This window comes from Herbidospora solisilvae (assembly GCF_009901565.1).
GTDB lineage: Bacteria > Actinomycetota > Actinomycetes > Streptosporangiales > Streptosporangiaceae > Herbidospora > Herbidospora solisilvae.
Genome location: NZ_WXEW01000010.1, coordinates 172,040 through 397,804 on the forward strand (window position 1 = coordinate 172,040; position 225,765 = coordinate 397,804).

Genomic DNA, 225,765 nt, shown 5'->3' on the forward strand with positions numbered 1-225,765 from the left:
ACCAGCATCCGGTTTCCACCGGATGAATCCTCACGGTGTCAAGTCAGGACCGGTCCGCCGCGTGCCCGCCCAGACGACGGCGGTGACCACGACCAGCAGGACGCAGGGGAGCAGCATGATCGCCGACCCGGCCCCCGCCGACCGGTCGGCCCCCGCGAGCGGGTCGGCGTGCGTGACGAGCATGAACAGGTAGACCAGGGTGTTGTTGGCGGCGTGCACGACCACGGAGGTCTCCAGGCCGAGCGCCGAACACGGCGGGCCGGAACACCGACAGCACCGAGCTGAGGGACGCGCCCCGCACCCCGTACAACCACCGCTGGAGGAGCATGCTCCACGGGATCAGCAGCGCGATCGAGACGAGGTTGGCGGCGTGGTAGGCCGGGGTGAACTCGGCGCCGCCCGAGACCGGGTTGGCGCGGCCCGTCGACTCATCGACCGCCGAGCCGATAAGGCTGATCACGCCGCCGAAGCCGAACAGCCCGACGAGCAGCAGCACGAGGGCCAGCACGCCACGCCCGACCCGGCGCCGCTCGCCGGTGAGCACGAGTCACCGAAGTTCTCCCTCGGGATGGGGCACCACGGCCTCAAGGACGAACCGATCCACGTCACGGTGGGCGGACACCCGCCCCCCGAGCCCCCCGATCCGATCGGCCATCGCCCGAAGCCCCGTCCCGGCGCCGACGGACCGCACAGCCGATCTCGGATCCGCTTCCCCGGCCGCTTCAGCGGTGGCCCGTGCGGGCCGATTCCGCGGGTGGTCGCGTGGCTGGTCGTGCGGCCGGCTTCGCGGCTGTTGGTGTGGATCTCTTCGTGGCCGATTCTGTGGTGGCGCAGCCGCCCGGTTGCGAGGGTGAGCGCGGCCCGGTCGTCGTGGGCGCACTGGAGCTCCCACAGGATTCGCAACATCCACGCCCCCGACCAGCAGGCCCACAGGGTGACGCTGACGACGGCCGCCCCGACGACCAGGAGCGGGAGGTCCGCCACCGCCGCCGGCGGGACGGCCGACAGCAGGATCGCCCCGTTCAGATGAAGGGTGCGCCGCGCGTCGAGGACGGGCACGAAACCTCGCCGCCGCCGACCCCACCGCCGCCGCGATCACCACGCCTCGCACCGCGGCCGTGATCGTGACCGACGCCACCACGAGCGCGACCGGCACCAGCGCCCACGGCACCACCCAGCCGGGCGGCCGCCGCCGGGCCCGGCCGCCGAGGACGTCAAAGCTCCACCGGCTGACCAGGACGTTCCCGATGACGAGGGCGATCGTCAGCGCGGCGACCACGAGGAACCCGGACGGCGAGGTAGGTGGACCAGCGGGCGTAGGACTCGAACCGCCGGGCGCTGACGACCGGCTCGCGGCCCGGCCCGGTGTCAGCCGTCGGTGCCCCGGTCGCGCCGCCGCAGGTAACGCTCGAACTCCGCCGCGATCGCGTCGCCGCTCGCCTCGGGCAGGTCGGCGGCGTCCTTGCGCTCCTCCAGCTCCTTGACGTATTCGGCGACCTCGGAGTCCTGGGCGGCCAGCTCGTCGACGCCGGTCTCCCAGGCGCGGGCCTCTTCCGGCAGCTCGCCGTAGGGCATCGGGATGTCGAGGAGGTCTTCGACCCGGCGCAGCAGGGCCAGGGTCGCCTTCGGGTTGGGCGGCTGGGCGACGTAGTGGGGCACCGAGGCCCACAGGGAGATCGTCTGCAGGCCCGCGTGGCCGAGGGTGTGCTGGAGCACGCCGATGATGCCGGTCGGGCCTTCGTACTTGGTCAGTTCGAGGTTGAGAACCCGGGCGAGGCCGGGGTCGCTGACCGAGCCCACGATGGGCACCGGCCGGGTGTGGGGGGAGTCGTTCAGCAGAGCGCCCAGGAGGAGGGCCAGTTCGATGCCGAGTTCGTGGCAGAGCCCGACGATCTCCTGGCAGAACGTGCGCCAGCGCATGTTGGGCTCGATGCCGCGCAGCAGCACGACGTCACGCTTGGCCCCCGGGGGGCGGGCCACCAGCAGGCGGGTGGTGGGCCAGGTGATCGACCGGGTCAGGCCCTCGCCCATTTCCACGATGGGGCGGGTCACCTGGAAGTCGTAATAGTCTTCCGGGTCGAGCTCCACCAGCGGGGTGGCCTTCCACTCGGCCTCCAGGTGGGCGAGCACCGCGCTCGACGCCTCACCCGCATCGTTCCAGCCTTCGAACGCGGCGATCAGCACCGGGTCGACGAGCTCAGGGAGCCCTTCGAGCTCGATCAAGCCGCCTCCTCACATAGTCGTGGGCCCAGCCTAGTTGTAGTGCGCCCCCGAGCGTTATCCGTGGCCACCGATAAGCTGAGGGCCGACACCCCGACTGCTCCCCGAGGCCGATAATCCAATGTCCGAACATCTGCACGCCGTTCTCTTCGACATGGACGGCCTGCTGGTCGACACCGAGAAGCTGTGGGGCCTCGTCGAGGCCGAGGTCGTCGAACGGCTCGGCGGAGAGTGGGGCCCGGACCATCAGGAGCGCCTGGTCGGCGGATCGTGGGACACCACGGTCGCCTACATGCTCGGCCTGACGGGGGCCGACGTCGCCCCCGAGGTGGTGGGCCGCTGGTTGCTCGACGGCATGCTGACCCGGCTGGAGTCCGGCGTCGAGCCGCTGCCCGGCGCCCTCGAACTGCTCACCGAGGTCAAGGCCGGGGGCGTGCGCACCGCCCTGGTCACCGCCTCGCTCCGGCCGATGGCCGACGCCGTGCTGGCCTCGATCGGCCGCCACCACTTCGACGTGATCGTCACCGCCGACGACGTGACCCGCACCAAGCCCGACCCGGAGCCCTACGAGCTGGCCCTGCGCCTCCTCGGCGCCGACCCGCGCCACACCGTGGTCTGTGAAGACTCGCCCAACGGCGTGGCCGCCGCCACCGCCGCGGGCTGCCACGTCATCGCGGTGCCCAACCTGGTGCCCATCGAGGCGGCCCCCCGGCGCACGATCGTCGAGTCCCTCCTCGACGTCGACCTGCCGTTGATCAGATCGCTCGTCTCGGCCTGACCGGAAATATCGCTTTATGCGGGAATGTCGCCGGTTGTTCGGCGCAATAAGCCCGCAAAGAAAAATCATGCTGCGTTTGTGGTCCGGGCGGCCGGAAATCAGGGTGGGCGGAATCGTCCATTCCCACCCCGGTGGGATTTCCGGCAGAGGTGCACACATTGCGAACGATTCACGGCATGGCGCAGGCATTCACGAGAAACGGCTGCACGGCCGTCGGTGTTTCCCTATTCGGATTTCTGGCCGCCGCCGCGCCCGCGCACGCCGACACGCCGCGGCCGAAGCCGACGTGGACGGACATCACCGACGGCGACGCCCTGTCCCTGAAGACCGCGGCCCTGGCCAGGAAGAACGCCGCCGTGTCGAAGAAGGGCGACACCATCGCGAAGAAGAGCCGGGCCGCCCACCCCAGACCGGTGCGCCCGAAGGCCGAGCCGTCGCTTGACTCCGCCGCCGTCGAGGTCACGTCCCTGGCCGAGCCCCTCGTCTTCACCGTGACGACCCGCAAGGGCGTCCCCTATCTGCACGATCCGCGCGAGGTCCCCGGCTGGCACAACCTGCGCCGGGTGTCGGGCAGCCGCGGCGGTCGTGTCACCCACATCTCCGTGGCCCAGGATTCCCGGCTGAATTACCTTCCGGATCCCACCACGACGACCGCCTTGCGGGTCACCGTGCAAACGCGCGACGGGATCTTCTTCACCGTGTGCCGTCTGGGGAACCTGGCCAATCTCAATGTGCCGCTGCCGACGGCCGGCGCCCTGCCGTGCACGCCATGGGCGACGCTTCCCGCCGTCTGACGAAAGCCACCCGGAATTCACCAGGAGTCATCATGCGTTTCCAGCGATTCGCCGCGTGCGCGATCGTGTTCACCGGTCTGGCCGCGACGGGTGCGGTCGCACCCGCCGCCGCCACGCCCGCCGACCCCTACTCGCCGGAGAAGTGGGGTGTCATCGGCCGCAACTCCGCGGGGAACGCCAGTGCGTTCCTCCGCCTGGGCCCGTGGGGACGCGACACCCCCACCGATCCGGCGGCCACCCAGACGCCGCCCTATGGAATCGGCAGTCTCGGCTTCATCGTCGGCGGCGACGCCGACCACATCCAGTTCGGCAACGAGACCGATTTCGCCGGTACGCGGCTCGCGGACATCGACGTCCTCCGCTACTGGATCTTCACCGCGGCCGACGAGGACGTGTTCCCGACGATCAATCCGCCCACCCTCAACCTGGAGGTCGACCCGAACCTGGGCACGGCCGACTACACGAGCCTGGTCTACCTGCCCGGCGAGTCGACGAGCCCCTCGGCCCCCGCTGTGCGGGCCGCCGGACGCTGGCAGCGGTACGACGCGAGCGCCGTCAACAGCAAGTGGTACCTGACCAGGCCGGTCCCCGGCGTGATGGGCTGCACCCAGGCCTCGCCGTGCAGCTTCGCCCTGCTGAAGGCCCAGCTGCCCGACGCGGCGATCTCCTTCGGCGTGGCCTTCAACAAGGGCAGCCAGGACGGCCCCTTCTTCGGCGCCGTCGACGGCCTCCAGATCAACGACGCGCTCTACGACTTCGAACCCCTCGGCGTTCGCAGGTACCAGCCCGTTCTCTGACGCGTCAGGCGGCCAGCAGGGGCGCCAGGTCGGCCCGGTTGTTCACACCCAGCTTCGTGTAGACCCGGCACAGGTGGTTGGCGACGGTACGCGGCGACAGCACCAGCCAGTCGGCGATCTCGCGGTTGGTCAGGTTCCAGGAGGCCAGCCGGGCCACCTCGGCCTCCCGGGCGCTCAGCCCCTCGACGCGGGGCGTGGCCCCGCCGAGCAGCGCCAGCCCGTCGCGCACGCCCAGCGTCGTGGCCCGCTCGCGCACGACGTGGGCGTGCAGCGGGCAGGCCAGCCGGACCCGCGGGGGAGAGGTGTCCCGCACCACGGCGACCAGGCCGCGGCGCTCCAGCCCGGCGACGGCGGCGTGGTCGGCCAGGTCGAGTAACACGTCCAGGTCGACCGGCTCGGTCAGGGCGACCAGCTCGATCGCCGTGGTCTCGGCCGGGGTCAGCCCGGCCAGCTCGGCCTCCAGGAGCCGACGCAGCCGGGGCGGCATGGTCAGCTCGCCGTCCCACCGCCAGACGCCGCCTGTCAGGGTCATGCCGGTGCCCGGCAGCAGTTCCGTGATCAAACGCGGGTTGCCGCCGGTGGTGTGGTGGAAGCGGCGTACCGTCGCGATGTCGGCGGGGCCGCCCAGCGCGGCGGCCAGCAGGCGGCCGGTCTCGCGGACCGTCATCGGGTCGAGGTCGATCCGGGTCAGCGCGCCGTCGCGCCACAGGGCCGCGACCGGCTCCGGCAGCACCGCCCCCGTCCTGGCCGTGACGACCGGCGTGGTTCCGTGGTGCTCGGCCAGGTGCGCGACCAGGGCGGCCGAGCTGGGGTCCAGCAGATGGGCGTCGTCGACCGCCAGCACCGGCGGAACCGCCCGGAGGGCCCCGGCCGCCCAGACCACCGGGTTGACCGGGATGTGTCCCGGGTCGGGCAGCAGGTGGGCGAAGGCCCCGAACGGCACGTCGGCCGCGCGGGCCCGGACAAGAAGAAAGGAGAAGGGCGCCAGCGCCTCGGCGAGCAGCCGGCTCCGCCCCGATCCGGCCGGGCCCGCCACCAGCACCCCGCCCCCGTCGCGGGCCGCCGCCCTGATCTGATCACGTTCGGCCGTACGCCCCATGAATGGCCACATGCCTCCGACGGTAGGAAAAGGCCGGTCCGGGCGGATCAGAGTGAACCCCACGGTCCCCCAGGGGTAACCCGGGGGAGTGCCTAGGGGTCGCGCCCTCCTCAGGGAGGAGCCCACGCCGGAGACCCACGTGACAGGATGGAAATCAGGCCGATTGTGAATTTTCCTGATCAAGCGCGAGACGCGGACGGCCGCAGCTCGTGCTGTAACCGAGGGGGCCGGCATGACCTTCGCCGATATCGCGTGGTTGCCGTTGTGCGCGGGGCTGACCGCCGTTGGAGTGGTGCTCGCGTTCCTCGCGTTCCGGCGCCGGGGGGCGGCCGCGGGGCTGCGCGCCACCGCGTGGGCGCTGCTGCCGCTGGCGGCCTATCTGACCGGGGTGCTGGAGACGCTCTGGAACATGGTCGCCTCGATCGTGACCTTCGTGACCCGGCTGGTGCTGTCGCCCACAGTGTGGGCGGGGGTTGCGCTGGCGGGGCTTTCGGTGGTCTTGTTCCTCGTGTCGGGGGTCATGCGGGGCCGCACCCTCCGGATGGGGCGCAGGTCCCGGAACGAGAGGAAGGGCTCCGAGCCCGCTCCGGCCGCCCAGCCGGGCCGGCCGGCGGACGTGACCAAGCCGATGGCCCGTCCCGTCGAGTCGAAGAACGATGACTTCTCCGACATCGAGGACATCTTGAAGAAGCGTGGCATCAGCTGAGCCCGACTCGGGAAATCTCGCATGGCGAGACTCAAGTTACCGGCCAGTGCAATGTCACAGATCCGCGACAGAACCGGAAAGGGACCGCGACATTCTCTTCAAGATCAACACGAATGAGTTTCGCGTGAATCACAGTTGGGCCACATAGCGCCTACTGGGTCTTGTTTACGCAGATCAGCACATAGATTCTGCCTCCGAGACCCGCTCACCATGTGGGTCTGGATCCACATGGGAGCGCTCCGGACGTGTCGTGCTCCCGTCGGCACAACGTCGTCTGGAACCCAGGGGGCCCAACGCATGACCGCACCACTTGACGTCTCCGGCGATGAGCTGAAAGCCACGCCGGAGTCCGTTGCCGAGGGAGCGGGCGCGAAGGCGATCCAGGGGCGGTCGCTCGGACAGATCGCCTGGATGCGCCTGAAGCGGGACAAGGTAGCCCTCACCGGTGCCGGTGTCATCGTCTTCCTGATCCTGGTCGCCGTCTTCGCGCCATTGATCGTGAGCTGGTTCGGCCATCCGCCCAACCAGTTCAACCAAGACCAGATCGACACGCTCACGATGATCCCCAAGGGCGGCTCCGGCATCAGCTGGGACTACCTGTTCGGGGTCGAACCCGTCAACGGCCGCGACCTGTTCAGCCGCGTCGTGTACGGCGCCCGGATCTCCCTGCTGATCGCCGGCCTCGCCACCCTCCTCTCGGTCCTCATCGGGACCGTCATGGGCATCATCGCCGGCTACTTCGGCGGCTGGGTCGACATGATCATCAGCCGGCTCATGGACATCTTCCTCGCCTTCCCCGTCCTGGTCTTCGCCATGGCGCTGGTGGGCGTGCTCGGCCAGTTCGAGACCCAGTTGCAAGTGAAGGGCGACACCCTCCGCATCCTGCTGCTGATCTTCGTCATCGGCTTCTTCAACTGGGGTTACATCGCCCGCATCATCCGCGGACAGACGCTGTCACTGCGGGAACGCGAGTTCGTCGACGCGGCGCGGAGCCTGGGCGCGCGGGGGCCGTACATCCTGTTCAGAGAGATCCTGCCGAACCTGATCGCGCCGATCCTGATCTACGCCACGCTGCTGATCCCGACCAACGTGCTGTTCGAGGCGGCGCTGTCGTTCCTGGGGGTCGGCATCCAGCCGCCCACCGCGACCTGGGGCGGCATGCTCGCGGCGGCCACGAAGTACTACACCGTGCCGCACTTCATGTTCTTCCCCGGTATGGCGATCTTCATCACCGTGCTGGCCTTCAACCTCTTCGGCGACGGCCTGCGCGACGCGCTCGACCCCAAGTCGGGTCGCTGAGCTTCCACCCTGTCTCCCCGGCTCCTACCAACAAGGGGTTTACGAATGAAGAAGAAAGCACTGGTCGTCTCGGCCGCCGGTGCCGTTCTCGCCCTGGCCCTGTCGGCCTGTGGCGGCGGCGGCACGCCGGCGAACGAGGGCGGTGGCACCTCGGCGCCGGCCGCGTCGGCGGGTGGCGCGGCGGGCTTCAACGCCGGTCTTGAGAACGTGACCAACCCTTCCGACGCGAAGGGCGGCACCCTCAAGATGGCCGTCACCGAGGACTGGGACTCCATCGACCCCGGTGACACCTACTACGGCATGTCGTGGAACCTGCTGCGCATCTACGGCCGCCCGCTGGTGACCTACAACCCGGCGCCGGGCGCCAAGGGCCGCGAGCTCGTGCCCGACCTGGCCGAGAGCCTGGGTGAGAGCAGCGACGACGGCAAGACCTGGACGTACAAGCTGCGCGCCGGTGTGAAGTTCGAGGACGGCACCCCGATCACGTCCAAGGACGTGAAGTACGCGGTGCTCCGTCAGCTCGACAAGGAGACCTTCGTCAACGGCCCGACGTACTTCAACGACTGGCTGGACCTGCCGAAGGACTTCAAGTCGGTCTACAAGACGCCCGACGTCAACACCGACTCGGCGATCGAGACCCCCGACGACCAGACGATCGTCTTCCACCTGAACAAGCCCTACTCCGGCTTCGACAACTTCGCCGCGCTCCCGGCCACCGTGCCGGTCCCGCAGGCCAAGGACACCGGCATCAAGTACCGCGACCACGTCGTGGCCTCCGGTCCGTACATGTTCGAGACCGTCGAGCAGGGCAGCCGGTACGTGCTGGTCCGCAACCCCCACTGGGACCCGGCGACCGACCCGGTCCGCAAGGCGCTCCCGGACAAGTACGAGATCAGCCTCGGCGTCGAGGCCAACGACCTCGACAACCGGATCATCGCCGGCGACCTGCACGTCGACATCGCGGGCACCGGCGTCCAGCCGGCCGCCCTCGGCTCCATCCAGAGCGACCCGGCCCTGCGCGAGCGCGCCGACAACCCGGTCTCGGCCCGCACCTGGTACATCTCGATCCTCAACGACAACCCGCCGCTCGACAACATCGAGTGCCGCAAGGCGGTCATCTACGCCGCCGACCGCGTCGGCCTGCAGAACGCCTACGGCGGCCAGCTCGCGGGTGACATCGCCACCTCGCTGATGCCCTCCAACATCGGCGGCTGGAAGAAGCTCGACCTCTACCCGACCGCCAACGGCGACGAGGCCAAGGCCAAGGAGGCCCTCACGGCCTGCGGCCAGCCCAACGGCTTCGAGACCACGATGACCTTCCGCTCCGACCGTCCGAAGGAGCAGGCGGCCGCCGAGTCGATGCAGCAGGCGCTCGCCAAGGTCGGCATCAAGCTGACCCTGAAGGGCTTCCCGACCTCGGAGTACTTCACCGCCTACGCGGGCAAGCCGGAGTACACCAAGGCCAACGGCATCGGCCTGGCCACCAACGGCTGGGGCGCCGACTGGAACGACGGCTTCGGCTTCCTGTCCCAGATCGTCGACAGCCGCACCATCCGCGCGGCCGGCAACTACAACCTGTCGGTGAAGGACCCGGCCATCGACGCGCTCGTCGACAAGGCCTTCGCCACCGCCGACACGGCCGGCCGTGACGCGGTCTGGGGCGAGATCGACCAGAAGGTCATGGAGGGCGCCTACGTCCTCCCGGCCGTCTACGCCAAGGGTCTGCTGCTCCGGGGCAAGGGCGTGACGAACCAGTTCGTCACCGGCGCCTTCGACATGTACGACTACCTGGCGCTCGGCGTCCAGCAGTAGCAAACCGGCCTTAGGTTCGGCAGGCAGGGGGCCGGTCCCACCGGATCGGCCCCCTATCGCCGAGGGGGGACAGTGGTCACCTACATCATCAGGCGCCTGATCGGCGCCCTGGCCATGCTGTTCATCGTCAGCGCGGTCACATTCTCGATCTTCTTCGTGGTGCCCCGCCTGGCGGGGGTCACGCCCGACGACATCGCCAACCGCTATGTCGGCCGGGCCGCCACCGCCGAGACGGTCCAGGCCGTCGCGCAGAAGCTCGGGCTGCACGACCCCGTCGTCGTCCAGTACGGCCGATGGGTGAAGGGCGTCTTCGTCGGTTCCGAGTACGACTACGGCACCGGTGTCGAGCAGTGCCCCGCCCCCTGCCTCGGGTACTCCTTCGTCACCAAGCAACCGGTCTGGCCCGACCTGGTCGACCGGCTCCCCGTGACGCTCTCGCTCGCCGCGGGCGCCTCGGTCATCTGGCTCGTGATCGGCGTCTCGGTCGGCGTGCTGTCCGCGCTGAAGAGACGCTCCGTCTTCGACCGGGGAGCGATGATCATCGCCTTGGCGGGCGTGTCGCTGCCCCCGTTCTTCACGGGTCTGGTGGCGCTCTCGCTGCTCTCGTACGGTCTGGGCATCACCGCCCCAGGAGGCGCGTACACCCCCTTGACGGAGAATCCGGGGATGTGGGCGTACAACCTGATCCTGCCCTGGCTCACCCTGGCGTTCCTGAACGCCGCGGCCTACGCCCGCCTCACCCGGGCCGGCATGCTCGACACGATGGGTGAGGACTACATCCGCACCGCCAGAGCGAAGGGCCTCAAGGAGAGCAAGGTCATCGGCAAGCACGGCCTGCGCGCCGCGCTGACCCCGATCGTCACGATCTTCGGTCTCGACGTCGGCATCCTGGTCGGCGGCGCGATCCTGACCGAGAACGCCTTCTCCCTCCAGGGCCTCGGCAAGTACGCCACGACGGCCATCGCCGCCAACGACCTGCCCAAGATCATGGGCTTCACCATGCTGGCCGCGTTCTTCATCGTCGTGGCCAACCTGATCGTCGACCTGCTCTACGCGGTCGTGGACCCGAGGGTGCGGCTGTCATGACCTTCCTCCAGCTCAACGACCTGAAGGTCCACTTCCCGACCGACGACGGCCTGGTCAAATCGGTCGACGGCCTGTCGTTCCAGCTCGAACGCGGCAAGACGCTGGGCATCGTGGGCGAGTCGGGCTCCGGCAAGAGCGTCACCTCGCTCAGCATCCTGGGCCTGCACAAGGGCGGCCGGGCCAAGATCTCCGGTGAGATCTGGCTCGACGGCGAGGAACTCGTCTCGGCCTCGCAGGAGCACGTGCGCTCGCTGCGCGGCAAGAAGATGGCGATGATCTTCCAGGACCCGCTGTCGGCGATGCACCCCTACTACACGGTGGGCGACCAGATCATCGAGGCCTACCGGATCCACAACGACGTGTCGAAGAAGGTCGCCAAGAAGCACGCGATCGACATGCTCGGCCGGGTCGGCATCCCGCAGCCCGACCGCCGCGTCGACAGCTACCCGCACGAGTTCTCCGGCGGCATGCGCCAGCGCGCGATGATCGCCATGGCCCTGTCGTGCGACCCCGAGCTGCTGATCGCCGACGAGCCGACCACCGCGCTCGACGTGACCGTGCAGGCGCAGATCCTCGACCTGATGCGCGACCTGCAGCGCGACTTCAACGCCGCGCTGATCATCATCACCCACGACCTGGGCGTGGTCGCCGAACTGTCCGACGACATCCTGGTGATGTACGGCGGCAAGTGCATCGAGTACGGCTCCGCCGACGACATCTTCGAACGGCCCGAGCACCCCTACACCTGGGGTCTACTGGGGTCCATGCCCCGCCTCGACCGCGAGGTGACCGAGCGGCTGCTGCCGATCAAGGGCAGCCCGCCCTCGCTCATCAACGTGCCGTCCGGCTGCGCCTTCCACCCCCGCTGCGCCTTCGAGCCGCGTACCGGCGGCAAGGGCAGCACGGTCGTGCCCGATCTGGTCGAGACCGAGGGAGGCCACCTGGTGCGCTGCCACCTCTCCCGTGAGGAGCGGCGGGACATCTGGGCCACCGAGATCAAGCCGAAGCTGGAGTCCTGATGACCGAAACCATCCTGTCCGTCGAGGGACTGGAGAAGCACTTCCCGGTCACCAAGGGCCTGTTCAAGAGCCAGGTCGGCGCGGTCAAGGCGGTCGACGGCATCAGCTTCGACGTGCGCAAGGGCGAGACGCTGGGCCTGGTGGGCGAGTCGGGCTGCGGCAAGACCACCACCGGCCGCCTGATCACCCGGCTGATCGAGCCGACCGGCGGCAAGATCACCTTCGAGGGTCACGACATCACGCACATGAAGCAGGGCAAGCTCCGCCCGCTCCGGCGTGACATGCAGATGATCTTCCAGGACCCGTACAGCAGCCTGAACCCCCGGCACACCGTCGGGGCCATCGTGGGCGCGCCGTTCCGGATCCAGGGCATCGAGACCGAGCAGGGCACGAAGAAGGCCGTCCAGGACATCCTGGAACTGGTCGGGCTGAACCCCGAACACTACAACCGCTACCCGCACGAGTTCTCCGGCGGCCAGCGGCAGCGTATCGGCATCGCCCGCACTCTCGCCCTGAAGCCCAAGCTGATCATCGCCGACGAGCCGGTCTCGGCGCTCGACGTGTCGATCCAGGCCCAGGTCGTCAACCTGCTGGAAGACCTGCAGAACGAGCTCGACCTGACCTACGTGGTGATCGCCCACGACCTGTCGGTCGTGCGGCACATCTCCGACCGGGTCGCGGTCATGTACCTCGGCAAGATCGTCGAGGTGGGCGAGCGGGCCGGCCTCTACGGCTCGCCGATGCACCCCTACACCAACGCCCTGCTGTCGGCGGTCCCGATCCCCGACCCGAAGCAGCGCGAGGGCCGCGAGCGCATCCGCCTCACCGGCGACGTGCCCTCGCCGCTCAACCCCCCGCCGGCCTGCCGCTTCCACACGCGCTGCTGGAAGGCCCAGGAGATCTGCAAGACCCAGGAACCGCCCCTGGCGGAGCTCGCCCCGGGCCACGCGGTCGCCTGCCACTTCCCGGAGAACGCCCCGTCGAAGACGGAGACCCCGGCCACGGTGGCCTAGCCTCGTCCCTTCCGGGCCGCCCGCTCACCGAGTGGGCGGCCCGCGGTATGCACTCGGACGATATGCGCGGATTTACCTTGAAGCAGGTCAAGGGCTCGCTATCGGACGAAAAGTCTGGAAACATCCGATCATCTAGCTTGGTAAGTGATCGGAAGTCGTAAATGAGTCGAATCGGGTTAAGGGCGGCACTCGAACTGGTGCGCGCCCCGGCCACCCTGTCCGTCCCCGGCGACACCATGGCGGGCGCCGCGCTCGCCGGGCGCAGCGGAACCCCCGGCCTGGCCGCCGCCTCGGTGCTGCTCTACTGGGCCGGGATGGCCCTGAACGACTGGGCCGACCGTGACATCGACGCGGTCGAGCGGCCCGAGCGGCCCATCCCCTCGGGGCGCATCTCGGCCAACCAGGCCCTCGGCATCGCCGCCGGGCTCACCGGGGCCGGGATCGCCGCGGCCACGCTCGCGGGCGGGAAGAAGGGCTTCGCCATCTCCGCGCTGCTGGCGGGGGCGGTGTGGGCGTACGACATGGGCCTGAAGCACACCCCGGCCGGTCCCGCCTCGATGGCGGCCTGCCGCACGCTCGACGTGATGCTGGGCGCCGGCCGCGCCACGCCGATGGCCTTCGCCGTCGGGGCGCACACCTACGGCATCAGCATCCTCGGCCGCGCGGAGGTGTCCGGGGCGAGCCCGGCCACCGTCCGCGGAGCCCTCGCCTGTACGGCCGCCGCCACCGGTCTCGCGGCCGTCTCGGTGGCCCGGGGCGCGGGCTCGGCGGCCGACAAGGCCACCGCGGCCGCCCTCATCGCCGGGTACGCCGCCAGCGGCGGCAAGGCGACGCTGGCGCTGCGCGGCAAGCCCGACCCCGAGCAGGTGCGCCAGGCGGTCCGGGCCTCGATCATGGGCTTCGTGCCGCTCCAGTCGGCGGCCGTGGCCGGGGGCGGCAAGACGCTCTCCGGGCTCGGCCTGCTGGCCGCGCTCCCGGTGGGCCGCTGGCTCTCGTCGAAGATGTCGACGGCATGAACTTCGGCTACTGCTCCAACGGGTTCCGCGACCACTCCCTCGACGACGCGCTCAGTGTGCTCGCCGACCTGGGCTACACCGGCGTCGCGCTCACCCTCGACCACGGCCACCTCGGCCCCGACCCCACGTTCGACGAGGTCAGCCGGGTGGCGACCAGACTCGGCCGCCTCGGGCTGAGCGTCGTCGTGGAGACCGGTGGCCGCTACACCCTCGACCGGTTCCGCAAGCACTACCCGACGCTGCTGCACGAGGACGCACGGGCGCGGGTGGCGTACACGAAGAGGGCCATCGAGGTCGCCGCCGACCTCGGGGCGCCGGTCGTCCACCTCTGGAGCGGCATCCGCCCCGACGAGGTGCCCGACGACCTGGCGTGGGACCGGCTGACCGCGCACTGCGAGACCCTGCTGGCCGACGCCGAGGAGCACGACGTGGTGCTCGGGTTCGAACCCGAGCCCGGCATGCTCGTCGACGACCTGGCCTCCTACGAGCGGCTGCGCAAGCGGCTGGGGGAGCCCGACCGGTTCGGGCTGACCCTCGACATCGGGCACTGCCAGTGCCTGGAACCCTGGCCGGTCGCCGAGTGCGTCCGGCGGGCGTCGCCCTACCTGGTGCACGTCCAGATCGAGGACATGCGGCGAGATGTCCACGAACATCTGGAGTTCGGCGACGGAGAGATCGAGTTCGCGCCCGTCATGGCGGAGTTGCGCGGATTCGACGGGATGATCGCGGTCGAGCTGGCCCGGCACAGCCACGCCGCCCCGGCGGTCGCCCAGAGATCCATCGAATTCCTGCGACGTCATTCCTGAGGACATAACCATGCTCGTTATCAACGTGGTCGGGCTCACCCCGCGCCTGCTCGCCCACATGCCCAACGTGTCGAAACTGGGCAACGCCGCCGCGCTCACGCCGGTGCTGCCTGCGGTGACCTGCTCGGTGCAGGCCTCCATCGTGACCGGCGCGATGCCCCGCGACCACGGCATCGTCGGCAACGGATGGTACTTCCGCGACCTCGGCGAGGTCTTCCTGTGGCGCCAGCACAACGCCCTCATCCAGGGCGAGCAGATCTGGGACGTCACCCGCGACCTCAAGACCGCCAACGTCTGCTGGTGGTACGCCATGGGCACCAACTCCGACTTCGTGGTGACCCCCCGCCCGATCTACCACGCCGACGGCGCCAAGTCGCCCGACGCCTACGTGCGCCCCCCGGAGTGGCACGACAAGCTGGTGAACGACCTGGGCGAGTTCCCCCTGTTCACCTACTGGGGCCCGAACGCCGGCATCACCTCATCGAACTGGATCGTGGGCGCCACCCGCAAGATCATCAACGAGGAGAAGCCCGACCTCACGATGGTCTACATCCCGCACCTCGACTACGACCTGCAGCGCTTCGGCCCCGACTCCCAGCAGGCCGTCGACGCCGCCAAGGCCGTCGACCAGGCGCTGGTGCCGCTGCTCGACCAGAACCCGGTCATCCTGTCGGAGTACGGCATCACCAACGCCTCCAAGGCCGTCGACATCAACCGCGCCCTGCGCCGCGAAGGCCTCCTGGAGGTCTACACCCAGGTCGGCATGGAGTATCTCGACCCGTGGACCAGCCGCGCCTTCGCGGTCTCCGACCACCAGATCTCGCACGTCTACGTGCGCGACTCCGCCGACATCCCGCGCGTCCGCGACCTGATCGCCGGCCTCGACGGCGTCGACGAGGTCCTCGACCAGGCCGGCAAGGAGAAGTACGGCCTCGACCACGAACGCGCCGGGGAACTGGTCGCCGTGGCCGAGCCCGACGCCTGGTTCACCTACTACTACTGGCTCGACGACGACCGCGCCCCCGACTTCGCCAAGCTGGTCGAGATCCACCGCAAGCCCGGCTACGACCCCGCCGAGCTGTTCATGACCAGCAAGGCCATCGCCGCCAAGGCGTTGCTGCGCAAGAAGATGGGCTTCCGCTACGAGATGTCGGTCGTGCCCCTCGACCCGAAGCAGGTGTCGGGCAGCCACGGTCGTCTCCCGGACTCCCCGGAGGACGGCCCGGTGCTGATCGGCCCGTGGGACGGCGACAAGTACCACGCGACCGAGGTGAAGGACCTGCTGCTCAAGGAACTGCGAAAGTCCTGACGGCCACCGCCGACGGGTCGCCGCGACCGCCTGCCCGGTCGCGCGGCCCGATTCGGGGAAACCCGGTCAGGGGTGCGCCCCGGGGGTGATCAGCCCCGTCTCGTAGGCCAGCACGACCGCCTGCACCCGGTCGCGCAGCCCCAGCTTCGTCAGCACGTTGCCCACGTGGGTCTTCACGGTCGTCTCGCTGACCACCAGCTCACGCGCGATCTCGGCGTTGGACAGGCCCTTGGCGATCAGCTTGAGGACCTCCAGCTCCCGCTCGGTCAGCCGGGCCAGCCGCGTCGGCGAGGCCTGCTGCTGCGCCGACGGCAGGCGGGTGGAGAACTTGTCGAGCAGCCGCCGGGTCACGCTGGGCGCCACGATCGCGTCGCCGCTGGCCACCACCCGGATCGCCTGCACCAGCTCGGCGGGCGGCACGTCCTTCAGCAGGAACCCGCTCGCCCCGGCCCGCAGCGCCTCCACGATGTACTCGTCGAGGTCGAAGGTGGTCAGCACCAGCACCCGGGGCACGTGGGCCGAGGGCGCGGCGTCGCGGACGATCCGGCGGGTCGCCTCGATGCCGTCCATGCCGGGCATCCGGATGTCCATGAGGACCACGTCGGGCAGCAGCGCCCGTGACTGGTCCATCGCGGTCGACCCGTCGCCCGCCTCGCCGACCACGGTCACGTCGGTCTCGGCCTCCAGGATGAACCTGAACCCCGTGCGCAGCAGCGGCTGGTCGTCGACCAACAACACCCTGATCGGCATTTATCTGTCCTTGAGGGGAAAGCGGGCCCGGACCTCGAATCCGCCCCCCGGACGCGGGCCGATCCGCAGAACTCCACCATAGAGGGCAACTCGCTCCTTGATGCCCACCAGACCGTGCCCCTTGCCGCCGTTCTCGCGTTTCAGCACGAGCCCGCGGCCGTCGTCCTCGACGTGCACCATCAGCTCACTCGGCTCGTGGCGGACGGTCACCCACGCGCGGGCGGCCGGCCCGGCGTGCCGCAGGCTGTTGGTCAGCGCCTCCTGGACCAGCCGGTAGGCGGCCAGGTCGACGCCCGGGGGAAGCTGCCGCGTCTCGCCCTCCAGCCACAGCTGCGTGGTCAGCCCCGCCTCGCGCATCTGGTCGACGAGGCCGGGCAGGTCGTCCATGCCGGGCTGCGGGCCGCGCTCGGCCGGCCCGTCGGTGCGCAGCACGCCGACGATGTTGCGCATCTCGGCCATCGCCGTGCGTCCCATCTCCTCGATGGAGACCAGCGCGTCGCGGGCCACCGCGGGGTCCTTCTCCAGCATCGTGCGCGCGGCGGCGGCCTGCACCGTCATCACCGACACGTGGTGGGCGACGACGTCGTGGAGCTCCCGGGCGATGCGCGACCGCTCCTCGGCGCGGGCCGCCCGGGTGTCGGCCTCACGGGCTCGTTCGAGCCGGTCGGCCCGGTCGACCAGCTCACCGAGATAGGCCCGCCGGAGCCGGATCGTGCGTCCGACCACCCACACCAGCGCGGTCACCACCACGACGACCGCGTGGTCGGCCCACCCGAGCTCATGGGTGTCGGGCAGCGCCCCGGCGAGGTAGCCGGCCATGACCACCACCGCCGCCAGCACGCTCAGCGCCAGCCCCCGCAGCGTCGCGACGGTGTAGAGCAGGATGACGGCCGCGAAGTCGGCCAGCCCGGGGTGGTAGCCCATCCCGTTGAGCACCAGCGCGGGCACGGTGGTCGCCAGCAGGAGCAGGAACGGCCACCGCCGCCGGAACACCAGCGGCAGCGTGCACGAGACGACCAGCAGCAGGCTGAACCAGTCGGCCGGCCGCGTCCCGAAGGCCGACGGCGGCTCCCAGCCGCCGCTGCCCGGCCCGGTCGACAGGACGAAGAGCAGCGAGGACGCGGTCACCACGACCGCGAGGACTGAGTCGCTGATCAGCTGCCGACGGGGGGAGGTGCGCACGCAATCAATTTAGGCGTCCTCCGGCCCGCGGACCTCATCCGTGAGGACGAGCCCGCCGCTCAGAGCTCGTCGGTCGCCGCGCGGGCCGTCAGCCGCCGCGTCGGCCGGGGCCTCTCCTCGGGTACGGGTGGGGGAGTGCCCCCGAACTCGGGGCAGAGCGCCTGGTGGTCGCACCAGCCGCACAACCGGGACGGCCGGTGGTGCCACTCGCGGGTCGTCAGCGACCGCTCGATCGCCTGCCACAATGCCTCGACCTTGCGCTCGGTCGCCCGCAGGTCGGCCTCGTCGGGCTGGTAGCGCAGCACCTCGCCCTGGCCGCTCAGGTACATGAGCTGGAGCAGCCGGGGGATCTCGCCGCGCTGCCGCCACAACACCAGGGCGTAGAACTTCATCTGGAACAGCGCCTTGGCCTCGAAGTGCGGCCCGGGGGCGGCGCCGGTCTTGTAGTCGACCACCCGGATCTCCCCGGTCGGCGCGACGTCGAGCCGGTCGACGTAACCCCGCAGCATCAGGCCGCTGTCGAGCACCGCCTCGACGTAGAGCTCCCGCTCGGCCGGTTCGAGCACCGTCGGGTCTTCGAGCACGAAGTAGCGCTCGACCATGCCGCGCGCCTGCTCCAGCCACTCGTCGCGCTCGGCGTCGGTCGCGAACAGCCCCTCGTAGGCGGGCTCCTCCTCCAGCAGCCGCCGCCACTGCGGTTCGAGCAGGTCGCGGGCGGCCGCGACGGTGCGCGCCCCGGGCGGCAGGTCGTAGAGGCGTTCGAGCACGGCGTGGACGAGCGTGCCCCGCACGGCCGCCGCCGAGGGTTTCTCGGGCAGCTGGTCGATCACCCTGAACCGGTAGAGCAACGGGCAGGTCATGAAGTCACCGGCACGGGAGGGGGACAACGCGCCGATGACGGCGCGCTCCTCGGTCAGGGTCATGCCCAGACGATAGGCCATGGCCCCGACACTTCCGGGCCCCGCGCGGCTTCCCGCCAGCCTCCGGGCCGGGGGACGGCGCGTAGGATCCATGCCAAGGAAGGGGAACCAGACCGTTATGAGCACACCGTCCCCAGGGCTGCGGATGGGCCGCCCGTTCGGGATCCCGGTCTACGTGTCGCCGACGTGGCTGATCGTCGCCGCGTTCATCACGATCACGTACGAACCGGTGGCCGCCGGGCAACTGCCGGATTTCTCATCGTTCGTGCACTACTCAGTCGCCCTGCTCTTCGCGGTGCTGCTCTACATATCGGTGCTCGTCCACGAACTGGCCCACTGCGTGGTCGCCAAGGCCTATGGTCTCCCGGTCAAGCGCATCACCCTCTATCTGCTGGGCGGGGTCTCGGAGATCGAGCAGGAGCCCGACACCCCCGGCAAGGAGTTCCTGATCTCCTTCGCCGGTCCCGTCGCCTCGCTCGGCCTCGCCGGCGTCTTCTACGGCGTCGAGCAGTTCCTCCAAGAGGGCACCATCCCCCACGTCCTGCTCTACATCCTGTGGATCTCGAACCTGATCGTCGGCGTCTTCAACCTGCTGCCCGGCCTGCCGCTCGACGGCGGCCGGATGCTCAGGGCCGGGGTGTGGCGGTTCACCCGCAACGCCAACTCCGGCACCGTCGCCGCCGCCTGGGTCGGCCGGGGCGTCGCCGTGATCGTGGTGCTCTACCAGCTCGTGCTGCCGCTGATGGCCGGGCAGGAGCCCGACTTCACCGCCATCGTGTGGTCGATGATCCTGGCGTCGTTCATCTGGATGGGCGCGACGCAGTCGCTGCGCGTCGCCAAGGTCCGGTCCCGGCTGCCTCAGGTCCGGGCCCGCGCACTGGCCCGGCGGGCCCTTCCGGTCGCCTCCGACGTGCCGCTCGCCGAGGCCCTGCGGCGGGCCCGTGAGGGCGGCGCGGGGGCGCTGGTGATCGTCGACCACGAGGGGCGTCCGACCGGGATCGTGAACGAGGCCGCCGTCAACGCGACCCCCGAGCCGCGCCGCCCGTGGATCACCGTCGGGTCGCTGGCACGTTCCCTCGAACCGGCGCTGGTCCTGGGCGCCGACCTGGAGGGGGAGTCGTTGATCGACGCGATGCGCGACCACCCCGCGGGCGAGTATCTGCTCGTCGAACGGGGCGGCGAAATCTACGGCGTGCTCGCCACCGCCGACGTCAACCGGGTCTTCACCGGCGTCTGACCAGATCGGGAGGGATCACCCCCACTCGTCATCTGGCGCGCGCACCACTAATGTTCTGGTCAAACGATCAGAAGTTAGGTATGGCCGGAGGAGAGTTCTGTGACGGAGCAGGGCGCGGGGGTGGTCCGTCCGCTTCCGGGTGACGGTGTGGTCGCTCACCTGAACGGGCTGGCGCTGGTGTGCGGGCCGGGCTCGGCGCAGGTGGAGGAGTTGCTCGACGCGGTGCGGGAGACCGCCGAGAACGGCGGCGACGGACGGACCCTGGTCCGCAAGGTCGCGCAGGTTCTGGCGCGCTCCATGAACGACGACCCGCCGACGATCGCGGCCGCCGGTCCCACCGGCGGCGGCGTGGCGGTGCTGGTGTCGGGCGCGGCCTCGGCCCACCTTTTCGGCGCCCCCGACGGCGACTTCGTGGTCTCGGGGCAGGACGCCCTCACCTGGGCCGACCGCCTGGTGGCGGGCCCCGTGGGCCGGGTCGAGCTGCGCCTGCCGGGCTCGGGCCCGTCCAGCCCCTACTCGCGCCTCGACGGCGGTGTGGTCGCGGGCGGCGGCGCCGAGATCGACTACACGGCGACCGGCCACACGATGCACCGGCCCCACCCGATCCCGCAGCCCTCCCCGCCGCCCCAGCCGGGTCACCCCTACGCCTCACAGCCCTCGGGCCCGCAGCAGCCGATGATCCCCCACCAGCCGCCGCCCCCGCCGGGCGTGCCGCCGTACGGCCAGCCGTCCTACGACCCGCCGGCGCCCTACGACCCGCCGCCCGTGGGCGGCCCGATGCAGCCTCCGCCGCACCCCGGACCGGGCCCGTTCGGCCCGCCGCCCGGCCTGCCGATGGGCCCGCCGCCGATGGGCGCCCCGCAGCCGCCGGTGGCCGAGCCGCTGCCGCCCCAGCACGACGAGCGCCGCCACGACAGCGGCCACTTCGAGCCCCAGCCTCAGCCGCAGCCCGAACCGCCCGCCGACGACCCGAGCGACTCCACCCAGATGGACGCCGCCCCGGAGCGCCTCGGTCCCATGGTCCACGGCGTCGACTGCAAGAACGACCACTTCAACGACCCGCGCGCGCCCTACTGCGCGGTCTGCGGCGTGCCCCTGTCGACCCGTGACCTCGTGCCCTACAAGGGCCCGCGTCCGGCGCTCGGCGTCCTGCTCCTCGACGACGGCATGGCGCTGACCCTCGACAGCGACTACATCCTCGGCCGCGACCCCGAGCGCGCCCCCGAGGTCCAGTCGGGCGACGCCCGCCCGGCCAGGGTCACCAGCCCCGACGGCTCGGTCTCCCGCCGCCACCTGAGGGTCACCCTGGAGAACTGGGACGTGAACCTGATCGACCTCGGCTCGGTCAACGGCACCCAGATCCAGCCCCCGGGCGACCCGAACTTCTACGACATCCCCCCGAACGAGTCGGTCACGATCATGCCCGGCACGACGGTCCGGGTGGGCGTCTCCCGCACGATGCGCTTCGAGCCCCACCGCAGCGCCTGAGGCCCACGGAACCCCGGCCGGCCGCCGGGGTTCCGTCTTCTCAGGGCAGGCGGAGCCGGTCGAGTTCGGCGAGCATGATCTCCTCGATCCTCGACGCCCGGTCGGGATAGAGCAGGCGGTGCAGGCTCAGCCCGTCCACGAGGGCGAGCAGGCGCTCCGCCGTGTCGTCGAGCCCCTCGTCGGCGATCTCCCCGGCGTCGGCGGCGCTCTGCAGCAGGGTCCGCAGCAGCAGGTGGAGGTCGGCCGCCTCCTCTCGCTGCGTGCGCAGCAGCTCCGGAGAGGTCAGGCTGCGGGCCCAGAAGCCGATCTCCAGGCCGGTCTCCTGCACGCGCTCCTCGTCCATGGGCAGGTTGTCGAGGAGGAGTTCCCGCAGCGCCGCAAGGCCCGTCAGGCCGGTCAGCTTCTCGGCCAGGCGCTCGGTGATCCGGCGGTGGCTGGACCGCAGGGCCGACAGGAGGATCTCGTCCTTGTCGGCGAAGTAGTGGGTCAGGACGCCGTTGGAGTAGCCGGCCTCCTTCGCGATCGCTCGCGTGGTCGCGGCATCGATTCCCGCACGCAGGATGATGCGCCGGGCCGCGGCGACGACCTCTTCCCTGCGCTCGTCGTGGTTCACGATCTTCGGCATGGTGGCATTTTAGTCGGGCGCCCGTCTATCATCCAGGCCATGTCGGTTGTCACGCTCGGCGTCCACATCGTGGACGTGCTCGCCCGGCCCGTCGAGTCGATCCCGGCCGGCCAGGACACCCATCTGGTCGAGCAGGTGCGCATCACCGCAGCCGGGGCCGCCGCCGGGACGGCGGTCGTGCTGGCGAGACTCGGCCTCCCCGTCACCTCGCTGGGGGCCGTCGGCGACGACGAGCTCGGCGACTTCCTCCTCATGGTCATGAACCGGCACGGCGTCGACGTCTCCAAGGTGACGCGCAAGCCGGGGGAGCAGACCGCCGCCTCGATCCTGCCGATCAGGCCCGACGGCGGGCGGCCCTCGTTCCACGTCCCGGGCGCCAACCTGGGGCTCTCACCGGCCGACGTCGACGTCGAGGCCATCAGGGGCGCGAAGGTCCTCCACCTGGGCGGCATGGACGCCACCTGGGGCCTCCACGACCCCGCCTTCCACGCCCTGCTCGACGAGGTGCGGGGCCGGGGCACGCAGGTCACCCTCGACCTGCTGTCGAACATGCCCGACCTGATGCCCGCCGCCAAGACCTTCCTGCCCCACGTCGACCACTTCCTGCCCAACGAGGAGCAGGCCCTCATGATGACCGGCGCCCCGACGGTCGAGGAGGCCGCCAAGAGCCTTCTCGGTGAGGGCCCGCGAACCGTGGTCATCACCCTCGGCGGCGAGGGCAGCCTCGTCGCCACGGCCGACGGGCTCACCCGGGTACCCGCCGAAGACGTCCAGGTGATCGACACCACCGGTTGCGGCGACGCCTACTGCGCCGGGTTCGCCGCCGGGCTGCTCACCGGCCGTCCGGTGCTCGAATCGGCCCGTCTCGGCACCGCCGTCGCCGCCCGCGTGGCCGGCGGCCTGGGTTCCGACGCGAACCTCGACGGCGCCGCCGCCCTGCTGTCCTGAGAGGAAGATTCCCCCCATGTCCCTGGACGCCGATCTGCGCGCCCGAGCCGCCAAGGTCATCCCCGGCGGCATGTATGGTCACCTCAACGCCGCCCTCCACGGCGACACCTATCCCCAGTTCTTCGTCAGGGGCGAGGGCGCCCGCCAGTGGGACGCCGACGGGAGGGAGTACGTCGACCTGATGTGCTCCTGGGGTCCCATGATCGTCGGCCACCGCAACCCCCGCGTGGAGGAGGCCGCCGCCCGCCTGCAGGCCCAGGGCGACTGCCTCAATGGTCCCGGCCCGATCATGGTCGAGCTGGCCGAGCTGCTCGTCGACCTCATCCCGGCCGCCGAGTGGGCCATGTTCTCCAAGAACGGCACCGACGCCACCACCCAGGCCCTGATGGTCGCCCGCGCCGCCACCGGCCGCACGAAGGTCCTGATCGCCCACGGCGCTTACCACGGCGCCGACCCGTGGTGCACTCCCGGCCTCTCGGGCGTCACGCCCAACCAGCGCGCCGACACCGTCGAGTTCGCCTACAACGACCTCCAGGACGCCGAGCGCGCCGCCGCCGAGGCCGGCGACGACGTCGCGGCCATCCTGGTGACCCCCTTCAAGCACGACTCCTTCGAAGACCAGGCGCTCGCCGAGGCCGGCTTCGCCCGCGGGGTCAGGGCGCTGGCCGACCGCCTGGGCGCGGCCCTGGTGATCGACGAGGTCCGGGCCGGCTTCCGGCTCGACCTGAGGGGCACCTGGGAGCCCTTCGGTGTACGTCCCGACCTGTCGGCCTGGTCCAAGGCCATGGGCAACGGCCACGCGATCGCCGCCGTCACCGGCGCCGACGCGCTCAAGAACGCGGCCCAGACCCTCTATTCGACCGGTTCGTTCTGGTTCTCCTCGGCCGCCATGGGCGCGGCCAAGGCCACGATCGAGATCCTCCGGGAGTCCGACGGGCCGGCGCTGATCGAACGCGCGGGGGCGAGGCTGCGTACCGGACTGTATGAGCAGGCCAAGAGCCACGGCTTCACGATCAACCAGACGGGCCCGGTGCAGATCCCGTGGCTCTCGTTCGACGGCGACGCCACTTTGGAGCGGGGGGTCTTCTGGGCGGCTGCCTGCCTGGCCGAGGGCGTCTACGTGCACCCCTGGCACAACTGGTTCCTGTCGACCGCCCACACCGACGCCGAGATCGACCGGGCATTGGAGGGCACCGACGCCGCGTTCGCCGCGACCGCCCGGCGCTTCAGCGGAGTCTGAGCCACTCCACGTTGTCGGTCCAGGTCCCGTCGGGGCCGGGCAGATACTCCTTCTGCGTCTGACCCCGGGTGAACCCGGCCCGTTCCAGCACCGCCTGGGAGGCCAGGTTCCCCGGGTTGGTGCCGGAGATCAGCCGCCGCAGGCCCGCCTGCGTGAACGCCCATTCGGCCAGCAGGTTCACCGCCCGGGTGACGAAGCCCCGGCCCCGGAAGTCGGGGTGCAGGCTGTAGCCGACCATGGCCTCCCGCATGGGCGGGGTCAGGTGCGAGAGCTGGATGTCCCCGGCGAAGGCCCCCGTCTCCGCGTCGCGGATGGCCATCTCGGCCTGGACGCCGGTCAGCCAGCGATATCCGGCCCCGGTGCACCGGTAGAGCGTCTCGGCGAACGGCGGCGCCTCCGGCGGCACGCGATACTTCACCACGTCGGGCAGCGACGCCAGCGCCTGGTAGGCCGGCGCGTCGGCGGTCGTCAGCATGGTGATCGCGACGACGCCGTCGGTCAGGCCGCCCTCGGGCAGGAACGGCAGGAACGGCCTGATCGGCTCGCCCGAGTCGCCGGGCAGCCGGCCGAACAGGGCCATGTCGGCCCTGCCTCCACCGGCGAGCGGCCCGCCGCCGCGCTGAAGCCCCTCGTGGCGGAACCCGGCCGCCAGCGCGACCTTCTGCGAGCCCACGTTCGCCATCTCGGCGACCAGGTGCACCCGGGGCACCCCCTGCTCGAAGGCCCACGTGGTGACGGCCCGCAGGGCCGCGGAGGCCACGCCCTTGTTGCGGGCCCACGGGGCCACCCAATAGCCCACCTCGACGTTGCCGAACCGGTCGGGCAGGTGCAGCCCGATCGCCCCGTTCAGCTCGCCGGTCTCGGCGTCGGTCACGGAGAACTCGGCGCCGCCCGTCCTCCACCGCTCCTCGGCGATCTCCATGAGCCAGTGGCGGGCGTCCGCCTCGGTGTACGGGCTGGGCAGGGTCGGGATGAAGCGCTGGGTCTGGGGGTCGGAGCAGGCGCGCGCGACGGCCGGGATGTCGGCCTCGACGGCCGGCCGAAGAATGATCGGTCCGGCTGAGATGGATTCGCGGGGGTACATGGCCCCTTGCTACCAGTCGTCCGAGTCAGGGGACAATCGTTTTGCCATTAGCCTTGCCGCCATGGGTTTTCGCAGGCACGGCCCGTTCCAGGCCGGAGATCAGGTTCAGCTCACCGATCCGAAGAACAAGCGCCACACCGTGACGCTCAAAGAGGACGGTGTCTTCCACACCCACAAGGGGTGGATCGCCCACGCCGACCTGATCGGGCAGCCTGAGGGGTCCGTGGTGCGCTCGTCGGGCGGCATCCAGTATCTGGCGTTCCGCCACCTGCTGTCCGACTACACGCTGTCGATGCCGCGCGGCGCGGCGGTGATCTACCCGAAGGACTCGGCGCAGATCGTCGCCATGGCCGACGTCTTCCCCGGCGCCAAGGTCGTGGAGGCCGGAGTCGGCTCCGGTGCGCTGTCCTGCTTCCTGCTGCGCGCCGTCGGCGCCGAGGGCTCCTTGACCTCGTACGAACGGCGTGCCGACTTCGCCGAGGTCGCGACCAAGAACGTGGAGAAGTTCTTCGGCGGCGAGCTCAAGCAGTGGCGTCTGGTGGTCGGCGACTTCAACGAGGCGCTCGACGAGACCGACGTCGACCGGATCATCCTCGACATGCTCGCCCCGTGGGAGTGCGTCGACGCCGCGAGTAGAGCCCTGACCCCCGGCGGCGTGATCTGCTGTTACGTGGCCACCACGACCCAGATGTCAAGAACCGTCGAGACACTTCGCGATCACGGGAGTTTCACGGAGCCCCACGCGTGGGAGACCCTGATTCGCGACTGGCATGTCGAAGGTCTCGCCGTCCGTCCCGACCACCGCATGGTCGGGCACACCGGCTTCCTCGTCACCGCCCGCCGCATGGCGGACGGCGTCACGCCCCCGCCCAGGCGCCGTCGCCCGGCAAAGGGGGCGTATGGGGAGGGTACGGAAGACCAGTGACGATTTAGCGGCGAAACGGGAAACTTGAGTGACAGCGGGAACAAACACCCTGTTCCATGTGCTCATCGAGATAAACCCTCCGAAAAGGCATCAACCATCAAACACTCCACGTAACTAGACGAACACCAGTGGGCTACGTTTTTCAAGGCCGTCAGATTGGTAGGGACTTGAGTAGTCTTTCCTCTACTGGGAAGGAGGTGACGGGGCGTGGCAGCTCGCGATGACGCAGAGGCTCGGGCCGCGCAGCGCGAACGGGAGGTCGCCGACCTCACAACACAGGTCTCCTTCCTTCAGGAGGAGATCACCGCGTTGCGCCGGAAGCTGGCGGAATCCCCCCGCCAGGCACGGGTGCTGGAGGAGCGTCTCCACGACGTTCAAGCTCAGGTGGTCGCCCTCACAGGCCAGAACGAACGGCTCGTGGCCACCCTCAAGGAGGCCAGAGACCAGATCGTCGCCCTCAAGGAGGAGGTCGACCGGCTGGCGCAACCGCCATCCGGCTTCGGCGTTTTCCTGGAGGCCAGAGAAGACGGCACGATCGAGGTGTTCACCGGCGGGCGCAAGCTCCGGGTGAACGTCAGCCCCGCCGTCGACGTCGACTCGCTGAAGCGCGGCCAGGAGGTCATGCTCAACGAGGCGTTGAACGTCGTCGAAGCCCTCGGCTTCGAAGACGTGGGCGAGATCGTGATGTTGAAGGAGCTGCTCGAAGACGGGCAGCGCGCGCTCGTGATATCGCACGCCGACGAAGAGCGCGTCGTGAAGCTCGCCGAGTCGCTGCTCAGCCAGCCGATAAGGTCGGGCGACTCACTCCTGCTCGAACCGCGTTCGGGTTACGTCTACGAGCGCATTCCCAAGTCGGAGGTCGAGGAGCTCGTCCTCGAAGAGGTGCCCGACATCTCTTACGACGAGATCGGCGGCCTGCGCGGACAGATCGAGCAGATCAGGGACGCCATCGAGCTTCCCTACCTGCACGCCGACCTGTTCCGGGAGCACAAGCTCCGTCCGCCGAAGGGTGTGCTGCTCTACGGCCCTCCCGGTTGCGGCAAGACGCTCATCGCCAAGGCGGTCGCCAACTCCCTGGCCAAGCAGGTCGCGGAGAAGACCGGCCAGTCGGGCAAGAGCTTCTTCCTCAACATCAAGGGCCCGGAGCTCCTGAACAAGTACGTCGGCGAGACCGAGCGGCACATCCGCCTGGTCTTCCAGCGGGCGCGTGAGAAGGCGTCCGAGGGCACCCCGGTGATCGTGTTCTTCGACGAGATGGACTCGATCTTCCGCACACGTGGCTCGGGTGTGTCGTCCGACGTCGAGAACACCATCGTCCCTCAGTTGCTGTCGGAGATCGACGGCGTCGAGGGCCTGGAGAACGTCATCGTCATCGGCGCCTCCAACCGCGAAGACATGATCGACCCGGCGATCCTGCGGCCCGGCCGCCTCGACGTGAAGATCAAGATCGAGCGGCCCGACGCCGAGGCGGCGAAGGACATCTTCTCGAAGTACCTGATCTCCGACCTCCCGCTCCACCCCGACGACCTCGCGGAGCACGGCAGCAGCCGTGAGTCCACGATCGCCGAGATGATCCAGCGGGTCGTCGAGCGCATGTACAACGAGATCGAGGAGAACCGCTTCCTCGAGGTGACCTACGCCAACGGTGACAAGGAAGTCCTCTACTTCAAGGACTTCAACTCCGGCGCGATGATCCAGAACATCGTCGACCGGGGCAAGAAGATGGCGATCAAGCAGTTCCTGGAGACGGGCCAGAAGGGCCTGCGCATCCAGCACCTGATGGCCGCCTGCGTCGACGAGTTCCGGGAGAACGAAGACCTCCCGAACACCACCAACCCCGACGACTGGGCCCGCATCTCCGGCAAGAAGGGCGAGCGGATCGTCTACATCCGCACCCTCGTGCAGGGCAAGCAGGGCACGGAGGCCGGCAGGTCAATAGACACGGTGGCCAACACGGGACAGTACCTGTAGGGAATTACGAAAACGGCACGTCCTCCCGTTACGGGAGACGTGCCGTTTTCGTTTGTGCCGCCGTGATTGTCCGTGAGACGTTGTAGCGTTGCCCGTTGTGCGGTATTGGTGCGGAAATAAACAGGGCGGACTGAAGTGACCGGCGGGGCGTGGAACGGGGACCAGCCCCGACGATCCGATCCGGGACGCGGCGGCGCGTGGCCGGGACAGCCCCAGCGGCCGGGCGACGCCCGAGTATGGCCCCACGCGCCCGAACCGCTACAGAACGCCCCTGAGTGGCCTACGGGCGTGCCTCAGGGAACGCAGACGCCTTCTTTGGACGGGTGGGGTGCGCCTCAGCCGGGACACGGGCTTGGCGGGCCTGGGCCGGGTGCGGCTCCCGCCCAGGGGATGACGTGGCCGCACGGGCCCGAGGGCCTGGCCGGAGATGCACGGGTGAGCGCGCCTCCGCCGGTCGAGGGGCGATCCGGTCCGGGAACGTGGGCCGGGGGCGCGGAGGCGCCGGTGACCGGGCAGTGGCTCGGGTTGGGCGCCGACTCTTCCGTGGCGGCGCCCGAGCGGGAGGCGCCCGCCGGGCGTGGTGGCCGGCGGGGCCGGGGTGCGCCGCCGCCCGCCGTGCCGGGGGCCGTGCCGGCGACCGGGCTCGCGCCGCCCGTGCGGCAGCCTCGGCTGGTGGAGCTCGACCTGTTGCGGTTCGTCGCCGCGTTCACGGTCATGGCGTTCCACTACATGGCGGCGTCGCGGTCGTTGTGGGACGAGTCGCCCGTCGTGCTGTTCGAGCCGGTCAAGTACGTCACGACGCTCGGCATCCTCGGGGTCGAGCTGTTCTTCCTCATCAGCGGATTCGTCATCCTGATGAGCGCCTGGGGCCACAGCCTGCGCCGTTTCGCGGTGTCACGGTTCGCGCGGCTCTACCCCGCCTACTGGTTCACCGTGATCGCCCTGTACGTGCTCTACACGTACACGAGCGTCGAGTACTTCAAACCCAACCTGGACACCGTCGGCTACGTGATCAATCTCACGATGCTGCAGGAGGCGTTCGGCGTCATCCCGGCCGGGGGAGTGTTCTGGTCGCTCTGGGTGGAGCTGAAGTTCTACTTCCTGATCTCCATCGTGGTGATCACGGGAGTGAACCTGCGGCGGGCCATGGGGTTCATGTGGGTGTGGCTGGCCGCCGCGATCTTCGCCGAGTGGTTGCAGAACGACCTGGTCACCGAGATCGTCATGCCCCGGCAGGCGCCCTACTTCATCGCCGGGATGGCGTTCTACCTGATCTACCGCGAGGGCTCCACCGTCACCCGGTGGGGGTTCGTCCTGGTCGGCTACGCCTGCTCCCTGTACGTGGCCCTGGAGCGCATCCAGAGCCGGATCGACCTCGTGGGGATCAAGAACTTCCCGGCGCCGCCGCCGGCCGTCATCGCTTGGATCACGGTCATCTACGTGCTCATGGCGGCCGTCGCCCTCGGGTGGCTGCGCTGGGTGCGGTGGCGGGCGCTGACGACGGTGGGGGCCCTCACCTACCCGCTCTACCTGGTACATCAGAACGTCTCGGCGGTATTTATCCCGGGATTCCGGGAATCTATGAATCCGTGGGTGCTCGCCGGGGGCACGATGCTGGCATCGATTCTTCTGTCGTATGCTGTATACCGGCTTGTTGATCGCCCAGGTCAGCGGTTGCTGCGCCGTCTGATGGGCAGGAGCCCAATGGAACAACGCCAGGCATCGGTGCCGTAACTGTCTGGTGGCCGGGCATAGTGAAGGGGCTAGGCTCGGGATATAAACGGCGGAACGACAGGCCATGGGGTGCGCATGACAGTCCGGCGGGTGATGGGCATCGAGACCGAGTACGGAATTTCCGTGCCCGGTCAACCAGGTGCGAATGCGATGGTGACCTCGTCACAGGTCGTCAACGCATACCTGGCGGCCTCGGCCGCGCGCGCCCGCCGCGCCCGGTGGGATTTCGAGGAGGAGAACCCCCTCCGCGACGCCCGGGGTTTCGACCTCGCCCGTGAGGCGGCCGACTCCAGCCAGCTCACCGACGAGGACCTCGGCCTCGCCAACGTCATCCTCACCAACGGCGCCCGGCTCTACGTCGACCACGCCCACCCCGAATACTCCACGCCCGAGTGCACCAACCCCCGGGCCGCGGTCATCTGGGACAAGGCGGGTGAGCGCGTCATGCACGACGCGGCCGTCCGGGCCTCGGGCATGCCGGGCAACGCGCCCATCCAGCTCTACAAGAACAACACCGACTCCAAGGGCGCCAGCTACGGCTGCCACGAGAACTACCTGATGCGCCGGGCGACCCCGTTCGCCGACATCGTGCGCCACCTGACCCCCTTCTTCGTCTCCCGCCAGGTCTTCGCGGGGGCGGGCAAGGTCGGCATCGGGCAGGACTCGCGCGGCGACGGCTACCAGATCTCCCAGCGGGCCGACTTCTTCGAGGTCGAGGTCGGTCTTGAGACGACGCTCAAGCGGCCGATCATCAACACCCGCGACGAGCCCCACGCCGACCCGGAGAAGTACCGCCGGCTCCACGTGATCATCGGCGACGCGAACATGTCCGAGATCTCGACCTACCTCAAGCTCGGCACCACCTCGCTCGTCCTGGCGATGATCGAAGACGGCTTCCTGACGGTCGACCTGTCGGTCGAGTCGCCGGTCGCCGCGCTGCGCGCCATCTCCCACGACCCGTCCTGCAAGCACGTCGTGACGCTGCGGTCGGGCCGGAAGATGACGGCGGTGCAGCTTCAGATGGAATACCTGGAGCAGGCCCGCAAATACGTCGAAGACCGCTACGGCTCCAACGCCGACGAGATGACCAAAGACGTGCTCAACCGGTGGGAGTCGGTGCTGACCCGGCTCGCCGAAGACCCGATGCAGCTCTCGCGGGAGCTCGACTGGGTGGCCAAGCTGGAGCTCCTCGAGGGCTACCGCACCCGCGACAAGCTTCCCTGGTCGCACCCCCGGCTGCAGCTCGTCGACCTCCAGTACGCCGACATCCGGCCCGAGCGCGGGCTCTACAACCGGCTCGTCGAGCGCGGCCGGATGCAGCGCCTGGTTACGGAAGACGACGTGGAGCGTGCTATCGAAACGCCGCCCACCGACACCCGCGCCTACTTCCGAGGCCGCTGCCTGCGGCAGTACAGCGAGTCGGTGGCGGCGGCGTCGTGGGACTCGGTGATATTCGACATCCCTGGCCGCGAGTCGCTGCAGCGTGTGCCGACGCTGGAGCCGCTGCGCGGAACCAAGGCCCACGTGGGCGACCTGCTCGACCGCTGCCGCACGGCGGCCGAACTGGTCGCGGCCCTGACGGGCGACTCGTGAGCTGAGGCCACGTCCAGGCGACGCCGACATTTCCAGAAAGCCCGGGGCCATTCGGCCCCGGGCTTTCTCGCGTCCGGCTTGGGCATGCGGGGCTGGGGGTGCCTGGCTGTGCTGAGGGCTGGCGTGTGGCTGCGCTGCGAGGTTGGGGGCGCGTGGCTGAGGTGGGCTTGTGAATGCGTCGGCGGTAACCGTTGCCTGGCGGGCGGGGAGGTGGCCACAAGCGGCGCAGCTCTCGCTCGTGGCCGCTCGATGGGTCTCGTTGGAGGCCGGCCTCTGTTCCATCATGATGATCTACTTTGTAAGGGGGTCGGGATCATGCCGCCTTGACGGGTTTTGGCATATCGGGGTACGTTCGCCGGGAATTGTGGCGGCGTGAGGGAAACCGGTGAGAGTCCGGTACGGTCGCGCCACTGTGATCCATCGCCGATGGAGAGTCAGGTCACCACCCGCCACGTTGATCTACGACAGGGACGCGCAATCCCGGAGGAGGATCGTGGCGTGAGCCAGATGTCCAGCTCCCCAGTCATTCCCGTTCGCACCTTACTGCCCTGGTCGGCGGCGGTGCCCGTACTGCTGATCGTCGCCTATCTGGTGACGATGGACTCGGCGGGGCTGCTCGCGCAGACCGGTGACTTCCTGCATGAGCTCATGCACGACGGTCGTCATCTGCTCGGCGTGCCCTGCCACTGATGATCAAGGACTTCTTCCTCCGGGGCCTCGGCGCCGGAGCCGTCGCCGGGCTGCTCGCGGGACTCTTCGGGTTCCTCGTCGGGGAGCCCTACATCGACCAGGCCATCGCGATCGAGGAGGCCGCCGCCGGTGCGGGGCACTCGCACGCCGACGAACTGGTCAGTCGCGGGGGGCAGGCCTTCGGGTTGTTCCTCGCCACCACCCTCTACGGGCTCGTCATCGGCGGGCAGTTCGCGCTCGTCTACGCCTTCGTCAGAGGCAGGTTCGGGCCCGCGAACGAGCAGACGCTGGCCGTCACGCTGGCGGCCGGGGGGTTCCTGGCCGTCGTGCTCGTCCCGTTCCTCAAGTATCCGGGCAATCCGCCCGCCGTCGGCGACCCGGACACCATCGGGCAGCGGACCGTGCTCTACCTGGTCATGCTCGCCATTGGGCTGCTGGCCCTCGGCGCGGGGGCGGTGATCCACCGGCGGTTCGGGTGGGTCGCGGCCGTCCCGGCCTTCCTGGTGATCGTCGGGGTCGCGTACGCGGTGCTGCCGGGCGTCCAGGAGGTGCCGGCCGGGTTCCCGGCGGTGTTGTTGTGGAACTTCCGGGTGTCGTCGCTGGGCCTGCAGGCCGTGCTCTGGGGCGTGCTCGGATCGGTGTTCGCCCTGTTGTCCGCCCGGCAGCGGGTGCGGGTCTGACCGCGGGCGGGGACGGCGGCCACGCGACCGGCCGCCGCTCCCGCACCGGTTCCACCCTCGCCATGCACGGAGGCGGAGAACCAGAGCCGGCCGGCTCGTGGCGGCTACGGCAACGAGCGGTCATCCGGCGGGCAACCCCTCAGAAGGCCAAGCGAGCGAGTGGTCCAGCGCCACTGATCGAGCAGGAGGCGCTTCGTGAAGGCCGTGCGGGTGACGTTGGTGGCGCATCCCCTGACCGCGAGCCAGCGGGACGGGGCGTTTCCGCCGGCGGACGAGCCTGCCGAGGTCGTCTCGTTCAGCGCGCCGGCCGGGGCCACCCGGGTCGTGCGCGGGCCCGAGGCGCGGTGTGATCTGGTTCCCGGGGCCGAGGTCGTGCCCGAGTTGCGGGATCTCGACGTGGGGAGCTGGGCCGGCATGCGACTGGCCGACGTCGATCCCGCGGAGCTGGCCCAATGGGTCGGGGATCCCGAGGCCGCGCCGCACGGGGGCGAGTCGGTGAACGAACTCCTCGTCAGGGTGCGGGGGTGGCTGGGGCGGCTCGACGGCGGGGCGGTGCTCGCCCTCACCCATCCGGCCGTGGTCCGGGCCGCCGTGTCCGTGGCGACGGGGGCGAACTATCGGCGGGTGGACGTGCCGCCGCTCGGGCGGGCGTCGTTCACCGGCGCGGGTGGCCGGTGGAATCTGCGGTTGCAGTGAAAGGAAGTCGGGAGTGACCTATCCGTTCAGCGCGGTCGTCGGGATGGACGACCTCAAACTGGCGCTCGTCCTGAACGCCGTGTCGCCGCAGGTGGGCGGGGTGCTCGTGCGCGGGGAGAAGGGCACGGCGAAGTCGACGATCGTGCGGGCGCTGGCCGAACTCCTCCCCGCCGTCGACGTCGTGCCGGGGTGCCGGTTCGCCTGTGACCCGGCGGCGCCGTACGGCCGATGCCCCGACGGACCCCACGACGGCGGGAGGGAGACGCGCCGGGCCCGGCTCGTCGAACTGCCCGTCGGCGCGTCGGAGGATCGGCTCGCCGGGTCGCTCGACCTGGAGAAGGCCCTCGCGCACGGGGTCGCGGCCTTCGAGCCGGGGCTGCTGGCCGCGGCGCATCGCGGGGTGCTCTACGTCGACGAGGTCAACCTGCTGCACGACCACCTGGTCGACCTGCTGCTCGACGCCGCCGCGCTCGGCACCTGCTACGTCGAGCGCGAGGGCGTGTCGGTGCGGCACGCCGCGCGTTTCCTGCTGGCCGGGACGATGAACCCCGAGGAGGGGGAGCTGCGACCGCAGCTGCTGGACCGGTTCGGGCTGACGGTCGAGGTCCGGGCGTCGCGTGATCCCGGGGAGCGGGCCGAGGTGATCCGCCGCCGGATGGCCTACGAGCGCGATCCCGACGGGTTCGCCGCCGACTGGGCCGCCCGCGAGGGGGAACTCGCGGCGCGGATCGCCGAGGCGCGCGAGCGGGTGGAGTCGGTACGTCTGCCCGACGCCGCCCTCAAGCAGATCGCGACCGTGTGCGCGGGCTTCGAGGTCGACGGGATGCGCGCCGACCTGGTCACCGCCCACGCGGCGGTCGCACACGCGGCCTGGGCCGGCCGGGACAGGGTCACCACGCGGGACGTCCGGGAAGCGGCCCGCCTCGCCCTGCCCCACCGCCGGCGGCGCGACCCCTTCGACGCACCCGGCCTGGACGAGAACAAGCTGGACGAACTCCTCGACCAGTTCCCGGACGACCCCGACGACACGGACCCGCCCAACGGTCCACAGGGCGAACCAGAAGACAGCACGAACGAGGGCGATCAGCAGCCGCAGGGCGAGACGACGGACCAGCGCCGAGCCGACCAGCCCGAGCCGAACCCGGCGGAACAGAGCCAAGCCCATCAAAGGCGGGCAAACGAAAACTCAGCCGATCAAGGCCTGAACGATCAAGGTCAAGACGAGCCGGGCCAAGCGCGACAGGATCAAACAGACCCGACCCAGGCCGACGCGTTCCAGGTCGCGGGCACCCCCTACAAGGCCCGCCTCTTCTCCGTCCCCGGCGTCGGCGGCGGCGCTCCCGGCCGTCGGTCCCGGGGCCGGTCCGCCAAGGGCCGCACCGTGGGCTCCCGCACCCCGAAGGCCAAGGTCACCCATGTCCACCTGATGGCCACCCTCCGCGCCGCCGCCCGCCGCGGCTGGCGGCAGGGCCCGGTGCGCGCCGCCGACCTGAGGGAGGCCGTCAGGGAAGGCAGGGAGGGCAACCTCGTCCTGTTCGTCGTCGACGCCAGCGGCTCCATGGGCGCCCGCAGGCGCATGGGCGAGGTCAAGACCGCCGTCCTGAGCCTGCTGCTGGATGCCTACCAGCGCCGCGACAAGATCGGCCTGATCACCTTCCGGGGCGACTCCGCCGAACTGGTGCTCCCGCCCACGTCCTCGGTGGAGGCGGGCGCGGCCCGGATGCGCCTGCTGAAGACGGGGGGCCGCACCCCGATCGCCGCCGGTCTGGTCAAGGCCGCCGAGGTCCTGGCGGTGGAGCGGCTCAGGGACCCGGCGCGGCGGCCGCTCGTGGTCGTCGTCACCGACGGCCGGGCCACCTCCGGGGACGCCGACCGTGCCGCCGCCCTCCTCACGGACACCGCCTGCGTCGTCGTCGACTGCGAGTCGGGGCCGGTCCGCCTGGGGCTGGCCGCCCGGCTGGCGGTCCGGCTGGCCGCGCCGGTCGTGGACCTGTCCGATGTCGCCCACGTCATGAAAGCCGCGTGAGATGCCGCAAGGTCAGCCGGAGAACGTCCCGAACGACGGCCTCACCACCCGCCAGCGCCGGACCCGGCCGCTGGTCATCGTGCACACCGGGCCGGGCAAGGGGAAGTCGACCGCCGCCTTCGGTCTGGCGCTGCGCGCCTGGAACCAGGGGTGGCCCATCGGGGTCTTCCAGTTCGTCAAGTCCGCCAAGTGGCGGGTGGGCGAGGAGGCCGCGTTGAAGGCGCTGGGCGAGATCGGGCCGCCGGTCGCCTGGCACAAGATGGGCGACGGCTGGTCGTGGATCCGCAAGTCCGACGACGACCACGCCGCCAACGCCCGTGAGGGCTGGGCGCAGATCAAGCGGGATCTCGCCGCCGAGACGTACCGGCTGCTGGTGCTGGACGAGTTCACGTACCCCATCAAATGGGGGTGGATCCCGGTCGAGGACGTCATCACGACCCTGCGCGACCGGCCGGGGTCGCAACACGTCGTCATCACCGGCCGGGACGCCCACCCCGACCTGGTCGCCTTCGCCGACCTCGTCACCGAGATGACCAAGGTCCGTCACCCGATGGACGCCGGGCAGAAGGGCCAGAGGGGCATCGAATGGTAGCCCGGCTGGTCGTCGCGGCGCCGTCGTCGGGAGCGGGCAAGACGACGATCGCGACCGGCCTGATGGCCGCCCTGGTCCAGGCCGGCCTGACCGTCTCGCCGCACAAGGCGGGACCCGACTACATCGATCCGGGCTACCACGCCCTGGCGACCGGACGGCCCGGCCGCAACCTCGACCCATTCCTGACCGGCGAGGATCTGGTCGCGCCGCTCTTCCTCCACGGCGCGCGCGACGCCGACATCGCGATCGTCGAAGGCGTCATGGGCCTGTTCGACGGGCTGCCCGACGGCTACGCCTCCACCGCCCACGTGGCGCGGCTGATCGACGCCCCGGTGGTCCTGGTCGTCGACGCGACCGGGCAGGGGCAGTCGGTCGCCGCGCTGGTGCACGGCTTCGCCGGGTTCGACACGCGGGTGCGGATCGGCGGCGTGATCCTCAACCGGGTCGGGTCCGACCGCCACGAGGAGGTGTGCCGGGCCGCGCTCGACCACAGCGGCGTGCCGGTCCTCGGCGTCATCAGGCGCACGCCGGGCATCGAGACCCCGTCGCGCCACCTCGGCCTGATCCCCGTCGCCGAACGCCGCCGCGAGGCCGTGGAGGCGGTGGCGCGCCTGGGCGACCTGGTCAGGGAGGGTTGCGATCTGAAGGCGCTGGTCCGGCTAGCCCACACCGCCCCCGCGTCGGCCGGAGAAGCGTGGAGTCCCGAGGCGGCCCTTGCGGGCTGTTCGGGCGATGCCGCCCAGAACGCCGCGAAGACGGGCGAGCACCGTGCGGAGCACCGCACGACGACGAAGGTCGCCGTCGCCGGGGGGCCCGCGTTCACCTTCGGCTACGCCGAGCAGACGGAACTCCTCGAAGCGGCGGGCGCGGAGGTCGTGCCCTTCGACCCGCTGCGCGACGAACGACTGCCCGAGGGCGCCGGCGGCCTGATCCTCCCCGGCGGCTTCCCCGAGATGCACGTCCACGACCTGGCCGCCAACGAGCCGCTCAAGCGGGAGATCGCCGCGTTCGGCGGCCCGATCCTGGCCGAGTGCGGCGGCCTGCTCTACCTGGCCCGCGAGCTCGACGGCCACCCCATGGTCGGCCGGATCGACGCCAAGGCGGAGATGTCGCCCAGGCTCACCCTCGGCTACCGCGACGCCGTCGTCACCCGCGACACGATCATCGGCCGAGCCGGGGAACGCGTCCGGGGGCACGAGTTCCACCGGACCGTCACCGATCTGCCCGGTGAGCGGGTCTACCGCTGGCGCGGCGGCGCCGACGGGTACGCTGCCGGGCGGATCCTGGCGTCCTACCTGCACCTTCACTGGGCGGGCACGCCGGAGGCAGCGACCCGTTTCGTCAAGGAGTGCGGATGAGCTTCGAGGAGTTCTGGACCGAGCGGCACCTGTGCACGCTCACGACCCTGCGGGCCGACGGCACGCCCCACGTGGTGCCCGTCGGGGTGACCCTCGACGGCGACACCGCCCGGGTCATCACCAGCGCGACCTCGCAGAAGGTGCGCAACGTCCGGAACGGCGGGAACCACGTGGCGGTCTGCCAGGTCGACGGGGCCCGCTGGTCGACCCTGGAGGGCGTCGCGACCGTCAACGACGACCCCGGGGCGGTCGCGCACGCGGTGCGGCTCTACACGGCCCGCTACCGCGCGCCGAGGCCCAATCCGCTGCGGGTCGTCATCGAGATCAAGATCACTCGTGAGCTGGGGAACGTGCGGCGTGACTGACGTGGTGGTCGTCGGCGTCGGGGCCGACGGCTGGGCGGGCCTGGGGGAACCGGCCCGGGAGGCCGTCGCGAAGGCGGAGGTCGTGGCCGGCTCCGCACGCCAGCTCGCGCTGCTCCCCGAGGTGCCGGGGGAGCTGCGGCCCTGGCCGTCCCCGCTGCTGCCGGCCCTGCGGGAGCTGCTCGGCAGCGGCCGGCGGGTCTGCGTGCTGGCCAGCGGCGACCCCATGCACTTCGGCATCGGCGCGACCATCGCCCGTCTGGGCGTGCCCGGCGTGCGGGTGATCCCGCATCCGTCGTCGGTGTCGCTGGCGTGCGCGCGGCTCGGCTGGCCCGTCGAGTCGGTCACGGTCGTCAGCATGGTCGGCCGCCCGCTCGCCGCCGTCTTCGCGCCCGGCCGCCGCTTCATCGTGCTCAGCGAGGGGAGCGGCTCTCCCGCCGCCGTGGCCCGCGCCCTCGAAGCCGGGGGGTACGACCAGAGCGCGCTCACCGTCCTGGAACGACTCGGCGGGCCGGGGGAGCGGGTCGGCCCCCTCCGCGACGACGTCGACCCGCTGAACGTGGTGGCGGTGGAGTGCCGGTCGGCCGACCCGCTGCCGATCGTGCCCGGCCTGCCCGACGACGCCTACGACCACGACGGCCAGCTCACCAAACGTGAGGTCAGGGCCGTGGTCATGGCCTTCCTGCGGCCGAACGGCCTGTTGTGGGACGTCGGCGGCGGCGCGGGCAGCGTCGCGATCGAGTGGATGCGCGCCGACCGCGCCTGCCGCGCGGTGAGCGTCGAACGCGACCCCGTCAGGGCGGCCCGCATCGCGGGGAACGCCGCGCGGCTGGGCGTACCGGACCTGAAGGTCGTCACCGGGGCGGCCCCGCACGCCCTCGCCGGGCTCGACCCGCCCGACGCCGTCTTCATCGGCGGCGGCCTGACCGCCGAGGGCGTCCCGGAGACGTGCTGGCGGGCGCTCGGGCCCGGCGGCCGCCTGGTGGCGACGGCCGTCACCGTGGAGTCGGAGGCCGTCCTGGCGGCCTGGCACCGTGAGCACGGCGGCGACCTCACCCGCCTGTCGGTCAGCCGGGCCGCGCCGGTCGGCGGGTTCACCGGCTGGCGTCCCGCAATGCCGGTGACGATCTGGTCAGCGAGAAAGGACCTCACGTGATCCGCTTCGTCGGCGCCGGACCCGGCGCGGCCGACCTCATCACCGTGCGCGGGCAGCGGGTGATCGAGACCTCCCCGGTCTGCCTGTACGCCGGTTCGCTCGTCCCCGCCGAACTGCTGGACCGGTGCCCACCGGGGGCCAGGATCGTGGACACGGCGAACCTGAACCTCGGGCAGATCCTGGCCGAGATGACCCGCGCCCACGAGCAGGGCCTCGACGTGGCCCGGCTGCACTCGGGCGACCCGTCGGTCTTCAGCGCCATGGCCGAGCAGATGCGGCGGCTCGACGCGGCCGGTGTGCCCTACGAGGTGGTGCCAGGAGTCCCGGCCTTCGCCGCCGCCGCGGCGTCGCTCAGACGAGAGCTGACGGTCCCCGGGGTGGCCCAGACGATCATCCTGACGCGGACCTCCGAGCGTGCCACCCCCATGCCGCCGGGGGAGGACCTCACCACGCTCGGCCGGTCGAGGGCGACGATGGTGCTCCACCTGGCCGTCCAGCGCATCGAGCCGGTGACGGCGGAACTGGCCGGCAGCTACGGCTCCGACTGCCCGGTGGCCGTGATCGCCTACGCCTCCCGCGCTGATGAAGTCATCATCAGGGGGACGCTGGGCGATATTTCGGACATGGTGCGTGCGGCAGGCGTGAAGCGAACGGCGGTCATCATCGTCGGCCGGGTCCTGACGGCGGCTCAGTTCCCCGACAGCCACCTGTACTCGGTGGCACGCGCCCGTTAGTCCGCATCAAGGCCGCGCCGGGCAACATTTCCGAAATGTCGCCCTACGCCACTCCATCGACCCAGTCGGCCGCCTCGGCCACCGTCTCGACGTAGGGCACCTCCGGGGGGACCGGCGGGCGGCGCACCATCACGACCGGGACGCCCAGCTCGCGGGCGGCCCGCAGTTTGGCGCGGGTCAGCTCGCCGCCGCTGTCCTTGGTCACCAGGGTGTCGATCCGGTGCTCGCGCATGAGGGCCAGCTCGCCGTCGAGGGTGTAGGGCCCCCGCGAGAGCACGACCTCCATCGACACCGGGTCGTCGGGCGGGTCGACCGACCGCGCCAGGAACCACACCCCGGGAACGCCGTCGAAGACCGGCAGGCTCCGGCGCCCGGTGGTCAGGAACACCCGCTTCCCGGGCAGCGACCGGGCCGCCTCCTCCAGCGAGGAGACCCACCGCCAGTCGTCGCCGGGCTCCTGCGTCCAGCCCGGCCGCCGCAGCCCCAGCAGCGGGATGCCCGTCATGCCCGCCGCCTCGGCCGCCGCCTCGGACATCCGCGCCGCGAACGGATGGGTCGCGTCGACGACCACGTCGACCGGATGCTCCCAGAGCCAGCGGGCCAGTCCGAGCGACCCGCCGAACCCCCCGATGACGACCGCCCCCACGGGCAGCCGGGGCGCCTTGACCCGGCCCGCCAGCGAGGTCACCACGACGTGTTCGGGGTGCAGCCGGGCCGCCAGTTCGCGGGCCTCGGCCGTGCCCCCGAGGATGAAGACGCGTTTCATGCCGGATAGCGGCGCGGCGTGAACACCACGTCGCCGGCCACGCGTGTGGTCGAGGAACCGATGATGAGCAGGCAGCGCATGTCCACCTCCGCCGGGTCGAGGTCGCCGAGGGTCGTCACCACGATTGTCTCCTGAGGCGTGCCCACCGCGCGCCCGACGACGACGGGCGTGTGCGCCGGGCGGTGTTCGAGCAGCAGGTCGCGGGCCACCCCGACCTGCCAGGTGCGGGTCTTGGACGCCGGATTGTAGATCGCCAGGACCAGGTCGGCGGCGGCCGCGGCGGAGATCCGCCGCGCGACAACGTCCCATGGCTTGAGCTGGTCGGACAGGGAGATCACGCAGTAGTCGTGGCCGAGCGGCGCGCCGACCCGGGCGGCCACCGCGTGCGCGGCCGTCAGCCCCGGCACGACCCTGACCGGCACGCCCGTGAACCGCTCCTGGGTGGCGGCCTCCAGCACGGCCGAGGCCATCGCGAACACGCCCGGGTCGCCCGACGACACCACCGCGACCCGCGATCCGGCCAGGGCCAGCGAGAGGGCGTGCTCGGCCCGTTCGGCCTCGACCCGGTTGTCGGTGGCGTGCCGCTTCTGGCGCGGGTTCGGCGGGACGCGGTCGAGGTAGGGGCCGTAGCCGACGAGCTCGTCGGCGGTCGCCAGGGCGTCCTGGGCCTCGGGGGTCAGCCAGGGGCGTCCGGCCGGGCCGAGGCCGACCACGGCCACCTCGCCGGGGCCCTCGTGACGCGGGTGCTCGGGCAGCGGGAGCGGGGCGCCGACCGGGGAGGGCAACAGCGCGAGGGAGAAGTAGGGCACCGAGTCGGGGTCGACGTCGCGCAGCGGCGCCAGGCGCTGGGCGCCGGTGGTGGCGCGCTCGACGTACCAGGCGTCGTCGAGGCGGCCCGCCTCCTCCAGGGCGGCGCGGACCTTGGTGAACGTCCGGCCCAGCTTCATGATCGCGACCGGGCCGGCGCCGATCCGGGCCGCCAGCTCCTCGGGCGGAAGGGTGCCCGGCAGCACCGTCAGCGTCTCGTCGCGCTCGACCAGGGGGCGGCCCAGTGCCGCCGCCGCGCCGCTGATCGAGGTCACGCCCGGGACGACCTCGGTCGGGTAGCGGCCCGCCAGGCGTTTGTGCATGTGCATGTACGACCCGTAGAACAGCGGGTCGCCCTCGCACAGCACCACCACGTCGCGGCCCGCGTCGAGGTGGACGGCCAGGCGGGCGGCGCAGGCGGCGTAGAACTCGTCGAGGGCGCCCTGGTAGCCGCCCGGGTGGTCGGTCGTCTCCGTGGTCACCGGGTACACCAGGGCCTCTTCGATCTGGCCCTCGCGCAGGTAGGGGGCGGCGACCGAGCGGGCGATGCTGCGGCCGTGCCGGGCGCTGTGGTAGGCGATCACCCCCGCCTCGCCGAGCAGCCGGGCCGCCTTCACGGTCACCAGTTCGGGGTCGCCGGGGCCGAGGCCCACGCCATAGAGCGTTCCGGTCATCATTCCTCGTCACTGGCGAGGGCGTTCAGGGCCGCCGCCGTCATCGCGCTGCCGCCTCGGCGGCCGCGTACCACCAGAAACTCCAGGTCGGACGCCGCCAGGGCGTCCTTCGACTCGGCCGCGCCGATGAAGCCCACGGGGATGCCGACCACCGCCGCCGGGGCGGGCGCCCCCTCGGCCACCATCTCCAGCAGCCGGAACAGGGCCGTCGGCGCGTTGCCGACCGCGACCACCGCGCCGCCGAGACGGTCGCGCCAGAGCTCCAGCGCCGCCGCGCTGCGGGTGGTGCCCAGGTCCGCCGCCAGGGCGGGCACCCGCGGGTCGGCGAGGGTGCAGATCACCTCGTTCGCGGCCGGGAGCCGCCTGCGGGTGACCCCCGCCGCGACCATGTTGGCGTCGCAGAGGATGGGCGCGCCCGCCTCCAGCGCCGTGCGGGCCGCCGCGACGACCCCGCCGGACCAGGCCATGTCGCCCGGCAGGTCGACCATGCCGCAGGCGTGGATCATGCGGACCGCGACCCGCGCCACGTCGGGCGGGAGGGCCGACAGGTCGGCCTCGGCGCGGATGGTGGCGAAGGACCGGCGGTAGATCTCCGCCCCGTCCTTGATGTAGGTCACGGTGTGCTCCGCTGGTAGCCGGACGGGGTGGCGATCATGTCCACGACCTCGCCCCGGGGCCGGCCGCACCGCCGCGCGCAGCCGGACCAGTGGACGGGCACGCCGATGGGCGTCGCGTCGCGCTGGACGTCGCTCAGCGACTTCGCGCAGCCCGGCCGGCCGGTGCAGGCGGTGACGTGGAGCCGGGGATCGTGGGGGTCGGTGACGAGCCCGTCGGGCAACCGGGCGCCCTTGGGGACCAGGACGGTGCGCCACGGGGTGACGCGCAACCATTCGGTCTCGGCCAGGACGTCCGCCTGCCGCGTGGTCAACCGGCCCAGGGGGACCAGCACGCCGGTCGTGTCGCCGAAGTCGCCGACGTATCCGCTGGTCCGGGGCGTGGGGAGGGTCGCAGGGACGCCGGGGAAGGCGCCGTCGGGGATGCGCCAGGCGCCGTCGGAGACCTTCAGGAAGTTCTGTGCCACTGTGACCGCCTCGTGGACGGCCTCGGCGGGCGGGAGCCGTAACCGGAGATCGGTTGTCCCCGCGACGACGGCGAAGCGGTCGCCGCGGGACATCAGCAGCACGTCGGCGCCCAGCCCCGCCACGTCGCCCGAGCCGTCGTCGACCGCGAACAGGAACCGGCCCGACAACCCGGCCAGCTCCGGCGCCGCGCAGACCGCCTCGTCTAGCGCCCGGACCAGCCCGCGGAAGGCGGCCGAACCGTTCAGCGGCGAGGCCACGATGTTGCGCACCCGCTCGTGCGACGGCGAGGGCAGCAGCCCCGCCGCCGCGACCGCCTCGGCGAAGGCCGCCGGGTCCCGCACGCCTCTGACCTGGATGTTCGCCCGTGACGTCAGCTCCAGCACGCCCCCTCCGGAGGCCGCGAGCACGCCGAGCTGGCCCCCCGTCAGGTCGCCCCCGGGCAGCCGGACCCGGGCCAGCGGCCCGTCGGCGGCGGGGTGGACCTGCAGCGCGCCGGGGCAGGCGTCGCGCGAGGATTGTCCGGTAATGGCCACGTCGAGGATGGTAAAGCCCACCGTGGGTCTTGCAAGCCGGGGGAGTCCCGTAGTCTCATCGGGCGACGGCACAAACGAGGAAGCCGGTGTGAATCCGGCGCGGTCCCGCCACTGTCACCGGGGAGCGAACCCCACCGACGGCCACTGTCACAGGGAAGGCCGGGGTGAGCCCTGATCCGGGAGCCAGGAGACTCGGCCGTCACCTGGACAGACGACCCGGGGCGCGGACCCCGAGGGAGGGCCTCGCCATGATCGTTTTGCTGTCGACCTCGGACACCGACCTGCTGAGCGCCCGCGCGAGCGGCGCCCCCTACCGCCTGGCGAACCCCTCCCGGACCCCCGACCCGGCCGCGTTACTCGACGGCGCCGACGTGGTCGTGGTGCGCCTGCTGGGCGGCCGGCGGGCCTACGAAGAGGGCCTGGACGCCGTGCTGGCCAGCGGCAAGCCCGTCGTGGTGCTGGGCGGCGAGCAGGCCCCTGACGCCGAGCTGATGGAACTCTCCACCGTGCCCAGCGGGGTGTGCGCGGAGGCCCACGCCTACCTGGCCCACGGCGGCCCGTCGAACCTGGCCGAGCTGCACCACTTCCTCAGCGACACCCTGCTCCTGACCGGCAACGGCTTCGCCCCGCCGGCGGCGCTGCCCTCCTGGGGCCTCGGCGACGCCATCGACGGCGAGGGGCCGGTCGTGGGCATCCTCTACTACCGCGCCCACCACGTCGCCGGAAACACCGCCTTCATCCGGACCCTGTCCGAAGCCATCCGGGACAAGGGCGCCCGCCCGCTCCCGGTCTTCTGCGCCTCCCTGCGCACCGCCGAGCCCGGCCTGATCGAGACCCTGCGGCAGTGCGACGCCCTGATCGTCACCGTCCTGGCCGCGGGCGGCACCCGTCCCGCCACCGCGCAGGCGGGCGGCGAGGACGAGGCCTGGGACGTCGGCGCCCTCGCCGACCTCGACATCCCGATCCTCCAGGGCCTGTGCCTCACCACCGACCGGGCCACCTGGGAGGCCGCCGACGACGGGCTGTCCCCGCTCGACGCCGCCTCGCAGATCGCCATCCCCGAGTTCGACGGCCGCATCATCACGGTCCCGTTCTCGTTCAAGGAGATCGACCCCGACGGGCTCACCGTCTACGCCGCCGACCCCGAGCGCGCCGCGCGGGTGGCCGGCGTGGCGGTCCGGCACGCCCGCCTGCGCCACATCCCCGTCGGCGAGCGCCGGGTGGCGATCATGTTGTCGGCCTACCCGACCAAGCACTCCCGCATCGGCAACGCCGTCGGCCTCGACACCCCGCGCAGCGTCGTCAGGCTGCTGAAGGCCATGGGCGAGGCCGGATACTCGATCGGCGACTTCCCGGGCGTGGCCGCCCAGGACGGCGACGCCCTCATCCACGCCCTGATCGCCGCCGGTGGCCAGGACCCCGACTGGCTCACCGACGAGCAGCTCGTCGGCAACCCGGTCCGCATCCACAAGGACGACTACCGGGCCCACTTCGACACCCTCCCGGCCGACCTCCGCGAGGCGATGGAACACCACTGGGGCCCGCCCCCGGGCGAGTTGTTCGTCGACGGCGACGACATCGTCCTGGCCGCCCTCCAGGACGGCAACCTCGTCGTCATGGTCCAGCCGCCGCGCGGCTTCGGCGAGAACCCCATCGCCATCTACCACGACCCCGATCTGCCGCCGAGCCACCACTTCCTGGCCGCCTACCACTGGCTCTCGTCCCGGTACGACGCCGTCGTGCACGTCGGCAAACACGGCAACCTCGAATGGCTGCCCGGCAAGTCGGCCGGCCTGTCGGCCGCCTGCGGCCCCGACGCCGCGCTGGGCGACCTCCCGCTGGTATACCCCTTCCTCGTGAACGACCCGGGCGAGGGCACCCAGGCCAAACGCCGCGCCCACGCCACCCTGGTCGACCACCTGGTCCCGCCGATGGCCCGCGCCGACACCTACGGCGACATGGCCCGGCTGGAGCAGCTCCTCGACGAGCACGCCTCCATCGCCGCCATGGACCCGGCCAAGCTCCCCGCGATCCGCGCCCAGATCTGGACGCTCATCCAGGCCGCCCGCCTCGACCACGACCTCGGCCTCGACGACCGCCCCCACGACGCCGAGTTCGACGACTTCCTGCTGCACGTCGACGGCTGGTTGTGCGAGGTCAAGGACGTCCAGATCCGCGACGGCCTGCACGTCCTGGGCCAGGTCCCCTCCGGGGAAGCGAGGGTCGACCTGGTGCTGGCGATCCTGCGCGCCCGCCAGATGTGGGCCGGAGACCAGGCCCTCCCCGGCCTGCGCGAGGCCCTGGGCCTGACCGAGAACGGCGACGCCCGGACCGACGTCGACGTCGCCGAGGCCAAGGCCCGCGAGCTGGTCGTCGCGATGGAGGCGGCCGGCTGGGACCCCGCCGCGGTCACCGCCGAGGGCGCCGTCGGCGACATCCTGCGCTTCGCCGCGACCGAGATCGTCCCCCGCCTGAACGGCACCGCCGACGAGATCACCAACGTCCTGCACGCCCTGGACGGCGGCTACGTCCCCGCCGGCCCCAGCGGTTCGCCGCTGCGCGGCCTGGTCAACGTGCTGCCGACCGGCCGCAACTTCTACTCCGTCGACCCCAAGGCGGTGCCCAGCCGCCTGGCCTGGGAGACCGGCCAGGCGATGGCCGACTCGCTCGTCGAGCGCTACCGGGCCGACACGGGGGAGTGGCCCCGCTCGGTCGGCCTGTCGATCTGGGGCACCAGCGCCATGCGCACCTCCGGTGACGACGTCGCCGAGGTCCTCGCCCTGCTGGGCGTGCGCCCGGTCTGGGACGACGCCTCCCGCCGCGTCACCGGCCTGGAGGTCGTCCCGGCCGGGGAACTGGGCCGCCCTCGCGTGGACGTCACCGTCCGCATCAGCGGCTTCTTCCGCGACGCCTTCCCCCACGTGGTGGCGCTCATGGACGACGCGGTCAAGCTGGTGGCCGACCTGGACGAGGCGGACAACTACGTCCGCGACCACGTCAGGGCAGACGGCTCGACGCTGCGCGTCTTCGGCTCGGCCCCCGGCGCCTACGGAGCCGGTCTGCTGCCGCTGATCGACAGCCGCACCTGGCGCGACGACCGCGACCTCGCCGAGGTCTACGCCGTGTGGGGCGGCTTCGCCTACGGCCGGGGCGTGGACGGCGTGCCGGCGCGGGAGGCGATGGAGGCGGCGTACAGGAGGATCAACGTCGCGGCCAAGAACGTCGACACCCGCGAGCACGACATCGCCGACTCCGACGACTACTTCCAGTACCACGGCGGCATGATCGCCACCGTCCGCGCCCTCACCGGACGCGACCCGAAGGCCTACATCGGCGACTCGACCCGGCCCGACGCGGTCCGCACCCGCAGCCTCACCGAGGAGACCAGCCGCGTCTTCCGCGCCCGGGTGGTCAACCCGCGCTGGCTGGCCGCCATGCGCCGCCACGGATACAAGGGCGCCTTCGAACTGGCCGCCACCGTCGACTACCTGTTCGGCTACGACGCCACCACCGGCGTGGTCGCCGACTGGATGTACGACAAGATCGCCGCCACCTACGTCCTCGACGAGGAGAACCGCACCTTCCTCAGCGAGTCGAACCCCTGGGCCCTGCACGGCATCGCCGAGCGCCTGCTGGAGGCGGCCGGACGCGGCATGTGGGCCGAGCCCGACCCCGAGATCATCGCCGCGCTCCGGCAGGCCTTCCTGGAGGCCGAGGGCGACCTGGAAGCTACATCGTGAAGGCGTCGGGCGGCAGGTAGTCGGCCCGCCGCCCCGGCGTCGCCGCCGCGATGCCCTCACGGTGTAACAGGCCCGCCAGCAGCAACGACACGTCCTTGCCGGGCAGCCGGTCGCGGGCCCGCCGCCGCAGCAGCCCGTCGAGCACGGGCACGAGCGGCCCCGCCTTCGAGGGCGGGTCGGGGTCGCGGGTGGTGGCCAGGCCGAGCACCGACATGGCCGTGCCGAGGAAGGGCGGCCGCCCCTCGACGGCGGTGTAGATGGTCGCGCCCAGCGACCAAAGGTCGGCCGCCGGGGTGGCCGGGCCGCCGCTCATGCGTTCGGGCGCGATGAAGTCGACCGTGCGGGTGACCGGGACGGTCGTCGGCGCCGCCGCCTCGTGTTCGAGGGCCGCGATGCCGAAGTCGGTCAGCACCACCCGGTCGCCGGTCAGCAGCACGTTGGCCGGCTTGATGTCGCCGTGGACGACCCCGGCGTCGTGAGCGTGCCGGACGCCGGCGAGGAGCTGGTAGCCGATCCACGCCGACCAGTGGACCGGCAGCGAGCCCAGGTGCTCGATGGTCTGCTGGAGGGTCAGCCCTTCGAGGAATTCGGTCACGATGTAGAGGCGGCCGTTCTCCTCCAGCAGGTCGTGGACCGTGATGATGGCCGGGTGGCTGAGCCGGGCCGCCGACCGGGCCTCGTTGAGCGCCTTGCGGCGGGCCAGCTCCATGTCGGGACGGTCGGTGCGGTAGGGCGGCTGGACTTCCTTGATCGCGACGTCGCGCTTCAGCAGCAGGTCGTGGGCCTGCCACATGATGCCCGAGCCGTCACGGCGGATCGGGATGGTGAGCTGGTAGCGGCCACCCAGCAGCGTCTGCTTCGCGCGCTCGGGTTTCACCGGCGGATCCGGCGTGGCCGATGTGGAGCTCCCATGGTGAGCCTGCGCCGTGTGCTTACCGATCTGAACCAACCACCTGTCTGACCCGAATCCAAGCTCCCCATGCGCTCAATATTCTGGTGGGCCGACGGCGGTTTCGCTCCGTATCCGGGAGATCTAGAGCAACCCGATTCCCAAGATGATCGTACCGGCCGCCAGCGACGCCCCGCCCAGCCCGGTGAGCCAGATCAGGCGGTTGGGGCGGGTGTCCTTCGGCCGTACGACCGACAGGAAGAACCCCAGCGGCATCAGGACCGGCGCGGCCACGATGAGCCACTGCGCCAGCGACCGGAATCCGGGGGAGAGGTCGGCCTGGTCGAGGTAGATCAGGGCCACGAGCGAGAAGAGCACGAGCACCCCGGCGTGGGCGTGTCCGGCACGCCACAGTCCCCGTCTGACTGGATTGTCCAGATAACCGGGTATACGTCCGAGTATGTGAGCGAGCAGACTGGCCCCACCGAAGGCGACGCCGGACACGGTGATCAGCAGGATCCCGGCGGTGGTAAGGGTGGAGGGAGACATTCGAAGGCACCCCGATCTGATTGGATAGTAGCGCTGTCCGATGATTATTGGATAGCGGAACTATCTGGTCAACCCGTTTGAAGATCGCATGGCGATTCAGGCGAGTTGTCGGTCGGTTCGGGGAAGATATGAAGCAGACACGTCCCCCGAGTGGAGGTATCACCGATGGCGAGCAGGGACACCGGCGGTCAGAAGCAGACGGGCAGGCAGGAGACCGAGACCGAGCAGGTCGAGGAGCAGTCGGGAAGCGACGTCCAGGAGCGCCACGAGAAGCTCAGCGACGACGTCGACTCGATCCTCGACGAGATCGACGAGGTCCTCGAGGAGAACGCCGAGGAGTTCGTCCGGTCCTACGTGCAGAAGGGTGGCGAGTAAAGGGGCCAACGCCCACCTCGCCCACGTCCCTCGTCGCGGCCGCGGAACCCTCCGCCGGCCGCGACGAGTCGTTTGCGGGGAAAATTTCCGATCATGAACCCGGTTCGCGGTGAGCTGATCGGGAAGAGTGCAACCAGCGCTGTCACATGAGTAGGGTCGGCGTAAACAACACGACCTAGGAGGGAGTCGCGTGGCATCTCAGCAGGCCTGGATGAACAACCTCTTCACCAATACGGGTTCCTCGTCCTTCACCGAGTTCCTGCGTGGCTACGCCCCGGAGATGCTCCCGGGCAACCGCGACGCGCTGCCCGCCCCCGTCGGTGAGCAGATCCCCCACGCGACCACGATCGTGGCGGTCACCTGCGCCGGCGGCGTGGTGATGGCCGGCGACCGGCGCGCCACCTCGGGAAACATGATCTCCAACCGGGACATGGAGAAGGTCTTCCGGACCGACGAATACTCCTGCATGGGCATCGCGGGCACCGCCTCGACCGGCATCGAGATGGCCCGCCTCTACCAGGTCGAGCTGGAGCACTACGAGAAGCTCGAAGGCCGCTCCCTGTCGACCGAGGGCAAGGCCAACCGGCTGGCGACCTTCGTCCGCCAGAACCTCGGCGCCGCCATGCAGGGCCTCGTCGTGGTCCCGATCTTCGCGGCCTACGACGAGAAGATCGACGGCGGCCGGATCTTCGGCTACGACGTCGGCGGCGGCCCCTACGAGCACCACCTCTACCACTCGATCGGCTCTGGTTCGATCTTCGCCCGCGGCTCGCTGAAGAAGCTCTACCGCGAGAACGCCTCACCCGACGAGGTCGTCCTCACGGTCCTGCAGGCGCTCTACGACGCGGCCGACGACGACTCCGCGACGGGCGGTCCCGACGTCACCCGAAGGATCTGGCCGGTCGTGGCGGTCATCACCGCCGACGGCTACCGCCGCCTGCCCGAAGAGGAGGTCTCCGCCGCGGTCGAGACCATCCTGTCGGGCCGGATGATCGATCCCGACGGGCCGACCGCGCCGCTGCGCTAGAAAGGAACCCCACAGGTGTCCATGCCGTTCCCTTACGCGTCGCCTGAACAGATCATGCGCGACCGCGCGGAATACGCGCGGAAGGGCATCGCCCGAGGCCGCAGCGTGGTCGTGGTCCAGTACGCCGACGGCATCCTGCTGGTCGCCCCGAACCCGTCCAAGGCGCTCCACAAGATCAGCGAGATCTACGACCGCATCGGCTTCGCCGCCGTCGGCCGCTACAACGAGTTCGAGACCCTCCGCCAGGCCGGCATCCGCTACGCCGACGTCAACGGCTACAACTACAACCGCAACGACGTCACCGCCCGCGCGCTCGCCAACGTCTACGCCAGCCAGCTCGGCATGATCTTCACCGACTCGATCAAGGCCCTCGAGGTCGAGATCGTCGTCGCCGAGGTCGGCGAGACCTCCGACCAGGACCAGATCTACCGCCTCACCTTCGACGGCTCGGTCTTCGACGAGCAGGGCATGGCCGTCATCGGCGGCCAGTCCGACACGGTGGCGACCCGCCTGAAGGAGCGCTACCGCCCGGGCGCCCCCCTGGCCGACGCCCTCGACGCCGCCCTGAGCGCGCTGACCGAACCGGGCGGCGAACGCCCGTCGGCCGCCCAGCTCGAGGTCGCCGTCCTCGACCGCAACCGCGAACACCGCAAGTTCCTGCGCCTCAGCGGCCCCCGCCTGGAGCGCCTCATCACACCGCCCCCGCCCGAGACCCCGCCCGCCCCCGCGACCCCCGAAGGCGGCCCCAAGCCCCCGCCCACGGCCCCCGAGGGCGACATCGACACGGGCTCCGAACCGCCGCTGTAGTCCAACCGAAGACGCTTCAACGGGGCGGCCCCGCCGACGTCGGCGGGGCCGCCCCGTTTCCATCGCACGCCCGCGGAAGACGAGGAGCCGTCCCGATGGAAGCGGCCGGACCGATGACCAACGAGGAACTCGCCGCGATCGAGGAGCTGGCCGACGCCGCGACCCCCGGGCCCTGGCACGTGCGCGACCTCGACGACACGTACGCGATGTGCCTGGTCGCCGTCGCCACCACCCCCGGCACCGGGCGCGGCGAACGCCGGCCCGGCTTCGACCATCACGAGATCGTGGCCTGCACCCTCATTCAGGAGCCCCGCTACGCCGACGTCGCCGACGGACGCTGGGACGAGAACGCCCGGTTCATCGCCGAGGCCCGGCAGCACGTGCCCCGGCTGATCGCCGAGGTCCGGCGGCTGCGCGGTCTCCTCGCCGAAGCAGGTCATGGTCACGCGGAGCCCGCCGCATCACCGGTCGGCGGTCACACTGCCGCTCAGGTGAAGCCGGAGGTCTGATCATCGGGTGGTCCGGGCCGGTCGGGTGGCCGGCCAGGCGGAGCCGCAACGGAAAGAGGCTCTTCACCACGGACGGCGGGGTCGATTTTTTCGGTTTCCCCCATACCTCCCAACTTGCACGGACTTAACACGGGTTTCGCTAGGCTGCTGCGCGCTATGACGATCACATTCCGGCGGGCCCTGCTGGCCCTGGCCGTCCTCCCGATTGCCGCCTGTTCCTCTCCGGCCGAGACGGCGGCCCCCGCTCCCACGGTCACCGCCACCGCCACCGTCACCGAGACGGTGACGCCGCCCGCGCCGCAGCCGACGGAGACCGTCGCCGAGCCGACGGAGAGCGCCGCGCCGGCCCGGACGCCCCAGGTGAGCGCCGACGTCGACAAGGAGGACCCGATCTCGGCCCGGATCCCGAAGATCAAGTCGGCCAAGTTCCAGTACGACGAGGGGCACGACTTCAACCAGATGTCCCCGAGCGCCGACGGCGTGCTGCGCGGCCGGATCGTCTCCCTCGACGGAGATGAGGCCCGTTACGTGCCGGTCCGCTACGCGGGCGGGGACTTCGTCGGGCCCGAGGGCGGGATGACCTACGCCGCCCCGATCGCCCCTGACGTGGTGTTCCTCAGCGCGGTCGGCTGCAAGGGAGACGACCAGACGATCAACTCCGCCGCCCTCGGCACCGAGAAGTGCCCGCGCGAGCGTCTGCTGGAGCTCGCCGCCCAGGGTGAGCCCACCTCGCTGATCACCGTGAAGAGTGGCCAGATCGTGAAGGTCGTCGAGATCTATTACTGAGGTTCGCGGGGAATGTAGACGACCATGAGTTTCCTACCGCACACGACGGATCTGGGAATAGGGTGAGGTGATGGATCGTCGCATCTTCGGGCTGGAGAACGAGTACGGCGTCACCTGCACGTTCCGGGGTCAGCGCAGACTGTCCCCCGACGAGGTGGCCCGCTACCTGTTCCGGCGAGTGGTGTCCTGGGGCCGATCGAGCAACGTCTTCCTCCGCAACGGCGCCCGTCTCTACCTCGACGTCGGCAGCCATCCTGAGTACGCCACCCCTGAATGCGACAACGTCGTGGAGCTGGTCACCCATGACAAGGCGGGCGAGCGCATTCTCGAAGGCCTGCTCGTCGACGCCGAGAAGCGCCTCCGCGAGGAGGGCATCGCAGGCGACATCTACCTCTTCAAGAACAACACCGACTCGGCCGGCAACTCCTACGGCTGCCACGAGAACTACCTCGTCGGCCGCCACGGCGAGTTCGGCCGCCTGGCCGACGTCCTGATCCCCTACCTGGTCACCCGGCAGATCATCTGCGGGGCCGGCAAGGTGCTGCAGACCCCGCGCGGCGCCGTCTACTGCGTCTCCCAGCGCGCCGAGCACATCTGGGAGGGCGTGTCGTCGGCGACGACGCGGAGCCGTCCCATCATCAACACCCGCGACGAACCCCACGCCGACGCCGAGCGCTTCCGCCGGCTCCACGTCATCGTGGGCGACTCCAACATGAGCGAGACGACCATGCTGCTCAAGGTCGGCGCCACCGACCTGGTGCTGCGCATGATCGAGGCGGGCGTGGTGATGCGCGACCTGTCGCTGGAGAACCCGATCAGGGCGATCCGCGAGGTCTCCCACGACATGACCGGCCGCCGCCGGGTGCGGCTGGCCAACGGCCGCGAGGCCTCCTCACTGGAGATCCAGCAGGAATACCTCGGCAAGGCGAAGGACTTCGTCGACCGCCGCGGCGGCGACGAGACCAGCAAGCGGGTCCTCGAACTCTGGGAGCGCACCCTGCGCGCCGTGGAGACCGGCGACCTCGACCTGGTCTCGCGGGAGATCGACTGGGTCACCAAATACCAGCTGATTGAACGTTACAGAAAGAAGTACGACCTCCCGCTCTCCTCACCCCGGGTGGCCCAGCTCGATCTGGCCTACCACGACGTGCACCGCAAGCGCGGGCTGTTCTACCTGCTGCAGAAGCGGGGGTCGGTCGAGCGGGTCGCGTCCGACATCAAGATCTTCGAGGCGAAGTCGGTTCCGCCGCAGACCACGCGGGCCCGGCTGCGCGGCGAGTTCATCCGCAAGGCCCAGGAGAAGCGGCGCGACTTCACCGTCGACTGGGTGCACCTGAAGCTCAACGACCAGGCCCAGCGGACCGTCCTGTGCAAAGACCCATTCCGAAGTGTTGACGAACGGGTCGACAAGCTGATCGCCGGAATGTGATCTCCTTACGACGGGCTGACGGCGGGTTCGGGTAGTGTGACCCGGACCCGCTGTCATATTCCTGAGGACTTTCACATGCGCCGCCGCACGGCCATAACCGCCGCCGCACTTCCTTTGCTGCTGTCCGCCGTCGCGTGCGGCACCGCGCAGAAGACGGCCACCGGAGCCAGCCCTTCCGCCGCCGCCACGAGCGCCGCGCCCAGCGCCGCCGCCTCGTCCGGCGCCGCCGCGGCCGCCCCGGTCGGCCCCGCCGCCGACCCGAAGGACATCAAGGTCTCCGGCGCCCTGGGCAAGAAGCCCAGCGTCACCTTCCCGAAGGGGGGTCCGGCGCTGGTCTCGTCCACCCGGGTCATCTCCGAGGGCAGCGGCACCGCCGCGGCCGAGGGTGACACGCTGGTCGCCAAGGTGAGCGTCTGGACGTGGGACGGCAAGGAGAACAAGGCCACCGGCTCCGCCTACGACACCGGCCAGGCCGAGTTCGTGCCGATCAGCCAGCAGCAGATGCCCAAGGCGCTCTACGAGGGCCTGCTGGGCAGCAAGCCCGGCGGCCGCGTGCTCGTCGTGGTCGGCAAGGACTCGATCGACCCCGCCGTGGTCGAGCAGGCCAAGAGCCAGGGCACCGACTTCACCACCAGCTCGCAGGTGCTGGTCATCGACGTCGTGTCGGCGACCGCCAAGGCCGCCAAGGGCAAGGCCAGCGACCCCGGCATCGAGGGTGTCAAGCTTGTCAACCCGGGTGGCGACACGGCCCCGACGCTGACCACCACGACCACCGCGCAGCCGCCGAAGGACCTGACGGTCAAGACCGTCATCCAGGGCGACGGCCCGAAGGTGACCGAGAACCAGACGGTGATGGTCCACTACACCGGCAAGATCTGGGGCACCGACAAGCAGTTCGACAGCTCCTGGGAGCGCAAGCAGCCGACCTCGTTCGCGCTCAACCAGGTCGTGCCCGGCTGGAAGCAGGGCCTGACCGGCGTCAACGTCGGCAGCCGCGTCCTGATCACCATCCCGCCGGCCCTCGGCTACGGCGAGGCCGGCCAGCCCGACGCCGGCATCAAGGGCACCGACACCCTGGTGTTCGTCGTCGACGTGCTCGGCGCTCTGTAAAGCAGGTAGAAGATGGACGACCTCGCGGCGGTCGCGGCCCTCAACGATCCCGTCCGCCGTGAGCTCTACCGATACGTCACCTCGAAAGGCCGCCCGGTCGGGCGCAACGAGGCCGCGGAGGCGGCCGGCGTCGCGCGCCCCCTGGCGGCCTTTCATCTTGACAAGCTTGTCGAGGCGGGCCTCCTGGAGGCCGGTTTCGCCCGCCTGACCGACCGGACGGGCCCGGGCAGCGGCCGTCCCGCGAAGGTCTACCAGCGCGCGCCGGGGGAGCACGTCGTGAGCGTGCCGCCGCGCGACTACCGCACCCTGGCGCTCGTCCTGGCCGAGGTGGTCGACCTGCTGGGCGGCGACGAGGTGGCCGAGAAGGCCGCCCACCGCATCGGCGCCCGCCTCGGCGCCGAGAGCGCCGCCGCCTCGCTTTCCGGCCTCCTCGCCGAACGGGGCTACGAGCCCTACGACGACGACGGCGTGCTGCGCCTGCGCAACTGCCCCTTCCACGTGCTCGCCCAGGAGCAGCCGCTGCTGGTGTGCTCGATGAACCTCTCCCTCTGCCAGGGCCTGCTCGAAGGCCGGGGCGAGCCCGGCGCTCCTCGGCTCGATCCCCGTCCGGGGGAGTGCTGCGTCGTCTTCCCCCAAGAGAACTCTAAAACAAATAAAAGTTGACATAGAAGACCCGGCTTTGCGACGGTGAGGTCATGCATCTGGCCCAGTTCAACGTCGCCCACATGCGCGCGCCCGTCGACGACCCCCTTCTGGCCGAGTTCGTCGCCGCCCTCGAACCCGTGAACACGCTGGCCGACGCCGCCCCGGGCTTCGTGTGGCGCGCCATCGCCAACGAGGACGACCCCGAAGAGACCATCACCCACGAGTTCGGCGACCACCTGCTGATCAACTACTCGATCTGGGAGTCCCGCGAGTCGTTGTGGAACTTCGTCTACCGCTCACCCCACCTGGCCGTCCTCCAGCGGCGGCGCGAGTGGTTCCACCGCGTGGCCGAGCCCTACACGGTGATGTGGTGGGTGGAGGAGGGCGACATCCCCTCGCTCAAGGAGGCGTGGCACCGCCTGACCCTGCTGCGGGAGAAGGGCCCGACCCCCGACGCCTTCACCTTCAAAGAGTTCTACGACCCCGACGGCGATAGGGGATAGTTTCGCCCGCCGGGTGTCTCTCGCGCCGTCCGGGGTCTTTTCTCCCGCTCCGTTACGGCTCCGCCCGCCCGGCACCGACCGCCGTCTCCGGCCCGCGCCGTGACCGGCGCCGACCCGCCGCGCCCGGTCCACCCCGCCACGGCACATGCGGAAACCATGAGTCGGGGAGCCGACGTGCCGGCGATCGGGAACAGGGGCCCTGATCGCCGGGGCCTCCGGTCAGGCGGGCAGGAGGGTGGCGGCGTGGCGGCCGGCCGCCGCCGAGGTCAGGAAGTAGGCCAGGTCCTCGTCGAGTTTGCGGCCCATGGTCGACAGACCGACGGGGGAGGCCTTGAGGGCGTCGTACAGGCCGTCGACCTGGACTCTCACCAGGTTGTGGCGCTCTCCCAAGGGCGCGGCCTGGCGCTCGACCCGGGCGCCGAACGCGCCGCCCAGCTCCGGCACGACGACGTCGGCGCGGGTCAGGGCGACGCGGCCGTAGGCGGTGAGGCTGTGGTGGGAGACGCCGATGTGGCGCTCGCGGAGGTCGCCCTCGCTGACGCGCAGGGCGGCCACCGGGCGGCCGTTCAGCACCCCGGCCGCGTTGACCGCCTCGCCCGACGAGACACCCGAGAAGCCCCACTTCGTTCCGGTGCCGAGGTTCCCCGGGCCCTGGGCCACGACGGTCACGTCGGCGCCGAGGACGTGGCGGGCGGCCAGCAACCCCGTGTGGGTCGTCACCGCCTCCAGGTCGCCGCCGAACGACTGGCCGACCGTGACAACGCCTGTCAACCAGCCGATCTCGCGCAACTTCGCGCACGCCATCGAGAACCACGCCGGGAGCGCGCCGCCGTCGAGCATCACGTAGGCCACCCGGGCCGCCGGGCGCTCCAGATAGAGGCCGCACAGGATCGCGGGCAGCGCGGAGTGCAGGTCGGCGACCACGACGGGCATCCCGTCGAGGGAGTCGGCCTCCCGCAGAAGGCCGTGGTGCGGGGAGTCCTGCTCGTCGGCGCCCAGGACCGTGGCCTGCAAGGGGGTGTAGCGGGCCTTGACCAGATGCCCCGGCCCGGCGGGATCTTGTGGCAAACGGTCGGGAACCGCCACCACCATGGCGTAACCTCCCGTACCGAGGCCCATGGCGAGGGCGGTCGTGTTCAGCAGCACCGTGTCGCCGGGCTCGGGGCGGCCCACCAGTGGCGGATAGGCCAGCGCCCGGCATCGGGAGCCGTCGTCGACGGCGACCTCGATCTCGAGCGCGCCGGGCCATTCGCGCCTGATCTCACGGACCTCGCCCCTGCGCCATCTGATCACCGGAAAAGGGTAGCGTTCGAGTCAGGAAGGAGGGCCGATGTCGCGGCGGAAGACGGAACGGTTGCTGAATCTGGTGATCTGCCTGCTGTCGACCCGGCGTCCGCTGAGTGCGGAACAGATCCGCTTCGCGGTGCCCGGGTACGACCCGGTCAACGACGAGGCCTTCCAGCGGATGTTCGAGCGGGACAAGAACGAGCTCCGCGAGATCGGCATCCCGATCGAGGTCCAGAAGGACCCGTGGGAGGACGACCCCGGCTATCGCATCGTCAAGCAGTCCTACGAACTGCCCGAGATCACGCTGGAGCCCGACGAGGCCGCCGTGCTCGGCCTGGCCGCGCAGGTCTGGCAGCGGGCCAGCCTCGCCGAGGCGGCCGGGGGCGCGATGCTCAAGCTCAAGGCCGGCGGGGTCGAGACCGACCTGGCAGAAGGCCCCCTGGAACTGCGGGTCGACACCCGCGACGCCGCCTTCACGCCGCTGTGGGAAGCCGTCCGCGACCGCCGCGCCGTCACCTTCCACTACCGCTCGGCGGGCAGCGAGACGGTGCTGAAGCGCGTGGTCGAGCCGTGGGGCGTGCTCTCGCGCCGCGGCCGCTGGTACGTCGTCGGCCACGACCGCACCCGGAACGGCACCCGCGTCTTCCGGCTCAGCCGGATCGCCGGCGACGTCACGCCCACCGGGCGGCCGGGATCGGTCGAGGTGCCCGAGGGCGCCGACCTGCGGGCGCTGGTGGCGTACGCGGGAGACGACCCGGGCCCCGAGCGGACCGCAACGGTGCGCGTCCGCCCCGGCACCTGCCAGGGCCTGCGCCACCTCGCCCGCGAGGTGCGGCCCGGCGCCGACTGGGACGAGGCCGACATCGTCTTCACCGACCCCGAGAGGCTCGCGGGCTGGCTGGCCAGCCTCGGTCCCGACGCGGTGATCGACGGTCCGCCCGACGCCCGTGAGGCCGTGATCCGCCGTCTGAAGGGCGCCCTCCATTGAACGACCGGCTTCCGCGGCTGCTCGCCCTCGTGCCCTACCTGATGTCCCACCCGGGCGCCTCGGTGCCCGAGGTCGCCAAGGTCTTCGGGCTCAACGAGAAGCAGCTCATCGACGACCTCCAGCTCGTCTGGATGTGCGGCCTGCCCGGCCACACCCCCGGCGACCTGATCGACGTCTCCTGGGACGGCGGCGAGATCCTCATCGACAACGCCGACACCATCGCCCGGCCGCTGAAGCTCGGCGTCGACGAGGCCAGCGCGCTCCTGGTGGCCCTCCGCATGCTCGGCGAGCTGCCCGAGTTCGCCGGCGGCGAGGTCCTGGGCCGGGTCGTGGCCAAGCTGGAGCAGGCCGCCGGCGACGGCGCCGCCGCCGTCAGCACCCAGGTCACCGTCGAGGTCGAGGCCGCCCCGGGCGCGCTGGCGACCGTCACCGACGCCGCCCGGCGCAAGCGCCGCCTCTCGCTCGTCTACTACACCCCCGGCCGCGACGAGGTCACCCCCCGCGAGGTCGACCCGCTGCGGGTGGTGCTGGTCGACGGGCGCCACTACCTGGAGGGCTGGTGCTACCGGGCCGAGGCGATGCGGATGTTCCGCGTCGACCGGATCCAGGAGGTCGCCGTCCTCGACGTGGCCGCCGACCCGCCCGCCGAGGCTGAGCCGATGGACGTCACCCAGGGCGTCTTCCGCCCCTCCGACACCGACGAGCTGGTCGAGCTGGAGGTCACCCCGTCGGGGCGGTGGATCTCCGAGTACTACCCGGTCGAAGAGGTCGAGGAGCTCGGCGAGGGCCGCCAGCGGGTGGCCCTGCGCGCCCGCGACCAGGGCTGGCTGGTACGCCTGGCCCTGCGGCTGGGCGACTCCGGCCGGGTCGTCCGCCCCGAGAGCCTGGCCGAACGGGTCGCCGAGACGGCCAAACGCACCCTGGCCAACTACGAGGGCAGCCTGTAGGCCCCTCATGGGGGTAGCCGGAACCGGGTCGGCGGTGAAGGAATCATGTCGGCAGGGTGACGCTGTTTTCGGCTGAAGAAGAGGGATTTTCGTGATCTGGTTATTGGTCGGCCTGGGCGCGGCAGGGCTGCTCCTCGTGGGGTTTCTGGCCGTCCGGGTCTTCGTTGCGGCCCGGGGACTGGGGGCCGAAATCGAGCGGGCCAAGAGCCGAATGGACCCGATTCGTCCCCCTGAAGGGTGATGAGCACTGCGATCGCAGCGTACGATCGGGCAAGGACGTGCATCACCCGCCCCTTAAGGACGTGTCATGGGAAGCCTGGGACCCACTGAGCTGATCATCATCGGGCTCATCGTCATTCTGCTGTTCGGCGCCAAGAAGCTCCCCGACACGGCTCGTGCCCTGGGCCAGTCGCTGCGCCTGTTCAAGAAGGAGACGCAGAAGCTCCGCGAAGACGACGACGACAAGGCCACCGTGGTGCAGGCCGAGACCGTGACGCCGCAGCCGGCCCCGGCGCCGCCGGCGCAGATCCCGCCCGCCACGCCGACACCCTCGGTCGAAGACCGGCTCCGCCAGCTCGAAGAGGAGAACGCGAAGCTCCGCGCCACCTCGCAGCCGGCCGCGCAGCCGTCCGACAAGAAGAACTGACCCCCGCCGCACCTTCTTTCGAGACAGGATCATGGGATGGCCCTGTTGAAGAGGTCGTCGACGCCGAAGCCCTCGGCCGCGGCGGACGATCCCGATGGGCGCATGTCGCTCATGGACCACCTCCGCGAGCTGCGCAACCGCCTGTTCAAGATGATCATCGGCGTGGTGCTCGCGACGATCGTGGGTCTGGTCTTCTTCGACCCGATCTGGGATTTCATGACCGGGCCGTTCTGCCGGCTGCCCGACGCCTACCGGCTCGGCGGCGGCACCGAGTGCAGCCTCGTGGTCAACAGCGTCACCGGGGGCCTCTTCATCAACCTGAAGGTGGCCTTCATCTTCGGCGTCGTGGTGGCCTCGCCCCTGTGGATCTACCAGATCTGGGCGTTCGTGACGCCCGGTCTCTACCGGAACGAGAAGCGCTACAGCTACACCTTCCTCGGCCTGGCGCTGCCGCTGTTCCTGGCCGGCGCGACCCTCGCCTACCTGACGATGGACAAGGGCCTGTCGCTGCTGCTGGGGTTCGTGCCCGACAACTCCGTGCCGCTCATCGACGTGAACGACTACCTCACGTTCCTGATGATGATGCTGCTGATCTTCGGCGTGTCGTTCCTGCTGCCGCTGCTGCTGGTCTTCCTGAACCTGATCGGCGTGGTCCGCTACGAGGTCGTGGCCAAGCACCAGCGCATGGTGGTCTTCGGGTTCTTCGTCTTCTCGGCCGTCGCGACTCCGAGCCAGGATCCGTTCACGATGCTCGCGCTCGCGCTGCCGATGATCGCCCTGTTCTTCGTGGCCGAGGCGTTCATGTACTTCCACGACAAACGTGCCGACGCCGCCGCGGCCCTCAAGGCCCGGCAGATCGAAGAGGAGCTCGACGGAACCCCGGCCGAGTGAGCCGGCCCGTCGTCCTGGTGAACCCGGCCGCCCGAGGCGGCCGGGCGGCCCGCCGCCTCGGCCCGGTCCTGGCGCGGCTGCGTGACCCCGAGGTGATCACGGGCGCGTCGGCGGGCGACACGCTCGAACGGGCCCGCGCCGCCGTGCGGCGACGGCCGCCGGTCGTGGTCGCGTGCGGGGGCGACGGCCTGGTGCACCTGGCGGTGCAGGCGGTGGCCGGCACGGGCGTCCCGCTGGCGATCGTCCCCATGGGCACCGGCAACGACATCGCCGCCGACCTCGGCGTGCCGCGTGACCCGTTGGCCGCCGCCGACCTGGTCACCAGGGGAGTGCCCCGCGTCATCGACGCCGCCACCGTGGGCGACCGCTGGTTCGCCGGGGTGCTGGCCTGCGGGTTCGACTCCCGCGTCAACGAGCGCGCCAACGCGATGACCGGCCCGGCCCGCTACGTCACCGCCGTGCTCCGGGAACTGCGGGAGTTCCGGCCGATCCCCTTCCGGGTCACCCTCGACCACCACCCCGCCGTGGAGGTCGACGCGATGCTGGTGGCCGTGGGGAACACCCGGTCGTACGGGAACGGGATGAAGATCTGCCCGACCGCCCGGCCCGACGACGGACTGCTCGACGTGGTGATCCTCAAGGCGCTGCCGACGGCCGCCTTCCTGCGGGCCTTTCCCAAGGTCTTCCTGGGCACCCATGGCAGTCATCCGGCCGTGGAGATCCATCGTGCCGCTTCCGTGACCCTGGAGGCACCCGGCGTGATCGCCTACGCCGACGGGGAACGCGCCGGACCGACCCCGCTGACCTGCACGGCCCGTGCCGGTGCGCTGACGGTGATGACACGGCCGTAACAGGAATATCGGTAGGGTTGACGGCATGAGCACGCCTGCGGAACGCTACGCCGCCTTCCGTGACCAGCAGACCGAGTCGGGCCCGGCGCTCACCTCGTTCCGCGGGTTGTACGACTTCGAGCTCGACGAGTTCCAGCTCGACGCCTGCCAGGCGCTGGAGGCCGGAGACGGCGTGCTGGTGGCGGCCCCCACGGGGTCCGGAAAGACCGTGGTCGGCGAGTTCGCCGTCCACCTGGCCCTGGAGCAGGGCCGCAAGTGCTTCTACACGACGCCCATCAAGGCGCTGTCGAACCAGAAGTTCAACGACCTGGTGCGGCGCTACGGCGCCGCCAACGTGGGTCTGCTGACCGGCGACAACAGCGTCAACGGCGACGCCCCGATCGTCATCATGACGACCGAGGTGCTGCGCAACATGCTCTACGCGGGCTCCCAAACCCTCAGCGGGCTCGGCTACGTGGTCATGGACGAGGTCCACTACCTCGCCGACCGGTTCCGTGGCGCCGTCTGGGAAGAGGTGATCATCCACCTGCCCGAGTCGGTGCGCGTGGTCGCCCTGTCGGCCACGGTCTCCAACGCCGAGGAGTTCGGCGAGTGGCTGGGGGCGGTCCGGGGCGACACGACGGTGATCGTCGACGAGCACCGCCCGGTCCCGCTGTGGCAGCACATGCTGGTCGGCAACCGCCTCTACGACCTGTTCGCCAGCGAAGACGGCGCGACCCGCATCAACGCCAACCTGATGCGCATCTCCCGCGACGAGCAGCGCCTCAACCAGGCGCGCGGCAAACGCGGCTACAACCGCCCCCGGCGCACCCCCCACGACCGCGCCCAGGTGATCGAGCGTCTCGACTCCGAGGGCCTGCTGCCGGCGATCACGTTCATCTTCTCCCGCGCGGGCTGCGACGCCGCCGTCAAGCAGTGCCTCTACGCGGGCCTGCGGCTCACCACCGACGAGGAGCGCCACGAGATCCGGCAGCTGGTCGACGAGCGCACCGCCCACCTGCCCGACGAAGACCTCGCGGTGCTGGGCTACCTCGACTTCCGCGACTGCCTGGAGCGCGGCCTGGCCGCCCACCACGCGGGCATGCTCCCGGCCTTCAAGGAGGTCGTCGAGGAGCTGTTCACCAAGGGCCTGGTCAAGGCCGTCTTCGCGACCGAGACTTTGGCCCTGGGCATCAACATGCCGGCCCGCTCGGTCGTCATCGAGAAGCTCGACAAGTGGAACGGCGAGACCCACGCCGACCTGACCCCGGGCGAATACACCCAGCTCACCGGCCGGGCCGGCCGCCGCGGCATCGACGTCGAGGGCCACGCGGTGGTCGTCTACCAGCCCGGCATGGACCCGATCGGCGTCGCGGGCCTGGCCAGCACCCGCACCTACCCGCTGCGGTCGAGCTTCCGGCCCTCCTACAACATGGCCGTGAACCTGGTGGGCCAGGTCGGCCGCGAGCGGGCGCGGGCCCTGCTGGAAGACTCCTTCGCCCAGTTCCAGGCCGACCGCGCTGTCGTCGGGCTGGCCCGCCAGCTGCGCAAGCACGAAGACGCGCTGCGGGGCTACAAGGAGGCGATGACCTGCCACCTGGGCGACTTCCCCGAATACGCCGCGCTGCGGCGGGCGCTGTCCGACCGTGAGGCCGAGTTGTCCAAGCAGCGCGGCGCGGCCCGGCGGGCACAGGCGGTGCAGAGCCTGGAGGTGCTGAAGGTCGGCGACGTGATCCGCATCCCGGGCGGGCGCCGGGCCGGGCTGGCCGTCGTCCTCGACCCGGGGGTGAGCGTGCGCGGCGAGGGCCCGTCGCTGCTGGTGCTGACGGTCGGCAAACAGGTCAAGAAGCTGACCCCGGCCGACTTCCCGGTGCCGGTCGAGCCGGTCGAGCGCATCCGGGTGCCGCGCAACTTCAACGCCCGCAGCCCCAAGGAGCGGGCCAACCTGGTCGCCACCATGCACGCCAAGCTGGGCGACGTCGACCTGGGCAAGCCGGTGCGCGCCCGCGACCACGCGGCCGAGGACGACGAGATCCTGCGGCTGCGCCGCGAGCTGCGCCAGCATCCCTGCCACGGCTGCGACGAGCGCGAAGACCACGCCCGCTGGGCCGAGCGCTACTACAAGCTGCTGCGCGAGACCGAGGGCCTGCGCCGCCGCGTCGAAGGCCGCTCCCACGTCATCGCCCGCACCTTCGACCGGGTCTGCGGCATCCTCGACGAGCTCGGCTACCTCGACGGCGAGACCGTCACCGACGAGGGCCGCCGCCTCGCCAAGCTCTACACCGAGCTCGACCTGCTGACCGCCGAGTGCCTGCGCGGCGGCATCTGGGAGAAGCTCGACCCCGCCGAACTGGCCGCCTGCGTCTCGTCCCTGGTCTACGAGTCACGCCAGACCGACGACAACCGCAGCCCCCGCGTCCCGGCCGGGGCCGCGAAAGAGGCCCTGGCGTCGATGGTGAAGTTGTGGGCCGACCTGGAGGCCGTCGAGCAGGACCACGACCTGTCGTTCACCCGCGAGCCCGACATGAGCTTCGCGTGGGCGGCCTGGCGCTGGGCCAAGGGGCACACCCTCGACGCGGTGCTGACCGACAACGACCTGGCGGCGGGTGACTTCGTCCGGTGGATCAAGCAGCTGCTCGACCTGCTGGGCCAGTTGCGCGACGCGGCGCCCAAGGGCAGCAAGGTGCGCGAGACCTCGGGGAAGGCGATCGACGCCATGCGGCGCGGGGTGGTGGCCTACTCGTCGCTGACGTGATCGGGGCGAACTGACCGCCCGGTCAGGCGCGGGTAGTGGTTCGTTCGCCCACCGTATCCCCATGGGGAGATTCCGGGTGTTACACGGCGGAAATCCGCTATGTAACACCCCACGCCCCTGGAGGTCCGGATGTTCGCTCTCCTCGCCGCTGTCCTGTTCCTCGTCGCCCTCGTCTTCGCGATCGGCGGCTACGCCGTCGGCGCGGTCCTGACCGTGACCACGCTGACCATCGCCGGCGCCGTGTTCCTGGCCCTGCACCTGGGCGGCTACGGCACCACGTGGAGCCTCAAGAAGTGACCTGACTTTGTAAAGGGCCGCTCCGTGATCGCGCGGGGCGGCCCTTCGCGTATTCCCGGCGCATTTTCCGGCCGCGAACCGGACGCTGACGCATTCGGTTACAATCACTTTGGCCGACGCCAATTGAGCACATTAGCGGTACGACATCTCCGGACGATTGAGGAGTGTAATCCCCGATGAGCGCAACGGCCCCATCCGCATTGCTGCGCGTGTCCGGTCTGCACAAATCCTATTCCCGCCTGCCGGTGCTGCACGACGTCGGCTTCTCGATCGGCTCCGGTGAGGCGGTGGCCGTGGTCGGGGCGAACGGGTCGGGGAAGACGACCCTGCTGCGGTGCGTCGCCGGGGTGGAAGACGCCGACGAGGGGCTGGTGGAGTTCGACGGCGTGCCGCTGCGCGAGTCCGACCCCGCGGTCCGGGCGGCGATGGCCTGCCTGCTCGACGACGTCGACTACTTCCCCGACATGTCGGTCGTCGACCACCTGGCCCTCTACGCCTGGGCCCACGGCGCCGACGACCCCGACGCCCTGGTGGCGGCCACGCTGCGCGACCTCGACCTCGAAGGGGCCGCCGACCAACTGCCGATCACCCTGTCCAGCGGCCAGCGCCACCGGCTCGGGCTGGCCTCCTGCCTGGTCAGGCCGCGTCGGCTGCTGCTGCTCGACGAACCCGAGCAGCGTCTCGACGTGAAGGGGCGGGCCTGGCTCGCCGACCGGCTCCAGAAGGAGAAGGCGGCGGGTGTGGCCGTGCTGTTCACCTCCCACGACCGTGACCTGATCGACGCGGTCGCCGACCGCACGATCGAGGTGGCCGGATGACGGTCATCGGGGTCCGGGCGCTGCCGGGGGCCGCCGAGCTCCGCCACCGCAGGCGGGCCCGCCGCCCGCGCCGCCCCCTGGGCTTCCTGCTCTCGATGCTCATCGAGCGCCTCATCTACCTGGGCGTTCTGGGCGGGCTCGTGGTCGAGGTCACCCAGGCCGGGGTGGCGCGCATCGAGGCCGGCGGCGGCGTGCCCGACCTGGTGCGCACGTCCGTCACCCAGCTCACGGCGGCGGTCCTGGCCCTGGCCTGCCTGGTGCTGCTGGCCAAGGCGCTGCTGGCGTTCGGCCCGCTCTACGCCGGGTCGCCGGCCCGCACGTGGCTGCTCAGCACCCCCGTCGACCGGGGCGCCCTGCTGCGCGGGCATCTGGCGGCGGCGGTGACGGCGGGCGCGGCGGTGTGCGCGGTCATCGGGTTCGTCTTCCTGGCGGTGACCCGGTTGTCGGTGCCGGTCGTCGCGTGGGTGGTCTGCTGGGCGGCGGCCGGAGTGGTGCTGACCTGCCTGTGCGTGCTGGCGCAGGCGGGGGAGCGGCCGGTCGCGGCCGTCCAGCGGTGGCTGAGCGGGGCGGCCTACACGCTGGTCGGGGTCGCGGTGGCGGTGCTCGCGCTGCGCCCCGACCTGACGCTGACCGGGCTGGAGTCGGCGGGGCCGGTTCCGTTCACCGTGGCGGCGGCCGTCGCGCTGGCGGCGGCGGTGGCCGCGGCCGAGTGGGCGCGGCGCAGCCTCGGGGCGATGACACGCGGGAAGGTGTCGTCCGGGGCCGAACTGGCCACCGCGACGCACGTGTCGGTGCTCTCCCTCGACGTGACGATGTTCTGGTCCATCGTGCTCGAACGGCGGGCGCGGGCGGTGGCGCGGGTGCGTCCGGCGGCGATTCGCGGAAATCGATTCACCGCATTGGTGAAAAGCGATCTGGCCCGAATCCGGCGCATGCCGACGGGATTCTTCATGTGGGCGGCGCTGATTTCCGTTCCTTATGGCGCCTATGTCGTCGGGCTCGACGCATTTCTGCCCGCGCTGCACACCGTGACGGCATTCGCGGCCGTCGACAGATTGGCGGCCGGATTGCGCGTCGTTTCGCGTTCTCCGTCTATTCGGCGGGCGCTGGGCGGCTCCGATCTGATGCTGACGCTCACGTTCCTGACCGTCCCGGCCGCCGGGGCGGTGGTCTGGTCGGCCGTCACCTGGGCGCTGGTTCCGGGGTTGTCGCTGCTGACGGCGGCGGTGTCGGCGGCGGGCGCGCTGGCGGTGACCTACCGGGTGGCGACCCGGCCGCCGCTCGACTACTCCAGCCCTCTGGTGGACGTCGGGCTGTTCGGCCCGACGCCCCTCGGGCTGATCCTGCAACTGGTGCGCGGCCCGGCGCTGCTGGCCGGGCTGGCCCTCCTGCAGACCGTGATCGCCGGGTGACTAGCAACAGGCGTACGAGCACGAGAGCACTTCGGTGCACGTCGTGAACGTCAGCAGCACGATCGGCACGCCGCCGGCGCGTTTGCGCATGTTCTGGGCCAGCAGCACGAGCCGCTGGCGTTCGGTGGAGTAGCCGCCGATCTCGCCGTTGAAGAACGACATCATGCGGTCGACGGTCTTCTCAAGGTCGGGCTCCTCGCCCTTGACGAAGGCCGCGCCGGAGCCGACGAAGTCGTCGATGCCGGGCACCGTCGCCCACGACCGCTGGAGCTCCACGAGCAGGGCGGTCACGTCGTACGGCGGCTTCGGCTGCTCAGCGTCGTCCACGGAGGCCTCCTCGGGGGTGCGGCAGATGCAGGGGTGACACGATCGCGGGGTCGTCGCGGCGCAGGGCGGCCAGCGCGACCCCGGCGGCGCCGAGCATGAGGCCGTGGCCGCGGGGCCAGGCCAGGTCGTCGTGGTGGGCGGCCAGGGCGCGGCGGGTCATCTCGCGGGCGAGGCCGGCGTCGCCGTCCTCGGCGTGTTCGGCCGGGGCGAGGGAGAGGATCTCGGCGATGCCGGCCGCGCCGTGGCACAGGCACATGTCGTAGACGAGGGCGGGATGGCTCGTGGCGGCCCGGCGGGCGGCGGCGAACCCGATCCGGGCCTCGCGGGGGTCCAGCCGGCCTCGGGTGAGGGCGATGCCGGGCGCGCCGTAACACCAGTCGTAGCGGTTGATGTCGGGTTCGAGGGTCAGGTCGCCGCCGGGGCCGCGCTCGTGGGCGGTGCGGGCGTCGCGCCAGTTGCCGTCGTGGAACCACGTGCGTTCGTAGGCGACCGCCCGCTCGGCGGCTGCCAGGAAGGCGGCCTCGCCGGTCGCCTCGGCGAGTTCGGCCAACGCGAGCGCGCATCCGGCCGCGCCGTGGGCGTACCCGACGAAGCCGGGGGCCCACGACAGGGCGCCGCCGGTGTCCTCGCCCCTGCCGATCAGCGCGGCGCCCAGGTCGGCGGCGTGGCCGAGGCCGGTCGGGTTGCCGAGGTCGTGGGCGGTCAGGACGGCCAGCAGCGCCCCGGCCGTCCCGTCGATCACGTCGGCGGGCACATCGCCGGTCAGCGCGTCGCGGGCGGCGGCGTCCACGAGGGCGAAACCGCGCTCGACCAGTTCGCCGTCGCCGATGGCGCGTCCGGCCAGGGCCACCGCGAGGCCGGTGCCCGAGGTGCCGCTGTAGAGGCCGGGGCCGGGCAGGTCGGCGGCGGTGGCGAGGGCCTGCCGGGCCGCCTTGGCGGCGAGGCGGGTGAAGGCGGGGTCGCCGAGCTGGGAGAGGAACAGGGCCATCCCGGCGGTGCCGTCGTAGACGTCGGCGCTCATCGGGACCCATCCGGCCCGGCCGCCGATGTCGGGGTGGGGTTTGAGCCAGGTGCAGCGGTCGCCGTGGACCAGGGCGTCGGCGGCCATCCGCCGGGCGAGCCGTTCGGCCTCGCCGGTCAGGCCGCCGGGGGCGACCGGTCCGGGCGCGGGGGCGGCGCCCGTGAGCCCGTCGAGGAGGCGGGCGACCTCGGGGGTGGCGTGGGGGGTGGTCAGGGACCGTCCCGCCTTCTCGAACGCCTCGGCGACGTGGGCGAGCTGGACGTCCCGGTCGGCGGTGCCCTCGGCGTGCGCCCGCATGAGGCCTTCGGCGATGCGCTCGCAGACGAACATGCCGTAGCTCTCGCCGCCGCCCGGGTCCTCGGCGACGCCCAGGCCGAGCCCGGCCCGAAGGGTCAGCGCCGGGACGTACGGGCGCATCATCGGCAGCAGCCGCCGGTGGAGGTCGCGCAGGGCCGGCCAGACGCGGGCGAGGTCGTCGTGGCCGATGTAGAGCACGGCGCTGTCGGCCCGTTCGGGCCAGTCGGCGTCGGCGTGCACGACCTTGAAGTGGAAGGGCAGGTCGCCGACGATCCGGGTGAGGGGCTCGATGAGGGCGACCGCGCCGGCGGCGGCCAGGTTCCAGTAGAGGCGCACCAGGCGCTGTCCGTCGGCGGAGGGTTGCCCGTGAGGGCTGCGGAAGAGCACGAACCCCGGAGACTTGGTCACCGAGACGCCGGGGATGTGCACCTCGACGTGCTCGGCCGGGCCGGGGAGGCTGAGCCTGACCCGGACCCCTTCCAGATCGACCAGCGGTTCGGCGTCGCCGGTGATCAGGGGCAGCCGTCTCCGGGTGGGGGCGACGTGGGCGCCGGCGTACACGGCGGCGTTGACGAACCGGGCCGACCGGGTCGAGGGGAGGCCCTCCATGATCGACTCGCGGAAGGCGGCCACCTCGCGGCGCGGCCGGCCGAACAGGTAGCAGCCCCGGTAGAGCAGGCGGCTGACGAAGGAGCCGGCCGCCTCCCGCATCATGGCGTCGTCGGGCAGGGGCCGGATCGTGTCGACGACCTCGCCGAACCAGGCCAGGTCGTAGGTCGCGGAGACGGTCACCGCGGCCAGCGCGGCGGCGACGGTCTCCCGGTTGTCATCGGTCGCCATCGTCGATCGCCAATCCGAAGAAGGTCCGGGCGGCCACGCCGGGGGTGGTGTGGAAGTTCGCCGCCATCTGCAGGAGTTGCCGGGAGGTCGCCAGCGGCACGCTGCGCTGGTGGGTCTGCTCGACGGCGAACTGCACCAGCCGCGCGCCGCACCAGCGCATCAGGTCGGTGAGGCCGGCCTTGGCGAGGTCGAGCTCGCCGGCGTAGGTGACGACGTAGCTGCCGAGGAAGGCGTGCGCGAACCCGCGGATCTCGCGCAGCCCTTCGGCCGCCGCCGCGTTCGCGGTCACCTGCCCCTCCATGGGCACCCACGCGTCGGGGTCGGTGAGCCACCACACGATGCGTTCGGTGAGCAGCCCGGCGATGTCCCAGCGGCGGTCGCCGGGCCCGCCCATCTCCCAGTCGATGAAGACCGGCTCGCCCGAGGGCCGGATGAGGATGTTGTCGCCGCGCAGGTCGCCGTGTCCCATCGCGTCGGCGGTCCACTGGTCGTGTACGCCGTCCAGCAGCTCCGACAGCGCCGGGCTGGACTGGATGGTGCGGACCACCTCCAGCGAGGCGGGGCTGTGGAACTCGATGGAGTCGAGCGTGGGGTGCCCGCAGCGCAGGATGGGCGGCGGCTGCTGCACCGGCAGGCCGCCGTCGCCGTCGACGGTGTGGAGACGGGCCAGGGCGGCGCCGATCCCGACCGCCGTCGCCGGCCGCCGGGCGGGGTCGGCGATGTGGGCGTCGCGGGGGGCCTGCCCGTCGACGAACTCGGTGACCAGCAGGCCGGTGTGGTCGTCGAAGGCGGAGAAACGCGGCAGGTAGGGCGCGAAGGAGGAGCCCCGCAGCACACGGTAGACCTCCGCCTCGCGGTCGAGCGTCTCCTGGGTCTCGGCCGAGGTGCCCTGTTTGACCACCCAGCCGGCGTCGGCGAGCCGCACGATCAGGCAGCGGCAGCGGCGTGATTCGTCCACGACCGTCAGCCGGGGGTCCAGCACCTGTTCCGGGTCCAGCACGCCGTGCGCGGCGAGGACGCGGACGGCGGTCACCTCGTCGAGCACGGGCCGGCCGGCGGTGAAGACCGACTTCTCGGCGGTGAGCCGGTCGGCCCGCACGACGACGTCGGGGGAATCGGCGTTCACTGGATCTCCGATCGGTCAGCAGCATCCCATCGAGCAACTGAACGCGGCCGTGCAGCCCGCGATGCTCACCGTGATCGTGATGAATCCGCACCGCTCCTCGGCGGTCTGCGCGAGTTCGATGATGCGCCTGCGGTGCTCGGCGTTGCCGTAGCCGTCGCCGTGCAGGACCCGTGTCATCGCCTCGATCGCGTCGTCGAGTTCGAGGTCGCCCTTGATGAATCCGAGCGCGGCGGCCCGGTAATCGGCGGCGCCGTCGATGCTCTTCAGTTCGAGATTGATCTGCTCAAGAATGTCGTAGCCCTCGGGCACCGAATTTCCTTCGACGTTTTCGGGCATGCTCGGGAATCCGCCCAGGAAATCCCAGGCGGATTCCGGCGTACCGATTGCTGTTTGAGCCTGTCATCTACGTTCACTCGCAGAATTGCGCCGCCGACACGAAAGGGCGGTCTTTCTTCTGTGCGACTCGCGGCGCCGGGCCGAGGAGAAGGGCCCGTGATCACGGTGGAAAGGCGGATCTCGCACAGGTGGAGCGGGTGGAGCGTCGGGTCAGCAGCAGAAGCCGGAGCAGCTGAAGGCGGCCGTGCAGGCGGTGAGAGTGGCCAGGACGGACGCCCAGCCGCACTTCGCCTCGATGGTCTGGCCGAGCTGGATCATGCGTTCGCGGTCGGCCTCGTCACGGCAGATCTCGCCGCGGAGGAACGGGGCCATCGCCTCGAGCGCCTGCTCGACGTCGATGTCGCCCTTGAGGAATCCGTTGGTCGCGGCGCTGAACTCCGCGAATCCCGAAATTCCCATCAGGGCGTCGTTGACGTCCTTCATGACCTGCGGATCGGCTGTCTTCTCCTCTACTGCGGGTAGCGTCGCTGTAACAGATGTCATACCTGACTCACCTTCCTATTAGGGGTGGGCTAGAGGCAGAACACCACATCTGTCCGGAACATGTCAACGAAGAAGTAAGTCCGTTTCTGCCAGTTTCTGTGTTATCAATAATGGATCGGGGGCCACGGAGAACGCGAGATTACGGACGTACATATCGTCCGTCACGGCTGCCCGGAAACGATCGTCTCTCGACTCGCCGAGGTCGCCCGTGGAAACGCCCAACCTGACCAGAGACCAGGCCCGCCTGCGGGCGGAGCTGATCGCCGTGGAGTCCTACCACGTCGCCCTCGACCTGACCGGCGACGACGGCTTCACCTCGGTGACCACCGTGCGCTTCGCCTGCCGGCGGCCGGGCGAGGCCACGTGGATCGACCTGGTGGCCCGGTCGGCCGACGAGGCGGTCCTCAACGGACACCCGCTCGACCTGCGCCGGTACGACCCGTGTGAGGGCGTCGTGCTGCCCGATCCGGCCGCCCGCAACGAGCTGACCGTGCGGGCGCGCTGCGCCTACGGCGGCACCGGCCAGGGCCTGCACCGCTTCACCGACCCCGCCGACGGCGCGGTCTACCTGTACACGCACTTCCAGCCGGCCGACGCCAAACGGGTCTTCGCCTGCTTCGACCAGCCCGACCTCAAGGCGCCGTTCACGGTGACCGTGACCGCCCCCGCGTCGTGGACGGTCCGGACCAACAGCCCGGTACGCCACGTCGAACCGGCCGGCGACGGGACGCGCCGCCATCACTTCGCCCCCACGCCGCCGCTGCCCACCTACCTCGTGGCGGTCGTGGCCGGGCCGTGGGCCCAGTGGCATGCCGACGAGGACGGCGAGATCCCGCTGGCCCTCTACTGCCGGGCCTCCCTGGCCTCCCACATGGACGCCGACCGCCTGTTCGCCCAGACGCGGCGGGGGCTGGCCTACTACCGCGACACCTTCGGCGTCCCCTACCCCTTCGCCAAGTACGACCAGTGCTTCGTCCCGGAGTTCAACGCCGGGGCCATGGAGAACGCCGCCTGCGTCACCTACCAGGAGGACATGATCTTCCGCGGCCACGTCACCGCCCACGAGCTGCGGGCCCGTGAGGAGACCGTGCTCCACGAGATGGCCCACATGTGGTTCGGCGACCTCGTCACCATGAGGTGGTGGGACGACCTGTGGCTCAACGAGGCGTTCGCGACGTACATGAGCGTGCTGGCCCAGGCCGAGGCGACCGGGCACACCCAGGCCTGGACGACCTTCGCCAACATCCAGAAGGCGTGGGCCTACCAGCAGGACCAGCTCCCCACCACCCATCCGGTCGTGGCCGACGTCCAGGACGTCGAGATGGCGGGCGTGCACTTCGACGGCATCACCTACGCCAAGGGGGCGAGCCTGCTGCGGCAGCTGGCCGCCCACGTGGGCGCAGACGACTTCTTCACCGGCCTGCGGGGCTACTTCGCCGCCCACGCGTGGGGCAACGCGACGCTGCGCGACCTGCTGGCGGCGCTGGAGAAGGCGTCCGGACGCGACCTGTCCCGCTGGAGCGGCCAATGGCTGGAGACGACCGGCCTCGCCACCCTGCGCCCGGTCTGGTCGGCCGACGCCGACGGCCGTTTCACCGCCTTCGCCGTCGAGCAGTCGGCCGACGTGCTCCGTGACCACCGCGTGGCGGTCGGCGTCTACGCCGACGACGGCCACGGGCGGCTGGTGCGCGTCCACCGGCAGGAGATCGACGTCAGCGGCGCCCGCACCGACGTGCCCGAGCTGATCGGCCGCCACCGGGGCGACCTCGTGCTGGTCAACGACGACGACCTCGGCTACTGCAAGATCCGCCTCGACCCCGCCTCACGGGCTGCCCTGTCGCGCCGCATCGGCGACCTGGCCGACCCGCTCGCGCGGGCGCTGGCCTGGTCGGCGGTCTGGGAGACGACCCGGGACGCCGAGTTCCGCGCCCGCGACTACGTGGCCCTGATCCACCGCGGCCTGGCCGCCGAGACCGACACCGGCGTGCTGCGGCGGCTGCTCCAGCAGGCGCACGCCGCGCTCGACACCTACGCCGACCCGGACTGGTCACCCGGCGGCTGGCGCGCGCACGCCACCTGGCTGATCGAGCAGGCGGAGGCCGCCGAACCGGGATCCGACCGCCACCACGTGCTGATCAACGCGCTTCTGGTCGGCGTCCTGGACGAGGACCACCTGACGCGCGTCCGCCGCCTGCTGGAGGACCCCGTCGACCCGCTGACGCGCTGGCGCGTCGTCCAGGCGCTGGTCGCTCACGGCGTCGCCGGAGACGCCGAGATCGACGCCGAACTCGCCCGGGGCCCGGCCTTCCTCGGCCCCTCTCAGGCCGAACGGGCCCGCGCCCTGCGCCCCGGCCGCAAGGAGGAGGCGTGGCGGCGGGCCATGCACGACGAGAGCCTCCCGGCCGCCACCGTCGAGGCGGTGATCGGCGGTTTCGCCCACCCGGCCCAGAAGCACCTGCTGCGGCCGTACGCCGCCCGCTACCTGGAGGAGATCGGCGACGTGTGGCGGCGGCGGGGCGAGCGCGCCCAGGGCCCGGCGATGGTGCTGTTCCCCTCGTGGGCCGTCGACCAGGCCACGGTCGACGCCGTCGGGGAGTGGCTCACCCGGACCGCCCCGCCCCCGGCCCTGGCCCGGCTGGTGGGCGAGGGCCGGGCCCGGCTGGCACGGGCGCTGGCCGCCCGTGCCTTCGACCGTTCGTCATGACCCGCCGAGCCAGCGGCACGCGGCCTCCTCCAGCCCGGCCGTGTCGTCGGGAGCGGTGCCCGCCCAGGCCACGTACCCGTCGGGACGGACCAGCACCGGCGTGTCCGACTCCAGGTGGACCAGCCGCCCGGCCCGCGCCGCCGTGGCGCCGGCCAGGTGGGCCGGGCCGGTGAGGACGGCCCGGCCGCTCCGCAGGGCCTCGGCGACGCGGCCGTCCGGGTCGGGCACGCTGCGGCCCACCAGCGGATGGTCGCCGGGCAGGTCGTACTTCTGGAGCACCCCCGACAACTTCTTCGCCATGTAGGTCGCGCCGCCCGGGGTGGCGACGAGATCGCCGACGATGCGGCGCAGCGACTCGGTGAGCGGGTCGAGCCGCATCAGCGCGATCTGCGCCCGCGTCCAGTCGAGCACCCACGCCCCGACCGGGTGCCGTTCCCGCGTGTAGGTGTCGAGCAGCCCGGCCGGCGCCCACCCCCGCACCGTGGCGGCGAGCTTCCAGCCCAGGTTCAGCGCGTCGCCGAGCCCCAGGTTGAGCCCCTGCCCGCCGAACGGGGAGTGGACGTGGGCGGCGTCGCCGGCGAGCACGACCCGGCCCCGCACGTAGGTGCTCGCCTGCCGCGCGTGGTCGGTGAATCGGGTCGCCGACCGCACCGAGGTGATCGTGACATCGGTCTTCGACACCCGCCGGACGCTGTCCTGCAGCTCCGCGTGGGTGACGGGCGCGTGCCGGTCGGGCGGCGCGCCGTCCATCTCGACGGTGAGGATGCGGCCGGGCAGCGGCGTGTAGACGTAGATGCCGTTCTCGGTGCGGTTCCAGCCCGGGTTCAGCACCTCCGGGTCGGCGAACTCCACCACGGCCTGGTGCCCGGTGATCTCGGGGTCGGTGCCGGGGAAGTCGAACCCCGCGCCCCGCCGGACCGCGCTGCGCCCGCCGTCGGCGCCCACCAGCCACGCGCACCGCCACCGTTCGCCCGAATCGAGCTCGACGTCGACCCCCTCGCCGTCGTCGGCGAACTTCACCATCTCGGCGCCCTGCCGCAGCTCGGCCCCCAGCGCGGCGGCCCGTTCGGCGAGGATCGCCTCCAGGGCCTGCTGGCTGACCGGCATCATGTCCCGCGACCACGCCGCGCCGAAGTCGGGATCGGCGTAGTCGACCAGCGCACGCGGGACGGTGATCCCGGCGAAGTGCCCCGCGATGTCGGACGACATGGGCACCCGGCCCAGGTCCATCCGCCGGGGGAGGGCGGCCAGCAGCTCGCTCGCGTGCCGCCGCTGCGCGTCGAGCAGCGCGGGCAGCAGCCCCCGCCGCTGGAACGCCTCGACCGAGGGGATGTGCAACCCGATCGCCTTGATGGTCGGATCGACGTCGGTACGCCGCTCGACCACCGCCACCCGCACCCCGGCCAGCGCCAGCTCGCACGCGGCCATCAACCCCACGGGGCCGCCGCCGACCACCACGACGTCGTGGTCCACCGGCTCAGCCATGGAGTTCCAGCACGATCCGGGTGCCCGCCTGCTCGACCGCCGCCACCTTCAGCCCCGCCTCGGCCGCCAGCGCCGCGAGGTCGTCGGGGGAGCGGTCGGGGTTGTCCATGACGGCCTCGAACCACAACGTCATCCCCGTGTCGACGTGGCGCAGCCGCTCGGTCAGGCTCACCTCCGAGACCAGGATCCGGCCGGTGCCGCCCGCGGCGAGCGCGCAGTTGCGCAGCAGCCGGACCGCGGTCTCGTCGTCCCAGTCGGCCAGCACCGCCGACAGGACGTACACGTCGGCGCCCGCCGGAAGGGGCTGGAAGAAGTCCTGGGCGAGGGCGGCGGCCCGGCCGTCGAGCCCGGCCGCGGCGAACCGCTGCGCGGCGGCCCCGGCGAAACTCGGCAGGTCGATCAGCGTGGCCGACAGGTCCGGATGTCTGGTGAGCAGGGCCTCGACGAGGGCGCCGGTGTTCCCGCCGACGTCGACGACCGTCCGGGCCCGCGCGAGCACGGGGTGGTCGAGCAGGACGTCGATGTCGAACCCCGGCGGAAGCGCGAGCTGGGCCTTGAGATCGTCGGGGGTGCCCGGCGCCCGGTCGACGTGGGTCCACAGGTCGGTGCCGTACATGCCGTGGTAGACCGACCGGCCGGTGCGCACCTTGTGGAGCAGGTGGACGGCCGACAACTCGGTCCGGCCGAGCACCGTGTCGAGGTCGAGCTGGTCGAACGGCCCCATCGGCGCCTCGCCCCGGCGTAACAGCCGGCCCAGGTCGGTCAGGCCGTACCGCCCCTCGGCGGCGCGCAGGAGGCCGAGGTGGACGAGGTGGTCGAGCAGTTTGCGGAGCGGCCGGGGGACGGCGCCGGTGCGGGCGGCGAGGTCGTCGGCGGTGAGGTCGCCGGCGTCCAGGTGGTCGGCGAGGCGGAGGGTGACCGCGGTCCGGACGCTCATCGGGGTGACCAGGTCGGCCAGTGCCATGATCCGGGCGTGACCTGCGAGATCAGGTGTCAATCGAGCCTCCCGTACTGTCAGTGGTACGCGATGCTTTCCTGACCCGAGACGATATCAGCCGATAAATCCGGGAGTAAGGATCTTCATCCGGGTTCAGTCGGCCGCGGGCACCCATGCGAAGCGGATCTCCCGCGTCGCCGTGTCGGCCCGGAGCAGGCGGGCCGGAATCCGGTGGCCCAGCGGCAGGTCGGCCCCGTCGCAGCGGGCGATCACGGCCGGGTCGGCGAGCTGGATCTGGCCGCTCTTGCCGTTCTCGGCCACGTCGACGACGACCGCCTCGAAGGTCTCGCCGATCCGGTCGCGGAGCAGGAACGCCTCGACCAGGTCGACGCAGGCCCGGTCGACCCCCGACGATCGGCGGGTGGCCACGGCCATCTCGCGGGGCAGCGCCGCCAGCACCTCGCTGATCTCCTCGGGCACCGGTTCGCCGCTCGCCACGGCCAGGCAGACCTCGGTGGCGTAACGGTCGACCAGCCGCCGCAGGGGAGCGGTCACGTGGGCGTAGGGGGCGGCGACGGCGGCGTGCAGGGCGTCGGGGGGCGGCTCGCCGTCGAAGGCGACGTAGGCGGCGCCGCGCAGCAGGACCGTCGACTCGTGGAGGAAGGCGGCGTGGCCGGGGATCTTGGGGTCGAGGCCGTGGACGACCTCGCCGTACCCGGCCCCCTCGGGCCAGGGCACCCCGAGCGCCAGCGCCATCCGCCGCACCTTGCCGACGTCGGCCGGCCCTGCGGCGGGCAGCACCCGCAGCACCCCCACCTCGGCGTCGAGCATCAGCTGCGCCGCGCACATCCCGGTGAGCAGGGAGATCTGCGCGTTCCACTCCTCGCACGGCTGCGGCGAACGGAACTCCACCCGGTAGCCGTCACCCGACCGGACGACCTCCTGGTCGGGCGTCGGCAGCGTCACCCCGCCCCGGGCCCGCTCGATCTCCATGCGCAGCGGCCCGACCTCGGCCAGCAGCCGCAGCGTGCCGTCGGCGCGGCCGGTGTCGACGAGGGTCTGCACGTAGTCGTAGTCGAGCCGCTCCCGGCTGCGCACCAGCGCGGGCTGGACGTCGAACCCGACGACCTCGCCCTCGGCGTCGAGGTCGATGCACCACAGGGCGACCGGCCGGATCTCGCCGGGCAGCAGGCTGGCCGCGCCCTCCGACAACACCGGCGGGTGGAGGGGCACCCGCCCGTCGGGCAGGTAGACGGTCTCGCCCCGCCGCCGGGCCTCCAGGTCGATCGCGCCGCCGGGACGGACGAAGGAGCCCACGTCGGCGATGGCGTACCAGACGCGGTAGCCGCCGCCCTGGCGTTCCTCCAGGCAGAGAGCCTGGTCGAGGTCCATCGAGCCGGGCGGGTCGATGGTCAGGAACGGCAGGTCGGTGCGGTCGTCGCCGACGAAGCGCCGCGCGGCGGTGGCCGTGGCCTCTTCGAGGACCGCCGGGGGGAACTCGTCTGGCAGGTCGAACTCCCGGCGGACCCGGTCGAATCCCTCGCTCAGCCGCGGTGTCCCGGCCTCCGGTATCCGGATTTTTCGGTGTGGCACGCCCCTCAACGTAGCGGCTCAGCTCTTCCCGAGCACCGCGAGCAGCCGGTTGAGCGGGCTGTCGAGCCCGTAGCGGTCGGCCAGCGCGATGAGCGCCTCGGGGTCGTGGGGCTTGGCCGGGACCTCGAACGACCCCCGGGGGATCGGCACGTCGTGGGCCACCTTCACCACGGCGGGCGCGACCGCGAGGTAGTCGCGGGCGGCCTCCAGCTTGTTGCGCGCCCCGGCCGGGAAGCCCTCGTCGCCGACGGCGGCGAGCAGCGCGTCGAGGGAGCCGAACCGGGTGATCAGCGAGGCGGCCGTCTTCTCGCCGATCCCGGCCACGCCGGGCAGCCCGTCGGAGGGGTCGCCCCGCAGCGTCGCGAAGTCGGCGTAGGCGCGGCCGGGGATGCCGTACTTGGCGGTGACCCAGGCCTCGTCGACCGTCTGCAGGTTCCGAATTCCCCTTACTGTGTAAAGGACCCGGCGCCGTTTCTCGTCGTCGACGAGCTGGAACAGGTCGCGGTCGCCGGTGACGATCTCGACCGGCTGCGTGGCGGCCGTCGCGAGGGTGCCGATGACGTCGTCGGCCTCGTACCCCTCGACGCCGAAGGAGGCGATGCCCACGGCGGCGAGCACCTTCTCGATGACCGGCACCTGCGGGGCCAGCGTGTCGGGGATCTCCTCCTCGTCGCCCGAGGCCACCCGGTGGGCCTTGTACGAGGGGATCGCCGCCACCCGGAACGCGGGCCGCCAGTCGGCGTCCATCGCCGCGACCAGATGGGTGGGGGAGTGGGTCTTCACCAGCGTGGCGATCATGTCGATCAGGCCCCGGACGGCGTTGACGGGCATGCCGTCAGGGGCGGTCATCGACTCCGGTACGCCGTAGAAGGCGCGGAAGTAGAGCGACGGGGTGTCGAGAAGCATCAGCACCCGTCTATGCTCCCAGCACCCCCACCGCGAGCAGGCACGTGTCGTCGCGCGGATTCGGTCCGCCGACGGTCTTCAGCATCGCGTCGACCCCGTCGGGCAGGTCGGCCACGGTCAGCGAACCGGCCGCCGCCAGCACCTGGGCCTGGCCCTCGTCGATGTCGCGGTCGCGCCGCTCGATCAGCCCGTCGGTGAACATCACCAGCACGTCGCCGGGCCGCAGCTGCACCTTGGCCACGCCGTAGGCGGGCTTGCGGGTGGCGCCGAGCAGCACGCCCGGCGGGGCGACCATCGGCCGGGCGATGCCGCCGCGCACCAGCACGGGCACCGGGTGGCCCGCGCCGGCCCAGGTGAACCGCAGCGTATTGGGGTCGAACAGGCCGACCACGGCGGTGGCGGTGGTGTCGTCGAGCCGGGTCATGGTGAGCGTGTTGAGCCAGCCGAGCATCGCGCCGGGGCCCTGGCCGGTCATCGCCAGGGCGGCCAGGCCGTGGCGGAGCTGGGCCATGTGGGCGATCGCCGGGACGCCGTGGCCGGACACGTCGCCGACGGCGAGCAGAATGCGCCCGTCGGGCAGCCCGCTGGCCTCCCACCAGTCGCCGCCGAGCACGTTGAGCAGTTGCTCGGGCTCACCCGTGACCTGCCGGTGGTGGCTGCCGACCGGGCGTTCCTCCATCGGCACGCAGCGCACGGCGATCCGGGCGCTGGGCAGGACCAGGTCGGCGCCGGGATCGGGCATGATCGCGTCGCGCAGCAGGTAGGTGAGCTGCTGTTGCTCCGCGAGCCGCGCCTCGGTGCGGTCGAGCCGCTCTCGCATCGAGGTCACCATGTCGGCCGCGGTGTGGGCCCCGGCCAGGGACGGTTCCTCGACGGAGGTGAGGGGCGGCTGCTCGCCACCGGCGGTGCCGGTCATGGTGAGGCTCGCTCTCGGGAAACGCATGGTCCAAAGAAATGAGAAGGGACGGATGGGGGACGAGCCGTGAACGGCCCTGTGCGGAGCGTAGCATTGGTCTAGACAACTCGCCGTGGTTTTTCGCCGATCCACGCCACTTCTAGTATGGCGCTGTGACAACGGAGTCCCTTGACGTGTTTTCGGCCGACCGCCTCGACCTGGTGCGATCGGCGACCGCGGCCTCCGGGGTGGGCGCGCTGCTGCTGACCCCCGGCCCCGATCTGCGCTACGTGTCCGGTTACGACGCCCACGCGCTCGAACGGCTGACCTGCCTGGTCGTGCCGGGCGACGGCGGCGACCCCTTCATGATGGTGCCGCGCCTGGAGCTGCCCGCCGCGCAGAGCTCCCCGGCCGGCCGCCTGGGCGTGGAGTTCGTGCCCTGGGACGAGACCGACGACCCCTACGCGGTCGTCGCCCGCCGGCTGGGCGAGGTCGGCAGCGTCGCGCTGGCCGACCGCATGTGGGCGATGCAGTCGTTGCGGTTCCGCGACGCGCTGCCGGGGGCCGAGCAGCGGCTCGCCTCCTCGGTGCTGCGCGACCTGCGGATGCGCAAGTCGGCCGCCGAGGCGGCGGCGCTGGCCGAGGCCGGGGCGGCGATCGACGCCGTCCACGCGCTGGTGCCCTCGCTGCTGAAGGCCGGCCGCACCGAGCGCGAGGTCGGCCGCGACATCGCCGACGCGATCCTGAGCGCGGGCCACGTCACGATCGACTTCGTCATCGTCGCCTCGGGCCCCAACGGCGCCTCGCCCCACCACGACGTGTCCGACCGGGTGATCCGGGCCGGCGAGCCGGTGGTGGTCGACATCGGCGGCACGATGGCCAGCGGCTACTGCTCCGACTCCACCCGCAACTACTGCGTTGGCGAGCCCCCGGCCGACTACGCCCGCTACTTCGAGGTGCTGCGCGCGGCCCAGGACGCCGCCTGCGCGGCCGTCCGTCCCGGCGTCACCTGCGAGTCGATCGACGCGGCGGCCCGCGAGGTGATCGCGGAGGCCGGTTACGGCGACCTGTTCGTCCACCGGACCGGCCACGGCATCGGGCTGGAGTCCCACGAGGACCCCTACATCGTGGCGGGCAACGACGAGGTGCTCGCGCCCGGCATGGCGTTCTCGGTGGAGCCCGGCATCTACCTGCCGGGCGCCCACGGCGCCCGCATCGAGGACATCGTCGTCTGCACCGACGACGGGGTCTCCCGGCTGAACAACACGACGCGGGATCTGGTGATCGTCTGATTGCCGTACCGTTTGCGGGATGGAGGAGATCGACAGGCGGATTGTCGCGTTGCTGGCGGCCGACGGGCGGATGAGTTTCACCGATCTGGCCAAGGAGACCGGGCTCTCGGTGTCGGCGGTCCATCAACGGGTGCGGCGGCTGGAGAAACGCGGCGTGATCAAGGGATACGCCGCGCTGGTCGACTTCGACGAGGTCGGGCTGCCGCTGACCGCCTTCGTGTCGATCAAGCCGATCGACCCGGCCGCCGCCGACGACGCGCCCGACCGGCTGCGCCATCTGGCCGCCATCGAGTCGTGCCACAGCGTGGCCGGTGACGAGAGCTACATCCTCAAGGTCCGGGTCGGCTCGCCGCTCGACCTCGAGGAGCTGCTCAACCAGATCCGGGCCGCCGCCAACGTGTCGACCCGGACCACGGTCGTGCTCTCCACCCCGTTCGACTACCGGCCTCCCGCCGTCTAGAACGCGGTCTAGAACGCCGTCTCGAAGGCCGTCCTGACCCGGTCGTAGGCCTCGGGGGCCGCGCCGAGGGCGTCCAGGCCCTTGAAGGCCGCGCCGACGATCGGGGGGACGTCGGCGACGACGAGCTTGGCGTGCGGGGCCTGGGCGGCGTACCGCTCCTCGACCAGCGTGGTCAGCAGCGGGTCGCGGGCGGTCAGCACGCCGCCGCCGAGCACCACCTCACACGGCACGTCGAGCAGGCCGATGCGGCGCATGGCGACCACGCCGAGCACGGCGACCTCGTCGGCCAGCCGGACCACCACCGAGCGGGCGACCGGGTCGCCGCCGCGCGCGGTCTCCAGCAGCGGGGCGACCAGGTCGTGCAGGCGCTCGTAGGGGAGTTCGCCGAAGTGCAGGGCGATCACCACCTCCTCGACCGTCGCGGCGCCGAAGACGCGGCAGACCGTCGCGGCCAGCTCGCTCGCGGGTCCCCGGCCGTCCTCGGCCCTGGCCGCGTGCCACAACGCCTCCTCGGCCAGGCCTCCGCCGCCGCCCCAGTCGCCGGAGATGCGGCCGAGGGCGGGGAAGCGGGCCACCCGGCCGTCGGGGGCGACCGCCACCGCGTTGATCCCGGCGCCGCACACCACCGCCGCGCCCCACGGGCCGCTCGCGCCCGCCCGGAGCAGGGCGAAGGTGTCGTTGCCGACGACGATCTGCGGGGCGAAGCGGCGGCGGGCCATCTCGTCGCGCAGCCGGACCTCCTCGATGGGCAGGTCGGCTCCGGCGACGTAGGCGAAGACGTGGTCGGCGCGCGGGCCGGGCCCGCCGAGGGCGTTCTCGATCACGTCGACCGCCGGGACGACGCCGCTGCTCTGCGGGGTGAACGGGCCGCCCCGCCAGGTGCCGAGCACGGCGCCGTCCTCGCCGACCAGCACGATGTCGGTCTTGCTGTTGCCGCCGTCGATCGCCAGGATGGTCCGCATCAAACGGCCCAGGGCAGGTGCGCGCGGTTGGCCGCGATCAGCCGGGTCGCCAGGCCCGTCGCCAGGTCGGCCTGGCCGACGAGCGGGTGGGCGAGCAGCGCGTCCCGCACGCGGCGTTCCCCGCCGTTCCTGGCCGCGTCCAGGGCCAGTTCCTCGTACGCCGACACGTTCGCGATCAGCCCCCGGTAGAGCGGCTCGACGGCGGGCACCGGCAGCGGCGCGGCGCCGGACGCGCCGATCACGGCGGGCACCTCGATGACCGCCTCGGGCGGCAGGAACGGCAGCGTGCCGCCGTTGCGGGCGTTCACCACCTGCACGTCGCCCCGGTCGCCGGCCAGCGAGGCGATCAGCGCGACCGCGGCCTCGGAGTAGTAGGCGCCGCCCCGCTTGCCGAGCAGGTCGGGCTTGGTGTCGCTGGCGGGGTCGGCGTAGATGCCGAGCAGGGTCTGTTCCATCGCGGCCACCTCGGCCGCCCGCGACGGCTTGACCCGCTGCTCCTCGACCACGTTGTCGTGCTCGTAGAAGTAGCGCAGGTAGTAGGACGGCACGACGCCCAGGTCGCGCAAAATCCACTCGGGCAGCCCGACCTCGGCCGCGATCGAGGACGCGTGCTCCTCCAGCAGCGCGGGCAGCACCTCCCGCCCGTCGACGGTCACCGACCGCTCCCACGTCAGGTGGTTCAGCCCGACGTGGCCGAGCCCGATCGACTGCCACGGCACGCCGAGGAGCGCGGCGAAGCGGCGCTGCATGCCGATGGCCACGTTGCACAGGCCGATGGCCCGGTGGCCCTCGTCGAGCAGGGCCCGCGTCACGATGCCGACCGGGTTGGTGAAGTCGACGATCCACGCGCCGGGCGCGCGGCGGCGCACCTCCTCGGCGATCTCCAGCACCACCGGAACGGTCCGCAGCGCCTTGGCCAGGCCGCCCGCGCCGGTGGTCTCCTGGCCGACGCAGCCGCACTCCAGCGGCAGCGTCTCGTCGACGTCGCGCGCCGCCTGGCCGCCCACGCGCAGCTGCAGGAGCACCGCGCCGGCCCCCTCGACGCCCGGCCCGACCGACGCGTGCTCGGTCACCGCGGCCGGGTGCCCGGCGCGGGCCAGCATGCGGCGGGTCATCCCGGCGACCAGGGACAACCGGTGGGCGTCCGGGTCGACAAGGGCGATCTCACTCAGCGGCAGCTCCTCGCGCAGCCGCGCGAAGCCGTCGATCAGCTCTGGTGTGTACGTCGAGCCGCCCCCGACAACGGCGAGTTTCACTCATCCTCCTTGTAGTTTCGATCCGAAGACCTCGTCCCGGACCACGTCGAGCCCCAGGTGCAGCGCCCCGGCCAGCACAGGGTTGCCCTCGACGGCCGACAGCCGCAGCGGCGGCCGGGGCAGCGTGAGGGCGTGCAGTTCGCGTTCGGTCAGCGCCCGCAGCGTCTCGCCGCCGGCCAGCGGCATCCCGCCGGCCAGCACGATGACCTCGGGGTCGAGCACGCTGGTGATGGCGGCCAGCCCCATGGCGAGCCGCCGGGCGATCTCCCGCAGCCCCTCGGCCGCCTCCCCGGCCCGCTTGCCGCCCTCCTCGGCGACCCGTACGGCACGCTCCACGGCCTCGGCCGCGGACGTTCCACGGATGCCGCGCGCCCGCAGCAGCCGCAGCACCGCCTGGCCTCCGGCCAGCGCCTGGAAACCGTGGTCGACCCGCTTGCCGACGTCACGCGCGGTCGGCGCGCCGACGGCCGGCATGTAGCCCACCTCGCCCGCGCCGCCGGTGGCGCCCCGGTGCAGCCGGTCGCCCAGCACGATCGCCGAGCCGATGCCCGAGTCGACCCACAGCAGCACGAAGTCGCGGTGCCCGCCGTGGGCGCGTTCGGCCAGCGCGACGAGGTTGACGTCGTTCTCCACGTCGACGGGCGTGCCGACGCCGCCGGACAGGGTCGGGACGAGGTCGGGGATGTGCCAGCCCGGGATGTGGGCGGCGTACCCGAGGCGGCCCGTGGACGGGTCGACGGCGCCCTGGATGCCGATCACCACGCGGTTGACCGGGTAGGGCCAGGCCTCGGCCAGGGCGGTGCGCACCCGCTCCACCACGTCGCCCCCGGCCCGGCCGGGCGTCGGGAGCACGGACGTGCCGACGACCGTGCCGGTCAGGTCGGCCACGGCGACCTCGATCCGGTCGCGGGTCACGTCGAGGGCCGCGACGTGGGCCGCCCCGGCGTTGATGCGGTAGAGCTCGGCGGTCCGGCCCGGCAAGCCCTCGCGGATGCCGTCGAGCACCACCAGACCGGCCTCCTGCAGGCGCAGCAGCAGCTGGGAGGCGGTCGGCTTGGACAGGCCCGTCAGGGCGCCCAGTTCGGGCCGGGTCAGCGGACCCCGGTCGAGGAGGACCCGCAACGCCGCGCGGTCGTTGATGGCCCGCAGCAGGCTGGGGGTTCCGGGAGTCGGCTGGCTCACTTTGGAGAAAGTAAAGAAACCTTCCAAACGAGTCAAGGGGCCGACACCGCATCGTGACCGGCAGGCTCGGGGGGACGCGTAGAATCTATCGGCCTATGCCACAGTCATCCGCGCCCGAGCTGACCCGTGAACGCGACTACGTCGCCGGCCTCTACGACCGGCTCGACCAGTTGCGGGTGCGCACCCGCGCGCAGCTCGACGGCGTGCTCGCCCAGGGCGCGTTCGGCACCCACCAGAACCGGTCGGAACGCGACAACTTCGCCGTCATGTACTCCCAGCGCCTGGCCCGGTTGTGGGCCGTCGAGCGCGGGCTCTGCTTCGGCCGGCTCGACCTCGCCCCCGGAGCTGAGGAGACGCGTTTCTACATCGGCCGCATCGGGCTGACCGACGACGAGCAGCACCGGCTGCTGATCGACTGGCGGGCCCCGGTCGCCCAGCCGTTCTACCGCGCCACCCCGGCCGCGCCGATGGGCGTGACCCGCCGCCGCCACCTGCACATCAAGGGCCGCGAGGTCGTCTCGGTCGACGACGACCTGCTCGACCTCGACGGGCTCAGCGCCGACGACCGCGCCACCCTCAACGGCGAGGCCGCCCTGCTGGCCGCGCTGTCGGAGACCCGGACCGGCCGCATGCGCGACATCGTGGCCACCATCCAGGCCGAGCAGGACCGCATCATCCGGGGCGACCTGTCGGGCGTGCTGGTCGTGCAGGGCGGGCCCGGCACCGGCAAGACCGTGGTCGCGCTGCACCGGGCGGCCTACCTGCTCTACACGTACAGGGAGCGGCTCGAACGCCGCGGGGTGCTCATCGTCGGACCGAACCTCACGTTCCTGCGCTACATCGAGCAGGTCCTGCCGTCGCTGGGCGAGACCGACGTGCTGCTGTCGACCGTGGGGGAGCTGTTCCCCGGCGTGACCGCCACCCGGCCCGAACCGGCGGCCGCGGCGGCGCTCAAGGGCGGGCTGCGGATGGCCGACGTGCTGGCCCGCGCCATCGCCGACCGGCAGCGCATGCCGGCCAAGCCGGTCGACATCAGGCTCGACCGCTACACGCTGCGGCTCGACCGGCAGAGCTTCGAGGCGGCCCGCAACCGGGCGGCCAAGTCGCGCCGCCCGCACAACCAGGCCCGCTCGGTCTTCGTGCGCCACCTGCTGAACACGCTGACCAAGCAGGCCGCCCGCCACCTGGGCCGCGGCGTGTTGTCCGACGAGGACTTCGCCGACCTGCGGGAGGACCTGCGCACCGAGGAGCCGGTGAAGGCCGCGCTCAACCGGCTGTGGCCCTACCTGACGCCCCAGCAGCTCCTCATCGGCCTGTTCACCTCGGCCGACCGCATGACCGCCGCCGGGTTCACCCCGGCCGAGGCCGCGCTGCTGCTGCGCGAGCCGCCGCGCAAGGGCGAGCGCTGGTGGAGCGAGGCCGACGTGCCGCTGCTCGACGAGGCCGCCGAACTGCTCGGCGACATCGACGAGGGCGTGCTGCGGGCCGCCCGCCGCGCCGAGGAGGAGCGCGAGCAGCAGCTCGCCTACGCCCGCGAGGTCCTGGAGATGACCGGCCTGGCCGACATCATGGACGCCGAGCGCTTCGCCGAGCGGCAGCAGGAAGAAGAGGGATATCTCACAACGGCCGAGCGCGCCGCCCGCGACCGCACCTGGGCCTTCGGCCACGTGATCGTCGACGAGGCCCAGGAGCTCTCGGCGATGGCCTGGCGCACGCTGATGCGCCGCTGCCCGTCGCGGTCGATGACGATCGTGGGCGACATCGCCCAGACCGGCTCGGCGGCCGGGGCGCCGAGCTGGAAGAGCGTGCTCGACCCCTACGTCCAGGGCCGCTGGCGCGAGTCGCGGCTGACCGTCAACTACCGCACCCCGGCCGAGCTGATGGCCGTCGCGGCCGACGTGCTCACCCTCGTCGACCCCTCGCTGAAGGCGCCGGAATCGGTCCGCGAGAGCGGTGAGAAGCCCACCGCGGTGCAGACCGACGACCTGGTCGGAGACCTGCCGGAGATCATCGAGCGGCAGAAGGTGGCCGACGGCCGGCTGGTCGTGATCGTCCCCGACGGCCTCGACGTGGGCCTGTCCCGGATGACCGGCCCCGAGGCGCTCGACGCCGAGGTGGCGGTGCTGTCGGTGACCGAGGCCAAGGGCCTGGAGTTCGACGCCGTCGTGGTGGTCGAGCCGGCCCGGATCCTGGCCGAGTCGCCGCGCGGCGCGAGCGACCTTTACGTGGCCCTGACCAGGGCGACCCGGCGGCTTTGCGTGGTCCACACCGGCCCGTTGCCCGAGGTGCTGGCCGGCCTCCGATAGCGGCGCTTGTACCATCCTGTCCCACCTGCGAAAACTTGGCGTTCCCGCTGCTGGGGAGCTGGTTGACATCTGCGCTCAGGTCGGTAGTTTGCTGCGGAGTCCAGCACGGGACTGACCGGTTGGCCGTCTTCAGACATCGTCGGATTCCGCGTCCGTGACGGAGCGTCGCCCCACATTCGGGACGCTCCGTAGCTCAGCCAGGCGCGGCGCCGGCGCTTTTGTCGGGCCGGGGCACCACAACCGGGTGGGGGGTTGGACCCGGGAGGGGTCCCGGCGCCCAGTAGACAACGGAACTCCGCGCCCGCCGCCGACGGGACGGAACCGGTCCGAAGGGCGCTCAGGGCTCCGAACCGTCTCGTGAGATGGGCCTGGGCACGTGGCACCCGTGCCCTGTGCGTAGCCGGATGGTCCTTGAGTTCTCCTGTGGCCACAGGAGAACTCAAGGACCATTGCTGTGAGTTCCCTGGGATGTTCCAGTGCCTGTTTTGGGGCCTGCCGTCCGGCGCGGTACCGTTCCGACCAGCCCTTCATTCGGTCTGGTCAAAGGAGACGCGTGCTCGCAACGGCGACCCCGCGGTCGACCGCCCCGGCGTTCGCCCCGCCCGTGTGGGCCCGCGCCGGTCTCGCCGTCGCCGGCGGCCTGCTGATCTTCCTGGCCTTCCCGCCGCTCGGCTGGTGGTTCTGCGCGCCCATCGGCGTCGCCCCCGTGGTCCTCTCCGTGTACGGGGTCCGCCCCCGCCGCGCCCTGTGGCTCGGGTTCCTGGGCGGGCTGGCGTTCCTGTTCCCCGCCATGGCGTGGGTGCGGCCCATCGGCGACGACGCCTGGGTGGCCCTGGTCGCCATTGAGAGCGCTTTCTGGGCCGCCCAGGGCCTGCTGGTGGCCCTGGTGGTCCGGTTGCGCCTGTGGCCCCTCTGGGCGGCGTGCCTGTGGGTGCTCCAGGAGTGGGCCCGCAGCACCTTCCCGATGGGCGGCTTCCCGTGGGCCCGCCTGGTCTTCAGCCAGGGCACCGCGCCCTACCTGAAGTACGCCTCCCTCTTCGGCGCCCCGTCTGTAAGTTTCACCGTCGCCCTGACCGGTTGCCTGCTCGCCTACCTGGCCGTTCACCTGTTCACCCGCGACTACCGCGAGCGCGTGGTCGCGTTGACGGCGGCCGGGGTGGTAGCCCTACCGGTGGTGGGGATGCTCGTCCCCCTCCACGGCGACGAGGGCAAGACGGTGAACATCGGGGTGGTCCAGGGCAGTGTGCCCCGCAGCGACAAGCTGGGGTTCCACGGAGGCGAGCCCGCCGTCGTGCTGAAGAACCACGCCGACGAGACCCACCGGCTGGCCGAGGCCGTCCGGGCCGGGAAGTACCCCAGGCCCGACGTGGTGGTCTGGCCCGAGAACTCCACCGACATCGACCCCTTCCGCGACCCCGCCGCCTACGCGATCATCGACGCCGCGGTGAAGGACGTCGGCGTGCCGGTCCTCGTGGGGGCCGTGGTGATCCTCGGGGACGACGCCCGGGCCACCCGCAGCATCGTGTGGGACCCGGTCACCGGGCCGGGCGTCTACTACGACAAGCAGAAGCTGGTGCCGTTCGGGGAGTTCACCCCGTACAAGGACCTGGTCCTGGCCTTGTTCGAACGGGCCGGCCTGGTCGGGCGGCAGTCCGTCCCCGGTGAGAAGCCGGGCGACCTGAAGGCCGGCCCGGTCACCCTCGGCGCGGTGAGCTGCTACGAGGTCGCCTTCGACACGATCGTCAACGGCACCGTCCGCGCGGGCGGCTCGCCGCTGGTGGTGCAGACCAACAACGCCACCTACGAGCAGTCGAACCTGCCGCCCCAGCAGCTCGCCATGTCGCGCATCCGGGCGGTGGAGCACAACCGCGCGGTCATCCCGGTCGCGACGACGGGCGTCTCGGCCCACGTCGCCCCCGACGGGCGCATCCTGTGGGAGACACCCGAACTGGTGGCGGCGAGCGCCGTGGTGACCGCGCAGGTGCGCACGCGTGACACCCTGGCGACCCGGGTAGGTGTTCTGCCCGAGATCATTTTGATGGTGGCGGGATCGGGCGCGGCCGTCGTCGCGGCGGTCGCCGCGCGGCGGGCCCGGCGGGACTTCGAAGATCACTAGGAGGAGCCGATGGACCGGATGCTTGGGCGCGTGCTCGTGATCGTTCCCACCTACAACGAGCGTGACAACCTGCCGCGCATCGTCGAGCGGCTCCGCTCGGCGCTGCCCGACGTCGACCTGCTGGTCGCCGACGACAACAGCCCCGACGGCACCGGCAAGATCGCCGACGAGCTGGCCGAGCGCGACGACCACGTCCACGTCCTCCACCGGCCCGGCAAGCAGGGCCTGGGCGCCGCCTACATCGCCGGCTTCCAGTGGGGCCTCGAACGCGGCTACGACGTGCTCGTGGAGATCGACGCCGACGGGTCCCACCAGCCCGAGGAGCTGCACAAGCTGCTCGCCGCGGTCGAGGCCGGGGCCGACCTGGCGATCGGGTCGCGGTGGGTGCCGGGCGGGAAGGTCATCAACTGGCCGACCTCGCGGGAGTTCCTGTCGCGGGGCGCCAACACGTACACGCGGATCATGCTCGGCATGCCGGTCCGCGACGCGACCGCGGGCTTCCGCGCCTACCGGGCCACCACCCTGCGCAAGATCGGCATCGAGGGCGTGCAGTCCCAGGGCTACTGCTTCCAGGTCGACCTGACCCTGCGCACGGTCCGCGAAGGGCTGCGCATCACCGAGGTGCCGATCACCTTCGTCGACCGGGCCGTCGGGCAGAGCAAGATGAGCCGCGACGTCATGACCGAGGCGTTGTGGCGCATCAGCGTGTGGGGCGTGACCGGGATCCCCGAGCGGTTTCGCCGTCGGCGTTAACGGGAACCCGTCCCGCGCGCGCAGGCGTTCCAACCCTCGTAGGCTCGCGTGTGGAGGTGTGGCGGATGCTGCGAATCGGGCTGTTCCTGGCGTTTCTCGTGGTACCGGTGCTGGAGATCTGGCTGCTGATCCAGATCGGTGAGGTCATCGGCGGCTGGACCACGGTCGCGCTGCTGATCGCCGACAGCCTGCTCGGCGGCTGGCTGGTGCGGCGCGAGGGCCGCCGGGCCTGGGCCGCGCTGCAGAAGGCGATCGAGTCGGGCCGCATGCCCGACAGGGAACTCGCCGACGGCGCCCTGATCGTGGCGGGCGGCGCGCTGCTGCTCACCCCCGGCTTCATCACCGACGTCTTCGGCTTCGCCATGATCCTGCCCTTCACCCGCCCGTTCGCCCGACGGCTGGCGACCTGGTTCCTGGGCCGCCGGGTCAAGTCGATGGCCGCCCGGTCCCCCTACGCCCCCTTCATCTCCGCCATGCCCCGCCACGACTCCCACCACGACCAGCCCCGGCCGAGGGAGAACGTGGTGCGCGGCGAGGTCGTCGACGACTGAATGACCTGGCGTTCCCTGTACGAGTCCCTCCACGACTCACCCGAGGTCCTGTGGCCGTGGCTCGCCGAGCATCCCGACCTGGTGGCCGAGATTCGGGAGCTGGGCCGGCCGGGCGCCCATCGGACCCGGCCGGGACACGACCCCCTGCAGCGGCTCTACGCCCTGGGACGCGTCCTCGACCTGCTCATCGCCGACCACCCCGAGGCCTATCCCGCGTTCTGCGCCGCCCTGGGCGCCGACCGCGTCGACCGCAAGGCCTTCCACCCGTTCTTCCACGAGGTCGCCGAGGTCCGGCAGGCCCCTGACTCGAGCGAACCGCCGTCGATCGTCGCGGAACGCTGGCCCGGCTTCATGGTCGGGACGCTGCTGCTGGCCCGCGCCGGAGTGGTCGTCACCGCCGGGGAGCGGCACCTGGTCGCCGGGGTCGCCGACCGGTCGGCCGTCTACTGGACCCATTACCGCCGCCACCGGCCCGCCTGCGACCTCTCCCACGGCTGGGGGCACAACTCGCAGTGGCGGACCGACGCGCGCCGCGACTACTGGGCCGAGGGCCGGTTCCACTACAACGTCGACGGGACCGAACGGCCCGCCGATCAGGCGGAGGTCGAGCTCGTCCGCCATCGGTGCGGCACCGTGACCGATCCGGGCGACGACCTGTTTCCCTACGACCTGCGGCACGTCGAACCGGCCATGCTGGAGACATGAAGATCGTCGTACTGTCCGACACGCACGCCCCCCGGTTCTGGAAGGCGTGCCCGCCGCGTGTGGCCGGGCATCTGCGGGGCGCCGACCTGATTCTGCACGCCGGTGACGTGTGCGTCGGCGGGGTCCTGGACGAGCTGGCCGCCTACGCGCCCGTCCACGCCGTCAAGGGCAACAACGACGGGCCCGACGTCCACGCACCCGAGACGCTGGAGCTGGACCTCGGCGGGCTGCGTGTGGCGATGATCCACGACAGCGGGCCGGCCAAGGGGCGGCTGGCCCGGATGCGGGCCCGGTTCCCCGACGCCGACCTGGTCGTGTTCGGCCACTCCCACATTCCCCTGGACGAGTCCTCCGGCGGGTTCCGCATCTTCAACCCCGGCTCGCCCACCGACAAGCGACGCCAGCCCCACGGCACCCTCGGGCTGCTGCGCGTCGAGGACGGAACCCTGGTGGAGGCGGCGATCGTCGCCGTGACCTGACCCGCGTCCGGTCTTCCGGCACCTACGATGTCGCAGGTGACCGCCTACGACGACGACCTGTTCGAGCACCTCGACACCTCGGCCCTGCCGCCGCGGCAGCAGCGGATGCTGGCCGTGATCCACGACTGGGTGGTCCGCCACGGATATCCGCCGAGCACCCGGGAGATCGGCGACGCGGTCGGCCTGCGTTCGGCGTCCGCCGTGTCGCGGCACCTGCGGAGCCTGGAGGAGCTGGGGTTCCTGCGCCGGGGCACGGCGATGAGCCGGCCGATGGACGTGCGGGCGTTCCTGCGCGGACCGGCGGCGCGACCGGCCGCCGACCTGGTCAGCGTGCCCGTCGTGGGCGACATCGCCGCCGGTGTGCCCATCCCGGCCGAGCAGTACGTCGACGACGCGCTGACCCTGCCGCGCGACCTGACCGGCCGGGGCACCGTCTTCGGGCTGCGGGTGCGGGGCGACTCGATGGTCGACGCCGCCATCTGCGACGGCGACATCGTCGTGGTGCGGCAGCAGCCCGAGGCCCACTCGGGGCAGATCGTCGCCGCGATGATCGACGGCGAGGCGACCGTCAAGGTGTTCCGGCGGCGCGGCGGGCACGTCGTGCTCGAACCGCGCAACCCCGCCTACGCCGACATCGACGGCGACGACGCCGTGGTGCTGGGCATCGTCGTGTCGGTGTTGCGGAGCGTCTGAGAAAAATCTCCGCGCCCGATGTCGAGAACGCGGCGGCGGCTCCGTCCCCGGTTCACCAAAGACGAAGGAGTACCACCGTGACGATCACACGCATGGACAACGTCGCCATCGTCGTCGAGGACCTGGAGGCCGCCGTCGCGTTCTTCGTGGAGCTCGGCATGGACGTGGAGGGGCGGGCGCGCATCGAAGGGGGGTTCGCCGACCGTACCGTCGGGCTTGAGGGCGTGAGCAGCGACATCGCGATGATGCGGACCCCTGACGGCCACGGGCGGCTGGAGCTGACGAAGTACCACGCCCCCGCGGCGGTCGGCCCCGATCCGGGCACCGTGCCGCCCAACACCCGGGGCCTGCACCGCGTCATGTTCGCCGTCGAGGGCATCGACGACGTCGTGGCCCGGCTGGGCAGGCACGGCGCCACGCTCGTCGGCGACGTGGTGCGCTACGAGGACAGCTACCGGCTCTGCTACCTCCGGGGGCCCGAGGGGATCATCGTCGCCCTGGCCGAGCGGCTCGGCTGACCGGGAAGGAGAGGAAAGATGGCCAAGTATCTGCTGCTGAAGCACTACCGGGGCGCGCCCGCGCCGGTCAACGACGTGTCGATGGACCAGTGGACGCCCGAGGAGGTCGCCGCCCACGTCCGTTACATGGCCGACTTCGCCGCCCGGCTGGAGGGCACCGGCGAGTTCGTCGACAGCCAGGGCATCGCACCCGAGGGGGCGTTCGTCCGCTACGACGGCGAGGGGCGGCCGCCGGTCGTCGACGGCCCGTTCGCCGAGACCAAAGACCTCATCGCCGGGTGGATGGTGATCGACGTCGAGTCGCGCGAACGCGCCTACGAACTGGCCGCCGAACTGTCCGCCGCCCCCGGCGCGGGCGGCCGGCCGATCCACGAGTGGCTGGAGGTGCGGCCGTTCCTGACCATCCACTCGACGGTGTTCGATTGAACGAGTCGCTGCTGAGGGAGCTGGTGCCCGCGGTGATCGGGGTGCTCGTCCGCCGCGGGGCCGACTTCGCGGCGGCCGAGGACGCCGTCCAGGACGCCCTGGTCGAGGCCGTGCGCGCGCCGCAGGAGGTGCGCGACCCCAAGGGGTGGCTGATCACGGTGGCGTGGCGCAAGTTCCTCGACGCCGCCCGCGCCGAGACCTCCCGGCGCGACCGGGAGCTGCGCGCCGAGAGCGAACCGGAGCCCGGCCCGGCCGAGTCGGCCGACGACACGCTGCGGCTGTACTTCCTGTGCGCGCACCCCTCGCTGACCCCGTCGTCGGCCGTCGCGCTGACGCTGCGCGCGGTCGGCGGGCTGACCACCCGGCAGATCGCGCAGGCCTACCTCGTGCCCGAGTCGACCATGGCGCAGCGCATCAGCCGGGCCAAACGCACCGTGGCCGGCGTGCGGTTCACCCGGCCCGGCGACGTCGCCACGGTGCTGCGGGTGCTCTACCTGGTCTTCAACGAGGGCTACTCCGGCGACGTCGACTTGGCCGCCGAGGCGATCCGGCTCACCCGCCAGCTCGCCGCCATGACGAAGGACGAGGAGGTCGCCGGGCTGCTCGCGCTCATGCTGCTGCACCACGCCCGCCGCCCGGCCCGCACCACCCCCGACGGCCGGCTGGTGCCGCTGGCCGAGCAGGACCGCGGCCGGTGGGACACCCGCATGATCGCCGAAGGCGTCGACATCCTCCAGGCGGCCCTGGCCCGCGACCGCCTCGGCGAGTTCCAGGCCCAGGCCGCCATCGCCGCCCTGCACGCCGACGCCCCGACGGCCGCCGAGACCGACTGGGTGCAGATCGTCGAGTGGTACGACGAACTGGTGCGCCTCACCGGCAACCCGGTGGCCCGCCTCAACCGCGCCGTCGCGGTCGGCGAGGCCGACGGCGCGCGGGCCGGCCTGGCCGCCCTGGCCGAGCTCGACCCCGGCCTGCCCCGCCACACCGCCGCCGCGGCCTACCTGCACGAACGCGCCGGCGACCCCGCCACCGCCGCCCGCCTGTACGCCGAAGCCGCCCGCAAGGCACCCAGCCTGCCCGAACGCGACCACCTCACCCGCCAGGCCGCCCGCCTCAACGCCCGCCCGCGCGAATGATCAAGGAGTTCGGCGGCGTCGGTAGGGTGGGCACCGATTTTCCGGACGATTCGTGAGGAACCGCACCATGGAACTCTTCCGCCACGGCCCCGCCGGGTCCGAGCGCCCCGCCGTCCGCGAGGAGGGCCGCGCCTACGACCTGACGCCGCTCACCGCCGACATCGACGGCCCCTTCCTGGCCGACGACGGCATCGAGCGCACCGCCGCCGCGCTGGCCGCCGGAGAGCTGCCCGAGATCGACACCACCGGACGGCGGATCGGCCCGCCCATCGCGCGCCCGCCGGCCGTGGTGTGCATCGGCATGAACTACGCCGCCCACGCCGCGGAGTCGGGCGCGGCGCCGCCGCCCTACCCGATCGTCTTCCTCAAGCATCCGGGCTGCGTCGTCGGCCCGGACGACGACGTGATCCTGCCGCCGAACTCGGCCAAGACCGACTGGGAGGTCGAGCTGGCCGTCGTCATGAAGGGCACCCCGCGCTACCTGAACGACCCCTCCGAGGCGCTCGGCTATGTCGCCGGGTACGCCCTGTCGAACGACCTGTCGGAGCGGGCCTTCCAGCTGGAGGAGTCGGGCGGCCAGTGGTCGAAGGGCAAGTGCGCCGAGACCTTCAACCCGCTCGGGCCGGTGCTGCGGCCCGCCTCCGAGATCGACCCGACCGCGCTGCGGTTGCGGTCGTGGGTCAACGGCGAGGTCCGGCAGGACTCCAGCACCGCCGACATGGTGTTCTCCGTCGCCGAGATCATCCACCACCTGAGCCACTACATGCTGCTGATGCCGGGCGACGTGATCAGCACCGGCACCCCCGAGGGCGTGGCGCTGTCGGGCCGGTTCCCCTACCTGAAGGTCGGCGACGTCGTCACGATGGAGATCGACGGCCTCGGACGCCAGGAGCAGGTGATCGTCGCCTGCTGAGTCGCCTGCCGAGTCGTCGCGCCGGGCCGCCGACGACGGCGGCCCGGCGGGTGGCGGTCAGCACACGATGAAGACGCTCTTCCAGCCGACCGGCGTGATCTGCTCGGCGTTGCGGTTGCTGTCGAGCGTGAAGTGGGCCACGCCCTGGGCGTTCGGCTGGTTGTACATCCGGCCGCTCTGGCCGGTGCCGTACCACTTGTAGGAGCCGCCGAAGGGGATGTTGTTGATGCCGCACGCGCTGAGGGCGACGCTCCGGCCCGAGAAGCCGGGGCCCTCGTAGGCGACGTACACCGAGGCGTGGGCCATCCCGGCGGTGCCGGCGATGACGGCGGCGAGCGCGGAGGTGAGGAGGATCCTCTTCACGGGTGTCCTTCCGTTGAGTGACATTGCGTGATCATCGTGGAACGGTCCGCGTCGCTGATCGAGTGCGCCGCGCGTACGGTGACCACATCAAGATCGTCTTTTTGGACGGTGCGGGCGGTGCACGGCCGACCCCCTGAACTACGGTGCGGGGAGTACCGCACGACACCTCTCGGCGCCGATGAGCGGGGCCGGGGCCGGTCCGTAGAGTCCGGCTCCATGATCTCCTCATTCGCGCCGCTGGCGCTCGTGTTGTCGTCGGTCCTCGCGACGGGCGGGCCGGCGCAGACCCCCGCCCCCCGGCCCCACGACTACCTCGGCACCTGGAACTACGACCAGCCCGACCGCGCCACCATGCGCAACGTCGCCGTCGTCGGGGCCACCCCGCCGATCCACGTCCCGCAGATCGGCGACATCGTCTTCACCCGCACCGGCGACGGGGTCACCGGCCGCACCGACCAGGGCTGCACCTGGACGTTCGCGGTCCGGCCCGCCTCCCTGGAGCTCGACCCGCCGACGCAGAACTGCTTCAACCGGGTCATCGGCTCGGCGTACACGATCACGAGGTGGTCGGTCACCGTGTCGGGCGGCCGCGAGCGCGAGACCATCGAGGCCGTCAGCCACCAGCCCACCGGCGACTACTCCTTCCGCCTCGACGACGGCCGCCGGACCAGGGCGAGGGCGGGCGCGGCGGCGCGGTTCGCGGGCGCGTGGCGGTACGACCCGGCCGACCCGGCGACCCGGGTGAACATCGTCACCACCCGCTACACCGCGCCGGACCGGGTGGTGCAGGCGCCGCGGCAGGGGGTCGTCACGTTCACCCGGCGGCGGGACGTCCTGACGGCCCGCACCGGCGACGGCTGCGCGTGGCGGCTGACCGCGCGCGGCAACACCGCCAAACTCGACCCGGCCGGCCAGACCTGCGGCGGCACCACGCTCTCGTTCTGGACCGTCGCGAGCGACGGCCGCCGCCAGGCGTCGGTCCAGGCGGGCACCGGCCCCGACGGCGGGGCGTTCCTGCTCAGCGTCGGCGCGCTGACCAGGGGGTGAAGGGCGCGTAGCAGGATGGGGCCATGACCTCAGCCCGCGCCTTCTGGGAACAGCACACCTGCCTGCCCCTCACCCTCGACGCCGACGTGGCCGACCTGCTGCGCTACCGCCGCCCCGGCGGGGCCTACGTGTCGGTCAACGTCGGCTACGCGCCGCACTCCCGGGACGACGCGCTGTCCTACATCGGCCACTTCACCCGGGCGATCGAGGCCCACCCCGACCTGGAGCTGGCCACGACCGTCGGGGAGATCGACGCGGCGGTGCCCGGCGACCGGATCGTGGTGGCCTTCGACCTGGAGGACTCCGCGCCGCTGGCCGGGGACCTCGACATGGTGGAGGTCTTCTACGGCCTGGGGGTGAAGTCGCTGCTGCCGAGCTACAACAACGGCAACGCCGCCGGGGGCGGCTGCCTCGACGCCGTCGACTCCGGGCTGACCGCCTACGGGCGCGACCTGGTGCGGCGGATGAACGAGGTCGGCATGCTGGTCGACGGGTCGCACTGCGGCACCCGTACCGGACTGGACCTGTCGGAGGTCTCCGAGCAGCCGATGATCTATTCCCATTCGGCCATGCGCGGGGTCTGGGACCACGCCCGCAACATCACCGACGAGCAGGCCCGCGCGTGCGCCGCGACCGGGGGCGTCATCGGCATCCCGGGCGTGGGCATCTTCCTCGGGCCCAACACCGCCACCCTCGACGCCTTCGTCGCCCACATCGACTACGCCGTCGAGCTGGTGGGGCCCGAGCACGTCGGCATCGGCAGCGACTACTCCTTCGACGCCGACACCATCATGGAGGACCTGGCGGCCAACCCCGAGCTGTTCCCCGAGGAGTACACCCGCTGGGGGACGATCCGGTTCGTCGAACCGGAGACGACGCTGCTCATCGAGCGGGAGCTGGTCGGGCGCGGCTATCCGGAGGAGACGGTGCGCGGCATCCTGGGCGGCAACTTCCGGCGGGTGGCCGCCCAGGTCTGGAAATAGCGTGTTGTCCGATCGCACAATCGCCGACCGTTCGGGTTGTGCGATCGGCTGAGTACGGCGGCCGATCGGCGATCTAGCCTCGGCACATGACGACGCCGGAACGCTGGCTGGACGAGCATCTCGCCCGGATCCTGGCCGAACGCGGAGTGCCGGGCGCCTCGGTCGCCGTGCTGACCGAGGGCCGGGTGGTCACCGCCGCCGCCGGGGTGCTGAGCACCGCCACCGGCGTCGAGGCGACCCCCGACGCGGTCTTCCAGATCGGGTCGATCACCAAGTTGTGGACGAGCGCGCTGGTGCTGCAGCTCGTCGACGACGGCCTGGTCGATCTGGACGCCCCGGTGCGCGGTTACCTGCCTGGGTTCCAGACGGGCGACCCGGCGATCACCGTCCGCCAGCTGCTCTGCCACGTCGCCGGGTTCGAGGGCGACGTCTTCACCGACACCGGAAGGGGCGACGACGCCGTCGAGCGCTACGTCGCCGCCATCCGGGACATCCCGCAGCTGTTCCCGCCCGGCGAGGTGTTCTCGTACAACAACGCCGGGTTCGTCGTCCTCGGCCGCCTGGTCGAGGTCATGCGCGGCGAGCCGTTCGACCGGGTGCTGGTCGACCGGCTCGCCGCGCCCCTCGGGCTCACCCACGTCGCGCCGAGCCCCTACGAGGCGATCCTGCACCGGGCCGCCGTCGGGCACCTGCCCGGCGAGGGCGGCGGCCCGGTGCCGACGCCGACCTGGGCGCTGGCCCGGTCGAACGCGCCCGCCGGGTCGATGCTCGCGATGACCGCCCGCGACCTGGTCGGCTTCGCCGCCATGCACCTGGCCGACGGCGCGGGGCTGCTCAAGCCCGGCACGGTGGCGGCCATGTGGCGGCCGCAGGTGAGGCTGCCCCGGCTCGGCACCATGCCCGGCGCCTGGGGGCTGGGCTGGGAGCTGGAGGAGTGGGACGGGCGGGCCGTGGTCGGCCACGACGGCGGGACCATCGGCCAGGCCGCCTTCCTGCGGATCGTGCCCGACCGGAACGTCGCGGTGGCGCTGCTGACCAACGGCGGCGACGTGCTGGGCGCGTACGCCGACGTCGTCGGCCACCTGCTGAAGGAGCTGGCCGGCGTCACGTTGCCGGACCGCCCGACGCCCCCGGCCGAGCCGGAGCCGATCGACCCGGCGCCCTACCTGGGCCGCTACTCCGACACGATCTACGACATCACCGTCAGCCAGGACGCCGAGGGCGTGATCTGGCTCGACCGGGTGCCCAAGGACGTCATCGCGGAGATCGGCGAGAAGCCCCTGCGGACCCGGCTGGTGCACCTGGAGGGCGACTCGCTGATCGCGGTGGAGCCGATCCGCGGCGTCCATCCCGTCTTCGCCTTCGTCGGACGCGACGAATCGGGGCTCGCGAAGCACATCCACTACGGCCGTGCCGTCTCGAGAAAAGGAACGCCATGACGCGCATGAGGGCACTCGCGGCACTCGCCCTGACGGGTTCGGTCACCCTGGCCGCCTGCGGCGGCGAAGCACCCGACGGCACACCGGGCCAGGCCGCCGGGACCGGCGGCGCCGCCTACGCCGCCGGCAAGACCTTCACCCTGAACCTCGCCGCCGACCCGGGCGCCCTCGACCCGCAGGGGGCGGCGGGCAGCTCCCTGTTCGCCCTGACCCAGTACGCCTACGACAGCCTGGTCGCCGTCGCCGAGGACGGCACCGTCCAGCCCCAGCTGGCCGGTTCGTGGACCGCCGACGGCACCACCCTCACCTTCGACCTCAAGAGCGGCGTCACCTGCGCCGACGGCGCGCCGTTCACCGCCCAGACGGTGGTCGACAACATCGCCTACGTGACCGACCCGGACAACAAGAGCCCGTTCCTCGGCGTGTTCGTCCCGGCCGGGACGACCGCCTCCGCCTCCGGATCCAAGGTCACCGTCAAGCTCCCCGCGCCCGCGCCGTTCGCGCTGAACGCGTTCGCGAACCTGCCGATGGTGTGCGACGCCGGGATGAAGAACCGGGGGAGCCTCAAGGCCGCCACCAACGGCACCGGGCCGTACACGCTCACCGAGGCGGTGCCCTCCGACCACTACACCTACCAGCTCCGCGAGGGCTACACCTGGGGCCCCGGCGGCGCGACCACGGCCGAGCCGGGCATGCCGGCCAAGGTCGTCGTCAAGATCGTCGCCAACGAGACCACCGCCGCCAACCAGCTGCTCGCCGGGACCGCCAACGCCGTCCAGATCACCGGCGCCGACGCCGCCCGGCTCACCGGGGCGGGCCTGAAGTCGGTCGGCACGCAGGCGCTGATCGGCGAGCAGTGGTACAACCACGCCGACGGGCACGTCACCGCCGACCCGGCCGTGCGGATGGCGCTGACCCGGGCGGTCGACCTCAAGCAGCTCCAGGTCGCCATCACCTCCGGCAAGGGCGCCCCCGCCACCCAGCTCGCCGTCCTGGAACCGACCGGCTGCACCGGCGACGCCGTGACCGGCAGCGTGCCCTCCTTCGACGCCGCCGCCGCGGGGGCCGCCCTGGAGGCGGCCGGATGGGTGAAGGGCGCCGACGGCGTCCGCGCCAAGGGCGGGGAGCGGCTGACGGTCACCCTGCTGTACGACGGCGCGCTCGGCAGCGCGGGCAGCGGCGCGGCCGAACTGGCCGTGGCGGCCTGGAAGGCGGTCGGCGTCGAGGCCAAGGCCGTCCAGCAGAACCAGACCCAGCTCACCGGCGCGGTCTTCGGCACCGGCGCCTGGGACGTCGCCTGGGTGCCGCTCAACGTCAGCACCCCCGACCAGGTCATGCCGTTCGTGTCCGGCCCGGCCGCGCCCAAGGGCACCAACTTCGCCGCCATCGACAACGCCGACTACCTCGCCGCCGCCACCCGCGCGATGGCCGCGACCGGCAGCGAGGGCTGCGCCGACTGGTTCGCCGCCGAGCAGGCGCTCTACAAGGCCGCCGACATGGTGCCCTTCGCCAACAACGTCATCCCGACCTTCCTCAAGGGCGCGGAGCTCTCCATCGTGGGCAGCATCGTCCCGACCAGCATCCGGATGCTCGGCTGACCATGAAGAAGCCGGCAGCGGGAAGGTGGCCGCGCTTCGCGCTCCGGCGCGCGGCGCGGCTGCTGGTGTCGCTCTGGGTGCTGGTGACCGCCTCGTTCCTGATGATCCACCTGGTGCCCGGCGACCCGGTGCGCGCGGCGCTCGGCCCGACCGCGCCCGCCGACCTGGTGCTCGCCCACGAGGAGGAGCTCGGCCTGCTCGACCCGCTCTGGCAGCAGTACGCGAGCTTCCTCGGCCGCCTCGTCCGGGGCGACCTGGGCGTCTCGATCGCCAGCCGGCTCTCGGTCGGGGAGACGATCGCCCAGCAGCTGCCCGCCACGGCCGAGCTCGCCGTGCTGGCCTTCCTGCTGTCGGTGGCGGTCGCGGTGCCCGTCGGCGTGGGGATGGCGGTGCTCACCCGCCGGGGGCGCGGCCGGCGCGCGGAGCTCGCGTTCACCGGCACGAACGTCGTGGTGAGCGCGATCCCCGACTTCCTGCTCGGCGTCGGGCTGGTCTACCTGCTGGCCGTGCAGACGCACGTGTTCCCGGTGGCCGGACGCGCCGGGCCCGACTCCTACGTGCTGCCGGTGCTGGCCCTGGCGATCGGCCCGGCGGCGGTGCTGTCGCGCATCGTCCGGGTGGAGATGCTCGCGGTGATGGAGGCCGACTACATCCGCACCGCACGGGCCAAGAGGCTCACCCCGGTGCGGCTGCACCTCGTGCACGCGCTGCCGAACGCGGTGACCGCGACCCTGACGATCGGCGGGCTGGCGCTGAGCGCGCTGGTGGCCGGGACGGTGCTGGTGGAGAACGTGTTCGCCTGGCCGGGGCTTGGCTCCTCCATCGTCTCCTCGATCGTCGCGAAGGACTATCCGCTGGTCCAGGGCACCGTCCTGGTCTACGGCGTCGGCGTCCTGCTGATCAACACGCTCGTCGACGTGGTGCTCGCGCTGCTCGACCCCCGTTCGGCGATCGGAGAAGCCTGATGAGGGCGGCGCTGCGCAGGCCCGTCGGCCTGGCCGGGGTCGTGCTGCTGGTCCTCGTGCTCGCGGCCGCCGTGTTCGGCCCCGTGGTGTGGGGCGACCGGGCCACGGCCGTCGACACCGCCGACCTGCTGGCCGGGCCGTCGGCCGAGCACTGGATCGGCACCGACAACCTCGGCCGCGACCTGTTCGCCCGGGTGCTGGTGGCCGCCCGGCTGTCCATCCTGCTGGCGCTGGCGGCGACCGCGATCAGCATGGTGCTGGGCTTCCTCCTCGGGGCCGCGCCGATGCTGGCCGGGCGGCGGCTCGGCCGGCTGATCACCGCGGCCGTCAACGTCCTGGTCGCCTTCCCCGGGCTGCTGCTGGTGCTGTTCTTCGCCGTCGTCTTCGGCGTCGGCGCGCGCGGGGCCGCGCTCGCGGTCGGGCTGGCCGGGGCGCCCGCGTTCGCCCGGTTGTGCCACACGCTCATCGCCGGGATCTCCGAGCGCGACTACGTCGCCGCCGCCCGCATCGCCGGGGTCGGCCGGGTGCGGATGCTGCTGCGGCACGTGCTGCCGAACATCGCCGAACCGGTCATCGTGTACGCGACCATGGCCGCCGGCGGGGTGCTGCTCACCTTCGCCGGGTTGTCGTTCCTGGGCCTCGGCGTGCAGGCGCCGGACTACGACTGGGGCCGGCTCATGCAGGACGGGCTCAACGGGATTTACATCCACCCGCTGGCCGCGCTCGGCCCGGGGATCGCCGTCGTGCTCGCCGGGCTGGCCTTCAACCTCACGGGCGAGGCCTTCGCCTCGGCGCCGCGCCGCGCCCACGTCCTGCCGAAGGCCGGTCAGCCGGCACCCGCCACCGCCCCCGCCGCCGGCTCCGTCCTGTCGGCCGACGACCTGCGGGTGACGATCCCCGGCCCCAACGGCCCGATCCACGCCGTGCGGGGCGTCACCTTCGCCGTCGGCGACGGCGAGGCCGTCGGGGTCGTCGGCGAGTCGGGGTCGGGCAAGTCCGTGACCGCGCTGGCGGTGGCCGGGCTGCTGGAGCCGCCGGTCCGGGTCGAGGCCGCCCACCTGGTCGTCGCGGGCGAGGACCTGCTGGCCCCCGGAGCCCACCGGCGGCTGGGCACCGCGCTGGCGGTCGTGTTCCAGGACCCCATGACCTCGTTCAACCCGGCCCACCGCGTCGGGCCGCAACTGGCCGAGGTGAGCCGCTTCCACCAGGGCATGGGCCGCAAGGCGGCCTTCGCGCGGGCGGTCGACCGGCTGAACGCGGTGCGGATCGGCGACCCGGCGCGGCGGGCCCGGCAGTACCCGTTCGAGTTCTCCGGCGGCATGCGGCAGCGGGCCATGATCGGCATGGGCCTCATGGGCGACCCCCGGCTCATCGTCGCCGACGAGCCGACCACCGCCCTCGACGTCACCGTGCAGCGGCAGGTGCTCGAACTGCTCGCCGACGTGCGCCGCGAGACCGGCGCGGCGCTCCTGCTGATCAGCCACGACGTGTCGGTCGTGACCGACGTGTGCGACCGCGTCCTGGTCATGTACGCCGGCCGCGTCGTCGAGGAACTGCCCGCCAAGGACCTGCGCACGCTGGCCCGGCACCCCTACACGCGGGCGCTGGTCGCGGCCGTGCCCGACATGGAGACCGACCTCGACCGGCCGCTCGCCGTGATCCCCGGGCTGCCCGTCGACCCCGTCGAGACGCCGGCCGGATGCGCCTTCGCGCCCCGCTGCCCGCTCGCCGACGACCACTGCCGCACCGTCGCGCCGCCGCTGCTGGACGGCGTGGCCTGCCACAAGGCCGGGGAGGCCCCGTGAGCACGCTCACCTTCCACGAGGTCTCCGTCCGCTACGGCGCCCACACCGTGCTGCACGAGGTCAGCCTGGAGGTCGGCGCGGGCCGGACCGTCGGCCTGGTCGGCGAGTCGGGCTGCGGCAAGTCGACCCTCGCCCGCGCCGCCGTCGGCCTCGCCCCGGTGACCTCCGGCGCGATCCTGCTCGACGGCCGTCCGGTGCCCAGCCGGGGCCGCCGGCCGGTGCAGATGGTCTTCCAGGATCCGTACTCCTCCCTCGACCCCCGCATGACCGTGGGGGACAGCATCGCCGAGGCCATGCCCGGCCGCCCCGGCCGCATGGAGCGCCAGACCGAGATCGCCCGGCTCCTCGGCCTCGTCCACCTCGACGCCGCCAGAGCCGGCGACCTGCCCGGCCAACTCTCGGGCGGGCAGCGGCAGCGGGTCGCGCTGGCCCGCGCGCTCGCCGCCCGGCCGAGGGTGATCCTCGCCGACGAGATCACCTCCGCGCTCGACGTGTCGGTGCAGGGCGCGGTGCTCAACCTCATCCGCGACATGCGCCGCGACCTCGGCCTGTCGATGTTGTTCATCTCGCACAACCTGGCCGTCGTGCGGTACGTCGCCGACCACGTGGCGGTGCTGCACGCCGGGCGGATCGTCGAGCACGGCCCCACGGCGCGGGTGCTCGGCGACCCCCGCCACGACTACACCCGCCACCTCCTCGCCTCCGCCCACCCATTGAAGGAGCACACGTGAACCAGGCCCACTGGCAGCACCGCCTCGACGAACTCGCCGCCAAGCACGGGGTGCCCGGCGCCCAGCTGGGCATCCTGCGCGGCGACGACCTGCTGACCCTCGCCACCGGCGTGCTGCACGCCGGGACCGGCCAGCCCGCCGCCACCGACTCCGTCTGGCAGATCGGCTCGATCTCCAAGGTGTGGACGGCCACCGTCATCATGCAGCTGATCGACGAGGACCGGTTCACCCTGGAGACCCCGGTCGCCGAGGTGCTGCCGGAGTTCCGGCTGCGCGACCCCGAGACCACCGCCGCCGTCACCGTCTGGCACCTGCTCACCCACACCAGCGGCATCGACGGCGACCTGTTCACCGACACCGGCCGGGGCGACGACGCCCTGGAGAAGTACGTCGCCCTGCTGGCCGACTCGGCGCACAATCACCCGATCGGCGCGACCTGGTCGTACTGCAACGCGGGCTACTCGGTGCTCGGCCGGATCATCGAGGTCGCCACCGGGCAGACGTGGGACCAGGCGATCAGGGAGAAGCTCTTCACGCCGCTCGGCCTGACCCACACCACGACCCTGCCCGAGGACGCCATGGTCTTCGGCCACGCCATGGGCCACGTCAAGGGCGGCGACGAGCCCGTGGTCGCGCCCGTGTGGGGGCTGCCGCGCGCGGTCGGCCCGGCCGGGCTCATCACCGCGACCGTCGCCGACGTGCTCGCCTTCGCCCGCATGCACCTGCGGGGCGGGGTCGCCGCCGACGGCACCCGGGTGCTCTCGGAGGAGAGCACGGCGGCGATGTCGGCGTACCAGACCGAGTGCCCCGAGAAGCGGCTGCTCGGCGACTCGTGGGGGCTCGGCTGGTTCCGCTGCGACTGGCACGGCCACCGCGCCTACGGCCACGACGGCAACACCATCGGCCAGGCGGCGTTCCTGCGCGTGCTGCCCGAGGCCGGGGTCGCCGTCGCGCTGCTCACCAACGGCGGCCACACCCACGACCTGTACGCCGACCTGTACGACGAGATCTTCGCCGAGCTCACCGGCGTCCGGCTGCCCGAGCCGTTCGAACCCCCGGCCGAGCCGGCCGCCGCCGACCTCACCCCCTACGCCGGCACCTACGAGCGCGAGTCGGTCCGCATGGAGGTGTTCGACGACGACGGCAAGCCGACCCTGCGCACCACCCTCACGGGCCCGCTCGCCGGGCTGGAGGACGACCCCGTGCAGACGTACGAGATGACCCCGGTCGAGCCCGGCCTGTACGCGGTCCGCCCCGAAGGCATGGAGACGTGGGTGCCCGTGACCTTCTACTCCCTGCCCACCGGCGAGGAGTACGTCCACTACGGCGCCCGCGCGACCCCGAAGAAGCTCGGCTGACCGTGCTGCGCGACCACCTCGGGGCGGCCCGGGACGCGACCGACCGGGCCCGCAAGGCCGGCGTGGAGATCCGGGAACTCCACGACCTGCCCGAAACCCACGCCATGATCGACCTGCTCGTGGAGATCTGGGGCCGCCCGCTGATCACCGTGGAGTTCCTCCGCGCGCTGACCCGCGCCGGCAACTACGCCGCGGGCGCCTACGACGGAGACCGCCTCGTCGGCGTCTGCATCGGATTCCACGAGGAACCGGCGGCCCGCACCCTGCACAGCCACGTCGCCGGGGTCGCGCCGGGCCTGGCGGGCCGCGGCGTCGGCGCCGCGCTCAAGCTGCACCAGCGGGCCTGGGCGCTGGCCCGGGGCATCCCGACGATCGAGTGGACCTTCGACCCGCTGGTCGGCCGCAACGCCTACTTCAACATCGTCAAGCTGGGGGCGCTCCCGGTGGAGTACCTCCCGAACTTCTACGGCCCGATGCACGACGCGATCAACGGCGCCGACGACACCGACCGGCTGCTGGTGCGCTGGAACCTGCTCTCCCCGAGGGTCGTCGCGGCCTGCTCGGGCGGGCCGTTCGACCGCCCGGCGGGCGGCCCGTCGAGCCGCCGCGTCGCCACCCCCGACGACATCGAGGCGCTGCGCGCCGCCGACCCGGCCGCCGCCGTGGCGTGGCGGCGGCGGCTGCGCGACGAACTGGCGCCGCTGATGACCTCCGGAGGCCGCGTCGTCGACTTCGACCGCGACCTCGGCTATCTCGTCGACCTGGAGACCCCATGAAGCTGCGCGGAATCGAACTGCGCCGTGTCTCGATGCCGCTCGTGGCACCGTTCCGCACCTCGTTCGGCACCCAGACCGAACGCGACGTCCTGCTGCTGAGGGCGGTGACCGACGATGCCGAGGGCTGGGGCGAGTGCGTCGCGCTGACCGACCCGCTCTACTCGCCCGAGTACGTCGACTCCCAGCAGGACGTGCTGCGCCGCTTCCTGCTGCCCCGGCTCGCCTCGCCCGAGGGGGCCGCCGCGCTCGGGCGGTCGGGCGCGGCCGCCGTCGCGGGGGCGCTGCACGCGTACAAGGGACACCGCATGGCCAAGGCCGCCGTGGAGATGGCGATCCTGGACGCCGAACTGCGCGCCCTCGGCCGCTCCTTCGGCCGCGAACTCGGCGCCGTCGCCGACCGTGTGCCCAGCGGCGTCTCGGTCGGCATCCACGACTCGATCCCGGCGCTGCTGTCGGCCGTCGAGGGCTACCTGGACGAGGGGTACGCCCGCATCAAGCTGAAGATCGAACCCGGCTGGGACGTGGCGCCGGTGGCCGCCGTCCGCGAGCGGTTCGGCGGCGACGTGCTCCTCCAGGTGGACGCCAACACCGCCTACACCCTCCGCGACGCCCGCCACCTGGCCAAACTTGACGCGTTCGACCTGCTGCTGATCGAACAGCCGCTGGAGGAGGAGGACGTCCTGGGCCACGCCGCGCTGGCCCGCCAGCTCGCCACGCCGATCTGCCTCGACGAGTCGGTCGTGTCGGCGCAGACCGCCGCCGCCGCGATCACGCTCGGGGCGTGCCAGATCATCAACATCAAGCCCGGCCGGGTCGGCGGCTACCTGGAGGCCAGGAAGATCCACGACCTGGCCGCCGCCCACGGGGTCGCGGTCTGGTGCGGCGGCATGGTGGAGACCGGCCTCGGCCGCGCCGCCAACATCGCCCTGGCCGCGCTGCCCGGCTTCACCCTGCCCGGCGACGTGTCGGCCTCCGGCCGCTTCTACCGGACCGACATCACCGAGCCGATCGTCCTCGTGGACGGCCACGTCGAGGTCCCGACAGGTCCCGGCCTGGGCGTGACGCCGATCCCCGAGCTGCTGGACCGGGTGACGACGTCGGTGGAGTGGATCCCGTTCTGAGGTGCGCGCCTATACTCCGGGCGTGAGTCAGCGACCGCGTGCGAGCCTCGGCCGCGTCCTCGACGACCTGGGCTCCACCCTCCTCGAACTCGTCGCGGGCGACGTCGACCACCCGGAGGGCATCAGCGCCCTGGTCATCTTCGACCCGCTCGACGAACCCGTGCTCGCGCCCCGATCGCTGGTGCTGGGCGTCGGCGTCGACCCCGCCGCCGGGGGGCTGCCCGCGCTGCTGCGCTCCCTCGGCGGCCACGACACGGTCGCCCTGGTGATCCGGGCCCCGGTCGCGCTCACCCCGGAGGTGCGGGCGGCCGTCCAGGAGAGCGGCGTCGCCCTGATCGGCCTGCGCCGGGGCGCGACGTGGGCGCAGCTCACCGCCCTCATCCGCGCCATGCTCGCCGAGGGCGACATCGGCGTCACCGGCCACGAGTCGCTGGGCGGCCTCCCGTCGGGCGACCTGTTCGCCGTCGCCAACGCTGTGGCCGCGCTCCTCGACGCCCCCATCACCATCGAGGACCGCAGCTCCCGTGTGCTGGCCTTCTCCGGCCGCCAGGACGAGGCCGACCCCTCCCGGGTGGAGACCGTCATCGGCCGCCAGGTCCCGGAACGCTACGCCAACCGCCTCACCGAACTGGGCGTCTTCCGCGACCTCTACCGCTATCAGGCCCCCGTCGTCGTCAAACCCCAGGACCTCGGCTACGACGAGACGACCGTGCAGCGCGTCGCCATCGCCGTCCGCGCCGGCGACGAGGTCCTCGGCTCGATCTGGGCCGCCATGGACGGCGAGGTCGACCGCGAACGCACCCAGGCGCTCCTGGACGCCTCGAAACTGGTCGCCCTCCACCTGCTGCGCCTGCGCGCCGGCGCCGACGTCCAGCGCAGGCTGCGCACCGACCTGATCGGCACCGTCCTGGAAGGCGGCGCCGGAGCCCGCGACGCCCTCGGCCGCCTGGGCCTGTCGGCCCGCCGCCTCGTCATCGTGAGCGCCGGCCTGCTGCCCGGCCATCCCCAGACCGACCTCGAACGCCTGGCCGACGCCCTGTCGGTCCACCTGTCGGCCACGGTCCCGTCCTCGGCGGTGGCCGCCGTCGGCGGCACCGTCTACGGCCTGCTCCCGGTGGTCGTCACGACCGGCAGCCCCGAACAGCGCGCCGCCCGGCTGGCCGCCGACTTCGTCGACCGCGTCGACGGCAACCTGCACGCGATCGTCGCCGTCGCCCCCGCGGGCTCCGACATCAGCGGCATCGTGCACGGGAAGGCCCAGGCCGACCGGGTGCTGCGGGTGATGCGCGAAGGCCACACGGGCCTGCGCGTGGCCCAGCTCGACGACGTCCAGACCCTGGCCCTGGTCCTCGAACTGCGCGACCTGGCCGCCGCCCGCGACGAACGCCCGGGAGGCGCGATCGCCCGGCTGATGGAGTACGACGAACGCAACAACGCGGGCCTGGTCGAGACGCTGGAGGCATGGCTCGACGCGCTCGGCGACGTGGGCAAGGCGGCCAACGCCCTGTTCATCCACCCGAACACGCTGCGCTATCGGCTGAAGCGGGTCACCGAGGTGGGCGAGATCGACCTGACGGACCCGGAACAGCGGTTCGCGGCGATGCTGCAACTCCGCATCCTGGCCCCCCGCTGACCCCGGTCAGGCGCATTCCCGGCACGGGCCCGTCAGCGATGCCGCGTGCACCATTGCACGTGCAGTTCCGCCGGCGAACAGCGGCGGTCGGTGTAGCGGTACCGGCCGACCCCGAGCTCGGCGCAGCAGTGGGCGCCCGGGTCCTCCGCGCGGTGTGCCGGGCACTCTTCGACCAGGCCGCGCAGCTGCTCCATCTCCAGTTCGAAGGCGCGGCGGCTGCCGGTCAGGAACAGGGTGTCCGCCGCGACGTCCGAGTGGAGATGGTCGCGGAAGCCGCGATGGCGCTGCCGGCCGTCGTCGCCGGGCGGGCGCCACGCCGTCGGCGGGAGCGCCACCCGATGCGGACGCCCCGCGCCCAGCCGGGCCCTGACCTGCTTCCAGCGTGAGGCCGGGAAGCCCAGCCGGTGGTGCAGCAGCACCAGATCGAGCAGTCGCTCCTCGTTGGCCGAGCCGGCCGGGCGGGCCTTGCGGAGCGGCAGGTAGATCAGGGTGTTCGGCGACCGGGCGGCCAGCCCCCAGGCCATCGCGACCGTCAGGGCCGTCGCGCGGTCGACGCTCAGCTCCGCGCTCCAGGTGCGTTCGTAGAGCATCCCGTGCCGGGCGGCCCGTGCTGGCCGGATCACGCGGTAGGTGTCCCGGCCCAGGCGGACCTCGCTGATCAGTGTCGGCCAGGTCTGGTCGGCCAGTCGCATCCGCACCCCGTTCTCGTGTCCAGGAGAGCAGGGTAGAAGGCGGTGTGTACGCGTGCCGACCGGTTTTTCCCCGTATGAGACGATGCCCGGACAAGGCGACGGCGGACGAGGAAACCGGTGTGAATCCGGTGCGGTCCCGCCACTGTGATCGGTGAGCGACTCCCGAACGCGCCACCGCCCCCGCGGGTGGGAAGGCCGGGACGAGCGTCGACCCGAGAGCCAGGAGACTCACGCGGTCGCCTCCTCACGAGCCGGGGCGGATCTCCCCGAGAGAGGACGGCGCCGGTGCGGGTCACCGTGTGCCGGGACTGCTGCTGCGGCAGCGCCCGGAAGGTTCCCTGTCTCGACCACGACGAGCAGATCCGGCTGCTCGGCGAGGTCGCCGAGGTGCGGGTGACCGAGTGTCTCGACGTGTGCGACCAGGCCAACGTCATCGTCGTCCAGCCGACCCCCGAAGGGCGGGCCGCCGGGGGCCGGCCGGTGTGGCTCGCGTTCGTCAACGACGGCCACGCCACCGCCGACGTGGCCGACTGGATCCGCGCGGGTGGTCCGGGGCTCGCGCCGCTGCCACCGATCCTCGAACTGCACCGCTTCAGCGGGCCGCGCCGCTGAGGCGGTCCACGGCCGCCACGACCGGCGCCGCGCCGTCCTCGGCCGCCATCCCGGCCGCGAGGGACTGGGCGCGGCGCCGGTAGGCCGGGTCGGTGACGACGGTGGTGAGCGCGGCGGCCAGGCGCGCGGAGGTCAGGCGGCGGAACGGGAGCGCGGCCGGGGCCACGCCGAGCGCCGTCAGACGGGAGGCCCAGAACGGCTGGTCGTGCTTGACCGGCACGGCCACCGCGGGGACCCCCGTCCGCAGCCCGATCCCGGTGGTGCCGGCGCCGCAGTGGTGGGCGACGGCGGCGACCTGGGGGAACAACCAGTCGTGCGGCACGTCGCCGACCGCCAGCACGTCGTCGGAGAGTTGCCCGCGCACGCCGGTCTGCAGCACGCCGCGCAGCCCGGCCGCTCGCAGCGCGCCGACGGCCAGTTCGGTGTACCGCTCCGCCCGGGTGCCGGCCAGGCTGCCGAAGCCGACGAACACCGGCTTCGGGCCCGACGCCAGGAAGTCGCGCAACCGCGGATCGCGCCGCCACCCCGGCGGCCGGAACGGCCACCAGTATCCCGTCACCTCCAGTCCCGTCCGCCAGTCGGCCGGGCGCGGCACCACCAGCGGGCTGAACCCGTGGAAGACCGGCCAGCGCATGGTCTCCCGGCGCAGGTAGAGGGCGCGCGCGGGCATCGGGGGCAGTCCCAGGCGGGCCCGGATCCTCGTGCTCAACCCGGCGACCAGCGGCCCGGCGGCCGGCACCTCGAACGCGAGCCGGGCCGCCCTGCGGTTCCCCCAGCGGCCGAGCGAGCGGTGCACCACGCTCATGACGGGCGGGAAGTCACCCGTCGGGTCGATCGGCTGCAGGTGCACCCCCATGCTCGGCACGCCCATGGCCTCGGCGACGTGACACGCCGGCGTGCCCGCGACACCGGTCAGGACGAGGTCGGCCCGCTGTCCGGCGAGCCCGGCCAGGCCCTCGACGAGCTGCTCGCCGTAGTGCCTGAAGGCGCTGATGGAGAGCAGGGAGAGCGGGTCTCCCGGGAGCGGCAGGTAGTCCAGGCCCGCCTCGGTCACCAGGTGCCGGTACGGTTCGTGCGCGGCGACCGCCACCTCGTGCCCGGCCTCGCGTAACCGCGCCCCGAGCCCCGTGTACGGCGCCACGTCCCCCCGCGTGCCGACGCCGACGATCAGAATTCGCATGCGACCCTCCTCTTTTGTCATACAGTCGCATGACAAAACAGTTTTTACCATGCACTCGCATGAGAAAATGGCGGGCAATGCCGAAGATCGTCGACCACGACGCCCGGCGGCGGCACATCGCCGACGCCGTGCACCGCATCGTCCACGACAAGGGGATGGAGAGCGTCAGCCTGAGAGAGGTCGCCGCCGAGGCCGGGATGTCGATGGGGGCGGTGCAGTACTACGTCACCACGAAGGAGCAGATGCTGCTTCTCGCGCTGGAGCGCATCGGCATGTGGATCGGGGAGCGCGTCGCGGCAGTGACCGCCCGCCAGCCGACGCCCCTCGACGTGCTCCGCACGACCGTACTGGAGCTGCTGCCCCTCGACGAGGAGCGCCGCTTCCTCAACCGCGTGGGGCTGGCCTTCCAGGCGAGCTCGGTGGTGAACGAGAACCAGGCCGCCGCGATGCGGTTGGGATATGCGCACCTGCTGGCCTTCCTCACCGAGCAGATCAGGGCCGCCCAGGCCGCCGGTCAGCTCGCCGCCGGTCTGGACGCGGGCAAGGAGGCGAGCATCCTGTACGCCTTCGCCCAGGGCGTCGTGAACGCCGCCCTCGTCGGCCACTACACGCCGCAGGAGGTCACCGCGCTGCTCGACGAGCACCTGGGGCGCATGTCCGCGGGCCCGCTTCCTATGATTTGAACATGTTCAAAATCGTGGTGCCCGGCGGCACCGGTCAGGTCGGCACGATCCTGCGGCGCGCCTTACGCGCGGCGGGGCATGACGTCGTCGTCCTGACCAGGCGGCCGTCGCGCGACGGCGAGGTCGGGTGGGACGGCGCGACGCCCGGCCCGTGGGTGCAGGAGATCGACGGCAGCGACGTCGTCGTGAACCTGGCCGGGCGCAGCGTCGACTGCCGGTACACCCCGGCCAACCTGCGGGCGATGATGGACTCCCGGGTGGACTCCACCCGGGCGGTCGGCGCGGCGATCGCGGCCGCCGCCCGGCCTCCCCGGGTCTGGTTGCAGATGAGCACCGCCACCGTCTACGCCCACCGCCTCGACGCGCCCAACGACGAGGCGACCGGCGTGATCGGCGGCGGCGAGCCCGGCGTCCCGGGCTACTGGGGTTACAGCGTCGAGATCGCCAAGGCGTGGGAGGCGGCGCAGGAGCACGCCGAGACCCCCGGCACGCGCAAGGTCGCCCTGCGGTCGGCCATGGTGATGAGCCCCGATCGCGGCGGCGTCTTCGACGTCCTGTCGCGGCTGACGCGGATCGGTCTCGGCGGCCCGGTGGGCGGGGGTGCGCAGTACGTGTCGTGGATCCACGACACCGACTTCGTCCGGGCCGTGGAGTTCCTCGTCGATCGCGACGACTTCACGGGGCCGGTCAACCTGGCCGCACCCGGGCCGCTGCCGCAGCGGGTGTTCATGCGCGTCCTGCGGAGGGCGTGGGGTGTGCCGGTCGGGGTGCCGGCCACCCGGTGGATGGCGGAGGCCGGCGCGTTCGGGCTGCGTACCGACACCGAGTTGCTGTTGAAGAGCCGCCGGGTGGTGCCCGGCCGGCTGCTCGGCGCGGGCTTCACGTTCGAGTACCCCGACTGGGAGCACGCCGCCGGCGACCTCGTGCGGCGACGGCGGCTTACCTAAAGATCGCCGCCTTCTGAACATTCCGGGCGCCGGGGCCGGGCACGGCTGACTGCGTGAGAGTGGTCGTCGATCTGACCCGGTGCCAGGGCTACGGCCAGTGTGTCTTCCTCGCGCCCGAGGTGTTCGGCATGGGGGAGGAGGTCCTCCGGTACGACCTCGACCCGCCCGACGACCAGCGCGACCACATCCTCCGGGCGGCGGCCGCCTGCCCCGTGCAGGCCATCCACCTCGACTGGACGGCCATGCGCGCCGTGCCCGAGTCGAGGCCGTGCGGGGTCCGGTTCGAGGGCCGGATCGTCATCGTCGGCGGCTCGCTGGCGGGGGCGCGGGCGGCCGCGGCGCTGCGGCGCGACGGGTTCACCGGCCCGCTGACCGTCGTCGGCGAGGAGGACGGCGAGCCCTACGACCGGCCGCCCCTGTCGAAGCAGGTGCTCACCGGTCACGTCGCGCCCGAGCACACCAAGCTGCCGAGGGTGCGCCCGGTCGAGGCCGAGTGGCTGACCGGCACCCCCGCCACCGGCCTCGACGTGGCCGCGAAGAAGGTGCTCCTGGCCGACGGCCGCGAGGTCCCGTTCGACCGGGTCCTGCTGGCGACCGGCACCCGCGCCCGCCCGTGGCCCGACGCGGCGGAGGCCGCGCTGACCGGCGTGCACACCCTGCGCTCCGCGAAGGACGCGGCCGGGCTGCGCGCGGCGCTGGCCGCCGGGCCGCGGCGGGTGCTGATCCTGGGCGCGGGGTTCACCGGCAGCGAGATCGCCTCGGTCTGCCGGGAGCTCGACCTGCCGGTGACCGTCGTGGAACGCGGGCCGGCCCCGCTGGTGAGCGCGCTGGGCGGCGTGATCGGCGACGTCGCGGCCGAGCTGCAGCGCGAGCACGGCGTCGACCTGCGCTGCGACACCACCGTCACCGCGCTGGAGGGCGACGCCGGCGGCCGGTTCCGCCGGGCCCACCTGTCCGACGGCGGCACCGTCGAGGCCGACGTCGCCGTGGTGGCGCTCGGCTCGATCCGCAACGTCGAATGGCTGCGCGGCTCCGGGCTGGCCGCCGGGGTGTGGGGCGTGGCCTGCGACGCCGGCTGCCGCGCCGTCGACCTCAACGGGCTGGTCCTGGACGACGTCTTCGTGGCCGGCGACATCGCGCGTTTCCCGCACCCGCTCTACCAGTACCAGTTCATGACGCTGGAGCACTGGGGGAACGCCGTCGCGCAGGCCGAGATCGCCGCCCACAACATGATCAGCGACCAGGCCCACCGCTGGCCGCACCTGGCCGTCCCGGTGTTCTGGTCGAGCCAGTTCGGGGTCAACATCAAATCGGTCGGCGTGCCGACCTTCGCCGACCAGGTCGTCGTCACGCAGGGCTCGACGGCCGAGCGCCGGTTCGTCGCCGCCTACGGCTACCAGGGCCGGATGACCGCCGCGGTCACCTTCGACCAGGGCATGTGGCTGGAGTACTACCAGAGCCGGATCGAGCAGGCCGCGCCCCTCCCGCCCGGCGACGTGCAGTCCGCCCGGGTGCCCGAACGGTTGTCGCCCTCCGCCGAGGCGACCGTGGTGGTGACCGGCCACGACCCGGCCGAACGGCGGGTCTCGCTGCTGCACACACCCGGGGGTGTCACGTCGTGACCTGTCCGTTCCAGCGTGTCCTCGCCCCCTCGGGGCGCCCCGACCCCTACCCGCTGTACGCCGAACTCCGCGCCACCCCGGTGGCGCGCCAGGACGACGGCACCTACGTGGTCAGCACCTACCAGGAGATCGTCTCCCTCCTGCACGACCCCCGCGTCAGCTCCCGCCGCCGCGACCTCGACCGCACCCCGGCCTTCATCGGCCTCGACCCGCCCGAGCACGACCGGCTGCGCCGCCTGGCCATGCGCCACTTCGGCCCGCCCAGGTCGCCCGGCCGGATCGACGCGCTGCGTCCCCAGATGCAGGCCGTCACGACCGGACTGGTCGACGCCCTCGCCGGGAGGAACCGCGCCGACCTGGTCGAGGAGGTCGCCTACCCGCTGCCGGTCGCGATGATCTGCCGCCTCCTCGGCGTGCCCGCCGAGGACGAGGGACGGTTCCACGCGTGGGCCGACGAGCTGATCGAGACGCTCGGGCCGGGCGAGGAGGACCGGGCCGAGCGCGAGCAGGCCCGCCGGGAGGTGACCGGCAGGTTCGACCGCTACCTCGGCGACCTGGTCGACGCCCGCCGCCACGACCCCGGCGACGACATGCTCTCGGGGATGATCGCCGACGGCGAGATGACCCGCGACGAGATCGTCAGGACCGGCGTGCTGCTGCTGATCGCCGGGCACGAGACCACGATCAACCTGATCGCCAACGGCATGCTCACCTTTCTGCGGAACCCCGGCGTGCTGGCCCGCGTCCAGGCCGACCCGGGCCTGATCGTCCCGGCGGTGGAGGAGCTGCTGCGCTTCGAACCGCCGGTGCAGCTCATCTCCTCGCGGGTGGCACTGGAGGACCTCACCGTCGGCGGGGTGACCATCCCGGCGGGGTCGCCGATCACGCTGGCCCTGGCGGCGGGCAGCCGCGACCCCGCGCACGTGCCCGACCCCGACCGGTTCTCGCTCGACCGGCCGCGCAACGAGCACCTGGGGTTCGGCGGCGGCGTCCACTACTGTTTCGGGGCGCCGCTGGCCCGGCTGGAGGCGCAGATCGTGCTGACCGAGCTGGTCGGCCGCCTGCGCGGCCCCCGGCTGGTGGACGACCCGCCGCCCTACCGCCCGAGCCCGATCCTGCGCGGCCCGCGCCACCTCGTCGTCGACTACGACGACGTGACCCCACGCTGAGGGTCAGGCGGTGAGGGCGCGCAGGGCGATGTCGACGGAGGCGTGGAGGTCTTCGCGGCTCGCGCCGGCCGCGGCGTGCACGGCGTGGCCCTCGCTGAGCGTCATCACGAACCGGGCCAGCGCCCGGACGTCCACGCCGTCCGGGAGGTCTCCCTCGGCGGCCGCGCGGGACAACCGTTCTTCGAGGGCCGCCTCGGTGGCGGCCCGGCCCGCGGCCAGGATCTCGGAGATGCCGACGTTCTCCGGCGAGCAGGCCAGGCCGCCCTGGATGGACAGGCAGCCCGGGGGATGGTCTCCGGTGGTGAGGGCGTCGGCGCTGGAGCGCAGGAAGGCCTCGACGGCGGCGCGCGCGGTGGGTTGTTCGAGCGCGGCGCGGGCGGCGGCCACCTTGGTCTCGTGGTAGCGGGCGAAGGCGCGCCGGAACAGCTGCTCCTTGCTGCCGAAGGCGGCGTACAGGCTCGGGCGGTTGATGCCCATCGCGCTGGTGAGGGCGCTCAGTGACGCGCCCTCGTAGCCGTGCCGCCAGAAGACCTCGGCGGCCCGGTCCAGGACCGACTCCTCGTCGAAGGCCCGTGGACGGCCGATCGTGGGCACCTCAGGACTCATGGACGTCACTCTACCGCTCGGTACAAAACCTGCTACGGTGAATCTCCAACCGATCGGTACAAAAAGAGGGACTGAGGCGCATGATCGTCACCCTGATCACCGGAGCGAACAAGGGCATCGGTTTCGAGACGGCCAGACAGCTGCTCGACCTGGGCCACACCGTCTACATCGGCGCCCGCGACGTCGAGCGCGGCGAGAAGGCCGCGGCGGCGCTGGGCGCCCGGTTCGTGCAACTCGACGTGACCGACGACGCGTCGGTCACCGCCGCGCTGGCGGTCATCGACGCGGACGAGGGCCGCCTCGACGTCCTGGTGCACAACGCGGGCATCCTCGGCGACGGGCCCCTCGACGGACCGACGGCCCTGCGCGTGTTCGACACCAACGCGGTGGGGATCGTCCGGGTCACCGAGGCGGCGCTGCCGCTGCTGCGGAGGTCCGCGAACCCCACGGTGGTCACCGTGTCGAGCAGCGCGGGGTCCTTCTGGGCGGTGAACAACCCCGACCGGCCGGAGTTCCATCTGCCGGTGGCGCTCTACTCGGCGTCCAAGTCGGCGGCCACCATGCTCACCGTCCAGTACGCCAAGGCCCACCCGGGCATCAGGTTCAACGCGATCGAGCCCGGCCCCACCGCCACCGACATGACCGCCGCCTTCGGCATCGGCAGGTCGCCGGCGGAGAGCGCCGCGACCGTCGTGCGCCTGGCCACCCTCGGCCCCGACGGCCCGACCGGCACCTTCCAGGACGAATCCGGCACGTTGCCGTGGTAACCGCCGGATGACCCGCGAAGGGGAGAGCTCCGATGGAAGACTTCCGGTCGTGTCTCCCGCCAAGCACCGACGTCCTTCACGAGGCGGCTGGAAGCTCACCGCCGAACAACTCTCGGTTCTCACCCTCGCCGGCGTCCTCGTCGCCACCGGCTCGTTCGTGACCGACGTGATCGGGGCCTTCGAGCCGTCCGCTCCCATCGTGGTGAGCCTGCCGGGACCGACCGTGACGGTGACGGAACCGGCCGGCGGCGCGTCCTCCCCGGTGGGAGCCCCTTCCATCTGGGCGGCGCTGGCCAGTCCCGATCAGTACAGGGTCTCGGCCGACGACGGGTTCGGTTACTCGATCGCGGTGGGGGACATGCGGCTCCCGGTCGGGATCACCAGCATCGCCTGAGCGGGGCCGCCGCTCAGACGACGTCGCAGGTCTTGTACGTGCGCACCGTCGAGACCACGTTGCCGTCGGTGCCGAGGACCTCGAGGCGGACGGCCCCTGGCGCCGGGGTGAACGAGTTGGAGCAGTTCTCTAACTCGGTAGGAGCGGCGCGAACGGGTCGTCGTACCGCGCCCAGGCCGACGAGCCCGCCACCGTCTCCTCCGGCGTGAGCAGGCACGCGTCGAGCAGGGCGTGGATCCGGTCGCGCTCCAGGTCGGGGCCGACGAAGACCAGGTGCTGGACGCGGTCGCCGAGGGGGTCGGTCCAGTCGAGGGCGGCGGCCGCGCGGCGGGCGGGGGAGACCAGGTCCCAGGCGGCCTCGGGCAGCGCGGCCAGCCACGGCCCGGCGTCCTCGACCGCCATGCCGCCGGCCACGGCGTCCCAGCCGAGCAGGCGGTCGGGCCGGGTGGCCAGCCAGAACCGGCCGCGTGAGCGCACCGACTCGGTGACCAGGTCGTCGAGGGCCGTGAACAGGCGGCCGGGGTGCAGCGGGCGCAGGCGGTGCCAGACGACGGTGGTGACCTCGCCGTCCCGCGCGTCGCAGGGCAGCACGGCGGTGGCCGGGTCGACGCGCTCGGCCAGCGTCGGGACGTGCAGGGCCGGGCCGGTCACCTCGGGCAGGCCGGACGCGAACACGGGGGTGGCGGGCGCGAGGTGGGCCAGCAGGGCACGCGAGAGGTCGTGGTCCTCCTCGTCGCCGCCGTCCAGGACCAGAGCGGTGGCGTACTCCGCCTGCCGGGCCAGCACCTCGGCCAGGTGGCGCCGGTCGCCGGCCGTGCCGTGGGCGGTCTCCGACAACCGCTCGCCCCGGGCGATGTCGATCGGCAGGTGCGCGGCGTGCAGCGCGGTCGCCACGCAGGTCAGGCGCAGCACCTCGGCCGCCTCCTCGGTGTCGAGCGCCTCGGCGACCGCGCGCGGTTCGACCGCGTCCCACAGGTCCACGACCAGCAACGGCGCGGTGGACGCACGCCGGATCAGCTCGGGCCGCAGGTCCTCCCTGACCGTGCAGGTCACGCATCCGTGCGCCAGCCGCACCTCGGCCCGCTCCAGCACGCCGGAGACGTCGCGCACGGTGCGCTCGACCCGGCCGGACGCGACCTCGTGCAGGTCGTGGTGGACGGCCACCGCGCCGGGGTGCGCGGCGAGCAGGCGGTGGACGACGGCGGTGCGCGCACGGCGGTGCAGGCCGGCGACCAGGACGACGGGGGTGGTCATGGCGGACCTCTCGGTAGCGAATGAAAACAATTATCATTATCATCGCACGGACACGCCTCAGGGAAGGACCCCGGCCTTGGCCAGGAACGAACTGCGCCCGGTGATCAAACTCCGCTCCACGGCGGGCACCGGCTACACCTACGTGACCCGCAAGAACCGCCGCAACGACCCCGACCGGCTCACCCTCAGCAAGTACGACCCGATCGTGCGCCGGCACGTCGAGTTCCGGGAGGAACGATGAGCGCCCACTGTCAGCTCACCGGTGTGAAGCCGGTCTTCGGCAACACGGTCTCCCACTCCCACCGGCGCACCCGCCGCCGCTGGGATCCCAACATCCAGAGCCGCCGCTACTGGCTCCCCAGCGAGAACCGGTACGTCCGGCTCACGCTCAGCACCCGTGCGATCAAGACCGTGGACAAGATCGGCGTCGAGGCGGCCGTGGCCCGCGTCCGCGCCAGAGGAGAGAGGATCTGATGGCCAAGAAGAGCAAGATCGCGGCCAACGACCGGCGCAGAGCCGTCGTCGCCCGCTACGCCGCCCGCCGCGCCGAGCTCAAGGAGCTCATCCGCGTGGGCACGCCGGGGGAGAAGGCCGCCGCCGCCCGTGAACTGGCCCGCCAGCCCCGCGACGCGAGCGCCACCCGCGTGCGCAACCGCGACTCCGTCGACGGCCGTCCACGCGGCCACCTGACCAGATTCGGCCTGTCCCGGATCCGGTTCCGCGAGATGGCCCACCGGGGCGAGCTCCCGGGTGTCACGAAGGCGAGCTGGTGACGATGGCCGTGCCGAAACGGAAGACCTCCCGCAGCAACACCCGCCACCGCCGCGCGCAGTGGAAGGCGGCCGCCCCCGGCCTGGTCCCGATCGTGGTCGACGGCGAACGCCTCCTGGTGCCCCGCCGGCTGGTGGCCGGCTACCGGCGCGGCCTCATCGCCGTGCGGTAGGCGACTCCGCCTGTTCGAGGAACTCCCGCAGGGAGCGCGGCGGGCGGCCCACGACGTCGGCGACGGTCGTCGTCGTGGTCGCCCAGCGGCCGTCGCCGACCTGGGCCATCAGCAGGGCCAGGTCACGGGCCGCCGGGGCGGGCAGGCCGCGCTTCGCGAAGTGGCCGGCGCCCTCTTCGACCGGCAGATCCACGTAGCGCACCGGCCGCCCGAGCGCCCGGGCGAGTTCGGCGGCGATCTCGTCGTGCGTCGGCGCGCTCGGGCCGGTGAGCTCGTAGGTGGCGTCGTCGCCCACAGGACGGGTGAGCAGCGCGGCCGCGACCGCCGCGACGTCGCGCGCGTCGATGTAACCGACCGGACCCGGGCCGTACGAGCCGAAGATCCGCCCTTCTTCGTCGACGTCGCCCGGGAGGTTCTGCATGAAGCCGACCGGCGCCAGGATCGACCACGGCACGCCCGACGCCCGGAGATGGTCGTCGACCTGCCCGTGCAGGCCGGACGCGAGCAGCCCGTCCGGTGTCGCGCCGCGCACCGACACCGTCACCACCTGCGCCGCGCCCCGGGCCGCCGCGTGGTCGATGACCGCCCGGTGGGCCGCCACGAAGCCGGGCCAGATCGAGCTGTTGAGGAACAGCCGGTCGCCCGGCTCGATCGGGACGCTCTCCGGGCGCTCCAGATCGCCGACCACGTATGCGCAGCCCAGGTCCGCGCCCTGTTCCGGTCGCCGCACCAGCGCCAGCGCCGCGCCGCCGAGTTCGGCGATGAGCGCCCGCCCGATGGTGCCCGTCGCGCCCGTCACCACGATCGTCATGACGCCTCCTCTATAGTAAGCGGAAGACAGTCGTCCACTTAGATCGAGGATCTCACATGCGCGCCGACGCCCGCCGCAATCGGGACAAGATCCTTGAGGCGGCCCGGGACGTGGTGGCCGAGCGCGGCACCGACGCGCCGATGGAGCTGATCGCCCGCCGGGCCGGTGTCGGGGTCGGCACGCTCTACCGCCGCTTCCCCGACCGCGCCGTGCTGCTCGCGGCGCTCGCGGAGCAGTACGTCCACGAGCTCATGGACGCCCTCGACCACGCCGCGGCGGCCGGTCCCGACGCCTGGACGGCCGTGCGCGCCTTCGTCGTGCACGCCGTCGAGGAGAGCCGGGGCGCCGTCGCGGCCGCGCTGGCCGGGACCTCCGCGCCCGAGGCGAGAGAGGCGCTGGTGGAACGGCTCGGCGTGCTGGTCGGTCAGGCGCAGGCCGACGGCGCGATGCGGCCCGACGCGGACACCGGCGACATCATGGACCTGCTCAACGTCTTCGCCTGCAACCCGGGCGTCATCCCGGAGCGGTTCCTGCCGCTCATGCTCGACGGTCTCGGCCGGCGTTCTCCTGGAAGGTGACGATCGCGTCGCCGTTCGCCCGCGCCCAGTCGGTCAGCACCTCGATCGGCTCGACGAGGGTCAGCCCCAGGTCGGTGAGGGCGTATTCGACGCGCGGGGGAGCCTCGGCGTAGGCGTGGCGTTCGACCAGGCCGTAGCCCTGGAGACGGCGCAGCGTCTGGGTGAGCACCTTGCGCGAGACGCCGCCGACCAGGTCGACGAGCTCGCCGTGCCGGCACGGCCCCCGGCTGAGCGCGAACAGCACGACGGCCGCCCACTTGTCGCTGATGATCTCGATGGCCAGCCGGGCGGGGCAGTCGGCGAGGAAGACGCCCCCCGCGGAATCACGCACGAGCCGAAGGTTACCAATCGGTACCCAACGGCTCACTAGCGTCCTTGCCATGAAGACCTTCCTGCTCATCCACGGGGCCTGGCACGACGGCCGGGTGTGGGACCGCGTCGTCCCCCTGCTGACCGAGGCCGGGCACCGCGTGCTCGCCCCCTCCCTGACCGGCCACGGCGACCGGGCCCACCTGCTCGGCCCCGACGTGGGCCTCGACACCCACATCGCCGACGTTTTGGCGGTGCTCACCGAAGAGGACCTGACCGACGTGATCCTGGTCGGGCACAGCTACGCCGGGATGATCGTCCCGGCGGTGGCCGGCCGCGCTCCGGACCGCGTTTCCGGGCTTGTGTACGTCGACGCGATGGTCCCCGCCGACGGCGAGAGCGTGCTCGACGTCATGCCCTTCACCCAGCACCTGATCGACGCCGCCGGAAGCTGGCGCATCCCGCCCATGGACGGCTTCTTCGGGGTGACCGACCCGGCCGACGTGGAATGGCTTCGCCCGATGCTCTCGGACGAGCCGGTCCGCTGCTTCCAGCAGCCCGTCCGGTTCGACGAGGCGGTGGTGGCCGCCATCCCGCAGACCCACGTCCACTGCGTCGGCGACGCGCCCGGCGTCGCCCGCCGCCCGGTCCCGCCGGGGGCGCGGGTCTGGGAGCTGCGCACCGGGCACGACTGCATGGTCACCGCGCCGGAGGAGCTCGCCGAACTGCTCCTGAAGGCCTCCTAGGCCCTGTGTCGAAAGTGGATCCCGGGCTGTGAATGATCATGGTTCACGGATCGGGGAGATCTCCCGGACGAGCAGTGGGCGGTGCTGGAGCCGTTGTTGGCTGTGATCAGCGCCTCCACAGGGGTCCTACGCGACCCTGACCACGTACTTGCCCTGGACGCCGCCCGCCTCCAGCGCCCGGTGTGCCGCTGCCGTCTCCTCCAGGGGGAAGACCTTGTCCACCACGGGGCTCAGCTTGCCCTCGACCACATGGCGGGCGAGGTCGTCGAAGTCCGCCCGCATGGGGTTGCCGCTGAAGAAGCGCACCCGGCCGTGTCCGTGGACCGTGCTGGCCGCGAGGTAGCCGAGCGACGCGGCGGGCCGTTTCAGGTCGAAGGCGATGGTGACCATGCGCCCGCCGGAGTTCAGTAGGCGCCGGAAGGCCCGCAGGTCGGTCCCCACGGTGTCCAGGACCACGTCGAAGCGGCCCAGTTCCGCCGGCCGCACAGTCCGGTGGTCGACGGCCTCGTGCGCGCCGAGCCCGCGGACGAAGTCGAGGTTGGCTGCGCGGGCGAGGGCCGTGACCTCGGCGCCGTACGCCCGTCCGAGCTGGACGGCGGCGTTGCCGACACCGCCCGCCGCGCCCCGGACGAGGAGTCGTTCGCCGGGGCGCAGCCCGGCTTTGTCCCGCAGCGCGGTGATGGCCGTGGTGGCCACCGGCAGCGCGGCGGCGTCCACCAGGTCAAGGCCGTCGGGGAGCCGGCCGACCCGCTCGGCGGGCACGGTCACGTACTCGGCGGCGCTGCCGAAACCGGAGGTGCGGCCCAAGACCCCCCATACGCGGTCGCCGGTCGCGAACCGGGTGACTCCGGCACCCAGTGCGGCGACCTCGCCGGTGAAGTCCAAGCCGACGCGCTTGGGGAATCTCCGGCCGGTCAGGAGGCGGAGACGGCCGGCACGGGCTGCCAGTTCGCCGCCGTTGACGCTGAACGCGCGCACCTGCACAAGGACCTCGCCGTGGGCCGGTTCGGGGCGTGGCACGCGGCCCGCGTAGAGCACATCGGGGCCACCGTAGCGGTCGTAGAGCACTGCCTTCATCATGCGGTCGTTCATCGTTCCGCCTTTGCCGCCGGGGGCCGTACAGGGGTCTGGCATCGACCGTAAGCTCTTAAGCGGACGCGATCGTCCGTTTGGACCGGAAGCGAGAGACAGTGATGGCGGAATCCTCTCGGATCACAGCCCGGGACGGGGTGCGGGCGGACGCCCGGCGCAACCGGGAGCGCATCCTCGTCGCCGCCCGTGCCGTCTTCGCCGAGCACGGGATCGACGCCCCGATGGCGACCGTGGCCCGTCGGGCCGGGGTCGGCGTGGCGACGCTGTACCGGCATTTCCCGACCCGGGACGCTCTGGTGCGGGGCGCGTTCGCGCGCCAGATGGAGACCTGCGCGCGGGCGCTCACCGAGGCTCTGGCCGCCCCTGACCCGTGGCAGGGCTTCCAGCACCTGGTTGAGACGGTCTGCGCTCTGCAACGGGAGGAACGCGGGTTCCCGGCCGCGTTCGTCGCGGCCTTCCCGGAAAGCACGTCGGACCACGCGCAGTCCCGGCGACGAGCCGAGCGGGACTTCACGACCCTGGTACGCAGGGCCCAGGCGTCGGGCGCGCTGCGGGCCGATTTTCACCCTTCCGACCTCGCCGTGGTCCTGTTGGCGCACTGCGGTCTGGTGACCGCCCTACCGGATGACGGTGCAGCGTCCCGGCGCCTGGTGGCCTATCTGCTCCAGTCGTTCCGGACCGACACGGGCAACAGACCGCTGCCTCCGCCAACTGCGCTGACACTGCGCAGCCTCCCGATTGCAACCGACAGTTCTCAGGGGCAGCGGCCCCCCGGAGCGTGACTGAAATGGTAGACCCTAGGCGTCGGCGACCTGGAGGAGGCGCAGGCTGTTGGCCCACAGCTGGTCGAGCTGGCCCGGGTCGTTGAAGAGCTTGGCGAACAGGACCGTGCCCTCGATCTGGGCGACGATCGACTTCGCCGCTCCCGGCGCGTCGATCACGCTCAGCTCGCCCTGCGCCTGCGCCTTCTCGATCGCCCGGCGGATCAGGTCGACCTGCTCGTCGAAGATCGTGCGCAGCCTCTGCCGCATCGGGTCGTCGCCGGTGCTCAGCTCCAGGCTGAGGTTGCCGAACAGGCAGCCGGAGACCACGCCGGCGTCGTTCAGCGACGCGGTCTGCACCTCCACCGTGAACGCGAACAGGTCTTTGAGCCGGTGGACGAGCGGGCCGTCGCTGTCGAGGATGGCCTGCCAGCGGCCGCGTTGCGAGTTCCACTGCAGGTCGATGATCTCCAGGGCGAGCGCCTGCTTCGACTCGAAGAAGTGGTAGAAACTGCCCTTCGGCGTGCCCGCCTGCGCACAGATCTCCGCGACGCCGATGGAGCCGTAGGAGCGGCGGGAGAACAGATCGGTGGCCGCGGCGAGGATCCGCTGCCGGGCGTCTGACGTTCGACCCATCTTGCAATTATACGACCGGTCGGCTAAAACGGAAATGTCAGTAGTAGACCGACCGTCTAGGAGCATGTCATGTCAGATCAGCGCGTCGCCATCATCACCGGGGCATCGCAGGGCATCGGGGAGGCACTGGTGGCCGCGTACCGCGAGATCGGCTACGCGGTGGTGGCCACCTCCCGTTCCATCCAGGGCGGCGACGACCCCGACGTCGTCGCGGTGCCCGGCGACATCGCCGAGCCCGCCACCGCCGAGACGGTCGTGAAGACGGCGCTGCACCGTTTCGGGCGGGTCGACACCCTGGTCAACAACGCGGGCGTCTTCGTCGCCAAGCCGTTCACCGACTACACGCACGACGACTACAGGAAGGTCATGGACATCAACGTCGGGGGCTTCTTCTCCCTGACCCAGCAGGTCATCGACCCCATGCTCCAGCAGGGCGGCGGCCACATCGTGAGCATCACCACCACGCTGGTCGAGCAGGCCAACTCGGCCGTCCCCTCGGTGCTGGCCTCGCTGAGCAAGGGCGGCGTCGCGTCGGCCACCAAGTCGCTGGCCATCGAGTACGCCGACCGTGGCATCCGGGTCAACGCCGTCTCGCCCGGCCTGATCGACACCCCGCTGCACAGCGGCGGCGACGCCGGACAACTCGCCCAGCTCCACCCGATGAAGAAGATCGGGCACATCTCCGACGTCGTCCACGGCGTGCTCTACCTGGAGCGGGCCCCGCTGGTGACCGGGGAGTTCCTGCACATCGACGGCGGACAGAGCGCGGGCCGATGAGCGAGCGCGTCTTCGAGGGCGTGCTGGCCGTCTGGAAGCACGGCATCGACGTCCACGACCCCGTCGAGGTCGGCACGGTGTTCGCCGAGGACACGCTGTTCCAGGGCGCCCACCCCGAACCCACGCGGGGCCGGGCCTCGGTCGTCGAGTACTACGACGGCCAGCCCGCGGGGCTGCGGGTCGACTACGAGATCATCGACGCCCGCCGGTCGGCGGACGACGTCATCACGGGCTACGCCGCCGCCGACTTCACCTACGCCGACGGCGAGGTCGCCCGCCGTCACGTGACGATGGTCCTCGAACGCCAGGGCGACCGGTGGCTCGTCGGCCACTATCACGTCTCCCTGAAGCCGGAGTGACCTGACCGTCACCGAAGCCTGTCACGATCCAGGACATGAAGGTCATCTTCCGCCGGGCGGCGGCCGGGGCGGCAGCCGGAGTGCTCGCTTATGGCCTGGTCGTGGTGGCGATCGTGCTGATCTTTCAGACCGGGCTCGTGACCCTGTACGGGCTGTTCATGATGATCTACGCCGCGGTGCCCGCGGGAGGGATCCTGGCCTGGCCCTTCCTCTGGGTGTTCCGGGTGCGGCCCGCCTGGACCGCCGCCGGGCTGGGGCTGCTCTTCGCGATGTCGGCGGCCTATCTGGTCACCAGCTTCTTCCAACCGGAACCGTGGGCGCCGATCCTCGCCGTCGTGATCGTCTACGCCCTGGTGGCGACGGTCACCACTCCGGGCCTCGCCGAGCGGCTGGCGTGGTGGCGCACCGGCCCCGCCGTGGCGCGGGTGCCGCTGCTCGCCCCCGACCTGGCCGGCTACCGGATAGAAATGGTGGACGCCTCACCGGGCTTCCTGCACTATCGGCTGGTCCCGGCGACCGGCCCCGCGGTCGGGGTGACGATCTGGCCTCCGGGCTTCGGCGGACTGGAGGGCCGGGTGGTCGAACGCCGCGACGCCACCGTGGCGATCACCGCCGGTCCGGACGTCCAGCCGGAGCTGGTGGAGGTGATCGCCTGGACCCTCGCCCCCCGGCCCCATCTCTTCCAGGGCGTTGCTGTCGGAGGCGGCCGGTAGGGTTCCGGCGTGAACGCGTGGGAGCAGGTCAGGAAGTGCGTCGAGGCCGGTGACGACGCCGGGCTGGCCGCCCACGTCGGCTCGCTCACCGGGGCCGACCGCAGGGCCGTCGCCGAGTGGTTGCCCCGTCACCTGGCCGGCCTGTCGCGCGGCGAGGCCGCCGACCAGGCGTCCGGGTTGCGGGTCGCCGGGGCGGCGTGCTTCTCCGGCGCGGGGCAGGTCGCCGCGTGGCTCGACCGGCGCGACCTCCGGCTCCCGCGGTCGCCGAGGGACGACGCCGAGCGCGTCGCCGAGGTGCTCCGGGCCAGAGACGAGGCGTGGCGGCGCGACCTGGCCCACCGGCTCGTCACCGGCCTGCGGCCGGGCGACCGCAGGGGGTGGCAGAACGTCGACGGGCAGCCCGGCTACGACCTGGCCGCGCGGCTCGCGATCGAGACCGGCATCGAGCCGCCCGAGAACGACGCCTTCGTCGTGGGCTGGTTGTGGGACGTGTGCCACCGGTTCTGGCGGGGCGGCCGGCTCGACGTGCTCCGCGACGACCCGTTCCTCGACGTCCTGACGCCCCGGCTGTTCACCGCCGAGGGCGCCGCCGCGCCCCTGATCCACGACTGGAAGTGGAACAGCGCCCACAACGAGAACACCGCCATCAGCGCGCTGGCCGACCTCGCGGCCGAGGGGCGGCTCGACCGGCGGGCGCTGCTCGACGGGTGCGTGGCGCGGTTCCTGACCCACGGGCACGACCGCGACATCGAACCGTTCACCCTCCTGTGGGAGCGGCTGCGCCCCGAACCCGCCGAGGTCCCCGTGGTCGAGCTGATCAGGGTGCTGCCGGTGGCCGCGAACCCGCTCGCGCTGCTGGCCGTCGGCGAACTGGGCCGGGTCCCGCTCGAGTCCGGCCTGTTCGGCGAGGCCGTCGGGGCGCTGGCGTTCCGGCCGGAGAAGAAGCACGTCACGACCGCGCTCCAGTGGATCGCCCTCGCCCGGCCCGAAGAGGCCGACGGCGCGCTCGCGGCGCTGGCGGTCGTCTTCGCGCAGGAGACGCCGTCGCTCCGCGACCGTGCGGTGCGGCTGGCGCTCAGGCTGGCCCCCCACGCGTCCCCGGAGACGGCCGGCGTGATCCGGGCAGCCGCCGCGGGGTTGCCCGCGGAACTCCGCGGCCAGATCGCGGGCGCGTTCGGCGGGGTCGAGGCGGTCGAGGCCGAGCCGTCGGAGGTGCTGACGCCCGGCGAGTTGCGGGTGACCCTGGGGCTGCCCCCACTGCCGCCGGAGATCGGCTCCCCGGCCGAGCTCACGGGCCGGGTGGGGCGGGGATGGCGGTCCTACGACCCCGTCGAGGTCGAGCAGATCATGGCCGCGCTGGTGGCGTTCACCCATGTCGACCGCGAGGCGACGCTCGACGCCGTGTGGCCGTGGTGCGAGCAGGTCTGGGGGCGGGACCGCTACGTCGACCCCTCCTCCCTGGCCCGTCACGTCGGCGTGCTGCTGACCCAGTGCGCGCTCGCGCTGGTGAACCCGGCCGAGAGCGCCGAGCTCTCCGGGCTGATCGACGAGGTCGTGGCCCGCGACCCCCGCCACGGCACGCCGTTCGACCGTTTCACCCGCGACCGGGTGCGCGAGGTGATCGCGCTGCTGGAGTCGGGCCGCACCATCCCCGTCCTGCTGGCCACCCCGACCGAGCCCACCGGACACGTCGCCGCCGCGATGCTGGTCGACCGGGTGGCGCGGCTGGGCGACGCCGAGCCGCTGCCCCTCGACTTCTGGCAGGCGCTGCTCCGGCTGCCCCGGACCGCCGACCCCGAGGTGGTGGCCCGCGCCGGGCGGCTGACCTCATCGGCGGGACGGCGGCTGGCCGCGTGGTTGCGCGACGGCGGCCTGGCCGACCCCGAGGTGAGCTGCGCGGTCGCGACCACGCCCGACCCCGACTCTTACGACGACCGGGAGACGTCGGCCGTGCACGCCGTCATGAGACCGGCCGTGCCCGGCCTGCCCGAGCCGATCGCCGCGTTGTGCACGCTGGAGCCCGAGGCCTGGAACCGCCACTCCGACGAGATCCGGTGGTGGCCGACGGTGCTGCCGTCGCACCGCGAGGTGGTCGCCGCCCACGTGCTCGAATGTTTCGTCGTGGGCGTTCCGGCGGGCCGCGCCCGGGTGTCGGTGTTGCGGGCGCTCGTCCAGGGAGGCGGACCGGCCGGGCGCGCGACGGCGAGCGCCGTCACGATGGCGCTCGGCCACAAGAACCCCGCGCAACGCGACCTCGCCGTCGAGGCGATCACGATCCTGGCCGTGCGCGGGGAGCTCGCCGCCGCCGATTTCGGGTGGGCCCTCGCACAGTCGGTCAGGTCGGGCGCCGTGCCGCTGAAAAGGGCGACGCCCGCCCTGGAGGAACTCGTGTTCTCGGGAGCCCACCGGGAGACGTGGGCGATCCTGGCCGAGGCGCTGCCGCCGCTGCTGGGGCGTTCCGGGGGGCGTCCCGTCCACGGGATGGCCGACCTGCTCGGCGTGGCGGTCAAGGCGGCCGTGCTCGCCGGGGCCCGGGGCGAGGTGCCCGGCTTGGCGGAGGCGGCGGCCCGCAAGGCCACCAGCCGGGTGACCGACATGGCCCGCGTTCTTCTTGACACGATCGGCGGGCCGGAATAGGCGAATTCCCGCTTTATCGCAAGGGCATCGATTCGGTCCGGAAGTGCTCGAATGCGAGGCCGGTTTCGCGCGGGGGTCGCGGAAACCACCGGAATCGGCGGGCTTTCCCGCTTAACCGACAATTCCGGGTGGCCATTTCCGCGTGAGAGTTTCACGGGCGACCTGCGCTTCCTCTGCGGGGGAGTGGGCTTCGCTGGCCTGCCGACCGGGAGCGGCGGAGCATCCGGGCATGAAACTGCGCATCGCCCTGATCGCCGGAGCCCTGCTCGCGATCGTCACCCCGCTCCCGGCCCTCGCGGCCGATACGACGCCGCCGTCCCGTCCCGGCGGCCTGATGTCCTGCCCGCCGCCGAGCTCGCAGGGAGGCATGGTCGGCATCTGCTGGACGCCGTCGACCGACGACAGCGGCCCGGTGGCCGGCTACGACGTGTACATGCTGACCTCGACGGGGTTCACGAAGACCTCCTCGCCCACGAGCAGCCCCACCATCGTCGGCGGTCTGGTGCGCGGACGGGCCTACTCCTTCTACCTCGTCGCCCGCGACCAGGCGGGCAACGTGAGCGCGCCCTCGTCGTTCATCACGCTCACGGCCACCACCGGCATGCAGTTGCCCTCGCCGTCGCCCGAGCCCGGCGACACGCAGCCGCCGAGCCAGCCACAGAACGTGCGCGACGGCTGCCTGGCCGACGCCGAGGGCACCGCGTTCTGCTGGAACGCGTCGACCGACAACGTCGGCGTGACCGGCTACGACGTCTACCGTGAGACGGCCGGCGGCTGGACCAAGGTAGGCAGCGTCGGCACGACGTTCCCGATGTTCCACGAGGGCGGCCTGGTCATCGGCCAGTACTACACCTACTCCGTGGTGGCCAGGGACGCCGCCGGCAACGTCAGCCCGCCGTCCAGCCCCACCAGGGTGCTGGCCCGGCAGGGCCTCCCCGTGCCGCCGAGCCCGAGCCCGAGTCCCAGCCCGAGCCCGACGCCGACGACCGGCGCGTGTGAGGTCGGGTACGACGGCGTGACGTGGTCGACCGGCATGAGCGTCTGGATGACGCTGAAGAACACCGGCACGTCCGCCGTGAACGTCTGGAGCCTGGAGTTCGACTTCCCCGACGCCGGCCAGCGGCTCACCTCGGCCCACAGCGCGGTGTGGTCTCAGACGGGGCGGCATGTGACGGCGCGCAACGCCGCCTGGAACGCCGTGATCGCGCCGGGCGCGACGGTCAACCTCGGCTTCAACGGCGCCCACACGGGACAGAACCCGGAGCCGGGCGCCTTCACGCTCAACGGCCTGGCCTGCACGGTCAAGGCCTGACCGCCGGGGTGCCGGGGGTCCACTCCGGCACCCTTCACACGGTGTGCCGCTGACGCAGCCGCCGGATGACGACGATCAGGTCGGCGATCGCGATCACCGCGAGGACGGCCATGATCACGCCCAGGAACACAATGCCGATCAGGAAGGCCAGCACGGCCACGGCGGCGCAGATCAGCACACCGAAGATCGCCAGCACCAGCCGGAGGCCGAGCGCACTCTCCGGGCGCTCGGACGTCGGCGAGAAGGTCTCCCAGAACCTGTCGCCGAGCCTCTTCGCACGTCCCCCGTCGATGGCCCTCTCCCTCCGGTGCCTCCCACGCTAACGGGGCAGGCCGGGCCTGTCGCCATGGCCGGGTAAGGTCCTGCCCCCACCTGCGCAAACGGCGACATCGTGCATAAAGTGGCTGGTGGAAGGCCTGTGTCGACCACGATCAGGATGGGGGCGGTCGCCCGTGGCCAGGTTGCTTTTCATGATGCCCGCGGCGTCGTACTGGACGCTCAAGGACGGGACCCGGCACGCCACCGGGTACTGGGCCGAGGAGTTCGCGGCCCCCTACCGGGCGCTCACCGAGGCGGGGCACCAGATCACGGTCGCCACGCCGGGCGGGGTCGTCCCGACCGTCGACATGATGAGCCTGCGGCCCGACATGGCGGGCGGCGCGCAGGAGGCGCTCGACCTGGAGGCGACGATCCGCCTCGCGGAGGAGCTGCGGCGGCCGATCCGGCTGTCCGAGGCGCGGCTGGAGGACTACGACGCCGTCTACTGCCCGGGCGGGCACGGTCCGATGGAGGACCTGTGCGCCGACGCCGACGCGGGGCGGTTGCTGACGGCGGCGCTGGCCTCCGGAAAGCCGCTGGCCATCGTCTGCCACGGGCCCGCCTCGCTGCTGGCGACGCGGGTGCGCGGCGAGTCGCCGTTCGCCGGATACCAGGTCACCGCGTTCTCCAACGAGGAGGAGGAAGGCGTCGGGCTGGCGTCCAAGGCGCGGTGGCTGCTGGAGGACGAGCTCGTCCGGCTCGGCGTCGACTTCACCAAGGGCGAGCCGTGGAAGCCCTACACGGTCGTCGACCACAACCTGCTGACCGGGCAGAACCCCGCGTCGGCCGCGGTGCTGGGCGAGCAGTTGCTCAAGGTGCTCCACTAGGGGCGGGCGCGTCGTCGTGGGCGATGTGCCTGAGCTGCCGCCACAGGACGACCAGGAACACCGCCGAACCGGCGAACGCGAACCAGAACGGGGCCGCGACCCCGAAGCGGGTGGCCAGGACGCCGCCGATCAGTGAGCCGACCACCAGGCCGGCGTACACGCAGACGGTGTTGACGCTGCCCACGCGGCCCTGCAGTTCGGCGGGGACCGCGCGCTGGCGGACGGTGAGCGAGGTGGTGCCCCAGATGAACGCGTGCGCGCCGAAGACCAGGAAGATCGCTCCCGCGATCCACGGGGAGTGGGTCAGGGCCAGACCCAGGTGGGTGAGCGTCTCGATGACGAGCCCGATCCGCATCAGCGCGCCGAGGCTGACCCTGCGGGTGATGGCCCCGTAGAGGCCGGTGCCGATCAGGCCGCCGACGCCGCCGATGGTGGTCATCAGGCCGAAGCCCAGGGCGCCGAGGCCGAGTTGCTCCTGGGTGTAGAGGACGAGGACCGACCAGGCCGCGCCGAACGTGAAGTTGAAGATCAGGATGGTCAGGACCAGCGTGCGGACGGCCGCGTGGCGGGCGGTCCAGCGGAAGCCCTCGACCAGCTCGCGCACGGCGTTCGGCTTCGCCCCGTCGGCCTGGCGGGGGTGCGGCGGCAGGGTGATCCGCGCGACCAGCACGATCGCCGCCGCCACCAGGAGGAGCTGACCGGCGAACGGCCAGGCCAGTCCGAGGCCGAACAGCGCCGCGCCGACGGGCGGCCCGGCGAGCTGGTTGAGCGTGATGAACCCGGTGCCCAGGCGGGCGTTGGCGACGACGAGGTCGTCGCGGCCGACCATCATCGGCGTGAGCGTGGCGGTGGCGTTGTCGGCGAAGACCTCGGCGACGGCGCGCAGCGCCAGCAGCACCAGCGCCGACTCGACCGTCACCCGGCCGGTCGCCATCAGCACGACGAGCAGGACCAGCACCAGCGCCCGCGCCGCGTTCGCGGCCAGCACGATCCTGCGCCGGTCGTGCCGGTCGGACAACACGCCCGCGTACAGGCCGAACAGCAGGGGAGGCGCCCAGCTCACCAGCGCCGACAACGAGATCATCAGCGGGTCGCTCGTCAGCGACGCGACCAGCAGCGGCCCGGCCGCGGCGGCGATCCCGTCACCCAGGTTCGACAACCAGCTCGACGCCAGCAACCACCGGAAACCCCGCCCGAGGCGCGCGGGCAGCACTCGTTCCACAACTGTGACCACGGGCGCAAGACCATACGTCCCGGAGAAGAGGGCGGGCAACGCGTTTTCCGGCGAAGCGGCGGGTTCCGGCGCGGCCGGTCGGCGCCGGTCGCGGCGCGTGCGGTGGGCGGCGGTCGGCGCCGGCGGGCGGAGCCGTAACGGAGAATCTCAGTGTTCGTAGCGGGCGGCGAGCGCGGCGGCGCGGTCGCGCAGGGCGGTGCGCAACCACTGGGGCGCGAGGGCCTCCGCGCCCGCGCCCAGCCGCCACAACGCCCACACGGCGTGCCGGGGGTCCTGGAAGGTGACCTCCAGCCGCAGCCGGCCGTCGGGTTCGGTCTTCTCGGTGAGCACGGCCACGGCGGTGCCGGCGAGTTCCTCCCGGCGCGCCGCGTCGATCAGGACCGGCACGGTGACCTGGTCGCCGCCCGCGCGGAACCGGGTGCCGCGTTCCTGCCAGGCCCGGTCGAGGTCGACCCGCTCGGGCCGCTCGGCCGGTTCGGCCAGCTCCTCGACGGCCGTGATGCGCGACAACCGGTAGGTCCGGTCGGCGCCCGACCGCGTGGCCAGCAGATATCCCCGGTCGCGCACGGTCACCAGGCCGATCGGGTCGACGGTGCGCCACTCCGGGTCCTGGTCGGCGGCGGCGTAGTGGATGCGCAGCTTGCGCCCGGCCAGCACCGCGCGCAGCACCCCGGCCACCACGGCGCCGGGCGCCTCGTCGTGCACCAGCCGCCGCGACAGCAGGTCGGTCTCCGGATCGATGAGCAGCCGTTCGGCCGCCCCCACGGCGGTGTCGCGATAACGGTCGGGCAGCGCGTCGACCACCTTGAGCATCGCCGACGCCAGCGCCGAACCGAGCCCGAACGCCTGCGCGCCGCGCCGCGACCCCGCGATCAGCAGCGCGAGGGCCTCGTCGGGGGTCAGCCCGGTCAGCTCGGTGCGGAACCCGGGCAGCAGCGCGAACCCGCCGTGCCGGCCGCGTTCGGCGTAGACCGGCACGCCCGCCGCCGACAGCGCCTCGATGTCGCGCAGGACGGTCCGGGCCGACACCTCCAGCTCCCGGGCCAGCGCCGGGGCGGACATCCGGCCGTGCCGCCGGAGCAGCAGGACGAGGGAGACCAGCCGGTCGGCACGCATGGGAAAACCCTAGGAGGAATACACGACAGAGGATGTCGTGATTCACCGGAAGGCTCCTGTCCCGTACGACGAACGCAGACGAAACGAACGGAGCCTCTCGTGGCGATGCGGCGAACGGCCGTCAACCCGGTGACGTGGTCGGTGGAATTCGGCTTCGACCAGGGCGAACTCGTGTCGGGGCAGACCCGGACCCTCTACGTCTCGGGTCAGACCGCGACGAACGCCGAGGGCAAGCCCGAGCACCTCGACGACATGGCGGGACAGGTGGCGCTGAGCCTGGGCAACCTGGAGGCGGTGCTCGCGGAGGCGGGCATGTCGCTGGAGAACCTGGTGCGGCTGAACGTCTACACGACCGACGTCGACCTGCTGCTCCGGCACTACGGCGGGCTGGCGGCGCGGCTGGGCGCGGCCGGGGTGGCGCCGGCCATGACGATGCTGGGGGTGGCGCGGCTGGCCGTCCCGGGGCTGATGGTCGAACTGGAGGGCACCGCCGTGGCGTGAGGCAGGGGAATCATCCGACGTCATGGCCTGGGCGCCGCCCACTAGCACGCGGGGGCGGGGCGAGGCCCCGCCCCCGCCACCTCTTACTGGGTCGAGGTGTACGACACGAACGACGCGCGGTCGGCCCGGGTCACCCCGGTCCAGCACTGCACGTTCCGCACCGTGGCGACGGCGCCCGTGGTGTTCCACAGGGTCTGCAGGTTGCAGTGGTCAGGGTTGTTCCCGTACGCCGTGACCTGCACGTGGTCGATCGGGAAGCCGACCCGGGGGAAGGTGACCATACGCAGGCCCACCCCCGACGACCGCACGGTGTTGACCACGCCCTGCGAGTTGTAGTTGACCCCCGCGGGCGCCGGCGCGTAGGGCCCGGGGTTGGCCGGCGTGTGGTCGAAGGTGTACGCGAACGCCTTCGGCGGCACCCAGCGCCCGTTGATGTTGCGCTCCCGCTGGTAGGTCAGGCTCCAGCCGGAGTTCATCGGGGTGTTCACCGCGTTGAAGCACCGCACCTCGATCTGCTGCACCGCCACCCCGGGGGCCCAGTTGACGACCTTGCACCTGGCCTGGGTCAGGTCGTTCTGCGCCGTCACCTGGATGTTCCCGGCCGGGGTCGCGAAGCCGAGGCCGTTCATGTCGACCTTGTACCAGCCCACCCCCAGCACGCTGACGACGTTGGCGCCGCCCGCGGAGTTGAAGGAGGCGACGGTCCCGCCGTTGTAGTGCACGTATCCGAAGCCCTGCCCGGCGGGCCCGACCATCGGGGGCGTGCTTTCCGACCAGGTGACCGTGAACGGCGTGGTGACCGGCGCGCCGCCGAACTGGTGACACCTGACCACGACGATCTGGTCGGGGCCGACCGGCGTCCACTTGGCGACCTGGCAGATGTAGGGCGCGTTGGCCACCGCGGTGGCGTGGGCGACGCCGCCGGGGCCCGCGATCTGCGGGAACCGGACGATCGTCTCGCCGGGCACGCCCGGGGTCACGCTGACGTTGAAGCCGCCCGGCCAGCTTCCAGCCTGGTGGGCAAGGCTGGGGATTCCGGCGGGGACGTCGACGTAGGCGTAGCCCCAGCGGTTGGGGACGGCGGCCTGCGCGGGGCTCGCGGCGACCTGCACGAGCCCGAGGGCGATCGCGACCGCCATCAGGACCCTCGATAATCGCGTCACGTTTTTCCTTCCGGTGTGGGGAATGTCGTCACGCCGTTCATAAACCGGAAACGCGATTGTGAGAAGCGGGGATCCCGCTAAGTGAGACGGTTCACCGCGCGTCTGGTGAACCGTTCAATCCGCCGGCCATTTCCGCCTGTTCGGTGATGTCGTGGTCGGAAATCCACATGCAGCCACTGGCCGGAAGTCCGGACATCACGATGACCGCGTCGAGCCGGTCGCGGGTGCGGGTCAGCGCGGCGATCTGGGCGTCGATGCGGTCACGCTCGGCGGCCAGCCGGGCCCGTGACTCGGGGGTGCTGACCCTGGACTCGACACAGGGCAGCAACTCGGCGATGGTCCGGCTCGACAGGCCGGCCGCGTAGAGCATCTGGATCAGCTGGACCCGCTCGGCCGCCGACGCGGGATAGCGGCGCTGCCCCGAGCCGCTCCGCTCGGCCTCCAACAGCCCCTGCTCCTCGTAGTAGCGCAGCGCCCGCACGCTGACGCCCGACTGTGCCGCCAACTCGCCGATACGCATCGTGACCTCCGTCACAAGACTTGCCCCTGACGTCAACGTCAGGTTTTAGCGTATCGGCATGCAGATCAACGGAGCACACGTGCTGGTCACCGGCGCCAACCGGGGCCTGGGCCGGCAGTTCGTCCTCTCCCTTCTCGACCGCGGGGCCGCCAAGGTGTACGCGACCGCCCGCCGCCCCGAGCTCGTCGACGTGCCGGGGGCCGTCCCGCTGCGGCTCGACGTCACCGACCGGGCGTCGATCGCCGACGCGGTGGCGGCGGCGCCCGACGTCGACATCGTCATCAACAACGCGGGGATCTCGACTGGGGCGAATCTGGTCGGCGGGGACCGGGACCTGATCCGCCGCGAGATGGACACCCACTTCTTCGGCACCCTCGACGTCATCCGCGCCTTCGCGCCGCAGCTGGCCGACGGCGCGATCGTGAACGTGCTGTCGGCGATCTCGTGGCTCGCCTTCGACGGCGCGGGCGCCTACCACGCCGCCAAGGCCGCCGAATGGGCGCTCACCAACGGCGTCCGCCTGGAGCTGGCCGCCCAGCGCACCCTGGTGACGGGGGTGCACCTGGGCGCCGCCGACACCGACATGATGGCCTGGTACGAGGGCGACAAGGCCGCCCCCGAAGTGATCGTCGCGGCGGCCCTCGACGGCGTCGAGCAGCACCGGTCCGAGGTGCTCGCCGACGAGTGGAGCCGCCAGGTGAAGGCGTGGCTGGCGGAGGCCCCGGAGGTCATCTACCGCGAAGCGGCCGCCGCCCTCGCGGGCTGAAGGCGTCACAACCACAGGCGCCGGGTGAGGCCGGTCAGGATCCTGGTGGCGGGCTCGGCCGGGGCGTTGTGGTAGCCGGTGCCGGCCCAGAGGTTGATCCGCTCGTAGTCGCCCGCGGCGGCGGCCGCCTTGCGGATCGGGCTGGTCAGATGGTGGAGGGCGGGGTAGCCCGCCGGGGCCTCGGCGGTGTACCGGTCGGTGAACGTGTTGCGCAGGCCGCGCGCCGGGCGGCCGGTGAACGCGCGGGTGACCACCGTGCACCTGCGCGGGGGGTCGGCGAGCGCCTCCCGGTGCGGGGCCGACGCGCCGCTCTCGTCGGAGCGCAGCAGCACGGTGCCGACGCTCACCGCGTCGGCGCCCGCGGCCAGCGCCGCGCTGACGGCGGTCGGGGTCGCGATGCCGCCCGCCGCGATCAGCGGCAGCCGCACGGCCGCCCCGACCTCGCCGAGCAGCTGGGGCAGGGGGACGTCCGGCGGGATCCGCTCCGGGGTGAGCGTGCCCGAGTGGCCTCCGGCGGCGGACGCCTGGACCGCCAGGACGTCGACGCCCCGGTCGGCGGCGGCCCGCGCCTCCTCGGCCGAGGTGACGGTCTGCACGACGAGGGAGCCCGCGGCCCGCAGCGCCGCGACGGTCGCGGCGTCGGGCAGGCCGAAGGTGAAGCTCACCACCGGGACCGGATCGGCCAGCAGCAGGTCGATCTTGTCCGCCCAGTGGTCGTCGTCCTCGGTCGGTTCGATGCCGCCGACGTCGACGCCGAAGCGGTCGGCCTCGGCGCGCAGCAGGTCGGCGTACTCGCGGTAGCGCCGGGGGTCGACCGGCACGGGGTTGGGGGCGAAGAGGTTCACCCCGAAGGGCACACCCGCCGCGCGGACCCGGCCGATCCGCTCGGCCAGCGCGGCCGGGGTCTGGTAACCCGCGGGGACGAACCCGAGGCCGCCCGCCTCCGCCGCCGCGATCACCAGCGCCGGCGTGCTGCCCCCGCCGGCCATGGGAGCCGCCAGAACGGGGGAGGTCAGGCCCAGGCCGGTGAGTGAACTGTGCACGATCGGTCCTTTCGTCGACATCGTCGGACGAGGCGCACCCCTTTCGACGCTAGGTCGACCCCGGGGGTGTCCGGAAATGCCTATTGTCGTGCATCTATGCTTGGTGGTTATGGATGTGGAGCTCCGGCACCTGAGGGCGTTCGCCACAGTGGCCCGGCTCGGCTCCTTCACCCGCGCGGCCGAGGAGCTGGCGATCACCCAGCCCGCGCTGAGCCGGACCGTCCGCCGGCTGGAGGACACGCTCCAGGTGCGGCTGCTCGACCGTACCTCCCGGCACGTCGAGCTCACGAACGAGGGCCGGGTGTTCCTGGACGACGTCGAGCGGGTGCTCGGCGACCTCGACCGTGCCGTGGCCGCGGCCCGGCGGCAGAGCCGCCTGCGGCTGGGGTTCAGCTGGCTGCTGCCCGATCCGTGGGCTCAGGACATGGTCGGCAGATTCGAGGCGGCGACCGCGAGCACGGTCGTGATGGTCCGCGCCGACGACACGATCGCGGCCCTGGAGCACGGCGCCGTCGACGTCGCGCTCGTGCGGGGCGAACCGAAGACGGCGGCGGGGGAGCTGCGGGTGGTCCACCTCTTCGACGAGACGCGGGTGGCCGTCTGCGCCCTGACCTCCCCCCTGGCCGCGCGCGAGCACGTCGACTGGGCGGAGATCCCCGACTGGCCCCTGGTCGTCAACGTCCTGAGCGGGACGACCGGGCCGTGGTCGTGGCCCGACCGGCGGCCGTGCGCCGTCGTCGAGACCGGGAACTTCGACGAGTGGATCGAGTCGGTCGCGGCCGGGCGCGGCATCGGGGTGGTGCCGGAGGTCGCCCGGCGGCGCTCCGCCCATCCCGCGGTCACGTTCGTGCCGGTGCGGAACGCCCCGCCGATCCCCGTCTCGCTGGCCTTCGTGCCGGGCCGGCAGGAGCGGCTGGTGCGCAGGTTCGTCGAGGCCGCGCTCCAGGCGTGACGGCTCACGGCACCAGGCCCGTCTCGTAGGCGACGATGACGAGCTGCACCCGGTCGCGGGCGGCCAGCTTCACCAGCAGGCGCGTCACGTGGGCCTTGACCGTCGCCGCGCTGATGAACAACTCCGCGGCGATCTCGGCGTTCGACCGGCCGCGCCCGATCAGCGTGAGGACCTCCCGCTCGCGATCGGTGATCCCGGTCAGGGCGCGCGGCTCCGGGCGGGTATTCGGGCTGGGACCCGGGCGGGCGGCGAAGGCGGCGATCAACCGGCGCGTCACGCCCGGCGCGATCAGGGCGTCCCCGGCCGCGACCACCCGCACCGCGTTCAGAATGTCGTCGAGCGCCATGTCCTTCACCAGGAAGCCGGCGGCCCCGGCGCGGAGGGCGCCGTAGACGTTCTCGTCGTCGTCGAAGGTCGTCAGCACCACCACCCGGGCCCTCCCGCCCGCTTCGGTGATCCGGCGGGTCGCCTCGATGCCGTCCATGCCGGGCATCCGGATGTCCATCACGACCACGTCGGGGCCGAGCTCCCGGGTGAGGCGGACCGCTTCGGCGCCCGTGCCGGCCTCGCCGGCGACCTCCAGGCCGGGCGCGTCGGCGATCACCATGCGGAGCGCGGTCCGGATCAGCGGCTGGTCGTCGGCCAGCAGCACGCGCACGCTCACCGCGCCTCCACCGGCAGCCGGGCCGCCACCCGGAATCCGCCCCCGGGCGCGGGACCGGCGGCGAACTCGCCGCCGAGCAGCGCGGCGCGCTCCCGCATGCCGGCCAGCCCGAACCCCGGCGTGACCGGCCCCCGGCCGCCCCGCCCGCCGTCGACGATCTCGACGGCCACCTCGGTCTCCCGGTAGTCGATCGTCACCGTGCACGAGCCGGTCGCGGCGTGCCTGGCCACGTTGGTGACGGCCTCCTGGATGATCCGGTACGCCGCCGTGTCGACCTCCGGCGGCAGGTCCCGCCGCCCGCCGAGCTCCCGGATCTCCACGCTCAGCCCGGCCGAGCCGAGCCGCGACAGGTCGGCCAGCCCGCCCGCGGGGGCCGGGTCTCCGTCGCGCAGCGCGACCAGCATGCGGCGCAGCCCCGTGAGGACCTCCCGCCCGGCCGTCTCGATCTCGCCGAGCGCCCGGGCCGCCTCGTCGGGGCGGGTCCCGATCACCCGCCGCGCGGCCCCGGCCTGGAAGGCGATGACGCCGATGGAGTGGGCGACCGTGTCGTGGAGCTCGCGGGAGATGCGCAGGCGCTCGTCGGTGACGGCCTGGGCGGCGGTCCAGCTCACCCGGGCCGCGCCGTGCTCCCTGGCCTGCCCGACGGCCCGGCCGAGCAGCCACGCGATCACGGCGAACAGCACCAGCACGGAGTAGACGGGCGGGGCGGAGAGCAGACAGAGGATCTCCACGGCGGCCGTGGCGGCCAGCGCGATCGAGGAGACGCGCCGGGTGGCGGTGGCGGCGATCCGGTAGAGGCCGAAGGCGACCACCGCGAACTGGGCGAACGGCAGGATCCCGATCGAGAGCCACCCGCCGGCCGGGAGGGTGGCCAGCAGGAGGCCGAGCCCGGTCAGGGGCAGCCGGTCGAGCAGCGCGCCGCCCGCCACGACCAGCACGGTCGTGACCGCCATCACGGCCAGGTCGCGACCGCCCGGGGAGCCGCCGCGCGAAAGGACCATGACGAGCACGCCGACCGCCCACGGCGGAACCGTCCACCACATGAGGCGATCGTAGGTTCGCCGACGGTGCGAGGGGATCGGACCGTGGTCGTACACCTTCGCTCCGATGTGTCCCTCCGCCGGGCTCCGGCATCGTCCCCGGCATGAGACGTGTGTTGTGGTCACTCCTGCTCGCCGCGTCGGTGGCCGTGCCGGTCGCCGGCCAGGGCGTCGCCGCGCCGCCGGAGACCCTGGTCGCGTTCGGTCCGGCGCAGTACACCCTGACCAGGGAGGCCATCGGCCGCGCCGCCCGGCTCGCCGCCGAACGCGGGGACACGACCAGGGCCGCGTCGCTGCGCGCGATGGCCGCGCCGTCGCGCACCTTCCTGGCCTTCGACGGCCGTGACGGCGGCACGGCGGTCGAGGTCGTCGGCACGCTCCCCGCCCGGACCGTGGCGGTCGTCGTCCCGGGCGCGGGCACCACCCTCGACGCCTACGGCCGTCTCCGGGGCGGCACGACCCGCCTGCGGGCCGCGCTCGGGCCCGGTTCGGCGGTCGTCGCCTGGCTCGGCTACCCGACCCCGCGCCTGCTCAGCCTCGCCTCGGTGACCACCGCGCGGGCCGACGCGGCGGCCCCGCGCCTGCGCGGCTTCGTCATCCGGCTCGCCGCGGCGTACCCGGGCGCGCGGATCTCCCTGCTCTGCCACTCCTACGGCGCCGTCGTGTGCGCCCGCGCCGCGCCGGGCCTCCCGGTCGAGCACCTGGTCCTGTACGGCGCCGCGGGCGTCCCGGCCCCGTCGGCAGCCGCCCTGGGAGGCCGGGCCGTCTGGGCCGGCCAGGGGAGCGGCGACTGGATCGGCGACGTGCCCGCCGTGTTCGGCCCCGATCCCACGGCCCCCGGCTTCGGCGCGCGGCGGTTCGACGCCGGGGACGCCGGCCACGGCGACTACCTGTCGGGCCGGTCGCTGGCGAGCATCGCGCGGATCGTGGCCCATGCGTGACCGGGGCGTCGACGCGCTGCGTGCCGTCGCCGTCGCCGGGGTCGTCTGCGGCCACTGGCTCGTCACCGCGCTCGTCGCCGACAGTGGCACGATCAGGGTGACGAGCCCGCTGAAGCACCTGCCCGAGCTTGCCCCGGCGTCCTGGCTCCTCCAGACGATGGCGCTGTTCTTCCTGGTCGGCGGCATGGTCGCGGCCCGGAGCACGACCCCGCCGCGGCTGCGCCTGATCCGGCTGCTGCGCCCGCTGCCCGCGCTCGCCGGGGTGTGGGCCGTGGTGGTGGTCGTGCTGCTGGCATGCGGCGCCGATCCCGCGACGGTCGCGGCGCTGGCCAAGCTGGTGTGGTCGCCGCTCTGGTTCCTGCCCGTGTACGCCGCCCTGATCGCCGCGACGCCGCTGGTCGCCCGGCTGCACCCCGGCTGGCCGGTGGCCGTGGTCGCGGCCGTCGACCTGGCCCGGTTCGGCTTCGACGCGCCGGGATGGGTGGGCTGGATCAACGTGGGGGCGGCCTGGCTGGTGCCCTTCTGCGTGGGGTTGTCCTGGTGGCGGTTCGACGGGCGGACGTTGCTGGTGGCGGGGGCCGTCGCGACCGCCCTCCTGATCACGGTCGGGGGCTATCCGGCGGCCATGGTCGGCGTGCCGGGAGCGGCGGTGTCGAACCAGTCGCCGCCGACGCTGGCGGCGGTGACCTTCGGGCTCGCCCAGACGGGCGCGGCCCTGCTGCTGCTCGGCCCGCTGCGGAGGCTGATGCGCCGCCCGGCCCTGTGGGGAGTGGTGGCGGCGGTGAACGTGGCGGCGATGACCGTCTACGTGTGGCACCAGACCGCGCTCGTCGTGGTGACGGCGCTCGCGCTGCCCGCCGGGCCGATGGCCGGGCTGCACACCGTGCCGGGGGATCTCGGCTGGGTGGCGGCCCGGCTGGCCTGGTTGCCGCTGTTCGCGTTCGCCCTGATCGTGGGCTTACGCCTTAGGAATCTACTTTGTAAAGGAGTCGGGCAGTGACAGGCCCTCGCCGAACCAGCGGGCCAGGTGGCCCTCCAGGTCCCGCTGGTCGTCGCCGATCCAGGCCACGTGGCCGTCCGGGCGCAGCAGCACGGCCGGGACGTCCAGCGCGGCCGTCGGGTCCGCCAGGTGGTCGACCCGGTCTGACCAGCCGCCGGTGGTCAGCCGTTCGGTGCGGTCGAGGAGCAGGCCCCGGCCGTGCCGCAGCAGGCCGTAGAGGTTGCCGTGCTTGACGGCGATGTCGGGCAGGCGGCGGCCGAGCAGGTCGGGGCCCGCGCCGAAGTCATAGCGGATGTCGATGGCGGTGATCTTCTCGATGAGGCGGCGGTTGACCGCGTCGATGTCCATGAGTTCGGTGAGCAGCCTGCGCACGGCCCGGGGACCGGGTTCGGCGGCGGAGAGTTCCATCTGGGCGCGGGTGTTGTCGAGGACGGCGGCGGCGACGGGGTGGCGTTCGGCGTGGTAGGTGTCGAGGAGGTCCTCGGGGGCCCGTCCGCGTATGTGGGCGGCGAGTTTCCAGCCGAGGTTGACGGCGTCCTGGACGCCGAGGTTGAGGCCCTGTCCGCCGATGGGCGGGTGGATGTGGGCGGCGTCGCCGGCGAGGAGGACGCGTCCGAGGCGGTAGTAGTCGGCGAGGCGGGTGGCGTCGCCGAAGCGGGAGAGCCAGCGGGGGGAGTGCACGCCGAAGTCGGTTCCGGTGAGGGCGTGGAGCCGCTCCCGGACGTCGTCGATGGTGGGGGGCTGGGTGCGGTCGGTGACGTCGGCGGCGGGGACGACGACGGTGTACAGGCCGGGGCCGGCGGGGCGGAGCCAGAGGCGTTGGTGGTGGTCGCCGAGCCGGGCCATGACGGCGGCGATCTCTTCGGGGGGTGTGCCGGTTTCCACCTCGGCCATGAGGGTGTCGTTGCGTGAGGGTTCGCCGGGGAAGGCGACGCCGAGGAGTCTGCGGACGGTGCTGTGGGCGCCGTCGCAGCCGACGAGGTAGCGGGCGCGGAGTCGTTCTCCGTGGGCGAGTTCGACGGTGACGCCGTCGTCGTCCTGGCGGAGGCCGGTGACGGGATGGCCGTGCCGGATGTCGGCGCCGTGTCCGGTGGCGTGGTCGGCGAGGATGCGGTTGATGACCGGCAGGGGGATGCCGACCATGTAGGCGTAGGGCGTGCCGAGGTCGTCCGGTGCGGGTTTGGGGATGGCGGCGAAGAACCCGGCGGCGGGGCGTCGCCTGCCGTGTTCGAGGACGCGGTCGAGGAGTCCGCGCATGGCCATGAGTTCGAGGGTGCGGATGTGGAGTCCGACGATGCGGGAGGCGGGCGCGGGCTCGGTGTCCTTGTCGAGGACGATGACGTGGATGCCGTGGAGGCGGAGTTCGGCGGCGAGCATGGCGCCGGTGGGTCCGCAGCCGGCGATGACGACGTCGGCGTCTGGGTGGGGCATTGGTGTCGCCTTTCGGGAGTGCCGTGGTGGCGGCGCTCCCGGCGGCGTTTCGTCAGCCGCCCGGCCGTGACGGGATGGGGAGCACCCATGGTGTTCTCTCGTTCATGGGTCTCACCTCCTGTGGTGGGGTCACGGTCGACGGCACGCTACAAGGTTGCGTTTCCGTTCGTCCACTCCTTTTAGGTCATGTGCGGGTCGCCCAGGTAGGGGAACCGGTCGAGGGTGTCGGTGTGCGGGCTGAGCCCGGTGGGTGGCGCCTCGTTCTTGGTGAGGAAGGCGACGCGGATGTCGATGACGTCCTCGGTGAAGGTCCGGCCGTTGGGATAGAAGGCGGGTTTGGCCGGGTCGAAGTGGAGGACGTCGGGCAGGATGCCGTGGTCGTCGAGCGCGGCACGGGCCTCTTCGGGGCTGTAGCCGCCGGTGTGCCCGAGGAGGTGGACGAACTGGTCGGTCCAGCGGTCGCGGTCGTTGGCCGGCTCGCCGGCGTTGTACTCCTCCTTGGTGTCGTCGGTGTTGAAGAAGCTGCTGACGGAGGGGTGTCCGGCGCGGTCGGCGTGGACGAGCCGGCCGTCGCGGCGGACGCTGCAGCGGCCCCAGATGCGGAGCGTGGGATTGGGCCGCAGGGCGGCGGTGGGCAGTTCGACGGCCATGGAGAAGACGTTGGCGGTGGTGTTGGAGTCGACGCCCGTCCATGGTGATCGGTCGCCGAGGTGGGGGGCGGTGAAGTTGCGGTTGCCGCTGGTGTCGAAGAGATTCTTGATTCCGTCGAAGTCGAAGAAGAAGGCGTCGCTGCGGCTGCCCGCGGCGACGGTGTAGGCGCCGCTGTCGATGACGTTGGCGTGGGGGCCGAAGGAGACGGCGGCGTCGGTGACGATCTCGGTGCCGGCCGGTTCGGGGTCGCGGGCGTCGTCGCCGGTGGCCATGCGGAGGGTGTAGGTCTGGGAGCCGTCGGGTGCGGGCGGGCTGTAGACCCAGCTGAAGGCGATGTCCGTGAGCAGGTCGCCGTCGTTGTCGATGTTGATGCGGTAGACGGCGTCGGGGTGGAGCGCGTCGGCGTTGGGGTTGGCGTTGAGGATGATGACGGTGCGGCTCGGATCGCTGGGCGCGGTGAAGGCGTAGAGGTCGCAGAGGTCGAGACGCTGGTCGCCGAGAGGCGGGCCGAGGCTGAGGCCGGTGAAGTGGTTGGACATGTTTCCGCAGGTTAAGCGGCAGATAGTCGGTTGGCGTGTCGCCTCGCGGTGTCTTGCCCAAGGCAGGGCGACGGCGTCGGCGAAGCATGACGGCGAGGTCAGAAGCCTTGGCGGCGCACCCACGACCGTCGTCAGGGCGCTCCACGACGCCGGAAGGGCCCTGGTCAGGAACCGGAGCTGAGCCGGAACGCCGTCGGGGTCCGGCCCGTGTGCCGGCGGAAGAACTTCGTGAACACCGTGGCCTCGGGGAACCCCAGCCGCAACCCGATCACGCCGGCGGGCAGGTCGGTGTGCACGAGCAGGCGCTTGGCCTCCAGCAGCACGCGGTCGTCGATGTAGCCCTTGGCCCCGACGCCCGCCCCCGCCCGGCTGGCCCTGGTCAGGGTGCGGACGCTGTAGCCGAGCCCGGCGGCGTAGTCCTCCACGCGGTGGCTGCGGGTGAAGTCGCGCTCGACGGCCGACTGGAAGCGCAGGAACGCCTCCCCTCCCGCGACCGGCTCGCCGTCGGCGCCGTGTATGTCCGCCAGGCGCACCACGAGCGCGGCGAGCAGGTGCCGCAGCACCTCCACGTGGCCGTCCCGCCCGTCCCAGGCTGTGTACTCGTGTTCCAGCAGGTCGAGCAGCCGCCGCAGGCTGCCGCGCTCCGCGTCCGTCGGAACCGAGGCCGGCCGCCACACGCCGAGGTCCGCGCCGGCCCGCTCGGCCGTGGCCCGGTCGAGGAAACCGGGCAGGAACAGCACGATCCGCCCTTCGGCGGCGTCCAGCGGGGAGTCGTACCGCTGGACCTGTCCCGGCCGCACCCACAACCAGTCGCCGGGGCCCAGCACGTGGTCGGCGAAGTCGAGCGAGCAACGCAGCGTCCCCGACCGCAACGCGATCAGCACGTGGAAGCCGGGCCGCCTGAGCGAATAGGGGTCGACGCCGTGCCCGAACGCCCTGGCCAGCAGCCCGGGGAAGTCGAGCACCTCCACGCCCGGCGGCACGCCGACCCCGGCGCGGTAGGGCAGCGTGACGATCGGAGCGTGTCCGTTTCTGACCATCGGCTGTCTCCAACCCTCCAGCTGCCAGACGACGAACCACACTAACGTCGACGACGGCAGACCGAAAATGGCGATGAGTGGTGATCGTGCGGCTGATCGTCGGCAGCACCGGGGCGGTGGGCGCGGTGTTCGGCGGCCGCCTGCTCCGGATGACGGCCGAGATGATCCTCAATGCCCCCGAGATGCCCTGGATCCCGCTCGACCTCGGCCCGGAAAGGGACCACGATTCATGAACCGAACCTCGCTGGTGCTGGGAGGCGGCGGGCCGGTCGGCGCGTCGTGGACCGCGACGCTGCTGACCGAGCTGATCTCCACCGGGGTGCCGCTGGCCGAAGCCCAGGAGGTGCTGGGCACCTCGGCCGGAGCGGTCGTGGGCTCCTGGTTGACGATGTCTCCCGAAGGGCTGACCGAGGTCCCCGGCAGGATGCGCGAGCGGGCCGCCTGGCACGCCAGAGCCGCCCAGGCAGGACAGGGCGACCGGACGCTGCTGCGGCGCATGGCCGCCACACAGGGGAAGGACCCGCAGGCCGTCGGCCGGGCCGCACTCGCCGCGATGCCGCCGATCACGGCCGAGCAGGCGGAGAAGTCGTGGCAGGCCGCCCTGCCCGAAGGGCCGTGGCCCGGCCGCCTCGGCGTCGTCGCCGTCGACGCGAACACGGGAACCGCACGCCGCTGGACGGCCCACGACGGCATCCCGCTGCCCGTCGCGGTGGCGTGTTCCACCGCCGCGCCCGGCGCCGCGCCCCCGGTCGCGGTCGGGGCGTCCGTGTGGGTGGACGGGGGCGTCCGGTCGGGCACCAACGCCGACCTGCTCGCCGGTGACGCCCCCGGCCGGGTGCTGGTCGTGGCTCCCCTCAGGTCCCCGGCCCTCGCGCGTGAGGAGGCGATCCTCACCGGACACGGCCACGACGTCCGTCTCGTCGTCTCCGACCGCGTCATCACCGGACCCGCCGACGCGCTCGACGCGAACCTCATCGACGCCGCGCTCGCGGCGGGCACGAAGCAGGCGGCCGAACTCGCCGGTGAGCTGGCCCGGTGGTGGCGGAGCTGACGCCTCCGCCGGAGTCCCGTCTCCCAGGCAGACAATCGACGTGCTCGGAATCGCGATGGGTGAAAGTGGCATCTGATGTGCCGAGCGGAACGCCTGCCGGATCGCGGCGCGGGTCAAGCTACCACCACTTGCGTTCCTGCGCCTTGGCGGTGCCGTGGGTGCGGTCCAGGGCGTCGAGGCGGGCCATCGCCTCATCGGACAGTTCGATGTCGAAGATGCGCAGGTTCTGCTCGATCCGCTCGCGGTGGACCGACTTCGGGATCACCGGGATGCGCTTCTGCACGGCCCAGCGGAGCAGGACCTGGGCGGGCGTCCACCCCGTCTCGTCGGCGATGGCCTTGACGGTTTGGTCGCCGAGGAGACGCCCCGTGCCCAGCGGGCTGTAGGCCTCCAGGACGACGCCGGCGCGCTCGCACGCCTCCCACAGTTCGCGCCGGAAGGTGACAGGGCTGAAGCTGACCTGGTTCACCGTGGGCGGCCGGTCGGCGATCGCGGTCACCTCGGCCAACTCGGCCACGTCGAAGTTCGAAACGCCGATCGAGCGGGTGTAGCCCAGCTCCGCCGCGCGTTCCATGCCCGGCCACGCCCGGGTGGGACCGCCCTGCGGCCAGTGGACCAGGTAAAGGTCGACATAGTCGGTGCCAAGCCGGCGCAGGCTCTGCTCAGCGGCGCGCACCGGATCGGAGCCACCCGGATGGAACTTGGTCGTGATGAACACCTCCGCGCGGTCCAGTCCGCTCTCCCGCAGCGCTTTCCCGACGCTCGTCTCATTCCCGTACGCCTGAGCTGTGTCGATGTGGCGATAACCCGCATCGAGCGCCCACCTGACGGCGTCGACGCAGGCCCGCCCGTCGGGGACCTGCCACACCCCCAGCCCCACCAGCGGCAGGCTGCCGCCGTCCGCCAACGTCCTGGTCGTTCCGTCCTGCGACATCGCGTCATTCGTCATGCGGCCCAGCCTGGCACCCCTGCGCCGGTGACGCATCAGCCCCCGTCTGCCATGCCTCATCGTGATTTCACGCACCAGCCGGGGATGGCGGATCTCCGCGGAGATCGGGGGCCGTGATCCGGTACCCCACCCCGGGCGTGGTGGTGATGGCCGGGGGTTCGCCGAGTTTGCGGCGGAGGCGGCCGATGGTGACCGTGACGGTGTTGGTCAAGGGGTTGGCGTGTTCGTCCCACACCTGTTCCAGCAGGTCCTCGGCACTGAGGAACGCGGGAGCGGCGCTGAGGAGAGCTTCGAGCAGGGAGAACTCCTTGACCGAAAGGTCCAGGTGGCGGCCGTCGCGGGTGGCGGTGCGGCGCATCGGGTCGAGCTCGATGCCGGCCGCGCGCAGTGTGCGGGGCCGGGCGGTGGGCCGGCGGCGGGCCAGGGAGCGGATGCGCAGCACCAGTTCGGGGAAGTGGAAGGGTTTGGCGAGGTAGTCGTCGGCTCCCAGGGTGAGGCCGCTGACCCGGTCGAGGGGCGCGTCGGCGGCGGTCAGCATCAGGACCATGACGCGGTCGTCGCGTTCAGTGATCATCTGGCAGAGGGTGTCGCCGTGGATGCCTGGCAGGTCACGGTCGAGGACGACCACGTCGTAGGTGTTGAGGTCGAGCTTGGCGGCGGCCACCAGGCCGTCGTGGGCCACGTCCACGGCCATGCCCTGATCGGTCAGGCCTTCGGCGAGTACGGCGGCGAGGGAGCGGGCGTCCTCCACCACGAGCACCCTCATGCCGGAACCCGCGCCGGTACGGCCGCCGGTAGGGAGACGGCCACGCGGAGGCCGCCTTCTGGCCGGGCCCGCAGGTCGAGGGTGCCGCCGTGTGCGGCGGCGACGGCCGCGACGATCGACAGGCCGAGCCCGGAGCCGTTGCCGGAGTCGATGCGGTCGGCGCCGAGTCGCTGGAAGGGCTGCGTCAGCCGGTCGACCTGCTCCTGGTCGAGGATGCGTCCGCCGGTCTCGACGACGAGCTGGGCCGTTGTGCCGTCGACGGTGGTGGCGAGGCGGATCCAGCCGCCTTCGTGGTTGTGGGTGACGGCGTTGTCGACGACGTTGTCGATCATTCGGGTGAGGAGCGTCCTGTTTCCCTGGGTCCACGCGCTGTCGACGGCGCCCGCGGAGTGGACGGTGAGCTGGTTGACGGTGATGTCGCCGGCCCGGGCGTCCACGGCGGCGGTCGCCAGATCGCGGAGCGAGAGCGTCGTGCGGTCGGCCAGGGCGCCGTGCTGGGTGCGGGCGAGCATGAGGAAGTCTTCGAGTAGCCGGTCGACCTGGTCGAGCTCGGTGCGGAGCCGGTCGGCCAGCGCGGCGGTCTGCGGAGGTATCGGTTCCGGCTTGGCCAGGGCCACGTCCAGGCACGCGCGCATGGTGGCCAGCGGGGTACGGAGCTCGTGGGAGGCGTTGGCGACGAACCGGCGTTGCGCGGCGAACGAGTTCTCCAGCCGTTCCAGCAGCTCGTCGATGGTGTCGGCGAGAGCTTTGACCTCGTCGGCCGGGCCGCGGGCGGCCAGCCGCTCGTGGAGGTTGTCGGCGGAGATCCGCCGGGTGGCCGCGGTGATCGTCCGCAGCGGGCGCAGCACCCGGCCCGCGATGACCCGGCCCAGGACCACCGACACCACGGCCATGACGCCGAGCGCCAGCGCCGCGCCGATCAGGAGCCGGCGTGACTGAGCCGCGTGGACGTCCGACAACTGGGCCTGGAGCCACGCGATGCGATCGGTGGCCGCGGCGAGCGTGGCCGGCTCGACCGGCGGGCTACCAGGGGGTGCGAATCGGCTGACCCTCGTCCCTCCGAGGCCCACGAGGGTGGTGATGGCCAGCAGTCCGACGGCGGACAGCAGGAACATGGCACCGTACAGGACGGTGAAGCGCAGTCGTACGGTGCGTCGTCGCCACTTTCGCATGGGTTCCAGGATGCCGTGCCGGACCTAACAGCGATGTGACGGCCTCTGTTCGGCCCGTGTTAGGGGCGGCTCCGTACAACTCGATCACATGCGAGCAACCATCGAAGTCAGCGGGCTGCGCAAGCGGTTCGGCCCGACCCTGGCACTGGACGACATGACCTTCACCGTGCTGCCCGGCCAGGTCACCGGGTTCGTCGGCCCCAACGGGGCGGGCAAGTCCACCACGATGCGGGTGATCCTCGGCCTGGACGCGGCCGACGAGGGCCGGGCGCTGATCGGCGGACGGCCGTACACCAGCCTGCGCAACCCGCTCACCCACGTCGGCGCGTTGCTCGACGCCGGCGCGCTACAGCCCAGCCGCACCGCGCGCAACCATCTGCTGTGGCTGGCCCACTCCCAGGGCCTGGACGGCCGGCGGGTCGACGAGGTGCTCCGGCAGGTCGGGATGCAGTCCGCCGCCCGGCGCAGGGCGGGCGGCTTCTCGCTGGGCATGCGCCAGCGGCTCGGTGTCGCGGCCGCGTTGCTCGGTGACCCGCCGGTGCTCATGCTGGACGAGCCGGTCAACGGCCTGGATCCCGAGGGTGTCGTGTGGATGCGCGGCTTGTTGCGGTCGCTGGCCGGTGAGGGGCGGGCCGTGCTGGTCTCCAGCCATCTGATGAGCGAACTCGAGGACACCGCCGACCATCTCGTGGTGGTGGGCAAGGGCCGCGTCATCGCCGACACCAGCGTGGCCGACCTGATCACGACCGCCTCCCGCGGCCAGGTCACACTGCGTACAACCGCCCGTTCGGAGGCGATGAGCGTGCTGGGGCACGCCGGCGCCACGACGGCCGTGACCGATCGCGACACGATCGTCGTCTCAAGGCTGCCCTCGGAGCGCATCGTGGCGGTACTCACCGCCAACGGGGTGCCGTTCTCCGAGGTGGCAACGCACCGGGTGACGCTGGAGCAGGCATACCTGGATCTCACCGCCGATGCGGTCGAATACCGGGGAACGGCGCGATGAGCGCCGCTTTCTCGCGACCGCGGGCCGGAGGCGGGGGCTTCGGGCAGTTGCTTCGCGCCGAGTGGATCAAGTTCAAGTCGGTACGCGGCTGGGTGGCCGCCATGGCCGCAGCGGCGCTGGTCGCCGTGCTGCTGGGGGTGCTGTCCGCGTCCGGTGACCACGCCTCGTGCAGCTCTGGTCCGGTCGAGGTCGCCTGTCCCCCGCCCGTGGTGGGTCCGGGGGGCGAAGCGGTGGACGACAAGTTCTACTTCGTGCACCGGCCGCTGGCCGGGGATGGCGGCATCACCGTCCGCCTCACCTCCATGACCGGCCAGATCCGTAAGCCCGACGTGACCCCGGGGCAGCGCAACGTGGTCGCCGGGGTCGTGCCATGGGCGAAGGCCGGAGTCATGATCAAGGAGAGCGTCGAGCAGGGCTCCGCCTACGCGGCGGTGATGATGACCGGTGAGCACGGGGTGCGGATGCAGCACAACTTCACCCATGACGTGGCGGGCCGGCCGGGCGGCGTCTCCCGGGAGTCGCCGCGCTGGCTCCGGCTGACCCGCTCCGGCGACATCCTCACCGGGTACGAATCCGCCGACGGAACGACGTGGACCCAGATCGGCACCGCAACCCTGGCCGGCCTACCGCAGACCGTCCAGATCGGGATGTTCGCCACCTCCCCGGGAGACCTCACGGTCACGCGGGGAGATGTCGGCGGGTCCGTCGCGGCGGTCCGCTTCACCGAGGCCACCGGCGAGTTCGACCAGGTCGACCTTCAGGGCGACGCGTCCGGCGCGTGGCGCGACGACGACATCGGCGTCACCGTCGCACCCGACGGGTCCGAGCACCACCCGGGCCGCGCCGGCCAGTCCGGCGGCGTCTTCTCCGTCACCGGCGTCGGCGACATCGCGCCGACCATCGAGGGCCCGACCCCCGAACGACCCCTCAGCAGCGCACTGACCGGGCTGATCCTGGTGATCGTGGTGGCTGTCATGTTCATCACCGCCGAGTACCGGCACGGCCTGATCCGCACGACCCTGCTGGCCGGCCCGCGTCGCGGCCGGACGCTGGCGGCCAAGGCGCTGGTGCTCGGCGTGGTCACCTTCGCCGTCGCGCTGCCCGCCACCGCGATCACGTTCACGGTCGGCGGCCGGATTCTGCGCGACAACGGCAACGCCGTCCTCCCGGTGTCCCTGCTCACCCAGGTACGCGTCGTGGTCGGCATGGCGGCGCTGTTCGCGCTGGCCGGCGTGCTCGCCCTCGCCCTGGGCGCGCTGCTGCGGCGTAGCGTCGCGGCGGTCGTCACCGCCATCGCGCTGATCGTTGTCCCGCACGTCATCGCCACCACCTCGGTCCTGCCCGACAGCGCCGCGCAATGGCTGCTGCGCCTCACTCCGGCGGCCGGCTTCGCCGTGCGGCAGAGCATCCCGCAGTACGCGCACGTGCTCGGCCACTACGCGCCCATCGCCGGGTTCTACCCGCTGTCGCCGTGGGCCGGTCTGGCCGTGCCGGCCGGCTATATCGCGCTCATCCTCGGCTTGGCCGTCCTGCGACTCCGTCGGAGGGACGCATGAGACGTCCCCATCGGGACCTGACCCGGTGTGGCGGGAGGACGGCATGAGGGAGCACCTGCATGCGGAGTGGACGAAACTCCGTACCCTGGCCGGCGTCGGCTGGCTGCTGCTCGCGATGGTGGTGCTGACCGTCGCCGTCAGCGTCGCGGCCTCCGCCGTCGTGTCCTGTGCCCCCCAGGGCTGCGGCCACGACCCCGCCAAGATCAGTCTTTTCGGGGTCCAGGTGAGCCAGGCGGTCGTCGCCGTCCTGGCCGTCCTGGTGATCACCGATGAATACGGCACCGGCATGATCCGCCTCACCCTGACCGCCATGCCGCACCGGACCGGCGTCCTGGCCGCCAAGGCGATCATTGTGGCCGGTTTGACGCTGATCACCGGGAGCGTCGCCGTGCTCGCCTCCGCGCTGGCCGCGCGGGGCGTCCTGCTCGGCAACGGTTTCGCCGCCGGAACGCTCAACCTCATCAGCGGTCCCATGGTGCGCGCCGCCGTCGGCTCGGTCCTCTATCTGGCGCTGATCGCAATGTTCAGCCTCGGGATCGCCACCGCCGTCCGAGACTCCGCCACCGCCATCGGGGTCGTGCTCGGATTGCTCTACCTCTTCCCCGCCCTCATCCTCATGATCGCCGACGATGGCTGGCAGCGGCTTCTCTGGCGGCTGTCTCCGATGAACGCCGGGCTCGCCGTCCAGGCCACCACCGACCTCGCCGGCCTTCCCCTCAGCCCATGGGCCGGCCTGAGCGTACTCGCGGCGTGGGCCACCGCGGCGCTCCTGGGCGGCGGGCTGCTCCTAAGGATGCGCGACGCGTAGCCGCCGGCCCGCCTGTCGGTGATGCCATGTCGAGAGCGGCGGCACCGGTCCGCTGGGCGCGACCGTCCCCAACCGCTGGGGGTACGCCTACGTGAACGTCCCGTCCGGAGTCCCCAGCCTTGCCCACCAGGCTGGAAGCTGGACGGCGGGCTTCAACGTCAGCGTGACCCCGGGCGTGCCCGGGGAGACGATCGTCCGGTTCCCGCAGCTCGCCGGGCCAGGCGGGGTCGTGCACGTCACGGCCGTCCACGACGGGCCGGTCGTCTGCCAGGCCGCCAAGTGGATGCCGGTCGGGCCGGACATGATCGTGTTCGTGCGGTGCCACCAGTTCGGCGGCAGCCCGCTGACGGTGCCGTTCACGGTCACCTACTTCGAGAGCACCGGCGTCATGGGCGGCCCGGCCACGGCGGCGTTCGGGTACGTCCACTACAACTCCGGCATCGTCACCCAGTACAACTCGGCCGGCGCGGGCAACATCGTCGCCGTGCTCGGCGTCGGCTGGTACAAGGTCACGCTGCCGGGGCTCGGCTCTGCGGCCCCGGCGGGCAACCTGCAGGTGACGGCGGTGAACGACCTGGCGCCGGCCCGGTGCAAGGTGTCCATGTGGGCGCCGGGGGCCGGGGCGCAGCAGGCCGAGGTGCGCTGCTTCAACGCGGCCAACACGCCGCAGAACTCCGGTTTCTCGCTCACCTACCAGCGGGAGCGCAACATCAACGGGCGGTGGGTGCCGCCGAAGGCGTTCGCGTACACCTTCGACCACACCCCGTCGAATCCGGGCCCGTACGCGCCCACCCCGGTGGGCGTCAACTACAACTCGCAGGGCGCGGTCAACACCGTGCAGAGCTCCGGGGTGGGGCTGCGCATGATCACCTTCCCGAAGGTCGGGTATCCGATCGACCACGTGCAGGTGACGGCGTTCGGCAACTCGCCGGAGTACTGCAACCTGGAGATGCCGTGGAACACCTTCGGCGGGATCGCCACGGTGCGCAACGTGGTCTGCTGGAACGCCACGACGCGGCTCGACCGGGCCTCGTTCGTGTCGTACACCTCGACGGCGTGACCTAGAGGGCGGGGCGAGCCGGGCTCGTCCCGCCCTCCTGACGCAGGCGTTCGGCGAGCAGGGCGCGCAGTTCCAGGTCCTCGCTGATCGCGGCGACCCCGCCCCGGTCGCTGTGGCGGCGGTCGTCGGCCAGGACCGCCCTGATGATCGCCAGATGGCCTCTGGACAACTCGCCCACGCCGGTGAGGGCCCGGGCGGCGGCCGGCGCGACGGCACTCGGGCGGCCTTCGAGCAGGTCGGAGACGGGCCGCATCAGGACGTGAACGCCCTCTCCCGTGATCTTGAGGAGGGCGTGGGCGGCCTCGTGGGCCGTCCAGTCGTCCCCGGAGCCGGCCAGCAGCCGCAGCGTCGGGACGTGGGCGGCCGCGTGCGGGCCCAGGTCGCCGAGGCGCCGGGCGACGTGATGGTTGTCGCCCAGGCGGGGGCCGAGGACGCGCAGGGCGGGCCCGGGATCACCGGTCACCCGGAAGTGCGCCCAGGCGATCTCGACGGCCACCTGCCCCTCATCCGCGCCGAGGAGCCGTTCCAGCGGGGGGACGGCCTCTGCGGCGCCAGGGCCGATCTCGCCCAGCGCGCGGGCGGCCAGGCCCCGGTCGTCGTGGTCGAGAAGCGCGGTCAGCTCCGGCACGACCCGGGCCACGTCGGCGGTTCGCGTTTCGGCCCATGTGGCGAGGATCTCCAGCAGGGCCCGCCGGAAGGCGCCGGCGGAGCCGGCACTCAGGTGCGGGGCGATCACCGGGACCAGGGAGCCGGCCCAGGGCGCGCACGGCCTCAGCAACTCCCCGAGCGACGGCTCGCGGGGCCAGAAGCCGACCCGCCCGCCGCGCACCGTGTGGAACGGGAAGCCCGTCTTCCGCCCGGTGAGCAGCCTGGCCAGAGGGGGGACGGCGCGGTCGTCGCCGGACCAGGCCAGGCCCCACACGGCGACGTACGCCGCCGGCCCCTCGAGGTGGGCGGCCATGAGATCGGCGTCGGGGGCGTCCTCGCGCCGGGCGTGCGCGGCGAGGATCGCCAGGGCACGAGCCGGATCGTCGAGGCCGCCGACGCACCCGCGCAGCGCGGTGAGCAGGCCGGGCACGCGCCTGCGGGTGAGCGTGTCGCCCGCCGCGCTCACCGCTGCGGCCCGCAGGCGCTGGTCGGGGGAGGCGAGCAGGGCGAGGCGGACCGCGTCGCCGCCCGGCCCGTCCAGGCCGAGCAGCACGGTTCGGGCCACGTCGGCGGGGTCGTTGGCGGCGAAGGCGCTGTGCGGAAGCGCGACGGGCCCGGCGGTGAGCCCCGCGAGGATCGGAGCGGGGCGGATCGGGCGGCCGGGGAGCGCTTTGGCCAGGGCGAGCGCCGCGTACATCGCGTGGTGGACGTCGGCGCCGTCCGCCTGCTCGCGGAGGAAGACCAGGGTCTCGGGCAGGACCGCCGCCGAGAGGCGCCCGGCGAGGTGGCCGAGGGCGAGCAGCGTGTCGGTCCGGACCGACACGTCGGGGTCGGGCCACCCCGCGAGCAGCGCGCGGGCCACCTCGTCGGGGTCGTCGCCGTCGTCGCCGAGTGTCCGGATCGCCGCCGCGCGGACGGCCGGGTTCTCGTCGGCGAGCAGGGCGAGCAGGCCCGGGCGGGCCCGCGTCCAGGCCCGGGGCCACTCGGGGGCCAGCCAGCGGGGAGCGACCTCCGCCGCCGTGGCCGCCAGGAGCGCGATGATCTCCAGCACCGCCGGACGGCACGGCACACGCGGCGACCCGGCGGCCTCCACGAGGAACGGCAGGATCGCCGGGGCGGCCGTGCAGACGAAACCGCCCTGGTGGAAGAGCTCGTTGAGGAGCTCGTCGGCCGCGGCGAACGCCTCCTCTTCGACGAGCAGGGAGCGCACGAGGGCGGGCACGTCGCAGTCGCCGTTGTAGGCGTAGGTGAGCTCGCCCCACGGGATGTCGTCGAGGCCGTCGAAGATCATCCCAGGAGGATATATTACGGACTGATTCTGGCAGAATTGCGCAATCTTGTTAGCGAATTGCATGTATATGCTGCCGACATGATGATCACAGCTATTCGAGGCCGCCGGCCCCGGACGACCGTGTACCTGCTGTTACTCGGTCTGCTGGGCTGGACGGTCACGACCGGCCCGGCGGACGCCGAACCGGCCCCCTCGCCGAAGATCGCGGCCGAGGTCCGGGCGGAGGCGGCGGACGGAGGCGAGACCTCCTTCTGGGTCCGGTTCGCGCGAAAGGCCGATCTCAGCGCCGCGACCGGACCCGTGGACGTCATCGACGCCCGCAAGGCCGTCGCCACCTCCTCCCAGAAGGACGTCCTGGCGCTGGCCGAGGCCGCCGGCGCCGACCACACCGCGTTCTGGATCTCCAACACCGTCCTGGTCACGGGCGACCGGGCCCTCATCGACCGGATCGCCGCCCGCCCCGAGGTGACCGCGATCGAGCCCGACGAGCCGATCGAGCTGCACACCGCCGTCGCCCGGCGGGCCGGGGCCATGGCAGGTGTCGAGTGGAACGTCGAGAAGATCCGCGCCGACGACGTCTGGAGCGGCTACGGCACCAAGGGCGAGGGCATCGTCGTCGCCGGCATCGACACCGGCGTGCAGTGGAACCACCCCGCGCTGGTCGGCTCCTACCGCGGTGGCGCGGCCGGGAACCACGACTACAACTGGTACAACCCCGAGGGGGGCTGCCCGTCGTCCGCGCCGTGCGACGTCAACGGGCACGGCACCCACACGATGGGCACCATGGTCGGCGACGACGGCGTCAACCAGGTCGGCGTCGCCCCGGGCGTGAAGTGGATCGCCGCCAAGGCGTGCCCGTCGACCACCTGCACCGCCGCCTCGCTGCTGCTGGCCGGGCAGTGGATGCTCGCGCCGACCGACGCCTCGGGCAACAACCCCCGGCCCGACCTGGCGCCCGACGTGATCAACAACTCGTGGGGCGGCATGGGCTACTCGGAGTGGTACTCCGACGTCGTCTACTCGTGGACGCAGGCCGGCATCTTCCCCGCGTTCTCCATCGGCAACGACGGCCCCGGGTGTGAGACCGGCAGTTCGCCCGGCGCCCAGCTCGGCGCGTACGCGACCGGCGCGTTCGACGCGAACGACGTCATCGCGCCCTTCTCCAGCCGGGGTTCGGGCATGTCGTGGTTCAAGCCCGACCTCGCCGCGCCCGGCGTCGACGTGCGCTCCTCGGTGCCCGGCGGCGGCTACGGCGTGGCCAGCGGCACGTCGATGGCCTCCCCGCACACGGCGGCCACGGTCGCGCTCATCTGGTCGGAGGTGCCCAGGCTGCGCGGCATGGTCGACCTGACGAGGACCGTCCTGAACGACAGCGCGGTGCCGATGCCCGACACCTCGTGCGCCTCGGCCGGCGACGTGAACGCCGCCTGGGGCAACGGGAGGCTGGACGCGTACGCGGCCGTCCAGCTCGCCCTGGCGAACCCGGTCGCGCCGGGCACGGAGCTGCCGCTGGCCGTGGGCTACAACGTGGGCCTGCCCGGCACACCCGACCACTGGGGCTACATGACGGTCGACGGCGACCCGGCGACGTACTGGGAGGTGCCCTCCGACCGGGTGTTCGCCAACATCAACCTGGCCTTCACCGGCGGGCGGCGCACCTTCGACAAGGTGACCGTCACCCTCCCGGCGGGCGAACCGGCCCGCACGCTGCGGTTCGCGGTCCGCGCCGCCTACGAGGGGTTCAGCGACTACTCCACCGTCGTCCCCGAGGCGGACTACCCCTTCAACCCCGCCACGGGCAACAAGGTGACCGTCACCCTGCCGCCCGTCCACGGATGTTGCGTGGCGCTCCAGTTTCCGGCCGGCCCCTGGTCGCCCACGCTGAAGATCGCCGAGATCGAGGCGTTCTCGGCCACCGGCAAGAACGCCGCTCAGGGCCGCCCGGTCACCGCCTCCCACGTGCAGGGCTACGTGCCCGGCAACGCCGTCGACGGCAACACCGCGACGTACTGGGAGAGCAACAACAACGCCTTCCCGCAGACCTACACCGTCGACCTGGGAGCACCGGTCAAGATCCACCAGGCCGAGCTGACCCTGCCGCCCGGCTGGCCGGCCCGCACCCAGACGATCGCCGTCTCGGGCGGCAACGACGGGAGCACCTACGTCCCGATCGTCGCCTCCCGCGCCTACACGTTCGGCGCGTCGCCGGTGACAGTCGGGTTCAACATGACGAACGTCCGGTACGTGCGCCTGACGTTCACCGGCAACACGGCCTGGCCGGCCGCCCAGCTCTCCGAACTGCGCCTGCTCGCGTCCTGACTTCGAGGGCCCGCCCGCGCCGCGGCGGGCGGGTCTCAGGCGATCAGCTCGTCAGGGAGCGCCAGAAGCCGAGGTGGTGGGCGCGGGCGAAGTCGGCGCGCCCGACGCCCTCCGGCCCCGTGGCCAGGCGCTGCACGTGCCCCGCCCGGGTGTCGAACCGCGGCCAGGACGGCAGCCCGCGGCGGTTGGGGTCGCCGTCGTGCGCGAAGCTCGTCCAGTAGCCGACCATCGTGTCGGAGAGGTCCTCCTGCGCGGCCGTGGGAGGCTGCGCGTAGCCGACGTCGAACAGGTAGGGCAGCTCGGCCGTGTGGTACGCCCCGGTCGCGAAGGTCACCCGGGCCGCCTCGGTGAAGAAGGGGGCGTCCCGGTCGGCGAACTCGTACATGTAGGTCGGGACGTACCGGCTGAGGGCACGCGCCGTGTCCAGGATCGGCAAGGCGTACTGGACGTCGGTCATGGCGGCCGACAGCGCTTCTGACGGGGTGTCGTGGTCGTCCAGCGGGTAGCGGGCGAGGACCTTGCCGGCGTCCGCACCGAAGGCGGCCCTGATCTGCTCCCGGTACTGGTCGGCGGTGAGAGCGCAGGGACGCTTCCGGCCGGGCGTGCACAGCATGTGGGTGCGCTCCATGCCCCACACGTGGGCGCGGTACTCGTCACGGGTGGCCCCGATGAGGACGGGCACCCGGTGGAACCGCCCCGTCGCCACCGCCTCGGCGGGATCGACCGGGAGCACGGGGCCGCCGGCCACCGGCCCGGGTTCCCAGGCGGACTCGCCCGGGAAGCCGGCGGCCTCGATCAGCTTCCGGGCCGGCAGTTCGCGCAGGCATGCCGCCACACCGGCCGGGTCCTCGTCACACCCGGTCCTTTCCACGAGCGCCTCGGCACCCGCCACCGCTTCCTCGCGGGTGCGCAGGGGGGTGGCGCAGGAGTTGCTCTGCAGGACCGCTCGGTGGAACAGTCCCTTGGACCCCGGCGCCGCGAGATGGGCGCAGACGCCGGTCGCACCGGCCGACTGCCCGGCGAGTGTCACGTTGGCCGGGTCGCCGCCGAACGCCGCCGCGTTGGCCCGCACCCAGCGCAGCGCGGCCTGCTGGTCCTCGATGCCGAGGTTCCCGGGAGCGGCGGGTGACGGCTCCAGGCCGGGATGGGTCAGGAACCCCAGGGGGCCCAGGCGGTAGTTCACCGTGACCACCACGACGTCGCCCTGCACGGCCATCGTGCGGCCGCCCCAGGTGTCCCCCTGCCCGAGGAAGAAGTGCCCGCCGTGGAGCCACACCACCACCGGCTTCAGCGGCCCGTCCGGATGCTGCGCCGGGGTGGTGACGTTCAGGTAGAGGCAGTCCTCGGCGTCGCTGGGCCGGTCCATCGGCAGCCCTTGCGGCTGGGCACACCCGCGAGCGGGCTTTCTGGCGTCACGCACGCCCTTCCACGGTTCCATCGGCTGCGGTGACCGCCAGCGCAGCGTCCTGTCCACCGGTTCGGCGTAGGGAATGCCCCGGAAGGAGCGGTGGTCGGCGGCGACCGTGCCCCGCACCGCGCCCTGGGCCGTGCGGACCACGGCCGGATCGCCGCCCCGGTCCGTCGTGCCCGCCGCCGCGCCCGAGAGGACGGACGCCAGCCCGGCCACGATCGCGCCGACACCCGCCCAGCACCGCTTCGTGTCGCCCATCCGTGCCTCCTGTGTCGTGTGAACCCGGTACGCGCTCGGCCGCCAGCTTGCTGGCCACATGAGGATCCGGCCAAGAAGGGCACTAGTGCACCGCATCGGGTTAGGCTGCACGGCGTGCCGGTGCACTAGGACGGTCGGGAGATCTCGTGGTGAACGACGACGGCGCGGTACGGGAGCACGCGGAGCCCGCGTCCGCGCGGATCACCGCGGAGCTGCGCCGCCGGATCATCACCGGCGTGCTCGCTCCCGGCGACCGTGTCCCGTCCACCCGGCAGATCGTCCGGGAATGGGGCGTCGCGATGGCCACCGCGTCCAAGGTGCTCGCCGCGCTGCGGAACGAGGGCCTGGTCGAACCCGTGCCCGGCGTCGGCACGGTGGTCACGCCCGGTCGACCGCGCCGGACGGCCCGCCCGGAGGAGCGCCGGATCGCCGGACGGAGCGACGCCGACGTCTTCACCGAGCGCATCGTGCGCACCGCCACCACGATCGCCGACGCCGAAGGCCTGGCCGCCGCCACGATGCGTCGCATCGCCACCGACCTCGACGTGGCGACGATGGCGCTCTATCGCCACGTCCGCGGCAAGAACCATCTCGTGACGCTGATGGCGGACGCCGCGTTCGCCGAAGACCGGCTACCGGCCCGGCCGGGCGGCGACTGGCGCGCCCGGCTGGAACTGGTGTGCCGCGTCCAGTGGGCGATGTACCGGCGGCATCCGTGGCTGGCCCATGTGGTGTCGCTGACCAGGCCGCTGCTGGCGCCGAACGCGATCGCGCACACCGAATGGACGATGCGCGCGGTCTCCGATCAGGGACTCGACCCGCTCACGATGATCCACGTCGCCGCCACGGTGGCCGGATTCGTCCGGGGCACGGCCGTCCACCTGGAGCGGGAGGCCGAGGCCGAGCAGGACACCGGCCTGACCGACGACGAGTGGCTGCGCACCCAGGGGAACGCGCTGGCCGTGGCCATGCGCGCCGGATCCTTCCCGCTCATGGCCGGGCTGCTGGTCCGGGACGACGTGGACCTGTCCCTCGACACCCTCTTCGAGTTCGGGCTCCAGCGCATGCTCGACGGCATCGCACCGCTCTGCTCCGGCAAGCGCCGATGAGGTGGTGCGTGCTCCACCACCAGTGGGCGGCGGGCAGGACGGCCGCGCCGACCTGCGCTCCCACGGCGAGGCCGCCCGCTGATCGACCTCGGCCGGCCTGTGGCGGCTCGCGCCACCTGGGCCGGCCCCCTCGGTGGCCTGCTGGTTCGCCTCTCTAGAACAGGGTCGGGGGAAGACCGGCCGGTCTTCCCCCGACGGGGTCAGTAGGGGTAGTGGACGGGCAGGTCGGTCGTGGTCAGCCAGCGCCGGGTGGTGAACTCCTCCAGGTTGTCGTCGCCGCCCGACCGGCCGCCCAGGCCCGACTGGCCGATCCCGCCGAACGGGACGCCCGCCTCGTCCTGCGGGGTGGCGTCGTTGACGTGGACCATGCCGCCGCGCAACCGGCGGGCCACCGACAGGCCGCGTCGCAGGTCGGCCGTCACGACCGAGTTGACCAGGCCGTATTCGGTGTCGTTGACGACCCGGATCGCCTCCTCCTCGTCGGCCACGACCAGCACGGGCGCGACCGGGGCGAAGATCTCCTCCCGCCAGAGCCGCATGCCCGTGTCGACCGAGGTCACCACGGCGGGCCGGAAGAACGGGGGCTCGCCCGGCCCGCCGGTGAGCACCGACGCGCCGCCTGCCACGGCCTCCGACACCATCTCCGCCGCGCGGGTGAACTGGCGCTCGTTGATCATCGGGCCGAGGCCGACCGCCTCGGTGAACGGGTCGCCGACCTTGATGGCCGCCGCCCGCCGCGTCAGCTCGGCGACGTAGGCCTCGGCGATGCCGGCCTGGACGATGTGGCGTCCGGCCGTGATGCAGGTCTGGCCCTGGTAGTGGAAGCTCGACCAGGCGCCGATCATCGCGGCTTGCTCCAGGTCGGCGTCGTCCAGCACGACCAGGGCGTTGTTGCCGCCCAGTTCCAGCGACACCTTCTTCAGCAGGCCGCCCGCCTGGGCGGCGATGGCACGGCCGACCGTGGTGGAGCCGGTGAAGTGCACCATCGCGGTGTCCGGGTGGGTGACCAGGCGTTCGCCCACCTCCGGGCCGCCCTGCACGATCTGGAGCACGTCGCCGTCGAACAGGTCGGCGAACAACGAGCCGCCGCTCAGCGGCGTCTCCGGGGACGGCTTCAGCACCACCGTGTTGCCCAGGGCGAGCGCGGGTGCGACCACCCGCATGCCCAGGACCAGCGGGAAGTTCCACGGCGTGATCGCGGCGACCACGCCGAGGGGGAGGCGTTCGGCCAGGCTGAAGCGGCCCGCGTGGTTGGAGGGCAGCACCTCGCCGACGGGCCGGGCGGCCAGCGCGGCGGCGGCGTGCAGCTCGCCGACGGCGGCGCCGATCTCGTAGTCGGCCTTGCCGGGGATGCACCCCGTCTCGCGCACGATCAGGTCGCGCACCTGCGCCGCCCTGGCCTCCAGCCGGGCGGCGGCCGTGCGCAGCGCGGCGGCGCGGTCGGTGTAGGGGAGCGCGGCCCAGGCGGGCTGGGCGGCGGCGGCGCGGCCGACCGCGGCGTCGACGTCGGAGACCGTCGACTCGGTCACCGAGCCGAGCGTCTCGCCGGTCGATTTGTCCCTTGAATTCATGTCTGCTCCTCAGGTTGGAGACGCCGGGCGAGCGCGACCGCGCCGGTGACAGGGGGTTCGCTCAGCAGATGGACGGTCAGCCCCGGATGGTCCCGGGTGACCGCGTCGCGGAAGGCCGAGAACAGGTCGGGCTGGCCCGTCATGACCCCGCCCGCCGCGACGACGTCGGTGCCGCCCGCGCCCCGGGCGGCCAGCACGCCGACCAGGTGGGCCAGGCTCTCGGCGCCCGCCCGGATGACGGCGCGCGCGTCGGCCGAACCCCGGGCGGCGGCGGCGAAGACGGCCGGGGCCTTCGGCGCCCAGTGCTCGGCCGTCGGGACGTCGTTGACGCTGCGGGCCAGCCCGACCGCGTCGGGCACCCCGAACGCCTCGATCAGCAGCGCCAGCAGCACGTCGCCGCCGTCGCCGGTGTCGTTCCTGGTCAGCGCGGCCCGCACGGCCTCGCGGACGAGGGCGGGCGCGCTGCCCTCGTCGCCGATGACCCAGCCCCAGCCGCCGGCGAACATCAGCCCGCCGCCGGGCCGGACCGCCACGGCGATCGAGCCGGTGCCGGCGATGACGCCGATGCCCGAGGTCAGCCCGGCCGCCGGGACCAGCAGCGCGGCGTCGTTGGTGACCTCGGCCGGGACCCCGGCCGCCGCCGACAACGCGTGCGACAACTCGGCGCAGTGGTGCTCGTCGTCGCACCCCTGCGCGCCCACGGCGACCGCCGCCAGCACGGTCCCCGCCGGGCGGTGCCGCTCGACCAGGCCGGCGATCCACCGGGCCGCCTGGTCGACGGGCGTGGCCGACCACGTGTCGGTCGGGTCGACCACGTCGGCCAGCACCCGGCCGTCCGGGGTCTCGAACCGCAGGTGGGTCTTGGTGCCGCCGATGTCCAGACCGGCCAGTACCGTCACAGCGCGGCTCCGACCTTCGTGTCGGCGTTGTCGAACACGAACTCCTCGATGTCGACGCCGGCGTCCTCGGCCGTCCGGGCCACGAGCGCCTGGAGCACGAACGCCTCCAGCACCGCCCGCTGGTTCGGCGACACGCCGGGCAGCCGGACCACCTGCAGCGAAGGTCCGGGCTCGACGTCGGCGGAGGTCACCAGGATCACCGGGTGGTTCGCGGCGGCCAGCGTGCGGGCCAGGCTCAGCTCGCGGTCGTCGCCGAACAGCACGTGCACGGTGTCGCCCGCCGACTCCATCGCGCCGTGCAGGTACTGGCGGGTGCTCATCGCGGCGGCCGGCAGCCGGACCGTCTCGCGGAACAGCAGCGCCCCGGCCTCGGCCGACCCGGCGGAGGGCCCGCCGCCCACGAAGTCACCGGCCCGCGAGGCGGCGAACGGCGCCGCCAGCTCCCCGGCCCGTCCGGCCAGGCCGCTCTCCAGGGCGTCGAGGTGGCCGGGCAGCAGCGACCACGTCGGGTCGACGGTCCCGCCGTCCCACGCTTCGGCGATCATCCCGAGGGCGACGACGGTCGCGGTGTAGCCGATCGTCGAGGCGTAGCTGTCGGGGATGCCGCCCAGCGACACGCCGCGCCCGGCCAGGTCGGCGATCGGCGAGGGGGCGGCGTTGGTGACCGCGTACCGCAGATCGGGGTCGACGGTGCCGAGCACGGCCAGCGTCTCGCTGCTGCGCCCGCTCTGCGACACCGCGACCAGCGGGTGCCCGCTGCGCGGGAACGGCAGCGGGTGGTCGCCCGCGCTCAGCCGCCAGGAGTGCACGCCCCGGCTGCGCAGCGTCCAGACCGGCGCGCAGGCGGCGGCGTGGCTGGCCCCGATGGCGACGAAGATCGGGCCGTCTCCCCGGAACCAGCCCTCGGCCTGCCGGACCGTGACGTCCCTGCTCAGCCGCTCGATCGCGGTCCGCAGCGCGGCGACCTGACCGGCCCGCGCGGACGCGAAGGAGATGTGGCCTTCTTTCGGCGTTGACATGCTTTCCCCAGATGTCGATGAGTCACGAATGGCAGTGCGTGGCGCCGCCGGACGCCGGGATGTCCAGCGTCGGGTTGCGGCCGAAGAAGCCGGATGGCTTGAGCTTGAAACCGGTGGTGTCCACCGGCATGACCGGCCAGTCCTCCGGGCGCGGGAAGTGCGTCATGCCGAAGGTGTGCCAGAGCACGATCGGCGCGCCGTCGATGTCGCGGTCGGCGGCCACCCAGGCGGGCATGCCCGCCCCGCCGGGATGCTGGTTGACCAGGTCACCGGCCGGATAGAGCTCGGCGGGGTCGTAGGCGGTGACCCACAGGTGGCCCGAGGCGAACACGGCCCGGCCGTACAGGTCCGACTCGGTGTCGGCCAGCAGGACCGGCATGCCCTCCGGGTGCAGCACGTAGGCGACGTCCTTGCCGAGGCGGTTCTGCACCGCGGGGTTGCCCACGCGCCAGACCCGGCCGCGCCGGCCGTCGGCCAGGCGGGGGGCGTCGCTCTCCCTGCGCAGGCGGGTGACCTGCTGGGTGATGCCGGTGCCGGTCGGGTTCTCCGGGCCGCGCGGCACCGCGACGGCGTCGATCTCCTCGACGTAGTTGGCGGGGCCGTCGACGGCCATCTCCAGGCGGGCGCTGAACAGGTGCTGGTGGTGCGGGGCGCCCAGGCCGGGGGCGACCTCGGTGGCGTAGGCGTAGTCGCCGCCGGGGTTCGGGTGGCCCGAGGTGAACACGACGCCGGTGGCCTTGACCTCCAGCTCGATCGTGCCGTCGAGATAGAGGTACCAGTAGAAGCCGTAGTCGTAGTTGCCGACGGTGACGAAGAACGAGATCACCAGGCGGCGGTTGCGGCGCACCTCGCTGGAGTTGGTGAAGTGGCTGGTGTGCTTCCAGAGCACCCCGGCGTCCTCTTCGTGGATGCAGATCGCCTGGGGGATCACGCGCGGGTGGCCGGCGTTGTCGGCGACCACGGCGTCCAGGTAGGTGATCTCGCCGAGGCAGTCGCAGCCGAGCTTGAGGGAGTTGGCGAAGTTGCCGAGCAGGTACTCGCCGCCGTCGAAGAAGGTCTGGAACCAGCGCTGGGGGCTGGGGTCGGCGTACGGGACGACCATCTCGGCGATGGAGGCGCGGTCGACGACCTTGCGATCGTTGATCGACAGGTCGCGCAGCACCAGGCCCTCGCGCGAGTCGAAGCAGACCTGGACCTTCCAGCCGAGCCAGTCGAGCACGTGGTCGTCGTCGACGGTGAAGCTGGGGCCGTGCGGCTGGGTGATCTCGATCGGCTTGAGGCCCTGCCTGGTCTCGCCGACATAGGAGGCGAGGTGGAAGTTGCCGTCCTCCTGCGGGACGTCCAGGACGGCGTTGTCGAGCACCTCGACGACGGTCTTCTCGATGACGTCCACGTAGGCGACGACGCCGTCGACCGGATGGGCCCAGGGCAGGTCGTGCTCGTCCTTCTGCAGGAAGGTCAGGGTGCGCTGGAGGCGGCGGCCCTTCTCGTCCTCGGTCATCGCCCGGCCGGCCGACAGCGGTTGCACGCGCAGCTTGGACAGGTCGGTCAGGCCGCGGCGGCGCATGGCCGCGAGCCAGCGCTCGTCGGCGTGCACGATCGCCTCGACCATCGCGAACTCCAGCATGACGACCGGCACCTGGCCGTCGACGGCCGGGTCGAGCTCGGTCACCGACACCAGGGCGTCCTCCGACGGGCGGACCACCACGTCGTGGGAGCGGCCGTCGGCCATGTCGACGAGCATCGCCCGCAACTCGCGCGCCCCCGCCGGCCTGCGCTTGTCCTGCTCCTTCAGGCCCAGGTACGACACGTGGGTCGTCTCGTTCAGCAGGCCCTCGCGGACGAGGATCTCGCGCGCCGCCGATATCTCCTCGGCGCGAAGTGTGCTGTGTTCCCTCACGATGACTCCTCTCATGACCAGATTAGTACCATAGGTGTACCACGCCATACCAATAGAGGCGCAGAGATACCGAATAGCTGGATTCGGGCGACCGTAACGGCAGACGGATCTGCCTGTTCATGCCGTTGGCTACAGGTTTGTCGGGATATCCGGCCGAGTTAAACCAGGACTCATCTGGTCTTCTGTGGTTTGCGTACCGGAGGGTGGTTCCGCGATAATGCGAGCGTGAACGCCCCGACGTCGCCGTCGATCCACGCCGATCACCCCGAGCCGCTGTGGATCCAGGCGGTGAACCTCATCAAGGAACAGCTGGGCACCGGCGTGCTCAAGCCCGGCGGCCGGCTGCCCCCCGAGCGCGAGTTGTGCGAACGGCTCGGCATCAGCCGGGTCACCCTGCGCAAGGCGCTGCGCACCCTGGTCGAAGAGGGCATCCTCAGCCCTTCCCACGGCCGGGGCTGGTACGTCGCGCCGAGCGCCGGAGCACCCGCCCGCGAGTGGCCCAACAGCCTGGAGTCGTTCACCGAGACCGCCCGCCAGATGGGCCTGACGCCCAGCTCGACCGTGCTGCGCCACGAGGTGGTGCCGGCCGACCTCGACGAGGCCGAGCAACTGTCCATCGCGCCGGGCACCCCGCTGTTCGTGCTGGAGCGGGTGCGCCTGCTCAACGGCGTGCCGACCGCGCTCGACCTGACCCGCATCCCGGCCGGGCTGGTGCCCGGCTTCGCCGAGCTCGACTTCACCGCCGGTTCCCTCTACGAGCAGATCGCCTCCGTCGGCCTCCACCCGGCCCGCGCCAACGCCACCATCGAGGCCCGCGAGTCCGACGACCACCTCGCCGGTCACCTGCAGCTGGAGGTCGGCAAGCCGGTGCTGGTGATGCGCCAGCTCGTCTACGGCGCCAACGACACCCCGCTGTTCTCCTCGATGGTCTGCTACCGGGGCGACCGCTACCGGCTGCGCACGAGTTTCCAGCGCTGAGCCTTCCACGACTGAGCCTTCCACCACGGGCCCGTTCACTTGCCGATGCCCGCGCTCAGACCCTGGATGAACTGCCGCGAGAAGACCACGAACAGCACGATCAGCGGCACCGCGCCCAGCGTGAGCGCGCCGAGCAGCGCCGGGTAGTCGTTGAGGAACTGCCCCACGAACTGCTGCACGCCGAGCGTCACCGTCTGGTTCTCCTTGCTCGGCGCGAGGATGAGCGGGAACCACAGGTCGTTCCAGATCGGCAACATCGTCACCGACGCCACCGCCGCCAGGCCCGGCCGCACCATCGGCAGCGTGATCGACAGGGTGCGCAGCTCGCCCGCGCCGTCGATGCGCGCGGCCTCCTTCACCGCCGCCGGCACCGCCTTGAAATAGGTCATCAGCAGCGCGATCGCCAGCGGCAGGCTCATCGCCGTGTAGACCAGCACCAGCGCGACCAGCGTGTCCATGAGCTGCCAGGAGATCATCGTCTTGATGATCGGCACGGTGCCGAGGCGGATCGGCAACATGATGCCCAGCACGAAGAAGCCGCCCACGAGCGGCGCGAACCGCACCTTGTACTCCGTCAGCGCGAAGGCGGCCAGTGTCGCCAGCACCAGCGTGGCCACCGTGGCCCCCACCGTGACGATGAGGCTGTTGCCGTAGTTGGTGACGAACTGCCCGCGCGTGAACACCCGCTCGTAGCCGCCGAGGCTGAAGGTCTCGGCGTTCGGCAGGGCGAACGGCTGGCCGAAGATGCCCGGCGTGGTCTTGAACGAGTTGACCACGATCACCAGGATGGGCGCGACCGCGAGCAGCGCGAAGAAGATCAGCAGCGCGTGCGTCACGAGCGACCCGGCGCGGTCTCGGTTGATTCTCACAGTTCGTAACTCCTGAGACGGCGGTGCAGCAGCCCGAAGTAGGCCGCGGTGACGACCAGGATGATCAGGAAGATCACGCTGGCCACGGTCGCGCCCAGGTCGAGGTCGGAGAGTTGCCCGCTCGATCCGAAGAAGGTGCGGTAGAACAGCGTGCCGAGGATGTCGGTGCTGTAGTTGGGCCCGGGGGCCGAGCCGTTCAGGGCGAAGACCAGGTCGAAGCCGTTGAAGGTCCAGATGTACGTCAGGATCGCGATCAGCCCGAACTGCGGCGCGATCAGCGGGAACTTCACCCGCCAGAACGTCGACCAGGCGCCCGACCCCTCGACCCGGGCGGCCTCCAGCACGTCGTTCGGCACGGCCAGCAGGGCGGCGTACAGGAAGATCATGGGGATGCCGACGTACTGCCAGACCGACATCAGCGAGATGGTCGGCAGCGCGGTGCGCTCGTCGCCGAGCAGCGGGAAGTCGACCAGGCCCCACAGCGGGTTGATGATGAGCCGCCACACGAAGCCGACGATCACCACCGACAACGTGGTCGGGATGAACAGCAGCGTCCGGTAGAGGCCCGTCGACCGGCGCAGCCTGCCGGAGGTGAGCAGCGCGGCCAGCAGCAGCCCGAGCGGCACCTCCACGACCAGGTGGATGGCGAAGAACTCCAGGTTGTTGGTCAGCGCGTTCCAGAAGCGCTCGCTGGTCGTCGGGTTGGTGAACAGGTAGACGTAGTTCTCCAGGCCGACGAACCTGGCGACGCCCGAGTCGGTGTCGTACAGGCTGTACCAGATGGAGTTCACCAGCGGGAGCGCCGCGAACACCACGTAGACCGCGAGGGCGGGCAGGGTGAACACGAGGAAGTAGCGGTAGTGGGCCCGGTTCAAGACGTGCCTTTCGGATCGCAGAAGGGTGCCGGGCCCCGAGGGAGGGGGCCCGGCACGGTTCTCACTGCTGCGGCGTGTACCAGCTGGCCAGGCCCTTCTGGAGTTCCTCGGTCGCCTTCTGCGTGCTGAGGTCCTCGTTGAGCATGAGCTGGAGCACGCGCCACACCTCGTCGTCGAACGGGGGAGTGCCGGCGCTGAGCCGGTCGAGGCCGAGGCGCGGGGTGAGCTTGGCGCCGTTCTTCAGGTCGGCGAAGGCCTGCGCGAGCGGGTTGGTGTACGTCACGGGCTGCTTGGCCATGGAGAAGAAGCCGGGCAGCTTGTTGACGTACAGCTCCAGGAACTCGGGGGTGGCCGTCCAGGCCAGGAACTCCTCGGCGGCGGCCTTGTTCTTGCTGGCCGCGCTGATGCCGATGGCCATGTCGGGCATCTCCTGGAGGTAGCGGTCACCACCGGGCACGTCGGTCGGCGGGCCGAAGACGCCGACGTTGAGCCCGTCGACGGCGACCTGGTTGATGTTCCAGGAGCCGTCGGGCAGGATCGCGGCCTTGCCGAGCGTGAACAGCTGCGTCATGTCCGGGTACTTCAGGCTCTCGAAGCCCTTGGGCAGGTAGGGCTTCCACGCGGCGAACGCGTCGAAGGCCTTCTGGAAGTCGGGGTCGGTGACCTTCTTGGTGCCCTTGATCAGGCCTTGCCGGCCCTCCTCGCCCTTCCAGTAGACCGGGCCGATGCTGTAGAGGCCGTTGTACGCGAGCTGCCACGACTCCGACGAGCCGACCGCGAGCGGCGTGTACTTGCCGTTGTCCTTGATCTTCTTGAGCACGGCCAGGAACTCGTCCTGGGTGGTCGGCACCTGCAGGCCCAGCTCGGCGAAGATGTCCTTGTTGTAGTAGAAGCCGGCCAGCACGGCGGCGGTCGGCAGGCAGTAGCGGCTGCCCGCGTCGTCCGACCACGGGTCGAGGGCCAGCGGCTCGAACGCCTCCAGCATCGGCTTGCCGTCGAGCTTCTCGAAGTAGCCCTTCTTGATCCACGAGCGGTTCACGTCGTAGGGCCGGCAGGTGATGAGGTCGGGGCCGGTGCCGCCGTCCACCTGCGACTGGATCGCCGCGTTGTACTCGTTGGTGTTGGTGGCGGCGAACTTCACGTCGATGTCCGGGTGGGACTTCTCGAAGGCGGGGAGGATCTCGTCCTCCCACATCGCCAGGTCCTCGGTGCGCCAGCTGCCCAGGGTGAGCACGGTCTTCTCCCCGGCGGCGGCCGGGGCGGCGCTCCCGCCGGTGGTGACAGGTGTCGCCGACGGCGCGCAGGCCGCGGTCAGGACGGCAGCCGCTGCCGCGACCAACGCAACGGATGCACGTATTGCATGCATGGGGTTGCCTCTCGCTTCGTTGTCATCGCGTGGCTCCCAGAGCGAGACGCGGACGGCCGTGGCTCGCGTCGGGACATCTTTCTCATGAAGGCCAGCGCCTGATGCGGCAGCGTACACAGACGACCTGCGTGGTAACAAGAGGTATTGCTTTGGTTTACGGTGATGCTACCTTTCGAACCACGGCGTGCCCTTTGCCGCCTGGAACCGCGTCCGGAGGACCAGATGATCGGTGTCGGCCTGCTCGGTGCAGGGTTTATCGGTGAGTGTTATGCCGACGCACTCGACGACGTGAAGGGTGCGGAGCTCGTCGCGCACTACTCCCGATCCCCCGAGAGGGCCGCCGCTTTCGCCGCCCGACCGGGACGCAACACGAGACCACACGAGACCATGAAGGCGTTGTGCGAGGACCCGGCCGTGGACCTCGTCGTCGTCGCGCTGCCCAACGAGGTGCACCTGGAGGCGGTGCGCCACGTGGCCGCCGCCGGCAAGGGCGTGGTGTGCACCAAGCCGCTCGCGCGCACCGGCCCCGAGGCCGAGGAGATCCTCAAGGTGGTGACCGACGCCGGCATCTGGCACGGCTACGCCGAGAGCTCGGTCTTCTCGCCCAACATCGCCAAGGCCCACGAGATCGTCGAGGCCGGCGGCATCGGCGACGTGCTCTGGATGCGCGCCCGCGAGGGCCACTCCGGCCCGCATGCCCCCCACTTCTGGGACGCCGAGACGGCCGGCGGCGGCGCGCTGCTGGACATGGGCTGCCACACCGTCGAGTCGGCCCGGCACTTCTTCGGCAAGGACAACCCGGTCGTCGAGGTCTTCGCGTGGGGCGCGACGCTGGCCCACAAGGACAAGACCACCGGCGAGGACACCGCCATCGCGCTGCTGAAGTTCGCCGGCGGCCAGGTCGCCTCGATCGAGTCGTCGTGGGTGGAGAAGGGCGGCATGCAGCTGCGCCACGAGTTCGTCGGCAGCGCCGGCCGCCTGGTCACCGACACCGCCTCGACGCCCGTGTGGGGCTTCATCACCCAGCCCGTCGGCTACCTGGTGGAGAAGGCCGACGCGGACACCGGCTGGGTCTACCCGGTGCCGGAGGAGACCCGGGCCTACGGCTTCTCCCAGCAGATGCGGCACTTCGTCGACTGCTTCGCGGCGGGCGAGACGCCGCTGGAGACCTTCGACGACGGCGTGGTCGTCAACCGGATCATCGACGCCTGCTACCGGTCGATGAAGACGGGCCGCTGGGAGCCGGTTCAGCACAGGGCCTAAGGTTCGGTGCATGTCCGAAACGCCGTCACGGGTGGAGCTCTCCCCGTTCACCGTCGCCGACCAGGACGAGTTCTGCTCCCTCGTCGCGGCCAGCGCCGGCCTCCACACCCCGTGGATGCAGCTGCCCGCGACCCCCGAGGCGTTCCAGGACTGGATGCGCCGCTTCGACGGCGGCGCCAACCTGGGCTTCCTGATCCGGGTCAGGGAGACCGGCGCCGCCGCCGGCATGGTCAACATCAACTCGATCATCCGCGGGCGGTACCAGGGCGCGTCCCTCGGCTACGCGGCGTTCGCGCCGTCGGCGGGGCGGGGGTACATGACCGAAGGCCTCACCCTCGTCCTGCGGTACGCCTTCGAGGAGCTGAGACTGCACCGGCTGGAGGCCAACGTCCAGCCGGGCAACACGGCGTCGCTGGCGGTGGTCCGGCGTCTGGGCTTCCGGTACGAGGGCCTGTCGCCCGACTACCTCTACATCGACGGCGCCTGGCGCGACCACGAACGCTGGGCCGTCACCGCGCCGGCCCCCTGGACTCCCGACCCTTCTCTCCCGGACGTCTAAATGTTATATGGCCGGACCTCACAGCGCTTTCTGTGTGATGTTAACTCCCTTGCATGACGGTCCGGAAACAGCATGCGAAAAAAAGTGGCGACGGTAAATTGAAAGTGCGTCGACCGCGGCTCACACTCATGGTCAAGGAGGCCTGACCCCTCAAATTTGGAGCCGCAATGGACCGAGCCGTAATCGGAATCCACAAGCGCCGGAAAACGACGCTCCGCCGCGTCGCGTCCGTCACCGTCGCCCTGCTCTCCGTGGCGTTCCTGTGCGCCCCGCCCGCCACCGCCGTCGCGCTGCCGACGCCGAAGGACCTGACGGCGTACCTCGACCTGGAATGCTTCAAGACCAGCCAGTACCAGCCGCCGGCCACCACGCTCACGCTGCGGCACATCAACCCGGTGCTCGCCAACCTGCCGATCGAGACCGTCACGCTCGGCCCGCGCGAGCAGCTGTGCGTCCCGGTCGCCAAGAACAACCAGGTGCCGCCGTCGCCTGCGCTCGACTTCATCCGCTTCATCGATCTGGCGTGCTACCGGATCTCCGGCACCACCGTGAACACCGGGTTGGTCCTCAGCCACCTCAACCCGTTGTTCCAGGGCTTCCCGCGCACGCAGATCAGCATGAACTCCCCGCAGCAGCTCTGCGTGCCGGTCATCAAGAACAACGCGATCCCCCCGGACGACGTGCTGAAACTGGTCCGGCACATCGACCTGAAGTGCTACGGCATCCAGCCGAACGCCGCGCTCGGCACGCAGCTCGGCCTGCGCCAGCTCAACCCCGTCCTGGTACCGGTGATCCCCAACCACGCCGCCCAGGTCACCTACGCCCGCCAGTTGTGCGTGCCGGTGCAGAAGGCCGGTGACAACATCCCCGCCGAGATCTTCAACATCGTGCGGTGGATCGACCTGGAGAAGTTCGACCTGAACGTCGCCGCCACGCCCCAGGTCGGCCTGACCCTGCGGCACATCAACCCCGTGCTCGCCAATCTCCCGCCGGAGCAGGCCGTGCTGACCGGCGCCAACCAGTTGGCCCTGCCGGTCGCCAAGAACGGCGCCTTCCCGCCGGGCTGACCATATAGATAAACGCGGAGCCCTTTTCCCGTGAAAGGGCTCCGCTGTTTCTCCGGTAATTGCAGGCGATGAATTACCGTGCCCGGGCGAGCAGCAGGAGGAGGAATCCGGCGACGGCCATCGCCGTGCGGACGAGATGGAGGTTCCACCATTCCGCCCGCGCCCGCGCCCAATCGACCGGCAGCAGGTCGGGATTCCACGAGTCGGCGAGCCGGTTCAGCGCGTCGAGGCGCGTCACCGTGAGCACGATCACCGCGACGACCAGCACCACCGCGCCGACGCTCAGCCAGAACCCCGGCCCGCCGCGCGAGTAAGCCATGACGCACGTCGCCGCCATCAGCGCCAGGCACGTCAGCAGCAGCACCGGCATGGCCCGCCCGTAGTCGGCGTTCAAGGTCTGCCAGTAACGCACGTAGGCGGGGCCCGGCAGCGAGCGCAGCGACGGCGCGAGCGCGGTGAACACCAGGCCCCCGGCGAACACCCCGAGCAGGGCCGTCGCCCCGGTCCGGACGGCTTCGAACATCGGCACCCCCCATAATCGACTGGAAGCGCACCATTTCATTTGAATCGATTAAAGTCAATATGTGGGTGACCGATGAACCAGAAGCGCCGGTACGTCAGCGGCGTCCGCCAGGAGAACGCGCGCGCCACCCGCGAGCGCATCGCCGCGGCGGCCCGGACCCTCATGCTCGAACGCGGTTACGCCGCCACGACCATGGCCGACGTCGCTCGGGCGGCGGGCGTGGTGGTGCAGACGCTCTACACGTCGAGCCCCGGCGGCAAGCCCGGCCTGGCCAAACTGGTCTGGGACGTCACCCTCGCCGGTGACGCCGAGCCCGTGCCCCAGAGCGAGCGTCCCCAGGTGCGGGTGATCATCGCCGAACCCGACCCGGAGAAGAAGCTCGCCGCCTACGCCGCCATGGCCGTCGAGATCTACGAGCGGGTCGGCCCCGTCCACCGCGTCCTGCGCGCGGCGGCGGCCACCGACGCCGGCCTGGCCGACCTGCTGGCCACCACCGAACGCCAGCGGCTGACCGGCGGCCACGGCCCGGCGGCCCACCTGAAGGAGGTCGGCGCGCTGCGCGACGGCCTGACCGTCGAGGAGGCCGCCGCCCACATCTACGCGCTGACCTCCCTTGAGGTGTTCGAGCACCTGACGGAGATCGCCGGCTGGACCCCGGAGCGGTGCCGCGACTGGTTGTCCCGCGTGCTCCGCGACACCCTCCTGGCCTGACGCCTAGACTGCGGCCGTGATCACGACTCCCACCGTCCGGCTGGCACACGGCGCCGACATGCCGCGGCTCGGCCTGGGCACCTGGCCCATGAACGACGCGCAGGCCGAACGTGCCGTCGCCACCGCGATCGAGGCCGGCTACCGGCTCATCGACACGGCCGAGGCCTACGGCAACGAGACCGGCGTCGGCCGCGGCATCAAGGCCTCGGGCATCGCCCGCGAAGAGCTCTTCGTCACCACCAAGTTCGACCGCCGCTGGCACGGCCGCGACCTGGTCCCGCAGGCCTACCAGGCCAGTCTCGACCGGCTCGGCCTCGACTACGCCGACCTGCTGCTCATCCACTGGCCCAACCCGGGCCACGACCGCTACGTCGCGGCCTTCGAGGGGCTGGTCGACCTGCTGCAGGACGGCCGCCTCCCGGCGATCGGCACCTCGAACTTCAAGCCGGCCCACCTCGACCGCCTCATCACCGAGACCGGCGTGGTGCCCGACGTCAACCAGATCCAGCTCAGCCCGGCGGTCACCCGGGACGAGGCGCGCGCCTACCACCAGTCCCACGGCATCGTGACCGAGTCGTGGTCACCCCTGGGCGGCCAGGGCGCCGACGTGCTGAACCGGCCGGAGATCGCGGCCGTCGCCGAGGAGGTCGGCCGGACGCCCGCGCAGGTGATCCTCCGCTGGAACGTCGAGCTCGGCCTGGTGACCATCCCGAAGTCGTCGAGCCCCGAGCGGCTCCGCGAGAACCTCGCGGTCTTCGACTTCAGCCTCACCCCGCAGCAGATCGCCGCGATCAGCGCCCTCGACCAGGGCGAGTCGGCGGCCGTCGACTCCGACACGTTCGGCCACTGACCGCAGGCCGCTATCCCGCCGGCTGTGCCGTCGGCGGGAGGGCCGCGGCGACGCAGTCGAGGACCCGGCGCAGGCCGTGCCGGAACTGGTCGTCGCGGCTGAGGTGGGGCCGGCGGGCCTCCATCACGATCTTGGTGAAGATCGGGTAGTCCCCGCTCTTCACCAGCCGGTCGACGTGCGCGTGGCCGCGCGCCATCCACTCCGCCTCGCTGAGCCCGCTGCGGCGCAGCTCCTCGGCCGCGCTGATCTCCTCGCGGACGGCGCCCTCGACGTAGCCGTTCAGCAATGCCATGAGGCCGAGGTTCTCGTCGATGGGGACCAGCGGATCGAGCACCCCCATCAGGCGTTCGATCAGCAGCAGCTGGTTGGGGCCCAGGCCGGGGAGTGAGCGCTGCACGGCGGCGATCCACGGATGCGCCCGCCACATGGCCCGGAGCCCGTCGGCGTAGCGGGTCAGGTCGGCGCGCCAGTCGCCCGAGGGCACACCCGTGAGGTCGATCTCGCCCATCAGCCGGTCGGCCATGAGCTCGATCAGGTTGTCGCGGCTCGGGACGTACCGGTAGAGGGACATCGCGCCCGCGCCGATCTCGGCGGCGATGCGCCGCATGGTGGCGGCCTCCAGCCCTTCGGCGTCGGCGATCCGGATCGCGGCCTCGGTGATCTGGGCGCGGCTGTAGACGGGTTTCGGCCCCCGGGCGGGGCGCTCGGGCAGCGTCCAGATGTTCACGTACTCGGCGTCGCCCACCGTCTCCTCCTCGCCAATTGCGTACATCGTACTCGGTGGCCTAACCTGGCCGCAATTGCGTACAACGTACTCAGTGGAGGGGTCATGACAGATGCGATCGTGGTCGCCGAAGGGCTGCGCAAGTCCTTCGGCGGCGTCCACGCCCTGCGGGGCCTGGATCTGCGGGTCCGGAGGGGAACGGTCTGCGCGGTGCTCGGGCCCAACGGCGCCGGGAAGACGACCGCCGTGCGGGTGCTGGCGACGTTGTCCGCCCCCGACGCCGGGCACGCCCGCGTCGCCGGACACGACGTCGTCCGCCAGGCGGGGGAGGTCCGCGCCCGGATCGGGCTGGCGGGCCAGTACGCCGCCGTGGACGAGAAGCTCACCGGCCGCGCCAACCTGCGCATGTTCGGGCGCCTGTCCCACCTGTCCCGGCGTGAGGCGCACCGGCGGGCCGACGAGCTGCTCGACCGCTTCGGCCTGACCGAGGCCGCCGACCGGCGGGTCGGCGGCTACTCCGGCGGCATGCGCCGCCGCCTCGACCTGATCGCCAGCCTCGTCCGGCGTCCGGAGGTGCTCTTCCTGGACGAACCCACCACCGGCCTCGACCCGCGCGGCCGGGGCGAGATCTGGGACGCGGTCCGCGAACTCGTGGCCGACGGCACCACGGTGCTGCTCACCACGCAGTACCTCGACGAGGCCGACCGGCTGGCCGACGACGTCACCGTCGTGGACCACGGCCGGGTGATCGCCACGGGCACCCCCGACGAGCTGAAGGCCACGATCGGCGACCGCCTCGACGTCGTCGTCGAAGACCCCGCCGCCCTGCGCCCGGCGGCGGCCGTGCTCAGGGGCCTGGCCGGAACCGACCCCACCACCACCGGCGACGACCGGCTCAGCGTCGCCCTGCCCGGCGGCGGCCTCCGGCTGGCCGGTGTCGTGCGCGAACTCGACCGCGCCGGGGTGGCCGCCGCCGACGTGCGGCTGCGCCGTCCCACCCTCGACGAGGTGTTCCTGCGCCTCACCGAGGAGCCGGTCCGATGACCCGCCTGCGGTGGGCCTTGGCCGACGGGCTGACCCTGGTCGGCCGCGAGCTGGGGCGGCTGCGGCACGACCCCGGCGAACTCGTCGCGGCGCTGATGTTCCCGGCCGTCATGGTGGTGCTGTTCGGGTACGTCTTCGGCAGCGCGATCCAGGTGCCGGGCGGCGGCGACTACCGCGAGTACCTGATGCCCGGCCTGTTCGCGATGGTGACCTTCTCCTCGGTGATGGGGGTCATGACGCGCACGGCCGCCGACGCCTCCCGCGGGGTGATGGACCGCTTCCGCTCCCTGCCGATGGCACGCTCGGCGGTGCCGTTCGGGCAAACCGGCGCCGACCTGCTCGTCGGCCTGCTGATGCTGGCCGTCATGGTGGCCGCGGGCCTGCTGGTGGGATGGCGGGCGCACCTCGGGCCCGGCCCGGCGGCCCAGGCGGTGCTGCTGATGGTGGTGTTGCGGTACGCGCTGGCGTGGGCGGGCGTCTACGCGGGCCTGGCGGTGCGCGACGACCGGGTCGCCGACGCGCTGGTGCCGCTCTTCCTGCCGTTCACGATGGTGTCGAACGCGTTCGTGCCGACCGGCGGCATGCCGGGCTGGTTGCGCTTCCTGGCCGACTGGAACCCGGTGAGCGCGCTCACCGCCGCCGCGCGGGAGCTGTTCGGCAACCCGGGCGCGCCGGCCGGAGACCCGGCGTGGCCGCTCGCGCACCCCGTGGCCGCCGTCCTGCTCTGGTCGGCCGCGCTGCTGGCGATCTTCGTGCCGCTGTCGCTGCGTGCCCACCGGCGCTGAGAGCGCTCTCGCCCTGACCTGCATCGGAGAGATTAACGTCTCGGTAATCGGTCAGAAACATTGACGGGCGGCGTTTCGGGCACTAGTTTCCGCGCAGAGAGCGCTCTCTGCGAGAAGCGGTCCCACAGACCTCACCCCCCAACGCACACCGCCAGGTCGTCCCCCACGGAGGAAGAATGCACCAGCCCATCGGGGCTCAGTCACCCGGCACCTCGCCGCCCGGCCGCCGCCCCGCGTCGCGGTCGCTCGTGGTCAGCGTCGTGTTGGCGATGATCGCGGCGACGCTCGCGTTCGTGGCCAGCACCCCCGCCGCCCAGGCGGGCACCGTCGGCGCCGGGTCGTACGCCGACACGCTGCCGGCCGGTCGCGCCCTGCCGTCCGGTTGCGGATCCTTATCGACCAACCCGCGTCTCTACGTCACCGCCAACGCCCCGGCCGGCGCGGTCCCCACCAACGACTGGTGGTCGTCGCTGCTCTGGAAGCGGTTCGACTGCGCCTACAGCGAGCCGCTGCACGCCCACCCGACCTCCTACGACACCTTCGCCGGCGGCCTCGGCTTCTCCTACAACACCACCGCCACGATCACCGGCTCCGCGACCGGCGTGGGGGAGTTCCACTACCCGTACGTGCAGAACATCCTGGTCGGCGTCACCGGCCTGAACTCCCCGGACACGAAGGTGGACGGCTGGACCGACTGGACGGTCTCCCCGTACTGGAGCGACGGCACCCGGACCCTTCGTGCCACCATCGGTCACGGCCTGCCCTTCGCCTACTTCACCAAGACCGGCGGCAACGCCCAGATCACCACGAGCGGCACGCCGACCGTGTGGTCCAACAGCGGCGGCACCATCGGGTTCACCGTCAACGGCAAGGACTACCTCGGCTTCGCCCCCAGCGGCTCGACCTGGACGGTCAGCGGCACCAGCATCACCTCGACGCTGAACGGCCAGAACTACTTCTCGGTCGCCGTCCTGCCGACCACGCCGTCGACCCCGGCCGCGACCCGCACCAGCCTGGCCAACACCTACGCGCAGTACGCCCACGCGCACGTCACCGGCACCCGGGTGTCCTACTCGTACAACCCGGCCACCGCGAACGTCAGCACCACCTACACCTTCACCACGACGGCCCGTGAGGGAAGCGCGAGCGGCACCGTCATCGCGCTCTACCCGCACCAGTGGAACTACCTGACCGGTTCCACCCCGCTGACCGAGACCTACGTGTCGGCGCGTGGCCAGATGAAGGTCGTCACCGGCACCTCGTTCAGCACCACGATGAAGTTCCAGGGTGTGCTGCCCGAGATCCCGGCCGTCGCCGACAACGCCGGCGGAGACCTGACCACCATCACCAACTACCTGAACGCGGAGCTGGGCGACCCCACGGCGGGCCTCGGCGACGACACCTACTGGACCGGCAAGGGCCTGGGCCGGGCGGCGCGCATCGCCGAGATCGCCGACCAGCTCAACCTGACCGCCGTCCGCGACTCGGCGCTCAACCGGATCAGGACCCGGCTCACCGACTGGTTCACCGCCACCCCGGGCAAGACCAGCCGGGTCTTCTACTACAACCAGCCCTGGGGCACCCTGCTCGGCTACCCGGCCTCCTACGGCTCCGACCAGGAGCTCAACGACCACCACTTCCACTACGGCTACTACATCGCCGCCGCGGCGACGCTGGCCAAGTTCGACCCGACCTGGGCGACCAACGCCCAGTACGGCGGCATGGTGGACCTGCTGATCCGGGACGCCAACAACTACGACCGCAACGACACCCGCTTCCCCTACCTGCGTGACTTCGACATCTACGCGGGCCACGACTGGGCGGCCGGGCACGGCGCGTTCGGCTCCGGCAACAACCAGGAGTCGTCGTCGGAGGGCATGAACTTCGCCAACGCCCTCATCCAGTGGGGCCAGGCGACCGGCAACACCGCCGTCCGCGACGCGGGCGTGTTCATCTACGCCACCCAGAGCGCGGCGATCCAGGAGTACTGGTTCGACGTGCGCAACCAGAACTTCCCGGCGGCCTTCGGCCACAACACGGTCGGCATGGTCTGGGGTTCCGGCGGCGCGTACGCCACCTGGTTCAGCGGCGAGCCCGAGATGATCCAGGGCATCAACATGCTGCCGATCACCGGCGGCCATTTCTACCTCGGCGAGTGGCCGGCCAACGTCCTGATCAACTACAACGAGCTGGTCACCAACAACGGCGGCCCGCCGACGGTCTGGCAGGACATCATCCAGGAGTTCCGGGCCCTCGCCGACGGACCGGCCGCGCTGGCGGCCTTCCAGGCCAACCCGAACTTCACCTCCGAGGAGGGCGAGAGCAAGGCGCACACCTTCCACTGGCTGCGCAACCTGGCCGCGCTCGGCACGGTGGACACCACGGTCACCGCCAGCCACCCGCTGGCGAAGGTCTTCGTCAAGAACGGGACCCGGACCTACGTGGCGTCCAACATCACGAGCAGCCCGCTCACGGTGACCTTCTCCAACGGCACGACGCTGACCGCGCCGGCCGGCAAGACCGTCACCTCGGGCCTGTTCACCTGGAGCGGCGGCAACGCGTCCGGCGGCGGCACGTCCTCGCCCAGCCCGTCGCCGTCCCCGTCGCCTTCGCCGAGTCCGTGCGCGACCACGCTGCTGTCGCAGGGCCGCCCGGCCACCTCGTCGAGCGTCGAGGCCGCCTACACCGCCGGCCTGGCGGTCGACGGCAACGCGGCCACCCGCTGGGCCAGCGCGTTCAGCGACCCGCAGTGGATCCAGGTCGACCTGGGCTCGACGCAGACCATCTCGTCGGTGCAGCTGACCTGGGAGGCCGCGTACGGGCGGTCGTACCAGATCCAGACCTCGACCAACGGGACCACCTGGACCGACGTCTACAGCACCACCACCGGCGACGGCGGCACCGACAACCTGACGGTGTCCGGCTCGGGCCGCTACGTGCGGGTCTACGGCACGGCGCGCGGCACCGCGTGGGGCTACTCGTTGTGGGAGTTCAAGGTGTACGGCGGCGGCGCCGCGTGCCCCAGCCCCTCGCCCAGCCCCTCGCCCAGCCCTTCGCCCTCGCCCGGCGGCCCCTTCTCCGCCAACCGCTACCCGCAGTCGAACGGCACCCTGCCCGGGACGACGGGCTCGGCCGGCACGGTCACGCTGGCCGCGGCCAACGGCAACCGTGACGGCACCCCGACCAACGCCGCCGTCTACAACGCCACCGGCCTGACCGCGGCCTACAGCGGCGCGGCCACCACGTTCGACCTGTTCGTGGACGCCGGGACCAACGTCGGCAACGCCACCCAGGTCAGGGTCTCCTACGACCTGACCGGCAACGGCAGCTGGGACCGGGTGGAGACCTACACCTACTTCGCCACCGACCCGGTGGCCGGGTGGGAGCACTACACCCAGGCGGCCGGGGTGAAGTCGGCCACCGGCGCGCTCGGCAACCTGGCGAACGGCTCGGTGCGGGTCGAGGTCTGGAGCGCGATCGGCTCCACCACGACCAACCTCGGGATCGGCAACCAGAGCGTCATCCGCCTGCCCTTCGCGTAATCCCCTGACGGCGGCGGTCCGCACGTGCGGACCGCCGCCCTCACTCTTGCCAGACTTCGTCTCGTCGGCTTATCTCTTAGGAAAGTTTCTTTTTATTTTCGGAGAGGAAGCCTAGTGAGAAGACGTGCTCTTCGGATGGGGATCGTCGCGCTCGGCCTGACCGCCGTCACCCTCACCGCCACCCCCGCCCACGCCGGCGTCGTCGGCTACTACCCCAGCAGCGTTTCGTGCGAGGCCGCCGGGCAGCGCGGCCTCGGCGCGGTCTGGCCCTGGTACAGCTGCTATCCGTCGGGCAGCGTCTGGGCCCTCTGGGCGCCCGGCTTCTAGCGCCCGGAACCGGGGGCCGTCTCTCCGGGGGAGAGGCGGCCTTCGGGAACCTTTGCCTTCGGCACCGGGAAAGCGGACATTTCGGTGGGAATCTCTCTCCTTGTTCGGAGAAACCCACACCGGGAGACCGCTGATGCTGAGTAAGGCCCGTTTGCCGCTGGTTGTCCCGCTGGGTGTGGGAGTCGTCATGGTCGGCATCACGGCGCTCGGAGCGCTGAAACCGGGACGGGGCGGCGTGCCGGCCAGTGCCGTGATCAAGAACACCCAGGGCCAGACGGTCGGCTCGCTCCAGATCGAGGACGCCGGGAACGGCAAGTCCAAGGTCACGGTCAGCGTGACGAGCCTGCCGGCGGGCTACCACGGCTTCCACGTGCACGCCAAGGGCGTCTGCGACCCGCAGTCGAAGGACCCCGCCACGGGCAGCCCCTTCTTCAGCGCGGGCGGTCACTTCGACCTCGGCTCCCACTCCCACGACCACCACACCGGCGACCTGCCCAACCTGCTGGTCGGCGCGGACGGCACCGGCACCGCCTCGGCGGTGACCGACCGCTTCCAGGTGGCGCAGCTCTTCGACGCCGACGGCAGCTCCATCATGATCCACGCGCTGGCCGACAACCACGCCAACATCCCCGACCGCTACCGGAACGAGGCGGGCCAGAAGGGCCCGGACGCCGAGACGCTGAAGGCCGGCGACTCCGGCGGGCGCATCGCCTGCGGCGTGATCACCCGAAGCTGATCAAGCGGGGCTCGTTCTTTTCATTACGCGAAAAAAGCCCTTCCGAATGGCGTCGGAAGGGCTTTTTATGCGGACGGGTCAGACGCAGATGGCGTAGACCTTGAGCTTGACGGTCCTGTTGTTCTCGATCGCGACACGAACCGCCCAGCTGTTGCTGTTGCCGTTGACGGTCGGCTTGCTCATGGCGACGTACTTGACGTAGTCGGTGCCGGAGGTGATGTCGTAGCCGCCGCCGACGACCTTCTTGCCCGGGTCGCAGGCGGTCAGGACGTAATCCGAGCTGCTGTCGACCGAGGTCTCGGTGCCGGTCTTGATGACCGGCGTGACGCCGCCGGCGGGGCCGGTCTCACCCTTCGGGCCCTGCGGTCCGGCGGGGCCGGTGTCGCCCTTCGGGCCCTGGGGACCCGCGGGGCCGGTCTTGCCGTCCTTGCCGTCCTCGCCGTTGGCGCCCTTCGGCCCGGCGGGGCCGGCCTCGCCCTTCGGGCCCTGCGGTCCGGCCGGGCCGGTCTCGCCCTTCGGGCCCTGGGGGCCGGCGGGGCCGGTGTCGCCCTTCGCGCCCTGCGGGCCGGTGGCGCCGGTCTGACCCTTGGGACCCTGCGGGCCGGTCTGGCCCTTCGGGCCCTGGGGACCGGTGTTGCCGGTCATGCCCTGAAGGCCCATCGGGCCCTGCTCGCCCTGGCCGCCCCACGTGATCTTCGTCTCGGTGGCGCGGCACTTGGTGGTCGCGTTCACGATGCGCGCGTACCGGGTCTTCTTGTTGACACAGGCGTGGATGACGGTGTCAGCAGCCGAAGAAGCGGTCGCCATGCTTCCGACGGCGAAAATCGAACCCGCGAGCGCGCCGACGGTCAAAATCCCGATCGTGCGTCCGCCCGGCAACCTGATAGCCACTGAATTTCCTTCCGATGAAAACAGCGTGTCCTCTGTTGCTGAAGAGGATCCCGTGGTTGACGGTCCATGGGCGCACACGGTTCACCGGGCTCACATCACAACTCGATCTCGGTGCGCATTTATGTAGGTGTTCACTTACAAACGCCGAGACGAATTGTCAGTCAACGAATTAAGTAAACCCGGCTGGACGCTCCGTCCACATTGGACGTAGAGTCCAGCCATGGACGACGACCCCCGGGTGCGTACATGGGCGCCCGTCTGCCGGGCCGTGGCGGCGCTGCTCGGCCCCTACGCCGAGGTGGTCCTGCACGATCCCGGCACCGACCGGATCCTGGCCGTGTGGAACCCGATGAGCGCACGCGGGCCGGGGGACCCGTCGCTGCTGGGCGAGCTCGACGCCCTCGACCCCGCCGCCCCCGACGTCTTCGGGCCCTACGAGAAGCTGCTCGCCGACGGCCGGCGGTTGTCGTCGGTCAGCGCCATCCTGCGCGACGCCGACGGCAGGGCGTCGGTCGTGTTGTGCGTCAACCTCGACCGGACCCCGCTGGAGCAGGCCGCGGCCGTGTTGTCCGCCTTCGGCGCCCCGGCCGCCTCCCGGCCCGAGCCGCTGTTCGAGCACGACTGGAGCGACCGCGTGCAGCACGTCGTGGGCTCCTACGTGCGCGAGTGCGGCCGCCCGGTGGAGCGGCTGACCCGCGCCGACCGCCTCGCCGTCCTGGCCCGGCTGGAGGAGGCCCGGGTGTTCGCCGTGCGCCGCGCCACCCCGGTCGTCGCCCGCGCGCTGGGGGTCTCCCGATCCACCCTTTACGGCCTGCTGGCCGAGCTCAGAGCACCGAACACGAAGGACCACGCACGATGACCCGGCTGCCCGACTTCCGCCTCGAAACCTACTTCTCCCGGTGGGAGTTCACCGCGCGTCACCACCTGACCGCCTCCGACGCCCAGAGCATGTCGCTCGGCGAACTGCTGGCTCTGGCCGACGACGCCGACCGGGCCGCGTTCGAGAACCTTTCCCTCGGCTACACCACCACCCACGGCGACCCGGCCCTGCGCGAGGCGATCGCCGCCACCTACGACCACCTGGACGCCGCCGACGTCCTCTGCTTCGCGGGCGCGGAGGAGGCCCTCTACCTGGCGATGAACGTGCTGCTCGACGCCGGGGACCACGCGGTCGTCGTGACGCCCAACTACCAGGCGGCCGAGACCGTGCCGCTGGCGTTGTGCGAGGTCACCGGCGTCGCCCTCGACCCCGGCGACGACTGGGCCCTCGACCTCGACCGGATCAGGGCCGCGATCAGGCCGAACACCCGGGTCGTGTCGGTCAACTTCCCCAACAACCCGACCGGCAAGGTCATCGGCGCCGCCGACTTCGCCGAGCTGGCCCGGATCTGCGACGAGCACGACGTCCACCTGTTCAGCGACGAGGTCTACCGCGGCCTCGAACGCGACCCGGCCCGCACCCTGCCGCAGGCCGCCGACCTGTCCGGGCGCGCCCTGTCGCTGAACGTGACCTCCAAGTCGCTGGGCCTGCCGGGCCTGCGGATCGGCTGGCTCGCCTGCCGCGACCGCGCCCTGCTGTCCCGGCTGGAGCGGGCCAAGCACTACACCACCATCTGCAACTCGGCCCCCAGCGAGGTGCTGGCCCGGATCGCGATCAAGGCCCGCACCACGATCCTGGCCCGCAACCGCGCCCTGATCGCCCGCAACGTGCCGGTCTTCGACGCCTTCTTCGGCGGCTTCCCCGACCTGTTCGAGTGGCGCGCACCCGACGGCGGCTGCGTCGCCTACCCCCGCTACCTCGGCCCCGACGGCGTGGAGGACTTCTGCGCCCGCCTGGTCGAGGAGGCCGGCGTCCTGCTGCTGCCGGCGAGCATCTACCGGTCCGAACTGACGCCCACCCCCGCCGACCGGTTCCGCGTCGGCGTCGGCCGCGCCGACCCCGAAGAGGGCCTCGCGGCCTTCGGGGCCTGGCTCAGGCGAGGTCTTCGACCAGCCGGTGGAGGGTCTCGGTGAGTTCGGTCCGGCAGGTGACGGCGGGCGAAGGCGGCCCGTGAGGCGCTGGCCGAGGGCACCGGCCCGGTTTGCCGTCCTCGTGGGCGAGCCGCCGCTCACCTACCTGACCGGCTGGCGCATCGCCCTGGCCGCCGACCTGCTGCGCGCGGCCGGCACGACGATCGACGTGGTGGCCCGCCGCGTCGGCTACGCCAACGCGTTCGCGCTGAGCGTCGCCTTCAAGCGGGTTCGGGGCGTGTCCCCGAGTGGCCACCGGGCCGGTGTGCGATCAGCGGCCGGTGCGCGTGGGTGAGTTCGGGCCCGTCCGGATCGGTGTGCACGGTGGCCGCGCCCAGCCGGGGCAACCGGTGGATCAGCCGGTGCTCGACGTCGACGGCGACATGGTGGGCCTCGACCACCGACATCTCCTGGTCCACGAGCACGTCGACCTCGGCCCGCAGGGTGTGCCCGATCCAGCGCAGCCGGATCGACCCGGCCCGTGACACCCCCGGTGTCGCGGCGATGATCTCCTCGGCCAGGGTCACCAGGGCGGGGTCGACCGCGTCCATGAGGCGGTGGTAGATCTCGCGGGCGGCGTCGCGCAGCACGAACAGGATCGCCACCGTGATGAGCAGGCCGATGATCGGATCGGCGAGGGGAAGGCCGAGGGCCACGCCCCCGGCCCCGAGGAGCACGGCCAGCGAGGTGAACCCGTCGGCGCGCGCGTGCAACCCGTCCGCCACCAGCGCGGCCGAACCGATCCGCCGGCCGACGCGGATGCGATAACGCGCCACCCACTCGTTGCCCAGGAACCCGATCACCGCCGCGCCCGCGACCCACCCGAGGGCCCCGACCTCCTGCGGGTCGAACAGCCGCCGGACGGACTCGTACCCCGCGAACAGGGCGGACGCGGCGATCAGCAGCACGATGACGATCCCGGCCAGGTCTTCGGCCCGGCCGTACCCGTAGGTGAAGCGGCGCGTGGCGGCGCGACGGCCGACCGAGAACGCGATGGCCAGCGGGACGGCGGTCAGGGCGTCGGCGAAGTTGTGCAGCGTGTCGCCGAGCAGCGCGACCGACCCGGAGAGGGCGACGACGACCGCCTGCGCCGACGCGGTGACCACCAGGATCATGAACGAGATGCCCAGCACCCGCAGCCCGAGCCTGCTGGACTCCAGCGCGGCGTCGGTCTTGTCCGCCGAGTCGTGGGTGTGCGGAGTGATCAGATGGCGGACGGCGGCCAGGAACCGCCGGCCCCTTCCCTGCTGGCCGTGCCCATGCCCATGCCCATGCCCGTGTTCGATGTCGGAGCCCATGTCTGCCAGGATATGTAGTCATGTACGCACGCGACAACGAAGCAGGTGCGACACCGCCGCAGGAGCCACCCACGGGCGCCCAGGTGGAGACGGCCGTGGAGGCCTTCCGCATGCTCGGCGACGCCACCCGCCTCCGGCTGATGTGGCTGCTCTCGGCCGGCGAGTACGACGTGACCTCCCTGACCGAGGCGATCGGCGCCCCCCGCCCCTCGGTCTCCCAGCACCTGGCGAAACTGCGCCTGGCGGGCCTGGTCAGGACCCGCAGGGACGGCCGACGGGTGCTCTACCGCGCCCGCGACGCCCACGTGCGAAGGATCATCAGCGAGGCGCTGTTCCACGCGGACCACGAGGTCTCCGGAATACCCCGCCACGACGACTGAGCCCCTCAGCAGTTGAGGGCGACCGTGGTCTGAGGCCGGCCCGAGCCGGGGTGGAGGGCGATGGGGAAGGTCCGCCCGTCGCCCACCCGGATCTCGATCGAGTTCGGCCCCGTCCACGTGACCGAATGGAACCCGTCATCGGGGGCGTCGTCGTTGAAGCAGCCGAGATCCCACTCCCTGCTGAGCAACCCGTCATCCCTGCGCAGGCTGAGCCACGCCACCGTGTCCGGCCCGAGCCCCGCCATCGAGAGCTGAAGCCGGACCCGGTACGGGTCCGGCCCGTCGATGAAGCCGTCCTCCCCGATGGAGGAGAAGGCGAAGGCGATCAGCCCCACGAACAGCGTGGCGGCCGTGGCCAGCCCCGCGACGGCCATCAGGACGTCGCGCAGCCACATCCGCCGCAGCCCGGCGGCGGCCAGCGTCGCCAGGAAGAAGGCCAGCGCGCTGAACGCGAACGGCCGGTCCAGATGCTCCTGCCAGAGCACCAGGTCGACGGCGTCGACGAACGCCGGCGCCGCGAGGCCGGCCGCGCAGAGCGAGCAGGCCGACAGCACGAGTGAGCGACTGGACATCGTGGATCCCATCGGTGAGGCGCCATCATGATCATGACGGTGCCGCCGTGGGAGGACCAGGTAGTGCACGGTATCTCGACAAAGCCCCACACGCCTCGGAAAGCGGGCACAGAACGTGCCGGGTGGGCTGAACGAGCCGGCCGGCGGCGGGGGCCTCGTCAGGACGGAGTCTTCGGCGGCGTCTCGACGCTGGCGAACAGCTCGACCAGGGCGCGGACGGGGGCGTGGGCCTCGGTGTGGTGGCGGAAGTGCTGGTCGAGATTGAGCTGGTAGCGGTTGCGGCGCCCGACCCGGTCGCGGGTGAGGTAGCCGGCCTCGTGCAGGTCGGCCACGATGCCCTGGACGGCTCGCTCGGTGATGCCGATGACCTCGGCGACCTCGCGCAGCCGGACCTCGGGATTGCGCGCGATCTCCAGCAGCACCCGGGCGTGATGGGTCAGGAACGTCCAGGACGAGCGATCTTTGGCAGTGGTCATCGGAGTCACGCCTTCGGCCTCAGATGTTGTTCGCAAGGTCGCCGTCACCGGCTGTTCCAGCCTTGCACAGCGAACAGCCTTTCACGAAATCTTCTTCAGGTTTATGGTGGATGGACGACTCCCGCCGTTGGAGGCTCCATGCCCGCCCCTCTCCCGTGCAGCGGCGGCTCCTCCTCGAACGAAGGAGAAGGCCGCCGGTGGCGACTTCCGTGACGTTCACCGTGGATGAGCTGCCGGACTGTACCGTCGTCCATGCGGCCGGGGACATCGACGCCGGCAACCGCGATGAGCTGGCCGAGGCGATCACCCGCGGCCGGCGACGAGGTAGGCCGCTCATCCTGGACTTCAGCGCCGTGACCTTCCTGGACAGCAGCGGGCTGCACGTCCTGCTGAACGCCCACGCCCGTGCCGCGCGCGGTGAGCGTGACTTCCACCTGGCGGCACTCCATCCGCGTGTCGCCCGCCTTTTCCGGATCACCGGAGTTCTGCGCCTCCTCCAGGTGCACGCCAGCGTCGAGCAGGCCCGTACGGCCGCGGTGACGAGTGGTCAGCACATGGTGGAGAGCTGAAGGTAAGGCCGTGGCTCATCGGCGCGACCGGCGGCGGACGGCGTACACGATCGCTGATCCGGCGAAGAGGGCGCAGGTGACGAGCACCCACCTGAGGAGGTAGGGCTCGGTGCTCAGCCCGGTCGCCGCCCGGTAGTAGTACTCGGAGGAGCGCAGGATGAGCGGGAACCAGATGAGCAGGAGCAGCACCGACAGCGCGGCCGGCACCCGCACGTAGTTCACCGGCGGCCGCCGTCGCAGTCCGCGCTGCAGCCCGGTGTCGGCCAGGGAGTAGAGCGGCAGGACGATGAAGTCGTGCAGGATCACGGCGCCGGCGAACCACACCACGAACCCGAGCACGATGCCGGCGGAGATGATCCGGGTGAACACGTAGAGCGCCACCGCGTAGCAGACGATCAGCGCGGCAAGGTGCCAGGCGGGCGCGCCGTAGCGGTTCACGACGGCACCCGGAAGTCGAGCTCGCGGACCCATTTGGTGTTGTGCACGCCCGGCGCGTTCGGCACCATGATCCGGGCCGGGAAGCCGTGGTCCAGCGACAGGTCGGCGCCGTTGACCCGCAGGGCCAGCAGGGAACGGTGATCGGCGACCTGCCCGGCGCTCAGCGACACCTGGTTGAAGAACCCGGCCTGTTGCATGGAGCGGGCCTGAACGCCGCCGGGCTCCGCGACTCCGCACAACCGGGCCAGATCGGCCAGCCGCACGCCGGTCCACTCCTGTTCGGTCGACCACCCCTCCACGCAGGCGATCGGCAACCGGTAGGTGTGCAGCGGCAGGTCCAGCAGCTCCTGGCGTGTGAGTAGAACCTGGCGGGCTCCCAGCAGTGTCAACCGCCAGCCCGGGCCGGCCTGCGCGGCGGTGACGCCGACACTCGCGGCCGTCTTGTTGACCTGGAAGTCGTTGGGGCCGGGACCGTAGTCACGGCCATGCGGGGCCAGCAGCGCCGTGGAGCGGATCGGGCCGTCCATGGTCTGGCCGACCGACAGGCCGAGCACGGTCAGCGACCCGCCGCCGACGAACGCGAGCAGCCCGCGTCGCGACATCGACGGAGGCCCGGGCGCGGCGGCGACCAGGTCGTCGGGATCGGGAGGCTCCGGGCGCGTGTCACGCAGACCGGTACGCATCTCCCGGCGGAAGCCCCGCGACCGCAACGCGGTGACCAGCCGGGGAAGCTTGAGGGCGACGTGGACCACCAGCGCGGCCAGGAAGACCCAGGCGCCGTACAGATGCGCCGGATAGAACGAGAACGGGAAGACGTAGAAGAGCTGGATGTTGAGGATGCCGGTGACGAACTCGAACACCGCGCCGCCGACCAGCAGCACCAGGCTGACTCGCTCCAGCAGCTGGGCGGGGGAGCGGAACGGCGGCCACGCGAACAGCTTGGGGATCACCGACCACAACTTGGCCAGCAGAATCGGCACCAGGGTCAGCCCGAGGATGACATGCGTCCCCTGGGTGAGCCGGTAGAGCCAGACCGGGCTGGTGGGCCAGTCGAACAGGTAGAACCCCAGCAGTCCCTTGCTCGGGGTCATGTCGTTGCCCGGCAGCCCAGGATTGTAGGCGGCGTACGACACCAGCCCGGTGAGGGCCACGATCGGAAGGCCCACCAGCAGCACCAGTCCGAACACGGAGGTCAGCCACGGCCCGCGCAGCGGGCTGCGCCAGAACTCGGGCCGGAACGGGCCGGGCGGACGCCCCCGCCCGCTCAGCCATTCCCGTACGCCTGCCATCTGTGCCTTCCGGCGCTCGCGTGACGCGTCTGACACCGATCACCCCCGGTTTCCGTGCCCCTACGGACGCTGTTCGCTGTTTGTCTTCACCGCGAACGCCGATCTCAAAGGCCGGTTGTCTCCGAATACGATGTCCCTCTGGCAAAGGTTTCGGGGAACGCCTGGGCCGACCGGCGGTACCTTCCCCGATGTGTCCTCGGCTACGTGCTGGATGGGACGCGCCTGGCGGACGACACCACCGCGATCATCCCGTGGTGCGGTCGTCGGCCGGGCTCCGGTCGCCTTCGCGGTGGCGCCGGCGGTACGCCCTGACCTTGGCGCGGTTGCCGCATTCGGACATGCCGCACCACTGCCGGTTCTCGGCCCGCGAGGTGTCGACGTACAGGCGGGTGCACTCGGTGTTGGCGCAGCGCTTGACGCGCGCCGGGGCGGCGAGCAGGTCGAGCAGGTCGGCGGCGAGGGTGGCCAGCAGTTCGCCGGCGCTGCCCGACCGGCGCGTGCTCCCGTCGGGCAGCAGGGTGGGGACGAGCCCCGGGCGTCTGGCGTGGTCGTTCAGCAGGGTCACGTCGCCCTGCTCCGGGCGCCGGTCGTCGAGGCGGGCCGACGCGGTGCGGTAGACGGCCTCGCGCAGGTCGATCGCGGCGCGAAGGTCGGATTCGCCGAACGCGGGCGCGGCGTCGAGCAGCCCGGCGGCCTCCACCCATGCGGACAGGTCGGCGGGGGAGAGCAGCTGCTCCTCCGGAGCGTCGCTGCGCCGCCACTTGCGGGTGCCGGCGAAGTCGAGGGAGCGGCGGCCGCTCACGAACACGAACCCCATGTAACCATCTTGACAGGTTACGGAACCGGCGTGCAATCGTGTAACCATGCAAGACGGTTACATGGCGATCACCGGCGACGACTTCCTCTTCTTCGCCGAACGCGCGGTCGGCGGGATGAGCACGATCCTCGGCGAACTCGGCGACGACCTGGCCAACACCCGGCCCGCCCTGCCCGGCGCCAACACCCCCTTCGCGCTGCTCACGCACTGTCTCGGCGTGATGGAGTACTGGGGCGGCCACCTCGTCGCCGGACGGCCCGTCCAACGCGACCGGCGGGCCGAGTTCCACGCGTCCGGGCCGGTCGCGCCCCTGCGGGCCAGGGCCGAACGCGCGCTGGAGACGCTCCGCGCCGACGTCCGGGACTCCCGGCCGGGGGCGCCCCTGCACGACGAACCCGACCCCGAGGTGCTCGGCCCGGACCGGGAGCTCACCCGCGACTCCGCGCTCCAGCACCTCTACGAGGAACTGGCCCAGCACCACGGCCAGATGGAGATCATGCGCGACTGCCTGCTCGCGGCGCGTCGCCCGGCCGATCCGGTCGACGCGCCGATGGCCTGGTTGCGGGCGAAACAGGGGGTCAAATGGCACCGCCCCGGGCCCGCGCTGCTGCCCGCCTGGGTGGCCGACATGGACTTCCCCCTCGCGCCGGTGATCGCCGAGGCCATCGGCGCCGCCCTCGGCCGGGGAGACCTCGGCTACCCCGACTGGGACGGCCACCCGCTGGCCGGCGCGTTCGCCGACCGCATGCGCCGACGTCACGGCTGGCAGCCGGACCCCGCTCACGTCCGGGGCATCACCGACCTCATCCAGGGGCTCCAGCTGACCCTGACGCTGCTCACCGAACCCGGTGACGGCGTGGTGGCGTTCACGCCGAACTACCCGCCGTTCCTGCGCACCCTGGAGACGATGCGCCGTCCCCTGGTCGCGGCGCCCCTGGAGCCCGCTCGGGGCTGGACCTGGGACCACGACCTGCTGGAGCAGCGGGTACGCACCGGGAACGCCAGGGTCCTGCTGCTGGTCAACCCCCACAACCCCACCGGCAAGGTCTTCACCGCCGACGAGCTGCGGCGCGTCGCCGACCTGGCCGAACGCCACGACCTCATCGTGATCAGCGACGAGATCCACGCCGACCTCGTCCACGCCCCGCACCGCCACCTCCCCTTCGCCGCCCTCGACGCGGGCACGGCCGCCCGCACCGTGACCGTGACGTCGGCGTCCAAGGCGTTCAACATCGCGGGCCTGCGCACCGCGCTCGCCCACGTCGGCCCGGCCGTGCTGCGCGCCGCCTGGGACGCGCAGCCGCCCGACCTCTACGGCGCCGTCAACGTGCTCGGCGTGGAGGCCACCCGCGCGGCCTGGGCGCACGGCGACACGTGGCTGGCCGCCGTCACCGCCCACCTGACCCGGCAGCGCGACCACCTCGCCCGGCGGATCGCCGCCATGCCGGGCGTCGGCCTGCTCACCCCCGAGGCCGGATATCTGGCCTGGCTCGACTGCCGCGCCGCCGGGCTCGGCGAGGAGGCCGCCGACTGGTTCCGCCGGAACGCGGGCGTCGAGCTCAGCGCCGGAAGCGAGTTCGGCTCCGGCGCGGTGGGCTCCGTCGCGGAGTCGTGGGCCCGGCTGAACTTCGCCACCACCCGCGAGGTCCTCGACCTGATCCTCGACCGGATGGAGGACGCCCTGACCCGGGCCGAGAAAACCGGATTCCGACCCCCAGAAGCCCATCTTTCGGCCAGCGGGTGACCGCCAGCGGAAGGGTCGGTGAATTGGCGCGGCGCGTGTTGCCGGGCGTGGAGCGACCGCTCCAAGGTTGGGAAACGACCGCCATCCCCCCATGACGGAAGTGCCCCCCGTGCGCCTGCCCGCCCTTCTCGCCGCCCTCGTCGTCACGATCCTCGCCGCGGCTCCGGCGCAGGCGCACGTCCGCGCCACCTCGGTCGCGGTCGACCTGCGCGGGCAGGGCGACGACGTCACGGCCGTCGTCGACGTCGACTACGACGTCCTGGGCCGGCTGCTGAGCCTCGACGGGGTCGTGATCCCGGACCCCGACGGCCGCGTCGAGGAGGTGCCCGCCGGGGTGCGGCGGCGTTCGCTCGACGCCCACGCGGGCGAGGCGGCCGCCTACGTCGGCGCGGCGCTGCGGCTCAGCCGCAGTTCGATCAGCTGCGACGCCCGGGACGGCGGGCGCGTCGAGCTCACCGACTCCGGCGCGGTCCGGGTCGCGCTCGCCTACACGTGCGCGGCGTCCGGCGCGCTCACCGTGCGCAGTGACGTTTTCAGCGCCACCGACGGGCTCGTCGACGACGTCCGCACGACGGTCGCCTACGACGTCGACGGGCTGCGCGGTTCGACCCTGCTCGACGCCGCCCGCACGAGCGTCACGATCGGGCACGCCGACCTGCTCGGCGAGATCCCGGGGTTCGTCCTGCTCGGCGCGGAGCACCTGCTCTTCGGGCTCGACCACGTGTTGTTCCTGCTGGCCCTGCTGCTGGGCGCCCGACGGCTGCGCGACGTCGTCGAGGTCGCCACGGCGTTCACGGTCGCCCACTCGGTGACCCTCGTGCTGGCCGCCGTCGGCTGGGTCAGCGTGCCCGGGTGGATCGTCGAGCCGCTCATCGCGTTGTCGATCGCCTTCGTCGCCCTCGACAACCTGCTCTCGCCCCGCACGGGCCACCGCCTCCCTGTCGTCTTCGCCTTCGGGCTGCTGCACGGGCTCGGCTTCGCGGGCGCGCTCGGCGTGGACGGGGCGGCGTCGGTCTCGACGCTGGTCAATCTGGTCTCCTTCAACGTCGGCATCGAGCTCGCCCAGCTCGCGATCATCGCCGTCGCCTTCCCGGCGTTGTCGTTCCTGCGCCGCGCCGCGACCGGGCCGGTCGCCGCCCGCGCTCTCATGCTCGGCACCGTCGGGGCGGCCGTGGCCGTCGCGGGTGCCGGTCTCGTCTGGTTCGTCGAGCGTTCCCCGCTCCTCACCTGAAGGATTCTGAATTGTCCGCGTTAACCGGGGCACGCGCGCGCATGCGCGTCGTCCTGTACACCGTCACGCTGGGGCTCGCCGTCAGCGTCGTGGCGGGTCCGCTCACCACATATGCCGCCAACGCCATCGACCCGCCGGAGGCGGTCGTCCGGGGTGTCGTGTACGTCGACGCCAACGGCGACGGCCGCCGCGACGCCGGCGAGACCGGGCTGGCCCGCGTGCGGGTCTCCGACGGCACGGTCTCCACCACGACCGCCGCCGACGGCTCCTACTCGCTGACCATCTCCACCGACCGCCGCAGGACCGACATCGTGTGGGCCACCCAGCCGCGCGGCTACCGGTTCGGCCTCGACCAGTACAAGGAGCCGAGGTTCTGGGCGAACCTCGGCGAGCTCGCCGACGACGCCACGCCGACCGCGGACTTCGCGCTCACGCGCGACGAGCTCTCCGACGGCGACACCTTCTCCTGGGCCAACATCGCCGACCCGCACGTCAACGCGCAGCTGCCCGACCAGATCCGCGAGATCAACTCCACCGGCACCGACCTGCGCTTCATCGCGGTCAGCGGCGACCTCACCAACGACGCCAGCCAGGGGCAGTTCGACACCTACCGCCGGGGCACCCAGCAGTCGGCCGTCGGCGTATGGCCGGCCGTCGGCAACCACGAGTACGCCTCCGGTTCGGCGTACGCGGACCGGATCGACAACTACCGCAGGAACGTCGGTCCGGAGTGGTACTCGTTCACCTACGGCAACCGGCACTTCGTCGTGCTGGAGAACAACGGTTCGGCGCCGTTCGAGGAGGAGCTGAACTGGCTCAAGGACGACCTCGCCGCCAACGTGCACGACGGCGTCGAGGTGGTCGTGCTGACCCACCAGCCGATGAACGTGCCGTTCGGCTCGCCGTCGACCTACGACGCCTTCGGCGACGTGCTGGAGCAGTACAAGGCGCAGCTCATCCTGGTCGGCCACGAACACTCCAACCACGTCGAGAACACGTCGGCGTTCGCCTCGACCGCCAAGCACATCCAGACGGTGTCGAGCTCGTACACGATCGACAACGCGCCCCGCGGCTTCCGGTACATCCACATGGCCGGCCCGGGCTTCGAGAACCCCTTCCGCATGTACGGGGAGAACGAGCGCATCACGATCGTCAACCCCGCACCCGGTTCGAGGGTGCCGGCCGCCGGGATGCCCGACGTGCAGATCAACGCCTACGACACCGGCGACGAGGTCGTGTCGGCGCGCTTCCAGATCGCGGGCGACAAGAACTGGCGCCCGCTCTACCGCAGCGGCGAGTTCACCTGGCACGGCAACCTGCCCAACAGCCGGCAGACGCCCGGCCCGCACCGCATCGACGTGCAGGTCACCGACGCCACGGGCAGGGTCTGGACGAAGTCGGCCGACTTCACCCTCACCGACGAGCCCGAGCTCAAGACGGTCGCCGGTGACGACTGGACCCAGCACCACGGCGACCAGGGCCACACCGGCGTCGCCCCGGCGCAGGAGCCGGGCCGCCGCCTGGCCTGGAGCTTCCGCACCGAGGGCACCTTCCTGACCGGCTCGCCGGTCATCCACGACGGCGTCGTGTACGCCGGTACCCGCGACGAGAACGGCGACGGCAACAGCCGCATCCACGCGATCCGGCTCAGGAACGGCCGCGAGTTGTGGAACGTCGAGGTGCCCCAGTCGATCCACGGCAGCCTCGCCTTCGGCGACGGCCTGGTCTTCGCGCCGACCCTCGGCTCGGAGCTGTACGCCGTCGACGCCGAGACCGGCGAGCTGCGCTGGAAGGCCGTGCCCGAACAGGCCCCGGCCCCCAACAACCAGCGCACCTACGGCTACTACTCGCCGGCCGTGTCCGGCCACACGGTGCTCTGGCCCTACCAGACCCGCTTCGGCATCGGCAGCCAGGGCGTGCTGAAGGCGCTCGACACCCGTACCGGAAAGCAGATCTGGGCCTCCCCGATGTCCGGCGCGACCATGAGCGACGGCACGCCCGCCGTCATGGACGGCACCGTGTTCGTCGGCAACGAGACCGCCGACCGCGTGCTCGCCTACGACCTCGCCACCGGCGCCCGCAAGTGGACCGGCGCCGAGTCGCTCGGCAGCTGGCAGGACGGCGTGCCGACGGCGGCCGAGGGCAAGGTCTTCATCGGCGCCAACAACGGCATGGTCGCGCGGGACGCCAAGACCGGCGCGACGTTGTGGACGTACAAGAGCCCGCGCTCCGCGCTCGTGTCGAGCGGCTCGACCCCGAGCGCCGCGGCCGTCAAGGACGGCGTCGTCTACATGGGCTTCCCGAGCGGCGCGGTCGTCGCCCTCGACGCCCAGACCGGCGACGTCTTCTGGGAGCGGCTGCTGCCCGGCGACGTCTACCACGGCGGTGTCATGTCCAGCCCGGTCGTGGCCGGCGACACCCTGTTCGTCGGCGCCAACAACGGCCGGTTCTACGCGCTGGCCACCGACACCGGCCAGATCCTGTGGAGCCACGAGATCGGCACCTGGGTCGGCGCCGGCCCGGCCGTCAGCGGCAACACCGTCGTCGCGGGCGCCTGGGACGGCAACCTGTACGCCTACGTGCCGGGCGGCGAGTCCGCGCCGCGCTGGGCGACGGTGACCGGCACGGTGACCGACGAGGAGACCGGCGACCCGATCGCCGGGGCGAAGGTCACCGCCGTCGCCGCCGGTCAGGACACCGCCGTGACCAGCACCGACGCCAAGGGCCGCTACACGCTGGGCCTGGCGGCGGCGACCTGGAACGTCACCGCGGCCAAGCGCGGCCTCATCGCCGACGACCGCTCGGCCGTCAGCGTCACCGTCGGCACGACCGGCGACCAGAAGGCCGACCTGAAGCTGATCAAGGTCACCCACCCGGTGGCCGGCAGGTCGGCCTACCCGCCCGACTACGGCAACGGCAGCACCCGCACCGACTTCGTCGCGGGCAAGGAGTACTACTACCTGGCCAACGACAGGGTCCGGGCGTCCATCACGCCGTACACCGCCGCCAACAACGGCGCCGGCGGCCTGGGCCAGGGCCACCTGTCGGACCTCATGCTCAACGACGCCAACGGCGCCGAGACCCTCGACTGGGGCGAGATGCTGCTGCGCCCGAGCCTCACCCCGCCCGACTCGTGGGACCGGCCGAACGACCTGATCGACCTGCCCGACCTCAAGGTGGACGGCGCGGCGGTGGTCGGCGACGGCCAGTACAGGGCCAACCCGGCGATCAAGGCACAGGTCCGGTACGAGACCCTGCCGGACGCCCCGATCGTGAAGATGACGGTCAAGCTGACCAACACCGGCACGACGGGCTACCAGGGCTACTTCAACTACATGATCGACCCTGACAGCTCGGTCGACAACGGCCGCATCCCCGGCTTCGCCGGCACCAACCCCGGCCTGAAGACCACGGGCTGGACCGGCAAGTACGTCTACGTCGGCGCCGACGCCGCCACCACCAACGGCCAGGCCGCGCACGGTCTCGCCTGGGCGCTCGACACCCCGGCCGCCGTCGGCGCGTACGGCTACGTCGAGGGCCTCTACTACGACGCCACGCTGGCCCCCGGCGCGACGAGGCAGTTCAGCTTCTACCACCTGACCGACTACGCGACCAACGGCGGCGACCCCACCCGGAACATCGCGAAGTGGGCCGGCGAGATCGACCTGCACGACGACACGGTCCCGGACGCCGCCCGCGCGGCCGGCACGGTCACCTCGGGCGGCGACCCCGTCCCGGGCGCCCGCGTCACCCTGGAGAAGGCCGGCGCGGTGGTCGCCACCACCACCACCGACGCCCAGGGCAGGTACCTCGTGGACGCCCCCGCCGGTCCGTACGACGTCCGGGTCGCCAAGCTCGGCTACCAGACCGCCGCCGCCACGGTCACCGTGCCGGCGGAGGGCAACGGCGTCGCCGACGTCACGCTGAGCCCGGTCACGGTCGAGGCCGGCTACGGCAAGCAGATCGGCTCCGGCCTGGTCGAGGCGGGCGCCGGCGACGTCATGCTGGAGAACGACAAGCTCTCGGTGGCGATCGCCGACGCCTACAACGACGCGCAGCTCTCCGGCGGCACGCGTGGCAAGCCGGTCGACGTCGCCGTGCGCGGCATGGCCGACCAGTTCGACTGGATCAACCTGCCCTACGTCTCGGCGACCCAGCCGACCGGCGGCAGCGCGTGGGACATCCGGACGGTGGCGGCCACCGACGTCGAGATCGTCCAGGCGACCGGCGACAAGGCGGTCGTCCGGGTGTCCGGCCCGGTCACCGGCTTCGCGGGGCTGACGGCGACGACGACGTACACGCTGAAGCCGGGCGACGACTTCGCCACGGTCGCGACGGAGCTGACCAACTCCGGCGCGGCCCCGCTCAACGTGTGGACCGGCGACGCCATGGACCACGACGCGGCCGGCCAGGCCGGCGTCATCCCGGGCGCCGGCGTCGTGCCGCCGGGCACCGCGACGGTCTACACCCCGACCAAGCCGTACATCGGCATGACCGGCACCGACCCGCAGGTCTTCGGCCTCGTCTACGGCACCCCGGCGTCGGCCTTCGACGTCTTCGCCGCGGGCAACTGGGTGATGAGCCGGTTCAACGTCGAGGTTCCCGCGGGCGGGTCGTACACCCTCACCCGCAAGCTCGTCGTCACGCCGGGCACCGACGCGGTGGGCATCCTCGACGGGGTCGCCGCGCCGTGATCCGGTTCACGAGGGCCGGTCCGGAATCCGTCCGGGCCGGCCCTCGATGATCTGCCCGGCCAGGGAGGGCAGGTCCGGCGCCACGAAGTCGGGCCGGGGCAGCGCGGCCACCGGCAGCGGCGCGTTGCCCCGCCGGGTGACCAGCCCCGCCGAGAAGCCGGCGCTCTGCGCGCCCACGCTGTCCCAGACGTGACAGGTGACCATGAGACACGCCGACGGCGGCACGCCGATACCCTCGGTCACCAGGCGGTAGACCTGCGGCGCGGGCTTGTACGCGCGGGCGGCCTCGACCGTGAACCTCCGCTCGAAGTAGGACGCCAGCCCCGCGTTCTCCAGCGGGCTCGGCGCGCCGGGACCGGCCGGCGAGTTGGTCAGCGTGACCAGCCGGAAGCCCGCCTCCAGCAGCCTGGTCAGGCCGGGCTCGACGTCCGGGTGGGCGGGCATGGTCCGCATCGCCTCCTTGACGTCGGCGACGTCGTCCGGGGTGACCTCGACGCCGTGGACGTCGGCCAGCATCCCGAGCACCCCCTGACCGAGGGTGAAGAAGTCCGTCCACCGGCCGGACAACGTGGCCGTCATCGAGTACGTGATCAGCTGCCCGAACCATTCGCGCATGACCCGGGCGTCGCCGAAGATCCGTTCGAAGAGCGGGTCCATCGACTCGATGTCGATCAGGGTCTCGTTGACGTCGAACACCAGCACATGGTCCATGCCCGGGACCTCCCCGCTAACCGGGCGGGCCAGACGTCTCCAGGGCCCGGCGCAGGGCGGCGGCGAGTTCGGCGTTCTGCCGCTGGGACACCTGGGCCGACAGGATCGCCTGCGACCCGTGGAAGGTGCCCGGCCACTGGTGCAGCTCCACCGAGACGCCCGACTGGAGGAGGCGCACCGCGTAGGCGATGCCCTCGTCCCGCAGCGGGTCGAACTCGGCGGTGGCGATGTAGGCGGGCGGCAGGTTCGACAGGTCGGTGGCGCGGGCCGGGGCGGCGTACGGGGTGGCGGGGGTGGCGCCGAGGTTGGCTCCCCAGATGACGGCCAGGTTCTCCGCGTCCAGCCGCGGGGTGCGCGTGAAGGCGCGCGCCGACCACGTGTGCCGCCGGTCGTCGAGCATGGGCTGGTTGAGCAGCTGGCAGCGGATCAGCGGTCCGTCCTCGTCGCGGGCCCGCAGCGTCATGGCCGCCGCGAGGCCGCCGCCGGCGCTCATGCCGCCGACCGCGATCCTCCCCGGGTCGACGCCGAGCTCGTCGGCGCTGTCGGCGAGCCAGCGCAGCACGGCGTAGGCGTCGTCGAGGGCGGCGGGGAACACGTGCTCGGGAGCGAGGCGGAAGCCGACCGAGACCACCAGCGCGCCGGACGCCTCGGCGAGCCGCGCCGCCGAGGGGTGCTCGGTGTCGAGGTCGCCCACGATGCCGCCGCCGCCGTGCAACCAGACGATCGCGCCGCGCGCCTCCTCCGGCCGGTAGATCCGCACCGGCACGTCCGGGTCGGCGGTCACCAGCCGATCGGTCACCCGCATCGCCGAGGTGTCGGGAGCGGGCAGGGAGGCGACCAGCCGGGCGGTCGTCGCACGTTCGGCGACGGGGTCGGCGTAGTCCGGGCGGGGGATCAGCGGGACGAACGGTTCGAGTTCGGGATCCATGGCGGCCATCCTCCCGGCCGCCGCTCCCGGGATCATCCGCCGTCCGTCGGGTCTCCGTGCTCGGATGAGCGCCGTCCTGCGGGCCGGGGCGGACCTATCCTCCTGTCATGGAGGCACTCGCCGTACGGCTGTCGCAGCTCGATTCGCAGGCCGAGGGCGCCATCCGGGTCGTCATGTTCTACGACACCCTGATGCGCCGGCGGGTGGACCTCCCGGCCCTGGCCCGCGCCTCGGCGGGCCTGGCCGAGTGCGTGGCCGGAATCCGGCTCCACGAGGCCGGCCAGGTGACCCGGTTCGCCCCCGACGGCGGCCGGGCGACCGCCCCGGCCCCTCCCGCGTCCACGGTCACGCCGATCTCGCTGGACGACGAGGAGATCGGCGCGGTGTGGCTGGAACGCCCCGGGCCTCCCGGTCCCCTCGACGAGCTCCTGCTCGACCGGCTCGCCATCGCCGCCGCGTCGGTCGTGGAACGCTACGGCCCGGCCCGCACCACCATGGCCGATCCCGCCCTCGTCGAACTCGTGATCAGCCAGGACGCCGAGGAGGCGGCCCGGACCCGGGCGCTCCGGCTGCTGGGCTTCGCCCCCGGCTCGCCGATCGTCGTCGCGGCGGTCGTCTCACCGGTTCCGCTCGACCGGGTCGCACGTCTCGTCTGCGCGGCGGGCCTGGTGAAGGCGGCGGCGCTCGGGGACGTGGGCGTGCTCCTGGCCGCCTCTGTCGACGTGGCCCGCTTCCCGGCCGGTTCGCGCGCGGGCGTCGGCCGATCCTGGCGGGAGGCGCGCACCGCCCTGCGCTTCACCACGACGGGGGAACCCGTCATCCGGTACGACGATCTCGGCGCGCTGGCGTTGCTGGCCGAGATACCACCGGAGACCGCCCGCGCCAACGCCGACGTGGCCGCACTCGCCCTGGTGGACTCCGACGACCTGAAGACGCTGGACGCCTACTGCGCCACCGGCTCCCTGCGCGGGGCCGCCGACGTCCTCCACCTGCACCACAGCAGCGTCGCCCGCCGTCTCGCCCAGCTCGGCGGGGTGCTCGGCGTCGACCTGACCGAACCGGGGGGACGGACCAGGGTCAAGATCGCGCTTACGATGCGGCGGTTACTCGACGACGAGCGCGGGCGAGCTCACCCCGCGGGTCAGGTCAGGGTCGGTGAGGTCGCCATGCGCCAGGCCAGCCGCACGATGACGGCCAGGCACACCAGTTCGACGGCGGCCAGAACCAGGTAGTGCGGTTTCACCGACCCCCCGCCGATGACGAACGCCGCGGTGAGCGGGGCCGCCACCAAGGTGACCCGCCGCATCACCGCCGGTTTCAGCACCCGCGACGACATCACCATCACGATCGGGATCTCGACCATCACCGCCGATCCCACCAGCAGCGCCGAGGTGACGGGAACGCCGCCGGCATGCCCCGCCATGAGCCCCCGCAGGAACTCGGCGTCCAGGAAACTGAGCACATCCGCGTAGAGCATGGTGAACAGGACGACGATCCACAGGGTGGAGAGTCTCGCTCGCAGGTCGCCCTCGATGCCTTGCCGGTTACCGGTCATGGGGACAGGCTGACGCGACAAGCAGACCCGTCGCGACGGCCGAAGGTCGGCGTCACGGGACCTACTTTGGTCGGATTCCGCTGGATCGAGGGCCGCCGTACCCTGTTGATCGTGACGACCCCAGGACGCACCAGGCGCGACCGGGCGGCCGACGCGGCGTTGTTCCTGCTGGCCATCGCCCTGACAACGCTTGGCGTGATGGACAATCTCGACCAGCGGCCCGCGCCGGTGCCGTTCACCGTCGATGCCGTCCTCGGCGCGATGAGCTGTCTCGGGGTGTGGCTGCGCCGGCGGCAGCCGGTCGGGTTCGCGGTGGTCACGGTGGCGTTGAGCGTCTATTCGATGTCGGCCGCCGGGGTCACGCTGATCGCGTTGTTCACCGCCGCGGCCCACCGACGACCGAAAGTGGTCGGCCCGATCGTGGCCGGGGCGGTGCTGGTGCCGTTCCTGACGCCGTTGGTGCGGCCCGACGTCCAGGTGCCGCCCTGGTGGCAGGTTCTGCTCGGCTACGCCTGCGTCGCCGCGGTCCTCGCCTGGGGCATGTTCGTCAGGGCCAGGCGGGAGTCCCTGCGCGAACGGGCCCGGCGGGTCGAATCGGAGCGGGAACTGCATCTCGCCCAGGTCCGCCAGTCCGAACGCGACCAGATCGCCCGCGAGATGCACGACGTCCTCGCCCACCGGCTGTCCCTGCTCAGCCTCCACGCGGGTGCGCTGGAGCTCCGCCCCGACGCCGCGCCCGAGGAGGTCGCCCTGGCCGCCGGGGTGATCCGCGACGGCGCGCACCGGGCGCTGGAGGAGTTACGCGAGGTCATCGGCATGCTCCGGGCCGGCCTCGACCGGTCCGAGGGGCCGGAGCAGCCCCAGCCCACCCTTGCCGACCTCTCCGACCTGGTCGACCAGTCACGGCGCGCGGGCATGCGGGTGCTGCTCGACTGCCAGGTGGGGGAACCGGCCGCCGCGCCTGCGGCGATCGGGAGGGGCGCGTACCGGATCGTGCAGGAAGGGCTCACCAACGCGCGCAAGCACGGCCGCGACGGCGAGGTGTCGGTGGCCGTCGGCGGGGCGGCGGGGGAGGGGCTGACGGTAGAGGTGCGCAACCCGGCCGGAGCCGCGGGGGCCGGGATCCCGGGCGGCGGTAGCGGGCTGATCGGCCTCGCCGAGCGGGCCGGTCTGGCCGGTGGACGGCTGGAGTACGGCCCGACCGCCACAGGTGAGTTCCGGCTGCGGGCGTGGTTGCCGTGGCCGAGGTGAACACCCCGATCCGGGTTTTCATCGTCGATGACGACCCGCTGGTCAGGGCGGGGCTGAAAATGATCATCGCGGCCGCACCCGAGCTGAGCGTGGTGGGCGAGGCGGCCTCCGGGGTCGAGGTGCCCGCCGCCGTGGACGAATGCGCCCCCGACGTCGTGCTGATGGACATCCGCATGCCCGTGCTCGACGGGCTGGCCGCCACCGAGCTGCTGCGGGCCCGGCCCGATCCGCCCGAGGTCGTCGTGCTGACGACCTTCGACGCCGACGAGTACGTGCTGCGTGCCCTGCGTGCCGGAGCGGGCGGGTTCCTGCTCAAGCACACGCCGCCCGCCGAGATCCTGCGTGCGATCGTCCGGGTGGCGGCGGGGGAGCCGATCCTGTCGCCGACGGTGACCCGTCAGCTGATCGCCCACGTCGCCGACTCCGGTGCGGCCGGCCGGCGGCAGCACGCCACGCGGGTGCTGAGCAGGCTCAGCGCACGGGAACGGGAGGTCGCTGTCGCGGTGGGCCGGGGCAGGTCCAACGCCGAGATCGGCGGCGAGTTGTTCATGGGCGTCGCGACCGTGAAGGCCCACATCTCACACATTCTCGACAAGCTCGACCTCAACAACCGCACCCAGATCGCCCTGCTGGCCCACGACGCGGGTCTGACCGGCTAAGACCCGATCGGGATGTCCAGCACCACCGCGTGGCCGCCCGATTCGTCGATCAGGTGCTCCTCCAGCGCGGGCCCCACCACGTTCAGGCCGTGGCGGCCGATCCAGGTGAACAGGTCGTGGCCCGCCCGCACCACGCCCTCGGGCGTGGGCAGCACCGCCCTGACCACCTCGCGGGCCGGGAGGGCGAGCGGCTCGCCGCCCTCGTCGGGCACGGCCGCGGAGAAGGGGCCGTCGAGCCAAGTCAGCAGGGTCCCCGAACACTGTCCGGCCAGTTCGGAGGGGTGGGTGGCGGTCAGCCGGCGTATCTTCAGGCGGCGGGCCCCGGTGGTGGCGGTGCGGGGGACGACGGTCAGCGGGTCGGCGAGGTAGTGCTCGGCCTCGGCGGCCGTGGCCGTCAGGGCGGCGAGGTCGGCGCGGAGGCGGGCGAGGGTCTCGGCGACGGCCCGGCGGGTCTCGCTCTCCGGGGCGTCGAGCAGGTCGGCGATGTCGCGCAGCGGCAGGCCCAGGCGTTGCAGGGCGCGGATGCGTTCGAGGCGGGACAGCTCGGCGACGCCGTACCAGCGGTAGCCGGTGAGGTGGTCGACGGCGGCGGGCCGCAGCAGACCGGTTCTGTCGTAGTGGCGCAGGGTGCGTTCCGACACCCCCGCCATGCGGGCCAGCCGCCCGATTCGCCACATGCTTGACCTTGTCCGTGCGTCAGGGTTCTACGGTCCCGGCATGACCGACCTGTCCAGGCTCGCCGGAGTCCTGCTGCTGTCCTCGTTCACCGCCATGGTCGCCGGAGTCGCGGTGGCGGTGCCATCGGGGTTGACCCTGAATCCGTCCGATCTCGACGCCACGCTGCGCGCCGTGCACGACCAGACCGGCCCGCACCTCCTCTCCCTGGGCCTCGACGTGCTCGGCTGGCTGGCGCTGACCGCCGCCGGGCTCGCCCTGGCCGGGCTGCCGGGCGGGCTGCTCGCCGCCGCCGGGCTGGCCGGGCTGCTGCACGACGCGGGCAACCTCGCGGTCACCCAGCTCACCGATGATCCCGGCGCGGCGCTGCCGGTGCTGCTCACCGCCAAGTGGGCGGTCAACCTGGCGGGGCTGGTGTGGACCGCCGCCACCGCCGCCGGAGCGGCCCTGCTCCCGCTGCCCCGGTGGCTTCGGCGGGCGGGCGGCCTCGCGGCCCTGTCGGGTCTGGCGGCCGTCGCGCTTCCCTGGACGTCCGGCCTCGCGGGCCCGTCGGCGGCGCTGGAGCAGGCGGGCTACGCCCTGCACCTTCCCGTCATGATCTGGTACGTCGTCCTCGGCCTGCGCCTGGCGAAATAGTCGGATTGTCCAGCCCGACACACAATTCCACCATTCCAGCCACGCTCAGAGCACCCGTAGTTTCTTCCTCACCCGCGTTCATCTGTCTAGTGAGGCGGCCCGCCCCGACGGACGGCCCGCCGTTGACCTGGACTTATGCTCGGCCGTGGCCTGAGGCGAAGCAGCGATGGAGAAGGTGTGAGCGACGAGACGAATGGCACCCGCGCCCTGATCGGGATCACCGGCGACGGCGTGCGGCTGACCGTGAGCCGCGATGCGGCGACGGTCGTGGACGGGGTCGCGCTCGGCTTCTCCCTCGGCGGCCTGCGGCTGGGCGTGGCCCCCGAACAGGTGAGCGTCACCGAGCGGGTGGTCCGCGACCGGTTCGCCCTGCACTCGGGCAAGGCGACCGGCCCGCACGACTACGAGCACCGGGAGACCGTGCACACCTTCCGCGAGGAGGGCGTGGTCTGGCAGGCGATCGTGCGCACCGGCCCCCACGGGGCCGCCGTGCGCTACGCGCTGCCCCTTCTGGACGGCACCGCCGAGGTCACCGCCGACCACACCGCCGTGCCGCTGCCCGCCGGGTCGCGCAACTGGGTGCTCGACTACCAGACCTGGTACGAGACCCCGCGCTACGGCGTCGACACCGCCGACCTGGAGGAAGGCGCCTACGGCCTGCCCTTCCTCACCCGCCTCGACCCGGCCGTCCACCTGCTGATCACCGAGTCGGGCATCGACGGCCGGTTCGCCGGGGCGCACCTGCGCTGGGACGGCGCCCTGCGCTTCACCCTCGCCGACGCGGGCGTCGAGGTCGCCCGGGGCGTCGTGACCCCGTGGCGGGTGCTGCTCGTCGGGAGCCTGGACGAACTGGTCTCCTCGTTGTTCGTCGAGGAGCTGGCCCCGGCCGCCACGCCCGAGCTGGAGGCGGCCGACTGGGTGCGTCCGGGCCGGGCGGCCTGGTCGTGGTGGTCGGACTTCTACTCCGGCGCCCAGCTCGGCAAGCAGAAGCACTTCGTGGACGTCGCCGCCGACCTCGGCTGGGAGCACCTGCTGATCGACTGCGGCTGGGAGGAGACCTGGGTCCCGGAGATCGTCGCGTACGCGAGCCTGCGGGGGATCCAGGTGCACCTGTGGACCATCTGGCGTGACCTCAACAGCCCCGAGGACCTGCGCAGGCTCGCCTTGTGGCGGTCGTGGGGGGTGGCCGGGATCAAGGTCGACTTCATGGAGTCGGAGTCGAAGGACCGCTACCGCTGGTACGACACGATCCTCACCGAGTCGGCCCGGCTCGGCCTCATGGTCAACTTCCACGGCTCGGTCGTCCCGCGCGGCTGGGCCCGCACCTTCCCCCAGGTCATCGGCTACGAGGCCGTCAGGGGCGCCGAATACTACGTGTTCTTCGAGAACCAGGCGCTCACCGCCTCCCACAACGTCATCCAGCCGTTCACCCGCAACGTCGTCGGCGCGATGGACGCCACCCCGGTGGCCTTCGGGGCGGCCGGCCGGACCACCGGCGACGGCCACGAACTCGGCCTCGCGGTGGCCTTCGAGTGCGGCATCACCCACTTCGCCGACCACGTCGACGCCTACGCCTCCCGTCCCGCCGCTGCCCGGTTCCTGGCGGAGCTGGCCCCGGCCTGGGACGAGACCGTGCTGCTGGCGGGCGACCCCGACACCCACGCCGTCATCGCCCGCCGGTCCGGCGACCGCTGGTTCGTCGGCGGCGTCGCCACCGGCGAGGCCCGCACGATCCACGTGCCCCTCGACGCCGTCGCCGGACCCGACGCGCAGGTGTGGATCGTCGGCGACGACCTCACCGAGACCAAGGCGACGGGGAGCTTCGACGTCCCGGTCGCCCGCGACGGCGGGTTCGCCGCCATCGTCGCCCCGGCGGGCACGGAGGTGTTCCGCGCCCGGTCCCGGCCGCGACTGACGCCGCCGGAGGCCGTCCCGATCGCCGAACTGGACGCCGACGGCACCACGACGATCACCACCGGCCCCGCCGACCGGCTGCGCCCGCCCCCGGGCTGGACCGCCGAACGGCGTACCGGCACCGAGTGGCTGGTCCGCGCCCGGGGCCTGCTCCCGGGACGGCTCGGCGTGGTCACCGTCGAACGCGACGGCGACGGCGTCGTCCCGGTCGTCGCCCACACCCGGGTGTTCCACCCGCTGACCGAGGGCGAGCACGCCCTCTCCGACCTGCCGATGACCGCCTTCGTCAACGCCGACGGCCCGGTCGAGCGCGACATGTCCAACGGCGGCGGCAACCCCCGCGACGGCGGCCCGCTGCGGGTGGCCGGGCGGGAGTTCGCCCGCGGCCTCGGCACCGCCCCGCCCTCGGAGGCGCACTTCCATCTCGGCGGCCGGGCCGCCCGCCTCACCGGCGCCGTCGGCGTCGACGACGAGTCGGCGGGCCGGGCCTCGGTCGCGGTGCTCGCCGACGGCCGGGAGATCTTCGCCGCCGACGTCGCCGCGGGTCAGCCCGTCATCCCCTTCGACCTGGACGTCTCGGGCGTCCGCACGCTCGTCCTGCGCGGCCTGGAAGGCGGCTCCGCGCACGTCGACTGGGTCGAGGCCATCGTCCACGTACACCAACCCCCCAGCACGAACTGAAGAGGTACGACATGAGACACACCTGGACGGCCGCCCTGGCCGTGGCGGCGACCCTTCTCACCGCCTGCTCCGGAGGCGAGTCCCCCGGCACCGCGAACACGGCGGAGAAGGTCACGCTCACCTACGCCAACTGGAGCGAGGACCAGGCCCCCGCGATGGAGCAGATCGCCGCCGAGTTCCAGAAGCAGAACCCGAACATCACCGTCAAGGTGCAGACGCTGCCCTGGCCCGAGTACTGGTCGACCCTCCAGGTCGGCGCGGCGGGCGGCACCGCCCCGGACGCCTTTTGGATGCTCGCCGACCACTTCCGCGAGTACGCCAAGGGCGGTGCCCTGATCGACCTGTCCGACACGGTGAAGACGGCCGGCATCGACATGACCGCCTATCCCAAGGCCGTGTCCGACTCCTACACGTACGAGGGCAAGATCTTCGCCCTGCCGAAGGACTTCGACACCAACGGCATCTGGTACAACAAGGCGCTGTTCGACGCGGCGGGCGTGAGCTACCCCGACGACACGTGGGGCTGGCAGCAGGTGCAGGACGCCGCCAAGAAGCTGACCGACCCGGCCAAGGGCGTGTGGGGCATCGCCGCCCCGATCGACGCGCAGGGCGGCTACTACAACACGATCCTCCAGGCCGGCGGCAGCATCATCAAGCCGGGCGGCACGGCCTCCGACTTCGCCGGGCCCGAGGCGGTCGCCGGGCTGAAGTTCTGGACCGACCTGCAGAAGGCCGGCTCGTCGCCGACGCTGAAGCAGCTCTCCGACACCGAGGCGGTGTCCATGTTCGAGAGCCAGAAGGTCGCCATGTACTTCTCCGGCGCCTACTGGGCGCTGCGTTTCCACAAGAACGCCGACCTGAAGGGCAAGGTCGACGTCGCCCCGCTGCCGCAGGGCGTCAAGCGCGCCACCGTGACCAGCGGCATCGGCAACGCCGGGTACGCCGGCACCAAGCACCCCGAGGAGCTGAAGAAGTTCCTTGCCTTCCTCGGCGGCGCCAAGGCGGCCGAGATCCAGGCGGCCACCGGCACCGTGCTCCCGGCCTACAAGGGCACCCAGCAGCCGTGGCTCGACTCGATGCCGGAGTTCAAGCTCCAGGTGTTCATCGACGCCGTCGACTACAGCGTGCCGCTGCCCGTCGCCGGCGACACCGCCGAGTGGCAGGGCCTGGCGGCGCAGTACCTGGCCCCGGCCTGGGACGGCGCCAAGCCCGTGGAGGAGGCGGCCAAGGAGTACCAGGCCGCCGTCGACGAGGTGCTCGCCGAACAATGACGTCCTCAGCCAGGTGGGCGCTGCTGTTCGTCGCGCCCGCGACCGTCGGCCTGGTCGCGCTCTACCTCTGGCCGTTCCTGTCGACGTTCGTCAAGAGCTTCCAGGACGTCCCGGCGTTCGGGCCCGCCACGTACACGGGCCTGGACAACTACGTCGAGCTCGCCGGCGACGGCGAGGTGTGGCAGGCGTTCGGGAACTCGGCGCTCTACACCGTGCTCGTGCTGCTCGGCATCCCGCTCGCGGTGGTGCTGGCCGCGCTGATCGAGCAGGTGAGCCGGGGGCGCACGGTCTACCGGGTGTTGTTCTTCCTGCCGGTCGTGACGCTGCCGGTGGCCGTCGGCATGGTCTGGCGCTTCATCTACAACGGCGACTTCGGGCTGCTCAACCACGTGCTCTCGTGGTTCGGGATCGACGGGCACTACTGGGTGGCCGACGCCCGCTTCACGATCTACGCCTTCGCCGCCGTGGGCATCTGGATGGGCCTGGGCATCAACCTGATCATCCTGGGCGCGGGGCTGCAGGCGATCCCGAAGGCCGTGTACGAGGCGTCGGCGCTCGACGGCGCGGGCCGGGTGAGGCAGTTCTTCCACATCACCGTGCCGCTGCTGAGCCCGAGCATCTTCTTCGTGACGATCCTCACCGTGATCGCCGCGCTCCAGATGTTCGACCTGATCTTCATCATGCTGCGCAGCGTGAACAACACCGCGCTGGCCGACTCCAAGACGATCGTCTACCTGTTCTACGAGAAGGCGTTCGTCCAGTTCCAGCAGGGATACGGCGCGGCGATCGCCATCGTGCTGCTGATCGTGATCATGATCGCGACGGCGCTGCAGTTCCGGCTCCAGAGATCGTGGGTCTTCTATGGGTGAGCGCCGCACGTGGCCGATCCACCTGCTGCTGGTGATCGCGTCCGTGATCATGGTGGTGCCGTTCGTCTGGCAGATCCTCACCGTCTTCAAGACGACGCCCGAGGTGGCCCGGATCCCGCCGACGCTGCTGCCGGAGGAGTTCAGCCTGCACTCCTTCGAGACGTTCTTCTCGACGGTGCCGTTCTGGTCGATGTTCGCGGTCTCCACCGGCTCGCTGGTGCTGCGCGTCGCCGGCCAGGTCGTGGTCGCCGCCCTGGCCGGATACGCCTTCGCGCGGCTGCCGTTCCCCGGCAGGAACGTGCTGTTCGGGCTGTTCCTCGCGATGCTGATGGTGCCCAGCCAGCTCTTCCTGATCGGCCAGTACGGCCTGGTCCGCGACTTCGGCCTGCTCGACACCCTCCCGGCCCTGGCGATCCCCGGCATGTTCTCGGCGTTCGGCACCTTCCTGATGCGCCAGGCCTTCATGAACCTGCCGCCGGACTTCGAGGAGGCGGCCCGGCTCGACGGCGCCAACCCCTTCCAGGTCTTCTGGCACGTCATGCTCCCGATGACCAAGCCGACCCTGGCCGCCCTGACCGTGCTGACCGGCCTCTACTCGTGGAACGACCTGCTCTGGCCGCTGATCGTCTCGCCCTCGGGCGAGAACCGGCCGCTGCCGGTCGGCCTGGCCGGGCTGCAGGGCCAGTTCGGCACCGACTACCCGACGCTGATGGCCGGCGCGCTCGTCTGCTCGATCCCGCTCGTGTTCGTCTTCCTGCTGCTGCAGCGCCAGTTCTTCCGGGGCATCGCCAGCAGCGGACTCAAAGGATAGGAATCATGCACCCGATCCACCTGCGCGCGGGCGGCACCAGCGTGGTCGTCGCCGTCGACGGCGGGCGGCTGCCGCGCGTCCTGCACTGGGGCCCCGACCTGGGCGACCTCGGGCCCGGCGCGCTGGCCGACCTCCAGCGGGCGGCGCTCCCGGCCGTCGGCGACAGCGCCGTCACCTACCCGCAGCCCGTCCCGGTGCTGCCGCAGCTCCACGAGGGCTGGCTCGGCCGACCGGGGCTCACCGGGGACGGCGACGGGCGGCGCTGGGCGCCGTACTTCCGGGACGCCGTGCACACGGTCGAGGGGACCGTGCTCTGGACGGCCGCCCGTGACCCCGAGTTCGGGCTCGCCGTCGACGTCGAGATCGAGGTGCTGCCCGGCAGCGGGCTGGTGCGGCAGCGGGCCCGGGTGGTCAACGAGGCGGCGGAGCCGTACCGGATCGGCTCCTTCGAGCTGGCGCTGCCGGTGCCGCCGGAGGCCACCGAGCTGCTCGACCTGACCGGGCGCTGGGCGCTGGAGCGGGTGCCGCAGCGGCGTCCGTTCCAGGTCGGCGAGTGGGTGCGCGCCTCGCGCGGCGGCAAGCCGGGACTGGAGCACACCCTGCTGCTGGCGGCCGGGGAACGCGGCTTCGGCTTCCGGCGGGGGCTCGTGTGGGCCACCCACCTGGCGTGGAGCGGCAACCAGGTGCTCGCCGCCGAGCTGACCCCGGCGGGCACCCGCCACCTGGCGGCCGGCGAGGTGCTGCTGCCGGGCGAGGTCGTGCTGGGCCCGGGGGAGGCGTTCCAGAGCCGCTGGCAGTACGGGTCGTGGGGCGACGGCCTCGACGAGCTGGCCGGGCGGTTCCACCGGCATCTCCGGTCCCGCCCCCGACCGCCCCGGCCCGTGGTGCTGAACACGTGGGAGGCCGTCTACTTCCGGCACGACCTCGACACCCTGGTCGCGCTCGCCGAACGCGGCGCGGAACTGGGCGCCGAGCGGTTCGTGCTCGACGACGGCTGGTTCCTCGGCCGCCGCGACGACACCACCTCGCTGGGCGACTGGACGGTCGACCCCGAGGTGTGGCCCGCCGGGCTCGGGCCGCTGGCCGAGCGGGTGCGCGAGCTGGGCATGGACTTCGGGCTCTGGTTCGAGCCCGAGATGGTCAACCTCGACTCCGACCTGGCCCGGCGGCACCCCGAGTGGGTCTTCCAGGCCGGGCACGGCCCCGGGTTGCCCTCCCGCCACCAGCACGTGCTGAACCTGGGGCACCCCGAGGCGTACGCGTACGTGTTCGAGCGCATGAGCTCGCTCGTGGCGGCGCTGGACATCGCGTACATCAAGTGGGACCACAACCGCTACCTGCTCGACGCGGGCGAGCGGCCCGGCGTGCGCCGGCAGGTCGAGCAGGTCTACCGGCTGATGGCCGAGCTCAAGGCGGCCCATCCCGGGCTGGAGATCGAGTCGTGCGCCAGCGGCGGCGGGCGGGTCGACCTCGGCGTGCTGGAGTTCGCCGACCGGATCTGGCCCAGCGACTGCAACGACCCGCACGAGCGGCTGGAGATCCAGCGCTGGACCGGGCTGCTGGTCCCGCCGGAGACGCAGGGCACCCACATCGGCGCGGCCGAGTCGCACACCACCCACCGTGTGCACCCCCTCGACTACCGCGCCGAGAAGGCGCTGTGGGGACACCTGGGCATCGAGGTCAACCTGCTGACCGCCGACGCGGAGACCCTCGCGGCGCTGGCCCGCTGGGTCGCCTTCCACAAGGAGCACCGCGACCTGCTGCACTCGGGCGACGTCGTGCACGCCGACCTCCCCGACCCCGCCTTCCGGCTGGAGGGCGTGGTGGCGGCCGACCGCTCCGAGGCCCTCTACGCCTTCAGCGTGGTCGAGCGCCCCGCCGTCTGGCCGCCGGGCCGCATCGCCTTCCCCGGCCTGGACGACGACCGCTCCTACCGGGTCGAGGCGGTGTATCCCGGCTCGCCGCCCGGGGGCGTGCTGCCGCCGTGGCAGCACACCGGGGTCACCCTGCCCGGCCGGGCGCTGCGGGTGGAGGCCCCCTCGCTGGACGCCGACCGTTCGGTGCTCTTCCGCGTCGTCGCCGTCTAGCCCTTGGCCCGGTTGCGGTATTCGGTCGGGCTGGCCTCGTGCAGGCGGCGGAAGTGGCGCGAGAAGTAGAACGGGTCGGTGTAGCCCACCTCTCGGGCGATGTCGGCCACGGTGGCGTCGGTGGTGTCGAGGAGGTTGCGGGCCTGGGCCATGCGCAGGGCGGTGTGGTGCGCGAGCACCCCGCCGCCGGTGGCCCGGCGGAACAGGGCCGACAGGTGGGACGGCGAGACGCCCACCAGCGCGGCCAGCTCGGCGACCCGGACGGTGGTGTCGAGGCGTTCGGCCAGGTAGGCCATCGCGCGCTGCAACGGGTCGCCCGGCACCGGCATCACCCGGTCGAGCACGATCTGGGTGAGCAGCTTCCACGCGGCCCCGGCCGCGCCGGTCAGCGCGGCGGGGGAGTGGTCGCGCTCCATGATCGTGACGATCTCGTCGAGGAGGGCCACCGCCCGGTCGAGCCGCCGGATGGAGACCACCGGCCGGGACGGCCCCGCGCCGATCTCCTCCAGCAGCTCGGGGAGATCGGTGCCGCGCAGGTGGCACCACCAGATCGTCCAGGGTGCCTCGGCCGAGGCGCCGTAGGCGTGTGGCACGCCGCGCGGGATCACCAGGGCCGCGTTCGACCCGATCCGATAGGTGACGCCGTCGACGACGGCCCAGCCGAGACCGCCCGCGCAGAGGATGAACACCGCCTCTTCGATGCCGCTCGGCCTTCTCATCAGGTGGTCTGCGGCCAAGGGGTAGTAGCCGGTGTCGGTGACCATGAGCCGCCGGGTGACCGGCCGGGCGCTCGCCTCGGCCACCACCCGGCGCGGCACGACGGTCAGCCGCTGGTTGCGGAACCCCTCCTGGATCGGCATTGGCCCAGTATGGCGGATCGTCCAGGTCGTGACGTGAATCAGACATTCAATTTGAAAGGGAACACTTGTTGACTAAGGCCATGGGACGCGGATTGTTGTCGGAGAAGGTCGCCGTGGTGACCGGGGCGGCGTCGGGCATCGGCGCGGCGGTGGTGGAGCGGTTCCTGGCCGAGGACGCCCGCGTGATCGCGGTCGACGTGGCGGAGCAGCCCCCCGCCCGGCCGGGCCTCCTGACGGTCACCGGCGACGTGGCCGCGGCCGAAACCTGGCGGCGGGTCGCCGGCCTCGCCCGCGACGAGTTCGGCCGCCTCGACGTGGTGCACAGCAACGCCAGCACCTCGATCGGCGCCCCCGCCCACGAACTGGCCGAGGCCGACTGGGACCGCCAGCTCGCGGTCAACCTGAAGGCCGCCTACCTGGCCGTGCACACGTGCGCCGGTCTGCTGCGGGAGAGCGGGGGAGCCGTGGTGCTCACCTCCTCGGTGCACGCGCTGGTCGGCATGCCGGGCCACCCGGCCTACGCCGCCGCCAAGGGCGGCCTGGTCTCGCTCGGCCGCCAGCTCGCCGTCGAGTACGGCCCGGCGATCCGGGTCAACACCGTGCTGCCCGGCCCGATCCTCACCGCCGCGTGGGAGGGCATCGGCGAGGAGGACCGGCGGCGCAGCGCCGCCGCCACCGTCGCCGCCCGGTTCGGCCGCCCCGAGGAGGTGGCCGCCGCGGTCACCTTCCTGGCCAGCGGAGAGAGCTCGTACATCACCGGGACCACGCTGGTCGTCGACGGCGGCTGGACCGCGGTGAAGGACTCGGCGTGAAGATCACCAGGATCGAGACCTTCCTCGTCCCGCCGCGCTGGTTGTTCTGCCGGGTCGAGACCGACGACGGCGTCGTCGGCTGGGGCGAGCCGGTCGTCGAGGGGCGGGCCGAGGCCGTGCGCGCGGCCGTGCACGTGCTGGCCGACTACCTGGCCGGCCGCGACCCGCTGCGGATCGAGGACCACTGGCAGGTCATGGCCACCGGCGGCTTCTACCGGGGCGGACCGGTGCTGTCCAGCGCCCTGGCCGGGCTCGACCAGGCGTTGTGGGACATCGCCGGCAAGACCTACGGCGTGCCCGTGCACGCCCTGCTCGGTGGCCACGTCCGCGACCGTGCCCGCGTCTACGCCTGGACCGGCGGCGACGAGCCCGGCGAACTCGCCGACGGCATCGCCGCCCGGGTCGAGGCCGGGTTCACCGCCGTCAAGATCAACGCCTCCGGGCGCATGCCCGCGCTCGCCGGTCCGGCCGCCGTGGCGGGCGTCGTCGACCGGATCGCGCTGGCCCGGGAGGCGCTCGGCCCGGACCGCGATCTGGCGGTGGACTTCCACGGCCGGATCGGCGCGGCCGACGCCCGCCGCATCCTGCCGCTTCTCGCCGAGTTCCACCCGCTGTTCGCCGAGGAGCCCATGCTGCCCGACCGCCCGCACCTGCTGCCCGGCGTGGTGGCCGCGTCGGGCGTCCCCGTCGCGGTCGGCGAGCGGCTCTATTCGCGCTGGGACTTCCGTCCCGTGCTGGAGGCCGGGGTCGCCGTGGTGCAGCCGGACCTGTCGCACGCGGGCGGCATCTCCGAGACCCGGCGCATCGCCGCGCTGGCCGAGGTGTGGGACGCCCGGCTGGCCCCGCACTGCCCGCTCGGCCCGCTCGCCCTGGCCGCGAGCCTCCAGGTGGCCTTCGCCGCCCCCAACTTCCTCATCCAGGAGCAGTCCGTCGGCATCCACTACAACGAGGGGGCCGACCTGCTCGACTACGTCACCGACCCCGAGGTGTTCCGCTTCACCGACGGCTACGTCGCCCGCCCCCTCGGCCCCGGCCTCGGCGTGGAGATCGACGAGGCCGAGGTCCGGCGGGTCGACAAGGTCGGCCACGCCTGGCGCAACCCAGTGTGGCGGCACGAGGACGGCGCGGTGGCCGAATGGTGATCCCGCTGACGGCCCGCGTCGACCTCGCGCGGGGCGGCCGGTGGACGTCGCTCGCCGGCGGCGGCCGGGAATGGTTGTGGTCCCGCCCCGACCCCACGCGGGACGAGGTCTCGCCGGGTTCGGCGTTCGTGGACGCCGGCGGCCTGGAGGAGTGCGTGCCGACGGTCCGGGGGCGGCCCGACCACGGCGACGCCTGGAGCCGTCCCTGGACGGGCGCCGCCGCCCATGCGACCGTGACCTGCGACGGTTTCGAGCTGACCCGCACGATCGGCGTGGAGGCCGGGGCGGTGGTGGCGACCTACCGGTTGTCGGCCGACCCGGGCTTCCGCTTCATCTGGTCCGCCCACGCCCTGCTCGACCTGGGCGAGAAGGCCAGGCTCGTCGCGCCGCACGGCACGCCGCTGCGGATCTACCCCGAGGCCGCGCCCCTGCTCGACACGGTTTGGCCGCCCGGCGCGCCCTACCTGGAGGGCCACTGGCCGGCCCCCTTCGGCCTGGAACTCGACCGGCTCGGCCCGGACGACGGCTCGGCCGCCGGTGCGGTGCTGCGCTGCGCCTCGGTCCGCGTCGAGGACGAGAGCGACGTGCTCGACCTGCGCGTCGAAGCGCCGCCGGGTGTGCCGGTGGGCACCGCCTTGTGGCGCAACCTGGGCGGATTCCCCGACCACGCGCCCTATCGGAGCATCGGCGTCGAACCCATGCTGGGCACGGTCTTCGACGTGGCGGAAGCCGGTCCGGACGACGCCGCACAGGTGCCCGCGTCCGGGGAACTGACCTGGCGACTCGTCGTCGCCGCGGAACGGATGTGAAGATGACCGGTTTTCTCCCCGACCTGACCGAGCACCGCCTGCTGGCGATCGTGCGCGGACCCGACCGCGAGGCGGCGCTGAACACGGTGCTCACCCTCGCCGAGGAGGGGGTGCGGCTGACCGAGGTGTCGCTGGTCACCGCGGGGGCGTTGGAGGTGATCCGCGCCGCGCGGGCCGCGCTCGGGCCCGGCGCCCACCTCGGCGCGGGCACCGTCGTCACCGCCGACGACGCCCGGCGGGCGGCCGAAGCGGGGGCGTCCTTCCTGGTCACCCCGGCCGTCAGCGAGGCGGTGGAAGCGGGGGCCGCGCTGGGGCTGCCGGTGCTCGCGGGGGCGCTCACCCCGACCGAGGTCGTCGCCGCGTGTGCCGCCGGGGCCGCCGCGATCAAGTTGTTCCCGGCCTCGCTCGGCGGGGTGCGGCACCTGCGGGCGTTGCGGGACCCCTTCCCGGGCATCCCGTTCGTCCCGGTCGGCGAGGTCGGACCGGCGGAGGCCGCCGGCTATCTGGCGGCCGGGGCGGTCGCGGTCGGCGTCGGCTCCCCGCTCGTGGGCGACGCGGCGGCGGGCGGCGACCTCAAGGAACTGAAGGCCCGCGTCCGGCGGTTCCGGGAGACCCTGTGAGCGTCGTGACCTTCGGGGAGACGATGGCCGCCCTGCGGGCCGACGGCCCGATCCGGCTCGGCGGCGGCATGCGGTTGTCGGTCGCCGGGGCCGAGTCCAACGTCGCGATCGGCCTGGCCCGGCTGGGCCACTCCGTGCGCTGGGCCGGGCTGGTGGGCGACGACGAGACGGGCGAACTCGTGCTGCGCACCCTGCGGGCCGAGGGCGTCGACCTGACCCACGCCCGCGCCGACCGGCGCGGGCCCACCGGCCTGGTGCTGTTCGAGCGCAGGGTCGGCGAGCTGACCCGGGTCATCTACCACCGGGCGGGCTCGGCCGCGTCGTTCCTGTCACCGGCCGACGTGCTGCCCGCGCTCGACCCGCCCCCGGCGATCCTGCACGTCACCGGGGTCACCCCGGCCCTCGGCCCGAACCCGGCCGAAGCGGTCCGGGCGGCGGTCGCCTCCGGCGTGCCGGTCTGCCTGGACGTCAACTACCGCGCCCGCCTGTGGGACCGCGCCACGGCGGCCGCGACGCTCCGCCCCCTGGCGTCCTCGCTGGCGGTGGTCATCGCCTCCGACGACGAACTCGACCTCGTCGCGCCCGCCGCCGCGACCACCGAACGGGACCGGGTGGCCGCCCTGCTCGACGCCGGGGTGCGCGACGTCGTCGTCAAACGCGGCGCGGACGGCGCGACCGGCCACACCGCGACGGAGACCGTGCACGCCCCGGCCCGGCCGGTCCGGGTCGCCGACGTGGTCGGCGCGGGTGACGCGTTCGTCGCGGGGTACCTGTCGGGGATGCTCGACGACCTCGACCTGCCCGGCCGCCTCGCACGGGCCGTCACCGTCGGCGCGTTCGCCGTCGCCTCCGCCGGCGACTGGGAGGGCCTGCCCGCCCGCTCCGAACTGGGCCTGCTCGACACCCTGCCCGGATCCGTCATCCGATGAGGAGAACCATGGACGTCTGGTGTGCGATCGACTGCGAACTGGGCGAGGGCGCCCGCTGGGTGGACGGCCGGCTGGTCTTCGTCGACATCCTCGCGGGCAGGCTGCTCACCGTCTCGGCCGACGAGCCCGGCCCCGCCGAGGAGCTGTTCCGGCTGGACGTGCCCCTCGGGGCCGTCGCCCCGGTCCGCGACCAGAGGGGCCGGTGGCTGGCCGCCGCGGGCCGGGGCTTCGCCCTGCTCGACGAGCGGGACGGCTCGGTCGAGTGGCTCGACCGCCCCGCACCGCCGACCTCCCGGATGAACGACGCGGTCTGTGACCCGGCCGGCCGCATGTGGGCCGGCGCGATGCCCTACGACTCCACGCCCGGCGCGGGCGTGCTCTACCGGGTGGGGCGAGACCTGGCGGTCACCGCCGTCCGCACCGGCCTGACCATCCCCAACGGCCCCGCCTTCACCGCCGACGGCCGCACGATGTACCTGGCCGACAGCGCCGAGGGCCGCGTCGACCGGCACGAGGTCGACCCGGCGACCGGCGACCTGAGCACACCCGCCGTCTTCGCCGTGATCGACGAGGGCGGTCCCGACGGCATGACCGTCGACGCCGACGACCACCTGTGGGTCGCCGTCTGGGGCGGCTCCCAGGTGCGCCGCTACACCCCCGACGGACGGCTCGACCGGGTCGTGAAGGTGCCGACGCCCCAGCCCACGAGCGTCTGCCTCACCGACGGCCGCCTGTTCGTCACCTCCGCCGCCCTGGGGCTGACCTCAGGACCCCCGGCGGGAGCGCTCTTCGCCGCCGACGGCATGCCCCCCGGCCGCCCGGCGGCCCCGTTCGTGCGGGATCAGTAGACGCACTGCACGACGACGTCGTCGAGGTGGAAGCCGGCGTTGTAGGCCCCGGTCCCCGCCCGCCCCCCGGCGAACCGGAGACGGACGTCGGCCTGCCGCGCCGTCCACGACACCCCGTGGAACGTCCAGCGCGCGATATGTTCACGTGGCCGGATCGATCACCTTGACGTTCGGCTGGGAAGCCGTGCCCCGCAACTTCGCCCAAACGCCCGCCGTGGCGGCGACCGTGACCGAGACCAGGACGCGGGCCACCCGCGAAACAGCGGCCGAACCGGCGGAAGACGCGCCCCGAGCGCGGAACGGCTGTGATACCGGCAAGTCCGCCTTACCCACTGTCTTGCTCCGGCGATTGCGCGGGTTCAGCGAGCTGAACGGTCATGGCGGGTGATGTATGACCTGAGTCGGCTCGATGTAGTGCGCACATTCCTTGGCGCGCCTCAGCTCACCGCCTGCTTCACCAGCGCACTGATCCGCGCCTCCACTTCGGCCGTCACCTCGGTCAGGGCGAAACCGGTGGCCCACATCGTGCCGTCGTCCAGGTTCGCCTGGTCGCTGAACCCGAGCGTCGCGTAGCGTGTCTTGAACTTGGCCGCGCTCTGGAAGTGGCAGACGATTTTGCCGTCCAGCGCGTAGGCGGGCATCCCGTACCAGAGCTTCGGCGCGAGGGCCGGGGCGCTGGCGGTGATGACGGCATGGACGCGCTCGGCCAGGATCCGGTCCGATCCCTGCATTTCGGCGATCTTCGCGAGTGCGTCACGCTCGTCCTGCGCCGCCTTGTCCGCGCGTGAGCTGCGGCGCGCTGCCTTCTTCTGCTCTTGGGCGTGGTCCTTCATCGCGGCCCGTTCCTCGGCCGTGAATCCCTGGTAGGTGCTGCTCATGACGTATTTTCTCCTTGAGGATCTTGCTGTTCGGGATCTTGAGAGGGGACCTGTGGTCCTCTGTTCGGGAGCGGTGCCACCGGAGCGTGAAATCTCGGGCAGGCGGCGTGCCCGGTCGAGGCGTCAGACCAACCAGCTCCGTTGCCGTCGCACATCAGCTCGCGGTCGGGCGGCGCGAGGAGGGGCGAAACCAGCGGCGGCACGTTGAGTTCGCCGCAAGATCGCGGTCGCGAACGCCGTACGGCTGCGCTGTCGGTTCCCTGGATGACCTCGCCCCCACCGGCTTGTGCCTGCGTGACGATGCTGCCGAGGTCGTCTCGCCGTGTGCCTCAGACGGATGCGACCTCCCACACGAACCCGTCTGGGTCGGTGAAGGGCCCGGCATCGCCGCCGATCAAGATCCGGTGCGATCCGATGCCCTCCTGGGAGACGCCGGTGTCCTTGGCGAGGGCGCGGCGCGGGTAGAGCGCCAGCGTGACGGCCGACGACGGGGTGTCGAACTCGACGTACTTGCCGCCGAAGCTCTTGGCCACGGCCAGGCCGCGGTCGACGTAGAACCGCTTGCTCGCCTTGACGTCCGCCACTCCCAACAGGAGCGCGACCTGGTCGATGTGCCGGGCGGCGGGGCCGGTGTCCTTCTTCTTCGAGGTCGCGATCTTGCAGATCGTCCCGTCCGGGGCTCGTACGACGCCGCCGTAGCCCCAGAACCCCTTCGTGGCGGGCTTCAGCGTCGTGGCGCCGGCGTCGAGGGCGGCGCCGATGAGGGCGTCGACGTTGCCCGGCTGGGACACCACGAGTGACAGCGCGAACCCACGGAAGCCGGTCGTCGGCTCATCCGAGGCGCGGACGCGCACGTAAGGGCCAAGACCGAAGGCGTTGTAGAAGGCGTCCGCGGCCGTGGGGTCGGGAACTTCCAGGGTGACGGATTGGAAGGAGGTCATGGCAGGTCCTTTGCGCAAGGTGGGTCTGTCGTCTTGTCGGCGGCCGCTACGCGGCGGACATGGCAGGGGCAGGCGGCGCTCAACGGTCCTGCAGGAGTCCCAGGACGTTGCCATCGGGGTCGATGACGGTGGCCACCAGGCGGCCGCTACCGACCTCGTGCGCGGCCTCCTGCACGACGGCCCCCGCGGCGATCACCTCGGCCAGCTTCGCCTCGATGTCCGGTACGTGCCAGTAGGCCACCGGTGAGGTCATGCCCTGCGGTCCACCGCCCGGCACCAGCCCGATGTGCTGGCCCTCAGCCTCGAAGCCGACGTAGTAGGACGAGTCGGTCTGCGGCGGGATACCGAGCAGGGCCGCGTACACCGCCTTGGCCTTCGCCAGGTCGGACACGGGGTGCAGCACGGTCTTGATTCCGTGGGTGAAAGAGCCGGTCATGGTCACTCCTGTGGTGGTGGGTCTCATCGACCCGCTGTCTTGCGTGCTCACAGCTTGGCTTTCGGCCTGGCCGGCCCGCATCCGTGGTGACCACGGAACCGCCCACGGATCGACGGCACGGAGAGCACGGAGGGATGCGGCAATATGTGACAGTGATTGCAGCAGCGGACATCTCGCCTCGGGAAGCCGACGTGCTGGAACTGGTCGGGGCCCGTCTCAGCAACGCCGAGATCGCGGCACGGCTGTGCATCTCGGTGCGTACCGTGGAGAGTCACGTCTCCTCGCTGCTGCGCAAGCTGGAGGTGCCGGATCGGCGGGCGCTCGCCCGCCGCGCGTCCGAGCCGGCCGGCGTCGGACCGTCTCACCTGGCACCGGTTCTGCCGACTCCGCTGACCTCGTTCGTCGGCCGGGCGAGCGAGCGGGCCGAGCTGGCCGAGATGATCAAGGCACACCGTCAGGTGACCGCGGTCGGTTCCGGCGGAGTGGGCAAGACCCGGCTGGCGTTGGCGGTGGCCGCGGAAGCAGCCGGCGAGTACGCCGACGGGGTGTGGTTCGTCGACCTGGTTCCGGTCACCGATCCGGGCCTGATCGCCACGGCGGTCGCCGGGGCGCTCGGCCTCGGTGAGCAGCCCGGCCGCGACATGACCGAATCCGTGGTCGCCGCGCTGGCCGACCGCCGTGTGCTGCTGGTGCTGGACAACTGCGAGCACGTGGTGGACGGGGTGGCGCTGTTTCTCGAGCGGCTGCTGGCGACGTGCCCTCGGGTGACGGTGCTGGCGACCAGTCAGGCGCGGCTGATGGTGCCGTTCGAACGGGTGTATCCGGTCCCGCCGCTGTCGCTGTCCGTCGACGGTGAGTCCGACGCGGTCGCGTTGTTCAGGGAGCGGGCGGCGGCGGTGGGCCGGCCGCTGGATCCCGCACTGCGCGACCAGATCGCCGCGATCTGCGAGCGGCTGGATGGGATGGCGCTGGCGATCGAGCTGGCCGCCGCCCGGTGTTCCACGCTCGGGCTGGACGGCATCAACGCCGCCCTTTCCCACCCGCTGCGGATGCTGACCGGCGGCTCCCGTGCCGATGAGCGGCACCGTTCGGTGCGGGGGGCTCTGGACTGGAGCCATGCTCTGCTGGAACCGGCCGACCGGGTGCTGCTGCGCCAGGTGTCGGTGTTCGTGGCACCGTTCACCGCTGCCGCGGCGGCGGAGGCAACCGGTTCCGAGGAAGGCATCGTCGCCGAGGGACTGGCCCGGCTGGCCGAACAGAGCCTGCTGGTGGTGACGGCGTCCCCTGGCAGGACCGAGTACCGGGCGTTGGAGACCATCCGCCAGTACGGGACGGAGCGGCTGGCCGAGGCCGGTGAGCTGGTCGGCGCTCGATCCCGCCACGTTCGCTGGTGCCTGGCCAAGGCCGCCGAGCTGGTGGTGGTACGAGCGGACTGGCGGGCGCGGTTCGACGCGGTGGCGGACGATCTGCGCGCCGCCCTGGCATGGGCGGCCGACCGGCCGGAACAGCGCACGGACGCGTACGATCTCGCCCGACGGCTGGCGGAGCTGACCTTCATCCGTAACCTGATCGGCGAGTCCCAGGGGCGCTATGAGCAGGCCGCCGCGCTCGCCGACGACCCCGCCGCCGGCGCGTCGATGCTCCGGCACGCCGCGGCCGTGGCCGGCTGCCGGATGAACGGTGATGACATGTACCGCCTGCACCGCGCGGCCGCGGACGCCGCCCGCCGGTCCGGCGACACCGCCGGCGCCGCCTGTGACCTGGCGACCGCCGCCGCCAACGCCTACCGGTTCTCCGGCAAGTTCGTCCAGAAGCTGCCACGGGAAGAGGCGATCGCGCTCATCACCAAGGCGCGGGAGCTGGGCGGCGACGACCCGGCCGCCCAGGCCGCGGTGGCGCTGGCCGAGGCCGGGCGGGCGCTCACCGAGCTCGGTGCCGCACCGGGCCGGAACGACAGCGCTGTTCCCATGACGATCGCACGCGCCGAACGAGCGGTCGAACTCGCTCACCGCACGGGTGACCCGTTCGCCGAGTCCGCCGCGCTCGATACGCTGACCTGCGCCCAGAGCTGGGCCGGTGACACGTTCGCCGCCGCCGACACGGCCCGGCGCCGGATCACGCTGCTCTCATCCACACCGGATACCCCGGCCGCTGCCCACGAGCTGATCGAGGCGCTCGGTGAGGCCACCGAGGCCAGCCTCGGCACCGGCGACCTGCCGGGTGCCCGCCGGTGGGCACGGCGACTCGCGGATCATCCGCTGCTGGCGGAAGTCGGCCACCGTGCCACGGGCTGGCTCCTTGTGACCGACGCGCTGGCGGGCAACGTCGAGGAGGTACTGACCGGCAGCGTCCGGTTCCTCGACGCGTGGCAGCAGGCCGGCAGCCCCGCCAGGTCCGTCCTCGGCCCGCCGGCGGCCGCAGTGGCGACGGTCCACGGCCTACGCGAGGACCAGGATGCCTGGCGCGAATGGAGCGCGGTGCTGAATCGGCTCGACCCCTCACCGGGGAACGCCCACGGCTACGGGGCGATCTTTGAGGCGATGCTTCTGCTCCACCGTGGGCAGGCGTCGGAGGCGCTGGAGCGGCTGGCGCCTGAGCCCGGCGAGGTGTGGCAATGGGTCACCTGGATCTGGCTGCACTGGTATGTGGCGCTGCGCGCCGAAGCTGCCGTGCTCGCCAGGAGCTCCGATGCCGGCGACCGTCTGGCCGAGGCTCGGACCGTCGTGGCCGGCAACCCGGTCGCCGGTGCCATCGTGGAGCGGGCCCAAGCGCTGCTCGACGACGACCGGGAGCGGTTGCTCGCCACGGCGGATACGTTCGACACCGCCGGCTGCCGCTATCAGTCGGCGCGGACCCTGGTGCTCGCCGGGGGCGATCACGCCGCCCGCGGCGCGGCCGTGCTGGCCGATCTCGGCTTCGCCCCGATGGCCCTGCCCCGACACCCATGACGACCTCGGACTGATAGTCGCCACTGGCGGCCTGACCACCTCCCGGACTACCGCGACGCCCTGCCCTGGCTCAGGTGGCGGTCATGCCGCCGTCGATGGCGAGGGCGGCTCCGGTGATGAAGGGGGCCTCGTCGCTCAGCAGGAAGGCCGTGAACGCGGCGATCTCCTCCGGCCGCCCGATCCGGCCGATCGGGTGCATCGCCCCGGCCGCCCGCAGCGCCTCGTCGGGGGTGGGGCCCATGCCCGACCGTAGCAGCGGGGTGTCGACGCCGCCCGTCACCAGGGCGTTGATCCGGATGCCCG

General features: G+C 72.1%; 219 protein-coding genes, 1 pseudogene and 3 riboswitches (1 of these 223 running past the window's edge). Of the genes and pseudogenes, 141 read left to right on the top strand and 79 right to left on the bottom strand.

The features are described from left to right. Positions 1–30 precede the first annotated feature (30 nt). The 3 genes from GT755_RS40145 to GT755_RS31375 all read right to left on the bottom strand — a co-directional run bounded on the left by GT755_RS40145 (position 31) and on the right by GT755_RS31375 (position 2,223). Positions 31–225, bottom strand: coding sequence for a hypothetical protein (locus GT755_RS40145; protein WP_235967810.1), 195 nt, complete (start codon positions 223–225; stop codon positions 31–33). 231 nt (positions 226–456) lie between these two features. Continuing rightward, a complete protein-coding gene (locus GT755_RS38825; protein ID WP_202610803.1) occupies positions 457–1,059 on the bottom strand; it encodes a hypothetical protein in 603 nt (200 codons plus the stop codon). Positions 1,060–1,368: 309 nt separating this feature from the next. After that, a complete protein-coding gene (locus tag GT755_RS31375) occupies positions 1,369–2,223 on the bottom strand; it encodes a PAC2 family protein (protein WP_161483193.1) in 855 nt (284 codons plus the stop codon). Between the two features lie 118 nt (positions 2,224–2,341). On the opposite strand from GT755_RS31375, the gene GT755_RS31380 reads away from it, so the two are divergent. The 3 genes from GT755_RS31380 (at position 2,342) to GT755_RS31390 (ending at position 4,589) form a co-directional block, all read left to right on the top strand. Beyond that, positions 2,342–2,998, top strand: a complete 657-nt coding sequence (locus GT755_RS31380; RefSeq protein ID WP_161483194.1) for an HAD family hydrolase — start codon at positions 2,342–2,344, stop codon at positions 2,996–2,998. Between the two features lie 131 nt (positions 2,999–3,129). Then, a complete protein-coding gene (locus GT755_RS31385; RefSeq protein WP_161483195.1) occupies positions 3,130–3,792 on the top strand; it encodes a hypothetical protein in 663 nt (220 codons plus the stop codon). A gap of 32 nt (positions 3,793–3,824) precedes the next feature. Next, the gene (locus GT755_RS31390) at positions 3,825–4,589 is read left to right on the top strand and encodes a hypothetical protein (protein WP_161483196.1); all 765 of its coding nucleotides are present in this window, start codon (positions 3,825–3,827) and stop codon (positions 4,587–4,589) included. Positions 4,590–4,593: 4 nt separating this feature from the next. Here the strand turns inward: GT755_RS31390 and GT755_RS31395 are convergent, their stop codons facing one another. Beyond that, entirely contained in the window at positions 4,594–5,700 is a 1,107-nt protein-coding gene (locus tag GT755_RS31395; RefSeq protein ID WP_161483197.1) for a helix-turn-helix transcriptional regulator, read from the bottom strand. A gap of 220 nt (positions 5,701–5,920) precedes the next feature. Here GT755_RS31395 and GT755_RS31400 point away from each other — a divergent pair, with 220 nt between their 5' ends. The 9 genes from GT755_RS31400 to GT755_RS31440 all read left to right on the top strand — a co-directional run bounded on the left by GT755_RS31400 (position 5,921) and on the right by GT755_RS31440 (position 15,754). Beyond that, the gene (locus GT755_RS31400; protein WP_161483198.1) at positions 5,921–6,394 is read left to right on the top strand and encodes a cellulose synthase; all 474 of its coding nucleotides are present in this window, start codon (positions 5,921–5,923) and stop codon (positions 6,392–6,394) included. Between the two features lie 297 nt (positions 6,395–6,691). After that, a complete protein-coding gene (locus tag GT755_RS31405) occupies positions 6,692–7,693 on the top strand; it encodes an ABC transporter permease (protein WP_161483199.1) in 1,002 nt (333 codons plus the stop codon). Between the two features lie 45 nt (positions 7,694–7,738). Then, positions 7,739–9,505: an ABC transporter substrate-binding protein gene (locus GT755_RS31410; RefSeq protein WP_161483200.1), complete on the top strand. Its 1,767-nt coding sequence runs from the start codon at positions 7,739–7,741 to the stop codon at positions 9,503–9,505. A gap of 72 nt (positions 9,506–9,577) precedes the next feature. Then, entirely contained in the window at positions 9,578–10,591 is a 1,014-nt protein-coding gene (locus GT755_RS31415; RefSeq protein ID WP_161483201.1) for an ABC transporter permease, read from the top strand. Further along, positions 10,588–11,610: an ABC transporter ATP-binding protein gene (locus GT755_RS31420; RefSeq protein ID WP_161483202.1), complete on the top strand. Its 1,023-nt coding sequence runs from the start codon at positions 10,588–10,590 to the stop codon at positions 11,608–11,610. The genes GT755_RS31415 and GT755_RS31420 overlap by 4 nt, the downstream gene beginning before the upstream one ends. After that, the gene (locus GT755_RS31425) at positions 11,610–12,623 is read left to right on the top strand and encodes an ABC transporter ATP-binding protein (RefSeq protein ID WP_161483203.1); all 1,014 of its coding nucleotides are present in this window, start codon (positions 11,610–11,612) and stop codon (positions 12,621–12,623) included. The genes GT755_RS31420 and GT755_RS31425 overlap by 1 nt, the downstream gene beginning before the upstream one ends. Positions 12,624–12,784: 161 nt before the next feature. After that, positions 12,785–13,639: an SCO3242 family prenyltransferase gene (locus tag GT755_RS31430; protein ID WP_161483204.1), complete on the top strand. Its 855-nt coding sequence runs from the start codon at positions 12,785–12,787 to the stop codon at positions 13,637–13,639. Beyond that, positions 13,636–14,445: a sugar phosphate isomerase/epimerase family protein gene (locus GT755_RS31435; RefSeq protein WP_161483205.1), complete on the top strand. Its 810-nt coding sequence runs from the start codon at positions 13,636–13,638 to the stop codon at positions 14,443–14,445. The genes GT755_RS31430 and GT755_RS31435 overlap by 4 nt, the downstream gene beginning before the upstream one ends. A gap of 10 nt (positions 14,446–14,455) precedes the next feature. After that, positions 14,456–15,754, top strand: a complete 1,299-nt coding sequence (locus GT755_RS31440; RefSeq protein WP_161483206.1) for an alkaline phosphatase family protein — start codon at positions 14,456–14,458, stop codon at positions 15,752–15,754. Positions 15,755–15,820: 66 nt separating this feature from the next. Here GT755_RS31440 and GT755_RS31445 read toward each other — a convergent pair whose 3' ends face one another. Genes GT755_RS31445 through GT755_RS31455 form a run of 3 tightly spaced genes read right to left on the bottom strand, consistent with a single transcriptional unit; the run spans position 15,821 to position 18,609 of the window. Then, positions 15,821–16,504 carry a response regulator gene (locus GT755_RS31445; RefSeq protein WP_030452369.1) on the bottom strand — a complete coding sequence of 228 codons (684 nt, stop codon included), beginning with the start codon at positions 16,502–16,504 and terminating at the stop codon, positions 15,821–15,823. Beyond that, entirely contained in the window at positions 16,505–17,686 is a 1,182-nt protein-coding gene (locus GT755_RS31450) for a sensor histidine kinase (RefSeq protein WP_328794613.1), read from the bottom strand. A 59-nt stretch (positions 17,687–17,745) separates the two neighbouring features. After that, positions 17,746–18,609: a RecB family exonuclease gene (locus tag GT755_RS31455; RefSeq protein WP_161483207.1), complete on the bottom strand. Its 864-nt coding sequence runs from the start codon at positions 18,607–18,609 to the stop codon at positions 17,746–17,748. Positions 18,610–18,724: 115 nt separating this feature from the next. Here GT755_RS31455 and GT755_RS31460 point away from each other — a divergent pair, with 115 nt between their 5' ends. Next, positions 18,725–19,843 carry a site-2 protease family protein gene (locus tag GT755_RS31460; RefSeq protein ID WP_161483208.1) on the top strand — a complete coding sequence of 373 codons (1,119 nt, stop codon included), beginning with the start codon at positions 18,725–18,727 and terminating at the stop codon, positions 19,841–19,843. Positions 19,844–19,942: 99 nt separating this feature from the next. Then, positions 19,943–21,331 carry an FHA domain-containing protein gene (locus GT755_RS31465; protein WP_161483209.1) on the top strand — a complete coding sequence of 463 codons (1,389 nt, stop codon included), beginning with the start codon at positions 19,943–19,945 and terminating at the stop codon, positions 21,329–21,331. 40 nt (positions 21,332–21,371) lie between these two features. Here the strand turns inward: GT755_RS31465 and GT755_RS31470 are convergent, their stop codons facing one another. After that, positions 21,372–21,956 (bottom strand): TetR/AcrR family transcriptional regulator, encoded by a 585-nt coding sequence (locus GT755_RS31470; RefSeq protein WP_161483210.1) that lies wholly within the window; start codon positions 21,954–21,956, stop codon positions 21,372–21,374. A 39-nt stretch (positions 21,957–21,995) separates the two neighbouring features. Here GT755_RS31470 and GT755_RS31475 point away from each other — a divergent pair, with 39 nt between their 5' ends. Beyond that, positions 21,996–22,904 carry a carbohydrate kinase family protein gene (locus GT755_RS31475; protein ID WP_161483211.1) on the top strand — a complete coding sequence of 303 codons (909 nt, stop codon included), beginning with the start codon at positions 21,996–21,998 and terminating at the stop codon, positions 22,902–22,904. Positions 22,905–22,920: 16 nt separating this feature from the next. Then, positions 22,921–24,144 (top strand): aminotransferase class III-fold pyridoxal phosphate-dependent enzyme, encoded by a 1,224-nt coding sequence (locus GT755_RS31480; RefSeq protein WP_161483212.1) that lies wholly within the window; start codon positions 22,921–22,923, stop codon positions 24,142–24,144. Here the strand turns inward: GT755_RS31480 and GT755_RS31485 are convergent. Then, on the bottom strand, positions 24,131–25,228 hold the full coding sequence (locus GT755_RS31485) for a GNAT family N-acetyltransferase (protein WP_161483213.1): 1,098 nt from the start codon (positions 25,226–25,228) through the stop codon (positions 24,131–24,133). The genes GT755_RS31480 and GT755_RS31485 overlap by 14 nt on opposite strands. Positions 25,229–25,289: 61 nt before the next feature. Between GT755_RS31485 and GT755_RS31490 the strand changes: the two genes are divergently transcribed. The 13 genes from GT755_RS31490 (at position 25,290) to cobM (ending at position 39,745) form a co-directional block, all read left to right on the top strand. Continuing rightward, positions 25,290–26,153, top strand: a complete 864-nt coding sequence (locus tag GT755_RS31490) for a tRNA (adenine-N1)-methyltransferase (RefSeq protein ID WP_161483214.1) — start codon at positions 25,290–25,292, stop codon at positions 26,151–26,153. 207 nt (positions 26,154–26,360) lie between these two features. Then, the gene (gene arc / locus GT755_RS31495; RefSeq protein WP_030452379.1) at positions 26,361–28,124 is read left to right on the top strand and encodes a proteasome ATPase; all 1,764 of its coding nucleotides are present in this window, start codon (positions 26,361–26,363) and stop codon (positions 28,122–28,124) included. Between the two features lie 435 nt (positions 28,125–28,559). Continuing rightward, on the top strand, positions 28,560–29,858 hold the full coding sequence (locus GT755_RS31500; RefSeq protein WP_202610721.1) for an acyltransferase family protein: 1,299 nt from the start codon (positions 28,560–28,562) through the stop codon (positions 29,856–29,858). Positions 29,859–29,933: 75 nt separating this feature from the next. After that, a complete protein-coding gene (gene dop / locus GT755_RS31505) occupies positions 29,934–31,451 on the top strand; it encodes a depupylase/deamidase Dop (protein ID WP_161483216.1) in 1,518 nt (505 codons plus the stop codon). 350 nt (positions 31,452–31,801) lie between these two features. After that, positions 31,802–31,944: riboswitch (adenosylcobalamin (AdoCbl) riboswitch) on the top strand. 14 nt (positions 31,945–31,958) lie between these two features. After that, positions 31,959–32,141 carry a CbtB domain-containing protein gene (locus GT755_RS31510; RefSeq protein WP_051759763.1) on the top strand — a complete coding sequence of 61 codons (183 nt, stop codon included), beginning with the start codon at positions 31,959–31,961 and terminating at the stop codon, positions 32,139–32,141. Then, positions 32,141–32,821, top strand: a complete 681-nt coding sequence (locus GT755_RS31515; RefSeq protein WP_161483217.1) for a CbtA family protein — start codon at positions 32,141–32,143, stop codon at positions 32,819–32,821. Before GT755_RS31510 ends, GT755_RS31515 begins: the two co-directional genes overlap by 1 nt. Before the next feature lie 195 nt (positions 32,822–33,016). Continuing rightward, on the top strand, positions 33,017–33,517 hold the full coding sequence (locus GT755_RS40780; protein WP_161483218.1) for a histidine phosphatase family protein: 501 nt from the start codon (positions 33,017–33,019) through the stop codon (positions 33,515–33,517). Between the two features lie 43 nt (positions 33,518–33,560). After that, on the top strand, positions 33,561–35,543 hold the full coding sequence (locus GT755_RS31525; RefSeq protein ID WP_161483419.1) for a VWA domain-containing protein: 1,983 nt from the start codon (positions 33,561–33,563) through the stop codon (positions 35,541–35,543). A gap of 1 nt (position 35,544) precedes the next feature. After that, complete coding sequence (cobO, locus tag GT755_RS31530; RefSeq protein ID WP_161483219.1) at positions 35,545–36,135, top strand: cob(I)yrinic acid a,c-diamide adenosyltransferase; 591 nt, start codon at positions 35,545–35,547, stop codon at positions 36,133–36,135. Beyond that, positions 36,129–37,493 carry a cobyrinate a,c-diamide synthase gene (locus GT755_RS31535; RefSeq protein ID WP_161483220.1) on the top strand — a complete coding sequence of 455 codons (1,365 nt, stop codon included), beginning with the start codon at positions 36,129–36,131 and terminating at the stop codon, positions 37,491–37,493. The genes cobO and GT755_RS31535 overlap by 7 nt, the downstream gene beginning before the upstream one ends. Beyond that, positions 37,490–37,858 carry a PPOX class F420-dependent oxidoreductase gene (locus GT755_RS31540; RefSeq protein WP_161483221.1) on the top strand — a complete coding sequence of 123 codons (369 nt, stop codon included), beginning with the start codon at positions 37,490–37,492 and terminating at the stop codon, positions 37,856–37,858. Before GT755_RS31535 ends, GT755_RS31540 begins: the two co-directional genes overlap by 4 nt. Next, entirely contained in the window at positions 37,851–39,011 is a 1,161-nt protein-coding gene (cbiE, locus tag GT755_RS31545) for a precorrin-6y C5,15-methyltransferase (decarboxylating) subunit CbiE (protein ID WP_161483222.1), read from the top strand. The genes GT755_RS31540 and cbiE overlap by 8 nt, the downstream gene beginning before the upstream one ends. Beyond that, positions 39,008–39,745, top strand: coding sequence for a precorrin-4 C(11)-methyltransferase (gene cobM / locus GT755_RS31550; protein WP_328794614.1), 738 nt, complete (start codon positions 39,008–39,010; stop codon positions 39,743–39,745). The genes cbiE and cobM overlap by 4 nt, the downstream gene beginning before the upstream one ends. Before the next feature lie 43 nt (positions 39,746–39,788). Here the strand turns inward: cobM and GT755_RS31555 are convergent, their stop codons facing one another. From GT755_RS31555 to GT755_RS31570, 4 genes are read right to left on the bottom strand one after another with little or no spacing between them, the layout of a single operon-like run. Continuing rightward, a complete protein-coding gene (locus tag GT755_RS31555) occupies positions 39,789–40,511 on the bottom strand; it encodes a cobalt-precorrin-6A reductase (protein ID WP_161483223.1) in 723 nt (240 codons plus the stop codon). After that, positions 40,508–41,992: a precorrin-2 C(20)-methyltransferase gene (locus tag GT755_RS31560; protein ID WP_161483224.1), complete on the bottom strand. Its 1,485-nt coding sequence runs from the start codon at positions 41,990–41,992 to the stop codon at positions 40,508–40,510. Before GT755_RS31560 ends, GT755_RS31555 begins: the two co-directional genes overlap by 4 nt. Continuing rightward, positions 41,992–42,609 carry a precorrin-8X methylmutase gene (locus GT755_RS31565; RefSeq protein WP_161483225.1) on the bottom strand — a complete coding sequence of 206 codons (618 nt, stop codon included), beginning with the start codon at positions 42,607–42,609 and terminating at the stop codon, positions 41,992–41,994. Before GT755_RS31565 ends, GT755_RS31560 begins: the two co-directional genes overlap by 1 nt. After that, positions 42,606–43,607, bottom strand: a complete 1,002-nt coding sequence (locus GT755_RS31570) for a precorrin-3B synthase (RefSeq protein ID WP_161483226.1) — start codon at positions 43,605–43,607, stop codon at positions 42,606–42,608. Before GT755_RS31570 ends, GT755_RS31565 begins: the two co-directional genes overlap by 4 nt. A 49-nt stretch (positions 43,608–43,656) precedes the next feature. Further along, positions 43,657–43,822, top strand: a riboswitch (cobalamin riboswitch). Between the two features lie 33 nt (positions 43,823–43,855). Here GT755_RS31570 and cobN point away from each other — a divergent pair. Then, complete coding sequence (cobN, locus tag GT755_RS31575) at positions 43,856–47,347, top strand: cobaltochelatase subunit CobN (protein WP_161483227.1); 3,492 nt, start codon at positions 43,856–43,858, stop codon at positions 47,345–47,347. On the opposite strand, the gene GT755_RS31580 is transcribed toward cobN, so the two are convergent. Continuing rightward, a complete protein-coding gene (locus GT755_RS31580; RefSeq protein WP_285587115.1) occupies positions 47,337–48,224 on the bottom strand; it encodes a serine/threonine-protein kinase in 888 nt (295 codons plus the stop codon). The genes cobN and GT755_RS31580 overlap by 11 nt on opposite strands. Positions 48,225–48,380: 156 nt before the next feature. Then, the gene (locus tag GT755_RS31585; protein WP_030452397.1) at positions 48,381–48,785 is read right to left on the bottom strand and encodes a hypothetical protein; all 405 of its coding nucleotides are present in this window, start codon (positions 48,783–48,785) and stop codon (positions 48,381–48,383) included. A 165-nt stretch (positions 48,786–48,950) separates the two neighbouring features. Between GT755_RS31585 and GT755_RS31590 the strand changes: the two genes are divergently transcribed. From GT755_RS31590 to GT755_RS31630, 9 genes are all read left to right on the top strand, one after another. Next, on the top strand, positions 48,951–49,160 hold the full coding sequence (locus GT755_RS31590) for a ubiquitin-like protein Pup (protein ID WP_030452398.1): 210 nt from the start codon (positions 48,951–48,953) through the stop codon (positions 49,158–49,160). Positions 49,161–49,371: 211 nt separating this feature from the next. Next, complete coding sequence (gene prcB / locus GT755_RS31595) at positions 49,372–50,187, top strand: proteasome subunit beta (protein WP_161483422.1); 816 nt, start codon at positions 49,372–49,374, stop codon at positions 50,185–50,187. Positions 50,188–50,208: 21 nt separating this feature from the next. Beyond that, positions 50,209–50,994, top strand: a complete 786-nt coding sequence (prcA, locus tag GT755_RS31600) for a proteasome subunit alpha (protein ID WP_161483228.1) — start codon at positions 50,209–50,211, stop codon at positions 50,992–50,994. Between the two features lie 95 nt (positions 50,995–51,089). After that, positions 51,090–51,503, top strand: coding sequence for a hypothetical protein (locus GT755_RS31605; protein ID WP_202610722.1), 414 nt, complete (start codon positions 51,090–51,092; stop codon positions 51,501–51,503). Between the two features lie 156 nt (positions 51,504–51,659). Continuing rightward, a complete protein-coding gene (locus tag GT755_RS31610) occupies positions 51,660–52,289 on the top strand; it encodes a hypothetical protein (protein WP_161483229.1) in 630 nt (209 codons plus the stop codon). Positions 52,290–52,359: 70 nt separating this feature from the next. Beyond that, positions 52,360–53,718, top strand: coding sequence for a Pup--protein ligase (gene pafA / locus GT755_RS31615; RefSeq protein WP_030452402.1), 1,359 nt, complete (start codon positions 52,360–52,362; stop codon positions 53,716–53,718). Positions 53,719–53,793: 75 nt separating this feature from the next. Then, on the top strand, positions 53,794–54,828 hold the full coding sequence (locus tag GT755_RS31620) for an FKBP-type peptidyl-prolyl cis-trans isomerase (RefSeq protein ID WP_161483230.1): 1,035 nt from the start codon (positions 53,794–53,796) through the stop codon (positions 54,826–54,828). A 12-nt stretch (positions 54,829–54,840) separates the two neighbouring features. Continuing rightward, the gene (locus GT755_RS31625) at positions 54,841–55,491 is read left to right on the top strand and encodes a helix-turn-helix transcriptional regulator (RefSeq protein ID WP_161483231.1); all 651 of its coding nucleotides are present in this window, start codon (positions 54,841–54,843) and stop codon (positions 55,489–55,491) included. A gap of 32 nt (positions 55,492–55,523) precedes the next feature. Further along, positions 55,524–55,976 (top strand): DUF3291 domain-containing protein, encoded by a 453-nt coding sequence (locus GT755_RS31630; RefSeq protein WP_161483232.1) that lies wholly within the window; start codon positions 55,524–55,526, stop codon positions 55,974–55,976. 219 nt (positions 55,977–56,195) lie between these two features. On the opposite strand, the gene GT755_RS31635 is transcribed toward GT755_RS31630, so the two are convergent. Continuing rightward, on the bottom strand, positions 56,196–57,269 hold the full coding sequence (locus GT755_RS31635) for a DUF3866 family protein (protein ID WP_328794615.1): 1,074 nt from the start codon (positions 57,267–57,269) through the stop codon (positions 56,196–56,198). Between the two features lie 37 nt (positions 57,270–57,306). On the opposite strand from GT755_RS31635, the gene GT755_RS31640 reads away from it, so the two are divergent. From GT755_RS31640 to GT755_RS31675, 9 genes are all read left to right on the top strand, one after another. After that, complete coding sequence (locus tag GT755_RS31640; RefSeq protein ID WP_161483233.1) at positions 57,307–58,251, top strand: helix-turn-helix transcriptional regulator; 945 nt, start codon at positions 57,307–57,309, stop codon at positions 58,249–58,251. Then, positions 58,248–59,198, top strand: a complete 951-nt coding sequence (locus GT755_RS31645; protein WP_328794616.1) for a helix-turn-helix transcriptional regulator — start codon at positions 58,248–58,250, stop codon at positions 59,196–59,198. The genes GT755_RS31640 and GT755_RS31645 overlap by 4 nt, the downstream gene beginning before the upstream one ends. Positions 59,199–59,505: 307 nt before the next feature. Further along, a complete protein-coding gene (tatA, locus tag GT755_RS31650) occupies positions 59,506–59,844 on the top strand; it encodes a Sec-independent protein translocase subunit TatA (protein ID WP_161483234.1) in 339 nt (112 codons plus the stop codon). Positions 59,845–59,880: 36 nt separating this feature from the next. Beyond that, positions 59,881–60,735, top strand: coding sequence for a twin-arginine translocase subunit TatC (gene tatC / locus GT755_RS31655; protein ID WP_161483235.1), 855 nt, complete (start codon positions 59,881–59,883; stop codon positions 60,733–60,735). Continuing rightward, on the top strand, positions 60,732–61,586 hold the full coding sequence (locus GT755_RS31660) for a diacylglycerol/lipid kinase family protein (RefSeq protein WP_161483236.1): 855 nt from the start codon (positions 60,732–60,734) through the stop codon (positions 61,584–61,586). The genes tatC and GT755_RS31660 overlap by 4 nt, the downstream gene beginning before the upstream one ends. A 25-nt stretch (positions 61,587–61,611) precedes the next feature. Further along, the gene (locus GT755_RS31665) at positions 61,612–64,320 is read left to right on the top strand and encodes a DEAD/DEAH box helicase (RefSeq protein WP_161483237.1); all 2,709 of its coding nucleotides are present in this window, start codon (positions 61,612–61,614) and stop codon (positions 64,318–64,320) included. Positions 64,321–64,449: 129 nt separating this feature from the next. Beyond that, positions 64,450–64,617 (top strand): hypothetical protein, encoded by a 168-nt coding sequence (locus tag GT755_RS38830; protein ID WP_202610723.1) that lies wholly within the window; start codon positions 64,450–64,452, stop codon positions 64,615–64,617. Between the two features lie 176 nt (positions 64,618–64,793). Continuing rightward, entirely contained in the window at positions 64,794–65,435 is a 642-nt protein-coding gene (locus GT755_RS31670; RefSeq protein WP_161483238.1) for an ABC transporter ATP-binding protein, read from the top strand. Beyond that, entirely contained in the window at positions 65,432–66,847 is a 1,416-nt protein-coding gene (locus GT755_RS31675; RefSeq protein ID WP_161483239.1) for a DUF6297 family protein, read from the top strand. The genes GT755_RS31670 and GT755_RS31675 overlap by 4 nt, the downstream gene beginning before the upstream one ends. Here GT755_RS31675 and GT755_RS31680 read toward each other — a convergent pair whose 3' ends face one another. The 5 genes from GT755_RS31680 to GT755_RS31700 all read right to left on the bottom strand — a co-directional run bounded on the left by GT755_RS31680 (position 66,848) and on the right by GT755_RS31700 (position 71,277). Beyond that, a complete protein-coding gene (locus tag GT755_RS31680; protein ID WP_030452415.1) occupies positions 66,848–67,174 on the bottom strand; it encodes a hypothetical protein in 327 nt (108 codons plus the stop codon). Further along, complete coding sequence (locus GT755_RS31685; protein ID WP_161483240.1) at positions 67,161–69,332, bottom strand: lanthionine synthetase LanC family protein; 2,172 nt, start codon at positions 69,330–69,332, stop codon at positions 67,161–67,163. The genes GT755_RS31680 and GT755_RS31685 overlap by 14 nt, the downstream gene beginning before the upstream one ends. Then, positions 69,319–70,458 carry a phosphotransferase family protein gene (locus GT755_RS31690; protein WP_161483241.1) on the bottom strand — a complete coding sequence of 380 codons (1,140 nt, stop codon included), beginning with the start codon at positions 70,456–70,458 and terminating at the stop codon, positions 69,319–69,321. Before GT755_RS31690 ends, GT755_RS31685 begins: the two co-directional genes overlap by 14 nt. Positions 70,459–70,473: 15 nt before the next feature. Then, positions 70,474–70,794 (bottom strand): hypothetical protein, encoded by a 321-nt coding sequence (locus tag GT755_RS31695; protein ID WP_156045476.1) that lies wholly within the window; start codon positions 70,792–70,794, stop codon positions 70,474–70,476. A gap of 210 nt (positions 70,795–71,004) precedes the next feature. Next, entirely contained in the window at positions 71,005–71,277 is a 273-nt protein-coding gene (locus tag GT755_RS31700; RefSeq protein WP_062348674.1) for a hypothetical protein, read from the bottom strand. Between the two features lie 268 nt (positions 71,278–71,545). Here GT755_RS31700 and pepN point away from each other — a divergent pair, with 268 nt between their 5' ends. Continuing rightward, positions 71,546–74,041: an aminopeptidase N gene (gene pepN, locus GT755_RS31705; protein ID WP_161483242.1), complete on the top strand. Its 2,496-nt coding sequence runs from the start codon at positions 71,546–71,548 to the stop codon at positions 74,039–74,041. Here the strand turns inward: pepN and GT755_RS31710 are convergent. The 5 genes from GT755_RS31710 to GT755_RS31730 all read right to left on the bottom strand — a co-directional run bounded on the left by GT755_RS31710 (position 74,036) and on the right by GT755_RS31730 (position 79,905). Beyond that, positions 74,036–75,526, bottom strand: a complete 1,491-nt coding sequence (locus GT755_RS31710; protein WP_202610724.1) for an FAD-dependent oxidoreductase — start codon at positions 75,524–75,526, stop codon at positions 74,036–74,038. The two genes, pepN and GT755_RS31710, sit on opposite strands and share 6 nt — an antisense overlap. After that, a complete protein-coding gene (locus tag GT755_RS31715) occupies positions 75,519–76,523 on the bottom strand; it encodes a methyltransferase (RefSeq protein WP_161483243.1) in 1,005 nt (334 codons plus the stop codon). Before GT755_RS31715 ends, GT755_RS31710 begins: the two co-directional genes overlap by 8 nt. 93 nt (positions 76,524–76,616) lie before the next feature. Next, positions 76,617–78,056 (bottom strand): RNB domain-containing ribonuclease, encoded by a 1,440-nt coding sequence (locus GT755_RS31720; protein WP_161483244.1) that lies wholly within the window; start codon positions 78,054–78,056, stop codon positions 76,617–76,619. A gap of 18 nt (positions 78,057–78,074) precedes the next feature. Then, positions 78,075–78,962, bottom strand: coding sequence for a 5'-3' exonuclease (locus GT755_RS31725; protein ID WP_161483426.1), 888 nt, complete (start codon positions 78,960–78,962; stop codon positions 78,075–78,077). A 10-nt stretch (positions 78,963–78,972) separates the two neighbouring features. Further along, entirely contained in the window at positions 78,973–79,905 is a 933-nt protein-coding gene (locus GT755_RS31730; protein WP_161483245.1) for a PP2C family protein-serine/threonine phosphatase, read from the bottom strand. A gap of 125 nt (positions 79,906–80,030) precedes the next feature. Between GT755_RS31730 and GT755_RS31735 the strand changes: the two genes are divergently transcribed. Next, positions 80,031–81,149: a M24 family metallopeptidase gene (locus GT755_RS31735; protein WP_161483246.1), complete on the top strand. Its 1,119-nt coding sequence runs from the start codon at positions 80,031–80,033 to the stop codon at positions 81,147–81,149. A 19-nt stretch (positions 81,150–81,168) separates the two neighbouring features. Further along, positions 81,169–81,609, top strand: coding sequence for an Lrp/AsnC family transcriptional regulator (locus GT755_RS31740; protein ID WP_161483247.1), 441 nt, complete (start codon positions 81,169–81,171; stop codon positions 81,607–81,609). A gap of 8 nt (positions 81,610–81,617) precedes the next feature. Here the strand turns inward: GT755_RS31740 and GT755_RS31745 are convergent, their stop codons facing one another. Genes GT755_RS31745 through GT755_RS31755 form a run of 3 tightly spaced genes read right to left on the bottom strand, consistent with a single transcriptional unit; the run spans position 81,618 to position 85,009 of the window. Then, positions 81,618–82,571: an N-acetylglucosamine kinase gene (locus tag GT755_RS31745; protein ID WP_202610726.1), complete on the bottom strand. Its 954-nt coding sequence runs from the start codon at positions 82,569–82,571 to the stop codon at positions 81,618–81,620. Beyond that, positions 82,571–83,827, bottom strand: a complete 1,257-nt coding sequence (locus GT755_RS41415) for a 6-phospho-beta-glucosidase (protein ID WP_161483248.1) — start codon at positions 83,825–83,827, stop codon at positions 82,571–82,573. Before GT755_RS41415 ends, GT755_RS31745 begins: the two co-directional genes overlap by 1 nt. Continuing rightward, positions 83,828–85,009, bottom strand: coding sequence for an ROK family transcriptional regulator (locus GT755_RS31755; RefSeq protein ID WP_161483249.1), 1,182 nt, complete (start codon positions 85,007–85,009; stop codon positions 83,828–83,830). Positions 85,010–85,104: 95 nt separating this feature from the next. On the opposite strand from GT755_RS31755, the gene GT755_RS31760 reads away from it, so the two are divergent. From GT755_RS31760 to GT755_RS31810, 11 genes are all read left to right on the top strand, one after another. Beyond that, positions 85,105–87,315 (top strand): HelD family protein, encoded by a 2,211-nt coding sequence (locus tag GT755_RS31760; RefSeq protein WP_161483250.1) that lies wholly within the window; start codon positions 85,105–85,107, stop codon positions 87,313–87,315. A gap of 553 nt (positions 87,316–87,868) precedes the next feature. Then, complete coding sequence (lnt, locus tag GT755_RS31765; protein ID WP_161483251.1) at positions 87,869–89,431, top strand: apolipoprotein N-acyltransferase; 1,563 nt, start codon at positions 87,869–87,871, stop codon at positions 89,429–89,431. 9 nt (positions 89,432–89,440) lie between these two features. Beyond that, positions 89,441–90,184, top strand: coding sequence for a polyprenol monophosphomannose synthase (locus GT755_RS31770; RefSeq protein ID WP_161483252.1), 744 nt, complete (start codon positions 89,441–89,443; stop codon positions 90,182–90,184). Between the two features lie 65 nt (positions 90,185–90,249). Next, entirely contained in the window at positions 90,250–90,735 is a 486-nt protein-coding gene (locus GT755_RS31775; RefSeq protein WP_161483253.1) for an FxsA family protein, read from the top strand. Then, complete coding sequence (locus GT755_RS31780; protein ID WP_161483254.1) at positions 90,736–91,440, top strand: hypothetical protein; 705 nt, start codon at positions 90,736–90,738, stop codon at positions 91,438–91,440. It abuts the gene before it with no gap. Next, complete coding sequence (locus GT755_RS31785) at positions 91,437–91,919, top strand: metallophosphoesterase family protein (protein ID WP_161483255.1); 483 nt, start codon at positions 91,437–91,439, stop codon at positions 91,917–91,919. Before GT755_RS31780 ends, GT755_RS31785 begins: the two co-directional genes overlap by 4 nt. 27 nt (positions 91,920–91,946) lie before the next feature. Then, positions 91,947–92,612, top strand: coding sequence for a transcriptional repressor LexA (gene lexA, locus GT755_RS31790; protein ID WP_202610727.1), 666 nt, complete (start codon positions 91,947–91,949; stop codon positions 92,610–92,612). Between the two features lie 92 nt (positions 92,613–92,704). Beyond that, the gene (locus GT755_RS31795; protein ID WP_161483428.1) at positions 92,705–93,130 is read left to right on the top strand and encodes a VOC family protein; all 426 of its coding nucleotides are present in this window, start codon (positions 92,705–92,707) and stop codon (positions 93,128–93,130) included. Positions 93,131–93,148: 18 nt separating this feature from the next. After that, positions 93,149–93,556, top strand: a complete 408-nt coding sequence (locus GT755_RS31800) for a YciI family protein (protein ID WP_161483257.1) — start codon at positions 93,149–93,151, stop codon at positions 93,554–93,556. Then, the gene (locus GT755_RS31805) at positions 93,553–94,692 is read left to right on the top strand and encodes an RNA polymerase sigma factor (RefSeq protein WP_161483258.1); all 1,140 of its coding nucleotides are present in this window, start codon (positions 93,553–93,555) and stop codon (positions 94,690–94,692) included. The genes GT755_RS31800 and GT755_RS31805 overlap by 4 nt, the downstream gene beginning before the upstream one ends. A gap of 67 nt (positions 94,693–94,759) precedes the next feature. After that, positions 94,760–95,605: a fumarylacetoacetate hydrolase family protein gene (locus GT755_RS31810; protein ID WP_161483259.1), complete on the top strand. Its 846-nt coding sequence runs from the start codon at positions 94,760–94,762 to the stop codon at positions 95,603–95,605. Positions 95,606–95,662: 57 nt separating this feature from the next. Here GT755_RS31810 and GT755_RS31815 read toward each other — a convergent pair whose 3' ends face one another. Further along, a complete protein-coding gene (locus GT755_RS31815) occupies positions 95,663–95,968 on the bottom strand; it encodes a MiAMP1 family antimicrobial peptide (protein WP_161483260.1) in 306 nt (101 codons plus the stop codon). A gap of 216 nt (positions 95,969–96,184) precedes the next feature. Between GT755_RS31815 and GT755_RS31820 the strand changes: the two genes are divergently transcribed. From GT755_RS31820 to GT755_RS41420, 11 genes are all read left to right on the top strand, one after another. Beyond that, entirely contained in the window at positions 96,185–97,015 is an 831-nt protein-coding gene (locus tag GT755_RS31820) for a hypothetical protein (RefSeq protein ID WP_161483261.1), read from the top strand. 23 nt (positions 97,016–97,038) lie between these two features. Beyond that, positions 97,039–97,998, top strand: coding sequence for a dipeptidase (locus tag GT755_RS31825; protein WP_161483262.1), 960 nt, complete (start codon positions 97,039–97,041; stop codon positions 97,996–97,998). A gap of 86 nt (positions 97,999–98,084) precedes the next feature. Next, positions 98,085–99,437 (top strand): serine hydrolase domain-containing protein, encoded by a 1,353-nt coding sequence (locus GT755_RS31830; protein ID WP_161483263.1) that lies wholly within the window; start codon positions 98,085–98,087, stop codon positions 99,435–99,437. Then, the gene (locus tag GT755_RS31835; protein WP_161483264.1) at positions 99,434–101,035 is read left to right on the top strand and encodes an ABC transporter substrate-binding protein; all 1,602 of its coding nucleotides are present in this window, start codon (positions 99,434–99,436) and stop codon (positions 101,033–101,035) included. The genes GT755_RS31830 and GT755_RS31835 overlap by 4 nt, the downstream gene beginning before the upstream one ends. 2 nt (positions 101,036–101,037) lie before the next feature. Further along, complete coding sequence (locus GT755_RS31840) at positions 101,038–102,000, top strand: ABC transporter permease (protein WP_161483265.1); 963 nt, start codon at positions 101,038–101,040, stop codon at positions 101,998–102,000. Next, positions 102,000–103,805 carry a dipeptide/oligopeptide/nickel ABC transporter permease/ATP-binding protein gene (locus GT755_RS31845; protein ID WP_161483266.1) on the top strand — a complete coding sequence of 602 codons (1,806 nt, stop codon included), beginning with the start codon at positions 102,000–102,002 and terminating at the stop codon, positions 103,803–103,805. Before GT755_RS31840 ends, GT755_RS31845 begins: the two co-directional genes overlap by 1 nt. Next, positions 103,802–104,536 carry an ABC transporter ATP-binding protein gene (locus GT755_RS31850; RefSeq protein ID WP_161483267.1) on the top strand — a complete coding sequence of 245 codons (735 nt, stop codon included), beginning with the start codon at positions 103,802–103,804 and terminating at the stop codon, positions 104,534–104,536. Before GT755_RS31845 ends, GT755_RS31850 begins: the two co-directional genes overlap by 4 nt. Further along, positions 104,533–105,894 carry a serine hydrolase domain-containing protein gene (locus GT755_RS31855; RefSeq protein WP_328794620.1) on the top strand — a complete coding sequence of 454 codons (1,362 nt, stop codon included), beginning with the start codon at positions 104,533–104,535 and terminating at the stop codon, positions 105,892–105,894. Before GT755_RS31850 ends, GT755_RS31855 begins: the two co-directional genes overlap by 4 nt. A gap of 2 nt (positions 105,895–105,896) precedes the next feature. Further along, positions 105,897–106,670, top strand: a complete 774-nt coding sequence (locus GT755_RS31860) for a GNAT family N-acetyltransferase (RefSeq protein WP_328794622.1) — start codon at positions 105,897–105,899, stop codon at positions 106,668–106,670. Then, the gene (gene menC / locus GT755_RS31865; RefSeq protein ID WP_161483268.1) at positions 106,667–107,791 is read left to right on the top strand and encodes an o-succinylbenzoate synthase; all 1,125 of its coding nucleotides are present in this window, start codon (positions 106,667–106,669) and stop codon (positions 107,789–107,791) included. Before GT755_RS31860 ends, menC begins: the two co-directional genes overlap by 4 nt. Before the next feature lie 22 nt (positions 107,792–107,813). Beyond that, on the top strand, positions 107,814–109,424 hold the full coding sequence (locus GT755_RS41420; RefSeq protein WP_161483269.1) for a PucR family transcriptional regulator: 1,611 nt from the start codon (positions 107,814–107,816) through the stop codon (positions 109,422–109,424). 32 nt (positions 109,425–109,456) lie between these two features. Here the strand turns inward: GT755_RS41420 and GT755_RS31875 are convergent, their stop codons facing one another. After that, positions 109,457–110,122, bottom strand: coding sequence for a hypothetical protein (locus GT755_RS31875; protein WP_202610729.1), 666 nt, complete (start codon positions 110,120–110,122; stop codon positions 109,457–109,459). A 59-nt stretch (positions 110,123–110,181) separates the two neighbouring features. Beyond that, a riboswitch (cobalamin riboswitch) is annotated at positions 110,182–110,366 on the top strand. Between the two features lie 35 nt (positions 110,367–110,401). On the opposite strand from GT755_RS31875, the gene GT755_RS31880 reads away from it, so the two are divergent. Continuing rightward, on the top strand, positions 110,402–110,728 hold the full coding sequence (locus tag GT755_RS31880) for a hypothetical protein (protein WP_161483270.1): 327 nt from the start codon (positions 110,402–110,404) through the stop codon (positions 110,726–110,728). Here the strand turns inward: GT755_RS31880 and GT755_RS31885 are convergent. After that, positions 110,709–111,908 (bottom strand): glycosyltransferase, encoded by a 1,200-nt coding sequence (locus GT755_RS31885; RefSeq protein WP_161483271.1) that lies wholly within the window; start codon positions 111,906–111,908, stop codon positions 110,709–110,711. The genes GT755_RS31880 and GT755_RS31885 overlap by 20 nt on opposite strands. 59 nt (positions 111,909–111,967) lie before the next feature. Here GT755_RS31885 and GT755_RS31890 point away from each other — a divergent pair, with 59 nt between their 5' ends. The 4 genes from GT755_RS31890 to GT755_RS31905 are packed head-to-tail and all read left to right on the top strand — an operon-like array spanning position 111,968 to position 116,329. Beyond that, positions 111,968–112,591, top strand: coding sequence for a TetR/AcrR family transcriptional regulator (locus GT755_RS31890; protein WP_161483272.1), 624 nt, complete (start codon positions 111,968–111,970; stop codon positions 112,589–112,591). A gap of 2 nt (positions 112,592–112,593) precedes the next feature. Beyond that, complete coding sequence (locus GT755_RS31895; RefSeq protein WP_161483273.1) at positions 112,594–113,538, top strand: TIGR01777 family oxidoreductase; 945 nt, start codon at positions 112,594–112,596, stop codon at positions 113,536–113,538. A 53-nt stretch (positions 113,539–113,591) separates the two neighbouring features. Beyond that, complete coding sequence (locus tag GT755_RS31900) at positions 113,592–115,160, top strand: FAD-dependent oxidoreductase (protein WP_161483274.1); 1,569 nt, start codon at positions 113,592–113,594, stop codon at positions 115,158–115,160. Beyond that, positions 115,157–116,329: a cytochrome P450 gene (locus GT755_RS31905; protein ID WP_161483275.1), complete on the top strand. Its 1,173-nt coding sequence runs from the start codon at positions 115,157–115,159 to the stop codon at positions 116,327–116,329. The genes GT755_RS31900 and GT755_RS31905 overlap by 4 nt, the downstream gene beginning before the upstream one ends. 3 nt (positions 116,330–116,332) lie before the next feature. Here GT755_RS31905 and GT755_RS31910 read toward each other — a convergent pair whose 3' ends face one another. Then, positions 116,333–116,935 carry a TetR/AcrR family transcriptional regulator gene (locus GT755_RS31910; protein WP_161483276.1) on the bottom strand — a complete coding sequence of 201 codons (603 nt, stop codon included), beginning with the start codon at positions 116,933–116,935 and terminating at the stop codon, positions 116,333–116,335. 80 nt (positions 116,936–117,015) lie between these two features. Between GT755_RS31910 and GT755_RS31915 the strand changes: the two genes are divergently transcribed. Then, the gene (locus GT755_RS31915) at positions 117,016–117,702 is read left to right on the top strand and encodes an SDR family NAD(P)-dependent oxidoreductase (protein WP_161483277.1); all 687 of its coding nucleotides are present in this window, start codon (positions 117,016–117,018) and stop codon (positions 117,700–117,702) included. Positions 117,703–117,751: 49 nt separating this feature from the next. Further along, positions 117,752–118,096 carry a hypothetical protein gene (locus GT755_RS31920; protein ID WP_161483278.1) on the top strand — a complete coding sequence of 115 codons (345 nt, stop codon included), beginning with the start codon at positions 117,752–117,754 and terminating at the stop codon, positions 118,094–118,096. A gap of 129 nt (positions 118,097–118,225) precedes the next feature. Here the strand turns inward: GT755_RS31920 and GT755_RS31925 are convergent, their stop codons facing one another. Beyond that, entirely contained in the window at positions 118,226–119,350 is a 1,125-nt protein-coding gene (locus GT755_RS31925) for a CobW family GTP-binding protein (protein ID WP_161483279.1), read from the bottom strand. Between the two features lie 76 nt (positions 119,351–119,426). On the opposite strand from GT755_RS31925, the gene rpmG reads away from it, so the two are divergent. Genes rpmG through rpmF form a run of 4 tightly spaced genes read left to right on the top strand, consistent with a single transcriptional unit; the run spans position 119,427 to position 120,293 of the window. Beyond that, complete coding sequence (rpmG, locus tag GT755_RS31930; protein WP_062437287.1) at positions 119,427–119,591, top strand: 50S ribosomal protein L33; 165 nt, start codon at positions 119,427–119,429, stop codon at positions 119,589–119,591. Further along, positions 119,588–119,824 carry a 50S ribosomal protein L28 gene (gene rpmB, locus GT755_RS31935; protein WP_161483280.1) on the top strand — a complete coding sequence of 79 codons (237 nt, stop codon included), beginning with the start codon at positions 119,588–119,590 and terminating at the stop codon, positions 119,822–119,824. The genes rpmG and rpmB overlap by 4 nt, the downstream gene beginning before the upstream one ends. Next, positions 119,824–120,123 carry a 30S ribosomal protein S14 gene (gene rpsN / locus GT755_RS31940; RefSeq protein WP_161483281.1) on the top strand — a complete coding sequence of 100 codons (300 nt, stop codon included), beginning with the start codon at positions 119,824–119,826 and terminating at the stop codon, positions 120,121–120,123. Before rpmB ends, rpsN begins: the two co-directional genes overlap by 1 nt. 2 nt (positions 120,124–120,125) lie before the next feature. Then, complete coding sequence (gene rpmF / locus GT755_RS31945) at positions 120,126–120,293, top strand: 50S ribosomal protein L32 (RefSeq protein ID WP_161483432.1); 168 nt, start codon at positions 120,126–120,128, stop codon at positions 120,291–120,293. On the opposite strand, the gene GT755_RS31950 is transcribed toward rpmF, so the two are convergent. After that, entirely contained in the window at positions 120,277–121,104 is an 828-nt protein-coding gene (locus tag GT755_RS31950; RefSeq protein WP_161483282.1) for an NAD(P)H-binding protein, read from the bottom strand. The two genes, rpmF and GT755_RS31950, sit on opposite strands and share 17 nt — an antisense overlap. A 56-nt stretch (positions 121,105–121,160) precedes the next feature. Between GT755_RS31950 and GT755_RS31955 the strand changes: the two genes are divergently transcribed. Then, positions 121,161–121,682 carry a TetR/AcrR family transcriptional regulator gene (locus tag GT755_RS31955; protein WP_161483283.1) on the top strand — a complete coding sequence of 174 codons (522 nt, stop codon included), beginning with the start codon at positions 121,161–121,163 and terminating at the stop codon, positions 121,680–121,682. On the opposite strand, the gene GT755_RS31960 is transcribed toward GT755_RS31955, so the two are convergent. Next, on the bottom strand, positions 121,642–122,013 hold the full coding sequence (locus GT755_RS31960; RefSeq protein ID WP_328794631.1) for a winged helix-turn-helix transcriptional regulator: 372 nt from the start codon (positions 122,011–122,013) through the stop codon (positions 121,642–121,644). The genes GT755_RS31955 and GT755_RS31960 overlap by 41 nt on opposite strands. Positions 122,014–122,062: 49 nt before the next feature. On the opposite strand from GT755_RS31960, the gene GT755_RS31965 reads away from it, so the two are divergent. Next, the gene (locus GT755_RS31965; RefSeq protein ID WP_161483285.1) at positions 122,063–122,737 is read left to right on the top strand and encodes an alpha/beta fold hydrolase; all 675 of its coding nucleotides are present in this window, start codon (positions 122,063–122,065) and stop codon (positions 122,735–122,737) included. Positions 122,738–122,863: 126 nt separating this feature from the next. Here GT755_RS31965 and GT755_RS31970 read toward each other — a convergent pair whose 3' ends face one another. Beyond that, entirely contained in the window at positions 122,864–123,829 is a 966-nt protein-coding gene (locus GT755_RS31970; protein ID WP_161483286.1) for an NAD(P)-dependent alcohol dehydrogenase, read from the bottom strand. Positions 123,830–123,930: 101 nt separating this feature from the next. On the opposite strand from GT755_RS31970, the gene GT755_RS31975 reads away from it, so the two are divergent. Beyond that, positions 123,931–124,611 (top strand): TetR/AcrR family transcriptional regulator, encoded by a 681-nt coding sequence (locus GT755_RS31975; RefSeq protein ID WP_161483433.1) that lies wholly within the window; start codon positions 123,931–123,933, stop codon positions 124,609–124,611. Between the two features lie 15 nt (positions 124,612–124,626). On the opposite strand, the gene GT755_RS31980 is transcribed toward GT755_RS31975, so the two are convergent. Further along, the gene (locus GT755_RS31980) at positions 124,627–125,226 is read right to left on the bottom strand and encodes a TetR/AcrR family transcriptional regulator (RefSeq protein ID WP_161483287.1); all 600 of its coding nucleotides are present in this window, start codon (positions 125,224–125,226) and stop codon (positions 124,627–124,629) included. 69 nt (positions 125,227–125,295) lie between these two features. Between GT755_RS31980 and GT755_RS31985 the strand changes: the two genes are divergently transcribed. From GT755_RS31985 to GT755_RS32005, 5 genes are all read left to right on the top strand, one after another. After that, positions 125,296–126,003 carry an SDR family NAD(P)-dependent oxidoreductase gene (locus GT755_RS31985; protein WP_161483288.1) on the top strand — a complete coding sequence of 236 codons (708 nt, stop codon included), beginning with the start codon at positions 125,296–125,298 and terminating at the stop codon, positions 126,001–126,003. Continuing rightward, positions 126,000–126,362: an SgcJ/EcaC family oxidoreductase gene (locus tag GT755_RS31990; RefSeq protein WP_161483289.1), complete on the top strand. Its 363-nt coding sequence runs from the start codon at positions 126,000–126,002 to the stop codon at positions 126,360–126,362. The genes GT755_RS31985 and GT755_RS31990 overlap by 4 nt, the downstream gene beginning before the upstream one ends. A 35-nt stretch (positions 126,363–126,397) precedes the next feature. Then, positions 126,398–127,075 (top strand): hypothetical protein, encoded by a 678-nt coding sequence (locus GT755_RS31995; protein WP_161483290.1) that lies wholly within the window; start codon positions 126,398–126,400, stop codon positions 127,073–127,075. A gap of 9 nt (positions 127,076–127,084) precedes the next feature. Further along, positions 127,085–129,712: a DUF6493 family protein gene (locus tag GT755_RS32000; RefSeq protein WP_161483291.1), complete on the top strand. Its 2,628-nt coding sequence runs from the start codon at positions 127,085–127,087 to the stop codon at positions 129,710–129,712. A 229-nt stretch (positions 129,713–129,941) separates the two neighbouring features. Continuing rightward, entirely contained in the window at positions 129,942–131,024 is a 1,083-nt protein-coding gene (locus tag GT755_RS32005) for a cellulose binding domain-containing protein (protein ID WP_161483292.1), read from the top strand. A gap of 34 nt (positions 131,025–131,058) precedes the next feature. Here the strand turns inward: GT755_RS32005 and GT755_RS32010 are convergent, their stop codons facing one another. After that, positions 131,059–131,316, bottom strand: coding sequence for a DUF6343 family protein (locus tag GT755_RS32010; RefSeq protein ID WP_328794656.1), 258 nt, complete (start codon positions 131,314–131,316; stop codon positions 131,059–131,061). A gap of 160 nt (positions 131,317–131,476) precedes the next feature. Between GT755_RS32010 and GT755_RS32015 the strand changes: the two genes are divergently transcribed. Continuing rightward, positions 131,477–132,169: a type 1 glutamine amidotransferase domain-containing protein gene (locus GT755_RS32015; RefSeq protein ID WP_328794635.1), complete on the top strand. Its 693-nt coding sequence runs from the start codon at positions 131,477–131,479 to the stop codon at positions 132,167–132,169. Here GT755_RS32015 and GT755_RS32020 read toward each other — a convergent pair. Together GT755_RS32020 and GT755_RS32025 are read right to left on the bottom strand one after the other, a co-directional pair. Continuing rightward, positions 132,153–133,403 carry an MFS transporter gene (locus GT755_RS32020; RefSeq protein WP_161483293.1) on the bottom strand — a complete coding sequence of 417 codons (1,251 nt, stop codon included), beginning with the start codon at positions 133,401–133,403 and terminating at the stop codon, positions 132,153–132,155. The two genes, GT755_RS32015 and GT755_RS32020, sit on opposite strands and share 17 nt — an antisense overlap. A 147-nt stretch (positions 133,404–133,550) precedes the next feature. After that, complete coding sequence (locus GT755_RS32025; RefSeq protein ID WP_161483294.1) at positions 133,551–134,519, bottom strand: helix-turn-helix transcriptional regulator; 969 nt, start codon at positions 134,517–134,519, stop codon at positions 133,551–133,553. 105 nt (positions 134,520–134,624) lie between these two features. Between GT755_RS32025 and GT755_RS32030 the strand changes: the two genes are divergently transcribed. Beyond that, entirely contained in the window at positions 134,625–135,020 is a 396-nt protein-coding gene (locus GT755_RS32030; protein WP_161483435.1) for a RidA family protein, read from the top strand. Between the two features lie 83 nt (positions 135,021–135,103). Here the strand turns inward: GT755_RS32030 and GT755_RS32035 are convergent, their stop codons facing one another. Next, complete coding sequence (locus GT755_RS32035; RefSeq protein ID WP_161483295.1) at positions 135,104–136,183, bottom strand: hypothetical protein; 1,080 nt, start codon at positions 136,181–136,183, stop codon at positions 135,104–135,106. A 91-nt stretch (positions 136,184–136,274) separates the two neighbouring features. Beyond that, complete coding sequence (locus GT755_RS32040) at positions 136,275–136,703, bottom strand: MerR family transcriptional regulator (protein ID WP_161483296.1); 429 nt, start codon at positions 136,701–136,703, stop codon at positions 136,275–136,277. Between the two features lie 58 nt (positions 136,704–136,761). Between GT755_RS32040 and GT755_RS32045 the strand changes: the two genes are divergently transcribed. Beyond that, positions 136,762–137,469 carry an SDR family oxidoreductase gene (locus GT755_RS32045; protein WP_161483297.1) on the top strand — a complete coding sequence of 236 codons (708 nt, stop codon included), beginning with the start codon at positions 136,762–136,764 and terminating at the stop codon, positions 137,467–137,469. A 5-nt stretch (positions 137,470–137,474) separates the two neighbouring features. Here the strand turns inward: GT755_RS32045 and GT755_RS32050 are convergent, their stop codons facing one another. Beyond that, entirely contained in the window at positions 137,475–138,512 is a 1,038-nt protein-coding gene (locus GT755_RS32050; protein ID WP_161483298.1) for a nitronate monooxygenase, read from the bottom strand. Between the two features lie 109 nt (positions 138,513–138,621). On the opposite strand from GT755_RS32050, the gene GT755_RS32055 reads away from it, so the two are divergent. Further along, entirely contained in the window at positions 138,622–139,464 is an 843-nt protein-coding gene (locus GT755_RS32055) for a LysR family transcriptional regulator (protein ID WP_161483299.1), read from the top strand. A gap of 4 nt (positions 139,465–139,468) precedes the next feature. Here GT755_RS32055 and GT755_RS32060 read toward each other — a convergent pair whose 3' ends face one another. Both GT755_RS32060 and GT755_RS32065 read right to left on the bottom strand, forming a co-directional pair. Continuing rightward, the gene (locus GT755_RS32060) at positions 139,469–140,128 is read right to left on the bottom strand and encodes a response regulator (protein ID WP_161483300.1); all 660 of its coding nucleotides are present in this window, start codon (positions 140,126–140,128) and stop codon (positions 139,469–139,471) included. Then, entirely contained in the window at positions 140,125–141,171 is a 1,047-nt protein-coding gene (locus GT755_RS32065; RefSeq protein WP_161483301.1) for a sensor histidine kinase, read from the bottom strand. The genes GT755_RS32060 and GT755_RS32065 overlap by 4 nt, the downstream gene beginning before the upstream one ends. A gap of 101 nt (positions 141,172–141,272) precedes the next feature. Here GT755_RS32065 and GT755_RS32070 point away from each other — a divergent pair, with 101 nt between their 5' ends. Continuing rightward, positions 141,273–142,109 carry an alpha/beta hydrolase gene (locus GT755_RS32070; RefSeq protein WP_161483302.1) on the top strand — a complete coding sequence of 279 codons (837 nt, stop codon included), beginning with the start codon at positions 141,273–141,275 and terminating at the stop codon, positions 142,107–142,109. Then, positions 142,102–143,109: an acyltransferase family protein gene (locus GT755_RS32075; RefSeq protein WP_161483303.1), complete on the top strand. Its 1,008-nt coding sequence runs from the start codon at positions 142,102–142,104 to the stop codon at positions 143,107–143,109. Before GT755_RS32070 ends, GT755_RS32075 begins: the two co-directional genes overlap by 8 nt. Here GT755_RS32075 and GT755_RS32080 read toward each other — a convergent pair. From GT755_RS32080 to GT755_RS32090, 3 genes are all read right to left on the bottom strand, one after another. Next, positions 143,083–144,540 (bottom strand): FAD-dependent oxidoreductase, encoded by a 1,458-nt coding sequence (locus GT755_RS32080; RefSeq protein ID WP_161483304.1) that lies wholly within the window; start codon positions 144,538–144,540, stop codon positions 143,083–143,085. The genes GT755_RS32075 and GT755_RS32080 overlap by 27 nt on opposite strands. A 179-nt stretch (positions 144,541–144,719) precedes the next feature. After that, on the bottom strand, positions 144,720–145,730 hold the full coding sequence (locus tag GT755_RS32085) for a DUF4331 family protein (RefSeq protein ID WP_161483305.1): 1,011 nt from the start codon (positions 145,728–145,730) through the stop codon (positions 144,720–144,722). A gap of 164 nt (positions 145,731–145,894) precedes the next feature. Then, positions 145,895–146,770: a helix-turn-helix transcriptional regulator gene (locus tag GT755_RS32090; protein ID WP_161483306.1), complete on the bottom strand. Its 876-nt coding sequence runs from the start codon at positions 146,768–146,770 to the stop codon at positions 145,895–145,897. A gap of 77 nt (positions 146,771–146,847) precedes the next feature. Here GT755_RS32090 and GT755_RS32095 point away from each other — a divergent pair, with 77 nt between their 5' ends. Next, positions 146,848–147,003, top strand: coding sequence for a hypothetical protein (locus GT755_RS32095; protein ID WP_161483307.1), 156 nt, complete (start codon positions 146,848–146,850; stop codon positions 147,001–147,003). Beyond that, positions 147,000–147,821 carry a patatin-like phospholipase family protein gene (locus GT755_RS32100; RefSeq protein ID WP_161483308.1) on the top strand — a complete coding sequence of 274 codons (822 nt, stop codon included), beginning with the start codon at positions 147,000–147,002 and terminating at the stop codon, positions 147,819–147,821. The genes GT755_RS32095 and GT755_RS32100 overlap by 4 nt, the downstream gene beginning before the upstream one ends. A 118-nt stretch (positions 147,822–147,939) precedes the next feature. Here GT755_RS32100 and GT755_RS32105 read toward each other — a convergent pair whose 3' ends face one another. The 3 genes from GT755_RS32105 to GT755_RS32115 form a co-directional block, all read right to left on the bottom strand. After that, positions 147,940–148,770, bottom strand: a complete 831-nt coding sequence (locus tag GT755_RS32105) for an aldo/keto reductase (RefSeq protein WP_235967813.1) — start codon at positions 148,768–148,770, stop codon at positions 147,940–147,942. A gap of 67 nt (positions 148,771–148,837) precedes the next feature. Continuing rightward, entirely contained in the window at positions 148,838–149,536 is a 699-nt protein-coding gene (locus GT755_RS32110) for a response regulator transcription factor (RefSeq protein WP_202610732.1), read from the bottom strand. Beyond that, positions 149,533–150,708, bottom strand: a complete 1,176-nt coding sequence (locus GT755_RS32115; RefSeq protein WP_161483309.1) for a sensor histidine kinase — start codon at positions 150,706–150,708, stop codon at positions 149,533–149,535. Before GT755_RS32115 ends, GT755_RS32110 begins: the two co-directional genes overlap by 4 nt. Before the next feature lie 88 nt (positions 150,709–150,796). Here GT755_RS32115 and GT755_RS32120 point away from each other — a divergent pair, with 88 nt between their 5' ends. The 4 genes from GT755_RS32120 to GT755_RS32135 all read left to right on the top strand — a co-directional run bounded on the left by GT755_RS32120 (position 150,797) and on the right by GT755_RS32135 (position 155,138). After that, positions 150,797–151,714, top strand: a complete 918-nt coding sequence (locus GT755_RS32120; RefSeq protein ID WP_161483310.1) for an ATP-binding cassette domain-containing protein — start codon at positions 150,797–150,799, stop codon at positions 151,712–151,714. After that, positions 151,711–153,270, top strand: coding sequence for an ABC transporter permease subunit (locus tag GT755_RS32125; protein ID WP_161483311.1), 1,560 nt, complete (start codon positions 151,711–151,713; stop codon positions 153,268–153,270). Before GT755_RS32120 ends, GT755_RS32125 begins: the two co-directional genes overlap by 4 nt. A 43-nt stretch (positions 153,271–153,313) precedes the next feature. Next, positions 153,314–154,078, top strand: a complete 765-nt coding sequence (locus GT755_RS32130; RefSeq protein ID WP_161483312.1) for an ABC transporter permease — start codon at positions 153,314–153,316, stop codon at positions 154,076–154,078. 91 nt (positions 154,079–154,169) lie between these two features. Continuing rightward, on the top strand, positions 154,170–155,138 hold the full coding sequence (locus GT755_RS32135; protein WP_161483313.1) for a hypothetical protein: 969 nt from the start codon (positions 154,170–154,172) through the stop codon (positions 155,136–155,138). 1 nt (position 155,139) lies between these two features. On the opposite strand, the gene GT755_RS32140 is transcribed toward GT755_RS32135, so the two are convergent. Further along, positions 155,140–157,077: a HEAT repeat domain-containing protein gene (locus GT755_RS32140; protein WP_161483314.1), complete on the bottom strand. Its 1,938-nt coding sequence runs from the start codon at positions 157,075–157,077 to the stop codon at positions 155,140–155,142. Positions 157,078–157,155: 78 nt separating this feature from the next. On the opposite strand from GT755_RS32140, the gene GT755_RS32145 reads away from it, so the two are divergent. Then, the gene (locus GT755_RS32145; RefSeq protein WP_161483315.1) at positions 157,156–159,396 is read left to right on the top strand and encodes a S8 family serine peptidase; all 2,241 of its coding nucleotides are present in this window, start codon (positions 157,156–157,158) and stop codon (positions 159,394–159,396) included. Between the two features lie 43 nt (positions 159,397–159,439). On the opposite strand, the gene GT755_RS32150 is transcribed toward GT755_RS32145, so the two are convergent. Beyond that, a complete protein-coding gene (locus tag GT755_RS32150; RefSeq protein WP_161483316.1) occupies positions 159,440–161,065 on the bottom strand; it encodes a carboxylesterase/lipase family protein in 1,626 nt (541 codons plus the stop codon). A 146-nt stretch (positions 161,066–161,211) separates the two neighbouring features. Here GT755_RS32150 and GT755_RS41425 point away from each other — a divergent pair, with 146 nt between their 5' ends. Beyond that, complete coding sequence (locus tag GT755_RS41425) at positions 161,212–162,174, top strand: TetR/AcrR family transcriptional regulator C-terminal domain-containing protein (protein WP_328794648.1); 963 nt, start codon at positions 161,212–161,214, stop codon at positions 162,172–162,174. A 200-nt stretch (positions 162,175–162,374) separates the two neighbouring features. Here the strand turns inward: GT755_RS41425 and GT755_RS32160 are convergent, their stop codons facing one another. Genes GT755_RS32160 through GT755_RS32175 form a run of 4 tightly spaced genes read right to left on the bottom strand, consistent with a single transcriptional unit; the run spans position 162,375 to position 167,563 of the window. Beyond that, the gene (locus GT755_RS32160; protein WP_161483317.1) at positions 162,375–163,745 is read right to left on the bottom strand and encodes an aldehyde dehydrogenase family protein; all 1,371 of its coding nucleotides are present in this window, start codon (positions 163,743–163,745) and stop codon (positions 162,375–162,377) included. Then, positions 163,742–164,644: a BadF/BadG/BcrA/BcrD ATPase family protein gene (locus GT755_RS32165; protein WP_202610733.1), complete on the bottom strand. Its 903-nt coding sequence runs from the start codon at positions 164,642–164,644 to the stop codon at positions 163,742–163,744. Before GT755_RS32165 ends, GT755_RS32160 begins: the two co-directional genes overlap by 4 nt. Beyond that, the gene (locus GT755_RS32170) at positions 164,641–165,663 is read right to left on the bottom strand and encodes an SIS domain-containing protein (protein WP_161483318.1); all 1,023 of its coding nucleotides are present in this window, start codon (positions 165,661–165,663) and stop codon (positions 164,641–164,643) included. Before GT755_RS32170 ends, GT755_RS32165 begins: the two co-directional genes overlap by 4 nt. 22 nt (positions 165,664–165,685) lie before the next feature. Next, positions 165,686–167,563 (bottom strand): primary-amine oxidase, encoded by a 1,878-nt coding sequence (locus tag GT755_RS32175; RefSeq protein WP_328794650.1) that lies wholly within the window; start codon positions 167,561–167,563, stop codon positions 165,686–165,688. Positions 167,564–167,788: 225 nt separating this feature from the next. Here GT755_RS32175 and GT755_RS32180 point away from each other — a divergent pair, with 225 nt between their 5' ends. After that, a complete protein-coding gene (locus GT755_RS32180) occupies positions 167,789–168,541 on the top strand; it encodes a GntR family transcriptional regulator (protein WP_161483320.1) in 753 nt (250 codons plus the stop codon). A 35-nt stretch (positions 168,542–168,576) separates the two neighbouring features. Here GT755_RS32180 and GT755_RS32185 read toward each other — a convergent pair whose 3' ends face one another. The 3 genes from GT755_RS32185 to GT755_RS32195 form a co-directional block, all read right to left on the bottom strand. Next, entirely contained in the window at positions 168,577–169,410 is an 834-nt protein-coding gene (locus GT755_RS32185; RefSeq protein WP_202610734.1) for a carbohydrate ABC transporter permease, read from the bottom strand. Continuing rightward, positions 169,407–170,285, bottom strand: a complete 879-nt coding sequence (locus GT755_RS32190) for a carbohydrate ABC transporter permease (RefSeq protein WP_202610735.1) — start codon at positions 170,283–170,285, stop codon at positions 169,407–169,409. Before GT755_RS32190 ends, GT755_RS32185 begins: the two co-directional genes overlap by 4 nt. A gap of 61 nt (positions 170,286–170,346) precedes the next feature. Continuing rightward, a complete protein-coding gene (locus GT755_RS32195; protein WP_161483321.1) occupies positions 170,347–171,624 on the bottom strand; it encodes an ABC transporter substrate-binding protein in 1,278 nt (425 codons plus the stop codon). A gap of 249 nt (positions 171,625–171,873) precedes the next feature. On the opposite strand from GT755_RS32195, the gene GT755_RS32200 reads away from it, so the two are divergent. From GT755_RS32200 to GT755_RS32210, 3 genes are all read left to right on the top strand, one after another. Beyond that, positions 171,874–172,914, top strand: coding sequence for a Gfo/Idh/MocA family protein (locus GT755_RS32200; protein ID WP_161483322.1), 1,041 nt, complete (start codon positions 171,874–171,876; stop codon positions 172,912–172,914). A gap of 10 nt (positions 172,915–172,924) precedes the next feature. After that, positions 172,925–173,473 carry a GNAT family N-acetyltransferase gene (locus tag GT755_RS32205; protein WP_161483323.1) on the top strand — a complete coding sequence of 183 codons (549 nt, stop codon included), beginning with the start codon at positions 172,925–172,927 and terminating at the stop codon, positions 173,471–173,473. A gap of 167 nt (positions 173,474–173,640) precedes the next feature. Beyond that, positions 173,641–174,540, top strand: coding sequence for a hypothetical protein (locus tag GT755_RS32210; RefSeq protein ID WP_161483324.1), 900 nt, complete (start codon positions 173,641–173,643; stop codon positions 174,538–174,540). Between the two features lie 73 nt (positions 174,541–174,613). On the opposite strand, the gene GT755_RS32215 is transcribed toward GT755_RS32210, so the two are convergent. Beyond that, positions 174,614–175,063 (bottom strand): anthrone oxygenase family protein, encoded by a 450-nt coding sequence (locus tag GT755_RS32215; RefSeq protein ID WP_161483325.1) that lies wholly within the window; start codon positions 175,061–175,063, stop codon positions 174,614–174,616. Between the two features lie 72 nt (positions 175,064–175,135). Between GT755_RS32215 and GT755_RS32220 the strand changes: the two genes are divergently transcribed. Then, positions 175,136–175,774 (top strand): TetR/AcrR family transcriptional regulator, encoded by a 639-nt coding sequence (locus GT755_RS32220; RefSeq protein WP_161483326.1) that lies wholly within the window; start codon positions 175,136–175,138, stop codon positions 175,772–175,774. A gap of 16 nt (positions 175,775–175,790) precedes the next feature. Continuing rightward, positions 175,791–176,624, top strand: coding sequence for an aldo/keto reductase (locus GT755_RS32225; RefSeq protein WP_328794651.1), 834 nt, complete (start codon positions 175,791–175,793; stop codon positions 176,622–176,624). Between the two features lie 10 nt (positions 176,625–176,634). On the opposite strand, the gene GT755_RS32230 is transcribed toward GT755_RS32225, so the two are convergent. Next, positions 176,635–177,396, bottom strand: coding sequence for a TetR/AcrR family transcriptional regulator (locus tag GT755_RS32230; protein WP_202610736.1), 762 nt, complete (start codon positions 177,394–177,396; stop codon positions 176,635–176,637). Positions 177,397–177,453: 57 nt separating this feature from the next. Between GT755_RS32230 and GT755_RS32235 the strand changes: the two genes are divergently transcribed. The 5 genes from GT755_RS32235 to GT755_RS32255 all read left to right on the top strand — a co-directional run bounded on the left by GT755_RS32235 (position 177,454) and on the right by GT755_RS32255 (position 183,782). After that, positions 177,454–178,392, top strand: a complete 939-nt coding sequence (locus GT755_RS32235; RefSeq protein WP_161483327.1) for an ATP-binding cassette domain-containing protein — start codon at positions 177,454–177,456, stop codon at positions 178,390–178,392. Continuing rightward, positions 178,389–179,177, top strand: coding sequence for an ABC transporter permease (locus GT755_RS32240; RefSeq protein WP_161483328.1), 789 nt, complete (start codon positions 178,389–178,391; stop codon positions 179,175–179,177). Before GT755_RS32235 ends, GT755_RS32240 begins: the two co-directional genes overlap by 4 nt. A 176-nt stretch (positions 179,178–179,353) precedes the next feature. Next, on the top strand, positions 179,354–182,719 hold the full coding sequence (locus tag GT755_RS40165; RefSeq protein WP_161483329.1) for a glycosyl hydrolase: 3,366 nt from the start codon (positions 179,354–179,356) through the stop codon (positions 182,717–182,719). 135 nt (positions 182,720–182,854) lie between these two features. After that, positions 182,855–183,046 (top strand): hypothetical protein, encoded by a 192-nt coding sequence (locus GT755_RS32250; protein WP_161483330.1) that lies wholly within the window; start codon positions 182,855–182,857, stop codon positions 183,044–183,046. 187 nt (positions 183,047–183,233) lie between these two features. Then, positions 183,234–183,782, top strand: coding sequence for a superoxide dismutase family protein (locus GT755_RS32255; protein ID WP_161483331.1), 549 nt, complete (start codon positions 183,234–183,236; stop codon positions 183,780–183,782). A 78-nt stretch (positions 183,783–183,860) separates the two neighbouring features. On the opposite strand, the gene GT755_RS41430 is transcribed toward GT755_RS32255, so the two are convergent. Beyond that, positions 183,861–184,673, bottom strand: coding sequence for a collagen-like domain-containing protein (locus tag GT755_RS41430; RefSeq protein ID WP_161483332.1), 813 nt, complete (start codon positions 184,671–184,673; stop codon positions 183,861–183,863). 220 nt (positions 184,674–184,893) lie between these two features. Between GT755_RS41430 and GT755_RS32265 the strand changes: the two genes are divergently transcribed. The 3 genes and pseudogenes from GT755_RS32265 to GT755_RS38840 form a co-directional block, all read left to right on the top strand. After that, a complete protein-coding gene (locus GT755_RS32265) occupies positions 184,894–185,532 on the top strand; it encodes a helix-turn-helix transcriptional regulator (RefSeq protein ID WP_161483333.1) in 639 nt (212 codons plus the stop codon). Next, the gene (locus GT755_RS32270) at positions 185,529–186,686 is read left to right on the top strand and encodes an aminotransferase class I/II-fold pyridoxal phosphate-dependent enzyme (RefSeq protein WP_161483334.1); all 1,158 of its coding nucleotides are present in this window, start codon (positions 185,529–185,531) and stop codon (positions 186,684–186,686) included. Before GT755_RS32265 ends, GT755_RS32270 begins: the two co-directional genes overlap by 4 nt. A gap of 64 nt (positions 186,687–186,750) precedes the next feature. Beyond that, positions 186,751–186,978, top strand: a pseudogene (locus GT755_RS38840) (helix-turn-helix domain-containing protein); the annotation flags it as partial. On the opposite strand, the gene GT755_RS32280 reads toward GT755_RS38840, so the two are convergent. Next, complete coding sequence (locus GT755_RS32280; protein ID WP_161483336.1) at positions 186,905–187,981, bottom strand: cation diffusion facilitator family transporter; 1,077 nt, start codon at positions 187,979–187,981, stop codon at positions 186,905–186,907. The pseudogene GT755_RS38840 and the gene GT755_RS32280 sit on opposite strands and share 74 nt — an antisense overlap. Before the next feature lie 20 nt (positions 187,982–188,001). On the opposite strand from GT755_RS32280, the gene GT755_RS32285 reads away from it, so the two are divergent. Further along, positions 188,002–188,361, top strand: coding sequence for an ArsR/SmtB family transcription factor (locus GT755_RS32285; protein WP_161483337.1), 360 nt, complete (start codon positions 188,002–188,004; stop codon positions 188,359–188,361). Positions 188,362–188,366: 5 nt separating this feature from the next. On the opposite strand, the gene GT755_RS32290 is transcribed toward GT755_RS32285, so the two are convergent. Next, positions 188,367–188,933, bottom strand: a complete 567-nt coding sequence (locus tag GT755_RS32290; RefSeq protein WP_161483338.1) for a hypothetical protein — start codon at positions 188,931–188,933, stop codon at positions 188,367–188,369. 158 nt (positions 188,934–189,091) lie between these two features. Next, entirely contained in the window at positions 189,092–189,409 is a 318-nt protein-coding gene (locus GT755_RS32295; RefSeq protein ID WP_202610737.1) for a helix-turn-helix transcriptional regulator, read from the bottom strand. A gap of 197 nt (positions 189,410–189,606) precedes the next feature. Between GT755_RS32295 and GT755_RS32300 the strand changes: the two genes are divergently transcribed. Beyond that, complete coding sequence (locus GT755_RS32300) at positions 189,607–189,978, top strand: STAS domain-containing protein (RefSeq protein ID WP_161483340.1); 372 nt, start codon at positions 189,607–189,609, stop codon at positions 189,976–189,978. A gap of 15 nt (positions 189,979–189,993) precedes the next feature. Here GT755_RS32300 and GT755_RS32305 read toward each other — a convergent pair whose 3' ends face one another. From GT755_RS32305 to GT755_RS32315, 3 genes are all read right to left on the bottom strand, one after another. Continuing rightward, the gene (locus tag GT755_RS32305) at positions 189,994–190,416 is read right to left on the bottom strand and encodes a hypothetical protein (protein ID WP_202610738.1); all 423 of its coding nucleotides are present in this window, start codon (positions 190,414–190,416) and stop codon (positions 189,994–189,996) included. Then, positions 190,413–191,705: a molybdopterin-dependent oxidoreductase gene (locus tag GT755_RS32310; RefSeq protein WP_161483342.1), complete on the bottom strand. Its 1,293-nt coding sequence runs from the start codon at positions 191,703–191,705 to the stop codon at positions 190,413–190,415. The genes GT755_RS32305 and GT755_RS32310 overlap by 4 nt, the downstream gene beginning before the upstream one ends. Positions 191,706–191,949: 244 nt before the next feature. Continuing rightward, positions 191,950–192,522 (bottom strand): CGNR zinc finger domain-containing protein, encoded by a 573-nt coding sequence (locus GT755_RS32315; RefSeq protein ID WP_161483343.1) that lies wholly within the window; start codon positions 192,520–192,522, stop codon positions 191,950–191,952. Positions 192,523–192,568: 46 nt separating this feature from the next. Between GT755_RS32315 and GT755_RS32320 the strand changes: the two genes are divergently transcribed. The 3 genes from GT755_RS32320 (at position 192,569) to GT755_RS32330 (ending at position 200,191) form a co-directional block, all read left to right on the top strand. Further along, positions 192,569–194,266 (top strand): aminotransferase class I/II-fold pyridoxal phosphate-dependent enzyme, encoded by a 1,698-nt coding sequence (locus GT755_RS32320; RefSeq protein WP_161483344.1) that lies wholly within the window; start codon positions 192,569–192,571, stop codon positions 194,264–194,266. Between the two features lie 91 nt (positions 194,267–194,357). Continuing rightward, entirely contained in the window at positions 194,358–195,497 is a 1,140-nt protein-coding gene (locus GT755_RS32325) for a HupE/UreJ family protein (RefSeq protein ID WP_161483345.1), read from the top strand. A gap of 11 nt (positions 195,498–195,508) precedes the next feature. Further along, positions 195,509–200,191 (top strand): outer membrane protein assembly factor BamB family protein, encoded by a 4,683-nt coding sequence (locus GT755_RS32330; RefSeq protein WP_161483346.1) that lies wholly within the window; start codon positions 195,509–195,511, stop codon positions 200,189–200,191. A gap of 6 nt (positions 200,192–200,197) precedes the next feature. Here GT755_RS32330 and GT755_RS32335 read toward each other — a convergent pair whose 3' ends face one another. Next, positions 200,198–200,902 carry a haloacid dehalogenase type II gene (locus GT755_RS32335; protein WP_161483347.1) on the bottom strand — a complete coding sequence of 235 codons (705 nt, stop codon included), beginning with the start codon at positions 200,900–200,902 and terminating at the stop codon, positions 200,198–200,200. 16 nt (positions 200,903–200,918) lie between these two features. Next, a complete protein-coding gene (locus GT755_RS32340; protein ID WP_202610739.1) occupies positions 200,919–201,830 on the bottom strand; it encodes an alpha/beta hydrolase in 912 nt (303 codons plus the stop codon). Positions 201,831–201,937: 107 nt separating this feature from the next. Here GT755_RS32340 and GT755_RS32345 point away from each other — a divergent pair, with 107 nt between their 5' ends. Next, positions 201,938–203,062 carry a PucR family transcriptional regulator gene (locus tag GT755_RS32345; protein WP_161483349.1) on the top strand — a complete coding sequence of 375 codons (1,125 nt, stop codon included), beginning with the start codon at positions 201,938–201,940 and terminating at the stop codon, positions 203,060–203,062. Here GT755_RS32345 and GT755_RS32350 read toward each other — a convergent pair. Then, positions 202,972–203,385 (bottom strand): DUF6326 family protein, encoded by a 414-nt coding sequence (locus GT755_RS32350; protein WP_161483350.1) that lies wholly within the window; start codon positions 203,383–203,385, stop codon positions 202,972–202,974. The two genes, GT755_RS32345 and GT755_RS32350, sit on opposite strands and share 91 nt — an antisense overlap. 111 nt (positions 203,386–203,496) lie before the next feature. Between GT755_RS32350 and GT755_RS32355 the strand changes: the two genes are divergently transcribed. Together GT755_RS32355 and GT755_RS32360 are read left to right on the top strand one after the other, a co-directional pair. Continuing rightward, entirely contained in the window at positions 203,497–204,636 is a 1,140-nt protein-coding gene (locus tag GT755_RS32355) for a sensor histidine kinase (protein ID WP_161483351.1), read from the top strand. After that, positions 204,624–205,295 carry a response regulator transcription factor gene (locus GT755_RS32360; protein ID WP_328794657.1) on the top strand — a complete coding sequence of 224 codons (672 nt, stop codon included), beginning with the start codon at positions 204,624–204,626 and terminating at the stop codon, positions 205,293–205,295. Before GT755_RS32355 ends, GT755_RS32360 begins: the two co-directional genes overlap by 13 nt. On the opposite strand, the gene GT755_RS32365 is transcribed toward GT755_RS32360, so the two are convergent. Next, on the bottom strand, positions 205,292–205,972 hold the full coding sequence (locus GT755_RS32365) for a MerR family transcriptional regulator (protein ID WP_161483353.1): 681 nt from the start codon (positions 205,970–205,972) through the stop codon (positions 205,292–205,294). The genes GT755_RS32360 and GT755_RS32365 overlap by 4 nt on opposite strands. Before the next feature lie 40 nt (positions 205,973–206,012). Here GT755_RS32365 and GT755_RS32370 point away from each other — a divergent pair, with 40 nt between their 5' ends. The 6 genes from GT755_RS32370 to GT755_RS32395 all read left to right on the top strand — a co-directional run bounded on the left by GT755_RS32370 (position 206,013) and on the right by GT755_RS32395 (position 214,239). Continuing rightward, positions 206,013–206,606, top strand: a complete 594-nt coding sequence (locus tag GT755_RS32370; RefSeq protein WP_161483354.1) for a hypothetical protein — start codon at positions 206,013–206,015, stop codon at positions 206,604–206,606. A gap of 177 nt (positions 206,607–206,783) precedes the next feature. Further along, positions 206,784–209,201 carry a glycoside hydrolase family 97 catalytic domain-containing protein gene (locus GT755_RS32375; protein ID WP_161483355.1) on the top strand — a complete coding sequence of 806 codons (2,418 nt, stop codon included), beginning with the start codon at positions 206,784–206,786 and terminating at the stop codon, positions 209,199–209,201. A gap of 11 nt (positions 209,202–209,212) precedes the next feature. After that, positions 209,213–210,472, top strand: coding sequence for an ABC transporter substrate-binding protein (locus GT755_RS32380; protein WP_161483356.1), 1,260 nt, complete (start codon positions 209,213–209,215; stop codon positions 210,470–210,472). After that, a complete protein-coding gene (locus tag GT755_RS32385) occupies positions 210,469–211,341 on the top strand; it encodes a carbohydrate ABC transporter permease (RefSeq protein ID WP_161483357.1) in 873 nt (290 codons plus the stop codon). The genes GT755_RS32380 and GT755_RS32385 overlap by 4 nt, the downstream gene beginning before the upstream one ends. Then, complete coding sequence (locus GT755_RS32390; RefSeq protein ID WP_161483358.1) at positions 211,334–212,152, top strand: carbohydrate ABC transporter permease; 819 nt, start codon at positions 211,334–211,336, stop codon at positions 212,150–212,152. Before GT755_RS32385 ends, GT755_RS32390 begins: the two co-directional genes overlap by 8 nt. Before the next feature lie 5 nt (positions 212,153–212,157). Next, the gene (locus tag GT755_RS32395; protein ID WP_161483359.1) at positions 212,158–214,239 is read left to right on the top strand and encodes an alpha-galactosidase; all 2,082 of its coding nucleotides are present in this window, start codon (positions 212,158–212,160) and stop codon (positions 214,237–214,239) included. Here the strand turns inward: GT755_RS32395 and GT755_RS32400 are convergent. After that, complete coding sequence (locus GT755_RS32400) at positions 214,236–215,099, bottom strand: AraC family transcriptional regulator (RefSeq protein WP_161483360.1); 864 nt, start codon at positions 215,097–215,099, stop codon at positions 214,236–214,238. The two genes, GT755_RS32395 and GT755_RS32400, sit on opposite strands and share 4 nt — an antisense overlap. 80 nt (positions 215,100–215,179) lie before the next feature. Between GT755_RS32400 and GT755_RS32405 the strand changes: the two genes are divergently transcribed. The 6 genes from GT755_RS32405 to GT755_RS32430 are packed head-to-tail and all read left to right on the top strand — an operon-like array spanning position 215,180 to position 220,259. Then, complete coding sequence (locus GT755_RS32405) at positions 215,180–215,911, top strand: SDR family NAD(P)-dependent oxidoreductase (RefSeq protein WP_161483361.1); 732 nt, start codon at positions 215,180–215,182, stop codon at positions 215,909–215,911. Next, a complete protein-coding gene (dgoD, locus tag GT755_RS32410) occupies positions 215,908–217,053 on the top strand; it encodes a galactonate dehydratase (protein ID WP_161483362.1) in 1,146 nt (381 codons plus the stop codon). The genes GT755_RS32405 and dgoD overlap by 4 nt, the downstream gene beginning before the upstream one ends. Further along, complete coding sequence (locus GT755_RS32415; protein ID WP_161483363.1) at positions 217,047–217,862, top strand: hypothetical protein; 816 nt, start codon at positions 217,047–217,049, stop codon at positions 217,860–217,862. Before dgoD ends, GT755_RS32415 begins: the two co-directional genes overlap by 7 nt. Positions 217,863–217,864: 2 nt before the next feature. Next, positions 217,865–218,482: a bifunctional 4-hydroxy-2-oxoglutarate aldolase/2-dehydro-3-deoxy-phosphogluconate aldolase gene (locus GT755_RS32420; RefSeq protein WP_161483364.1), complete on the top strand. Its 618-nt coding sequence runs from the start codon at positions 217,865–217,867 to the stop codon at positions 218,480–218,482. Further along, complete coding sequence (locus GT755_RS32425) at positions 218,479–219,411, top strand: sugar kinase (RefSeq protein WP_328794652.1); 933 nt, start codon at positions 218,479–218,481, stop codon at positions 219,409–219,411. The genes GT755_RS32420 and GT755_RS32425 overlap by 4 nt, the downstream gene beginning before the upstream one ends. Before the next feature lie 8 nt (positions 219,412–219,419). Continuing rightward, positions 219,420–220,259, top strand: coding sequence for an SMP-30/gluconolactonase/LRE family protein (locus tag GT755_RS32430; protein ID WP_161483365.1), 840 nt, complete (start codon positions 219,420–219,422; stop codon positions 220,257–220,259). A 437-nt stretch (positions 220,260–220,696) separates the two neighbouring features. On the opposite strand, the gene GT755_RS32435 is transcribed toward GT755_RS32430, so the two are convergent. From GT755_RS32435 to GT755_RS32445, 3 genes are all read right to left on the bottom strand, one after another. After that, entirely contained in the window at positions 220,697–221,137 is a 441-nt protein-coding gene (locus GT755_RS32435) for an iron chaperone (RefSeq protein WP_161483366.1), read from the bottom strand. Positions 221,138–221,466: 329 nt separating this feature from the next. Then, the gene (locus GT755_RS32440; protein WP_161483367.1) at positions 221,467–222,078 is read right to left on the bottom strand and encodes a VOC family protein; all 612 of its coding nucleotides are present in this window, start codon (positions 222,076–222,078) and stop codon (positions 221,467–221,469) included. Positions 222,079–222,157: 79 nt separating this feature from the next. Next, a complete protein-coding gene (locus GT755_RS32445; RefSeq protein ID WP_161483368.1) occupies positions 222,158–222,514 on the bottom strand; it encodes a VOC family protein in 357 nt (118 codons plus the stop codon). Between the two features lie 134 nt (positions 222,515–222,648). Between GT755_RS32445 and GT755_RS32450 the strand changes: the two genes are divergently transcribed. Beyond that, positions 222,649–225,462, top strand: a complete 2,814-nt coding sequence (locus tag GT755_RS32450; protein WP_202610740.1) for an ATP-binding protein — start codon at positions 222,649–222,651, stop codon at positions 225,460–225,462. Positions 225,463–225,532: 70 nt separating this feature from the next. Here GT755_RS32450 and GT755_RS32455 read toward each other — a convergent pair whose 3' ends face one another. Continuing rightward, positions 225,533–225,765, bottom strand: partial view of an SDR family NAD(P)-dependent oxidoreductase gene (locus GT755_RS32455; RefSeq protein ID WP_161483369.1) — the 3' portion only. Its footprint extends 532 nt past the window's final position; only the last 233 of its 765 coding nucleotides appear in the window; its start codon lies beyond the right edge, outside the window — the gene reads right to left on this strand; it ends in the stop codon at positions 225,533–225,535.

Excerpts from the sequence above, each read along its gene's own strand:
- GT755_RS32240 (WP_161483328.1), top strand. The coding sequence starts at position 178,389 with ATGACCCGCCTGCGGTGGGCCTTGGCCGACGGGCTGACCCTGGTCGGC.
- GT755_RS31515 (WP_161483217.1), top strand. The coding sequence starts at position 32,141 with ATGATCAAGGACTTCTTCCTCCGGGGCCTCGGCGCCGGAGCCGTCGCC.
- GT755_RS31440 (WP_161483206.1), top strand. The coding sequence starts at position 14,456 with ATGCTCGTTATCAACGTGGTCGGGCTCACCCCGCGCCTGCTCGCCCAC.
- GT755_RS31460 (WP_161483208.1), top strand. The coding sequence starts at position 18,725 with ATGAGCACACCGTCCCCAGGGCTGCGGATGGGCCGCCCGTTCGGGATC.
- GT755_RS31420 (WP_161483202.1), top strand. The coding sequence starts at position 10,588 with ATGACCTTCCTCCAGCTCAACGACCTGAAGGTCCACTTCCCGACCGAC.
- GT755_RS31430 (WP_161483204.1), top strand. The coding sequence starts at position 12,785 with ATGAGTCGAATCGGGTTAAGGGCGGCACTCGAACTGGTGCGCGCCCCG.
- GT755_RS32055 (WP_161483299.1), top strand. The coding sequence starts at position 138,622 with ATGGATGTGGAGCTCCGGCACCTGAGGGCGTTCGCCACAGTGGCCCGG.
- GT755_RS32320 (WP_161483344.1), top strand. The coding sequence starts at position 192,569 with ATGCAAGACGGTTACATGGCGATCACCGGCGACGACTTCCTCTTCTTC.
- tatA (WP_161483234.1), top strand. The coding sequence starts at position 59,506 with ATGGGAAGCCTGGGACCCACTGAGCTGATCATCATCGGGCTCATCGTC.
- GT755_RS31665 (WP_161483237.1), top strand. The coding sequence starts at position 61,612 with ATGAGCACGCCTGCGGAACGCTACGCCGCCTTCCGTGACCAGCAGACC.
- GT755_RS31775 (WP_161483253.1), top strand. The coding sequence starts at position 90,250 with ATGCTGCGAATCGGGCTGTTCCTGGCGTTTCTCGTGGTACCGGTGCTG.
- GT755_RS31590 (WP_030452398.1), top strand. The coding sequence starts at position 48,951 with ATGGCGAGCAGGGACACCGGCGGTCAGAAGCAGACGGGCAGGCAGGAG.
- GT755_RS31400 (WP_161483198.1), top strand. The coding sequence starts at position 5,921 with ATGACCTTCGCCGATATCGCGTGGTTGCCGTTGTGCGCGGGGCTGACC.
- GT755_RS31820 (WP_161483261.1), top strand. The coding sequence starts at position 96,185 with ATGATCTCCTCATTCGCGCCGCTGGCGCTCGTGTTGTCGTCGGTCCTC.
- GT755_RS32250 (WP_161483330.1), top strand. The coding sequence starts at position 182,855 with ATGGGGATCGTCGCGCTCGGCCTGACCGCCGTCACCCTCACCGCCACC.
- pafA (WP_030452402.1), top strand. The coding sequence starts at position 52,360 with ATGGATCGTCGCATCTTCGGGCTGGAGAACGAGTACGGCGTCACCTGC.
- GT755_RS32030 (WP_161483435.1), top strand. The coding sequence starts at position 134,625 with ATGCGGCGAACGGCCGTCAACCCGGTGACGTGGTCGGTGGAATTCGGC.
- GT755_RS31525 (WP_161483419.1), top strand. The coding sequence starts at position 33,561 with ATGGACGACCTCAAACTGGCGCTCGTCCTGAACGCCGTGTCGCCGCAG.
- GT755_RS31585 (WP_030452397.1), bottom strand. The coding sequence starts at position 48,785 with ATGTCTCCCTCCACCCTTACCACCGCCGGGATCCTGCTGATCACCGTG.
- GT755_RS31610 (WP_161483229.1), top strand. The coding sequence starts at position 51,660 with ATGACGATCACATTCCGGCGGGCCCTGCTGGCCCTGGCCGTCCTCCCG.
- GT755_RS32270 (WP_161483334.1), top strand. The coding sequence starts at position 185,529 with ATGACCCGGCTGCCCGACTTCCGCCTCGAAACCTACTTCTCCCGGTGG.
- GT755_RS31990 (WP_161483289.1), top strand. The coding sequence starts at position 126,000 with ATGAGCGAGCGCGTCTTCGAGGGCGTGCTGGCCGTCTGGAAGCACGGC.
- GT755_RS31890 (WP_161483272.1), top strand. The coding sequence starts at position 111,968 with ATGAGAAAATGGCGGGCAATGCCGAAGATCGTCGACCACGACGCCCGG.
- GT755_RS32365 (WP_161483353.1), bottom strand. The coding sequence starts at position 205,972 with ATGTGGCGAATCGGGCGGCTGGCCCGCATGGCGGGGGTGTCGGAACGC.
- GT755_RS32255 (WP_161483331.1), top strand. The coding sequence starts at position 183,234 with ATGGTCGGCATCACGGCGCTCGGAGCGCTGAAACCGGGACGGGGCGGC.
- GT755_RS31965 (WP_161483285.1), top strand. The coding sequence starts at position 122,063 with ATGAAGACCTTCCTGCTCATCCACGGGGCCTGGCACGACGGCCGGGTG.
- GT755_RS32380 (WP_161483356.1), top strand. The coding sequence starts at position 209,213 with ATGAGACACACCTGGACGGCCGCCCTGGCCGTGGCGGCGACCCTTCTC.
- GT755_RS31950 (WP_161483282.1), bottom strand. The coding sequence starts at position 121,104 with ATGACGATCGTGGTGACGGGCGCGACGGGCACCATCGGGCGGGCGCTC.
- GT755_RS32265 (WP_161483333.1), top strand. The coding sequence starts at position 184,894 with ATGGACGACGACCCCCGGGTGCGTACATGGGCGCCCGTCTGCCGGGCC.
- GT755_RS31485 (WP_161483213.1), bottom strand. The coding sequence starts at position 25,228 with ATGTACCCCCGCGAATCCATCTCAGCCGGACCGATCATTCTTCGGCCG.
- GT755_RS32280 (WP_161483336.1), bottom strand. The coding sequence starts at position 187,981 with ATGGGCTCCGACATCGAACACGGGCATGGGCATGGGCATGGGCACGGC.
- GT755_RS40165 (WP_161483329.1), top strand. The coding sequence starts at position 179,354 with ATGCACCAGCCCATCGGGGCTCAGTCACCCGGCACCTCGCCGCCCGGC.
- GT755_RS32120 (WP_161483310.1), top strand. The coding sequence starts at position 150,797 with ATGCGAGCAACCATCGAAGTCAGCGGGCTGCGCAAGCGGTTCGGCCCG.
- GT755_RS32145 (WP_161483315.1), top strand. The coding sequence starts at position 157,156 with ATGATGATCACAGCTATTCGAGGCCGCCGGCCCCGGACGACCGTGTAC.
- GT755_RS32435 (WP_161483366.1), bottom strand. The coding sequence starts at position 221,137 with ATGAGCAGCACCTACCAGGGATTCACGGCCGAGGAACGGGCCGCGATG.
- tatC (WP_161483235.1), top strand. The coding sequence starts at position 59,881 with ATGGCCCTGTTGAAGAGGTCGTCGACGCCGAAGCCCTCGGCCGCGGCG.
- GT755_RS31475 (WP_161483211.1), top strand. The coding sequence starts at position 21,996 with ATGTCGGTTGTCACGCTCGGCGTCCACATCGTGGACGTGCTCGCCCGG.
- GT755_RS32210 (WP_161483324.1), top strand. The coding sequence starts at position 173,641 with ATGGACCGAGCCGTAATCGGAATCCACAAGCGCCGGAAAACGACGCTC.
- GT755_RS31455 (WP_161483207.1), bottom strand. The coding sequence starts at position 18,609 with ATGACCCTGACCGAGGAGCGCGCCGTCATCGGCGCGTTGTCCCCCTCC.
- GT755_RS32325 (WP_161483345.1), top strand. The coding sequence starts at position 194,358 with ATGACGGAAGTGCCCCCCGTGCGCCTGCCCGCCCTTCTCGCCGCCCTC.
- GT755_RS32430 (WP_161483365.1), top strand. The coding sequence starts at position 219,420 with ATGGACGTCTGGTGTGCGATCGACTGCGAACTGGGCGAGGGCGCCCGC.
- GT755_RS31845 (WP_161483266.1), top strand. The coding sequence starts at position 102,000 with ATGAGGGCGGCGCTGCGCAGGCCCGTCGGCCTGGCCGGGGTCGTGCTG.
- GT755_RS32005 (WP_161483292.1), top strand. The coding sequence starts at position 129,942 with ATGAAACTGCGCATCGCCCTGATCGCCGGAGCCCTGCTCGCGATCGTC.
- GT755_RS31390 (WP_161483196.1), top strand. The coding sequence starts at position 3,825 with ATGCGTTTCCAGCGATTCGCCGCGTGCGCGATCGTGTTCACCGGTCTG.
- GT755_RS31630 (WP_161483232.1), top strand. The coding sequence starts at position 55,524 with ATGCATCTGGCCCAGTTCAACGTCGCCCACATGCGCGCGCCCGTCGAC.
- GT755_RS32340 (WP_202610739.1), bottom strand. The coding sequence starts at position 201,830 with ATGGATCCCGAACTCGAACCGTTCGTCCCGCTGATCCCCCGCCCGGAC.
- GT755_RS32125 (WP_161483311.1), top strand. The coding sequence starts at position 151,711 with ATGAGCGCCGCTTTCTCGCGACCGCGGGCCGGAGGCGGGGGCTTCGGG.
- GT755_RS31910 (WP_161483276.1), bottom strand. The coding sequence starts at position 116,935 with ATGAGTCCTGAGGTGCCCACGATCGGCCGTCCACGGGCCTTCGACGAG.
- GT755_RS32080 (WP_161483304.1), bottom strand. The coding sequence starts at position 144,540 with ATGCCCCACCCAGACGCCGACGTCGTCATCGCCGGCTGCGGACCCACC.
- GT755_RS32150 (WP_161483316.1), bottom strand. The coding sequence starts at position 161,065 with ATGGGCGACACGAAGCGGTGCTGGGCGGGTGTCGGCGCGATCGTGGCC.
- GT755_RS32025 (WP_161483294.1), bottom strand. The coding sequence starts at position 134,519 with ATGCGTGCCGACCGGCTGGTCTCCCTCGTCCTGCTGCTCCGGCGGCAC.
- GT755_RS38830 (WP_202610723.1), top strand. The coding sequence starts at position 64,450 with ATGTTCGCTCTCCTCGCCGCTGTCCTGTTCCTCGTCGCCCTCGTCTTC.
- GT755_RS32450 (WP_202610740.1), top strand. The coding sequence starts at position 222,649 with ATGCGGCAATATGTGACAGTGATTGCAGCAGCGGACATCTCGCCTCGG.
- dop (WP_161483216.1), top strand. The coding sequence starts at position 29,934 with ATGACAGTCCGGCGGGTGATGGGCATCGAGACCGAGTACGGAATTTCC.
- GT755_RS32290 (WP_161483338.1), bottom strand. The coding sequence starts at position 188,933 with ATGTCCAGTCGCTCACTCGTGCTGTCGGCCTGCTCGCTCTGCGCGGCC.
- GT755_RS31915 (WP_161483277.1), top strand. The coding sequence starts at position 117,016 with ATGATCGTCACCCTGATCACCGGAGCGAACAAGGGCATCGGTTTCGAG.
- rpmB (WP_161483280.1), top strand. The coding sequence starts at position 119,588 with ATGAGCGCCCACTGTCAGCTCACCGGTGTGAAGCCGGTCTTCGGCAAC.
- GT755_RS31970 (WP_161483286.1), bottom strand. The coding sequence starts at position 123,829 with ATGAACGACCGCATGATGAAGGCAGTGCTCTACGACCGCTACGGTGGC.
- prcB (WP_161483422.1), top strand. The coding sequence starts at position 49,372 with ATGAACAACCTCTTCACCAATACGGGTTCCTCGTCCTTCACCGAGTTC.
- GT755_RS31955 (WP_161483283.1), top strand. The coding sequence starts at position 121,161 with ATGCGCGCCGACGCCCGCCGCAATCGGGACAAGATCCTTGAGGCGGCC.
- GT755_RS31620 (WP_161483230.1), top strand. The coding sequence starts at position 53,794 with ATGCGCCGCCGCACGGCCATAACCGCCGCCGCACTTCCTTTGCTGCTG.
- GT755_RS31555 (WP_161483223.1), bottom strand. The coding sequence starts at position 40,511 with ATGAAACGCGTCTTCATCCTCGGGGGCACGGCCGAGGCCCGCGAACTG.
- GT755_RS32100 (WP_161483308.1), top strand. The coding sequence starts at position 147,000 with ATGAACCGAACCTCGCTGGTGCTGGGAGGCGGCGGGCCGGTCGGCGCG.
- GT755_RS31835 (WP_161483264.1), top strand. The coding sequence starts at position 99,434 with ATGACGCGCATGAGGGCACTCGCGGCACTCGCCCTGACGGGTTCGGTC.
- GT755_RS31480 (WP_161483212.1), top strand. The coding sequence starts at position 22,921 with ATGTCCCTGGACGCCGATCTGCGCGCCCGAGCCGCCAAGGTCATCCCC.
- GT755_RS31445 (WP_030452369.1), bottom strand. The coding sequence starts at position 16,504 with ATGCCGATCAGGGTGTTGTTGGTCGACGACCAGCCGCTGCTGCGCACG.
- GT755_RS32065 (WP_161483301.1), bottom strand. The coding sequence starts at position 141,171 with ATGTGGTGGACGGTTCCGCCGTGGGCGGTCGGCGTGCTCGTCATGGTC.
- GT755_RS31770 (WP_161483252.1), top strand. The coding sequence starts at position 89,441 with ATGGACCGGATGCTTGGGCGCGTGCTCGTGATCGTTCCCACCTACAAC.
- GT755_RS32385 (WP_161483357.1), top strand. The coding sequence starts at position 210,469 with ATGACGTCCTCAGCCAGGTGGGCGCTGCTGTTCGTCGCGCCCGCGACC.
- GT755_RS31700 (WP_062348674.1), bottom strand. The coding sequence starts at position 71,277 with ATGAAGGACGTCAACGACGCCCTGATGGGAATTTCGGGATTCGCGGAG.
- cobN (WP_161483227.1), top strand. The coding sequence starts at position 43,856 with ATGATCGTTTTGCTGTCGACCTCGGACACCGACCTGCTGAGCGCCCGC.
- GT755_RS32110 (WP_202610732.1), bottom strand. The coding sequence starts at position 149,536 with ATGAGGGTGCTCGTGGTGGAGGACGCCCGCTCCCTCGCCGCCGTACTC.
- GT755_RS31685 (WP_161483240.1), bottom strand. The coding sequence starts at position 69,332 with ATGGCGACCGATGACAACCGGGAGACCGTCGCCGCCGCGCTGGCCGCG.
- GT755_RS32170 (WP_161483318.1), bottom strand. The coding sequence starts at position 165,663 with ATGTCAACGCCGAAAGAAGGCCACATCTCCTTCGCGTCCGCGCGGGCC.
- GT755_RS32345 (WP_161483349.1), top strand. The coding sequence starts at position 201,938 with ATGGAGGCACTCGCCGTACGGCTGTCGCAGCTCGATTCGCAGGCCGAG.
- GT755_RS31830 (WP_161483263.1), top strand. The coding sequence starts at position 98,085 with ATGACGACGCCGGAACGCTGGCTGGACGAGCATCTCGCCCGGATCCTG.
- GT755_RS31435 (WP_161483205.1), top strand. The coding sequence starts at position 13,636 with ATGAACTTCGGCTACTGCTCCAACGGGTTCCGCGACCACTCCCTCGAC.
- GT755_RS31670 (WP_161483238.1), top strand. The coding sequence starts at position 64,794 with ATGAGCGCAACGGCCCCATCCGCATTGCTGCGCGTGTCCGGTCTGCAC.
- GT755_RS31800 (WP_161483257.1), top strand. The coding sequence starts at position 93,149 with ATGGCCAAGTATCTGCTGCTGAAGCACTACCGGGGCGCGCCCGCGCCG.
- GT755_RS32105 (WP_235967813.1), bottom strand. The coding sequence starts at position 148,770 with ATGACGAATGACGCGATGTCGCAGGACGGAACGACCAGGACGTTGGCG.
- GT755_RS31780 (WP_161483254.1), top strand. The coding sequence starts at position 90,736 with ATGACCTGGCGTTCCCTGTACGAGTCCCTCCACGACTCACCCGAGGTC.
- GT755_RS31885 (WP_161483271.1), bottom strand. The coding sequence starts at position 111,908 with ATGCGAATTCTGATCGTCGGCGTCGGCACGCGGGGGGACGTGGCGCCG.
- GT755_RS32440 (WP_161483367.1), bottom strand. The coding sequence starts at position 222,078 with ATGACCTCCTTCCAATCCGTCACCCTGGAAGTTCCCGACCCCACGGCC.
- GT755_RS32215 (WP_161483325.1), bottom strand. The coding sequence starts at position 175,063 with ATGTTCGAAGCCGTCCGGACCGGGGCGACGGCCCTGCTCGGGGTGTTC.
- GT755_RS31395 (WP_161483197.1), bottom strand. The coding sequence starts at position 5,700 with ATGTGGCCATTCATGGGGCGTACGGCCGAACGTGATCAGATCAGGGCG.
- GT755_RS31985 (WP_161483288.1), top strand. The coding sequence starts at position 125,296 with ATGTCAGATCAGCGCGTCGCCATCATCACCGGGGCATCGCAGGGCATC.
- cobO (WP_161483219.1), top strand. The coding sequence starts at position 35,545 with ATGCCGCAAGGTCAGCCGGAGAACGTCCCGAACGACGGCCTCACCACC.
- GT755_RS31725 (WP_161483426.1), bottom strand. The coding sequence starts at position 78,962 with ATGCTTCTCGACACCCCGTCGCTCTACTTCCGCGCCTTCTACGGCGTA.
- GT755_RS31540 (WP_161483221.1), top strand. The coding sequence starts at position 37,490 with ATGAGCTTCGAGGAGTTCTGGACCGAGCGGCACCTGTGCACGCTCACG.
- GT755_RS31745 (WP_202610726.1), bottom strand. The coding sequence starts at position 82,571 with ATGCGGACCATCCTGGCGATCGACGGCGGCAACAGCAAGACCGACATC.
- GT755_RS32400 (WP_161483360.1), bottom strand. The coding sequence starts at position 215,099 with ATGCCGATCCAGGAGGGGTTCCGCAACCAGCGGCTGACCGTCGTGCCG.
- GT755_RS31640 (WP_161483233.1), top strand. The coding sequence starts at position 57,307 with ATGTCGCGGCGGAAGACGGAACGGTTGCTGAATCTGGTGATCTGCCTG.
- GT755_RS31995 (WP_161483290.1), top strand. The coding sequence starts at position 126,398 with ATGAAGGTCATCTTCCGCCGGGCGGCGGCCGGGGCGGCAGCCGGAGTG.
- GT755_RS31925 (WP_161483279.1), bottom strand. The coding sequence starts at position 119,350 with ATGACCACCCCCGTCGTCCTGGTCGCCGGCCTGCACCGCCGTGCGCGC.
- GT755_RS32045 (WP_161483297.1), top strand. The coding sequence starts at position 136,762 with ATGCAGATCAACGGAGCACACGTGCTGGTCACCGGCGCCAACCGGGGC.
- GT755_RS31760 (WP_161483250.1), top strand. The coding sequence starts at position 85,105 with ATGCCACAGTCATCCGCGCCCGAGCTGACCCGTGAACGCGACTACGTC.
- GT755_RS31535 (WP_161483220.1), top strand. The coding sequence starts at position 36,129 with ATGGTAGCCCGGCTGGTCGTCGCGGCGCCGTCGTCGGGAGCGGGCAAG.
- GT755_RS31695 (WP_156045476.1), bottom strand. The coding sequence starts at position 70,794 with ATGCCCGAAAACGTCGAAGGAAATTCGGTGCCCGAGGGCTACGACATT.
- GT755_RS32335 (WP_161483347.1), bottom strand. The coding sequence starts at position 200,902 with ATGGACCATGTGCTGGTGTTCGACGTCAACGAGACCCTGATCGACATC.
- GT755_RS31425 (WP_161483203.1), top strand. The coding sequence starts at position 11,610 with ATGACCGAAACCATCCTGTCCGTCGAGGGACTGGAGAAGCACTTCCCG.
- GT755_RS31675 (WP_161483239.1), top strand. The coding sequence starts at position 65,432 with ATGACGGTCATCGGGGTCCGGGCGCTGCCGGGGGCCGCCGAGCTCCGC.
- GT755_RS32405 (WP_161483361.1), top strand. The coding sequence starts at position 215,180 with ATGGGACGCGGATTGTTGTCGGAGAAGGTCGCCGTGGTGACCGGGGCG.
- GT755_RS31840 (WP_161483265.1), top strand. The coding sequence starts at position 101,038 with ATGAAGAAGCCGGCAGCGGGAAGGTGGCCGCGCTTCGCGCTCCGGCGC.
- GT755_RS31405 (WP_161483199.1), top strand. The coding sequence starts at position 6,692 with ATGACCGCACCACTTGACGTCTCCGGCGATGAGCTGAAAGCCACGCCG.
- GT755_RS31490 (WP_161483214.1), top strand. The coding sequence starts at position 25,290 with ATGGGTTTTCGCAGGCACGGCCCGTTCCAGGCCGGAGATCAGGTTCAG.
- GT755_RS31825 (WP_161483262.1), top strand. The coding sequence starts at position 97,039 with ATGACCTCAGCCCGCGCCTTCTGGGAACAGCACACCTGCCTGCCCCTC.
- GT755_RS31470 (WP_161483210.1), bottom strand. The coding sequence starts at position 21,956 with ATGCCGAAGATCGTGAACCACGACGAGCGCAGGGAAGAGGTCGTCGCC.
- GT755_RS32310 (WP_161483342.1), bottom strand. The coding sequence starts at position 191,705 with ATGGCAGGCGTACGGGAATGGCTGAGCGGGCGGGGGCGTCCGCCCGGC.
- GT755_RS32075 (WP_161483303.1), top strand. The coding sequence starts at position 142,102 with ATGCGTGACCGGGGCGTCGACGCGCTGCGTGCCGTCGCCGTCGCCGGG.
- GT755_RS32040 (WP_161483296.1), bottom strand. The coding sequence starts at position 136,703 with ATGCGTATCGGCGAGTTGGCGGCACAGTCGGGCGTCAGCGTGCGGGCG.
- GT755_RS32420 (WP_161483364.1), top strand. The coding sequence starts at position 217,865 with ATGACCGGTTTTCTCCCCGACCTGACCGAGCACCGCCTGCTGGCGATC.
- GT755_RS31975 (WP_161483433.1), top strand. The coding sequence starts at position 123,931 with ATGGCGGAATCCTCTCGGATCACAGCCCGGGACGGGGTGCGGGCGGAC.
- GT755_RS32390 (WP_161483358.1), top strand. The coding sequence starts at position 211,334 with ATGGGTGAGCGCCGCACGTGGCCGATCCACCTGCTGCTGGTGATCGCG.
- GT755_RS31625 (WP_161483231.1), top strand. The coding sequence starts at position 54,841 with ATGGACGACCTCGCGGCGGTCGCGGCCCTCAACGATCCCGTCCGCCGT.
- GT755_RS32070 (WP_161483302.1), top strand. The coding sequence starts at position 141,273 with ATGAGACGTGTGTTGTGGTCACTCCTGCTCGCCGCGTCGGTGGCCGTG.
- GT755_RS32085 (WP_161483305.1), bottom strand. The coding sequence starts at position 145,730 with ATGTCCAACCACTTCACCGGCCTCAGCCTCGGCCCGCCTCTCGGCGAC.
- GT755_RS32230 (WP_202610736.1), bottom strand. The coding sequence starts at position 177,396 with ATGTACGCAATTGGCGAGGAGGAGACGGTGGGCGACGCCGAGTACGTG.
- GT755_RS32315 (WP_161483343.1), bottom strand. The coding sequence starts at position 192,522 with ATGGGGTTCGTGTTCGTGAGCGGCCGCCGCTCCCTCGACTTCGCCGGC.
- GT755_RS31785 (WP_161483255.1), top strand. The coding sequence starts at position 91,437 with ATGAAGATCGTCGTACTGTCCGACACGCACGCCCCCCGGTTCTGGAAG.
- GT755_RS31410 (WP_161483200.1), top strand. The coding sequence starts at position 7,739 with ATGAAGAAGAAAGCACTGGTCGTCTCGGCCGCCGGTGCCGTTCTCGCC.
- GT755_RS32115 (WP_161483309.1), bottom strand. The coding sequence starts at position 150,708 with ATGCGAAAGTGGCGACGACGCACCGTACGACTGCGCTTCACCGTCCTG.
- GT755_RS31980 (WP_161483287.1), bottom strand. The coding sequence starts at position 125,226 with ATGGGTCGAACGTCAGACGCCCGGCAGCGGATCCTCGCCGCGGCCACC.
- GT755_RS31560 (WP_161483224.1), bottom strand. The coding sequence starts at position 41,992 with ATGACCGGAACGCTCTATGGCGTGGGCCTCGGCCCCGGCGACCCCGAA.
- GT755_RS32205 (WP_161483323.1), top strand. The coding sequence starts at position 172,925 with ATGTCCGAAACGCCGTCACGGGTGGAGCTCTCCCCGTTCACCGTCGCC.
- lexA (WP_202610727.1), top strand. The coding sequence starts at position 91,947 with ATGTCGCAGGTGACCGCCTACGACGACGACCTGTTCGAGCACCTCGAC.
- GT755_RS32415 (WP_161483363.1), top strand. The coding sequence starts at position 217,047 with ATGGTGATCCCGCTGACGGCCCGCGTCGACCTCGCGCGGGGCGGCCGG.
- GT755_RS32200 (WP_161483322.1), top strand. The coding sequence starts at position 171,874 with ATGATCGGTGTCGGCCTGCTCGGTGCAGGGTTTATCGGTGAGTGTTAT.
- menC (WP_161483268.1), top strand. The coding sequence starts at position 106,667 with ATGAAGCTGCGCGGAATCGAACTGCGCCGTGTCTCGATGCCGCTCGTG.
- GT755_RS32445 (WP_161483368.1), bottom strand. The coding sequence starts at position 222,514 with ATGACCGGCTCTTTCACCCACGGAATCAAGACCGTGCTGCACCCCGTG.
- GT755_RS31605 (WP_202610722.1), top strand. The coding sequence starts at position 51,090 with ATGGAAGCGGCCGGACCGATGACCAACGAGGAACTCGCCGCGATCGAG.
- GT755_RS31510 (WP_051759763.1), top strand. The coding sequence starts at position 31,959 with ATGTCCAGCTCCCCAGTCATTCCCGTTCGCACCTTACTGCCCTGGTCG.
- GT755_RS31895 (WP_161483273.1), top strand. The coding sequence starts at position 112,594 with ATGTTCAAAATCGTGGTGCCCGGCGGCACCGGTCAGGTCGGCACGATC.
- GT755_RS32130 (WP_161483312.1), top strand. The coding sequence starts at position 153,314 with ATGAGGGAGCACCTGCATGCGGAGTGGACGAAACTCCGTACCCTGGCC.
- GT755_RS31730 (WP_161483245.1), bottom strand. The coding sequence starts at position 79,905 with ATGCGTTTCCCGAGAGCGAGCCTCACCATGACCGGCACCGCCGGTGGC.
- GT755_RS31380 (WP_161483194.1), top strand. The coding sequence starts at position 2,342 with ATGTCCGAACATCTGCACGCCGTTCTCTTCGACATGGACGGCCTGCTG.
- prcA (WP_161483228.1), top strand. The coding sequence starts at position 50,209 with ATGCCGTTCCCTTACGCGTCGCCTGAACAGATCATGCGCGACCGCGCG.
- GT755_RS32090 (WP_161483306.1), bottom strand. The coding sequence starts at position 146,770 with ATGGTCAGAAACGGACACGCTCCGATCGTCACGCTGCCCTACCGCGCC.
- GT755_RS32370 (WP_161483354.1), top strand. The coding sequence starts at position 206,013 with ATGACCGACCTGTCCAGGCTCGCCGGAGTCCTGCTGCTGTCCTCGTTC.
- GT755_RS31740 (WP_161483247.1), top strand. The coding sequence starts at position 81,169 with ATGGAGGAGATCGACAGGCGGATTGTCGCGTTGCTGGCGGCCGACGGG.
- GT755_RS31710 (WP_202610724.1), bottom strand. The coding sequence starts at position 75,526 with ATGGCTGAGCCGGTGGACCACGACGTCGTGGTGGTCGGCGGCGGCCCC.
- GT755_RS32160 (WP_161483317.1), bottom strand. The coding sequence starts at position 163,745 with ATGAATTCAAGGGACAAATCGACCGGCGAGACGCTCGGCTCGGTGACC.
- GT755_RS32285 (WP_161483337.1), top strand. The coding sequence starts at position 188,002 with ATGTACGCACGCGACAACGAAGCAGGTGCGACACCGCCGCAGGAGCCA.
- GT755_RS32140 (WP_161483314.1), bottom strand. The coding sequence starts at position 157,077 with ATGATCTTCGACGGCCTCGACGACATCCCGTGGGGCGAGCTCACCTAC.
- GT755_RS31810 (WP_161483259.1), top strand. The coding sequence starts at position 94,760 with ATGGAACTCTTCCGCCACGGCCCCGCCGGGTCCGAGCGCCCCGCCGTC.
- GT755_RS32220 (WP_161483326.1), top strand. The coding sequence starts at position 175,136 with ATGAACCAGAAGCGCCGGTACGTCAGCGGCGTCCGCCAGGAGAACGCG.
- rpmF (WP_161483432.1), top strand. The coding sequence starts at position 120,126 with ATGGCCGTGCCGAAACGGAAGACCTCCCGCAGCAACACCCGCCACCGC.
- GT755_RS32350 (WP_161483350.1), bottom strand. The coding sequence starts at position 203,385 with ATGACCGGTAACCGGCAAGGCATCGAGGGCGACCTGCGAGCGAGACTC.
- GT755_RS32235 (WP_161483327.1), top strand. The coding sequence starts at position 177,454 with ATGACAGATGCGATCGTGGTCGCCGAAGGGCTGCGCAAGTCCTTCGGC.
- GT755_RS32295 (WP_202610737.1), bottom strand. The coding sequence starts at position 189,409 with ATGACCACTGCCAAAGATCGCTCGTCCTGGACGTTCCTGACCCATCAC.
- GT755_RS31795 (WP_161483428.1), top strand. The coding sequence starts at position 92,705 with ATGGACAACGTCGCCATCGTCGTCGAGGACCTGGAGGCCGCCGTCGCG.
- rpsN (WP_161483281.1), top strand. The coding sequence starts at position 119,824 with ATGGCCAAGAAGAGCAAGATCGCGGCCAACGACCGGCGCAGAGCCGTC.
- GT755_RS32395 (WP_161483359.1), top strand. The coding sequence starts at position 212,158 with ATGCACCCGATCCACCTGCGCGCGGGCGGCACCAGCGTGGTCGTCGCC.